Genomic DNA, 208,921 nt, shown 5'->3' with positions numbered 1-208,921 from the left:
ATTGGACTTTGGTACGATCTGTACAGGATAGGTGGGAGCCTGAGAAGCCTGAGCGCCAGCTTGGGTGGAGGCGCCGTTGGGATACCACCCTGATCGTATCGGAGTTCTAACCTGGTACCGTGATCCGGTGCGGGGACAGTGTCAGGTGGGCAGTTTGACTGGGGCGGTCGCCTCCTAAAGCGTAACGGAGGCGCCCCAAGGTTCCCTCAGAATGGTTGGAAATCATTCGAAGAGTGCAAAGGCATAAGGGAGCTTGACTGCGAGACAAACAGGTCGAGCAGGGACGAAAGTCGGGCTTAGTGATCCGGTGGTACCGAATGGAAGGGCCATCGCTCAACGGATAAAAGCTACCCTGGGGATAACAGGCTTATCTCCCCCAAGAGTCCACATCGACGGGGAGGTTTGGCACCTCGATGTCGGCTCATCGCATCCTGGGGCTGAAGTAGGTCCCAAGGGTTGGGCTGTTCGCCCATTAAAGCGGTACGCGAGCTGGGTTCAGAACGTCGTGAGACAGTTCGGTCCCTATCTGTCGCGGGCGCAGGAAATTTGAGAGGAGCTGTCCTTAGTACGAGAGGACCGGGATGGACGTACCGCTGGTGTACCAGTTGTTCCGCCAGGAGCACGGCTGGATAGCCAAGTACGGACGGGATAAGCGCTGAAAGCATCTAAGCGTGAAGCCCCCCTCAAGATGAGATTTCCCAAGTCAGTAAGACCCCTTGTAGACGACGAGGTTGATAGGTTCGGGGTGGAAGCGCGGCAACGTGTGGAGCTGACGAATACTAATCGGTCGAGGGCTTATCCACTAGCTTCCGCAAGGAAGCGGCAGCAGTAATGTAGATGTTAGTCTTAAGCTAGCGAGTGAGGATATATCATTTTGGTAGTGACCTTTGTGCGAAGCACAAAGGAACGCAAAATGATATACCCGAATGTATATCCAGTTTTCAAGGTACAAGCTGCCTTGAATATGTATTACCGTGTATCCTGGCCGATACACAAACCGTTTGGTGATGATGGCGGAAGGGAACCACGCGTACCCATCCCGAACACGAACGTTAAGCCTTCCAGCGTCGATGGTACTTGGACCGCAGGGTCCTGGGAGAGTAGAACGTCGCCAAGCCAATGAAGAGCCCTTTTGGACCATGTGTCCAAAGGGGCTCTTTTTGGTTTGGTTACAGCAGCTTGTCACCGTTGTCGATACTCGGCCGTCAGCGAGTGAGTGGACATAGGGGCGGTGATCTTTGTGCCAAGCCCGACGGGTCGCAAAGTGATAGATCCGGGCGGGCAGCATCGTCATAAAGCAAAAAGCCCTGTGGCAGCTTAGGGCTTGTAGGGAGATGCCTTTGTTTAATGCGGAAGGAAGGGGGCTCTGGATAGGGGCGATGACAGGAGATGGATCTGCACCCGAAGACCGTATGGGGGAGGACGGGGGATGCAGCGGGACCGGGGCTCTTAAAGGAAGGGGAGAAGTCATGTCCTTTTGCTTGCTCTTATTGTACCAAAACCGGAAGGAGGCTTGGGTTAAGGTTTCGAAAAGAATACGTAAGGGAATTGTAAAGGGCATGGACTGCCTTGTAGTGATTTTACTAGGGAAGATTCGGGTAATAAGAATAGGCCGTCTCGGGCCGCAATTTCCTAGAAGGAGTCGATAACAATGGCGAAGGTTGCTTTCTTACTTGGTCCGGCGTTTGAGGATAGCGAGATGCAGAAGCCTTATGAGGCTGTTCGTGAGGCCGGCCACGAGGCCGTCATTATCGGATTGAAGGCCGGAGAGAAGCTGGAAGGGAAGCAAAAGCAGGCCAGCTATACGGTGGAGCTGGCCATTAAGGATGCGAATCCGAATGAGTTTGACGCTGTGGTAATTCCAGGGGGTTCTTCACCTGAAGCACTAAGGCTCGACCCGCTGATCCAATCGTTTGTGCATGTGATGGACGAGGTGGGAAAACCGATTGCCGCCATCTGTCATGGTCCACAGATCTTGATCTCGGCCGGGCTGCTGCAGGGACGCATTCTGACCAGCTATCCGCCGCTGCAGGATGATATTACGAATGCGGGAGCCGCGTTTCAGGATAAAGAGGTGGTGGTCGACCGGAATCTGATCACTTCCCGTACTCCGAAGGACGAGCCGGCCTTTATCCGGGAGACCTTGAAGGCCTTGGAGCAGGTGCCGAGCGTCCGTTCCTAAATCTGTGCGTAGCTCATAAAAGAAAAACACCTCTTCCAATCGACTGGAAGAGGCGTTTTTGTATATCCGGCTCAGATGCGAATAATTGCTTAGCGGCCCACTGGGGAGAATATACTGCCGTCCCATGGAAGGCCTTTTTCATAACGTTTTTTGTCATGGTGACGCTGCAATGCCAAAGGGGGAAACTCATACATATCCCAGATCTTGCAGAACTTAGCCTTGGATTCGGTCTTCTCCAGGATGTTGTTCACCGCGCGGCGGGCCGCTTCATTCGCTCCCTCCATCGTTGCGAGGTCCGTATTGGTCCTTACGTAGTCCGAGGCGAGAAGAAGATTGGGAATACGCGTGTACGCATTCGGACGGAGCTCCCGCGTATACACTTTGTTGACCAGCAGGGGCTCGAGATTGACCAAAGTGCCCGCCGGGTTAGGCATATGAATATCCTCGTCGAGGAACCAGGAATGAAGATTGTCGTCCCGTAATATCTCCTGTCCGGCTGCATTCAGACTCAGCTTTAACTGGTACCATACTTCTTCCTTGATCTCTTCCTTGGTGCAGTTCTTGGCCGGCTTGCCGTACAATGGGCCCGGGGCTTCCCAATCGGATACATCGACGGAAAGTACGCCCTGAACCGTTCCGTCGCCATATTCGCTCATCGGAAATTCGGGCCAGAATTGTGCCTGCGAGACGGAAGTGAGCGCCCATGGAGAATCCATATATATCATATGGCCATGAATGATCGGCACGTCTTCTTTAAAGTAGAATTGAATGCCGTTCATCCATTCCACATCGTCCGAGAGCAGTTTGATGCCCGCGAGGGTGGGATCGGCTTGAAGCATTTCGGGTGAGACCAGACGGGCCATGACTTCTACCGGCAGGGCGCAGATATAATAGTCACCCTGAACCTCCCGGGTCAGACCATCTTCTGTAATCGTTGCCCCGGTGATACGGCCATCCGTACAGGTGACCGCCTCCACCTTGGCATTCAAATGATAATCTACCCCGAGATGCCGGAGGTAGGTCAGCCACGGGTGAAGCCACACTTCATTAGTAGGCCCGTCAAGCAGACGGTCGGCACTTCCGCCAGGAAGTACCATATCCATCATGATTTGGGCGCCAACAGTTCCAACCGTGCAGGTGTTGGCTTCCTTGGCCTTGGCCGCTACCAGAATGCGGGTCAGGCCGGCAAAGACACGTTTGAAATTGTCCGACTGTTCATCGGCGTTAATAAAGCTCCACCATGGCGTGTTCTGGTATTCCTCCGCCCGCCGTTCGTCACAGCTTGTCATCACCTGCCAGATCCGGCTCAGGTAGTGCTCCACTTCGGCCTCCGTCAGGCCCAAGTCATTATCGAAGAGGGACTTGAACAGATCCTTCAGATCCGAGAAGGAGCTTGGAAACTCGGTAAGAAACTCTACGGGAAGACCATCCTTACGGGCTAGTCCAAGACGGGTGCCTTCGGTAAGATTATCGGCAACATAGCCGTCGTCCCCGTACGGAATACGCTTCATGGTATCGATAATATGTTTATAGAATCGGGGAAAGAAGCGGAATCCGTGCTCTCCCGGCAGGTCGGCGCGGCCTTCTGTACCGCTTCCGGGGACCGGCATCGACCTTGCTTTGCCGCCGGGCAGACGCTTCATTTCGTACACCGAGACATCAAAACCCCGCTCACCGAGTTCATGAGCAGCGCTCATCCCGGCAACCCCGCCCCCGAGAATAATCACTTTCGTTTTCATTTGGCCGACTCTCCCTTACATGGCACTTCTTTCATCTAGTATCAGTTATAACATAGAATAGGGGGCGAAGGAATCATATTTTTGACAAGATAAACATAGGACTAAAGTATTGGTGTCATAAGAATGGCGAAGGATATGGAATGCTGGGAAGATAAAATGGTTGTATACCCTATAGGGGTATGATAAACTGAGAGTAAAAGCAGGTAAGGGTGAACCCGGATGGATATCGAAACGAAAGAGGAGCAAGGCGCGACGGTGACTCATACGGATGACTGCTGTGCTGCAGGGGAACGGAGAAGCCACCATTCGGCCAAAGTGAAGGATAATCTGGTATCCCGTTTGAACCGGATCGAAGGACAGATCCGCGGCGTCAAAGGGATGATCGAGAAGGATACGTACTGCGACGATGTACTGAACCAGATTGCTGCGATCCAGTCCGCTTTGAACTCCGTAGGCAAAATTCTGCTCGAAGGCCATATGCGCAGCTGTGTGGTGGAGCGAATTGAGCAGGGAGATACGGAAGTGATTGATGAGCTGATGAAAACGATGGGCAAGCTCATCAAATAATGAAGAGATATACGGGTAGAGGGGAAGGAGGCCGGGTGGGATTGGTTCCGGGCTGAAACTTGCCCCCGACCCCCGAAGCGGAATCATAGAGTGCGAAACGTATAGTATCACCCAGCGGCAGCAATGGGCCGTGAGAGCCTTTCCCGCTATAACTCGGATCATGCTGGGGAGAGGGAGCCTCGAAGGGTGGAGACTACTCGTTTGTCATCTTAGGAAGTACCCCCTCATCTTCTTTAGGCGCCGGATGCGTTCCGGCGCTCTTTTTTTGCTGCCGGGTGGCGAGCTTAACAAAATCTTCATACAGATTGAAACTGTCTGTAATACTCCGTTGTTATACTGGTTGGGAGATGTACAAGCTTATATAACAGGAGGAGAACCTGCGATATGCGATTGATCCCTTTCCGAAGCTCCATGATCGGAACCCTGGCGCTGCTGATGGCGTCCCTGTCCACCCTGCCGGTCCTGCCGGTGGCTGCTGCAGAGTCCGGTACAACCCCTGCCCCGTCCGCGGCAGAGACTGCAGGAGCAAAGAAAAGCATCACGCTGCTGCATACGAATGACATTCATTCCCGCGTCGAAGCAAGCGATGCCGGCATCGGTTACGCGGCGCTGGCGACCTTGGCCAAGCAGTATAAGGCGGAGAATCCGAATACGCTGCTGCTTGATGCCGGGGATACGTTCCACGGCCAGACCATTGCTAACCTGGTGCGCGGCGAGAGCATCGTCAAGCTCATGAACACGATCGGCTACGATGCGATGACGGCGGGCAACCATGATTTTAACTATGGGTATCCGCGACTGGTGGAGCTGGCCGGCCAGGCGAAGTTCCCGGTCCTCTCTTCCAATACGAAGAAGGAGGACGGCTCCCGGATTCTGGAGTCGTATATCATCAAGGAGGTGGACGGGATCAAGCTGGGGATCTTCGGCCTAAGCACGCCGGAGACCGCGTACAAGACACACCCGAACAACGTGAAGGGGCTGACCTTCCATGACCCTGCATTGGAAGCCAAAGCTGTTGTAGGCGAGCTCAAGGGCAAAGTCGATGCGATCATTGCGCTGGCCCACCTCGGTGTGGACGAGTCCAGTACGGATACGAGCATCAAGGTGGCCCAAGCGGTGCCGGAGATCGATGTGATCATCGACGGGCACAGCCATACCGAGATGAAGGAAGGCACGCAGGTAGGCCCTGTGCTCATCGCCCAGACCGGCGAGTATCTCAAGAATATCGGCCGGGTGGATCTGACCTTCGAGAACGGGAAGCTGACGGGCAAGAAGGCAGGCCTGCTGACCAAAGCGAGCGTGAAGGAAAGTGGGACTGTTGAAGATCCGGCCATCGTTGAGCTGGTGAAGGGAATCAAACAAGAGCAGGAGGCCGTGCTCTCCCAGGAAGTGGGCAGCACCCAGGTGAAGCTGGTCGGTGACCGCGAGGTCGTACGCAAAGGCGAATCCAATCTCGGCGATCTCATCGCCGATGCCATGATCGCCGAGAGCGGTGCGGATGTGGCCCTTACCAATGGGGGCGGCATCCGCGCTTCGATCGAGCCGGGCTCGATTACAAAGGGGGAAGTGGTGACAGTCCTGCCGTTCGGCAACTACATCCAGACGAAGAAGGTCAAAGGATCGGAGCTTCTGGCCGGCCTGGAGCATGGAGTATCGAGCTATCCTGAGTCTTTCGCCCCGTTCCCGCATATCGGGGGCATGACGTTCACATTCGATGCCTCGAAACCGGCCGGCAGCCGGGTCACTTCGGTGAACGTGAAGGGCGTGCCGCTTGTGCCGGAGCAGGAGTACGTGCTTGCGACCAATGATTTTATCGCGGCAGGCGGGGACAAGTACACCATGTTCAAGGACCAGCCGGTGCTCGGGGACTATGCCTCGTTGGAGGAAGCACTGATCTCATACCTGCAGAAGCAGGGAGCGGTCAGCAATGTCGCGGTGGGACGCATTAATGTGACAGGCGCTGCACCCGCGGCTGTACCGGCACCGGCTGCAGGGGCTCCCGCAGCTGCTCCGGCACCGGCCGCTTCTGCCGAATCCCAGCCTGCCGGGGGAGTGCATGTCGTGAAGGCCGGCGACTCCCTGTGGAAGATCGCCAAGCTGCACCGCACGACCTGGCAGAAGCTCCAGGAGCTGAATGCGCTGCGCAATCCGAACCTGATTTATCCGGGCCAGCAGATCGTTCTGCCGTAAGCTGTTCCATTCAAGGAAACCAAAGTGCCGCTCCTGCGGCCTTTGGTTTTTTTGTTTTGTGGGCCATTTTTGAGCGAAAGGGAACCTTTCTATGGAAAGGGCTGTCTGTAAGAGGTATGGAGAGAGGAGGGGAACCCTTGGAGGAATACTTGAGGCACACCGCCGGTCTGGATGTGCTCGATTTTCGTGGGATTATGGAAGCGCACGGGCAGGAGGTTTGGAACTATATTTACTTGTTGACGGGGAAGTCGGATGCGGCTGACGATCTGTCCCAGGAAACCTTCATCCGGGCCTACCGGTATATCAGCACTTTCAGAGGGGAATCTTCCCTGCGGACATGGCTGTTGAAGATCGCGAGGAACCTTGTGTACGACTACCGCAAAAAGAACTGGTTTCGCCGCGTGATCCTCATGGAGCGGGTGTTCGGGGGCAGGAAGGGACGATCGGCGGAGGAGGAGTACTTTTCTCTTCAACTGACGGACGAGATCTGGACGGTGGTGGCCGGACTGCCGCTGAAGATGCGCGAGGTGCTGCTCCTGGACGCGGTACATGAGCTCTCCCAGAAGGAGATCGCAGAGATGCTGAATATCTCGGTCGGAACCGTTAAATCCCGTATTCACCGGGCAAGAGCCAAAGTATCGAAGCAGCTGCAGAAGGAGGGGATCCCTTATGAATGAACGGCCTTCTTGGTACAGCCGCTTAAGGAGGGAGCCGCTGGCCGAGCGGACCTTCACGAAAGACCTGCGGAACAAGATTGAACGGGAGATTGAATCACGGGAGCTCGGCAGAGGGAGTCGATTCGGCTTGGCAGCCCGTAGAATGTGGGCTGCGGGCTTGATCGGGGCGGTACTGCTGTTGGGCGGGTACGGCACCTTACAGCTCGAGCAGGACCGAATGGCCGGCGAAAGCGGTGCGGACTTCGTCATCGCCAAAGGATGGCCGCAGGACGGAGGACAACTGCCTGCTCCCACAGGTACTTCCGGTGGGATGGTGAAGAAGCAAGTGCCGGATGTGCCGGTATTTGAGCGGATGCTGAATACGATGGATTATTTTACGACTGTGCAGGGGGCTTATCACGTATCGGAAGACAAGGGGAAGAACGAGTATATTGTGGAGTTCACAGTGGATGAAGGGGAGGTGCCGGGCTCTTCGGACAAGAGGGTGGATGGGGCAACCGGACAGGTATACTCTATAACCAATTTTGACGGTAAAGTAATGCTTCACATGTATTTGGAAGAGAAGCGTAAAGGAAAGCCGTTCTATTGGATTGATGACAGGCTGCCTAAAAGAACAGGAGAGCCTCTCACAGGGCCGCGTTTTTACAAAGACAGCCAAGGAATGAACAACTGGTCGGCAAGAGGTGGGAAAGCCTGGGCGGACGGTTTGGATCTTGTCTATCCTTCGAACTTTGCCTTCTGGACGGTCGACGGGGATACGATGCAGCCCATCTATGAGATCACGGGAACGGAACGGTTTCTAGACCGCGAAGCAACCATCATGGAAGGGAAGCTGGACGCCTACATGGGCGGGAAACAGGGGGCCGAGCGTTATAAGTACTGGGTCGACTCGGAGACAGGGGTGATTCTGAAGCTGCTGCTGACGGACCGGGCCGGCGAAACGGTTACTGTCATGGAGATGACGGAGATCCGGTTCGACGAACCGGTCGACAGGGAGGTATTTTCGACAAAACCTCAAGAGGGGTGGACGGAGCGCAAGCCGTAGGCAGGGGATCCGGAGTGGACAAATAAAGCCCGCTTGCCGGCTGATGAAGGGCGAAGCGGGTTCTCTATCGTTACGCCTTTTTGCCCGGCTGCTCCGGTGCAGGTGGTCCGGCGGGCTGCTCGTCTTTGCGGCCGCCCCCATTGAAGAGGGTCTCGGTCAGCATCCGCAGCTTATCCATGAGCTTGCCGTAGCCGAAACCGACCAGAAAAGCGACACCGATCCGCGCTTCCATCGTCTCACCTGTAGTCAGCAGCAGGATCCCGCTGTTGAACAGGATGATCGTCATGACTGCCGCCACGGCGCAATTGATCGGCCGCAGCAGATACCATACGATCCAGCGCTCGTTCAGATTGTCGTAGTACTCATGCAGCAGTCGCAGAGCGTACAGCGTACCGCCTATCGCTCCGGACAGCGCGTAGTAGACGTACTCCTCGATTATGGGGGATTCGACTCCCATAAGACGGGTAACGGCTCCGCCATAGACGGAAACGGCCGTAATGAAGCTGCCTGCGAACCAGGCCAGCAAATAGCCCAGAAGAGCGATACGGTACCAGAAGATGGTTGGCTTCATGCTGCTCTCGCCTCCTCCGCTTATGCCTATATAGACAGGATATGCGCAGCTGGAGGGAATGTGAACCCATTCGCCATCTGGGCAGGGGGGCAGAGGCATGGCCGCTCAGCCGAACCAAGCCAGCGCAAGCCGGCGGACGCCCTCTTCGATCTGCCCGGGAGTGAGGCTGCCAAAGCCAAGGAGAAAGCCTGGAGCCTCATGTTCAGGGGAACAAGCCTCGCAGGAGAGTACCGGTTCTACATCCTCGAGATGAAAGGAAGAAACGGCCCGCACCTCGACGCGGAGCGCAGCGGCACGCTGCCGCAGCTTCTCCTCCGGCAGCGGTGAGTCGAGGCGCAGCAGCACGTGCAGTCCGGAGGCGGTGCCGGACACGCGGCTGCGTCCTCCCATGTGCCGGTCAATGGCTTCCAGCAGCACGGCGCGCTTGTGCCGGTAGAGCTGCTTCATCCGCCGGACGTGCCGCTCGAACCCGCCCCGCTCCATGAACAGCTCCATCGTCTTTTGGGTCAACCGGGAGGCGCTGGACTCGTACCAGACGAGCTCCCGGTGGAAACGCCCGAGCAGCTCCTGCGGCAGGATGCAGTAGCTAAGGCGGAAGGCGGGGGAGAGGGACCTGGAGAAGGTGCCGAGATACACGACCCGGCCCGTGCTGTCCATCCCCTGCAGCGCGGGCACCGGGCGGCCCTCGAAACGGAAATCGGAGTCATAGTCGTCTTCAATGAGATAGCCGCCGCTGGCCTCCGCCCACTGCAGCAGCTTGAGCCGTTTGGCCGCGGGCAGGACCATCCCGTAAGGGAATTGGTGGGAAGGCGTAACGTACGCCGCCCTGTGCTTCCCGAGGTCCAGGCGGTCTGCCGGAAAGCCATCCTCTTCAAGGGGAAGGCCGTGCAGCCCGATGCCCTGCTGCCGCAGGAGGGCCGAAATGCGCGGATCCATGGCCCCTTCCACAGCCCACTCCCGGTGCGTCCCCCGGAGCAGTGAAGCGATCAGCAGCATGGACTGCTGCGTACCGGAGGTGAGTATGAGCTGCTCGGACGTGCAGCGGACGCCGCGGGTCTGCCGCAGGTAGGCGGCGGTGAGCTCCCGGAGCTTCGGCTCTCCGCGGCGGTCGCCGTAACCGAGCAGCCCGAGATTCGCCGGCTGCAGCACCTCCATAGTGAGCTTGCGCCAGAGGGGAAACGGGAAACTGGCGGTATCGGTGCCGTCCATATCGAAGTGGATACGGTCCGGTGCGGGGGCGCCTCTATGCATCAGGCCGGCCGCATCCGATAGGGAGGCCGCCTGTCCGGGACGCTCCAGTCCGGGGGCCTCACTCGAAGCGTGCGGCGGCTGAACGGTGAGCTCCGTCCCAGAAGAGTCCGTGGGTGCAGGGGGGGCCTCTCTCACGATATCTTCAAGGAGCTCCAGGTCGGCGGCATAGTAGCCGCTTTTGGGCCGGGAGGCGATATAGCCTTCCGCAGCCAGCTGATCGTAAGCCGCTTCAACCGGATTGCGCGAGATGCCCAGGTGTTGTGCCAGCTGGCGGATGGAAGGCAGCCGTCCCCCGGGAGCGATCCGGCCGCCGAGCAGCTCCTCCTTGAGAGTACGGTATACCTGTGCGTGAAGCGGCTCACCGGGATAAGCCGCCGAGATCGGGGGGATCAGCAGGGGAAACCCTCCTTTGTATCTGTAGGATAGCGCCCAGGCCTTGGCCGCTTGGATGGCCAGACACGTGCGGTGTCTCATCTGTCATGAAAAGTGATAGCGTTTTGTACATTGGATTATGACAGTAAGGCCGTATAATGCTAATTATCGTAAGAACGGATGGGAAAGTAAAGCTGCGGCGGTCCATCCGGCAGTGCAGCGGTTATGCCAACTCAAAGGAAAGAGGAGAGAAAGCCATGAGACAAGAGAAAGCTCTGCAAATGAACGAACGGAGAGTTCAGCCGCGGGACGTGCTGGGGCGGATGACCCCTTATTCCCCCGGCAAGCCGATCTGGGAGGTGCAGGAGGAGCTGGGGCTGGAGGACGTGGTGAAGCTGGCCTCCAACGAGAATCCGCTGGGGCCATCGCCCCGGGCGGTGGAGGCGGCAGCGGCCATGCTTCCGGAGCTGCACCGCTATCCGGACGCGGGAGCGGTGCGGCTGCGGCAGGCGATTGCCCTGCATAAGGGGCTGTCGGAGGAGGAGCTTATCATAACCAACGGGGGAGACGAGCTCATTACGCTGATTGCCGAAGCGTACCTGGATCCGGGCGATGAGGTGATTACTCCGGCGCCGACCTTCAGCGAGTATGCCTTCGGCACGCTGCTGATGAACGCCGAGGTGGTACGCGTACCGCTTGGGGAAGGCTTCCGCTGCAGCGCGGATGCCCTCCTGGCTGCCGTCACCGGACGGACCAAGCTCATCTGGCTCTGCTCGCCCAATAATCCGACGGGGACGTATCTGCCGGCCGGCGAGCTGCGCCGGCTGCTCGATTCGCTGCCGCAGGGCGTGCTCGTCGTCTACGATGCCGCGTATAGTCACTACGTCACCGCAGACGACTATACGGACGGACTGGAGCTGGTGCGGGAGGGATACCCGCTCGTCGTGCTGCAGACGTTCTCGAAGATCTACGGGCTGGCGGGGCTGCGGGTCGGCTTCGGCGCTGCGCCGCGCGAGGTGGTCCGGACGCTGCTCCAGGTGAAGGAGCCGTTCAACGTCAACGCGCTGGCCCAGGCGGCCGCCGCCGCCGCACTGGCCGATCAGGGGCATGTGGAGGCGGCGCGTGAGCTGAACGGACAGGGCCGGCAGAAGCTGTATGTCGCCTGCCGGGAGCTTGGGCTGGAGTGCACCGAGAGCATGGCCAACTTCGTGCTGGTCCGGCTCGGACCGGGGGCGGGGCAGGCCTGCGGACGGCTGCTGGCGCAGGGGATTATTCTGCGTTACGGCGGCTCGTGGGGGCTGACCGAGCATGTCCGGATCTCGATCGGGACGGCGGAGGAAATGGACCGCCTGATCGCAGCCCTCCGGAAGCTGTAGAAGCGGAGCGGAACGCCTCAAGACGGACTCATCGAGCCCCAAGACTGTCCTGTCCCATGACGAAAAAGCACCCGCCATGCCGGCGGATGCTTCCAAATTGCGATAATCCCGCCGCGTCCTCAAAGAGGGGGGCGGGGGAGGAAATGGCCGTGAGCGCAGAAGATTACTGCGCGGCGGCCGTTTTCTTTTGGCGGGAGTAGCACTTGCGGCAGACGGGGATATAGCTCTCATTGCCCCCGATCTGGATCTGTTCGCCCGTGAAGACGGGAACGCCGTCCTTGCAGCGCATGTTCATCGTCGCTTTGCGGTCGCAGTACCAGCAGACCGTCTTGATCTCTTCGATCTTGTCGGCGAGGGCGAACAGATGCATGCTGCCTTCGAACAGCTGCCCGAGGAAATCGCCCCGGAGGCCGTAGGTGATCACCGGGATGCCGAGCGTGTCGGTGATCTCGGTCAGCTGCTCGACCTGCGCCTTCGTCAGGAACTGCGCTTCGTCGATCAGGATGCAGTTCGGCCGCTCCTGCGCCGCCATCGCCACCATATCGAGATGCTCGTCGATGATGATGCCGTCTTTGCGCATGCCGATGCGTGAAGCGACGACGCCCACGCCTTCCCGGTCGTCGACGGCCGGAGTGAAGAGAAGCACTTTTTTGCCCTGCTCCTCATAGTTATGGGCCACACGGAGCACTTCGATGGATTTGCCGCTGTTCATCGTACCATATCGGAAATAGAGTTGGGCCACTGGGATGCTCGTCCTCTCTACAGGAAATCAGAAGACCATCATAGCATATTGCGGCCGGGCTGGTATACCCCCGGGGGACGGGCGGGCCTGCCAATGTAATCCAATATGGCGCAGGGGATAGGCAGCGTCGGGCTGACGCATCAAGAGCCTGTTTCGTCCGAATCCGGCTCCGGACGCCCGGAGGCCTTGGGCAGCGTCACGCTTACGGTGGTCCCGCCGCCTTCCCTGCTGTCTATGGACAGCCGCCCCCCATGCTCCGCAACGATCTTCTGGGAGACCATGAGGCCGAGCCCCGAGCCTTTTTCCTTGGTGGTGAAAAACGGTTCCCCGAGCCGCTTCAGGAGCTCCGCCGGAATGCCGGGACCATTGTCCTCAAGCGTGACGCAGACGTCGCCGTCTTCTTCTCCGGATGAGGCGGTCACCTCCAGTCTGCCGCCCCGCGGCATCGCTTCCAGCGCATTTTTCATGAGGTTGATGAAGACTTGCTTGAGGTGGTTTTCTTCGCAGTAGACAGGCGGAAGACCGGAAGGGATGCTGGCCAGCAGCTCCACATTCTGCAGATTCGCTTGAGGTTCGAGCAGGGAGATGACGTGGGTCAGGATGGGTTCCAGGGGTTTGGTCCGGTACGTGACGGCCTGCGGACGGGCCAGCAGCAGAAGCTCGCTGATGATCTGTTCGATGCGGTCAAGCTCGGACATCATGATGTCGAGGTATTGTTCCTTGTACTGTGCGCCGGCCTTCATGAACTGGGTGAAGCCCTTGAGCGAGGTCAGGGGATTGCGGATCTCATGGGCCACGCCGGCGGCCAGCTGTCCGGCGACAGCCAGCTTCTCGGAGCTGCGCAGCAGCTCTTCGGTGCGCTTGTGCCCCGAGATGTCGCGGGCGATGATGCAGATGCCGGGGATGTCATGATCGGCTCCGACGATGGGCGAGATCGTGAGGCTCATATCGAGATGAGTCCCGTCCTTGCGCCGGCGTATCGTCTCGAAGCCCGAGATCTGCTTGCCTTGGAAGGCCTGCCGGAACAGCAGCTCGGATTCGATCCAGAGCTCATCCGGGATGTTCGGCGGTCGGCGGCCGATCAGCTCCTCCTCCGAATAACCGAAGGTATCGAGGAATGCCTGGTTGACACGCAGCAGCCGGAAGCTGCTGTCGAGGATGACGATGTTGTCCGCCGCATGCTCGATCATCGAGTCGAGCTGCTGCTTCGTCGCCCGGAGCTTCTCCTCTTGCGCCTTATGCCGGGTGACATCCCGGATGAAGACGGACAGCCCCGGCTTGCAGGGCCGGCAGTGGAGCTCGAGCCAGCGCTGCTCGGAGGGGAAATGCTCCTTGACGTACAAAGGAACGCCTTCTTCCAGCGCACGCTGAAAGCTGCGGTAGAAGACCGGTCCGTACCATTCGGGCATGAGCACCCGGCAGCTGCGGCCGAGAAGCTCACCTCGGCTGCGGCGCAGCAGCTCCTCCGCGCAGCGATTCATGTACAGAAACTCGCCTTCCCGCCCCAGCATGAGATAGGCATCGGTCATCGTTTCGAGCAGGGAGTTCATGTGGAGCAAAGACTCCTGCAGGGCGGACTCCGCCCGGACACGGCTGCTCAAATCCTGCACTTGCATATAAATATACCGGTGGGCGTCCGCCTCCTCACCGACCGGGAAGGCGCTTACGGACATCGGCAGAGGTTCACCGCTGCAGTGTATGAGTCTCATCTCAGCGGTATACCGGGTGCTCTGCCCTGCGGCCAGCCGGCTGAGATGATGCATGTGCAGCAGCAGATCCCCGGAGTGAACGAGCTCCTGCAGGCTTGAGCTCTGCAGGGTGCCGGGCTCATAGCCCAGCCGGCGGGAGAGAGAATCGCTGCTCATCACGATGCGCCCGTCCGCTGCCGCGAGCAGCGTGCCGACCTCCGAGAGGGAGAAGGGCTTCAGTGCCAACTCGGGCAAAAGCCGCTGCAGGCGGATGCCGTGGTCCTGGGCTTCGCAGGCCGTAGTGGGGATATAAGGGGGGTGATCTTGCATGGGAAGCTTCCTCCGCTTCATGAATAATGCATCTGTTAGGCATTCGTCAAATGTCTACATTTCCCTTTCTGTTCTGCCGTATCCCCTCAAAAATGAGTCGAAATCTCTAGTTTTTTATAAATTGCCGAGCTTGGCATGGGATGTTAAGATTATTCATACGATCTAGGGTTGTTCATAGAATGTTCACAGCTAGGGCAGCGGGCACAGGCAGGGGCGTTCCTTTTTCTTTGCCTATACCGCTTTATTTCTGTAAAGCATTACACTGATAACGCATTCCCATAGTTTTTTTTCAGAGATGGCATTTCACCGAGGGCGATAGACCAAGCGTTGTAATCCATTCCGAAAATGAGAGGTTGCGCGAGTGATGAACAGAAATGGACTTCCGGCCAAACAGGGCCTGTACGACCCGAGCTTCGAACACGATGCATGCGGCATCGGTTTCGTCGCCCATATGAAAGGAGCCCCTTCTCACGCGATGGTGGAGGCGGCTCTTCGGATTCTCTGCAACCTCGACCACCGCGGAGGTCAAGGCAGCGAGAGCAATACGGGAGACGGTGCGGGGATCCTGCTTCAGCTCCCGCACAAGTTCCTGCAGCGGGTCTGCTCGGAAGAAGGGATCCGGCTGCCGGATCCCGGCCGTTACGGCGTCGGGATGCTCTTCCTGCCGAAGCAGGCGGAAGCGCGCATCGCCGCCGAGTTATGGATTGAAGATCAGGTGAGAGCAGCAGGCCAGACCTTCCTCGGCTGGCGCACCGTGCCGACGGATCATGCGCTGCTCGGAGAGGCGGCGAAAGCGGCGGAGCCCTGTATCCGGCAGTTCTTTGTAGGCGCTTCGGCGGATGCGGAGGACTACCTGTCCTTCGAGCGGAAGCTGTACGTGATCCGCAAGCGCTCGGAGAAGGGGCCGCCCTCCCTCGGGAAAGGGGGCATCTACTTCGCGAGTCTCTCCTCCCGCACGATCGTCTACAAAGGCATGCTGACGCCGGCACAGGTCGACCGGTATTATACGGATCTGCAGGATGGGGACTTTGAGACGGCGCTGGCCCTGGTTCATTCCCGGTTCAGCACGAATACGTTCCCGAGCTGGGAGCGGGCCCACCCGTACCGCTATCTGATCCACAACGGGGAGATCAACACGCTGCGGGGCAACGTGAACTGGATGCATGCCCGTGAGGCGGCCTGCCGGACCGAGCTGTTCGGCAGCGATTATGAGGCGATCCTTCCGCTGATCGATACGAATGGGTCGGACTCCCAGATGTTCGACAACTGCCTCGAGTTCCTGATGCTCTCCGGGCGGTCGCTGCCCCATGCGGCCATGATGATGATCCCCGAGCCGTGGGCCAAGCACGAGTCGATGGACGATGCTCTCCGGGCGTTCTACGAGTACCATTCCTGTCTTATGGAACCCTGGGACGGTCCGGCGGCGATCGCCTTCACGGACGGGGTTTCGATCGGGGCTGTGCTCGACCGAAATGGATTGCGTCCCGCACGCTACTATGTCACCACGGACGATTGGATCGTGCTCGCTTCGGAAGCGGGCGTGCTGCCGATTCCGCCGGAGCGCATTGCGGCGAAGCAGCGGCTTCAGCCGGGCCGGATGCTGCTTGTGGATACGGCCGAGGGGCGGATCATCACGGATGAGGAGCTGAAGGCCGCCGTGGCGGCGGAGCATCCGTACCGGGAGTGGCTGCAGGAGCATCTCGTATCGCTGGCCGAGCTGCCGGAGGCCCCGCTGCCGCCGGAGCCCGATCCGGGGACGCTGCTCCAGCGCCAGCAGGCATTCGGCTACACGTTCGAGAACCTGCGCCGTGTGCTGGAGCCGATGGCACGGACCGGTGTAGACCCTGTAGGCTCCATGGGCTTCGATGCCCCGCTGGCGGTGCTCTCGGACCGGCCCCAGCTGCTCTACAGTTACTTCAAGCAGCTGTTCGCCCAGGTGACGAACCCGCCGATCGACGCCAACTTCGAGGAGATCATCACGGCGCAGGTGACGACGATCGGACCGGAGGGCAGCCTTATCGATCCGAAGCCGGAGAGCTGCCGGCAGATCCGGCTCGAGACGCCGATCCTGACGAACGCCCAGCTCGCGAAGCTGCGGCATGTGCAGCGCGAAGGCTTCCGCACGGTGACGCTGCCGATGCTGTTCCCGGCGGGGGAGGGGGCGGCCGGCCTGGAGCGGTCGCTCGGGGCGCTGTTCACTGCGGCGGATACGGCGGTTGAGGAGGGAGCGAGCCTGCTCATTCTCTCCGACCGGGGGGCCGATGAAGAGCAGGCGGCCATTCCGGCGCTGCTCGCCGTATCGGGGCTGCACCATCACCTGATCCGGCAGGGGACCCGTACGCGGGTGGCGCTGCTCGTGGAGTCGGGGGAACCGCGCGAGGTGCACCACTTCGCCCTGCTGCTCGGCTACGGGGCGGGAGGCATCAACCCGTATCTGGCGCTAGAATCGATCGAGGGGCAGATACGCCGGGGGGCACTGAAAGATCTAACGCCGGAGAAGGCGGAAGCGAACTATATCAAGGCGGCGACGAAGGGCGTCGTGAAGGTGCTGGCGAAGATGGGCATCTCCACGATCCAGTCGTACCGGGGCGCCCAGATCTTCGAGGCGGTCGGGCTGGGCAGCGAGCTGGTTGAGAAGTATTTTACATGGACCTACACGCCGATCGGCGGCATCGGGCTGCAGGAGGTTGCGGAGGAAGCGCTGATGCGCCACCGCCGGGCCTATTCGGATCAGGAGGGCCGCGACGAGGTGCTGGATCCCGGAGGCGAGCTGCAGTGGCGCCGGAACGGGGAGGAGCATATCTACAACCCGGAGACGATCCATGCGCTGCAGAAGGCGGTGCGGACTGGGGATTACAGCGCTTATCGAAGCTTCACCAGGCTGATCCACCAGGAGAACGAACGCTACTTGACGCTCCGATCCCTTCTCGCGTTCCGCTCAGATCGCGAGCCCGTACCGCTCGCGGAAGTAGAGCCGGCCGAATCCCTGTTCCGGCGGTTCAAGACCGGTGCGATGTCGTACGGCTCGATCTCCAAAGAAGCGCACGAGACGCTGGCGGTGGCGATGAACCGGATCGGCGGCAAGAGCAATACGGGCGAAGGCGGCGAGCATCCGGAGCGCTTCACGCCCGATCCGAACGGGGATCTGCGCCGCAGTGCGATCAAGCAGGTGGCCTCCGGCCGATTCGGGGTCACGAGCGCCTATCTCGTGAACGCCGACGAGATCCAGATCAAGATGGCGCAGGGGGCCAAACCCGGCGAAGGCGGCCAGCTGCCGGGCTCTAAGGTCTACCCGTGGGTGGCTGAAGTGCGCGGCGTGACGCCCGGCGTCGGCCTGATCTCTCCACCGCCGCATCACGACATCTATTCGATCGAGGATCTCGCCGAGCTCATCCACGATCTCAAGAATGCGAATCCGCGCGCCCGCATCTCCGTGAAGCTGGTCTCGGAGGTCGGCGTCGGCACGATTGCGGCCGGCGTCGCCAAGGGCAAGGCGGATGTCGTGCTCATCAGCGGCTACGACGGAGGCACGGGAGCTTCGCCGCAGACGTCGATCCGCCATGCGGGACTCCCGTGGGAGCTGGGCCTCGCTGAGACGCACCAGACGCTCGTGCTGAACAACCTGCGCAGCCGCATCCGGGTGGAGACGGACGGCAAGCTGATGACCGGGCGGGACGTAGTGATCGCCGCCCTGCTCGGGGCCGAGGAGTTCGGCTTCGCTACGACGCCGCTGATTGCGCTCGGCTGCATTATGATGCGCGTGTGCCATCTCGATACGTGCCCGGTCGGCGTGGCGACGCAGAACCCGGAGCTGCGGGCGAAGTTCACCGGCGAGCCGGAGCATGCCGTGAACTTCATGCGCTTCGTCGCGGAGGATACCCGCGAGCTTATGGCCGAGCTCGGCTTCCGCACGCTGGAGGAGATGATCGGGCACACCGAGGTGCTCGAGACGAAACGGGCGGTGGCGCACTGGAAGGCCAAGGGAGTCGATCTCTCCCCGCTGCTGCATCAGCCGGAGGCGGGGCCGGGGGTGGGGCGCTTCTGCAGCGAGGAGCAGGACCATGGGCTGGACCGGTCGCTGGACCGCACGGAGCTGCTGAAGCTCTGCGCGCCGGCTCTGGAGCGCAGGGAGCGGGTGCATGCGATCGTGCCGGTCTCCAACGTGAACCGCGTGGTCGGCACGATCGTCGGCAGTGAAGTGACCCGGCTGTATGGCGGTGAAGGGCTGCCGCACGATACGATCCGGCTGCATTTTAACGGATCGGCCGGTCAGAGCTTCGGGGCGTTCGTTCCACGGGGCATGACGCTGTCGCTTGCGGGCGACGCCAACGATTACTTCGGCAAGGGGCTCTCCGGCGGCAGGCTGTCCGTGTTCCCTCCGGAGCAGGCGGCCTACACGGCGGAAGAGAACATCATCATCGGCAACGTCGCCCTCTACGGAGCGACCGACGGGGAGGCTTATATCCGGGGCATTGCCGGGGAGCGGTTCGCCGTCCGCAATTCGGGCGCCCGGGCCGTAGTGGAGGGTGTCGGCGACCACGGCTGCGAATATATGACCGGCGGGCGCGTGGTGGTGCTGGGGCCTACCGGCCGCAACTTTGCGGCGGGGATGTCCGGGGGCATCGCTTATGTGCTCGACGAGCAGGGAACCTTCGCCGGCCGGTGCAACAAGGATATGGTGCTGCTCGAGAGTGTGGAGGAGATCTACGAAGCCGAGGAGCTCAAGAACCTGATCCAGCACCATGCGACGTATACGGACAGTACGGTGGCCCACCGGGTGCTGCAGCACTGGGAGGAGCTCCTGTGGAATTTCGTCAAGGTCATTCCGAAGGATTACAAGCGGATGTTCGAGGCCATCGAGCGCGTGAAGCGTTCGGGGCTGTCGCAGCAGCGGGCGCTGCTCGTGGCCTTCGAAGAGAACATGAAGGATGTCTCCCGCGTGGGCGGCAACTAAGGAGGAGAAGCGATGGGAAAACCGACCGGGTTTATGGACTATGAGCGCGAGGTGCCGATCGAGCATGCTCCTCTGCTGCGGATCGCCCACTGGCAGGAGTTCGGCATTGCCATGCCGGAGATCAAGCTGCAGCAGCAGGGAGCCCGGTGCATGGACTGCGGCATTCCCTTCTGCCATACAGGGACGATGCTCAGCGGCATGGCGGCCGGCTGCCCTGTGCAGAACCTGATCCCCGAGTGGAATGATCTGATCTACCGGGGGCAGTGGCGGGATGCGCTGGAGCGGCTGCACAAGACGAACAACTTCCCGGAGTTCACCGGGCGCGTCTGCCCTGCACCGTGTGAGGGCTCCTGTACCGTGGGGCTGCACGGCAAGCCCGTGACGATCAAGAACATCGAGAAGACGATCATCGACAAAGGCTTCGCCGAGGGCTGGGTCGTGCCGCAGCCGCCCGCCCGGCGCACGGGGAAGACTGTGGCTGTGGTCGGGTCGGGCCCCTCGGGTCTCGCCTGTGCGGCCCAGCTTAACAAGGCGGGCCACCTGGTGACGGTCTACGAGCGGGCGGACCGGGCCGGCGGCCTGCTCATGTACGGGATCCCGAACATGAAGCTGGACAAAAAGGTGGTTCAGCGCCGGATCGACCTGCTCGCCGCCGAAGGGGTCGTCTTCATCACCGGGACGGAGATTGGACGCGATATCCCGGCTTCGCAGCTCCAAAAGGACTATGATGCCGTGGTGCTCTGCGGCGGGGCCACGCAGGGGCGGGACCTGCGCATTGAGGGGCGGGAGCTCGGCGGGATCCATCTCGCGATGGAGTTCCTCTCGCGCAACACGAAGAGCCTGCTCGACTCCGGCCATGTGGATGGAGCCTACCTGTCCGCCGAGGGCAAGGACGTGGTCGTGATCGGCGGCGGGGACACGGGCACGGACTGCGTGGGCACGGCGATCCGCCACAAGTGCCGCAGCGTGACGCAGTTCGAGATTATGCCGCGTCCGCCGGAGACCCGGCAGGCGAACAATCCTTGGCCCGAGTGGCCGAAGGTGCTCAAGACCGACTACGGCCAGGAGGAAGCGGCGGCCCTGCAGGGAGGCGATCCGAGGCGCTACCTCATCAACACGAAGCGGTTCGTGGGAGATGAAGCCGGGCAGGTGAGCGCTCTGCACACCGTGCTCGTCGACTGGCAGCGCGATGAAGCCGGCCGCTTCGTCCCGGTTGAGGTGCCGGGCAGCGAGCTGGTGGTTCCGGCGCAGCTCGTGCTGCTGGCGATGGGCTTCACCGGCCCGGAGAGCCCGGTGCTCGAGCAGCTCGGCGTGGAGCGCGACGAGCGCTCGAACGCCAAGGCGGCCTATGGGCGCTATGCGACCAGCGCGGAGGGCATCTTTGCCGCAGGCGACATGCGGCGGGGCCAGAGCCTGGTAGTGTGGGCGATCCAGGAGGGGCGCGAGGCGGCCCGGGAGGTCGACCGGTACCTGATGGGCGCAACGAACCTGCCGTAAGCGGGAGGGAGCGGAGCGGGATGGGAACGGCAGCATAAATGCAGGGGCAGATACCGGCCGGAAGCCGGGTCTGCCCCTTTTGGCAGCGTCAGGATACTCGGGCCGATCTTTTAGTAGGCGTCGCCTCATTTATTGTGATCGGCATACTAGGAAATGGGATACAGGAAAGGATGGGGGATCAGCACAGCTAGAACTCGTACATGCAGTTCTCCCGTTCCATGGAGCCGTCTTCGTCTCACAGCTGCACTCTTGAAACTTTGTGGAGCCGTACCGCCGTCCTATTGTATAATCGCTGTACGGTATGCAGTACGGAAGGAGGCGGCAGGAGAGGATGCGCAGAGACCCCAAGGAGCTGTTGACGGCGGAGGAATGGAAGGCGCTGCTGGAGCAGTCGGAGGAATGGGTGGAACAGGATGGACCGCAGGAGCTCGCAGCGCTGCGCAGAGAGGTAGAGGAGCTGCGTACGGCGGTGCTGGCCCTGAATGACCGGCTGTGCAGGCTGGAAGGGAAGGAAAGCAAAGCGGGGGCATCTTCACAACGAACCCCTCAGGCGGGCAGAATGCCGGCCGGACAGGAGGAGCGGGGGACGGAGCCGGTCCGCGGCGGTACTCTCCCTCCCGGCGATGATGAGGATATCGCCATGTCTGCGGGGGGCCCGAAAGTGGAGCTTCCTGCAGGAACGGCCGAAGGCGCCCCCGAAGGCGTGGCTGAGGCCGCAGAAGCGGGGCCGGATGCCGGTGCATCCATGGGGGCTGCCGGCGAGGCGGCATATCCTTCTGTGGATGCGGCGCTGGCAGCTGATGAGGCAGAAGTCCGGGCGTCCCTGGAAGCCGACGGCCTGCCCGAGGGGGAAGAGCGGCTTGCTCCGCTTGAAACGGCATCGCCGGGGGAACAGGCCATGACTTCACCGTCGGAGGCTGGGCTGCAGGGCGAGCGGGCTCTTCTGCCCGGACGGCTCGAGAGCGCAGCCGCGGCTGAGCCGGAGTCCCGCCCTTCCGAGCAGAAGCGGGAGGCCTCCTCCGACCACGGCGGCGAGTCGGTAATGCTCTCGCGTGTCCAGAAGTACGCCAAGAAGAAAAAGCGGGCCGCCGAGCGGTCGGGGCGATGGTTCTCCTGATGTTCTTCGACCCGTTCCAGGCTTCCGCCGCCGTTCCGACCTACAGGGTCTTGCGGCGGAAGAACGCCAAAGAAGCCCTGCGGACCAGATCCCGCAGGGCTTCTTGGTGCAGGTTCCCGCCGGGCGGCCGAAGCCGCCCGTGCCCAGCCCCTCCGGAGATTATCTCCGGTTACGCCGGCCCCGGGCAGGCCATACCTTGCTGGACCGGTAGGGGACGGATTTCATCGCGACACTCCTGCGGGCAAAGCGGACCGACTTCAGAATTCGCGGCACATCGCTGTTCACCATCCGTTTCAGCAGGGAGATGGCGGTGCCGTACTTTTTGTAATTATAGTCGTCCGTCTTCGGATCGTAGAACGCGTAGGGCAGCTCTTCCGGCGTCAGACCGGCGAAGATCCGGCCGTCATGCTCCGCCACGAAGATCAGCGGCGACTCGTCATATCCCTGTGCTTTCCACTGCTTGCGGGTCATCCGGTACACGAGCAGGGCGAAGATGTCATCGTAGACTCTGCCTTTGTATTTGAACTGAAAATGGGCTTCATACTCGGTCTCCCGGTCGCGCTTCGAATGGCTGACGACACAAAAGCTGCGCCACCATGCGGGTAGTCTCAGCGTAAACCCGTATCGGCTGCTGCGGTAAACCAGCTCCCTAGGTTTTCTCATTCGCTCCGGTCTCCTCTCTCGGACCTCTTGCTCCTACTATATTCACGCGGGAAATCATTTATGGCTTAAATTCCCGAGGGGAGCTGAGGCTGCCGGGTTACCGGGTTACCGGGATTGAAACCAGATGTCTTTAAAACTCACCCATTGCAGCGAATCCAGCGAGATCCCCCGGACGGAAGCATGGTAGACGGTTTTGAGCCGCTTGAAATACAGGATGTGAAGCAGCCGCCGGCTGCGAAGCTCCTCTTCCGTGTCCAGCAGGAGCTGTTCCCGCCGCAGGGCTTCCGTCTCCCCGAGCAGCGTACCGATCTTGGCGGCGACAGCCTCTTTGGCCGCGGGCTCGAGGTGGCGCTGCATGCTCTTATAAAGATCGACCAGGCGAAGCTCGGCATCGTTATCGAGCACCATGGAGAAAAGCAGCAGATCGGCCTGAAGGCGCTGCTCGCTTTTGAATGCCTCGGCACCGAGCAGCTTAACCTCCACGGCCCATCCGGCCTCCTGCAGCAGGGTTTGGACAAGCTTGGCATCCCGCTCGTACTGGGGAATCGTGCAGAGGACGAGCCGCTCGCCGGCATAGCCAGCCCGCCTGAGCGCTTCGCGGCACGCTTCGGGCGGCTGCACTTCATCCTGCGTCTGCTGCGGGGGGAGATCCGCATCGCCACGGATCAGATTGGCAGCTGCATAGGTGGCGTCACCGCCAACGCGCTCCAGCACCTTGGCCGGGTGGAGCGCCGTACAGAGCGCTTCGCGGAGAAGAGGTGAGGCCAGTGGCCCCTGCTTGCGCAGGTTGAAGGTGAGGAAGCGGCAGGTGGCGCCCTGCTGCTGCACCTGATGCCAGGAGCCGGCATCGTCCTCCACCGGGAGCAGGTAGTTGTGCAGGAGCTGGAAGCTGCCGAGGGTCCGTGTGCGCTCCTGTCCCTGCAGCCCGGGGGCATGCCAGAGCTCGACCCGGTCCAGGTGGGCCCGCCCCTGGAAATAGCCCGGGAACGCATCGAGTACGCACAGCGTTTCATCGAGATGGGATAGGCGGAAAGGACCGGTGCCGACCGGACTTCGGCTGAAGTCCGGCTGCTCGCTGAGCTCCGCAGGAACGATGGACGCCCGGGTGGTGGCCAGGTACTGCGGAAGCAGCTCGCAGGGCTCCTCCAGGGTGAAGGTCACCGTAACGGGATCCTGTGCTTCGACCCTCGCGATCCGGCGGTGCACCCAGCCGTACAGGGAGCCGTCGGCCCGCTCGCGCAGCCGGGCGAATGTAGTGCATACGTCATCGGCCGTGAGCTCCCGGCCGTGGTGAAAGAGCACGCCCTTGCGCAGGTGGAAGGTCCACCGGAGCCGGGAGGCGTCAGTCTCCCAGGCATGGGCCACATGCGGGGACAGCGTCTTCGTCACCCGGTTATACCGCAGGAGCGGGTCGAATAGCTGGTGGACGAGATGGGCGTCGGCCGTGAAGAGGGTGCCCGCCGGATCGAGTGAAGCCACCTGCTGCGAAAGAGGGAACCGCAGGGTGTCGAGCCTCCGGGCTCCCCGCACTTCGCTGCGGTGGCCGAAGTATCCGCCGAGCCAGCGGTGGAACCGCTCCTGCAGCCCGGGTCCGGAATCGGCTGTCTGCAGACGGGCGAGAGCGCCCTGCAGATCGTCCCGCAGGACCAGCTCCCGGGCGGCGGAGAAGAGCATCTCTTCCAGCGGGCAGAAGAAGGTCAAGGGTGACCGGAGGCCCCGCCCGCGCTTCGGCTCCCAGCCGATCCAGCCTTCGGTCCGCATCCGCTTCAGCAGCAGGGTGACATTGCGGTGCGTGCAGTCGAGCGCACCGGCCAGTTCATCGAGGGTAACGGCCAGCGCCTGCCCGTCCTCCGCCTGCGGGAAGTGCCGGCGCAGCCGCAGGTAGTGGTCTCTGAGCTTCATGAAGGTCCTCCCGAATGCGCATAAAATAGGAAAGTTGCTGTTTAAAAGTTACGCTTTTTGTTCCTCTTTTACAAGCTAGAATAGGGTGTAAGACGAATCCGCCGCTGTTCCGGCGGGAAGGAGACGATGAGATGACCCTAAGCAGAAGGAACGGGGACGGTACCGTCCGTCCCGATGCCCTCACCGTGTCATGGGAGAGCCAGATCCTGCTGGAGCTCCGCAGGAGCTTGTCGCGGGCGGCCGCGCCGGAGGAGCTCGCACGCTGCGTCTGGCTGCTGGCCCGGATGGCCTGTATGAAACGCCGGGGTGAGCATGCGGCCTCCCTGCTTCAGCTCCGCACGGAAGAGGTATGGTCTGCCCTCAGAGAAGAGCTGAGACAGGATCCGCAGGCTTCTCTGCAGCTGCAGTCGGTGGAAGCGGCAGTGGAAGAAGGAGCTCCTGGGAAGGGTGAAGCCGGAATGATCCCGGTGGAGGCGGTCCGGGGCCTCCGCCGTCTGGCGGTGCGCTTCCTCCGGATGATTCTTCAGGAAAAGAGGGGCTGAGAACGCGATGCAGCAACCAACCAATACCTATCGTGAAGAGCTCCGGCTGCTGGCCGCCGCTTTCGGCTGCGCCGTGCTGCACCACTACCTGTTCTATGGACACTCGTGGGGCGTGTCTTACCCGCTGTTCGCAGCCGCCCTTTATGCGCTGTATTATACAACTGCAGCGCGGCAGGGGCTCCCGCTGAAGCAGCCCGTGAACCTGCTGCTGCTGCCGGTGATCCTGCTCTCGCTGACTTATATGCTGCATTCGGGCGTGCTGCTCCTAGTGCTTAATGCGCTGATGGTCCCCCTGCTGATCCTCATACATATGACCTGGAGCAGTCGGCATGCGGTACCATCAGCCGAGTCCATGTGGCTTCAGCCTCTGGAGCAGTTTGCCGTACAGACGCTGCGTAACGTGCCGCGTCCGTTCCAGCTGGTGCTGGCCTCCCTGCAGCGCCGGAGAACTTCATCCGGTGGGGCCGGCCAAGGGTGGAAGGTGCTCCTCGGGCTGCTGCTTTCGGCGCCGCTCCTGTTCGTGGTCCTGATGCTGCTTGCTTCCGCCGACACGGTCTTCGACCGGTCGCTGTCCAGGCTGCCGGACCTGCTTGAGGGTCTGGAGCTGGGGGAGGAAGCGTTCCGTCTGCTGTGGGTGGCGGCTGTGACGACCGGCCTCTTCGCCTATATCAACGGCCTGCACAGGCCGAAGCGCTTTCGCAGGGAGCAGCTGGGGGGCCCTGCATCACTACCGCTGTACGGCCCCGTCCCTGGCACCGAGTCCCCATCTACAGGGTCCTCATCCACTGCATCCGAAACGGCCTTCGGGCCACCCTCCGGCCTGCCCAAGATCGACCCGACGGTGGCCGGCACGATGCTGGTGATGCTTAACGCGGTGTATGCGCTGTTCGTCCTTGTGCAGTTCTCCTATTTCTTCGCGGGCGCCGATCTGCCCGAAGGGATCACTTATGCGGCTTATGCACGCAAGGGGTTCGCGGAGCTGGTGCTGGTCACGCTGATCAACCTCTCTGTGCTGATCGCCATGGTCTATGGCGTCCACCGGCCAGCGGACCGTGCCTGGCTGGCCCTCCGGAGCCTGCTTGCGCTGCTGGTCGGCTTCAGCACGGTGATGCTCGTCTCGGCTTATCTGCGCCTGGCCCTGTACGAGGAAGCCTACGGCTTTACGGTGACGCGGATTCTCGTCCATGCCTTTATGCTGCTGCTCGCCGTGCTGTTCCTACTAGCTCTCGTGAAGCTTTGGAAGCCTCCGTTTCCGCTGGTCCGCAGCTATCTGATCGCCGCTCTCGCAGGCTATGTGATCCTGAATTATGCGAGCGTCGACGGATTGATCGCCCGGGGCAATATAGCCCGGTATGAACGCACAGGCCAATTGGACACAGGCTATCTGGGCTCGCTTGGCTATGAAGCGGTTCCTTATGTGGCTGCGCTGCAGCGCAGCCGTCCGGATCTGGCGGAACTCTCTGTGGCGGCCGAAAGGTACCGGACCAGGCTGCAGGAAGAGAAGCCCCGGTGGATGGAGTGGAATCTGGCACGGTGGCGAGCGGAACGGGCGCTGGCAATGATAGAGGCGGGAGAGCGGGAGGAATAAGGGATGGAGACCAAAATACCGGCAGCCCTGCTGCCTTTGCTGCAAGCATACGCGGACCTGCTGGAGGAGAAGCTGCCCGGCCGGATGAAGGGCGTTTATCTGCTCGGTTCCGCCGCGCTTGGCGCGTTCCGCCCGCTGTGCAGTGATGTCGATGTGCTGGGCGTAAGCGACGGACCTTTGGATCCTGAATGGATAACGGAGCTGACCTTCATCCATGCGAAGCTTGCCGGAGAGCACGAATTCGGCCGGCGGATGGAGGTGCAGTATGCACCGGAGCACAAACTGAACGGAGTGGGGAGCGGCTCTCGGCTGAACCTTGCCGCGGGAGCTTGTTTCGAATGGGAGGGAGAGCGGTTCAAGGGAATCAGGGAGACGGGACCGAATACGGCGGCGCTGTGGATTCTGAAGCACCATGGGATCCGGATTGCCGGGGCACCGGCCGCAGCGCTTGCTGTCCGCTTCGACGGCGAAAGCCTACGGCGCGAGATGAGCTATAATCTGGACGTCTACTGGGCGTGGAGGCGGAAGGAGCCTGATTTGTTCCTGCAGGACCTCTGGATCGAATTCGCCGTGCTGACGTTCTGCCGCATCTTCTACACCCTCGATACGGGGGCCATCCTCTCCAAGGAAGGGGCTGCAGCCTACGTCCGGCAGCGGATGACGGCCTGGGGGCAGCCTGTCATCGATGAAGCGCTCCGGATTCGGAGCGGAGGAAGACAGCCGCTCTTCCGGGATGCGGAGCAGCGCCGGCGGGAGACGCTCCGGTTCCTGGATGAGCTCTCGAGCAGCCTCCCAAGGCTCCATGGATTGGAGCCTTGGGCGCAGAGCTGAACTTACGCCCTCAAAATAAAAGGACCCTTTCGTCATCGGCGAGGGTCCTTGCTTCATCAAACGACGGTGAAGCCGGTTATCTAAGTTCCGGCTCTCAGCCGCTGGCGGCCGCCTTGGGCTCGGTGTAGCTGCGGATGGCGTCCGGGATGGCGCTTAGGCTCGGCAGCGTGAAGTAGGCGCCGGCCGGCTCCGTCTCGAGCTCAACCTGATTGTACGCCCATTCCTGCTCAGCCGGCATGAAGATGGCGTTAATCCCGCACTTGAGCGCAGGGTTAATGTCCGTCCGCATGGAGTTGCCGATCATCCAGGTATGTTTGCGGTCCCAGCCGTTCGTGCGGACCAGGCTCTCGAGGAATTCGGCGTTCTTGTGGCGGGTGATGTGAATCCGGGTGGCGAAAAAGCGCTGCAGTCCCGCCTCCGTCACCTTGCGCATCTGGATCGTCGGTTCTCCGCCCGTATACAGGTGCAGCTCATGGCCTTCAGCCTGAAGCGTCCGCAGTGTTTCTTCCATATGGGGATAGGGCTCGATGCCGTGGCCGTATACGGAAGCGCCGAGCTCCCGGAGGCGCTCAATCTCTTCCTCGCTGCGCGGCCGCCCGGTTAGATTGAGATAATATTCATACGTATCCACGAACGACTGGGGGAAGTGGTCCGGCGCGAAGCCGCTGACAAGCACCCGCTCCAGGTCGATCTCGGATTGTTTCTTCTTCACTTCATCGATGGACAGATGGTATCCGTGGAACCAGGTTTCCATCTGATCCGCGAACTGTTCGGCAACCAGATCAAAGTACTTGTTGCAGTGTATCAGTGTATCGTCCATATCAAACAAGATGGTCTGCTTCGTCATGGGCCTCTACTCCTACTCTGTCTTGGCTTGTGGTGTTACCGCAAAAGACGCCTCGGGCCTGCGCCGGAGGTCTTATCCTCTTTTACCCAAAACAAGCAAGCTTTTCACCCTATTATATCATGGCGATAGCCAGAGGCGCATCTTCCTGCCGGGTCTCTTCGATCATCTCGCTCTGGCCCTGGAATACCGCGCCCTGCTCGATCATGAGCACGGCAGCACGGACGGTGCCGATGAGCTTCCCCGTGGAGGTGATCCGCACGCGGCCTTCGGCCTCGACCCGGCCCTCCAGCCGGCCGGCAATGACGACATCGCGGGCCTGGAGATCCGTCGTGCGGACGCGGCCTCTTTCCCCGATAGCGACCTCCCCCGAGGCCTGCAGCACCCCGTTGAATTCTCCTTCGATCCGCAGGTCGGCCTCGGACCGGAGCACCCCTTCGAATTCACAGCCCTCGCCGATCAGGGTCACCCCGCTGGCGCCCTTGGAGCTGCGTCCTTTTTTTCCTAGCATGGATCTAAGCATATCAACCTTTCTCCTTTCGGTATGAGGCGGGCAGGTAAGGGGCCGGATCGGTGCTCTTGCCGCCCGTCTGGATTTCGTAATGCAGATGCGGTCCCGTGCTGCGGCCCGTCGTGCCGAGCTTGCCGATCTGCTGGCCTTTGTCGACCGTCTGTCCTTTGCGCACCGAAGCGCTGCTCAGGTGCATGTACCAGGTTCTCAGGCCGTCCGCATGCTCGAGGATCACATTGTGGCCGTGCAGCTTGTCGTAGCCGACCTCCCGCACTGTGCCTCCGGCAGCCGCATAGACCGGGTCGTTCATCTTCCCGGCAATATCGATGCCTCGGTGGAAGCTGAGCTTCTTCGTGAACGGGTCCTTGCGGTAGCCGTACGGCGAAGTGACGATCTTCGAGACCGTCGGCCAGAGGCTCGGTGTGCGGCGCTGACGGTCCAGCTTCTCGAGCAGGAGCTGCTTGGAGCGGGTGAAATGCCCCTGAAGCCGGTTCATTTCCTGTTCGAGCTCTTGGTAGCGCGCTTCCGTCAGGTTCGCAAGCTCCTGCATTTCCTTGGCGGTAACCGGGATGGCCGGTCCGCCCATTCCCCCGGCTGCACCGCTGCCGGCCGCAGCGGAAACGGCGGATGTCCCGCCGGAGCTGCCGGAGGCCGGTGCGCTGCCGGGCGCGAGCTTTTTCAGCTCCTGCTCGAGCCGCTTCATTTCCTCCATCTTGCTGTGTACCTGTTCGGCCTGCTTCGATAAAGAATGCAGCTCATTTTGCAGCTGCTCAATCGCGGCGTTCTTGCCTTTCAGGTCCTGCTCGAGTCGGGCGGTGCGGCCGTTCAGCTCCGAAGTGCGAAGGTACGCCGAAGCCGTGGAATGCAGGTGGCGGAAGTAGATGAACCCCGATGCGCCGATGAGCAGGACCGCAAGGAGGAGCGCCCCGCCGATGAGACCGCGGGAGAGATTGACACGGACGACGCTGCCGTTCGCTTCGGGAATGATCACGAAGGTCAGCTTGTTGCGAAACCACTTGAAATTCATGGGAACTCCTTTCATGCTGTGACAGTCAAGAATCCCCGCCTCCGGGCATAAAGTGAAGGGAGCAGAGCGCCCTGGGAGGGATCGGATTGTCTTTCTTGCGAAGTAATCGCATGAACCTGTTGGAACGGCTGGCGCTTCACCTGAACCACGAAGTTGCCCTGCAGGCGGAATCCTTCGCGAGCGAGCCGGGCGTGCTCGAGAAGGTCGGCCGGCGGTTCATCCGCGTCAGCGGCAGCTATTTTGTCCCGCAGAGCCTGCAGGAGATCGTGCTGCTGGGCCATGCCGCCGGGCGCCCTGGGACTGCCGCGAAGGTCCGCACGCTGTATGCGGGACTCTTCGAAGCGGAGCTGAAGCTTACCGGCAAAGATTTCATCGAAGTCCGGGTATCCCGGAAAGAGGAGGAGGAAGAGCTCACCCTCCTCATTCCGATCGGACAGATCATCGGCCTGGAGCCGTTTTGAATGACGTGTGCGCCTTCCGGGGGCCGCTTCGCTTGGCGGGGTCAGCTTGACTGCGCCGCCTTCATCTCATAATGCGAAGTGAGCAGGGCCAGCAGCAGGCACAGCGAGTACCCGAGCGCCCCGACCACTCCGATCAGAGCGTACGTCTTGGCGAGGAACGCACCCGCTCCGACAAACCCGGCGCTAAGGACGACCAGCACATTGCTGGCCAGGACGAAACGGCCGTAGCTCATCGATTGGAACCGGTGCTGCATCCGGGCCCCCGGACTGCCGCCCCCTCCTCCACCGGAAGAAGAGCCGTCGCTCGCCCTTTTGCCTTGGCTCTTGGGCGCTTCGCCCGACCCGCCGGATGCCTGGTTCCCCTCGGGCTTCTCGGGGAAGCGGCGCATACCGATCAGCAGCGCCGCCAGAAGCAGCGGCTGGTAAGACAGAATGATCACCGGCGAGCTGTAGTTGCCGAAGGCCTGCACCTCGGTCGTGCTTTTGAAGGCGAGCATTGAGGTCAGCAGCAGGATCAAGGAGACCGGAGAGTTGATGAAGGTGTAATCCCGCTCCTTCACCAGGCTGGATAACCCGGTAAGGAAGGCCATATAGATCAGCAGCACCTTGCAGACCAGCACCGGAAACCAGATGCTGAGGATCGGCAGATCCACCCGGTCCAGGAAATCCGTGATGTGAACGTGCTGCACCAGACTGTAATTCGGGTAGATCATATTCGCGGGCATCACGGGCCCCAGCACGACCAATACCATGAACACGAACAGGCTCAGCAGGCTGGTGGACATAATGACCCCGTGCCGGATGGAGGCCTGGAGCTGTTTGGCATTCCACATCGTATGAAGGAAGGCGCCGGCCAGCAGCACGTCCCCGTACCACCCGAAGCTGAGAAGGTTCGAATAGAACAGCTTGACCGGACCGCTCACAAGCACCGGCTGGATCAGCTCTTGGTTGAGCTCATTGGAGAGCAGCAGGGGCAGCAGCGCGATCACGATAAAGAAGAGCGGGAAGAACAGATCGTTGACCCGGGCTAATACTTCCACGCTGGTTCTGCCGTAGAACATCAGCACCAGCATCAGGAGCATGACGAGAATTTCCTCGGGCGTATTGGGCAGCAGCATCGTATTGATGAACTTGCCCAAAGCCCGCAGATCCCTCATCAAAACAAGCCAGATGTGAAGGAGAATCACCAGATTGACGACTGTTCCTGCGATCCTTCCGAACACTTTCATGGTAATCTCGAACAGATTCATCCTCGGAAATCGCCGGCACAGCTGTGCGAACACGAATGCGACGAAAAGCACATAGAATGTCGGCAGCACATACGAGAACCAGGCGTCCATCTTCGAGATCCGCACGAGTTCATGCTGTAAGGACAGCAGCCCGCCTCCGGTGAGCATGGAGCCGACCAACCAGGCCATCTGCCGGTGGTTGATAACAAGCACGTTATTTGACATCGTTCACGATTCTCCTTCCCGCTGTGCTTTCTGATGCGGGTGGATCATGGAAAAGACGGCGGGCGACACCGTTTTGATGAAATATTGGGTGGGCATCGGCGGCTTGATTCCCAGCAGAAGGGCCGCATAAAGGCCGATGGCGGCAGCATACAGCAGAACGAACAGCCGCCGCATAACCTTGGTCTGCCTGCTCCAATATTTCATGTTGAGCATGAGGTGCATCAGCACCAGAACACCAAACCAGACCAGAAATTGAACGTTCAAGAGGTGCCCTCCTCTTGGGTGATGTTATTGTAAATGTCCCCCGGCTCGGTCAGGGCATTGCTGACATCGAGCTGAAACTCGGCATTCTTCAGTCCGGCGGGCCAATCCTTGGCGAAATTCTGCTCCCACTGGGACGGATAAGAACGCCAGATATACCCGCCGAGCATGGCGGCGTCCGACTCGTTTTTTTGCATCTCCTTGAGGGCCGCGAGCATCGCTTTTTTGATATGTTCCGAGATCTGCTTCTCCACCAAGATCACATTGGCGGTTTGGCTCAGATCGAAGGGCTTCGAGACCTCCAGAATTCTGGATTTGCAAACCACCTGGATCTTGAATTGCGGCTTGCCCCCGTCTATCTTGACTTTGATGCTTGACTGGGAGTCGAAGATTCTGGCTGTTATCTGGATCTCCTCGGTAAGCTTGAGGCTGATCGCGGTATTGATCGTTTTGTTCTTGAGCCAAGCGAGTCCGTCTGCAGCCGTGCCCTCCAGCGTCCCGGTCATTCGGTCTTCCTTGAACATGGCGTAGCCGACCATCTCCACCTCTTTGGAGGTTTTTTCGCTTTTTTGCGACTCTTTGATCTCCATATAGGGCGCGATCGGATCACTGCCGGGCGCGCTGAGCGACACGCCGATATCCTTCATGTTCATCGCGATCGCCGTACGGGACTTCACAAGCTCCCGGTAAGCTTCGGCAGGGAAGCGTTCGAACTTCGGAGAGGCGTGCAGCAGCTCGTAGGCCTTGCCCTTGGTGATGATCAGGTAAGTGGTCATCCGGTTCTCGGGTGAACGGGGAGTGGTGTCGTAGACAGAGCGGATGCCCTGCCTAGCCAGCTCCTCGCCGACCAGCAGGGTTCGGCGGTGAGCCAGGAACATCCGGCGCGACATCCGCTGCTGCAGTTTCGACTGGGCCTCCCGGATGGTGCTGCCCGTTTCGGAATCGATGTAATAGCTCTTCTCCCCCGAGGTTCCGCCTCCGCCGCCCGACGCCCCGCCCATCTGGCCGGGAAGCGGTACGAGTACGCTGTAGCGAAACTTGCCGTCCTTCTCCAGGTCCATGGCGGAGGTGAGGATGAACGCCATGTCATTGATCTCCGTACGGTCCCAGCATCCGGTAAGGCAGCAGATCAGCCCGATGTATACAGGAACCCGCAGCCAGGCGGCTTTGTTCATGTGTCCTCCCCCTCCGCCGAAGGATGTTCGACCGTCTTGCCCCGCTGACCCGACTGTGCCATGATCTCCCGGGGCAGCTCCTTGCTCTGGCGTTCCCCGTCTTGAGCAGGGAAGAAGCTCGGCCGGTGTACCATCGCCCACCAGGGGGCGCGGATAGCTACATCCTTCAGGTCGCTCGAGGACAGGGGGCCGATCGGAGACAGATAAGGAACGCCGAACGAGCGAAGGGAGGCCATGTGCCCGAGAATCAGCATCAGCATGATGAGAATGCCGTACATCCCGAAGATCGAAGCGACGATGAGAATCGGAAAACGCAGCATCCGCACCGCAATCGCCCCGTTGAAGCGGGGGATGGTGAAGGAGGCGATCCCGGTGATCGATACGACGATAACCATCGGAGCCGAGACGATTCCCGCCTGCACGGCGGCCTGGCCGACGACCAGCGCCCCGAGAATACTGACGGCTGAGCCGATGGTCTTCGGCAGCCGGATGCCGGCCTCCCGCAGTGCCTCGAAGGTAATCTCCATGATCAGCGCCTCGATGACCGCGGGGAAGGGGATCGCCTCCCGGGCGGCGGCGACCGACAGAAGAAGGGTGGTCGGCAGCAGATCCTGATGGAACGTTGTGATCGCCACGTACAGGGCCGGCGTCAGCAGCGAGAGGAACAGGAACAAATACCGCAGCCACCGGATCAGGGTAGCGATTTGGAAGCGTTCATAGTAGTCCTCGCTCGCCTGCAGGATTTCGACGAAGACGAAGGGAACGAGCATCACGAAGGGTGTGCCGTCCACCATGATGCCTACCCGTCCCTGCAGCAGAGCGGCCGCGACGGTATCGGGGCGCTCGGTGTACTGAATCTGCGGGAAGGGGGAGTAGGCCGAATCCTGGATGAACTCTTCGATATAGCCGGTTTCCAGCACGGCGTCGATATTAATTTTTTGGAGCCGGCCGACCACTTCATCCACTACGGAAGGGGCGGCGATATCCTCCAGATAGGTAACCACAATACTCGTATTGCTCTCCCGCCCGATCGTCATCGATTTCATCTTGAGATGCGGGGTCTTGAGCTTCCGCCGGAGCATGGCTGTATTGGTGCGCAGAGCCTCCGTGAAGCCTTCGCGCGGTCCCCGGATAACCGATTCGGTCTCGGGTTCGGCGATGGAGCGTTTTTCCGCCCCCCGGATGCCCATCAGCAGCGCTTTGTTGTTTTTCTCCACGAAAAGGGCCGTATCTCCGCCAAGCACGCCGAGGAGCAGATCGCCATAGTTATCCGCCGGCTGGAGCTGGGAGACGGGCAGGACGGAGTCGGAGATGTTGTCGACGAAGCGCTCTCCGCCTTCGAGGGTCATCAGCGATTTCATCGCCTCGTTGACGAGATCGGTTTTGGCCATGCCGTCGATGAAGACCAGCATCGCCTTGACGCTGTGCTCCAGCTGGAATTCCCGGACCACGAAGTCCGACCCGTCCTTGAAGAGCTCGGTCAGATAGGTTTGGTTGTCCTGCAGCTCCATGGAGATCGGAACGCTCCGAAGCTCGTCGATGAAGCGGTAGTCCAGCTTCTGCAGATCATCCCATTCGGGATGCCGGCCATTCCTGCTGCCTTTCTTGGTTATGACCATGCCGGGCCTCCTGTAGGTTTCGATGCTTCATTCCAAGCTTTGCCGGGACGTGTCCGGTATATTTTGAACCAATTCCAGAATTTTATGACAAAAATTACGGCGTCCCAGCAAAATAATGGAATAGCGTGCACGGGGGAGGTAAAAGCTACAAGAGCTGTACGTGCTGCAAGAGCTACCCCAGTAAGGAAGGAGAAGTCCCATGCAGCTTTGGATTATCCTCGCGCTCTCGCTGTTTATTCTCCAGATTCTGACCATCATTATCGGGGAATTCCGGCATCCGCCCAAGGCGCTGGCCTGGCTCTTTATTCTGTTCGTTATTCCGGTTATCGGGTTTGTCATGTACTATTTCTTGGCTAAGGAATACCGGCAGCGCAGGAAGGTCAGGCGCAGGGGACTCGGCCTCGTGCATGATCTCAGACAGATCGGCAAACGGATGAAGGCCGCGGAGCCCCAGATCGAAGAGGAGCACCTGGAGGGATGGATCCATGAGCCGAGGCTGTTCGCCCTTCTGAACAACATTCCCGGTGCCATGATTACCATACAAAATGAAGTGCACGTGCTGACAAACGCGGATGAAACGTACCCGGAGATGCTGGAGGCGATCGAGGGGGCGCAGAAGCATATCCATTTCGAGTTCTATACGATCCGGGATGACCTAATCGGCCGCAGGTTCCAGGAGCTGCTGATCCGCAAAGCACGGATGGGCGTGCAGGTACGCTGCATCTTTGACGGGATCGGAAGCTATCACCTTCCTAACCGGTTCATCGCGGAGCTGAAGGATGCGGGCTGCGAGGTGTATATGTTTCTCCCGGCTCTCATCGCTTTCTTCGACAAACGGATTAATTACCGCAACCATCGTAAGATTATCGTTATCGACGGCATTGTGGGGTTCCTCGGGGGGCTGAACATCGGGGATGAGTATCTTGGAGGGAATCATGAACTCGGCTTCTGGAGGGATACGCACCTGCGCCTGGAAGGCGACTCGGTCTATTCGCTGCAGAGGACCTTCATCCGGGACTGGCGGTTCGTCAGCGGGGAGCGGCTGTCCGAGTCGGTCTACTACCCCGAGCACGAGTGCCGCGGCCGCAAGCCCGCGCAGGTGATCGCCAGCGGGCCGGACGCGCACTGGGATGCCGTCCTCGAGATGTTCTTCGGGGCGGTGACGACGGCCAAGCGCAGGATCTTCATCACGACGCCGTATTTCGTGCCGGATGCCAGCCTGCTCATGGGGCTGAAGGCCGCGGCGATCAGCGGTATCGATGTGCGGATCATCTACCCCGAGAAGCCCGACTCCCGAATCGTCAATTATGCGTCGCTCTCGTATCTCGAAGAGCTCCTTCAGGCGGGGGTGCGCTTCTTTGCTTACCAGAAGGGGTTCGTCCACGCCAAGGTCATGATCATTGACGGGCTGCTCGCTACGGTGGGCACGGCAAATATGGATATGCGGAGCTTCTACAATAACTTTGAGCTGAATGCGGTGCTCTTCGATAAGGAGACGATTCACCGGCTCGAGGATGATTTTATCGAGGATCTGAAGTCCTGTAAGGAGATCAAGCTGGAGGAGTTCGAGCAGCGGTCCCGCTGGCAGAAGGGCAAGGAAGTGCTCGCCCGGCTCGTGTCCCCGCTGTTTTGAACGGGCCTCACCAAAAAACCGCTTGCTCCACAGAAATCTGTGGGGAAGGCGGCTTTTTTGGTGAATCCGTGAGGACGTCCTACCCGTCCGGCAGGACGGGTTACTTCAGGAACGACAGAATGGGATCGAGGTTCTGCGCCGGGGTCTGGGCGATGAGGTCGCCTTTTTGCTGCAGCCGCTCCATGATGTTCAGGAGGTGGAAATCCCGGGGATCAGGCCGGGCGGCCACCTCCTGCCAGGTCAGCGGCGTAGAGACGGAAGCGGCCTCCCGGGCCCGCGGGGTGTACGGGGCGGAGAGCGTTTTGCCGTACCAGTGCTGCAGGTAGTCGATGTAGATCCGGGTGCCGCGGTCCTTCTTGAGCCGCTCGACCGTGAACAGCTGCGGGTGCTTCTGCACGGCGAAGTTCGCCACGAACTGGCCGATCTTGCGCAGCTGCTCGAACGTGTAGCGCTTCTCGAGCGGGATCGGCACATAGATCTGGACCCCGGTGGCGCCGCTGGTTTTGGGCACGGAGCGGATGTTCATGCCGTCCAGGATGCCGCCGATAATCTCCGCGGCTTCCATAATGCGCGGCTCGGGATCAAGACTCGGATCGATGTCGATCAACCATTCCGCCGGGAGGGGGCTGCCGATGCGGTGGAAGGACGGATGGAATTCGAGCGCGGCCAGATTGCCGAGCCAGAGCAGCGTAGGCAGGGAATCGAGATGCACGTAGCGGATGCCTTCCAGCTCGGCCGAGGCGACAAAAGCCGGAGTCGGCTCCGGCACATTCTTCTGGTAGAACGACTTGTCGCTCCAGCCGTCGGGAAAGCGGATCGTCGTCAGATACCTCCCGGAGCAGTAAGTGAGCAGGTAAGGCGCCAGCTGGGCCAGCTTCTCCAGGTAGATCGCCTTGGTTATGCCTTTCTCGGGCCAGAGCAGCTTCTGCGGATTCGATATCGTCAGCTCCTGGCCCTGGACCAGGATCGTGCCCTTGGCCGATTTGGCGGATGAGGATTTGGGCTTGACGGGTGCGGCCAATGCGGCACCTCCTCTTAGGGTGTTATCTTCCGGCAGGACAGCGCCGGCAGCCGGCCGGTCAGCCGTCCAGCTGTCCGAACGTGCAGTCGGCTGGCCCGGCGGCGACCAGAGCCTGGATGCTCGGCTGGCGGAGCGTCCGCCCGGCGGTCCATTCCATATAGCTCACCTTGACGGTGAGCAGGGGGTTGATCCACACAGCGTCCTTGCTGCGCTCCGGCAGATTGACGAAGGGGCGCTCCGGCAGCGTCATCTCCCGCACCTTCTCCGTGAGCTCCCGCCAGATCTGCTGGGTGAACCGCCCGGTGCCGGCGTGGCCGATATACCACAGCCGGCCTTCGGCATCGTAGAGGCCGAGCATCAGCGCATTGACCTGGCCCGCCCGGTGGGTGACCCCGCCGACGACGGCCACCAGATCGTTATAGATCTTCATTTTCTGCCAGCGCTTGTCTTTGCCGCCGATGAGGTATTTGCTCTCGAGGTCCTTGCAGACAATGCCCTCCATTTTGTGCAGCTTCATCACGCCGAAGAGGTCGTTCATGCCGGCCACGTTCGGGACGAGCTGCACGGTGGCGTTCGCGCGGACACGCTCCTGGAGCAGGCGCTGCCGCTCCCTTAAGGGTTTATCGGTGATCCACTCTCCGTCGAGGTAAGGCATATCGAAGATCATATAGGAGATCGGCACCTGCTTCTGCGCGAGTGCCAGATGCTGGGTCTTGCGCACGCTGTCACGCCGCATCACCTCCTGGAAGTTCGGGCGCCCTTCCGCGATAGCGATGACCTCACCGTCGAGGATGACCGATTCGGCTGTGCAGTAGGAGGGCAGGTCGAGCAGCTCGGGGTACTGCAGCGTCCGTTCATGGCCCTTGCGGTTGAAGAGCCTGACAGTGCCTCCGGAGGCGTAGGTGAGAATACGGGTGCCGTCCCACTTGATCTGCCCGACCCACCCGCTCCCGGAAGGAGCGGTTTCCGTGCGGATCGGCTCGAAGGGAACGATGGGCTGCCATTCCAAAGGGGATTCCTCCATGTGATGGGATGGATCTTAGACACGAAGCGTCACTTCATGGCCATGATCTGTTCTTCCTGCTCGGTCTCTTCCTTCATTCTCTCCAGTTCCTGCGAAAACTTACCTTCAATGACCCCCCTGCTGCCGTAAACTAAGAGGGTGTCCCCTTCATGCAGGAGAAGCTCCGGACAGCCTTTGCGGATTTTGGCCATGCCGCGTGTGACGTACAGGATCGTCAGGTCATCTTTCTTGTCCGCAATGTCTTTGGGCCGGCGGCCGATATAATCGGAATCGGCATGAAGACAGACTTCTGTGATGAAATCCTCCTCGTCGATGTATAATATTTCTTGAACCGGCAGTTCATGCAGTTCAAAATCTTCTTCGAGATGCTGCTGGAGCCTGCGCGCAAGCATCCGTGAGGTTCGTTTGCTTTTGATGAGCAGGAGCACAATGCCGAGGAGGACGGTCAGGATCAGAAGCTGGGGAACTTGAAAGCTCTGAGTCATGATGCTGCTGAGCGAGGAGATGATAACGGCCAGGGAGAAGACGCCGAACAGAATGAGGAACATGGCGATCTTTCTACGGATCGGGTGGCGGAGAATCAGTTCGGATTCCTTGGTGGTGAATCCCGTGGACGTCAGCATCGACAGCGCCTGGAACCGCGCGATCCGCTTGTCGAGACCCGTGATGATGAGCAGGGAAGCGGCCATTTCCAGAACGAGAAGCACCAGCACCAAATAAAGCGCAATAAAGCCTACCCCCACAGGTTTGTCCCTCCTTCCGGAGTTTCTTCATATGGATACATTACCATGAGGCCGTTCGATTGAAGCACGGCCATTTCAGTTCGAAGCCAGCGGCAGGGGGTAAGAGTAGATATGATCGGCGGCCCAAAAGGAGCAAATAGTATGACCCCATCCATCCCTGAGGATCAGCGCCTCCAGTTCGTTCTCCATCAGTTCATCTTTCCGTTCTCGCTCGACCGGCACAGCAGGGATAAAGTCAAGCACCGCTTGATGAAGGACGGTTTTCATCCGTTCTATCTCCAGAATCTGAGTCTGGAAGACGCCTACTACGGGGAGAAGTTCCGGGTCTCTCACCATAACCTGGAACGGTATTATCTGCCGTTTACAAATCATATCCTGTTCCCGCGGCGGGAAGAGGATGAAGGCCTCCGCCGTTTTTCCAAGAGCGTCGGTCTGTCCTGCTGCATGGATACGGAATTCGGGAGTGTTCCGTTCACGATCCATTCGGTCGATGTCCTTCTCTGCCCGTTCGATATCGGATTCGTTACGGTCCGGACGGAGCTCTCCAGCGGGGACCTTTTCTATTCGCAGGCGCTGGAATTTGCAGCCCGCTTTCGTATTCTCCAGAACCTTAAGGATCAGCATAAGCAGACACAGTTCACCGTGGGGGAGGAGGGCTATGCGGAGGTGGAGGATCTTCTTTTCCGGAAGCTGGTGCCGGGAATGATACCGTATATGGATAAGACCGAGCTCAAGGAGTCTTACTTCGAGAAGCTCCCGTTTTTCGTCGACGAGCGGATGTTCGTCCACTCCCTGTATGCCTTTGAACAAGGGCAGGAGATTACGGATATCGACCTCTACCGGGGATCGCGGATCGACGGCACGGACCAGGGAGGCCATCCGTACATCAGTGCTTCGAACCCCGAATACATCAGCCGGTACTGCCGCAAGCATGCCTATGACCGGTGGGCGCCGCATACGTACTATTTGACCGAAGAGAGCTCGTTCGTCTGCCTGACGAATCAGGGCAGGGAGGCCGCGGGGGCGATCGGCAGTCATATGTGCGGGGAATATTACTATGCGATTCTGCTCAACCTGTTCTACAAAATCGTGCTGCTTAAGCTCTCCACCCGCTACTCTCATGTACAGCTCGAGAAAAATCAGGATGAGATTGAAGATCTCATCCGGGCGATCACCCTGTTTTCCGCCAAATATTATTTTCTCGAAGTGGTGTCCCAGTCCCAGGGCAAGGATATTTTCCTGCAGGTCAAGGAGCATCTCGGCAGCGACCATCTGTTCACGGAAGTGAAGGAAACGCTCTCCGCCCTCTATACCTACCAGGAGGACTTTACGTCGAAGCGGTCGAGCTATCTGCTCCAGATTCTGACGATCTATACCGTCATCAGCGGCATTTACGGGATGAACCAGGTGATCGAAGATTTGAAAGGGGATATCGACTGGAGTAAGGTCCTTGGCTACTCTTCCTTTGAATACGTTGCGCTCGCGGTGACCCTATCCGGTATGGTGGTGTCTTTTGTCCTCGGATTTCATACGATCTTCCGTTATATGAAGGAATGGCGCAAGCGGAGGGAGCAGAAAAAACCGTAGGGCAAAAAGCCGTTCACCCTCCGGAGGAGCCCCGGAAGAAGATGAACGGTTAGGTGGAGCGCTGAGCTTCCCTGCCTAAGAGAGGGCAGGCTCCTTGGCTTTCTTGCCCTTGCCTTTGGCGGTTTTCTTCTCCGGCTTGGCTTCGGCCGCCGGTTCGGAAGAAGGGGCTGTGGCGACCGGTGTGACGGCTTCCAGGCTGGCCTGCAGCGCCGCCATCAGGTCGATGACGTTCGATTTGTTCGGTTCCGGCGCGATGCTGACCTGGCGTCCGGAGATTTTCTGCTCGATGGCCTCGAGCACGGCCGCACGGTAGTCGTCTTTGTACTTTTCCGGCTCGAATGCCGTAGAGAGCTGCTCGATCAGCATTTTGGCCATCGTCAACTCTTTCTCGTTCACGGTAACCGATTCCGGGAGATTCGGGACCTGTGCCACAGGGCGGATCTCGTCAGGATAGAAGATCGTCTCCATGGCGATGCAGCGGTCGATGATGCGGATGGCGGCGAGGGAGCTTTTGGAGCGGATCGATACTTTGGCGATGCCGATCTTGCCGGACTGCCTCATGGCTTCAAGCAGCAGGTTATAAGCGCCGGCTCCCGTTTCGTTAGGTGCCAGGTAATAGGTCTTCTGAAAATACACCGGATCGATATCGGACAGATTGACGAAGTCCAGGATCTTGATTTCCTTCGTCACCTCGCCGGTCAGCCGCTCGAGCTCATCCTTCTCGAAGAGGACAAAAGAACCGGGCTCATACTCGTAGCCTTTGGCAATCTCGCCCCATTCGACTTCACGCTCGCAGTGCTGGCATTTGCGCACGAAGTTCAGCGGCGTATTGCATTCTTTATGAATCATGCGCATCGAGATGTCTTTGTCTTCCGTCGCCGAGAACATTTTGACGGGAACATGCACCAGACCAAAGCTGATGGCACCTTTCCACACCGTATGCATACGGATCCCTCCTTGGCCTGGAAACGGCCCTCTTATACGAACTAGTATACGCACATGGGAGTCATCTCATTACACGGACACGCATGACGGCATACTTTTTTTGGACATGCTACCGTAAGAGGCATTCGCCGATGAACGTCGGCGTCCGCCCGGAATTGCGGCCCAAGGAGGAGACAGCAAGCGATGAGTGAAGCGAATACGTCAGGCAGCCTATATGACAATGATGCCACCCATGAGGGGCGGGAATCCAACTTTATGGATATCGACCGGATGATCAATGAAGGCCTCGGCGGAGGTACGGTATCCTACCAGAACGGGTTGATTGAGGACACGACAACCGACACCATGGACGATGCCGAGTCGGTGACCGGCGGAGGGACCGAAGGATGAAGGTATTCCGTGCACAGGAGATCTTAAGAGCCGAAGACCGGATCCAAGTGGAATTGAACGGAGTGTCCGTTTGGATCGATAGTGTCGATCCGGAGAAGGAAACGGCCAAGGTGCATGTGGAGGAACAGCCCGCCGACTCCCGGGTTGTACCGGTCGATGAACTGCAGGAAGTCACCTAAATGGAATAACGATAACTAGGAACATTACGGCGGAAGCTCTTCGTCCCTTGCGGATGAGGGGCTTTTTTTGCAGCTGCCAGTCTGTCCGTGAAGCTGTCGCCTCCTCTGCGGGCCTCGGTTGCTAGTGGAAGCCCGTAGGGCTATAATAGTTGCTAATAAAGGAAAGCGGAGGCGGATACAGTGGGCTCGGAATCCCTGGACGAATTCTCCCTGATCCGGCTTCTGACCGGAGGCAGGCAATCACCCGCGTTTCAACGGGCCGGAGGGGTCGTGACGGGCATTGGGGATGATGCCGCCGTCGTCGAGGTGACGGCCGGGAGGCATCTTATTCTCACCTGTGACACGATGACCGAGGATACCCACTTCACTTCCGTGACGATGCGTGACCGGGATATCGGATTCAAGGCGATGGCTTCGGCCGTAAGCGACGTGGCGGCCATGGGAGGCTCTCCACGGTTCGCCCTCATCTCCCTGAGCATGCCGAGGTCCTATCCGGCGGAGCGGGCCCACTCCCTGTATGAGGGGCTGTATGAATGTGCCAACCGGTACGGTGTGGTAGTAGCTGGAGGGGATACGACGTCGAGCTCCAGCGGCTTGACCGTGTCGGTCAGCGTGATCGGGGAGACGGAGGCCGGGAGTGCACTGCTGCGGTCCTCCGCTGCCCCTGGTGATGTTGTCTTCGTCACGGGGGAGCTCGGGAATTCCGCGGCGGGGCTCGAATGGCTCTTATCCCGCGGTCTTGCGGCCTCATTCTGGGAGGATGAATGGGCCGGCGCCGGTCTGGAGATGCGCCCGCTCATCGGGGCGCATTGCCGTCCCCTGCCCCGGGTGGAGGCCGGGGAACTGCTACGTCAGTCCACTTGGTGCCATGCACTCAATGATGTCAGCGACGGATTGGCGAGCGAGGCCTGGGAGATCGCGGAGGCGTCCGGCGTCGGCATCGATCTCCTGGAGGAGCGGATTCCGTTATCGGAGGCCCTGTTCAAGCAGGCTGCGCGTGCGGGGAAGGAGCCCTTGGACTATGCGCTGTTCGGGGGCGAAGACTATGAGCTTCTAGGCACGGTGCCTGCGGAGCAGGCGTTGGCCCTGCAGATGAAGTTCAAGGAAGCAGGCTTGGCACTGCATTTGATCGGGTACGTGACGGCCGAAGCCGGTAAGGTTCGGCTGATCCGCAGCAGCGGGGATATGGTTCCGCTGGAGAAGAAAGGATATAACCATTTTGCAGGTTGAAGGGAGGGGCCCGGCGGGCATGTCCTTATATCAATATATATCCCGGAGCGTGGATGATACCGCGTTCCTTGCGCGTCAGCTTGCGGCGTTCTTCGGACCCGGGACTGTCATCACGCTGGACGGGGATCTCGGTGCCGGCAAGACCACCTTCTCCCAGGCCGTTGGCAGGGAGCTGGGGGTGAAGGAAATTGTCAATTCGCCCACCTTCACTATCATCAAAGAATACATGGGGGAGGCCCTTCCCTTTTATCATATGGACGTTTACCGGCTCTCCGCAGAAGAAGCGGACGAGCTCGGGCTCGACGATTATTTCTATGGGGACGGAGTGACGCTGGTGGAGTGGGGGTCTCTGGTTGAAGAGCTGCTTCCCGATGCCCGGCTGGAGATCCGTATCGGACTGGCCGGGGAAGCCCACCGGACATTCACACTTCTTCCTCACGGAGAGCCTTACGAACAATGGTGCGGGAAGCTAAAGGAGAACGGGATATGACGACAAATTCTAGCGGCGCGAAGCCGTACGATGAAGAGGGGTTGATGCTGTCGGTCGATACCTCTACGGTCTCGATGACCGCGGCGCTGTCCCGGGGCGGGCGGCTTCTCGGCGAAATCACGCTGAGCGCGGAGCGCAACCACTCTCTCTATGTGGTGCCGGCGCTGCAGCGGCTCATGGAGGCGGAGGGGGTGAAACCGGCCGACCTGTCTGCCTTCACAGCAGGGGTAGGTCCGGGCTCTTATACCGGCACCCGGATCGGCGTGACGGTTGCCAAGACCTTCGCCTGGACCCACGGCCTTGCGCTGCTGGGTGTTTCGACGCTGGAGGCGATGGCGCTCGGCGGCTTGGAAGAGGTTCTGGATCCCGCACGGCCGGCTGTACCTGAGTCCACCGACCAGACGGCAGAGCTGAATATCGTAACGGACGGAGATCTTGGGGCGCTGGACCGTATTGTGCGTAGGAACGAAGGGGGAGAGCCGCTCACCCGATGGGTGGTCCCTCTAATTGACGCACGCCGTGGACAGGCTTTCTCCGGATTATATGAAGCATCGGCCGCGGGCTGGAGATGTCTTATTCCGGATGGGATTCGTCTGACGGCGGCCTGGGCGGAAGAACTCCTTGCTTTGGCCGGGCATCACAAGCCTCATCAAGTGGTATGCACCGGAGACGCTCATCAGCATGCGCAGTCCTTCCTCGCCTTCCGGGAAGGCTTCGAGGGGGGTTGGACCGAAACGAACTTTGCCTTTAAGGCCAGGCACGTCGCCGAGCTCGGCCGTATTCGCTGGCAGCGGGGGGATACCGAAGATGTTTACGGGTTGGTGCCGAATTATACGCAGCTGGCGGAGGCGGAAGCAAATCTTCTTGCCGCCAAACGAACATAAGAGAGGACGTCCTGCCATGGAACAAGAATCTGAGCGGCCGGCCTCCGTACCCGAGGGTCTGTCTTACCGGTTCAGACCGATGGAAGCGGAGCATATTCCGGTCATCTGCGAGATCGAGCAGGAATCCTTCACAACGCCCTGGACGGCCGGGGCTTTTCATAATGAACTGACGAATAACCAGTTTGCCCGCTATCTCGTTCTTGAGGTGGAAGGGGAGATCGGCGGATACGGGGGGATGTGGCTCATTATGGAGGAGGCCCATGTCACCAACGTAGCGGTCCGGGCCAAATTCCGCGGGCGCAAGCTGGGCGAGCTGCTCGTGAGAGAAATGCAGCGGACAGCGTCCTTGTATGGGGCTATCCGCATGACGCTCGAAGTGCGTCCATCCAATCATGTGGCTTTGGGGCTTTATGAGAAGCTCGGATTCCGGTCCGTCGGGGTCCGCCGCGGGTATTATACGGACAACCAGGAAGACGCGGTCATCATGTGGGCCGACCTGCCCAAAGCGGGCCGATGGAAGGATCAAGCCTAGACGGACGGAGAGGAATGAATTAATGAACGAGACGAACTTTGCAGCAGCTCCGGCCGGCGAAGGCATCCTTGATGCCGGAAGGCGGCCGGTTTATATATTGGCGATTGAGACAAGCTGTGATGAGACGGCGGTATCGATTGTGCGCGACGGCACGGAGATTCTGGCGAATGTCGTGTCCTCCCAGATCGAAACGCATCAGCGATTTGGCGGCGTTGTGCCGGAGGTCGCCTCCCGCAAGCACGTGGAATCCATCACCTGGATTCTCCAGGAGGCGCTGGATAAGGCGAACCTGCATCCTTCCAAGCTCTCGGCCGTTGCCGTTACGCAGGGGCCCGGCCTTGTCGGAGCCCTGCTCGTCGGCATGGTCGCGGCCAAGGCATTCGCCTGTGCCTGGGGTCTGCCCCTGATCGGCGTCCATCATATAGCCGGGCACATCTATGCGAACGCCCTGGTTCACCGCCTGGAATATCCCTTCCTGTCGCTGGTGGTATCGGGCGGTCACACGGAGCTGGTGTATGTGGAGTCGGAAGGGCACTTCCGCATCATCGGCCAGACCAGGGACGATGCCGCGGGAGAAGCTTACGACAAGGTAGCCCGGGCCCTGAAGCTGCCTTACCCGGGCGGACCGCATATTGACCGGCTCGCCTTGGAGTCCGAGGAAGCGCTGGCGCTTCCCCGGGCTTGGCTGGAGCCCGATTCCTACGACTTCAGCTTCAGCGGGCTGAAGTCGGCGGTGCTGTCGGCCATGAACTCGGCCGCCATGAAAGGGCAGACGCTTTCCGCCGGAGCCGTCGCGCGGGGCTTCCAGGACTCGGTGGTCGAGGTCCTGGTCGAGAAAGCCCTGCGCGCCGTCAAGGCTTACGGCGCGAGGCAGCTCCTGTTGGCCGGCGGAGTCGCAGCCAACAAGGGACTCCGCGCGCGGCTGGAAGCGCGCTGCGCGGAAGCCGGCGTTCCGCTGCTTGCGCCGCCTCTCGCCCTGTGCACGGACAACGCGGCGATGATCGGCGCCGCCGCGTTCCTGAAGTACCGGCGGGGCCAGTTCGCCTCGCTTGATCTCAAGGCCGACCCTCAGCTGAAGCTGGAGCAGTGGTCGGTTTAATTGACCGCGGTATTCTTTTTATGAATACCGCAGCAGGAGAGCCTCCGCGGATGAGATAACCCGCGGAGGCTTTTTTTCGTGCCCCGGATGTGAAGGCGGGAGCATATTGGCAGGGGGTGTAACGAATACGCGTCCTGCAGAAGAGAGAAAATAAAATATAGAGATACCGGCATCATTGGCTCTCTTTTTATTTCAATCTAGGACACGGAGGAGATCCGAACCAGATGACCTACACTTGTCAGTATTGTGAAAGAGATGCGGAGTCGGCTCACAGTATAACAGTGTATGAAGAGGATGGAAGAGAGAAAGATTTCCAAATTCTATGCAGTTCTTGTTACCAGGAGTGGCTGCTCTCTTTAAAGGGCTGATCCTTATTCTTCAGCAGTGAAAAGGAGTGCGCGGGATGCGGTTATTATGGATGAAGATACTGATTAATGGTCTTATAACAGTCCACTTCCTGGTGATATTTGCAGGAGCATCCTTCAGCGGCGCCGTCGTTTCTTCAGTTATTCTCAGCTTGATCGCTTATGTGATTGGTGATCGCTTGATTCTGAAGATAACCAATAATGTAGTGGCCACGGCTCTGGACCTGGGTCTTGCCTCTTTGTTCTTTATCCTTGTTTCCGGCGTTACTATAGGTGAGCTCTCTATGGTTGAACTCTTAACCTTAGTGGCCGGACTGGGTGTGCTTGAATATTACTTTCATCGTACGTTCGGGGCCAATCTGGTTAGTTCCGCCGCTTAATCTGTGCAGACCGTTGTAGGAGACCCCCTCCTGCACGGTCTATTTTTTGTTTATTTCGAGTTGCATTGCTCACGGCTTTGTGATAAAATCCAAAACGTTGACTTAAGAGACTTCTGGGATCTACACCCTGCGGACTTGTCCCTCGGAATGGAGAAAAGAAATAGCTTGTCAATCGAAATACTCTGTGCTAGAATGTTCAACGTTGTCGAAATGAAGTATACCGGTGATGAACAGATGACGAAAATTGCCGCTTGCTAACAAGAGAACGATGTGGTAAGTTGATTGAGCTGCTTCGGCGGCCTGATGATAACGAACCAAGATTGCCCTTTGAAAACTGAACAACGAGTGAGTGTTAAATATAGAGACTCAGCGATGAGTTTCTGCCAAGCTTCAAAATGAGTCATCAGCTTTTCTTTAATGGAGAGTTTGATCCTGGCTCAGGACGAACGCTGGCGGCGTGCCTAATACATGCAAGTCGAGCGGAGCACTTCGGTGCTTAGCGGCGGACGGGTGAGTAACACGTAGGCAACCTGCCTGTAAGATCGGGATAACTACCGGAAACGGTAGCTAAGACCGGATAGCTGGTTTCGGTGCATGCCGGAATCATGAAACACGGGGCAACCTGTGGCTTACGGATGGGCCTGCGGCGCATTAGCTAGTTGGGGGGGTAATGGCCCACCAAGGCGACGATGCGTAGCCGACCTGAGAGGGTGATCGGCCACACTGGGACTGAGACACGGCCCAGACTCCTACGGGAGGCAGCAGTAGGGAATCTTCCGCAATGGGCGCAAGCCTGACGGAGCAACGCCGCGTGAGTGATGAAGGTTTTCGGATCGTAAAGCTCTGTTGCCAGGGAAGAATGTCGTGGAGAGTAACTGCTCTGCGAATGACGGTACCTGAGAAGAAAGCCCCGGCTAACTACGTGCCAGCAGCCGCGGTAATACGTAGGGGGCAAGCGTTGTCCGGAATTATTGGGCGTAAAGCGCGCGCAGGCGGTTTTTTAAGTCTGGTGTTTAAGCCCGGGGCTCAACCCCGGTTCGCACCGGAAACTGGAAGACTTGAGTGCAGGAGAGGAAAGCGGAATTCCACGTGTAGCGGTGAAATGCGTAGAGATGTGGAGGAACACCAGTGGCGAAGGCGGCTTTCTGGACTGTAACTGACGCTGAGGCGCGAAAGCGTGGGGAGCAAACAGGATTAGATACCCTGGTAGTCCACGCCGTAAACGATGAGTGCTAGGTGTTAGGGGTTTCGATACCCTTGGTGCCGAAGTAAACACAATAAGCACTCCGCCTGGGGAGTACGCTCGCAAGAGTGAAACTCAAAGGAATTGACGGGGACCCGCACAAGCAGTGGAGTATGTGGTTTAATTCGAAGCAACGCGAAGAACCTTACCAGGTCTTGACATCCCTCTGAAAGCCCTAGAGATAGGGTCCTCCTTCGGGACAGAGGAGACAGGTGGTGCATGGTTGTCGTCAGCTCGTGTCGTGAGATGTTGGGTTAAGTCCCGCAACGAGCGCAACCCTTGACTTTAGTTGCCAGCATTAAGTTGGGCACTCTAGAGTGACTGCCGGTGACAAACCGGAGGAAGGTGGGGATGACGTCAAATCATCATGCCCCTTATGACCTGGGCTACACACGTACTACAATGGCCGGTACAACGGGAAGCGAAGTCGCGAGATGGAGCGAATCCTTAGAAGCCGGTCTCAGTTCGGATTGCAGGCTGCAACTCGCCTGCATGAAGTCGGAATTGCTAGTAATCGCGGATCAGCATGCCGCGGTGAATACGTTCCCGGGTCTTGTACACACCGCCCGTCACACCACGAGAGTTTACAACACCCGAAGCCGGTGGGGTAACCCGCAAGGGGGCCAGCCGTCGAAGGTGGGGTAGATGATTGGGGTGAAGTCGTAACAAGGTAGCCGTATCGGAAGGTGCGGCTGGATCACCTCCTTTCTATGGAGATCATGGCCATGAAGATGGCCGGATCAAATCGGCAGCGCAAGCTGCAAAAGCCGCGTAAGCGGGACACTCACTCGTGTTCAGTTTTGAAAGGTGCAATGCCTTTCAAACTCAATGTTTGTTCCTTGAAAACTGGATATACGAAACAAACTAGCTGAAGTAATCTAATGTTTATCTTTGTAGCTGCTAGCGATGTATTTCGTTTTTGACAGCGACCTTTATGCGAAGCATAACGGAGCGCAAAAACGAAACTACGAGCATCGCATTTGGTTAAGCTATTAAGAGCACACGGAGGATGCCTAGGCACCAGGAGCCGAAGAAGGACGTGGCGAACAACGATAACGCCTCGGGGAGCCGTAAGCAGGCTTTGATCCGGGGATGTCCGAATGGGGAAACCCACATGTGGTAATTCGCATGTACCATGCAGTGAATACATAGCTGCATCGGAGGCAGACGAGGGGAACTGAAACATCTAAGTACCCTCAGGAAAAGAAAACAATAGTGATTCCGTCAGTAGCGGCGAGCGAAAGCGGAGTAGCCCAAACCAAGGAGCTTGCTCCTTGGGGTTGTAGGACGTCAATGTGGGTTAAGCAGAGTAGGCGAACAGGTCTGGAAAGGCCGGCCAGAGTGGGTAAAAGCCCCGTAACCGAAATTCTGCGAACACCCTAGACGGATCCTGAGTACCGCGAGACACGTGAAACCTCGTGGGAAACCGGCAGGACCATCTGCCAAGGCTAAATACTCCCTGGTGACCGATAGTGAAGCAGTACCGTGAGGGAAAGGTGAAAAGAACCGCGGGAGCGGAGTGAAAAAGAACCTGAAACCGTGTGCTTACAAGAAGTCAGAGCCCGTTCATGGGTGATGGCGTGCCTTTTGTAGAATGAACCGGCGAGTTACGTTCCCGTGCGAGGTTAAGGTGAGAAGCCGCAGCCGCAGCGAAAGCGAGTCTGAATAGGGCGAATGAGTACGTGGACGTAGACCCGAAACCGTGTGATCTACCCCTGTCCAGGGTGAAGGTGCGGTAACACGCACTGGAGGCCCGAACCCACGAATGTTGAAAAATTCGGGGATGAGGTGGGGGTAGCGGAGAAATTCCAATCGAACTCGGAGATAGCTGGTTCTCCCCGAAATAGCTTTAGGGCTAGCCTCGGGTTAGCGTTGCGGAGGTAAAGCACTGATTGGGTGCGGGGCCCGCCAAGGGTTACCAAGTCCAGTCAAACTCTGAATGCCGCAAACGTGATGCCCGGGAGTCAGACAGTGAGTGCTAAGATCCATTGTCAAGAGGGAAACAGCCCAGATCATCAGCTAAGGTCCCCAAGTGTGTGTTAAGTGGGAAAGGATGTGGAGTTGCACAGACAACCAGGATGTTGGCTTAGAAGCAGCCACCATTGAAAGAGTGCGTAATAGCTCACTGGTCGAGTGACTCTGCGCCGAAAATGTAACGGGGCTAAACACACCACCGAAGCTATGACTAGATATCTATGATATCCTGGGGTAGGGGAGCGTTGTATGCGGGTTGAAGGTTGATCGTGAGGACAGCTGGACTGCATACAAGTGAGAATGCCGGTATGAGTAACGAAAAGATCAGTGAGAATCTGATCCGCCGAAAGCCTAAGGGTTCCTGAGGAAGGCTCGTCCGCTCAGGGTAAGTCGGGACCTAAGGCGAGGCCGAAAGGCGTAGTCGAAGGACAACAGGTTGAAATTCCTGTACCACCGTGAACCGTTATGAGCGATGGGGTGACGCAGAAGGATAGTGACGCGAGCTGATGGATGCTCGTCCAAGCAGTGAGGCTGATGTGTAGGCAAATCCGCACATCGATAAGGCTGAGCTGTGATGGGGAGGGAAACTTAAGTACCGAAGGTCATGAGTTCAGGCTGCCAAGAAAAGCCTCTAGCCAGGGAGAAGGTGCCCGTACCGCAAACCGACACAGGTAGGCGAGCAGAGCATGCTAAGGCGCGCGGAAGAACTCTCGTTAAGGAACTCGGCAAAATGACCCCGTAACTTCGGGAGAAGGGGTGCCTCGGTAGGGTGAATAGCCCGAGGGGGCCGCAGTGAAAAGGCCCAAGCGACTGTTTAGCAAAAACACAGGTCTGTGCGAAGCCGCAAGGCGAAGTATACGGGCTGACGCCTGCCCGGTGCTGGAAGGTTAAGGGGAGCGGTTAGGGGTAACCCGAAGCTGTGAACCGAAGCCCCAGTAAACGGCGGCCGTAACTATAACGGTCCTAAGGTAGCGAAATTCCTTGTCAGGTAAATTCTGACCCGCACGAATGGCGTAACGACTTGGGCGCTGTCTCGACGAGAGATCCGGTGAAATTTTAATACCTGTGAAGATGCAGGTTACCCGCGACAAGACGGAAAGACCCCATGGAGCTTTACTGCAGCTTGATATTGGACTTTGGTACGATCTGTACAGGATAGGTGGGAGCCTGAGAAGCCTGAGCGCCAGCTTGGGTGGAGGCGCCGTTGGGATACCACCCTGATCGTATCGGAGTTCTAACCTGGTACCGTGATCCGGTGCGGGGACAGTGTCAGGTGGGCAGTTTGACTGGGGCGGTCGCCTCCTAAAGCGTAACGGAGGCGCCCCAAGGTTCCCTCAGAATGGTTGGAAATCATTCGAAGAGTGCAAAGGCATAAGGGAGCTTGACTGCGAGACAAACAGGTCGAGCAGGGACGAAAGTCGGGCTTAGTGATCCGGTGGTACCGAATGGAAGGGCCATCGCTCAACGGATAAAAGCTACCCTGGGGATAACAGGCTTATCTCCCCCAAGAGTCCACATCGACGGGGAGGTTTGGCACCTCGATGTCGGCTCATCGCATCCTGGGGCTGAAGTAGGTCCCAAGGGTTGGGCTGTTCGCCCATTAAAGCGGTACGCGAGCTGGGTTCAGAACGTCGTGAGACAGTTCGGTCCCTATCTGTCGCGGGCGCAGGAAATTTGAGAGGAGCTGTCCTTAGTACGAGAGGACCGGGATGGACGTACCGCTGGTGTACCAGTTGTTCCGCCAGGAGCACGGCTGGATAGCCAAGTACGGACGGGATAAGCGCTGAAAGCATCTAAGCGTGAAGCCCCCCTCAAGATGAGATTTCCCAAGTCAGTAAGACCCCTTGTAGACGACGAGGTTGATAGGTTCGGGGTGGAAGCGCGGCAACGTGTGGAGCTGACGAATACTAATCGGTCGAGGGCTTATCCAAACAGCTTCCGCAAGGAAGCGGCAGCAATACTAAGGTTTAGATCTTTAGCTAGCGAGTGAGGATATATCATTTTGGTAGTGACCTTTGTGCGAAGCACAAAGGAACGCAAAATGATATACCCGAATGTATATCCAGTTTTCAAGGTACAAGCTGCCTTGAATATGTATTACCGTGTATCCTGGCCGATACACAAACCGTTTGGTGATGATGGCGGAAGGGAACCACGCGTACCCATCCCGAACACGAACGTTAAGCCTTCCAGCGTCGATGGTACTTGGACCGCAGGGTCCTGGGAGAGTAGAACGTCGCCAAGCCAATGAAGAGCCCATTTGGACCATGTGTCCAAATGGGCTTTTTTGCATTCTTTTTTGCTTTCTTTGTATTTTATACAGTCCGTTAGAAAAAACTAGAGGAGATGTTGAAATACAACAGGGAGGACAAAGAAATGAGCAAAACCTGGACAACCATATCGATTGTTGCCCTACTGGCTTTGTACGGAATGCTGCCGGGGTGGGTTCGTGCGGAGAACGGCGCAGCACAAAACGGAGTGGATCAGGCTAACCCGATGGGGACCGTGAGACAAAGCACCAATGGAGCCCAATTTGGCAGCGATGCGGGGCTCGGCTTGTCGGGAAGCACACCAGGATTTTTGATCAACAAGCAGCAGATCAGGGCGACGACGGGCGGGATGGCGGGCTATCGGCCGTTAGCCGTCTCAGACCGTGAGGACGGCGCGGATTGGGGCTGGCTGGGCTTAATCGGGTTGGTGGGATTGTCCGGTCTGTCTTCCGCCAGACGGAGCAGAAGATCCGAGACCAAGTCCTGAGAAATTTAAATTATAGGCAGCGGTATATAGCAACACAATCAGAGGAGGTAACCATGAGCAGCGTACAAAATAATGACAACAATGAAGAACTGGCCGACTTGGGCACGCATATGGCGGGAGCAACCGGTCTTCACCAAACACGTACATTCGAGGAAGTAAGAAGTGTGGAGGCTCCTGGACAAGGTCCCGGCGCCGTAGACAACCGGGATCACGAGATGGATTTTAAAGAGTATGGTGACTCGATTTAATTCGGAGCATCTGTATGAATATTTGCGGGCTTGGAAGGTGGATAACTTTCCAAGCCTTATTTCATTTTCGTATCTGAACAGCAAAAAGACCCCTGGGACAAATGGTCGGGATCTCGGCTGTTGTGCTCATTTGCGGGTTCGCGAGATCAAATCCGATACGGTAACAAACTCATAACCGCGCTGTTTCAGCTCCGGCAGAATGCTTCGGAGTGCTTCAACGGTTTGGCTGCAATCCCCCTGAAGATCGTGAAAGAGTACAATGTCCCCGTTGTGCACGTTATTGAGCACTTGGGAGACGATTTTATCCGCACCCGGTTTCATCCAATCCTTTGTATCCTGATACCAGGACCACATGACTACCGTAAGCTTGTCTTCCTTCATGGACTGGAGGAGAGCATCATTGTAAAAACCGCCGGGAGGCCGGAATACATGCGGCATTTGCTCCGTAATGTCGAAAATGACTTCTTGGGTTTGGCGGATTTCCGTAATAAGCTGTTCGGCAGGATAGTGTTTGAGGAAATGATGGTCAAACGTATGATTGGCGATTTCATGTCCCTCATTCACTTCACGAATGGCGATGGCGGGATATAACTGGACCCGCTTGCCGATCACGAAGAACGTCCCCTTGGCACCATACTCATGAAGCAGGTCGAGAATCTGAGGCGTATAGACCGGGTTGGGGCCGTCGTCGAACGTCAAGGCAATGAGTTTCTGATCGGTCTCCACGTTCCAAACCACCTCGCTGGGCCGCGGAGCAGGAACGCCTGCACCGGTCAAACAAAACGATGTTAGGACACACAGCAGAAGCTTGCGGATACCTTGATTCATGTCGGTCACCTCCGTCACATGATCATGCTTAGGGTTCGACCGGTAAGGCGTACCTATACACCGGAAGCAGAGGCCAAAAAAAAGCAGGCCTCCCATCGAGGCAGCCGGCTTAGGGCCGAGCGCCTCGATGAAGAGACCTGCTTTTTTAGGAGCGCCGTTTTTACGTGCCAAGCACATGAACCTTCACGTTCTGAATACCGAACTTCAATGCGGCTTGGCGCCCATCGGGCATAAAGATATCAATCTTGTTCCCCTTCACGGATCCACCGATATCCGTTGCAACGGCGTACATGCCTCCAGCCGGAAGGCCGTCGTGCGCGTAGCCTTCAATAAATACCTTAGACCCCAGAGGGATGACAGCAGGATCTACGGCAATCGTCCCCAGCTTCAGAGGATTACCCATGTAGTCTCTCGCTGCGAACGTGCCGTTCTCCCCTGCGACTGCTGTATAGGCAGAAGCGCTGGCTTCGATCGTCATCGTATAGAGAGGAGCGATCTTCGTGGGGCGGTACCAAGCTGGAGCATGGTATTGACCATCCACTCCAAGAATGGCGATGCGGTTCAGGTTGTCCCACTGGGTCTGAATGCCGAAGGAGTCGGCAAGCAGCCGGAAAGGGACGTAGGTTTGCCCGTCTACAAGCTTGGCAGCTGCTTCCTGAACGGAAGGCTGGCCGTTGACTGTAATGTTAGGGTCACCTGTGGTAAAAACAACGGTGGTAGTGGTGCTGCTCAGGGTGATCTTCATCTGAGCGCCGGCATGCTCCCACTGAAGCTGGTATCCCAGCTTGTCAGCGATGTCCCTGGCCGGAACCTGAAGCTTATGGTTCTCGTCAAGGAAAGGCTGGGCATTCGAGAATTGCAAGAGGCTGTCATTTACCTGCACCTTGATATCCTCGGCGAGCCGAACGGTCTCGGCCTGTGCAGGACTGGCGAATACAAGAATTGCGGCTGCGGGCAGCGTCAATAGACATGCCTTCAGCATGGACGTGATGCGACTTTTCAACTGGATCCCTCCATATCGTTGCACCTGTCCGGCGAGATCAAGAATCCGCCGTCAGTTGTCGATCATAGCCTCCGAGGTTAGTTGTCGGGTTCGGGAAGAAGGTTGGTTCCCTAGCATGGTGCCCGCTCCGCTGCAGTAGTGCCAGCGGCAGACAGCCGGTGCATTCACCCCATGTGATGCGTCCCCCGTACGTACATCTAAATACATGCGCGATTCGGCTTCTAAGAGCGTACCACACGTTAAAAGTGAGGGGCAATGGATAAAATCATCCAGTCCCTTCCTATAATTGACACGGGGGCTTAACCCCAGCGGGCATGTGGGTTACAATGGATAAAATGATGCGGAGAACCATTGGCGGAAGCAGATCAAAAGCTGGAAAAGCAGCGGGTGAGAGAGGGGAAAGTATGTATCAAAGAGATTATATTCTACGGATGATCGAGCAGGCAGGGGGGATGGTTGGCCGCGTGATGCAGTTAGCCCGTAACAGACGGCTGGAGGAGGCCATGGAACTGCTGCAGCAGGCGATGAAGGAGATGCTGGGACTAGGCTCCAAGCTGATCGGAGCGCTGTCGGTGAAGGACCTGGTTGCGCTGCTGTCCAAGGATGGGGAACTGGACTCAGCCAAAGTACTGGCGATGGGGGATCTCATGAAAGCGCAGGCGGATCTGGAGCGGGAAAGTGGGAATGAAACGGCTGCCAGACGGACGGCACAGAAATCCCTCGAGATCCTGCTGATCGGACGCGAATACGATGCCCTCGGCGAGCTGAGAGAAGAATTCAACAGACGAATTCAAGAGGCGCTGAACATCACGGGGCGAGCAGGGTTGAGTGAGGGGATCCTGTCGAGGGTTGTCGGATATTACGAGGAGCAGGGCAGCTATGCCTGGGCGGAGGATGCCTTGTTTTATCGACTAGAGGAGTTAAAGGGCGGGCAGCGGGAGCTGGAGTGGAGAGCCGCCGCAGAAGAAGGGATCCGAATGTACGAACGGTGGGTGCTTCTGGAGGATGCCCTGCTGCAGGCAGGCGGCTTGTCGTCGGAAGAGGCTGAGGAAGGCCTGCGGACGCTCAGGCAATTGAAAATAGCAGATAGCCAATAACAGGAAATTACATAAAATGGATAACTGCAAATACGAACTATTATCACATCGAAAACAAAAATGTTCGCCTTTTTGAGTTGACATCCTGTGTGAAAGCCGATAAACTGAAAGAGATCATTAGCTTGGAAAAAATACGTATGACATTCGAATAATCTCGTATAATGTCGGGAATATGGCCCGAATAGTTTCTACCCGAAAACCTTAAATTTTTGGACTACGAGTAAGCGTTGATGAAGAAGGTCGGCACGGCAGGTGTCTGGCCTTAACTTGCGCTTAGGAGTCTTCTTGTCGTCCTTACTCATAGACTGAACAGCTTTTTTGAGCATGTGCAGCTTCTATCTGGAAGGACGTTTTGTTTTATATGGCCTTGATTGCATAAATGTATTGAAAAGCAAGCATATGGAGGGTACCTGAATGTCGGTTCTTGTTGGAGTCATCATGGGAAGCCAGTCGGACTGGGAAACGATGAAGAAAGCGTGCGACGTGCTCGATGAACTCGGGGTTGCATACGAGAAGAAGGTGGTATCGGCCCACCGGACACCGGACCTGATGTTCGAATATGCCGAAACGGCGGCTGAGCGCGGACTGAAGGTCATCATCGCAGGCGCCGGCGGTGCGGCACATCTGCCGGGTATGGTCGCCTCAAAGACCGTTCTGCCGGTTATCGGCGTGCCTGTGAAGACGTCGACCCTGAACGGGCTGGATTCTCTGCTGTCGATCGTGCAGATGCCGGGCGGAATTCCAGTAGCGACGGTAGCGATCGGACAAGCGGGCGCAACCAATGCCGGCCTGCTCGCGGCGCAGATTCTCGGCGCCTTCGACAGCGGAATCCAGCAGCGGGTAACGGAGCGCCGCGAACGCATTGCGAAGTCTGTCATGGAAAGCAGCGTGCTGGAATGACCATGAAGGAAGCGGACAAGAACCGGGCGTACGACCCGCAGCAAGTGACCCCACCCGGATCCGTAATCGGCGTGCTTGGCGGAGGCCAGCTCGGACGAATGCTGGCGCTGGCCGGCAAGGCGATGGGCTATCGTTTCGTGACGCTGGACCCTACGCCGGATGCGCCGTGCGGCCAGGTGGCGGACCGCCAGATCGTGGCGGCGTACGACGACGCGGCGGCCGCACGAATTCTTGCGGAAGAGGCCGACGTTATCACCTACGAATTCGAGAACGTCGATGCCGGCGTAACGGAGCTGCTCATGCGGGAGTCCTACGTACCGCAGGGCAGCAAACTGCTCTACACGACGCAGCACCGGCTGCGCGAGAAACGTGCCATTGAAGCCGCAGGCGTCAAGGTGGCGCCGTATGCGGAAGTGACCAGCGCCGCGGAGCTTCGGGAGGCCGTGGAGCGCTTCGGCACGCCCTGCGTGCTGAAGACAGCAACCGGCGGCTACGACGGCAAAGGCCAGTGGGTTATCCGGTCGCTGGACGAAGTCGAAGAGGCATACGTGACGCTGAGCCGGGCTAAGACGGAGCTCGTGCTCGAGCAGTTCATCCGCTTCGAGCGGGAGATCTCCGTGATCGCGGCGAGAAGCCCGCGGGGCGAAGTGAAGGCTTTTCCTCCGGCGGAGAACATTCATGTGAACAACATCCTGCATCTCTCCATTGTTCCCGCCCGAGCGCTGGAAGGCGTACTGAAGCGGGCGGAAGAGATGGCACTGCAGATCGCCGAGAAGCTGGATGTCATTGGGCTGATCGCCGTGGAAATGTTCCTTACCGCGGACGGCGAGTTGTTCGTTAATGAATTGGCACCGCGGCCGCACAATTCCGGCCACTATACAATGGAAGCATGCCGGACCTCCCAGTTCGAGCAGCATCTGAGAGCGGTGTGCAACCTGCCTCTCGGGGATCCGTCGCTGCTGACGCCGGTCGTTATGGTGAACGTGCTGGGCGAGCATGTAGCGCCGCTGCTGGAGTGGATCCAGAATCCCGAATCGCAGAGCGCGGTACCGGGTGTGACCGCCAAGCTTCATCTGTATGGCAAAGAGGAAGCAAAGGCGGGCCGCAAAATGGGCCATGTGAATCTGCTGGCGGACCGGGCGGAGGATGCCTTCCGCTGGATAGAGCTGTCAGGTGTATGGGAGTCTAAATAGAAGCAGCAGAGCAAGTCAAAGAGCAGATACCGGAGGTATGGGGAATCATGATCGATCGTTATACAAGACCCGAAATGGGCGGCATTTGGACGGAAGAAAACAAATTCAAGGCTTGGCTCGAAGTCGAGATTCTTTCCTGCGAGGCATGGGCGGAGCTTGGTGTCATTCCGAAGGAAGACGTAGCGGAGCTGCGGAAGAACGCAAGCTTCGATATCGACCGGATCTACGAGATCGAGCTGGAGACACGCCATGACGTGATTGCCTTCACGCGCGCGGTATCCGAGAAAGTGGGCCCTGAGCGCAAGTGGGTGCACTACGGTCTGACTTCCACGGACGTCGTCGATACGGCTCTTGGCTACCTGCTGAGACAGGCGAACGAGATCATCGAGAAGGACATCGTGAACTTCATCGAGATCCTTAAGGACAAAGCGATGGCTTACAAGGATACCCCGATGATGGGCCGTACCCACGGCGTTCACGCCGAGCCGACCACCTTTGGTCTCAAGATGGCCCTGTGGTACGAAGAGATGAAACGGAACCTGGAGCGTTTCCGCTTCGCGGCGGACGGCGTCCAGTTCGGCAAAATCTCGGGCGCCGTAGGCACCTACGCGAACATCGATCCATTCATCGAGGAGTACGTGTGCGGCAAGCTCGGCACGAAGCCGGCGCCGATCTCGACCCAGACGCTGCAGCGTGACCGTCACGCCGAGTATATGGCGACGCTGGCGCTCATCGCGACCTCGCTGGACAAGTTCGCGACGGAAATCCGCGCCCTGCAGAAGAGTGAGTTCCGCGAAGTGGAAGAGCCGTTCGCGAAGGGCCAGAAGGGCTCCTCGGCCATGCCGCACAAGCGCAACCCGATCGGCTGTGAGAGCATCTCGGGTCTGGCCCGTGTCATCCGCGGCCACATGGTCTCCGCTTACGAGAATGTCACTCTGTGGCATGAGCGCGATATCTCGCACTCTTCCGTGGAGCGGATCATTCTGCCGGATTCGACGATTCTGCTGAACTACATGCTGAACCGCCTCGGCAACATCATCAAAAACCTGACGGTGTTCCCGGAGAACATGAAGCGCAACATGCAGAGTACATACGGGGTTCCCTTCTCGGGCCGCGTCATGACGAAGCTGATCGACAAAGGGCTCTCCCGCGAGCAGGCTTACGATACGGTGCAGCCGCGGGCCATGCAGGCATGGGAAGAGCAGCGCTCGTTCCGTGACATTGTGGAGAATACGCCGGCGATCCGGGAGTACCTCAGCCTGGAAGAGATTGAGGATGCATTCAATCCAAGCTGGCATCTGAAGCATGTCGATACAATTTTCAAACGTCTGGGCTTGAGCTAAGAAGTCCGTTAGAAGCCAAGGCATACGGGGAGGCGGGGGAAACCATGAAGGAAGCGTCAACGATCGCAATTTCCAGCGCGCAAGAGTATATCAAGGCGCCGCTGCTCTATAAAGGCAAGGTCCGCGAGATTTACGGTCTCGGCGACCATTACCTCATCGCGGTATCGGACCGGATCTCGGCATTCGACTGGGTGCTGAGCCCGGCGGTGCCGGACAAGGGGAACGTGCTCAACACGCTTAGCAAGTTCTGGTTCGATCAGACGACCGAGATTATCGACAACCATGTGGTGCATGCAGACGTGGATCTGCTGGGCGACATCATCACGGACCGGGAGATCATGAAGGACCGGTTCATGGTGACCAAAAAAGCAGAGCGTATCGACATCGAGTGCGTGGTCCGCGGATACATCACGGGCGGCGGCTGGAGACAGTACCAGCAGACGGGCGAGATCAACGGCCACAAGCTGCCTGCAGGCCTGCGCAAGAACCAGCGCTTCGAGCAGCCGATCTTCACGCCGGCGGCGAAGAACGATGTCGGCCACGATGAGGACATCTCCATCGAGCGCATGAAAGAGCTCGTCGGCGCCGAGCTGACCGAGCAGCTGCAGGCGAAGAGCCTTCAGCTGTACAACTACGCTCACGCCTTCTGCCAGGACCGCGGCATTATTCTCGCCGACACCAAATTCGAATTCGGCCTGATCGACGGTGAAATCATACTCATTGACGAAATCTTCACTCCGGATTCATCGAGATTCTGGGCGAAGGACAAGTACGAGCTCGATACCGAAATCGACTCCATGGACAAAGAGCCGGTGCGGAGCTATCTGGCCAGCACGGACTGGGATAAGAACAGCGAGCCTGCTCCGCTTCCTGCAGAAGTAGTGGAAGAGACAAGCCGGCGCTACCGCGAAATTTATAACCGCTTGGTTTTGGGATAAAACGCATGACTGCAGCCCGGACTTCGGTCCGGGGGAGCAGATGCAAGATGGACACGCAGTACGTAAGGTGAGAGAGCAAACGGACATTTTTCATACCCTTGGGAGGTACTATTCGATGTTAAAAGCGACCGTATATGTGACGATTAAGCAAAGCGTACTGGACGTACAAGGAACGGCGGTGCAGGGCGCGCTGCACTCCATGGGCTTCGACGAAGTGGACAAGGTGCGGATCGGCAAGTACCTGGAAGTGGAACTGAACACGGACAACCGCGCTGCTGCGGAAGAGCGCCTCAAAGCCATGTGCGAGAAGCTGCTCGCGAACACGGTCATCGAAGACTACCGCTACGAGCTGAGCGAATAGGAGCCGGCCGGCTACCTTTTAACAAGGATTAGGGAGGACAACAATCATGAATTTTGCGGTTCTGGTGTTTCCCGGCTCCAACTGTGATATCGACTGCTACAAAGCGGTGGAAGACACAGTAGGCCAGCCCGTGGACTATGTATGGCATACCGAGACGGATCTCTCCAAATACGACTGTATTATCATACCGGGCGGCTTCTCCTACGGAGACTACCTGCGCTGCGGCGCAATCGCCCAATTTGCACCGGTTATGAAGGCTCTCCGTGAAGCGGCGGAGCAGGGCAAGTACATCCTCGGCATCTGCAACGGCTTCCAGATTCTGCTCGAATCCGGCCTGCTGCCGGGCGCAATGCTGCGCAACGAGTCGCTGAAATTCCGCTGTCATGCGTCGATGCTGTCTGTTGTTAACACGGATACCCCGTTCACCAAAGAGTACAAGCAGGACGAGCTCATCAACATCCCGATCGCGCACGGCGAAGGCAACTATTACTGTGACGAAGCGGCGCTGGCCGAGCTCAAAGCAAACAACCAGATCGTGTTCCGTTACGAAGCAGGCAACAACCCGAACGGCTCGGTTGACGATATCGCAGGCATCTGCAGCAAGGGCGGCAATGTCCTCGGCATGATGCCGCATCCGGAACGTGCCGTGTCGACGCTGCTCGGTTCCGAAGACGGCAAGCGGATGTTTACATCGATTTTAAGCACTTGGAGGGAAAAACATGGCGCAGCAGCTATCGGTTAAGGAACCAACGGCAGAACAGATTCAGGAACAGAAAATCTACAAGCAGTTCGGTGTCTCCGATGCCGAGTACGACCTCATCTGCGGTTTCCTCGGACGGAAGCCGAACTATGTGGAGATCGGCGTATTCTCCGTCATGTGGTCGGAGCACTGCTCTTACAAGAACTCCAAAGCGGTACTGCGCAAGTTCCCGACGACCGGCGAACGTGTCCTGATGGGACCGGGCGAAGGCGCGGGTATCGTGGATATCGGTGACAACCAGGCGGTTGTGTTCAAAATTGAAAGCCATAACCATCCTTCCGCGGTGGAACCATACCAAGGGGCGGCAACGGGCGTAGGCGGGATTATCCGGGACATTTTCTCCATGGGTGCCCGTCCGGTAGCTGTGCTGAACTCCCTGCGTTTCGGTCGTCTGACGAATGACCGTGTGAAATACCTCTTCGAGCACGTCGTATCCGGGATCGCGGGCTACGGCAACTGCATCGGCATTCCGACGGTCGGCGGCGAAGTGATGTTCGATGAGAGCTACGAGGGCAACCCGCTCGTTAACGCCATGTGCGTCGGCATCATCGACCACGACAAGATTCAGAAGGGCGTAGCCAAAGGCGTAGGCAACCCGGTCTTCTATGTGGGCCCGGCAACGGGACGCGACGGGATTCACGGGGCGACCTTCGCATCCGAGGACCTCACGGCCGAGTCCGAAGCGAAGCGTTCGGCGGTGCAGGTGGGCGATCCGTTCATGGAGAAGCTCGTACTCGAGGCGTGCCTGGAGCTGATCGATTCCGGCATCGTCGTAGGGATCCAGGACATGGGCGCAGCGGGTCTGACGTGTTCCTCGTCCGAGATGGCGAGCAAAGCGGGCAACGGCATGGAGCTGTACCTCGACGAGGTGCCGCAGCGTGAGGAAGGCATGACGCCTTACGAGATGATGCTCTCCGAGTCCCAGGAGCGGATGCTGTTCGTCGTGAAGCCGGAGCATGAGGAGCAGGCCAAAGCGATCTTTGAGCGCTGGGGACTGCACTGCGCGAAGGTAGGTAAGGTAACGGACGACGGCAACCTGAAGCTGTACCACAAGGGCGAGCTTGTCGGCGACATGCCGGTAACGGCGCTGGTCGACGAGTGCCCGATGTACAACAAGCCTTCCTCGGTACCGGCGTACTACGAAGCGAATGCTTCGGTCGATACGACTGCTTATCCGGAAGTGGCCGATCTGAACGGTGCCCTGAAGCAGGTGCTGGCTTCGCCTACGGTAGCGAGCAAAGAGTGGGTTTACAACCAGTACGATTACATGGTACGTACCTCCACAGCGGTTCAGCCCGGTTCTGATGCAGCCGTTGTGACGATCCGCGGCTCCCGCAAGGCGCTGTCGATGTCGACGGACTGCAACGGCCGTTACGTGTACCTCGATCCGGAAGTGGGCGGGAAGATCGCCGTTGCGGAAGCGGCGCGTAACAACGTATGCTCCGGTGCAGAGCCGCTGGCAATCACGGACAACCTCAACTTCGGTTCGCCGGAGAAGCCAGAGATCTTCTGGCAGCTGGAGAAATCCGTAGACGGTATGGCTGAAGCCTGCCGCAAGCTGAACACGCCGGTCATCGGCGGCAACGTGTCGCTGTACAACGAGAACGCGCGCGGCGCGATCTATCCGACGCCGGTTGTCGGCATGGTGGGTCTCGTGCATGACACGGACCATATCACGACGCAGGGCTTCAAGAACGAAGGCGACATCGTCCTGCTGCTCGGCGAGACGAAGGCGGAGCTTGGCGGCAGTGAGTTCCAATACGTCGTTCATGGCGTAACGGAAGGCCGTCCTCCACAGATCGACCTCGATGTGGAGAAGACGCTGCTGGATACGGTGCTGGGTGCAATTCAGAAAGGCCTCGTCGCTTCGGCGCATGACCTGTCCGACGGCGGTCTGGCTGTAGCGCTGGCCGAAAGCTGCATCAGCGGCCGTCTGGGCGCGAACGTGAACCTGACGACGGACCTGCGTGCGGACATCGCCCTGTTCAGTGAGAGCCAATCCCGCCTGCTGCTTAGCGCGGCACCGGAGAAGGCGTCCGAGCTGGAAGCGGTGCTGAAGGCAGCCGGCGTTCCGGTACAAGTGATCGGTAAAGTAGAAGGTTCGTCTCTGCAGGTGCAGGTGAACGGCAGTGCGGCTGTTGATGCGGCTGTGTCCGAGCTGCACCAAGTTTGGAAGGATGCGATTCCATGTCTGATGAACGCGTAGTTTCCGGACAGGAACGATTAGATATAAATGAGGATGCGAAAGGTCTGGTGACGGGAATGCGGCAAGACGGCAAGGGTCAAGGGCAACATGATGGTGCGTTCCCTCTCTGGACCGGAGCGTATTACAACGAAGGCATAGGGGCAGGCCCGAACGGCCTGTCCGACAAGCTGGGAGAAGAGTGCGGCGTATTCGGGGTGTTCGGTCACCCCGAGGCTGCCAATCTCTCGTATTACGGTCTTCATGCCCTGCAGCACCGGGGGCAGGAGAGTGCCGGCATCTGTGTGGCGGGCGAGGATGCGTTCAACTATCACCGCGGCATGGGTCTGGTCAAGGAAGTGTTCAACAACGATAACCTGGGACCGATGGTCGGCTCCTATGCGATCGGCCATGTACGCTACTCGACAGCCGGGGAGAGCAAGCTGGCCAATGCCCAGCCGCTCGTGTTCAAGTACCGCGAGGGCGATCTTGCCATCGCAACGAACGGGAACCTGACGAACGCGCCGGATATCAAGAAGCGTCTCGAGCGGGAAGGGTCGATCTTCCAGACGACCAGCGATACGGAAGTCGTGGCGCACCTGATTGCCCGCTCGAAGCACGATGACATCGTCGAAGCGGTCCGTGACGCGCTGCTGCAGATTGAAGGCGCGTATGCGTTTCTGTTCCTGACGCGGGACAAGCTCATTGTGGCGCGAGATCCGCACGGCCTGCGGCCGTTCGTGATGGGCCGTCTGGGTGACGGGTATCTGTTCGCTTCGGAGTCCTGTGCGTTCGATACCGTCGGTGGTCTGTATGAGCGTGACATTCAGCCAGGCGAGCTGCTGATCCTCAATCAGCGGACGGGCGAGCTGACGCACGACCGTTTCGCCGAAGGCAAGCAGCGGGCCGTCTGTGCGATGGAGTATATCTACTTCGCGCGGCCGGACAGTGACATCGACGAGGTGAACATCCACTCCGCGCGCAAGCGGATGGGACGCCAGCTGGCGATCGAGTCGTTCGTCGATGCGGATATCGTCACCGGCGTGCCGGACTCGAGCATCTCGGCGGCGATCGGGTATGCGGAGCAGACGGGCATCCCTTACGAGCTCGGGCTGATCAAGAACCGCTACACGGGCCGGACGTTCATCCAGCCGAGCCAGGAGCTGCGGGAGCAGGGCGTGAAGATGAAGCTGTCTGCGGTGCGCAGCATCGTGCAGGGCAAGCGCGTCGTCATGATCGACGACTCGATCGTGCGCGGCACGACGTCTCTGCGGATCGTGAACATGCTTCGCGAAGCAGGCGCGACCGAGGTGCACGTGCGGATCTCTTCGCCGCCGTTCCAGAACCCGTGCTTCTATGGGATCGATACGCCCAACCGTGAAGAGCTGATTGCTGCTGTGAAGTCGGTCGAGGAGATTCGCAAGGCGATCAACGCGGACTCGCTGCACTTCCTGAGCCAAGAAGGGCTCGTGAACTCGATCGGCGGACCGGAGGGCGAGATCAACCGCGGCCACTGCACGGCGTGCTTTGACAACCGCTATCCGACGGCGATCCCGGAGGATGCGAAGATCGGCTGCGGCTGCGATTAAGCGGCTTGCAGAGCTAGACGCGGGTGAGCGGCGGGGAGTCGCAGGCAAGCGGTGAAGGCCGTAGCGGCGAGGCAGCGGCTAAGAGCGAGCCGGCTCTCTCAGTGCTTGGAGCAGGGGGAGTCGGACTGGTTGGCCGAGGGTAAAGCCTGTCCAAGCGTGCTGGGAGCGACGCGTGCTCGAATGCCGTATTCCGCTAGCTTGGGGCAATGAGTCAGCTGCGCATAAGTGCTGGGAGCAGCGGTGAGCAGGATAAGACTAGCCGCGGGTAAGGGCTGTCTCTCCATGCTGCAAAGCCGCCGGGAAGCCGGGCTTGGGTCTCAAGGCAGGTTAGTCCGTGGGTGAATGCATAAGGGCTAGCAGCTGCCTCGGTGAACTGACTCGCCTTGATGAAGCAGCCGCGGGAGTCAGCAAGTCGGGGAGCGTCCATTGCATGAAGTGCGTGGCAGCAATGGAGGCGTGGAGTAAATAACGGAACTATGATTCGCTAATCGCTCAATTGGCGAGCACGATAGCCGAATAGCGGAACTCAGATGCTCTATTTGGGCCGGTGTGGATGTAGACTAAACGGTGGACACAACTTAAGGAACGACCTTTATAATAAAGACAAACGAACAAAGGTCGAGGTGTGCCATGAGTCAGCAACGGGAGAGTTACGACAGTGAGTTTAAGAAAAAAACGGTGGAGCATATAGAGAAGGAGGGGAAGAAGCCAATTGAGATTGCCCGGGAACTTGGGATTCCGAAAAGTACCTTAAGCCGCTGGATCAAACAGTACGGGAAAAGTGCGGCTTCGGAACAATCACAAGTCTTTGTGGATTACGAACGACTAAAGAAGTTGGAGCAGCAAACCCGCGAACTGCAAGAGGAGAACGAAATCTTAAAAAAGGCAATGCACTTCTTCACGAAAGACCGGCACTGATTTTTTCGTTTATTCATAAACACCGCTTCCAGTACCGTGTCGAGAAGATGTGCTCCGTTTTACAAGTATCCAGAAGCGGCTATTACAAGTGGGTAAAACACCAGCCTAGTAAACGGGAAAAGCACCGGATGTGGCTGAAAAAACGCATCCGGCATCACTTTTACCGTTTGAAGAAGCGCCCCGGCAGCCCCGTGATTACTGCGATTCTGCAAGAGGAAGACGGTTGTGCTGTATCCTCAAAAACGGTCAGTCGCCTTATGAAAGAGATGGGTCTTAAGTCGATTACGGTTGGAAAATACAAAGCAACGACCAATTCCAACCACAACATGCCTGTTCATGACAATATCCTAAATCAGCAGTTTAAAGTGGAGGCACCCAACAAGGTCTGGGTAACAGATATTACTTATGTCGCCACTGGCGAAGGCTGGCTATATTTAGCCAGTGTGATGGACTTATATTCACGTAAAATCGTAGGCTGGGCTACAGGCGCGCGGATGACCAGGGAGCTCGTGATCGATGCCCTGGAGCTTGCTTACAAGCGCCAGAAACCGGCCCCTGGCTTGATCCACCACTCCGACCGCGGATCTCAGTATGCAAGCGGTGATTACCAAGAACGGCTGGCAGGCTACTTCATGACCGGCAGCATGAGTCGAAAAGGTAACTGCTATGATAATGCGTGTATCGAGTCTTTTCACAGTACATTGAAAAAAGAACTTGTGTACCAAACCAAGTTTAAAACTCGTAAGCAAGCAGCCGATGAACTCTATAATTACATCGAGTTTTACTACAACCGAACACGGCGTCACTCCACTTTGGGTTATAAAACGCCTCATCGCTTTGAACAGATGTACCATGAACAAAGAGCAGCTTAGCCTTAAAGGGTTCCTTCATTTTGTGTCTACTTTATTGACAGAAGTCCAGTGGTGAGCCTAAGAGGCCTCTGGGAGCCCCATAAGGAACCTGAGTTCCGCTATTCCGGAAATTTACCCTGGAATCGGGTGAATAAGGAATCTCAGTTCCGCTATTTGCTTTCTATGCTTTTTGAATGGGTAAGCGGGTACGAACGGAACTTCGTAAGAAGGCATCAGAGCTACATCGGCGGCCTTCCGTCCGCGGTGGGCTCTTCCCGAGCAGCATGACAGTGGCGTCCCAACTGCGGTAAGCCTTTCAAGCATGCGCTGATGCATCCAGGGTAGGCCCCGCTCGTGATGAACGGCAGTGGCGCGGCAGGCTCAGGCAGCACATCTGTGGTTGCCCCGTCCGCGGCAGAGACGTCCATGACAGCTTCTCTAGTCCTATATCTGCGCTTAGAGATGCACAGCGTTTAACCAACTTCACAACCCGAGCGGCCGCCGCACAGCGCGGCCGCCTTATCATTAACCAAACGCCGAATTCCAAGGCGTAAATCTTTTGACCCAACTGGCTTGGGCGGGAGGCTCGAATGTTTGCCGGAGAGTTTACGTGCCGCCTTTGAACCGGAGTTCTTACCGACAGGTAAGTTCATTAGGAACTCCGGTTCAACAGCGGCCGAAGGCAAATCATACGATGCCGGAGCCCCGCACCAGCCCAGGGGTCAACCATTTCCGGGGAGGAAAACCAAGTGTCCGATGCATATAAACAAGCCGGCGTGGATATCGCGGCAGGCAACGAAGCGGTAGAACGCATGAAGAAACACGTCAAAACCACGTTCCGTCCCGAGGTGCTCACCGAGCTCGGCGGGTTCGGCGGCCTGTTCGGCCTGAACAAAGACAAGTACGAGGAGCCGGTCCTCGTGTCCGGTACGGACGGGGTAGGGACGAAGCTGAAGCTGGCTTTTGCCATGGACAAGCATGACACAATCGGGATCGACGCGGTAGCGATGTGCGTGAACGATATCATCGTGCAGGGCGCGGAGCCGCTCTTTTTCCTCGACTACCTGGCGTGCGACAAGGTCATCCCGGAGAAAATCGAAGCGATCGTCAAAGGCATCAGCGACGGCTGTGTACAAGCCGGCTGTGCGCTGATCGGCGGCGAAACGGCGGAGATGCCGGGCATGTACAGCGAAGGCGAATATGACATCGCGGGCTTCACGGTCGGCATCGTCGACAAGAAGAAGATCATCGACGGTTCGACGATCCGTCCGGGCGACGTCGTCCTGGGACTGCCGTCGAGTGGCATTCACAGCAACGGCTTCTCGCTGGTCCGCCGCCTGCTGCTGGAGCAGAAGGGCTACAAGCTGGACCAGGCGCTGGAAGCGCTCGAAGGCAAGAAGCTCGGCGATGTGCTCATCGAGCCGACCCGGATCTACGTGAAGACGATTCTCTCGCTGCTCGAGAAGGTTCAGATCAAAGGGATGGCGCACATCACAGGAGGCGGCTTCCTGGAGAACATCCCGCGTGTGCTGCCGAAGAACGTCAACGCCCACATCCAGTATGGCTCCTGGCCGATTCTGCCGATTTTCCACCTGATGCAGCAGGATGGCTCGATCTCCAACAATGACATGTTCCGTACCTTCAACATGGGCATCGGCATGGTTATCGTCGTCTCTGCCGAGGAAGCGGAAGCGACCCTGGCCGCAGCACGCGAGCTGGGCGAGAGCATTTACCGTCTGGGCGACATTACTGCCGGCGAAGGCATCGTGACCTTCGAAGGAGCGGAAGTATGATTGAACGGCTGCGCATTGCCGTGTTCGCCTCGGGAAGCGGCTCTAACTTCCAGGCGCTGACGGACGCAGTCCAATCCGGGAAGCTCGATGCCGACATCGAGCTTCTCGTCTGTGATAAGCCAGAAGCGCCTGTCGTACAGCGTGCGGAAGCGGCAGGGATCGAGACGTTCCTCTTCCGCCCGAAGGACTATCCTTCCCGCGAAGCTTATGAGGCTGAGATTCTGGAGCGGCTGCGGGACAAAAAGATCGGGCTCGTCGTGCTCGCCGGGTATATGCGTATTCTGACGCATGTGCTCGTCGACGCCTACTGGGGCCGGATGATCAACGTGCATCCGTCGCTGCTGCCTTCTTTTCCGGGACTGCATGCGGTCCGGCAAGCCTTGAACCACGGGGTGAAGATCACTGGGGTGACCGTTCATATCGTGGACGGAGGACTCGACAGCGGTCCGATTCTGGCCCAGCGGGCGCTTGCGATCGGCCCGGAGGACACGGAAGATACCTTGGCCGAACGCATTCATGAGATCGAACACGAGCTGTACCCTCGGGTGGTCCAGGCGATCGCGGACGGCAGTATCAAGCTAGACGATATCGCAACGAGCAAAGAGAAGGATGGGATGAAATCATGAGCCAGACCACGAATCAGAAACATGAAATCGAGCTTCGCTACGGGATGAACCCGCATCAGAAGCAGGCGAAGCTGATCAGCGAAGGCAACCTGCCGATCACCGTCGTGAACGGCGATCCGGGCTTCATCAACCTCTTGGATGCCCTGAACGGCTTCCAGCTGGCACGGGAGCTTCGCCGTGCAACAGGCCTTCCGGCTGCTGCGTCGTTCAAGCACGTGTCTCCAGCCGGTGCTGCGGTTGCTGCGCCCCTGACTCCTGAGCTCGCAAAAGCCTACTTCGTAGAAGGCCTCGAGCTGTCTCCTCTGGCTACGGCGTATGCCCGTGCCCGCGGGGCGGACCGCATGTCTTCCTTCGGCGATGCCGTGGCCCTCAGCGACGTCGTGGACGCTTCCACCGCGCTGCTGCTGAAGCGTGAAGTATCCGATCTCGTGGTGGCTCCTGGCTACACGCCGGAAGCTCTCGAAATCCTCAAGGCGAAGAAGAACGGCGGCTACCTCATGCTGCAAATCGATCCGGAGTATGTGCCGAATCCGGTGGAGACGCGCACGCTGTTCGGCCTGACCCTTCAGCAGGAGCGCAACGACGCGGTCATTGATGCCTCCGCTCTGGAGCGCATCGTGACCGAGAATAAGGATCTGCCTGAGAACGCGAAGCGGGATCTGCTCATTGCTCTCGTAACGCTCAAATATACGCAGTCGAACTCCATCTGCTACACCCTGGACGGCCAGACGATCGGGATCGGCGCCGGCCAGCAGTCCCGGATTCACTGCACACGCCTGGCGGGCGACAAGGCGGACCGCTGGTACCTCCGTCAGCACCCGACGGCGCTGAACATGAAGTTCCGCCAAGGCCTCTCCCGTGCCGAGCAGAACAACGCCATCGACCTCTGGCTCGAAGAGGAGCTGACTCCGGTGGAGCAGGAGGCTTGGGAAGCGGCCTTCGAGGAAGTGCCTGCCCGTCTGACCCGCGAAGAAAAGCGCGAATGGCTCAAAGGGCTGCAGGGCGTATCCTACGGATCCGATGCCTTCCTGCCGTTCCGTGACAACCTCGACCGGGCAAGCCGCAGCGGCGTGAAATACGTCGTGCAGGCGGGAAGCTCCATGCGCGACGAGGAAGTCGTAAAGGCCGCCAATGATTACGGCATGGTCATGTGCTACTCCGGCGTCCGTCTGTTCCACCACTAGAACCGGGGGCGGCGGCGAGCCGCATACCGAGAACCCTATTTTTTGACTGACCTACTTAGGAGGAGAACGCTGTGACGACAAGAGCCGCTGGAGCGGAACGCTATTTGAAAAGCCTGCAGGAGAACGTCTATCCGGGACGGGGGATCGTCATCGGTCAAACGCCGGACGGCAGCAAGCTGGTCCAGGTGTACTGGATCATGGGCCGCAGCGAGAACAGCCGCAACCGGGTATTCATCCAGGAGGACAACGGCTTCCTGCGCACGGAGGCCAAAGATCCGGCGAAGCTGACCGATCCTTCCCTGATCATCTACTATCCGGTGAAGCACCTGGGCGGGGCCCATATCGTAACGAACGGTGATCAGACCGATACGATTCATGAGGCGCTGGAGCAGGGCGGCACGTTCGAGTCCGCGCTGGCTTTCCGTACGTATGAGCCGGATGCGTCTAACTTCACGCCGCGCATCAGCGGTCTGGTGGACCTGGCAGACGAGCAGTTCGCCTACAAGCTGTCCATCCTGAAGTCGAGCGGCAACACGGAAGATCAGACGCTGCGCCACACGTTCACTTATGAGAAGGCGCTGCCGGGCTACGGCCACTGCATCCACACGTACGCAGGCGACGGCAATCCGCTGCCTTCGTTCCAGGGCGAGCCGCAGCTGGTTCCACTGGCCAACGACGCGCAAACGATCGCTGAGACGTACTGGAACGCGCTCAATGAGGAGAACCGGATTTCGCTGCTCGTGAAGACGATCTCCCTCGAGACAGCGGAAGCCGAGCTGCTCGTCATCAATAAGGAATAGGGGGCACGCAACGTGCGGGTATTGGTTGTAGGCGGCGGTGGCCGCGAGCATGCAATTTGCTGGGCGCTGAAGAAGAGCCCGAAAGTACAGGAGCTGTACTGCGCTCCGGGGAACGGGGGCATTGCTTCGGTAGCGGAGTGCTTGCCGATCGGTGTGCACCAGTTCGAAGAAATCGGGCAGTTCGCCCTCGACAAGAAGATCGATCTCGTGGTCATCGGCCCGGATGATCCGCTGGCTGCTGGGATCGTCGATCATCTGGAACGCAAGAACCTCAAGGTGTTCGGACCCCGTGAGAATGCGGCGATTATCGAAGGCAGCAAGGTCTTCACGAAGCAGCTGCTCAAAAAATACAGCATTCCTACGGCGGCTTACGAGTCGTTCGAGCAGTATGATGCGGCAGCAGCGTATCTCGATCAGTACAAGGCGCCTTACGTGATCAAAGCGGACGGGCTTGCAGCAGGGAAGGGCGTGATTATCGCCCAGTCGAAGGAAGAAGCCGAGAAGGCGCTGCGGGAGATCATGGTCGACAAGATCTTTGGCGAGTCCGGCAACCAGGTGGTCATCGAGGAGTTCCTGACGGGTCAGGAAATGTCGATCCTGGCGTTCGTCGATGGTGAAACCGTGAAACCGATGGCGCCGGCGCAGGATCACAAACCGGTTTTCGACGGCGACAAGGGCCCGAATACGGGCGGCATGGGCACCTACACGCCGCTGCCTCATATTCCGCAGTCGATCATCGATGAAGCGATCGAGACGATCGTGAAGCCGACGGCGAAGGCCATGGTCGCCGAGGGACGTCCGTTCCGCGGCGTCCTGTTCGCAGGCCTCATGATCACGCCGGACGGTCCGAAGACGATCGAGTTCAACGCGCGCTTCGGCGATCCGGAGACACAGGTTGTCCTGCCGAGACTGCAGACCGACCTGCTCGATATTTTCCTGGCGACTGTTGAAGGACGCCTGGAGGAGATCGACATCCAGTGGAGCGACGAGGCTGCGGTCTGCGTCATTCTCGCTTCGGAAGGCTATCCGGGGAACTATCCGAAAGGCCTGCCGATCGAAGGACTCGAGAGCGTGCAGGATGCTATCGTGTTCCATGCGGGAACAGCGATCAAGGACGGAGCCGTCGTCACGAACGGCGGCCGGGTGCTTGGTGTCACGGCCTTAGGCCGCGACATTGCCGAAGCTCGCAGCAAGGCTTATGCCGCTGCAGACGGCATTCGCTTCGCAGGCAAGCACAACCGTACGGATATTGCTAAGAAGGCTTTGGTATAAACAGAAGAGCCGGTTAGGCGGAGACGGAACCCTCGTACTCTGTCGGCTGGCTTTTTTTGCGTATAAGGGAGCAAGTCGGCCGCAGGGAATGAACGAATGGATGAGGAAAGGGATGGCTGCTGCATCGGTGTTGGAGAGGCTGGCACTAGGGTAGGGAAAAGTGGGTGAACAATACTCGGCTTGACGCCAGGGAAGGATGGAGGAGAATTTGACGGTCGGAGTGTGTAGGTATAATATGGAAAATAAGGGAGAGTGAAGAAACCATGGCTCATGTATTGATGATCAATCTGCCGGCGGAGGGGCACGTCAATCCAACGGTAGGCCTCGTTAAGGAACTGACGGCACGAGGCGAACGGGTAACCTATTACTGCACCGAGGATTTCAGGGAAAGGCTCGAAGGAGCTGGCGCAGTTGTCCGGACTTACAAGAATTTTCATCAGGAGTTGATGGGAGCGGGCCGGCCCGGCGCCGAAGGTTTCGATTCAAGGCACATGATGAATTTCATGCTGCATGGCGCGGAACTGATGGTGAGGGCGATTCTTCCCGAAGTACGCCAAGAATCTTACGATTACGTCATCTATGACAGCATGTGCGTGGCTGGCTGGATCATAGCGGATATACTGGGACTGCCGAAGGTGTGCTCCAGCACGACCTTCATGATTGGAGCGGAACTGCAGGAGCGGATGCCTGCGCAGATGAAGGAACGGTTCCAACCGGACCGGGATTCGGAGCTGTATCTGAAGAGTCAGGAGCCGGTAAAGCGGATGGAACAGGAATACGGCCTGGACTTGAGCTCCCTGCAACATGTGGGCGGGATCGTCTCGCATCCGGGTGACCTGTCGGTGGTGTTCACCTCCCGTATGTTTCAATTCGCGGGTGAGCGTTTTGACGAGACGTACCGCTTTGTCGGTCCATCGATTGCCAAGCGGGCGGACAGCGGTGATTTTCCGTTCGACGAGCTCGATGGTCATGCCGTGATTTATATATCGCTCGGCACCGTATTCAATGAGTTGAAAGACTTCTATCGGGCTTGTTTCGACGCCTTCCGGGATGTGGAGGCGAAGGTGGTACTGTCGGTTGGGCGTAAAATCAACCTGGAAGAGCTGCCGGAGCCGCCGGCCAACTTCATCGTCCGTCCTTATGTGCCTCAGCTGGAGGTGCTGCAGCATGCGGATGTGTTCTTCACCCACGGCGGGATGAACAGTACAAGCGAAGGGCTGTATAATGGGGTGCCGCTGGCTGTCCTTCCCGTATCCGCCGACCAGCCGATGGTCGCCGGACGTGTGGCTGAGTTCGGTGCCGGGATCACCCTCGATCACAGCAAGGTAACCCCGCAGCTGCTGCGGGAGACGGCGGAGAAGCTGTTAGGAGATGCCTCATACAAAGAGAAAGCGGAGCAGATCGCGGCTTCCTTCCGGGAGGCGGGCGGCGCTTCGAGAGCGGCGGAGGACATCCTGGCGTGGAGCCGGGCGCTGCAGCCGCAAGTGCCTCAGGGGTAACGAGCGGCCGCTGTATTCTCCAGGAAATGAGTAAGCAGCGGTGGAGCAATCCAGGGTGGACGGGGGCACCGTTCCCGGTCACACACCGGGAGTCGGAACTACCTGCGAACGGTCGATCAGGAGCCTGTAAGTCAGCTCAGCCTCGCGGCCCTTGGAAGAGAAAAGGCCGCTTCTTGCCGGATTCTGCATCATAGAAATTATAGCTGCAGGGCTTAACGGATCGAAGCCCCATACCAAAGAAGGTGCTCCTCTACATGACGAGAGGAGCACCTTCTTTGGTATGGAGATAATGCGCGGAGCTTCTCTTACAGGGCTACAGGTCTGGCCGGCAGCTTGCCGGCTAAAGGCCGTTTGCCTTTGCCGACGGGGACGATCATCGGTGTGCCGAAGAGGGGATCCTCGATGACCTTGCTCTCGAGATCGAACACATCCTTGATCAGCTTCTCGTTCACGATATCCTGCGGCCGTCCCTCCGCCCACACCTTACGATCCTTGATCGCCACAATGTTGTCGGCGTACCGGCAGGCCAGGTTAATGTCGTGAAGGACCATGACGATCGTGCGCTGCTCCTGCTCGTTGAGCTCATACAGCAGATCGAGCACTTCGATCTGGTGCGCAAGGTCGAGGTAGGTCGTCGGCTCGTCGAGCAGGATGGTCGGCGTGCCCTGGGCCAGGGTCATGGCGATCCATGCGCGTTGGCGCTGGCCGCCCGACAGGGAGTCGACGGCGCGCTCCGCCAGCGGCGTCATGTTCGTAAGCTCGAGGGCGCGCTGCACCATTGCCTCGTCTTCTTTACTCCACTGCTGAAGCCAGTTCTGGTACGGATAGCGTCCCTGCTTTACGAGCTGCAGGACCGTCAGTCCTTCCGGAGCGGCCGGCCCCTGCGGGAGCATGGCCATCCGGCGGGCGATCTCCTTGGTTGACATGCGCGAGATCTCATTGCCGTCGAGGACGATGGAGCCCTTCTGGGGCTTGAGCAGCCTGGCGAGCGACCGGAGCAGCGTGGATTTGCCGCAGCCGTTGCTGCCGATGAACACGGTCACTTTACCCTTAGGGATCCGGACGCTGAGCTCCTGGAAAATGCAGGTCTCGCCGTAACACAAGCAAAGGTCTTTGGATTGAATGGCGGTCATAGGTATCTCTCCTTGGTATCTGCAAGGCTGCAGGGGTTGGATGATCGGTTACCGGTTCCGGCTGCGGTACAGCAGGTAGACGAAGAAGGGAGCGCCGATCGCGGCCGTGAAGACGCCTGCCGGAATGTCGAGCGGCGAGAACGCCGTGCGTCCGACGAGATCCGCGGCGAGCAGGATCAAGGCCCCGAGCAGGGCGGACACTGGCAGCAGCGCGCCGAAGCTTGGACCTACAAGCTTGCGTGCCATATGGGGCGCCATCAGGCCGATGAAGGTGATCGCGCCGCCGAAGGCACCGGCCGCACCGGCCAGGGCCACGCTGAACAGCAGGAGCAGCAGGCGCTGGCGCTGGACGGCGCTGCCTACGCTGAGGGCGATTTCTTCGCCGAGCTCCTGGATATTGATGTGCCGCGAGTAGAGAAGCACAAGCGGCAGCAGGACGACTACGTAGGGGAGGAGGATCAGTACGTCCTTCTCCCAGGAAACCCCGTAGATGCTTCCGGTCATGAACGTCAGGGCTTTGTTGGCGACAACGACAGGCCCGGTCAGCATCATCATGTGCGACAGAGAGCTCATGGCGGCCGTGAAGCCGATGCCGATGAGCACGAGGCGCAGCGGCGTAACGCCGCCCTTCCATGACAGGCCGTAGACGAGCGCCATGGCCAGGAAGGCGCCGGCGATCGCGGCGACCGGCAGCCAGACGATGCTGACCCGCTCGGTCAGGAAGAAGAAGAACGAGATGGCGCCGAGCGTAGCCCCGCCCGTGACCCCGATCGTGTCGGGGGAGGCCAGCGGGTTGCGGACCACGCCCTGCAGGATCGCTCCCGACACGGCAAGCGCCGCGCCGATCAGCACGCCGATCACGATGCGCGGCAGGCGAAGGGACCGGACGATGGTCTCACTGGCATCCGCTCCGCTGCCGAGGATTGCACGGATCACCTCGGCCGGCGGGATGAAGACACTGCCGATGCCCGTGCAGAGCACGACGGCGGCGAGCAGGGCGATCAGCAGCAGCGTGGTGATGAGCACGGCCCTACGGCTGATCAGGAACGAGTAAGCACTGCCCCGGAGGGTGACATAAAGGCTCTTGCGGTTCATCGGAGCTGGCCTCCCTTCCGTGCGATGTACACGAAGAAAGGCACGCCGATAATCGCCGTGGTTACGCCGACATGCACTTCCTTCGGCATGGCGATGAAGCGGGCGCCGACATCCGCGCCGGTCAGCAGCAGCGCGCCGAACACGGCGCAGTAGGGCAGCACCCAGCGGTGGTCGATGCCGACGACAAAGCGCACGATGTGCGGCACGATAATGCCGACGAAGACGATCGGACCGGCCACGGCGACCGAGCCGCCGGCGAGCAGGACGATCACCAGCGCCGTCAGCGCCTTGATCAGGATCGTCCGTTGGCCGAGGCCCTTGGCGACATCCTCGCCCATCGACAGGACGTTGATGTGTGAGGCCAGGAGCAGGGCGCCGACCATGGCGGCCGCCATATAAGGCAGCACGGAGTGAAGCATTTCCATGGTGCGGCCGGCTACGGAGCCGACGAGCCAGAAGAGCACCTGGTCGAAGGCCTTGCCGCTGCCGAGCAGCAGGCCCTGGGTCAGCGACGCGAAGAAGGCCGAGATGGCTGAGCCGGCCAGCGTAATCTTCATCGGCGTCAGCCCGTCGCGGCCGATGGAGCCGAGCACGTACACAGCCAGCGAGCTGATGGCTGCCCCTGCGAAGGCGATCCAGACAAACTCGGTCAGCGACGAGGCGTTCCATACGGTGACGGACAGGACGATCGCAAACGCGGCTCCCGCGTTGACGCCGAAGACGCTTGGCGATGCCAGCGGGTTGCGGGTAATCGCCTGCATCAGGGCGCCGGCGACGGCCAGCGAAGCCCCGACGGCCGCTGCAATCAGGGCGCGGGGCATCCGCGCCGTCGTGATGATAAGGTGCTCGTTGGAACCGTCAAAGCGGCTGTAGGCCGAAACGATCTGCTCCCAGCTGTACGTCTTGATACCGAACATGACGCTGGAGAGCATAACGAGCGCTAGGACAATGGCTGAAACGAGGAGCCAGGTGACTTTGAATGCAAGAGAACGTTCGTTGTGCATAGGGATGGACAGCCTGCTTTCCTGCGGATCACATTAGATGAAGGAAGGGAACGGGAGCCGTTGGTTCGGGCCGTTAACCATTTGCGATATAAATAAAGACAAACTCCTTTCTCATTGTATGAGAATGGTTATCACCTGTCAATGAATTTGAGAATCATTATCAAAAAATGGTTGACAAGCCGGCGGTCAGACAGTACTATTTACGAAGTAAATGATAATCGTTATCAACCGCCGGTACAGCCTATAGACAGAGAAGGCGGCCGGACACTGTTATTTACGACATCAGGAGGTCACTTATGCAGCATTTTACAGGAATGATCGGCAAAAAATCTTCGCTGCTCCTCGCCATCATCATGATGGTATCCGTCTTTCTGACGGCCTGCGGCTCCAAACCGGCCGAGCAGGCTGCACCCAGCCCAGCAGGCGGTGCGGAAAACAAAACGGCAGCGGAAGGCCCGCGTAAAATCAAACATGTCATGGGGGAAACCGAAGTCCCCGCAGCTCCGAAACGCGTCGTGATTCTGACCAACGAAGGTACGGAAGCCCTGCTCTCCCTCGGAATCAAGCCTGTAGGTGCGGTGAAGTCCTGGACGGGAAGCCCATGGTATGACCATATCAAGTCCGAGATGGAAGGCGTGACGGTAGTCGGGGAAGAGAGCCAGCCGAACCTGGAGCTCATCGCGTCTCTGAAGCCTGACCTCATCATCGGCAACAAAATGCGGCAAGAGAAGGTATATGACCAGCTGAAGGCGATTGCCCCAACCGTCTTCTCCGAGACGCTCCGCGGCGAGTGGAAGAATAACTTCCGCCTCTATGCGGAGACGGTAGGCAAGAAGGAAGAAGGCGAGAAAGTCATCGCCGACTTCGACAAGCGGATCGCCGACTTCAAAGCGAAGGCTGGCGACAAGCTCAACCAGAAAGTTTCCGTAGTTCGTTTCATGGCCGGCAAGACGAGAATTTACCTGCAGGATACGTTCACGGGTATTATTTTCAACCAGATCGGCATCAAGCGTCCGGAGAATAAGTACAAGGATACATTCGTGGAAGAAATCACGAAGGAGCGTCTGCCGGAAGTCGACGCCGACATGCTCTTCTACTTCACGTACGAGACTGGGGACAACAAAGGGAGCCAGCAGGAGCAGGATTGGCTGAACGATCCGCTCTGGAAGAACCTGAACGTGGTGAAGGCAGGCAAAGTGCATAAGGTGAACGACGCCATCTGGAATACGTCGGGCGGCGTGAAGGCGGCCAACCTGATGCTGGATGACCTTGCCAAGATTTACGACATCAAATAAATCATTGCCAGCGTTAAGCAGAGCAGCCCTCTTTTCCGGTGCCGGAAGAGAGGGTTTTTCATTGGAAAAGGAGGCGGGGGAGGAATGGGCGGCCTCAGCTCCAGGGGGTGGAAACCATGCATAAGGCAAGGAAGCTTAATGCAAAATAGGATGGGTCCAAAACGGGCTGAACTTAAACTTACCTTAGGAGGCTTACCTATCCATGTATAACCTGACTTCGCAGCTTAACCAGTGCCAGCAAACGATCCAGCAGCTGATGCAGCAAACGCAGCTCTCCAGCGCCGAGTACCAAAGAATGCTCCAGCAGGAGCAGCAGAATGCCCAGCAGCTGGAGCTTCTTGCCCAGCGCGAGCGCCAAGCGGTCCGCGTGATTCAAACCGCACTGCAGGGCCATCAGGTAGCGCTGCAGCAGCTGCAGCAGGTAGCCCAGGCTTGTGCCCGCATCGAGCAGGACCTGGCCCAGCTGAGTTCGGTGAATGCCGGCCTCCTGGCGCAGCAGCAGCAAAATCAGTTCTACCGTACAAGCTCCCTGTACCAATAATCGATTATTATCGGTCCGCGGCTTAGGCTGCCCGGATGTTGTATGAGACCGGTCTCCCTGCTGGGGACCGGTCTTTTGGGGTATAGGGCTACAGCGGACGAAAGCAGTCAGACCGAATGGGAAACCCTCAGGATGGACGGCAGGCGGATGAACTTGGGGAGGGAAGACGGGAAGGCGGAGAAGGTCTTGACAAAAAGTACTGTAATAATTATAATTACAGTACAGGGATAAGGGAGGGCAAACGGTGAACAGCGAATTCACGATTGCGGTACACAGTCTTGTACTGCTCGCCTACCGGCCGGATCACATGGCTACCAGCGACGTTATCGCCCACAATGTCTGCACGCACCCCGCCAGGGTACGCAAGGTGATGGCCTGCCTGAAGAAGGCCGGTTATGTTGCCACGAAGGAAGGCAGCGGGGGCGGATTCATCCTCAGCTGCAACCCGGAGGAAGTGACCCTGGCCGAGATTTATCGGGTTACCTCAATCGGTTCCATCAAGCCGTCCTGGTGTTCCGGCAGTGTGGAGGAAGACTGCTTGATCGCCTGCAACATCGCAGGGGTGATGGACGGGATCTTCACGGAAGCGGAGCAGGGCATGCTGAACTACCTGGAGCGTCTGACGCTTCGCGAGGTCCTGGACCGGTTGAAGACCGCGCAGCGGGAGAAGCGCTAAGGTGCTTCTTTTTCTCTCCCCAAACTGTTACTAATAATGTTTCAGTACTCTCCTGTAGGTTAATTATGTAAAAAGCGGTTAAGTATATAAAAAGAGGAGAGGGTGACCGAAGATGACGGCTTATAATCCGATGCTGCTGCAAGAAGGGGATTGGGTGAGCGGAACGACCTTACAGGACGAGCGTTTCATTGGGTATATCGAATCGATGAACGATGACGGGAGAATCCGGGTGCGCTTGACACAGTGCGACCGCACGGAGCGGGTAGGGACGCTGGCGGAAGCCAGACCGTTCAAGCTGATGAAGCTGCCGGACGACCTGCTGTCGGATGTGGAGGCGCTGCGCGGACTGATCGAAGTGGCGCTGATCACACGCGACCGCGAGTGGTTCAAGGAGCTCAGCGAGCGCAAGTCGGCGGCCGAAGCCGCATGGCCGAGCCATGCGAACGGTACGGGAACTCCGGGGTCCGCATCCGGCCTCTCTCCCTTCCGCAGACGCTTCAACCCCGGATTCCTGCGGTAGAATGCCCCTCCGGCAGCCGCCAGCGAATCCTTGAGTCTCTTATATAAAGAAGGAGTGAGTGTAATCATGTCTATCGTATCCATTACCAAAGAAGAGCAGTTCGAGTCGGCCATCGCACAGGGGGTAGTTCTCGTGGACTTCTGGGCTCCGTGGTGCGGACCGTGCAAAATGATCGCTCCCGTGCTGGAAGAGCTCGGCGGAAAGCTTGGCGATACGCTCTCCATCGTGAAGGTCAACGTGGATGACAATCCCGACACGGCCGGCAAATACGGCATCATGAGCATTCCGACCCTGAAGCTGTTCAAAGACGGCCAGGAAGTGGGAACACAAGTGGGATTCGTGCCGCTGGCCCAGCTGGAAGCCTGGGTCCGTGAGCAGCTGTAACCCTTATGGCGGTGTGCGCTAAGAGAGAAAGATCCGGAAGGAGGCCCGAACCTGGGGACTTCGGTACCGGATCTTTTTTTTGTCGGCCGGGAGGAAGAGATGGCGGGCTCATGGAATAGATTTACTATCATGTAGAGACGAAAAGGGGAGGGCGGCGCATGAACCGGACCGACAGATTAATGGCGATGCTGCTGGAGCTCCAGAAGCGGCGCCGCGTGCGGGCGGAGGAACTGGCCGGCCACTTCGAGACGAGCGTAAGAACCGTGTACCGGGATATGCAGGCGCTGAGCGAAGCCGGGGTGCCTGTGGTGGCGGTGCCGGGCCTAGGCTACTCTCTGATGGAAGGCTACTTCCTGCCTCCGGTCTCCTTCCGGGCCGAGGAGGCGGCGACCCTCCTGCTTGGCAGTGACGCGGTTCTGCGGCTGCTCGGCGAGGCTTATCAGGAGGCCGGGTACTCGGCCCGCACCAAGCTGGAAGCCGTGCTGCCCGCAGAGGTCCGGGCCGAGGTGGAGGCCGTGCGCAGCAGGCTGCGCTTCCGGTGGCTCCCGCAGACGGAAGAGAAGCTGGACCAGCTTCACCGGGCCGTACGGGAAGAGAGGTCCGTCAGCTTCCGGTATACCGGAAGGGCGCGGCAGCAGGAAGGAAGGAGCGGTCCGGGGGAGCTGCGTGAGGTGGAGCCCTATGGGCTTGTGAATGCACAGGGCCGCTGGCATCTCATCGGCCACTGTCTGCTGCGGGGGGAGCTGAGGCAGTTCCGGCTGGACCGGATGGAGGAGCTGCAGGTCACGGACCGGACCTTCTCCCGTCCCCCCGAGTTTGACATCCAGCGCTACACTCCGCCCGATGACAGACCGGTCAGAGTCGTCGTGCGGCTGTCCGGGGAAGCGGCGGCTCGCTACGGGGAGGCCCCGAGCTACTATGCCACGGAAGTGTGCGAGGAGCCGGACACGGGCACCCTGCTGCTCACGCTGCAGGTGCGCTACGAGCTTGAGATTCTGCCGTGGCTGCTCGGTATGGGAGCGGGAGCGGTCGTGCTGGAGCCGCCGAGTCTTAGCAGGCGGGTGGCCGAGGAGGCGCGCAAAATCTGCAGCCTGTACGAAAGCCGGCCAAACTTCCTGACATAAGGCTGTCAGGAGCGCTTTGGTATCCTTGGAACGTAAACCATTCCGAAACGGATCAAAGGAGAAAAGAACCATGAGCGAAACGAAGCGCATTCTGCAGGACCTTGAACTTTTGATTGGCCAGTATGAGGAGGCCCTTGGCCGCTACAGCCCCGAGCAGCTGCACCGTCAGCCTGCCCCGGAAGCCTGGTCGGTCGGCCAGGTATATACGCATCTGCTCAATACCGCCTTCCACATGCAGCTGAGAGCTGTGGCGGCCTGCCGGGACGGAGCAGGCCAATCGGATGGAGCCAAGACCGAAGCGGGGGAAGCGGTCTTCCGTCTCGGTTCCTTCCCGCCGATTAAAATTGCGGTCCCGCCCACAGACACCTACACGCCGGCCAATACCGAAGAGGTGGATTCGCTGCGTGCCCGGCTGGAGAAGCTGAAGGCAGAGGTCGGAGCCATCGAGCCGCAGCTGGCGGCCATCCCGGAAGACCGCCGTGTTCCCCATCCGCGTCTCGGGGCGTTGAATGCGCTGGAGTGGTTCTCCCTGGTTGAAATGCACTTCCGTCATCATCTCCGGCAGCAGCAGGAGCTGGACGCGTTCCTCGGGATCCAGGGCGCCTAAGGCTCCGGCTGGGGCCTGCTCCCGCTCCGGAGGGAAGCACCGCGACAACCGAAAGGAGTGGGAGGCATGTACCCTACCTTGTTTTTGGCTCACGGCACCCCGCAGCTCGCAGTGGAGGACCTTCCTTACACGCGCTTTCTCCGCAGCCTGGGCCGGCATCTGCCGAGACCCCAGGGCATCGCAGTCGTCAGCGCCCACTGGGAAAGCCCGCTTCAGCTGATCTCGGGCGCTTCGCGTCACGAGACCCTGCATGATTTCTTCGGCTATCCGGAAGAAGCGTATGCCGTGCACTATCCGGGACAGGGGGACATCCTGCTCAGCCTGCAGATCCAGGAGGCTCTGTCGGCCGAAGGCATCGCCTCCGAGATCGAGGATGCCCGGGGGCTGGACCACGGCGTATGGTCGATCCTTCACTGGATGTATCCGGCGGCGGATATTCCCGTCATCGCCCTGTCCGTCCACCCCCGTCTGGTGCCCGAAGAGCCGTACCGGATCGGACGGGCGCTGCACTCTCTTCGGGACAAAGGGATTCTTGTGATCGGCAGCGGAGGCACGGTGCATAATCCTTCGCAGCTGCGCTGGGATTCCGCCGGTGTGGACCGGTGGGCCCTTGAGTTCGACGAATGGCTGGGGGAGCGGATCGGCGTATGGGATCTCGATGCGCTGTTCGACTACGAGAGCCGGGCGCCCCATGCCCGGCTGGCGGCTCCGACTCGGGAGCATCTTTATCCGCTCTTCCTGGTGATGGGCTTGGCCGACGGGAAGCGGAAGGCGAAACTGCTGCACCGGGAATACCAGTACGGCTCACTGAGTTTGTCGGGGTGGATGTTCGGATAGATGCCGGGCGCAGCTGCTGATCTCCTGCGCCGGCTGCCGGGCCGGCCGGGGAGGCAGGCAAGCCGGAGTCCGTCGGCGCCCGCTGGTTCTGTGAATCCTCGGGGTGGTCAGGCCCGTTAAGGGGTGCAATTACCCCGGTAAGCAGGCCGTCTTTTCATCGAACCCATCTATCCTATCCATACTTCGGAGGAATCCCTATGAAACTATCCGTATTCACCGTCGTCACCCCGGACCTGTCGCCGGAAGAACTGGCACAAGCCGCGAAGGAGGCGGGGATTGAGGGCATCGAGTGGCGTTACAAGGAGATCCCTGCAGAGGCGCGGGAGGAGACGCCGTCCTTTTGGCGGCGGAATCTCTGCTCCATTGATCCGCAGAGTCCGGAAGAGGCGCTGGACCGCTTCGCGAAGGCCGCCTCCGGGAACGGACTGCAGTCGATCGCCGTCATGCCTTATTTGACCCCGGGAGATCTGGAGGGGACGGAAAAGGCCATGCAGGCCGCCAGGCGGCTCGGGGCCTCCGCGATCCGCGTCGGGGTACCGGCCTATGACCGCTCGAAGAATTACAACGACCTCTTCGAGGAGGAGCTCCGCTATCTGCAAGGGGTGGAGGAGCTTGCGCGCCAATACGGGGTGAAGGGCCTGGTGGAAACGCATCACCACACGATCGCTCCAAGCGCCGGTCTTGCCCACCGCCTGGTCTCCCGGTTCCATCCTGACTTCATCGGGGTTCTGCTGGATCCGGGCAATATGATTCATGAAGGGTACGAGAACTTCCGGCTCGGACTGGAGCTGCTCGGTCCGTACCTGGCGCATGTACATGTCAAGAATACGGGATGGAGACAGGGGAGCCGGCGTGAGAACGGGACGCAGAGCTGGCATGCGTACTGGGCGCCGGTAAGCGGAGGCATCGTCGATTGGAAGCAGGTGCTCGCCGATCTGGCGGCAGCGGGCTATGACGGCTATCTCGGTCTCGAGGACTTCAGCGGCACGTTCGGCTCCAGAGAGCTGCTGCGGGTGTACGGGGAGGAAATGAGGAGTCTGCTGGCCGGCCTCTGAGCCGGATTCGGGGGATTATTTACATAGCGGGGAAACAAAACCGGGGCGTTATCCGTTTAGAAAAAGGATAGCGCTTTTTGGCGTACGGCTTCTATTTCTGTAAGTGCTAGAATATAGATTACTAGAGACCGATTCTGGAGCTAAGATCCTGGAGCCCAGATCTTGGAGTTAAGAGAGGTGAGTGAGAGCATGACAATACGAAGCACCAAGCTCCCCGGGAAGGAGCCGTGCCGATGGGCGGCCCTGCTGCTGCTCGCCGGCGGCCTGCTCGCTCTAACGGCAGGCTGCAGCCTGCTGCCCGGAGGGGAAGAGGCCCAGAAGCCTCAAGAGGCCCCCGTGAAGGTACAGCCGACGCCCGAGGTGGAGAAGGAGCCGGCGCCCGCTCCTGCCGGACCCAAGGCTCCCCTGACCGGCCTTCCGCTTGGGGATGCCGCACTCCAGCGCCCGGTGATGGTCATGGTCAATAATGCGCCTCAAGCCCGGCCCCAGAGCGGGCTCAGCGATGCGGACATGCTGCTGGAGGTGCTGGCCGAAGGGGAGATCACCCGCCTGGTGGCCATCTACCAGAGCAGCCCGGCCGTGCAGAATCCGATCGGACCGGTGAGGAGCATCCGGCCTTATTTTATCGAGCTCGGCAAGAGCTTCGGCGCTATTCAGGTGCATGCCGGGGGCAGCCCGGACGGCTATGCGAAGCTGAAGAAGGAGCGGATCGACGACATGGATGAGATTACGAATGCCGGTCCGTCCTTCTGGAGGGAGAAAAGCCGCAAAGCGCCGCATAACCTGTACACGAGTCTGGAGAAAATCCGGACGGGGGCCGAGGGCCGGGGCTTCACCGTGACGGGTGATGCGGCCGCCCTCCCGGCCTACACCTTCGCTTCCGCCGACGAGGCGGCACAGCCGGTCTCCGGCAGTGCGGTCTCCGGCAGCGGGCCTGACGCTTCGGCGGAGGCTGCCTCGCTCGATGTGACGTTCCTCGTCAAGGGCTACAAGGTCGGCTACCGGTATGATGCGGGAAGCGGGCGTTATCTGCGCACCATCGACGGGGAGCCGCATAAGGACCTCAACAATGGCAGCCAGCTCGCCGCCGGGAACGTGATTGTTATGGGGGCGGACCATAAGGTGCTCGACAAGGAAGGCCGGCTGGACGTCAAGCTGACGGGGGGCGGAGAGGCCCTTCTCTTCCAGAAGGGCCGTGTGCTCAAGGGCGAATGGCGCCGGGGCGCTTCGAACGAGCCCCTGAAGTTCTGGAGCGGAGGGAAGGAGCCGGCGCTCCTGCCGGGACAGACACATATCCTCATCGTACCGAATGCGCCGGACTTCTCCTCCCATGTGACGTACGGGACGGCAGCGCAGCCCTGAGGGGTAAGCGCGGACCCGCCGGATGCACATTCCAGCGAGGCTTGAAGCCTAAGCTGCCCGATGGAGTCATAAGCACCACGAACAAAGAAGCTTACCGCCCTGCAGGCAGGCGCGTGTAAGCTTCTTTGTTCGTGGTAGGGCTCCGGTGTGCGGGAGGCCGCCGGTCGTCCGTGCCTCAGGGCGAGAGCTGGGCCTTCGCCTGCCGCTTCCACTGATCGATATACGGATCCAGCGCCCAGTGCGCCATCACCACCGTCTCGTTCTCCGCAAGCGGAACGGTGAGCAGAGGGGAGGCTATGAGCTCTCCGCGGAACATGGGGTGGATGACGAGGCTCCGCGGGGTGACGACCGCCGCCATATCTTGATTCGGCGAGGTGAACACGTCGGTGGCGGCCGGCTGCAGCCCCGCTACTTCAGCCCACGTTGTGGACAGCGTGTCGTAGGATACGAGTGCCTCCGGCAGATCCGCCGGCACATCCTTTAGGCGGTAGCCCTCCGGTCCCGAGCCGTCGTAGGAGGCCAGCATCGCCGTCCAGGCTCCCTGCCTGCGCTCCAGCGTCCAGCTCTCGCCGACTGTGTCGTGCCCGCCTCCGGGCGGGGCGGCATCCAGGGAGCGGACCAGGGGCTGGGCCGACTCCCCGAGCAGGCTGCGCAGCGTAACATGCGGCTCCTGCAGCGGCACGGCCGCCGCGGACCGGCGAGGAGCCGCCAGCTGGGGCAGTTCCTTGACCCAGAGCATCTCGCGTCCGCCTGACGGGGTCTGGGCGATCGCAACATAGCGGTTCCCCGCGAAGACCAGCTTCTCGTGGAAGGCCGGGTTCCCCTGGGAGCGTACGGCGGAGCTGCGGACCAGCGGCGTCTTGCCGTTCGAGGCGACCCGGACGGCTCCGAGCATGGTGCTTCCATCCGCAGCCGTCTCGCTGTCAATGCGCCAGAACTCCATCTTGTACGGCATCAGGATGCCTTTGCCCGACGCCGTTATCTCCAGACGTCCGCCTTCCGGAGCGAGGAGGAACGAGCGGTACACACTCAAGGGTTGTCCCTTCGGGTCCGATGGGGACGGACGGTCCGTCCGCGTGCCGATCAGCAGGGCGGTGCGGGGCCCTGTCTCTGCGTCCGCCTGTGGTGCCGTATCCGCCGCCGCTGTCATGGCGGGGGGAGACGGCACGGGGACGAGCCGCTCGAGCAGCCCGTACGCACCGGCGAACAGCAGGCCTGCGGTAAGGGCGCAGGCGGCACCGGCGGCGCCAGCCCAGATTCTCCAGGGCCGCCGTCGCACCCGCGGTTCGTCGAGGCGTTCCTCGATCCGGCGCTTCAGATTCTCATCGAACCCGCGCAGTCCCGGAGGACCGTCCTTCAGTGCTTTTTTTAACTCGCTATCCTTCGGATCCAATCCTCCGACTCTCCTTTAGCTTGGATATTTTGCAGCGGGCATGATACAGTCTGGATTTCACGGTTCCTTCGCTGACGCCAAGCACCTCCGCCATCTCCTTCATGGACAGCTGGTGATGCGCGAAGAGAATCAGCACCTCCCGGTATTTGACCGGCAGCTCGAGCACCAGGGACCACATGTCGTCCAGGGCCAGCTCCGCCATCACTTCCTCCTCGGCCGATGCCTGTGCGGTGCCCCCGGGAAGGAAGTAATCCACGAGCGTCACTCTGCGCAGGAAGGCGGATTTGCGGTAGTCAAGCGTCATGTTGCGGGTGATGGCGAGCAGCCAGGTCTTAACCGAGGACTCGCATCGGAAGGAATACAGGTTGCGGTAGACCTTCAGGAATACCTCCTGGGTAATATCGTCCGCTTGATCCCACTTGCGGGTCATGCTGTAAGCATAATTCCAGACGTCCTGGCCGTAGGCGGTCATCAGGTCGTGGAGAATGGCTTTTTTATCCGAACTTTCGGACAGGTATTTCAAGTATTCGAATTTCATATTCCCTTCCAACAAGGCCACCTCAAATCTATATGACGATCTCTCCGTCGTTCCGGTTCAAATGGAAGGACCGTCCTCCTGCGGAAGGAATGCGGCCCTAAGCATATCTTCAGTGTACCGCGAATCCCCAGTTGGAAGCCAGAGGAAATTGTGTTCCCGGGCAGGTGGCGGCACGGGAACACAGGGGCGGCCGAGTGGAGGGGGGATCAAAGCTCATCTGCCGTCACGAGCGTATAGCCGTCCCCCTCCAGAGCCTCAATAATGGAAGGAAGCGCCTCTACCGTATTCGCCAGTGAACCGCTGCGGCCCCCGAAGCTGTGCATGAGCACAATGCCGCCGGGCTTCAGCCCCTGGGTCACCGACTCCAAGATCGCCTTCGGCGGGGTGCCGGCCCAGTCCCGCGTATCGACCGTCCAGCCGACCAGCGGCCGGCCAAGGGAACCCAGCGCCCTCCGGACGTTGGGTGATACGGCTCCATAGGGGGCCCGGAAGAGCACGGGGGCGCTGCCAGTAATCTTCCGCACGGCTTCGTCGCCTGCCGCAATCTCCTCCAGGATCTGCGCTTCGTTCAGCTTAGTAAGGTCGGCATGGTCCCAGGAATGGTTGCCGATCCGGTGCCCTTCCTCCGCGATGCGGCGCAGCACCTCCGGACACTTCTCCACCTGTCTTCCGACAACGAAGAACGTGGCCTTGACCCCGTGCTCCTTCAGAATATCGAGAATGAGCGGCGTATACCGGCTGTCCGGACCGTCATCGAAGGTAAGGGCGGCCCGCTTGTTCCCCGCAGGGGACGCGGAGGAGGGGGGCGCCGGTTCCGTCACAGGCGGCAGACCGGGAGAGGGAGGGGACGGCTGAAGGCTGGGCAGATGCGGATCAGGCAGGTCCGGGTCCGGGAGCTCGAGGCCGGCCGGCGGCTCCCCGCTCTCCGCTGCAGAGGGCTTCTCCTGCAGCAGGGAGACGCCGGGCGAACCCGCTTCCGTCTTGGTGGAAGCGGAGGAGCGGGGGGACAAAGAGTAGGCCGTGTACAGGCCGGACAGCAGGAGCGCAGCGGCTCCGAAGAGGGGGAGCGCCAAGGCGCTGCGGGGTGAGGCAGAGGGCTTTGTCATCTTGTGTTTTCGCTTCCTTTGGGCAGGGTCGTTTCTTGCTGCTACATAGACGACGCCCGCGGGGAAGCGGTTCAAGGGACGGAGCCTTTTGGCCAAAAATAGGCGCAGGCATCCGAAATAATCGATTTCTGCGGAGCATCCGTTCGGTGACCTCTCCCTCCGCATCCCAAAACAAGCACACGCCTCCCTCTTGGGGTTCGTGTGCTTGTCAGGCGCTTCCGGAAGGAAGCGGCCGGCCCGCTGCGTGAAGTTCCGGCTGCCTGCAGCGGGTGTGCCATAGCCTGTGGGCCGGCATCGGGGTGAAGGGGAAGGTGTCCTTATCTTCTTTCGCTCGTGACCGCGCCGCCAATGGGCGGCAGGATAACCTCCTCGGGCCGAACGCGGCGGCGTGCCGCTTCATCGGCACGGTCCAGGGTGCCGGCATCTTCGTCGTACCAGACCAGGACCATAATGCGCCCCTTGTCCAGTTCTTCCTCATACCGCTCGGCGTCGAGGGCCGAGATCCCGAGCGACTCCATCTTCGCCCGAAGCTGGTCCCCGCGTGAGCGGAACAGGTTCGCAAAGGCCGTCGCCATGCCTTCCTCCATCACACCGATCGTGTTGGCGTCGGTAAGCCGGCTGAGCTCACTCACCGTATCCCCGTCATGGGCCAGAACATATATCTCATCCAAAGAATGACCTTCTTCCCGGAACGCTTGTACGGCCCGGATGGCTGCTTCTTCTCCGTTGACCAGTTTCAGTTTGGTTCTCATGATATGACCTCCTTGGAGCCGGAACGGCAGGGCTCCGAAACTTCGGCCGTTGGCTGCAGTGATGCCAGCCGCCTGGATGGCGGCAGACCCGCTCGACCCGTAATTACCCGGATTTTCCTGCGCCGAATCACTTCCCCGGTGTTTCAATCCCCACGGTTTATGGTTACATATGTTTATCTTTTTCGCTATAATAGTAGGAACGGATACAGCACGGAGCGGACAGCATGGATGCAAGAAGCAGACACAAATAGATGGATGGATGAGAAGGCGGGCGCGCAGCTGTTCGGAATGCACTACGGATGGGCTTGCGCGGCGTATGGTTTGTTTTGGCCTGCCCATGCAACGAACAAGAGGAGACCCGAATGTTATGAATATAGCCATTGTGGACGACAATCCCGTTAATATCATTGTCATTGAAAAAATTCTCAAGAGCGCCGGATACGATTCGTTCTGGAAGGCTTCTTCGGCCAGGGAAATGCTGGTGCGGCTTACGGAGAGCGCCGACGGGGGCAAGGTGCCCGTCGATCTGATCCTTATGGACATGATGATGCCCGAAATGGACGGGATCGAAGCCTGTCGGCTGATCCAGCAGGACGAACGCCTGCGCGATATTCCGGTCATCATCGTGACGGCGCTCGGCGATTCGAATAAGCTGGCGGAAGCCCTGGAGGCGGGCGCGATCGATTATGTGATGAAGCCGGTCAACAAGGTGGAGCTCATCGCACGGATCCGAGTGGCGCTGCGGCTGAAGTATGAGAAAGACTGGCATAAGGAGAACGAGGCACGGATCCGCCGGGAGCTGGATCTGGCGAAGCAGGTGCAGAGCAGTGTGCTCAGCCCCCCGCTCAAGAAGGAGCATCTCGACATCCGGGCCGCCTACCACCCCTCCTCCGAGCTGGCCGGAGACCTGTATGCCTGGCACCGGATCGATGAGCACCGGCACGGCATTATCATCCTCGATATTATGGGGCACGGGATCTCCTCGTCCCTTGTCTGCATGTTCATTTCATCGGTCATGCAGGATACGATCACGCGCTTCGTCTCCCCTGAGTTCGTCGTTGCCGAGCTCAACCGCTACATGCACCAGCTCAATCATAAGAACCCGTCGATGAGTTATTATTTTACCGCCGTTTATCTTCTGATCGATACGCACCACAAGACCATCGAATATGTCAATGCGGGGCATCCGCCGGGCTTCCTGTTCGAGGAGGGCAAGCCACCGGTGGCGCTCGCCCAAGGGTGCTGTGCCGTCGGGTTCTTCGACCAGATGGAGATTACAAAGAGCATCTTCTCCTACGAGAACCCGATCCGGATCGCGCTGTATACCGACGGTCTGCTGGAGTCCATTCCCATGCCTCACGATTATCCGGAGGACGCGGCGGAGTCGGACCTGCTGGCTCTGCGGCTGCAGGGGCTCATTCACGGTGAGGAGGATCCGAGCCGGCTCGTCGAAGCGCTGCTTCCGGAAGACATCTGGGAGACGCAGAGCGACGACATTTGTATGGTGCTGATAAAGGCGACCTAAGAGATAGAGAGCGGCAGAGGAGCTGAGTCGCGAGAGGCGTCATTACCGGAGGAGAGAGAGGAACCGCACGAATGAAGATGAGAACAAAGCTGCTTGCGGGATTCGGCGTCCTGCTGCTGCTGCTGTTCGCGCTCGCAGGCATCGGCATCAGCAGACTGACGAACACGGACAGCAGCCTCAGCGAGATCTACGAGAACCGTTACAATAAAGTGAAACTGGCCACGAACATCCGCAATAACGCTAACGAGCTGGCCAAAGGGGTTGCCAATATTCTTCTGATTTCTACGCCGGAGAGCGACAAGAAGAATTTGGAGCTGATTCGCACGAGCTCGGCGAATGTGGTTAAGACGATGGAGGATCTGGAAAATCTGGAGTATAACCCTAGAGGGAAAGAGCTTGTGAGCAGTCTGCTCGCCAGCGGCCGGCGCTATCTGGAGTATAAGGATCAGGCGCTCAGCTTGTATCAGAGCGGAAAAGTCGCCGAAGCGAACAACCTTCGCACGAGCAGCGGCGTCAATATACAGGACCAGTTCATTGCAAGCATGGTGGTGTTCAGCGATTATCAGGAAGAGCAGATGGATGCGGCGATCGCCGATGCGATGGCTCAGAACCGGCAGACGATGGCCTCCACCGGCATTCTGACGCTGGCAGCACTGCTGCTGTCGGTCGTCATCATGTACTGGATCATCACATCGATGACCCGGGGGCTTGGGACCTTATCCCTGATGCTGCAGGGCTTTGCGGACGGCCGCTGGGGGGATGCTTCGCACCGGGTTCCGATCACGTCGAACGACGAATTCGGCCAGCTCGCGGCGGTGTTCAACCAGCTGGCCGACGATCTGGATGCGACAGCCGCCAAGGAGCGGGAGCTTCACCGGATCAACGAGGAGAACCTGTGGATTCAGAGCCGGGTGGGCGAGATGTATTATGCTATGCAGGATATGACGCGTCTTGACAAGATGGGGGAGCTGTTCATCGGGCAGCTTGCCCGTACAGTGGAAGCGCAGTGCGGGGCCTTGTATGTGCTTAAGGATGACGGCCTCCACCGCCGGCTGGAGCTGGCCGGTACCTATGCCGGCCTGGGCGGCGAGGAGGCGGCCCGGAGCTTCGCCGTCGGAGAGGGACTGATCGGCCAGTGCGCCAAGGACGGACAGCCGGTTGTTCTCGAAGGCGGCGAAGCACAGGGCCGGGTCCGTCTCGCCTTCGGCGACATGAAGCCGGTGACGGTGATGGTCCAGCCGGTTCTCTATGATGAGGAAGTGATCGGCGTCTTCGAGCTCGTCTCGCTCAAGACCTATTCCGAGCTCGAGAGGAAGTTCATCGACCAGGCCGCCGAGGTGGGAGGGGTCGCGCTGAATTCGCTGCAGGGCCGTCTCAAGATCGAGGAGCTGCTGCGGATCCATCAGGCGTTGACCGAGGAGCTGCAGACGCAGTCGGAGGAGCTGCTCTCCCAGCAGGACGAACTGCGTGCGAGCAATGAGCGCCTCGAAGACCAGGCGAAGGCGCTGCGTGCCTCCGAGGAGCTGCTGCAGCGGCAGCAGGAGGAGCTCGAGCAGAGCAACGAAGCGCTGCAGCGCAAGACGGCTGAGCTCGAAGAGCAGGTGCGCGAGACCGAAGAGGTGAACCGTCAGGTCGAGCTCGCCCGCGATTCGCTGGAGAAGCAGGCGCTGGAGCTCGCCGTTGCGTCGAGATACAAGACGGAGTTCCTTGCGAACATGTCGCATGAGCTTCGCACACCGCTGAATTCGCTGCTGATTCTATCGCAGCTCCTCAAGGAGAACAAGGAGCAGAACCTGTCGACCAAACAAGTCGAGTATGCCGAGACGATCCACTCGTCGGGCAGCGACCTGCTGAGGCTGATCGATGATGTGCTGGATCTGGCCAAGGTCGAGTCCGGCCGGCTGGATATCCGGGCGGAGACCGTGCTTGTACAGGATGTGATCGATTCGCTTCATCGTTCGTTCCTCCCTGTAGCCCGCAACCGGATGCTGTCCTTCGAGATCGAGGTGAAGGAAGGCACACCGGTCAGCCTGCAGAGCGACAGCCTGAGGGTGCAGCAGATTCTGAAGAACCTGCTCGCCAATGCATTCAAATTCACGGATAGCGGCTGCGTCAAGCTGACGGTGCAGCCGGCAGGCAGCCGGGAACCGATGCTCGCCTTCACGGTCGAGGATACGGGGATCGGCATTCCGCCAGAGAAGCAGCAGCTCATCTTCGAGGCCTTCCAGCAGGCGGACGGCACCACCAGCCGCAAGTACGGGGGAACCGGTCTCGGCCTGTCGATCTCGCGGCAGCTGGCATCCCTGCTCGGCGGGGCGATCGAGCTCGAGAGCGAAGATGGCAGGGGCAGCCGCTTTACGCTGCTGCTGCCGATGGTGCTGCAGCCGGTCAAGGCAGGCAGGGAAGGCGTTCTTGCCGGCGGCATGCACGAAGCGCGTGATGCGGTCGCAGCGGCGATGGCCTCCGCCGGAGGGGCGGCTTTGGCAGGATCTCCGGGCATGCCGGGCGCCCGGTCACCGCTGTCGGCACCGGTGCTGCGGCCGCCGGGCTCCGTCCCGGTAAGCGATTCGTTCGCGGACGACCGCGAGCACATCGAGCCCGGCGACAAGGTGCTGCTGATTATCGAGGACGATGCCCAGTTCGCGACGATTCTGCTCGACATGGCACGCAGCCGCGGCTTCAAGGCGGTCGTGGCGCTTCAGGGCGATTCGGGCCTGCAGCTGGCCAAGTCGCTGCGGCCGGACGCGATTCTGCTGGATATTCAGCTGCCGGTGCTCGACGGCTGGGCCGTGATGGTCCAGCTCAAGAGTGACGCGGCGACACGGCATATTCCCGTCCATGTGATCTCGGTCAACGATGAAGTGCTGCAGGGCCTCTCGATGGGGGCGATCGCCTGGCTGCGCAAGCCGTCGACACGCGACCATCTGGATCAGGCGTTCGAACAGATCCAGTCTTTCCTGGAGCGGGACATCCGCAGCCTCTTGATCGTCGAACCGGACGAAGCCCAGCGGATCGCCCTCATTGAGCTCATCGCGCATGACGATGTGTCGATTACGGCTGTAGAGAGCGGTGCGGAGGCGCTGAAGGCGCTCCGGAGTACACCGTATGACTGCATGGTCATCGACTACCAGCTGAGGGACATGGCCGTGTACGAACTGCTGGACGAGATCAAGGGGCATGCCGAGCTCCGCCGCCTGCCGATCATGGTGTACACCGGGACGGAGCTCGATAAGAAGGAACAGCTGCGGCTGAAGAAATATGCCGAATCGATCATCATCAAGGATGTGCGGTCGCCGGAGCGCCTGCTCGACGAGACCTCGCTGTTCCTGCACCGTGTACAGGAGCAGCTGCCGGAAGAGAAGAAGACTGTGCTGCAGAAGCTTCACAGCATCGAAGCGGTCTTCGCGGGCAGGAAGGTGCTCATCGTGGACGACGATATCCGCAATGTTTTTGCCTTATCGAACCTGCTCGAAGGGCTCGATATGCAGGTCGCCTTCGCCGAGACGGGCAAGGGGGCGCTCGAGCAGCTGGAGAAGGAGCCGGATTTTGACCTCGTGCTCATGGATATCATGATGCCGGTGATGGATGGCTATGAAGCAATGCGCTCCATCCGTGACGACGAACGGTTCGACCGGCTTCCGATTATCGCGCTGACCGCCAAAGCGATGAAGGATGACCGGGAGAAGTGCATACAGGCCGGTGCCTCCGATTACATTACGAAGCCGGTGCACACCGAGCAGCTCCTCTCGCTGATGCGCGTGTGGCTGAGCAAATAAGATGGATTACAGCGGAAGCCGGGATGTGAAGGGCCATCTGAAGCGGGGCGCCGTTTCTTCGGAGGCAGGCGGTGCCGGCAGGGATGAAGACGAGCGTGAGCGCATCGAGATCAACCTGCTGCTCGAAGGGCTCTTCCGTCTCTATGGATATGATTTTCGCAATTATGCTTACGCCTCCCTGCGCCGCAGGGTATGGCACCGGATCCACGCCGAGAAGCTCCATACGGTGTCGGGACTGCAGGAGCGGGTGCTGCATGACCGGGACTGCATGGAGCGTCTTCTGTCCGATCTCGTGATCCATGTGACCGAGATGTTCCGTGATCCGAGTCTCTTCGCCGCAATCCGGGAGCAGGTGATTCCGAAGCTGCGGGAGCTGCCGTCGATCCGGATCTGGCATGCGGGGTGCTCTACCGGCGAGGAGGTCTACTCCATGGCGATCCTGCTGCATGAGGAAGGGCTGTATGAGCGGGCCCGGATTTATGCGACGGACATCAACGAGGATGTGCTTCAGACGGCGGAGAGAGCATCGTATCCCCTGAAGAAGATGCAGGACTATACGAACAACTACATCCGTTCCGGGGGCAGGGACGACTTCTCCAAATACTACAGCACCGCGGGCGGAACGGCCGTGTTCCACCCTTTCCTGAGGGAGAACGTGGTATTCGCCCAGCACAATCTGGTGACGGACCGTTCGTTCAATGAGTTTCATCTGATCCTGTGCCGCAATGTGCTGATCTACTTCGACAACTACTTGCAGAATCAGGTGCATGACCTGTTCTACAAGAGTCTCAGCAAGCAGGGATATCTCGTGCTGGGGCATAAGGAGTCGATCTCGTTTACGAAACATGCGGCCAAGTACGAAACGGTGAACGGGCAGGAGAAAATATTCCGTATGAACGATAAATGAGGTGTGAAATCATGGAGGAACCGATCCGCATTCTACTGGTGGATGATCAGCCGGAGAACCTGCTGGCGCTCGAAGCTGTGCTTGAGGATCAGAATTACCATCTCGTGAAGGCCTCCTCGGGAGAGGAGGCGCTGCGCTGTCTGCTCAAGCATGAGTTCGCGGTCATCGTTCTCGACGTTCAGATGCCGGGAATGGACGGATTCGAAACGGCCCAATGGATCAAGTCCAGGGAGAGGACCAAGGCGGTCCCCATTATCTTCATCACCGCGGCCCCTGATGAACAGGATGACTATTCGTTCACCGCTTACTCGGTCGGTGCGATTGATTATATCGTGAAGCCTTTCGTGCCCCATATCCTCAAGTCCAAAATCGAGGGCTTCGTCTCGATCTATCTCGCCCACAAGAAGCTGCAGCAGCAGACGGATCTGCTCAATGAGCGGACGCGCGAGCTCGAGCGGGCGAAGGTGCAGGCCGAGCAGGCGGCTATGGCGAAGTCGCAGTTCCTGGCGGTGATGAGCCATGAGATCCGCACGCCGCTCAACGGCGTCATTGCGATGGCCGATCTCCTGGAGGAGACGGACCTGAGTGAGGAGCAGAGGGAGTATACGGAGACAATCCGCCGAAGCGGAGCGGCGCTGCTCTATATCATTAACGACATACTCGACCTCTCGAAGATCGAATCCGGGAAGATGGAGCTGAAGGAAGAGGCCATGAATCTGCGCATCTGTCTCATGGAGACCATCGAGATGTTCCATGCCGACTCCCGGGCGAAGTCGCTCGAGATGACGTACGACATCGACCCGAACGTTCCTGAGTGTATTCTCGGTGACGAATCGCGGCTGCGGCAAATCCTCATCAACCTCATCGGCAATGCGGTCAAGTTCACGGATCAGGGCGGTGTGCATGTCTCGGTCTGCGAGCGGGAGCGGGAGGGAGAGCGCCTGCAGCTCGAGCTGAGGGTAGCCGATACGGGAATCGGCATCCCCGAAGAGAAGCGGAGCCTGCTCTTCCAGCCGTTCTCCCAGGTCGACTCTTCCATGACCCGCCGGTATGGGGGCACGGGACTCGGGCTTGCGATCTGCCGGAATCTCGTTCACCTCATGGGCGGTACGATTGCACTGGGCTCATCGGACCGGCAGGGGGCGGAGTTCATCTTCACCATTGCGGTCCGTACCTGTGAGGAGCATGAATACATAGGGATTTCGTAAGCCGGGAAGGGGCGATCCCGAGATCTCGGCAGCGCCAAGCGGGGAGAAGCATACACAATATAAAAAAACTGCCGGGGATGCATCCTCGGCAGGGGACACCTCCGAGCGGAGGTGTTTTTTTTGTGGGCCGGCTGAGGGGTGTCCCCATCAGCCGGCAGGTCTCTTACAGGGAAGTAACCCGGCTTGCGATATACTGCACGTCCGAAGCGCTGATCTTCCCGTCATTGTTGATGTCGAAGCGGGAGTCAAACCCCGTCTGGCCCTGAGTGAGCCCGCTGGCCCTGGAGATCAGCACCAGGTCGCTGAGCCCCACAAGCCCGTCACCGTCAAAGTCGGCACCGCCCACGTAGACGGTCAGCTGGCTGCCGTTCTGCAGGGTCTGCAGGCGGCCTTGGCTGTCGGCGACCAGCGCACCGGGAAGCAGGGTAATGCCGGTCTGACCGTTCTGCAGGGCTTTGAATTTCAGGATGACAAGACGGGTTCCGTCGCTCCGGCCCGCAACGCTGCCAAGCAGGGATCCGGTCAGCTTGACCTGACCTGCAGGAGATGTGCCTGCGGACAGGACGGCCGTCGTATTCTCCTTGCCGAATTCGGAGTGAAGGAGGACTTGGGCCAGCTTGAGACGGGACGGATCATAGTGGACCTTGGAGAGGAAGCTGTACAGGTCCTTGGCCTGGTCGGCCCTCAGGTAGATCTCGAATACCGAATCCTTGTCAATGAAGCCTGGCTTGGCCTGCAGGGACAGGGAAACGGCGCCGGGAAGCGGATCCCCGCCCGGGCCATAGACGGTGGTCGTGACGCTGACGCTCGGGTTGCCGGTGCTGGCAAGGCCGGCGGCATCCTTGGCCGTCACGGAGAACAGGTACGTTCGGCCGGAAGCCAGTCCTTCAGCAAGGTAACCATACACGTCTGCGCCGACGCTGCCCACCAGCTGGCCGTCCCTGTACAGCTCATAGGAAGTAACGGCCTCATTGTCTTCGGCGAGAGTCCAGGACAGGTAGGCGCTGCTGTAAGTGACCTGTGACACGCTGAGGGAGCTGCCTCCGGGCCATACCGGGGCTTCCGTGTCTCCGCGGTACGTCAGCTCGGGTGTGGTGACCACAGCGGTCGGATTGTTTTGGCTCTGGTTGAATTCATCCTCGGCTGCGATGGTGAACCGGTACGAAGTGCCGGGGGTCAGACCTGTGGCCGCATACTCGGTAACATTACCGGGCACTTCGTCGATCCGGGCATCATCCCGGTATACGGCGTAGCGGAGCACGGCCGGGTCGTCATAAGCTGCAGGCCATGCCAGCTTGGCGCCGGTATAGGTGACGTCCGTAACGGTCAGTGTATTGCCGTTATTCCACTCAGGCGGCCAATAATCATGTTCGGGCACCGTAACGCTGGTCTCGATTGCTTCACCCGCATTGCCTACCCCATCTTCGGCTTTGACAGTAAGCTTCACTTGTTGGCCCTGATAAACTTCGGCTGTATATTCGTGGGTGTCCGGGCCGACAACGTCCAGCAGGAAGTCTCCAAGGTAGATTTGATATCCTGTGACTCCCTTGGCATCGGAGGCGGCCGGCCAGTGCAGCTTGACGGACTTATAGGTCACGTCCGTTACCGTTAGTTGGCTGTTCGCCGGCCAGGCTGGCGGGGTGCTGTCGATGTCCACCGGTCCGGTAAGGACTTGATAGACGCCGCTGCCGAGCCTCTGATTCCAGCCGCCGAGCGCAGGGCGGTGGAACGTGCTGCCCAGATAGGAGCTGACCTCCAGCGCCTTGGATGCCTGTGCGGAATGGATATACGTTTTGTAGTTAAAGGTATAGGCCACGGAGCCGTCCTCCGCCAGCGCCTGCAGCACGGGGGCGGAGCTTAGAAAGGTCAGCTGCTTCTCAGCCCCTTCCGGAGAGCGGAGGAAGAGCTGTGCGGAGCCGCTGGCGCTCTTCTTGATATAGGCAAGCCAGCCGTTCTGATACAGATACTGCTTGCCGGCCTGCATCGGGATGCTGTCGTTCTCTTTGATGACCGAAACGGTCTGACCGTTATAGAGGTATACCTTCCATCCGTCCGTAAATGCATACTCGTTATCCGAGCCGAGCAGGCCCTGGAATGGTAAACTCTGTTTCTCAACAAGGGTCTGTATGCTCCCATCGGGAAGATAGCGGAACAACCCGCTGCCGGAGATCGTGGCGCTTCCGTCCTCATTCAGCAGGACGGAGTAGTAGTAGGAACCCGGGAAGGCAGGGGGAATTGTTTTCTTCTCACCGGTTGCCGTATTGAGTATGAAAAGTCCTCCATCTCCGGAGTATGCCGTATGGGTGCCGTTGACGTCCAGAACGGCGCCGGCCGCAGCAAGTTCAACCAGCTCGGAACCGTTCCACCACACGGGTTTGTAATAGGGATCCCGGACCCTGTAGCCGGCGATAACCTCGAAAATCGCTCCGCTGCCGACCAGCTTTTCGTTCCTTGTGGCGGAAGCCGGCTTGGGAAGGGAGGTCACTTGGCCGCTGGCCCGATCCTGAATATGAAGGATGCCGTCCGCCTTGTAGAGCAGGCGTTCCGCATTCCAATCCAGCAGCTTCCCGTCCACCTTCAGGGACTCGGTCAGGCGCTGACTGTTTTCGACATATACCTCCCTGTCGAGAATGGGGGCCTTACCATCACTGCTGATGAAGTGAAATGTAATTTTCTTTCCCTGATAGGGGGTTGCGTCAAAATACGCCGTTTTGCCGGGCTGGATATAAATGGAACCGCTGTGATATTGACCGTCAATCGTATAGCCCACAGCCACATAGCTTTCAGAGCCTGTTCCAGTGATGGCTTTGCCCTTAAAAGTGATGCGTCCGTTCCGGATCACCGTACCATCTGCAGGCTCCGTGATCTGAAGGACCGTAGGCCCTTCCAGCGTGACCGTCAGCTCGGTGGAGGCGCTTGAGCCTTCATAAGTATAGGCTGTCACCTTCAAGATATGATCGCCCTTGGGCAGGCCTTCGAGGGAGAGGGTACCGGTCCACCGATGGTCCGACGACAATACCAAATCGGTCTTCCTGTCCTCCACTTCCGCGGTAAGTCCCTTGAGCTCATACGGGGAATAGGCGGCAGCGACGATCTTCAGCTCGTCCAGGTTAGGCCCGGTCAGCTCGGTGCTTTGAATGACAACACTTACGTCACCTTCATCGGCCAGAGCGGACAGGGGGACAAGCAGCAGGAGCATCAGGACGAGGCTCCACAAACGCCAGGCGTTCTTTAACATTTTTTCGGCTCCTTTCATCCATTGGGATTCTCGGCAGTTCTGGATACATATTGTATCTACACCGATGAATTTTAACGTAAAATTATACAAATCGTATCACGATCTGGTTTCATTCTACAATTTATCCCAGCATCTCTCAAATTAAAAAAATTTTATGAGGTGACGCCCCCAAAAGAAAAATCTTGTTCGAAAAAAATGGAAAATTGTGTTTCAGGAGGGGGCGCCCAGGTTAATCATAGGTATCTAACGGTAGCGACGACTACAGTCCAATCGCAGAAAGGTGCAGGTGAAATTATGACTTCAGAGGCATGTGTTGCCATGCTGCTTGCCGGCGGTGAAGGACGCCGGCTGGGTGTGCTGACTCAAACAAAAGCCAAGCCGGCTGTACACTTCGGCGGAGCTTACCGGATCATCGACTTTGGTCTCAGCAACTGCAGAAATTCCGGAATCGACACCGTAGGTGTCGTAACACAATATAAGGCCTCCTCCCTGCACGAGCATATTGGCAGCGGAGCTTCTTGGTCTCCGGAGAATAAGGGCGTATCGGTGCTCCCGCCGAAGAACGGAGAATATGTGGGAACCGCTGATGCGGTATACAAAAATCTAGCATACCTGGAAGAGAAGCAGCCGGAACACGTGCTGATCCTCTCAGGCGATCATATCTACCGGATGGATTACCGGCATCTGCTGGAGCGTCACGTACGGACCGGAGCCGACGCGACCATCGCGGTGACGCCGGTCGCCTGGGAAGACGCTCACCGCTTCGGCATCATGCGCGCCGACGACAAGGGACGCGTGGTCGAATTCGCCGAGAAGCCGAAGCAGCCAAGAAGCAATCTGGCTTCGATGGGCATCTACGTCTTCAAATGGTCTTACCTGAGGCGTGTCCTCGAGATGGACGCCCGTAATCCCGAATCTTCTCATGACTTCGGCAAGGACGTCATTCCTTATATGCTGCTGAATGGTGCGCATCTGCAAACGTATTCACACGAGGGGTACTGGCGGGATGTCGGTACGATCGAGAGCCTGTGGGAAGCGCACATGGACCTGCTCGGCGACCAGCCGAAGTTCCGCTGCGGGGAAGAAGCTTGGCCTATGTATACCCCCGCCGCAAGGAGCGGGCATACTTATGTCGACCCGGCGGCCCGGCTGGGACAATCCCTGATCGCAGGCAGCTGCAGCCTCTACGGACAGGTAGAGCGATCTGTGATATCGCCGGGCGTGTATATCGGTCATGGCAGTGTAGTGCGCGGATGCATCATCATGCCGGGGGCGCATATCGGACGCAATGTATATCTGCGCAACGCCATTATCGGGGAAGGGGCTGTGATTGCGGACGGAGCGACGGTAGGCAGCCTGTCCAAATCATCCATTGCCGTGGTAGGCGATGCCGAGACGGTCATGAAGAAGAGCGACAAAAAACCGAAGGTCTATCTCCCGATGGGGCAGCTTCACTTGGAAAGTGTTCGCTAATAAGAACATCTCAGCATTTGACTTACTTAGGAGGCGTTAACCCTGATGTTTCATTCCATCGTTGTAGCCCGGGGCGAACAAGAAGTGAAGGAGGCAGTCCGGGATCTTCAGAGTGCCGGCCGCGGAGTGGATCAGATCCAGATTCTCGCCCATGAGAGTGTGAGAATGGACCAAATCTTCAAGCCCAAGTACGCCAGCCGGATCGGCTTCGTCGGCGAGAGTATGGCCCATACGGTTGCTCCGCTCTACAAGTGCAAGGGACAAGCCCTGCGGGAGAAGCTGCTTTCTCTCGGATTGTCTCAGACCGCTGTGGAATACTATGAGGCGGAGATGGCCAAGGGACGGATCGTGATCGCTGTCGACGAGCAGCAGATTCTGAATCATTAACTCTCCCGCGCGGCGGAAATTCAATGGTTAGGCCTCTTGCCTCAAGGCCCCGGTATCAAGCGTCTCTCGAAGCCGAATACGCAAAGGAAGTGGACAGAATGAAAAGGTGGAGCATGGCGTTAGTGATCAGTACCGCTGCCTTGGGGTGGACCGGTACAGCATGGGTGGCCGGCCCGCAGGTTCCCCCCGCGGAGTCGTATTCTGCCCCTGCGCTGCAGGTAGCGGCGGCGGAGCATGGGCCTGCCGAGCCGGCGCAGCTGGCAGCGGCGGAGAGCGGGACGGCGGAAGAGGCCGCATTGATGGCGGAGGTGCCCGAGTGGAAGCTGCAGAGGGTGAACGGACTGGCGATGAGCGATGACCTGAAGACGCTCTACGAAATAAAGGGCGAGCCTTTAGCTGTGGAGAAAGACCCTTTGTTCAAGGATGAGCAGATCTTCGTCTACGAGGACTGCCGGGTCGGCTTGTATCAGAATTTCATTCAATATATCTTGGTTCCCGCTGCCTCCGGCACGATCGATATTGACGGTGTGCGGCTGGAGCTGTCGGCCGAAGCGCTCAGGCAGGCTCTCGGCGAGCCGGATTGGAAGGCCGAGGACGGCGTGGTCTATCAGAGGGGTCAGGCTGCGCTGAAGCTGTTTCTCTCTCCGGAGAGCGGCAAGCTGACCTCCGTCCAGTATTTCCACGATTTTCAGTCGTAATCAGTGCAGGACCAGCAGCAGTGACGACCCGGGGATGTGGAAGCGCTCGGGTTTTTGGCATGCCGGCAGGGCCGGGGCGGAGAATGGCCGGCCGCTCTTCCGGACAAGCCAAAAAGAACGCAGGGCCTCAGCACCTGCGTTCCGTTTCCCAAGCTTTCCCCAATCCGTTTAGAACATAGGGAATACGTAGCGTACGAGGAAATAGAGAAAGCCGAAGAAGATCACGATATAGGCCGCGTACTTGATGAATGTCGACGCTACCATACCGGAGTCCATACGGCGTTCCACATGTTTTTGTTCGATCTCCACATTCTTGGTCGGTTCCATCTTTCATCGCTCCTTCATCTAGGGATCGTCATTCGGGCGCGCCTTCCTGAGGAAGATTACCCGGACGAGATGAGGCTGAATCAACACCAAGAAAGCGGATACAAGATATTCATGAGAGGCCTGAGCTCCCCGTGTATTTTGCACCGAAATCTGCTATGCTAGAAAGAACTAACGGGTAGCTGGAGGTAGAGGTAACGAGAATGACAGGTGAAAAATTCGAAGTGAGAACCGAGTCGGGCCCCGGGGGATCCATCTTGTATTTGGCCGGCGAACTCGACCTTGGCACGGCCGAACAGCTGCGTGCGGCAGCGGAGGCCCTGGCCCTCAGCCCTCAGCCGCTGAAGATCAATCTGAGGGACCTGGCGTACATCGACAGCACGGGAATCGGCATATTCGTCTCGATCCTGAAGAGCAGGCAGAGCGTACAGTCCAATCTGATCGTTGCGGAAGTTCCGGCCAAAATCAAGCGGCTGTTCGATATGACGGGGTTGTCCCGGTTCCTGGAGATTGAAGGAGTGATGGGATGAACGTGAACGGGGGAATGAAGGCCGTGGAGAATGCGGCGGGCAAAGAGATCATCCTCCGGCTGCCGCTGCAGCCCGAAGGACTGATGACGGTCCGGATGGCACTGTACGGAGTCGCCGTCCGGATGGGGTTCTCCTTCGAAGCCATCGAAGACTTGAAGGTGGCGGTAAGCGAAGCTTGTAATCATGCGCTGCTCGGCCTGCGTGGGGACAGGCAGGACGCGGTGCTCATGCTGGTGTTCTCCATGCAGACCGGGGAACTGGCCGTCCGGATCGGGATTCAGGGCGCCTCCGTCACCTTCCGCGATGCCCTGTCGCCGGCAGCGGAACCGCCGGGAACCGTGGATTCGCTCGACGCGATCGAAAGCGGGCGGATCGGCCTGTATCTGCTGCAGGCGCTGGTGGATGAAATCCTGGTGGTGCCGGGCGAGACGGAAGGCAGTGAAGAGATCTGGCTGCTCAAGCGGCTCAGCTAGAAAAGGCATTCAAGCGGTCAGGCAGACCTTAAGCGCAGGCGGAAGGGGCACCTGCACGGGCTGCAGCAACAGCCGCGGGCGGTTCGAATTCGAAACAAGCCGTGATCGCATCTCTCTTGGACAGAGGTGCGATCACGGCTTGTTTGGGCTTCAAGAGCTGCAGGGTGTCCTCCCCCGCAGGGATGCGATTACCGCTTGCCTGGATCATACGGATCGCCGAGGGCGGCCGGCGGGTAGGCCCGGCCCACCGCCCCGGCGAGCACCAGAATCGTCAGCACGTAAGGCAGCATGTAGAGGAATTCCATCGGAATGCCCCGCGCGAATTCGAAGAGCTGGACGAAATTGCGCAGCGCCTGGGCGAAGCCGAAGAAGAGGGCGGCCCCCAGGGCGCCGAAGGGATGCCACTTGCCGAAGATCATGGCGGCCAAGGCGATGAAGCCCTGCCCGGAGATCGTGTTGTGCGAGAAGTTGCTGGTTGTGGTCAGCGTGATCGTAGCGCCGCCGAGCCCGGCGAAGGCGCCGCTGAGCAGGACCGCCGCATAGCGGAGGGGGCTGACCCCGACGCCGAGCGTATCCGCGGCGCCCGGATGCTCGCCGACTGCCCGCAGCCGCAGGCCGAACGGTGTCTTGAAGAGCACGTACCAGACAGCGGCGGCCAGTGCGAGCGCGAGATAAGTGGTCGGGTACGCGTAGAAGAGCGCGGTGCCGAGCAGCGGAATCCGGGACAGGACCGGAACGGCCATCTTGTGGAAGGCCGTGTTCAGCGTCTCGGTCTGGCCGGAGCCGGCGAACAGAATCTTCACGAGATACACGGTCGCGCCGGCCGCCAGGAAGTTGATCACGACGCCGCTGACCACCTGGTCGGCCTTGAAGGTGATGGAGGCGACCGCGTGGATCACGGAGACGAGCATCGCGAACAGCAGGCCTGCGGCCAGACCGAGCCAGGGGGCGGCGCCCATCAGGCCGGCCGCCTCGGCGTAGTAAGCGGCGACCGCCGAAGCGAAGGCGCCGCAGACCATGAGGCCCTCCAGGCCGATGTTGACGACCCCCGAGCGCTCGGAGAGAATGCCGCCGAGCGCAGTGAAGATCAGCGCCGTCGAGAAGACGAGCGTGGTGTTGACCAGCTCGCCGGCGATGCGAAGTATATCCATAGCCGTCAGGCCACCTCCCCGGAGCCGCGTCTCTTCCCGAAGCGCAGCACCCCGCGGATGATGGCGGGGGAGGCGACGAAGAAGATGACGGAGCCGATAATGATGCGGATAATTTCGGGCGGCACATCGGCGCCGAAGCTCATCCCGGCCGAGCCGTACGTCAGGGTGCCGAACAGGATCGCGGCAAGGACCACGCCGAGCGGATGATTGCCGCCGAGCAGCGCGACGGCTACGCCGTCGAAGCCGTAGCCGGGCGATCCGGCGGCAATGACCTGGTACTGGAAGACGCCCAGCACTTCAATGACGCCGGCGAGTCCGGCGAACACCCCGCCGATGAACATCGCCCGGATGATGCCGGCATTGACGTTCATGCCGGCGTATTCGGCGGCGCTCGGCGAGTGCCCGACGGCCCGCAGCTCATAGCCCTGACGTGTCTTCCACAGCAGGACGTAGAACACGACTGCGGCCAGCGGGGCCAGGAAGATCCCGGCATGCAGGCGGGCGTGGCCGAACATTTCGCTGAGGGCCGCCAGGGACAGCGAAGCACTCTCCTTGACCAGATAAGAGCGCTGCTGGCCCGGCTGCAGCAGGAAGTTCCCAACGATGTAGTTCGCAAGGTACAGCGCGATCCAGTTCAGCATGATCGTCGTGATAACCTCATTGACTCCGCGACGGGCCTTGAGATAGCCGGCAATGCCTCCCCAGAGCCCGCCGAGCAGCGCTCCGGCGATCACGGCCAGCGGCGCATGCAGCCAGAAGGGCAGGCTGAGCTTGATGCCGACGATGGAGGCGCCGGTCATGCCCATGATGAACTGGCCTTCGCCTCCTATGTTGAACAGTCCTGTACGGAAGGCGAAGGCCACCGACAGACCGGTGAAGATCAGCGGGGTAATCTCCCGGACCGTCTCTCCGATGCTGTACGGGTCCCCGATGACCTTGTCGATCAGCGCGGCATAGGCCGCAAGGGGATCATAGCCTCCCGCCAGCATGATCAGGGCGCCTACGAGCAAGCCCAGCACGACGGCCGCCAGCGGCAGCAGCGCCGAATCCGCGGACATGCGCGAGCCTTTAGCCATGCGGGCCACCTCCTTCTTCCGCCGGAACGGCGGTATCCGTGTCCCCGGACCGCAGGGAGCCGGCCATCATCAGACCCAGCTCCCGGTCGCTGGTGGACGCTGGGTCCACCACGCCGACAATGCGGCCTTCGTAGATCACGGCGATCCGGTCGGAGAGCTGAAGAATCTCGTCGAGCTCCAGGGAGATGAGCAGAACGGCTTTGCCGCGGCTGCGCTGCTCCAGCAGCCGCTTGTGGATGAACTCGATCGCGCCGACATCGAGACCCCGCGTCGGCTGGGCTGCGATGAGCAGCTCCGGATCCAGGTCGACCTCCCGCGCGATGATCGCCTTCTGCTGGTTGCCGCCGGAGAGGGCGCGTGCCGGCGTATGCGTGCCCGGCGTGCGGACGTCGAATTCGCCGATGAGCCGGCCGGCCTGCTTGTCCATCGCGCCGTAATCCAGGAAGCCGCCGTGGTTGTAAGCGGGCTTGTAGTACGATTTGAGCACGAGGTTCTCTCTCATCGAGAAATCGAGCACGAGGCCCCGCTTATGCCGGTCCTCGGGGATATGCCCGATGCCGGCTTCGGCTGCCGCGCGCGGCGGCAGATTCGTGATGTCGCGGCCCGAGAGCCGGATCCGCCCGCTGTCCACGGACTGCAGTCCCGCCAGGGCTTCGATCAGCTGGCTTTGCCCGTTGCCGTCGACACCGGCGATGCCAAGAATCTCCCCGCCGTAGACCTCGAAGGCGAGGCCGTTCAGCACCGGCGTCCCGCCGCGTCCGCGGACGGTTACGTCCTCGACGCGCAGCACGGGCTCCTTCGATGCCGCGCCCGCCGGGACAGGAGGCTTGTCGAGCCGGAAGCTGACCTCCCGCCCGACCATCAGGGCGGCCAGCGCGTCGGGGTTCGTCTCGGCGGTGCGCACCGTGCCGACGACCCTGCCGCGCCGGATGACCGTGACCCGGTCGGCGATGGCCATGATTTCCTTCAGCTTATGCGTGATGAGAATGATCGACTTGCCCTCGCTGACGAGCTTGCGCATGATGGCGATGAGCTCCTGGATCTCCTGCGGCGTCAGGACAGCCGTCGGCTCATCGAAGATGAGAATCTCCGCCCCGCGGTACAGCGTCTTCAGAATCTCCACCCGCTGCTGCATGCCGACGGAGATGTCCGCGATCTTCGCCCGCGGGTCCACGCGCAGGCCGTACCGGTCGGAGAGGGCGGCCACCTCCCGCTCCGCATGCCGGTAGTCGATCCGAATCCCCTGCTTCGGTTCCATGCCGAGCACGATATTCTCGGCCACGGTGAACGGCTGCACCAGCTTGAAGTGCTGGTGCACCATGCCGAGCCCGAGGCGGATCGCCGCCTTCGGTCCCGTGATCGTGACGGGCTCCCCGTTCACGAGAATCTCGCCTTCGTCCGGCTGGTAGAGGCCGAAGAGAATATTCATCAGCGTCGACTTGCCCGCCCCGTTCTCCCCGAGCAGAGCGAGGATCTCGCCCCGCTCGAGGGTAAGCGAGATCCCGTCGTTGGCTACGATCCCCGGGAAGCGCTTGGTGATCCCGCGCATTTCCACAAGGGGAGCGGCCGGCGGCAGGCTCCCGCCATCTCCTGCGGAGGCGGGGATCATTGCTCCGGAACCTTAATCTCGCCGCTGATGATGCGCTGCTTATACTCGTCCACCTTCTTGAGCACATCCGCCGGCACGTTCTTCGTGGAGGTCTCCGGCAGCCCGACGCCATCGTCCTTCAGGCCGAGAACGGTCGTTTTGCCCCCTTCGTACTTGCCTGCAATCAAGTCGTTCGAGACACGATAGACCGCCTGGTCGACCCGCTTCATCATGGAAGTCAGCGTAACATCGTCCCCGAAGGTCTTCGACTGGTCCTGATCCACCCCGATGACCCACACCTTCTGGCCGCTCTTCACCCGGTCCTTCGCTTCATTGAATACGCCGTTGCCCGTTGCGCCCGAAGCATGGAAAATAATGTCCGACCCGTCATTATAGAGCGTGGCGGCCGCGGCCTTGCCGAGGTCCGGCTTGTCGAAGGCGCCGGTATAGTTCACCGTCAGCTTGGCCTGCGGGTTCACGGCGGTGACGCCGGCACGGAAGCCGGCCTCGAAGCGCTTGATGACCGGGATGTCGATGCCGCCGACGAAGCCGATCTTGTTCGTCTTCGTCATGAGGCCTGCGACCACGCCGACGAGAAATGAGCCTTCGTTCTCCGCGAAGGTAATGGAGGCGACATTCGGCGCATCCACGACGTTGTCGATAATCGCGAGCTTGGCGTTCGGATTCTGGGACGCCACCGTCTTCATCGCATCGCCGATAATGAAGCCGATGCCCCAGGTCATGTTGAAGTTGCCTTTGACCATCTGGTTGAGGTTCGGCAGATATTCGGCATCGCTCTTGCTCTGCAGGTATTTCACTTTGGCTCCGGTGTCTTTCTCAAGCAGCTGCAGACCTTCCCAAGCGCTCTGGTTGAAGGAGTTGTCATTCACGCCGCCGACATCGGTTACCATGCCGATGTTGAACTTGGCGCCGGCCTGATTGCCGGTTCCGCCTTCCGTACCGGCTGTGGTCCCCGTACCGCCAGCCGGTTCTCGGGTGCCTGCCGTACCGTTATTGCCCGTATTCTTGCCGCAGCCGGTGACCGTCAGCAGCAGTACGAGCAGGGTGACCGCAGAGCGGGACATCCATGTTCTCATCGCTCATCATCCTCCTGGGTTGGGTAATCTTCTCAGTAGTCAGGCGTAGTATTCTCCAAGAGATGTCCGGTTATAACAACAAAAGCGGGCGCAGAAGCGCGCATACCAAAAAAGCCTGACCGGTAACCGGCCAGGCTTTCTCCTATGCTTCGGGCATTACATGCCTTGCGGGAGCGAAGGCTTACTCGACTTCACGTCCGAGATGGGCGTTCAGCATCCATACATGCTTCTCGAGCTTCGTCTTCAGTTCCAGCAGCATATCATGCGTGCCTTCGTCCTTCTCTTCCTCGGCGAGCTCCATCGCTTCGCCGGTCTCGTCGATAAGCTGCTTGTAATCATCGCGCAGCGAGCGGACCATCTCTTCCGCGGTCTCAAGCGGTTCATGCTCTTCGATCGTCGCGGCACGCGCGATCTCCTTGGATGTGGAGACCGGCTGGCCGCCGACGGACAGCAGGCGTTCAGCCAGCTCATCGAGCGTAAGGGACGCTTCTTCGTACAGCTCCTGGAATTTCACGTGCAGCGGGAAGAAGTTCGGGCCCTTCACATACCAGTGATGCTGGTGGATCTTCATATGAAGAACGGCCCAGTTGGCGATCTGCTGGTTGAGCAGGGACAGAAGCTCACTGTCCTGTCCGGAAGTAGAAGACTTCGAGGAAGATTCCTTGGAAGCTTTCTCAGAGGAAGCTTTCTCGGATGCTTTTTCCTTCAATTCTTTGTCTTTCTCCAGTACTTTAGCCATGGTTGGTTCCCTCCTATATAAGTGGAAATAGAGTAATGTTGGTGTCTTAACCTGGTGCAGCATGTGACTTATTACCCTATTCGGACAAGCCGTGAATCAAGGGATGAACACGTCCTGCGGTCAGGGTCCAACATGGTTTCAAGCCGGCAGGCGGGGGGTAAAAAGATTCCAACACCAACCAATCAAGGAACACGAAAGGAAGGGAACACATGGAGAACTCCTGGATTATTGAGGCCAGTGTGGCCATCGCCGCCATCGCCTTCGTTGCACTCGTCGTTTTCCTCATCATGACGCTTCGCTCCGTATCGGCACTGCTTGGGCAGACCAACGGGATTATGAGAGAGATTCAGCAGCAGGTGAGCGGGCTCAGCGCCGAAGCGACCGAAGTACTTCGTCACACCAATGAGGTAACGGTGGATGTACGCAATAAGCTGCACTCAATCGACTCCGTCGTTTATTCGGTGAAGAACGTGGGGGATGCGGTGGAGGAGATTACTTCGTCGCTGAAGCAGGCCTCGGCTTCCGTAGCCGGCACCGTGCGCAGCAAGGTGGTCGAGACGGTCAAGCAGGTGGAAGCTCCTACAGAAGACAAGGTGGTTAAGGTCATGCAGGCCGTGCCGGTCGTCATTGATCTGTGGAACTCGTTCCGCAACCGCAAGTCGATGAAGAGCAGCACACTGAGTAAGGCTTAAGAGACAGGCGGACAAGCCTTTTTTTACAATTAAATATCGGCTATCTGTTTCAGAGCGGCAGTCCTGGGGTAAGTAAAGGAAGATTAACAGGGCTGCCGATTTCCCTATGTTGGAAGACAAGCTGCAGCCGGGGGAGGAAGAATATGGATAGGTCGCAATCGTTTGGCGTTGAAACACAGAGAACTGAGGCTGCCAATACCGTATATCTGCAGGGGGAGCTGGATCTGTCCAAGGTGGCGGAGCTGAGATGCGCACTGGATACGTTCATTGCGGATACGACCCGCAAGCTTGTCCTCAATCTGCGGGAGCTTCAGTATATTGACAGCACCGGGATCGGTGTGATTGTATCGGTATTAAAAGCCCGGGATGTGCTCAAAGCGCCATTCGCGGTTGAAGATATTCCGCCCAAAATCAAGCGGTTGTTCGATCTGACGGGAATCACCGCATTCCTTCAAACGAACGATTCCGATAGCGCGGCTCAGGCACGGACCATTAACGGATAGGAAAGGATCGAAGCGACCGTATGAAACCCGAATCTCAAGTAGTTAGTCTCACTGTTCCTGCAGAGGCGGAGTTCATCGACTTGGTGCGGCTGACGCTGTACGGCATCAGCTCCAAGCTCGGCTTCACCTATGAAGAGATTGAAGATATGAAAGTCGCGGTGGCCGAGGCGTGCAATAATGCCGTTGTGCATGCGTATGAGCCCGGCAGCCCGGGCCAGATGGAAGTGCGGTTCGAGCAGATCGCCGGCGGTCTGCGCATTGTCGTCAAGGACTTTGGACCGAGCTTCAACTTCGAAGACAAGGCACAGCGGGCCGAATCCCTGCATGACAAGACCCTGAATGAAATCAACGTGGGAGGACTCGGCATTTATCTGATGCAGGCTTTAATGGATGATGTGGAAGTGATGACGGGCATCGGAACCGAAGTGGTCCTCACCAAGCGGGTAACCAGGAGTGAGGAAATGGTATGAAGATCAATTCGGAGCGATTGGCAAATGCGAGCGCTGAAGAGCTCATCGTAAAATACCAGCAAACCGGCTGCAACGACACCGCTACGGTGCTGCTCCAGCAGTATGAACCGATGGTGAAGATGGCAGCCGGTAAAATGTCACGCAATCGCCCCGATCTCTTCGAAGACTTGTACCAAGTGGGGCAGATGTCCGTGCTCAAGCTGCTGAAACAGTTTGATTTGTCGCTGGGCGTACAGTTCGAAGCCTATATGATGAAGAGCGTCATCGGTCATATGAAGAACTACCTGCGCGATAAGTCCTGGTATGTACAGGTGCCGCGGCGCATCAAGGAGAAGGGCAATCAGATCCAGCAGGTGGTTGACATGCTGACGGTGAAGCTTGAGCGGTCGCCGAATGTCGACGAGATAGCGGCCGAGATGGATCTGTCGGTGGAGGAAACGATCGAGATTCTCGCAGGCCGGGATTATTATCATTACGTGTCTCTCGATACACCGCTCTCCGCTGAGGATAACGGCTCGACGATCGGGGACGTTATCGGTTCCCCAAGCGACGCCTACAGCCAGGTCGAGAACCGTCTTGCCCTTCAGGAGGCGCTTGTTCACCTGAAGCCTGAGGAGCAGAAGGTGCTTCAGCTGGCTTATGTGGAAGGTCAGTCGCAGCGGACGATCGCCAATCAGCTGGGTGTATCCCAGATGAGCGTTTCCCGGATCCAGAAGCGGGCGCTGGATAAGCTCAAGGCTTATTTCCAGGAGCCCAATGGGGACAACAGCATAGGACTGGGAACATAAACGCGCCTGAGAGGGGCGCGTTTTTGCATAAGACCAATTATCTGAAAATTCTGATTTATAAAAGCGTATGCCGATTCAGCGCCCGGGGCACCGGGTAATAATACTCAAGCAGGACAAGCCCCATTATCTCCATAAGGCGGTGAAAGTCATGACAGTCAAACATAGTATCAAGTGCAGCGGAAGCGAAATTCTGGTACGCGAGACGCCGGACAAACAGTACATTCTGGCGATCCAATCGGCAACGAATCCGCTTGGTTTCGGCAATGTGTTGGAAACGTTTGCAGACAAAGATGAGGCGATTCGTTCGGCTGAGCTCTTCTGCAGGTCGCTTGCGGCGGCCAAGGAACGCGGTTACTACCTCGAGAACGGTTACTTTGTGAAGCCGCAGCGGGAGAAGATTCCGGTCGCCACCAGCTTTCACGCGGGACAGACGGAAGAGGGATGGATCGAACAGCTCAGCCGGGGATAAGCTCCCCGGCTTTTTGCTGTTTTGCGTTGTTCCGACCGGAATACCGGGCTGCTGCTTGGGTCACGTGAACCGATTCTACGGGGTGATCCAGTACATGGCACCCGCCGCGGCGAGGAGGATGATCAGGAAGACGGGGATCCACTGCCAACGTCCGGCGGTATCGGCTGTCTCCTCCGTCGCTGCTGCCGCCGGGGAAGCAGGCAGCTCACGCCATTCCCCCGATTCACCGTCGCGCAGCCGTAGGCTCCCCTCGTCCGGATGGAGCTCCAGCCGGAGCCGTCCTTCCCCGAGAATCTCAACAATCTGTTTGTGTCCTTCCTCCAGCTTGCTCATCTTCGCGCCTCCCTTCACCCCGCGAGGGGTCCGAGTACCGGCATGGAACTTGCCTTCGAAAAAAATGCCGGGAGATCAACCATTTGCCAATAACGAAATGGTACATACTAGGTAGAGTAAAGCCAGGATCTTGGGCCGGCTCTGCAACCGTTCAGACGGCTCGTACCATGAAGGTGCAGAAACGGAAGAGATGCCTGGGTCCCTTACTTCTATTGTACTATGCTCCCCATGGAAGACCAAGGTAATTCAGTCCTAAATTTACAGAATATTCTCATATTTATAGGGGGCACCAGTGGAGAGCGGGCGTTCAGCTCGGATGCCTTCAAAACTACAAAGTCAGGCCTGTGCATCCGATAATAAGGATGGGAATACAAGAACGTGAACCTGATTTTCCTAAAAGCAGCACGGGCGGCTTTGCCGTTCGATCTTCAGAGACAGGATAGGACAGATTCTTATGGCATTCTTTCGCCGGATCCGGCACCAGCGGTCCCTGCCTTTCCTCATGGGAGCTGCACTGTTTGTTTTGGCGACGGCCTCCGTAATCCAAAGCGTTCCCATGATTTTCGGGCTTCATCTTACGTTTGCCGGCGTATTTATCATGATCGCCCTGCGCCTCTTCGGGCTTCTTCCGGCTGTCTTTATCTCCGTTCTGACCTTGGCCGCCGGGATGAACTTCGTCGGGTTTGCCCCGGCGTTTCTGTTTACGGTGCTCGAAGTGGTCTTCGTAGGTTGGATGATGCGCCGGAGGACGCAGCATTTGTTGATCGCGGACCTTCTCTACTGGAGTACGGTCGGCTGGGTCATTACGGCGGGGGCTTATTATGCCGATACGGGCCGGCTGGGAGCAGATATGCTGCTGCTCCTGTTCAAGTCGGTTGTGAATGGCACATTCAACGCCCTGATCGCCGATATTGCGATGGCTTATCTGCCTCTTCGGCGCATGGCGGGGCAGCGGCTCCCTGAAGCGGAGAGCGGCATCTCGCTGCAGCAGATCCTCTTCCATATCGTCATGGTGGCCCTTATGGTTCCCTTCGTCCTCTTCATGATCATCGTCAGCTGGTACCAGAACAATTCCATGATTGAGAGAGCGGGTACACTGACCGAAGGGTTGGCCGTCCAACTGGACCAGGAGCTGAGGACATGGACCGGGGAAGAGCTGCGGGGCCTGAGGCTGCATTCTTTGGTGGAGCTCAGTCGGCTGAACGAGGTGCTGGTTCAGATGGGGGATAAGGCAGGCGTCCGCAGCTATATCCTGGATACCCGGAACACCGTTGTGGCCTCGAACGTGGCCGGACGGGTCCAGAACACCTGGGCATGGCCCGCCAGGCTCCAGATGTATCCTCTGGAGATCGAGGGGCTCTATCTGGGCAAGCCTGCCCCGGGAACGCGGATGTATGAGATGGCCGCCTGGGAGGAGTCGAGCTTCTATTACAGCAAAACGCTGAACGGCCTGCCGTATCTGCTGCTGCTCGAAGTGCCGGTGAGCGTCTTCCTGACGGAGCTTCAGCCGGTCCATACGCTGAATTACAGCCTTGTGCTTCTCTTCATTTTCATTGCCGTCATGGCAACGCTGCTGATCTCCCGCCGCCTGACGAGGGTGCTCCAGCTGCTGGGACAGGCAACGGCCGATCTGCCGCAGAAGCTGCGCCAGGAGGCGGAGATCCACTGGCCGGAGTCGAGGGTGACGGAGTTCCACCGGCTCACGACGAATTTCCGCGCGATGTCGGGGGAGCTGCTCAAGATGTTCCTGGAGACGGTCCGGATGAACAGCCGTCTGCAGTCTCAGACCGTCCAGCTGCAGGAGTCGGAGAGGCGCCTGGAGCAGCTGGCTTACTACGATATGCTGACCGGGCTGCCGAACCGCCTGCACTTCAACAAGTATTTGACCGAATGGATGGAGCAGCCGGCGGAGCCGGGGCTGTTCGCGGCCGTTCTGTTCCTGGATCTCGACCGGTTCAAGCAGATCAACGACACCTTCGGGCATTCGGCGGGGGACGAGCTTCTGATAGACGTTGCCCAAAAGCTTTCCGGAGGGGTACGGTATGCTCCTGTCTTCCGGTTCGGCGGAGATGAATTCGTCGTGCTGGCTTCCTGCCGGCAGCAGGAAGAAGTGGTGGAGACGGCCGAAGCGATCCTGGCCGCTCTCTCCGAGCCTGTCGTGCTGCAGGGGCAGGAGATCTTCGTGCGCTGTTCCGTCGGCATCTCGATCTACCCCGGCGACGCGGAGGATACGGAAGCGCTGCTCAAGAATGCGGACGACGCGATGTATGAAGCGAAGGAGCGCGGGGGCGGGCAGTATGCCTTCTATTCCGAGACGACGAGCGAGAGCGCCGCGGAACGGCTTCAGCTCGAGCAGGCGCTGCACCGGGCACTGGCCGCAGGCGAGTTCGAGCTCTTCTATCAGCCGCAATACGGCGGCACGAGCGGCAGGATTACCGGCATGGAGGCGCTGATCCGCTGGAAGCATCCGGTGGAGGGCTATATTCCGCCCGTCCGGTTCATCCCGCTGGCCGAGCAGACCGGGGAGATCCGCGGCATCGGGGAGTGGGTGCTGCGGGAAGCCTGCCTGCAGGGCAGACGCCTGCAGGAGTATGCCCCCGGCCTGCTGACCGCTGTCAATCTGTCACCGCGTCAGCTTGACCAGCCGGACCTCGTGGAGCGCGTCCGTACGATCCTGCAGGAGACGGGGATGCCCCCTGAACTGCTGGAGCTGGAGATCACGGAGGAGTTCTTCATCCGCCACCAGGACAAGGCGGAGGCTGCGCTGCAGCAGTTCAAGGAGATGGGCATCCGCCTGGCGATCGACGACTTCGGCACCGGCTACTCCTCCTTCGCGCAGATGAAGCGGATCATGCCGGACACCCTGAAGATCGACCGGTCTTTCGTCCGGCATCTGGATCAGGACACGAGCAATGCCTCGATCGTAGAAGCGCTGATCACCATGGCCCACAGCCTGAAGCTCAAGGTGGTCGGGGAAGGCGTCGAGACGGAAGGGGAGCTTAGGAGCCTGCGCAGCTTCGGCTGCGATGAGATTCAAGGCTATTATTACAGCAAGCCGCTGCCGTTAGCGGAACTGGAGAACCTGCTGAAAGGAAATTCCGCGGCAGGTTTACCGGATGAGGAAAGCTCAGAAAGGAGGGGAGACTTATGACAACCGCGAAGGGGAGAGCCGCTCTGACTGCCCTTTCACTGATCACGCTGCTGGCCGGGGCCTGCAGTGGAAGGGTCCAGAACGCGTCCGTCCTGCTGCCTGAGGCCGTTCCGCTGGAGCGGGCCTACAGGAACGCGACAACCACACAGCTGACCATCTGGACCTACTATAATATCTCGAACGACGTGGAACGCTTTCGGACCGAGCATCCGGATGTCCAGGTGAATGTGGCCACCTTTCCGAGCGGCAGCTACGTGGAGACTTACCTCGACGGCCTGTCGGGGAGCAGCCCGCCCGATATTCTGCTGCTCGATAACAAGGATATCGGCTCCTTCAACGCGATCGACGGGCTGGAGGACCTGCAGATGGCCCCTTACGGAGGGCAGGCCTACAAAGCGGCGATTCCCGGGAACTTGTGGAAGCTCTATTCCTCATTCGACCGGGAACGGATGATCTCCCTTCCGATTGAGCTTCCGACGGCAGCGACCTTCTACCGGCGTGACCTGATCGAAAGCCTCGGGCTGCCCGGCGATCCGAAAGAGCTCGGCGTGTATCTCGAGAATCCGGAACATTGGCTCGAGCTCGCACGGCGGATGAAGGAGCAGGACCGGTATATTTTTCAATGGGAATCCGAGCCTGTCGAAGTCGCTGCCATGCAGGGGAATTACTTAACGGAGGACCTCAGCTTCGCACGGAATAAGCCGGTGTACCAGCAGGCGCTGGAGACGGCCAAAACCGTACACCGCGAGGATTTGGCCCTGCGCAGCTCCGTGCAGACGGAGCCGGGACAGGAAGCGCTGCGCAGCGGCCGGCTGGCGATGGTCTACTTAGGCCGCTGGGGAGTGGAGGCGCTGGAGCGCTGGGCACCGGAGACCAAGGGGCTGTGGGGCGTGACGCGGCTGCCGATGAATCTCTACGGCTGGAACGGCGGTTCGTCGCTGGCAATCGTCTCCCGCTCGCAGAACAAGGAGACGGCGTGGGAGTTCGCCCGCACGATGACCCAGCTTGGCGCGCCTAGGCCGGTGAGCGGCTTCCTCGATAGGAACGCCTTCGATGAGCTGTCTGCGAACGGGATGATGCTCGTCGAACGCCAGACCCCATCCCCGTTCGACCGCAGGCTCGAGGAGCTGTGGACAGAGTCCGTCACCGACATTCTGGAGAATGGGACTCATGCAGGGAGCGGTCTGCGGTTCATTGAGAGCCAGGCGTACAACCTTATGGAGAAGGACAGGGAACGGCTCCTCCGCTATCTCGGGAAGGACCGGCGGGAACAGCAGCCTTAGAGGCGGACAACAGCAGGACAGCCGAGGGAAAAGAGTTTATTCCGCCCATTGAATATTCGCCGCACGAACCATCAACAACTCTAACTTCTCAGCCCAATAAGAAGAGGCCCGGATTCTCCAGTGGAGAACCCGGGCCTCTTGCCGTGGGATCGCTGCTTCTTCTTAGAAGCGGGTCGTCGAGAATTTGGATGCGGAGTCCTCTGCCTTGTCCTCCGCCTTATCGAGCGAGCTCTGTGCCGCGGAAGAAGCGGACTCGAGCGCCTTATGCGCCGAGTCGGCCGCCTGATTGAGCTTCTGCTCGGACACACTGGCCGCCTGGTCGATCGCTTCATGGGAAGCTTCGGCCGCGGAGCTTGTGGTCTGCTGAGCCTTCTCGATCAGCTCGGAGCCGCGTTCCTTCACCAGCGTAGCCGTATCGGAGGCTTTTTCCTTCACCATGGATGCGGTGTCGGCTGCTTTCTCCTTGGCCATCGCCATATACTCAGCGCCCTTGGTCTGGATCGTGTTCACTACGTCCATGAGGTCGCTGCGGAGCTCGCGGCCCGTCTTAGGCGCCATCAGCAGGGCCACCAGGGCTCCTGTAGCCGCGCCAACCACCGTACCCAGCAGCAGGGAGCTGCTTCTGCTTTCCGTCGTGTTCACTGTACTCATGACGATCACTCCTTCGAAATGGAATATGGATATAAGGCGTCAGGTTGTCCTTGGGACCGTGCTTATGCTGCGCGGTTCATACCGCGGGACAGCAGGCTGAGAATCAGGACGAACAGCGCGGCACCGATGATGGCCGGTACAACCGAGAAACCGCCGAGCTGAGGGCCCCAGCTGCCGAGCAGCATACCGCCGATCCAGGCGCCGACGAAACCGGCAATCATGGAACCGAGAATACCGCCCGGCATCCGGCCCGGCGCGATCGCAGAGCCGATCACACCGATGATGATAGCCATGATGATCATGATAATCCAACTCATTGTCACTCACGCTCCTTTTCTCTAAGATCCCTTTTTCGCTTGTTCAGCGCTTGCTTGTCTCTTTTTACCCGGGGGGTCAGGGGGTGAAACAAGCCTCGGGAAGCGGGGAAGGTGCCCTGGGGGAGACTGCAAGCGGGCGGTAAAAGAGCACTTATCCGTGGTCCAAGGGAACTTTAGGAGCCCGGCTCCCGTCCAATAAGCAGAGAGGTGAGCCGGGTGGCGTTCGAATACCTGAAATCGCTCTCCGGCGGAATGGACCGGAGCTGCGTGCTGTCGGAGCTGATGGGGGCTTACGGGGAAGATGTGTGGAATTACGCGTTCTTCCTGACCCGCGATCATGCGTTGTCCGACGATATTACCCAGGATGTGTTCGTGAAGGTATATGAAAAGATGTACAGCTTCCGCGGGGAATCCAGCGTGCGCACATGGCTGCTCGCGATCACCCGCAATCTGGTCCGGGACCACTGGCGTTCGGCGTGGTTCCGCCGGGTGATTCCCTTCGGGTCGCCGAGGCGCGAAGAGCATGGACCGTCGGCGGAATCCCTTGCGGTCTCGCAGCTGGTGACTGAAGAGGTCTGGGCCGTCGTGCTGGCGCTTCCCCGCAAGCTGCGGGAGGTGCTTCTGCTGCATGCTCATCACGGCCTGTCCTATGCGGAGATTGCGGCGCTGCTCGATCTCTCCCAGGGCACCGTCAAATCGAGGCTCTCGCGGGCCCGTGCCAAAGTATCCAAGGAGCTGGAGAGGGAAGGGAGGGAGCAGCATGAATCGCAAAATGGATAGGCCCACCTGGGAGCAGCGGCTGGGAAGCCGGCCGCCTCTGAAGGAAGGGGGCTACTCCCGGGAGCTGGAGGGCCGGGTAATGCAGCGTGTCGCTTCTGGCCGGCCTCCCGTCCGGCGCCGGCTGATCCGCTGGAGCCCGGTGCTTGCCTGCGGCCTGCTGCTGGCGATCGGAGTCGGGCAGGCGGAGCAGCTGGCGGGCTGGGCCGGCCGCCTGGGCGGTATGGTACAGACGGACGGGAGCTCCCTGAACGGAGGGAAGCCCTTCACGCTGCGGGTTGCCGCGGATTCGGCGGCGGACTTCATGGCCGCTTACGGAGAGGGGTTCGAGCAGAAGTACCCCAACGCGGAGCTGCAGGTAATCCCGCCGAAGCGGCAGGGTCTGAACAGAACCGCCGCCGGGCAGGCATGGGGGGACTGGTTCGCGGACCAGCGGCCCGACGTGCTGGAGCTGGAGGCCGACCGCACTTTCGCCGAGCTGGCTGCCGAGGGGCGGCTGCAGACGCTGGAGCTGCTATCGCGGGATGAGGGCTGGGAGCGCGGGCGGATGCACCCCGGCGTGACCGCCACGCTCCGAAGCCTTGGCGGCGGCGGTCTGTACGGCATCGCGCCGGAGTATGAGCAGCTGGCGCTCTACTATAATTCTTCGCTGTTCGAGCAGTATGGCATCCCCCTTCCCCGCGACGGGATGACCTGGGGGACGCTGCTCGAGACGGCGTCCCGGTTTGCCAAAGCGCGCGGGACAGCGGAAGAGCGTACGTATGGCCTGGCGGCGGATGGAGGGCTCTTGCTGCTGGAGGGGCTGGTGCGGTCGGCGGCATCCGGAAGCTTGGGGATGCTGGATAAGGAGGGCCGGGTCAGCCTGCGGTCGGGCGGCTGGGAAAAGCTGTGGGAGCAGGCCGTGTCGGCGGCGCGCAGCGGAGCGGTCTATCTGCCGGGGGCAGCTGCATTGGCGGCTGACGGAGGGAAAAGGGCGGTGCCGATGGGCGGTGCATCTCAAGCGGCCAAGACAGCGGAAGCATCGGCGGCTGACGGAGGGAAGAAGGCGGTGCCGATGGGCGGCGCCGCTCAAGTGGTCAAGGCAGAGGAAGCTTTGGCGGCGGACGGATCGTCCGCCGCCGGGGAAGGCGGGACAGGCCCTGTGGACGGAGCAGCCCTCTCTTCGGGCGAGGGTGAATTTCCGTCTGAGGAGCCGTCGGCTCTCTGGCTGTTCCTGCAGGGCCGGGCGGCTATGGCGCTAGGGCCTTATGATTGGGCCCGGCGCCTGGATGAGGCGGCCCGTACGAAGCCGGACGGCACGGCGGTCGACTGGAACGTCGTTACGGAGCCGGCGGTTGCTTCCGGGAGGATGAGCGAGTCGACGACCTTCCGCCTGCGCTTGGTATATGCGGCTTCGGCGGAATCCCCGCAGCCGGACGCCGCCCTGGCGCTGGTGAAGTATATCGCCGGCGAAGAGGCGGCGAAGCGGCGCGCCGCGGCAGCGGGCGAGCAGTACTTGCCCTCGCGGCTGCCGGGCCTGACGCTGCGGCTGCTGCAGGGCAAGCATGCCGAAGCGTTCTACCGGCTGCAGCCGCCGCCGCAGGCACAGGCCGCCGCAGGCCTGCCGGCGAGGCTGAGCGAGGCGCTGCCGCTGCTGGCGGCCGAGCGGTTCGCCGCAGCGGTGACCGGCCGGCAGCCGTCGGGCGCCGCGCTGCGGCAGCTGGAGGCGCAGCTGCAGGCGGTGCTGGACGGCGCGAAGTGAGCCGCACGAAGGCAGAGAGCGCGCCGGGGAGCAGCGGGCCTGCGGGCGAGGCCGGGCGGTTCGCGGCGACGGTGACCGGCGGGCAGCCGTCGGGCGCCGCGCTGTGCAGCCGGATCCCGCTGCGCGCCATAGGCCAACCCCATGCGGCACGTCGTTGTGCCTGCACCGGGTTGGCTTTTTTCTACCCGCGCCTCTTGGGCCTCATCTCTCCGGGGCCTTTTCCCTTCCGCCGTATGGGCAGCATCAGTGATCCGCGGTATGATGTACCTATGGAAAAACAACAATCGTGTGGGACCGGCTGAGAGGGTACGCCAACAACGCGGGGGGACGGAGAGATGGAGCAGGGGCAGCTGCAGATCATGAGGAGTTATCTGGACAATGCGCAGATGACGCTTGATACGGTGCACTACACGAAGGTCGGCACGAACTGGCGCTACCGCTTCGAGAATCCGGAAGAGAATCGGTTCTACTTCATCCGGGAGGGAAGCGGGTGGATCCGGCTGCGGGGACGCTTGTACCACCCAAAGCCCGGGGAGCTGCTGCTCCTGCCGGCGGGGGCGAAGCTCGAGCTCGGCCTGTGCGGCGAGGAGGATCGCTTCGGGAAGTATTGGTGCCATTTTGGCGCGAAGGTGGGGGATGTGCATCTGTTCCAAATCCTGGACCTCCCCTTCAGCATCCGGGTGAAGGATGAGGCTTGGCTCGAGGGGCAGTTCCAAACGCTGGAATCGCTGTACCGCAGCCATGCCCTGACGGCGCCCCTGCGCATTAAGGCTGCACTGCTGGAAGTGGTCTCCTACTACATGGAAGAGGCACTTCTTCAACAGGAGGAACAAGCCATAGCGCTGGCCCCGTCCGCAGCCGAAGGCAAGATTACAGCCGTACTGCATTACATCGACACGCACTTGAGCGAGGGGATTACGGTGGAGGAGCTGGCGCGGCAGATGCATTTTCACCCGAATTACTTCATGCCGTACTTCAAGACCATGATGGGTCTCTCCCCGATCGCCTACATTACACGCAAGCGCATGGACAAGGCGAAGGAGCTGCTGCGGGACACGGAGGTTCCGGTGACGGAGGTGGCGGAGGCCATTGGACTGGAGCTGGCTTATTTCTCAAGGCTGTTCAAAAAGCAAACCGCCCTCTCCCCGACCCAATACCGCAGGAACGCGAGGGGACGCCGCCCGGAAGCCCCCTCAGCCGCATCGCCTGATTAACCTTCTTTTCGGAACCGGTGGGGGGACTGTCCGACGTGTTTTTTGAACAGCTGGCAGAAGTACGAAAAGCTTCCCAGCCCCACCTCCCTGCCGATCTCCTGCACGGGAAGTCCGGTCGTACGCAGCAGCCAGCAGGCCTGCCGAATCCGCCTGGCCGTAAGGTACTCCGTGAGGGAGCTCCCCACGTACTTGCGGAACACGGCGGAGGCATGGTTCGGCGACAGGTGCACGGCTCGGGCCAGCTCCGCGAGCTCGAAGGGATGGGCATAGTGGGACTCCACCCAGGCCATCATCTTTTCCGCTGCGGCGGAGCCGCTGGGGGCCGGCCGGTCGGCAGGGGCGGCGGCCACCGGAATGCAGCTTGACCGGATATAGTCCGTGAAGGCGGTAAGGAAAAGCAGCTGCTCCTCCAGCTGGACAGGGGAAGCCGGACGCGATTCAAACCGGCGTTCATGCAGGCCCAGCAGCAGTTCACCGGCCGCCGGATCTTCGCTTTGGAATGCAGGGGGGGCTAGGGGATCCTTCCACAGCATCCGCAGGAACGTCTGAAGTCCGCTAAATGGTGTCAAGGCCTGCTCCAGCACATCCGGCTCCAGGACGAATAACGAGCGGATATAAGGCTGTGCCGGCTGCGGGGTTACATGAATCCGGTGCAGCTGGTACGGCTTGAAGATGAGGATGAGGCCGGGGGACATCTCAATGATTTGTTGTTCAACAACGGCCATTCCGCCGCCCTCGTGTACATACAGGAGCTCGAGACCCTGATGGGCATGGTAATAGTCCACGAGTCCATCCGTCCGCTCCTTGCGGAAATTGAGCCTGATGGGATGGGTATTCAGGTTCAGATAGTTCGTCAGCTTCAGGATGGACACCTCCGCTTTGAATCGTAAGATAACGATATTTTAGCATAAGAGCGCTGCACTTTGCGGGCGTTCTTTTTGGTATGCTGGGTGCAATCACAATCAAAAGAAACGGGAGCGTGGGCATATGGCAGGCGGCGCAGGTGCGATGGATGGGGCGGCAGGAAGAGGGGCTTCTTCTTTGCAGGGGGAGAGTGGAACGGGGATCTGGGCGGATGCCGGGCAGCTGGGGGACATCCTTCCGGAAGTGTGGACGGCGCTGCAGGCCAAAGTCAGCCGCATGGTGGATCAGATCGGGGACAAATCGCCTCACGTGGCGAGACCGGAAACCGGTGTGTACGACGACTTGCGGGCCGATTGGTGGACGTCGGGCTTTTGGCCGGGGCTCCTGTGGATCATGCACGATATGACAGGGGAGGCCGTATACCGTCAGGCGGCCTGGCCGTGGGATGAAAAGATGGAGCGTCTCACCCTCGAGGACAATAGATTTCACCATGATGTGGGGTTCCAGTTCCTGCCGACCGCGGTTATCAAGTATAAGCTGACCGGGGACCCGGACGGACTGCGGCGGGGACTGCAGGCGGCGAACTTCCTGGCGGGCCGGTTTAACCTTGCTGGGCGTTTCCTGAGGGCCTGGAACGGGGACAACATCGGCTGGTCGATCGTCGATTCCTCCATGAATCTGTCCCTGCTCTTCTGGGCTTCCGAAGAGAGCGGGGACCCCCGCTTCGCACAGATCGCCCGGGCTCATGCCGACACGGTGGTGGAGCATTTCATCCGCGAGGACGGCTCTACGAACCATATCGTGTCGTTCGATCCATTCACCGGCGCGGTCATCGATTCCCTGGGCGGCCAAGGGGCGGCACCGGACTCTTCGTGGAGCCGGGGGGCAGCGTGGGCGCTGCACGGGATGGCGAACACGTACCGCTATACGGGCGACCGGCGGTATCTTGAGGCTGCCCGGCGCGTGGCTCATTACTTCCTGGCCTGCCTGCCGGAAGACGGCGTGCCGCACTGGGACTTCCGTGCAGCCGCCGACCTTGCCGGTGAACCGCGCGATACGTCGGCCGGCGCATGCGCCGCCTCCGGCCTGCTGGAGCTCGCAGATGCGCTCCCGGGTCCCGAAGGGGCCGTGTACCGGCGAGGAGCCGAACGGATTCTGCTCGGGCTCACCCGGCACTACGGCACCTGGGACCGGCCGGAGCACGAGGCGATCCTTCTCTCGGGCACGGGCCACAAGCCGGCCGGGCAGAACGTCGACGTGTCGCTCATCTACGGCGACTATTATTATGTGGAGGCGATCGCGAAGCTGATGGGGTGGGAGCGGCGTATTTTTTAGGCCGTGCTGGTCTGTAAGCGGGCTGTCTTTACAAAAACAACATCTGGATACCCTTCCAACGTATTGAAGATTCGGCTCCCATCCGGTATGATAAATAACGATAGAGACAGATGATGGTTGTGAAGCACACGCCGCTCATCCCCGCTTGGGGAAGGGCGGCTTTTTGTTTTTTGATTATGAGCTTGCGGGGAGGACGAATACAAATGGAGCCGTCAGAAGCATGGGAACAGGCGTATGCGGTTTATATGGGGGAGCAGGGGAAGTCCGCGGCGGGGGAGAGGCGCCGAAGGCTCAGGGAGGGGCATGGCCATGCGGAACGCAGGTTCCTGGAGAACGTCTGGTGGCCCGCTGTCGGGAATTTTGACTATCTGCAGGCGGAGTATGAGCTTCAGGATTTTCGGGATGGAACCCGGTTCTTGGATTATGCCTATATGAGGCCGCCGTATAAGGTATGCATTGAAATCGACGGCTATGGTCCGCACCATCGCGACTCGAGCCGCTGGCAGTTCGCGGACGGGCTCTACCGTCAGAATCAGCTGGTGCTCGATGATTGGAAGGTGCTGCGTTTTGCCTACGACGACGTGGTGGAGAAGCCGCGCCGCTGTCAGCAGCTTGTCCAGCAGTTCCTGGGCCGGTGGTACGGCGAGGAGGTATTCCCGGCAGTGCTCTCCCTGCGCGAAAAAGACATCCTCCGCTTCGCCCTCCGGGAGCACCGTCCGATTACACCCGTCGAGGCCGCCGGGTATCTCGGCATCAGCACACGCTATGCCCGGGAGCTGCTGCAGCAGCTGGTGGGGCACCGGCTCCTGCTTCCGGCGTCAGGCAGCCAGCGGGTGCGTGCTTACAAGCTGAATCCGCAGAGCAAGCCGGCGGTATGGTAGGGGGCGATGGCCAGGAGGGGTAAGAGGGGCTGCAGTAGGACCGTAGAAACGGAGGTCCTTAGCTAGCTGGCCAGACTCTCTCCCACGAACCATGGTCTGGGCGTACAATTCTTTTACGCCAGCAACCAACCGGTCACCAAACTGATCACCAAACCGAGTACCCAACCGATGACCCAACCGATCACCAAACCGAGTACCCAACCGATGACCCAACCGATCACCAAACCGAGTACCAAACTGAGCACCAAACTGAGCATCGAACCGAGCACCCAACCGATCACCAAGCCCAATCCAGTACCCTACTGCCTTTCTCATTAAACCTTCTTTTGACTAGGCACACTCCTTTGTTATCATCCGCTCCCTCCACCGCACGGCGCACTGTCTTTTCCCTTACCGGCTAACAAAGCCCGGAGTACACTGCTCATACGGATGGTAGGAGAGGGCGGTGAGTTGGAAGGGCGTAGGGCTGGTGGAAGGAGAGGGATGCGTGCGTCAGGGTGTGGATGGCAAAGGGGTGAGAGTAAACAGAGTCAGATTGGCTGGTGGAGGAGCGGGTACTGCGTGAGCAAGTCTGATGATCAGAGAGTGAGAGTAGTCAGGTTGGGTTAGTTGGTGGGAGTAGCGGGTAGGGTGCGTCGGGGATAGATGACTGGAGGGGGGGAGAGTGATCAGGTCGGGCTAGCTGATGGAAGGAGTGAGTAGGGGGCGCGAGGGGAGGGATGGCTGGAGTTAAGAGTAACCGGGTTGGAATAGCATGGTGGAAGGAACGAGTAGGTTGCTGCATGAGAGGACGGATGGCTGAAGGTAGAATAATCAGGTCGGGTTAGCTGGTGGAGGAGCGAGTAGGGTGCTCGAGAGGGCGGATGGTTGGAGGGGGAGAGTAATCAGGTTTAGTTAGCTAGTGGGAGGAGCGACTAAGGTGCGCGAGAGGCGGATGGCTGGAGGGGGGGAGAGCAATCAGGTTTAGTTAGCTAGTGGGAGGAGCGACTAAGGTGCGCAAGAGGACGGATGGCAAGGAGGTGAGAGTAACACAGAATCAGACTGGCTAGCGGAAGGGGCGAGTAAGGTACGTGGGAGACGGATGGCTGGAGGGATGTGAGTAATCGGCCGAATTAGCCGATGGAAGGAGCGGGTAGGGCACGAAAGATGACGGATGGCTGGAGGGGAAGAGTAATCAGGCCAGGTTAGCTGGTGAGAGGAGCGAGTAGGCTGCATCAGCATGGCCAGAGAGTGAGAGTAATCATGTAAATTAGCTGGTGGTGGGAGAGAGACAGAGTATGTCGGAAGAACGGATGGCCGGATGTGAGAGTAAAAAAGATTAGATTGGCTGGCGGAAGGATCGAGTAGGGTGCGCGAGAAGACGGATGGCTGAAGGTGAGAGTAATCAGAATCAGGTAGCTGGTGGTAGGAGAGGCAGGGGGCGTCAAAGGTTGGTTAGCTAGAGGTCGAGAGTAATCAGGTTAAATTAGCTGGTGGTGGGAGAGAGGCTGATTACGTCGGAAGAACGGATGACTAGAGGTGAGAGTAAAAAGGGGTAGATTGGCCGTAGGAGGGATCTAGTAGGCTGTATGAGAGGACGGATGGCTGGAGGTGAGAATAATCAGGTTAAATTAGCTGGTGGAAGGAGCGGGTAGGCTACATCAACAAGACTGATGGCCGGAGAGTGAGAGTACAGGCCTGTTAGCTGTGGAAGGAGAGAGGCAGAGTACGTCGGAAGAACGGATGGCTGCAGGTGGGAGAAAAAGGATCAGATTGGCCGTTGGAAGGAACGAGTAGGCTGCTGCATGAGAGGACGGATGGCTGAAGGTGGAATAATCAGGATCAGGTAGCTGGTGGAAGGAGCGGATAGGCTGCATTAAAAGGATCGTTAGCTGGAGGTCGAGAGTAATCAGGGCAGGTTGGCTGGTGGAAGAAGCGAATAGGGAGTACGAGAAGACAGAAGGCTGGAGGGGGAGGGGCGAGACTGTAGGCACACTTGATAAATAACGGAACTGAGATTCGTTATTATGGGAGAAATATGGAGTAAAATGGAGATAGCGGAACTCAGATTCCTTATTTGTGGACAAATCGATTGAATACCCCCGAATTTGGCTGAATAAGATACCTGAGTTCCGCTATTTTGAAAAATGGCCTCAAAAAAGGGGGGATAGCGCATCGTAGTTCCGCTATTTCCAAAATGGCTGCGCTTCGCGCCAACGCGCCTCGCGCCCGCGCTTTGCGCCTCGCGCCCGCGCTTTGCGCCTCGCGCCCGCGCTTTGCGCCTCGCGCCCGCGCTTTGCGCCTCGCGCCCGCGCTTTGCGCCCGCGCTTTGCGCCTCGCGCCCGCGTCTCGCGCCCGCGCTTCGCGTCTCGCGCCCGCGCTTCGCGTCTCGCGTCCGCGCTTCGCGTCTCGCGCCCGCGCTTCGCGTCCGCGCCTCGCTTCGCGCCCCGCTACAGCGCGTCCCCGCCAGGCCCCGCCTGGCTGCGCATGCGCTGTCGGAACTCCTTCGGCGAGCACTGGTTGTGGCGCTTGAAGAGCTTGTAGAACTGGGCCATGTTCGGGATGCCAACCTCGAAGCCGACCTCCATGATGCTGAGGTCGCGGGTGAGCAGCAGGCGCTCGGCGGTCTTGACCCGCTTGTAGTTCACATAGTCGACGAAGGAGAGGCCCATCGCCTTCTTGAAGTACTTGATGAAATAGTGGTAGCTGAGGTTGAGCAGCCCGCACACATCCTCGACCGCGATCTTCTCGCCGAGGTGGCGGTCGACGTAGTCGAGGGCGGGGCGCAGCCGCAGCAGCTCGGTATCGTCCGTGCGGCCGAGCACACCGCGATAGTCGCTGCGCAGCAGCAGGAGCAGCAGCCGCTTGATCGACGAGGAGATCGCCATCTCGTAGCCGCGCTGCTTCTGCTGCGATTCCTCGTAGATGTCCATCACGAGGCGGAACGCTTCCTGCCGGGCGTCCCCATTTTCGCGGAAGATATAGTTCAGCTCCCCGAGCGGCCTCGTCAGCTCCGAGAACGTCGACAGATACGGCATCGTGCTCTGGTCGAAGTGCTGGGCCAGATCCACCTGGAACACGACCTGACGGATCGCCGCAGGGTCGCTCTTGTAGGTCCGGTGGGGCTGCGAAGCGCCGAGCAGCATGACATCGCCGGGGCCGAGGATACGCGAATCGTCCTTCGTCTGCACCCCGAGCTGCCCTTCGAGCACGACGAGAAATTCCACTTCCTTATGGTAATGCCAGAGCCACCGGTCCGGAATCCCGTACGCGGGCACGTCCCAGTACAGCTCCCAGATCTTCAGCCGCAGCAGCGGATTTTGATAGACTACATTCTCATGGATCGCCTCCAGCGGCGATTCCAGTGCAGCGTTCGTCAACAGCTTCGTACACCTCGCTCCAACGGCTTTTGCAGGTTCCCAAATATGTATCCGTATTCAAAGCTGCCCTGCCCGCCGGCATGGCGCGATATCCCCCAGTATAGCACGAAAGAGGGAGCATGGCATTTTTGCATAAGAGCCCGGCAGGATTGAGCATATCTTTTTGGGTAAAGAATCAATATACTCAGAGGTATCCAATCACAGCAAGCACAAGCACACTCTTACCACAATACCCAAACCTTGGAGGGACCCGATATGGCACAATCCAAACTGCGTGTAACGATCTGGAACGAATTCCGTCATGAGAAAAAGAATGAGAAAGTCGCCGCCGTCTACCCGAACGGCATTCATACCGCGATCGGCGAAGGCCTGGGAGACGAAGTCGAAGTGACCTACGCCACGCTCGACGAGCCGGAACACGGCCTGACGCAGGAAGTACTCGATAACACCGACGTCCTCTTCTGGTGGGGCCATATCGCACACCACGAAGTGAGCGACGAAGTCGTGAAGCGCGTACAGGACCGCGTCCTGCACGGCATGGGCCTGATCGTGCTGCACTCCGGCCACTTCTCCAAGATTTTCAAGACGCTCATGGGCACCTCCTGCGATCTCAAGTGGCGCGAAGCCGATGAGAAAGAACGCATTTGGGTCGTGAACCCGGGCCACCCGATCGTCGAAGGCATCGGCGAGTACATCGAGTTCGAGGAAGAAGAAATGTACGGCGAGCACTTCGACATCCCTGCGCCGGATGAACTCATCATGGTATCGTGGTTCGAAGGCGGCGAAGTGTTCCGCAGCGGCTGTACGTTCACCCGCGGCCAGGGGAAGATCTTCTACTTCCGTCCGGGCCATGAGACGTATCCGACCTTCTACAACGAGCAGGTGCGCCGCGTGCTCTCCAATGCTGCGAAGTGGGCCGCTCCGTCCACTCGGGAGTATCCGAAGTACGGCAATCACAAGCCGCTCGAAGCGATTAAGGCGAAGACGAACGCTTAACGAAAATTTTTTGCACTTTTGTCAGGCTCGGAGGCAACCCGCAGGGGTGCCGCTTCCGGGCCTTTTTTGTTATACTAAGTTTTGGTAAGATATCCTTGTGGACAGGGGTTCACTGGGATTTACATAGATGGATAAGACATCTAGGGGCGCCGGAAGTCAGCGGATAGACCGGAGGGGGTCGGGCGGCTTTCGGAAGAGGCTCATTTAAAGAAGAGGGATAGATATGCTGACAAGCTTGTTTAGCAACATTCTGTTTTTGATCTTCCCTACCTTCCTGTTCCAGGTCTTCTGGGAGGGGAAGCGGCGCTTCAACCCTGACAGCCCCGTCATGCTGATGCTGGGGGCAGGGGCCATGCTGCTCTGCATGAATTTTCCCGTGATGATGTCGGACGGGTATTACTTCGATTTCCGGTTTACGGTGCTGGCGATTGCGGCTCTGTACGGAAGCCTGCGCAACTCGGCCGTGCTCGTGGGGGTTATGGTGGTCTACCGCTGGTGGATGGGCGACGACTTCTTCGGCCAGCTGTTCGTACTGGCCCTGCTCTTCACGCTGCTGATGCTGGCACGCAGCCAATTCACGACGCGCGCTCCTGCCATGCGGATGATCCTGGTAGTGGCCCTGTCGGTCGCTCCGGTACCGATCCTGCTGCTCGGCAAGCCGCTGATGTTCGAGGACATCCCCCTAACCCGGGAGCTGATCGAACAGTTCCTGACCGTGACGGGAATCCAGGCCCTGGGCACGTGGATCGTCATCTTCTTCATCGAAAAAGTCCTTGAAGCCCATGCGATCCGCCGGGAGATCCGGCAGGCCGAGAAGCTGCGGGTGATCAGCGACCTGGCCGCCAGCGTCTCCCACGAAGTGCGCAACCCGTTAACGGTGGCGCGGGGCTTCCTGCAGCTGCTGCTCGGCTCATCGAGGTCCGAGAAAGAGAGCCGGTTCATGAAGCTCGCGCTCGAAGAGCTCGACCGGGCGCAGGAGATCATCGGCGACTATCTGGCGTACGCCAAGCCCGATGCGGACCGGCTGGAGGAGCTGGAGGTCGAAGACGAGATCCGCTATGTCACCGGGGTGCTGCAGCCGTATGCGCTGTTCGGCGAAGTCGAGATCGAGACGGACTGCCCGGAGCATAACTGGGTGCTCGGCGAACGGCAGAAGTTCCGCCAGTGCCTGATCAATCTGGTCAAAAACTCCATTGAGGCGATGCCCGAGGGAGGGAAGCTGCGGATTGCGATCCACGCCCTGCAGAACAAGGTTGAAGTGCGGATTGTCGACAACGGTACGGGGATGACGCCGGAGGAAGTGAGCCGGATCGGCAAAGCCTTCTACACGACCAAAGAGAAGGGGACCGGCCTTGGCACGATGGTCGCGTTCAGCATTATCAAGGCGATGAACGGCCGGATTGATATCCACAGCAAGAAGGGCGCCGGCACGGAGTTCACCATTCTGCTTCCGAAGGCGAGGCCGATTGATAAATTTGGAAGCGCTGTATGATCCTGAGGAAACAGGGGCTTTATACATACGCAAACCTGCATCGCATCCGCTGCACTTCAGACTAAGAAGAAGTCGGGGGGACGGCGGCATACTTACCTAAGCAAAAAAGCCGGAGCTTCCCGCCCCGACTCTCGAGAGAGAGGTCGGATGCGGAGGAGCTCCGGCTTTTTCAACTACTGCGTGCTGCAGCTTCCGGTCGGGGGAGTGCAAGGTCCCCCCTTGCCTGCGGACAGCTGCTGTCGTGCGGACGCTTACCAGCCCCGGCCGTACTGCTTCGGCCCTTCGATCTGTACGCCGAGCGCCTTGGCAGCCGTACGCGGCCAGAACGGATCACGGAGCAGCTCACGGCCGAGGAACACCAGGTCGGCGCGCTCGTTCTGCAGAATCTCTTCGGCCTGCTGCGCTTCGGTGATCAGGCCCACCGCCCCTGTGGCGATCCCGGCTTCACGGCGGAGCTTCTCCGCAAGCGGCACCTGGTAGCCCGGGTACGGCTTGATCGCCGCCGGCACAATGGCACCGGAGGAGCAGTCGACAAGGTCGACGCCCTGGTCCTTCATGAGGCGGGCGTAGTAAGCATAGTCATCCGGGGTATTGCCTTCCGGATGGTACTCGTTCGCGGAGACGCGGACGAACAGCGGGCCGTCCCAGACGGTCTTCACGCCGTCGATAATCTCACGGAGGAAGCGGTAGCGCTTGTCGCGGTCCCCGCCGTACCCGTCTTCACGGCGGTTGCTCAGCGGCGACAGGAACTCGTTGATGAGGTAGCCGTGGGCCCCGTGGATCTCGATGACGTCATAGCCGGCTTCCTTGGCCCGGCGTGCGGCCTGTACGAAAGCGTCGATCGACTCGGCGACACCTTGGGCGCTTAGCGCTTCGGGCGTACGCGAAGTCTCGTTGAACGGGATCGCCGACGGGGCGACGATCGCGCCCGGTACTTCGCTCTTGCGGCCGGCATGCGCGATCTGGATGCCGATCTTCGCGCCCTGGCCGTGAACGAGGCGGACGAGCTCGCGGTGGCCTTCCACATGCGCGTCGCTCCAGATGCCGAGGTCATGCACCGAGATGCGGCCCTGCGGGGTAACCGCAGAGGCCTCCACGATAAGCAGGCCGACCTGGCCTACCGCGCGGGCCGGGTAGTGAATTTTATGCCAATCCTGGACGAGGCCGGATTCATCCATGCACGAATACATGCACATCGGGGACATCACGATCCGGTTCTTCAGGGTAAGTCCTTTGATGGTAAACGGGGTAAACAGCATTGAATCCTCCACATCCTTTTCTTTGGTCATTAGGGTTAGTTCGGTAATTTGGTTAGTATGTAATATGAGGTGCCAAACTTACTTTAGTTTAGCAGAATGGGATCTCTATGGCAAAACAGAGGCCGGGTTTAGGTTCAACCAGCCTGTGGAACAATAGGAAGTATATACCGGTATGCTGTAAAGAGAAGAGAAGGCCCGTGCCGGGCAGGGGAGCTGCAGGGAGGAAGCCTTTCCTATAAGCAGGGGACGGGGATCTTCCGGCGGCCCCAGGCCCGGGAAGGGCCGCATGCAAGCATGGGGGACTGCCGAAGTGCCGTGCTTATCCACGCCGGCTGTACTGGATGCAGGCACTGACAAGTGGGCAGCCGGGAAGAACCCCCACGGTGAACAGCCGTACCGGCGTTACACCGGTAACGGCTCTCCTTAAACTTCGCTCCTAGCGCTTCGTGCTTTTGCGCCGCCGGCGTCCGCGGACGGCTCCCTTGCGCTTACGGCGCTTGCGGCGCGTGGAAGCGAGTCCGTCCCCATCGTCGGAATCCTCCGCGTCGCTTTTCTTGCCCTTGCCGAAGGAGCCGAGCAGCAGCTTGATCATCGGGGCCATCTGCGACACGCTCTTCACTACGGTCTGCATCTTGCCGAAGGTGCTGACGATCCCTTCGATGCCGCCCAGCCGGTCGACGATGTCCTTGACCTGGCCGATGTTGAAGGAGCCGGTGCCTCCACCGCCGCCGCCGCCGAGCAGGCCGGCCAGCCCGCCGCCGCCTGTGCCTTGGCCTCCGCCCCCGCCGCCGAACAGCCCGGCAAGGCCTCCGCCTCCGCCGCTCTGCGGTACGAGCGCCTGTGATGCCGGCAGCTGCCCGCCGAGGCCGGGATAGTCGGCTCCGCCGCCGAAGGGGACGCCTCCGCCGGTGAAGTCGCCGCCGGGCGCCGCGCCCTGCAGGAAGCTGCGGGTTTGGGCCCGCTGCAGGCCGGGGTACCGGCCGTCATAATAGGAGCGTCCCGCATGCCTTGCATCCCGCGCTCCGCCGTTGCCGATCGTTTGTCTCCGATAATTCATGGTTTCACAACCCTTTTTTTCATAGTCTTGTCGCATATTGAGGGGCTTCGTACTTTCCTCTGCAGTCGGTTTCCTTGTATACTGTATGTGATAGGCGAATGAACGGTATGGACTCCTGTCACGGGTGACAGGGATTTTTGCCCATCGGACGGTTTAGTCCGTCACCGCAGGAAAATTGCAACGTTTTGCCAACCTAAAGGAAGGAATCTCGTCCCGGTTGTCGAATATGTTCAAGATTGGAAGAAAATTTGTTCAGAATTTTGTTCAGAACGATGTTCACATTAATGTGGGAATACAGCGGCCTCTGCGTCCGTCCGGGCGGCAGAACGCGGCTTACTAGCAGACCATCAAGGGGTTGAAGGAACCATGCAACTGAAGAAGTTGAACGACAAGGCGATTGATCAGCTGTTCGAGGCGATCCTTACGCTGAAGGATATAGAAGAATGCTATGTATTTTTTGACGACCTGTGCACGGTGAACGAGATCCAATCGCTCTCCCAGCGGCTCGAGGTGGCCCGTATGCTCCGCAAGGGCAATACATACAACCAGATTGAAGCGGAGACGGGCGCCTCGACGGCGACGATCTCGCGCGTGAAGCGGTGCCTCAACTACGGCAATGACGGGTACAAAATGACGCTGGAGCGGCTCGGGCGGTAAAGACTGCTGATCAGCAAAGGCAGGTACATGAACGGAAGGCGGGGCGCTCTATTTCTCTGCAGAGGTGCGGGAGAGGGGCGCCCTGCACGGCGTTCCAAGGCGTGCGGACGCACCGCACCACCGTCCCGTCTCCCCGGCCGAGCGGGATTTTTGGCGTTGTCTTGGGCGGCGGTGCGGGACGGGCTGCAAGATTAGGCTGCCCGGAGGGTGTCAGGAGGGATACGGCGTGGTAAAATACGGTATATTAGTGATAAGTCACGGCTCCCGGAGCGCGGATTGGGTGCGCCTCGTCGACGAAGCGGTCGATGCGGTGCGGCTGCCGGCCGGGGTGCCGATCTATTCTTCCTTCCTCGAGATCGTGGAAGGGAGGCTCATCCAGGACGGGATCACCCATCTGGAGAGCCTCGGCTGCACGGACCTCGTCGTTGTGCCCCTGTTCGTCTCTTCGGGCAGCACGCACATTGACGAGATTTCATATGCCCTCGGCGTGAAGGATGCGCCGCTGCTGCCGACCGACATGGAACGCTTCGCGATCCGGGCGCGGGTGCACTTCGCCGATCCGATGGACGACGACGAGGAAGTGGCCGAGATTCTGCAGAGCAAGGTAAGCCCGCTGTCTGAGGATGCATCGCGGGAGATTCTGCTGCTCGTGGGCCATGGAAGCATTGAGAAGGGCTTCCACCTCCAGTGGCGGCGCGTGCTCGAAGGACTGGCATCACGGCTGAAGGCGCTCGGCGGCTATGCCGAAGCGGACTATGCGATGCTGCTGCCGGACCAGGTGCCGTTCAAGATGCGCCTGTGGCAGAAGCAGCGGCCGGACTGCCGCGTGATCGTGGCGCCGGTGTTCCTGAGCGAGGGTTATTTTACACGAGAAGTGATTCCTGAGCGGCTCAGCGGCTGGGAGTACCGGTACAACGGGGCGGCGATGCTGCCTCATCCGGGCATCTCCCGCTGGATTGAGCGACGGGCTGTAACCTATATCAACTTCGAAATGAACGGGTGAGAGATAGAATGGCAAAACGGGCAAGGCTGATCTACAATCCCTCCTCGGGGCGGGAGGAGATGCGCAAGCGGCTGCCGGACGTGCTGCAGCGCCTCGAGCGCGGGGGCCTCGAGACGAGCACGCATGCGACCATCGGCGAAGGGGACGCCACCCTGGCGGCGGCCGAAGCAATCGAGCGCGGCTTCGATATCATCATTGCGGCCGGCGGGGACGGCACATTGTATGAGGTCATCAACGGGATGGCCGAGAAAGATTACCGTCCGCCCCTCGGGATTATTCCGCTGGGGACGACGAATGATTTTGCCCGGGCCCTGAACATCCCCCGGAACTGGGACGCCGCCGTGGACGTGATCCTGAGGCAGCACGCGCGGGTGATCGACGTAGGCAAGGTGAACCAGCGGTACTTCATCAACATCGCGGGCGGCGGGTCGATGACCGAACTTACGTATGAGGTGCCGAGCAAGCTCAAGACGATGATCGGCCAGCTGGCCTATTATATGAAAGGGCTCGAGAAGCTGCCGCGCCTGCGGCCCATCGAGCTGTACATCAAGACCGCGGAGGTGGAGCTCCACGAGGAGGTTATGCTGTTCCTCATCTCGAACTCCAACTCCGTCGGCGGGTTCGAGCGCCTCGCGCCGGATGCGTCGCTGAGCGACGGCCTGTTCGACGTGCTCGTGCTGCGCAAGTGCAATCTCGCGGAATTCATCCGCGTCGTGACCCTGGCGCTGCGCGGCGAGCATCTCGCGGACCCGAACATCATCTACCTGCAGACGAAGCAGATCCAGGTCACGTCCCCGGACTACGTGCAGGTCAACCTGGACGGCGAGTTCGGCGGCACGCTGCCGTGCGTATTCACCAACCTGCCGCAGCACCTGCATATTTTTGTGGATGAAACCGGGCAGTCTACGTATAAGACCCCAGCGATCAACCTGATGAAGCTGCCTTGGAAAACGAAACCCGGAGTGGACGAAGATGACGAGATCGAAGAAGACGACAACGAGAACGAAAACAACCGATACAAAATCAAACCATAGACGGCCGGGACGCGCCGCCGGGACGGAAGACCTCAGCGGGCTGCCGGTCGCCAAGAATGAAGACTATACTGCCGATATCGTCGGTATCGGCCACGAGGGGGAAGGGGTAGGCCGTGTCAATGGCTATACCCTTTTTGTGCCTGGGGCGCTGCCGGGGGAGAAGGTGCGGGTCAAGGTCGTCAAGGTCAAAAAGCAGTACGGCTACGCCAAGCTGCTCGAGGTCCTGGAAGCGAGCCCGGACCGCATCGACGCCCCGTGCCCGATCTACAAGCAGTGCGGCGGCTGCCAGCTCCAGCACCTGAGCTACGAGGCCCAGATGCGCTGGAAGCGCCAGCTTGTCATCGACAACCTGACGCGCATCGGCAAGCTGCAGGTGGTAGGCGAGCGCGAGGAAGGCATCATTGTGCACCCGACGCTCGGCATGAGCGACCCTTGGCGCTACCGCAACAAGGCGCAGGTGCCGATCGGCCTCGCGGAGACCGAAGAGGGCGGCCTCGTCGGCGGCTTCTACGCCCAGGGCAGCCACCGGATCATCGACATGGAGGCCTGTCTCATCCAGCATGAGAACAACGACGCCGTCGTCGGTGCGGTGAAGAAGATCGCCCGCGAGCTCGGCATCCGCCCGTACAGCGAAGAGACCGGCCGCGGCCTGCTGCGCCACGTCATTGCCCGCTACGGGTTCAACACCGGCGAGATCATGGTCGTGCTCGTCACGAGCGGCCGCGACCTGCCGCATGCGGACGAGCTCACCGGCCTGATCCGCCGCGATGTGCCGGGTGTGACCAGCATCGTGCAGAACATCAACACCCGCGAGACCAACGTGATCTTCGGTGACGAGACGCGCACCCTCTGGGGCAGCGACGTCATCTACGATACGATCGGCGACATCCGCTTCGCCATCTCGGCCCGGTCCTTCTACCAGGTGAACCCGGTACAGACCGAGGTGCTCTACGGCAAGGCGCTCGAATACGCGGCGCTCACCGGCCGGGAGACCGTCATTGATGCCTACTGCGGCATCGGGACGATCTCGCTCTTCCTTGCGCAGAAGGCCGACCGGGTCTACGGCGTCGAGATCGTGCCGGAGGCCATCGAGGACGCGCAGGCGAACGCACGGCTGAACGGCATCCGCAACACGAGCTTCGAGGCCGGCCCGGCCGAGGTCGTCATCCCGGCGTGGCGCGCGAAGGGCATCGCCCCGGACGTTATCGTCGTCGACCCGCCGCGCAAGGGCTGCGATCCCGCGCTGCTGGAGACGATCCTCGCCATGCGCCCCGAGCGCGTGGTGTACGTCTCCTGTAACCCGTCGACGCTGGCCCGCGACCTGCGCGTGCTCGAGGACGGCGGCTTCCGCACCGTGCAGGTGCAGCCGGTGGACATGTTCCCGCACACGGTGCACGTGGAGAGCGTCGCGGTATTGGTCCGTGGGGAAGCGGGGGAGGCTTAATGGCGAAGACTCCTGCTCCTGCAGTTGAGGCTGCCGCGTCGGTTACTCCCCGAATGGGTGTAGGCGCCGCCATCGTCAATGAGAACCAGGAGATTCTCCTCGTGCTGCGCAATCGAGAGCCGGAGAAGGATACCTGGAGCATTCCCGGCGGCAAGCTCGACACCTATGAACGGCTGGAGGACTGTGTCGTCCGGGAGATCAAGGAAGAAGTGAATCTCGATATCCAGGTGAGAGGCCTGCTCTGCATGGCCGAGACGATCCGGCCCGAGCGGGACGAGCACTGGGTGTCGGCCCTCTACGAAGCTGAGATCCTAGGCGGCGAGCTGCGCAACATGGAGGAGGGCGGCGCCATCGGCGACATCCGCTGGTTCCCTCTCGATGCGCTTCCGGCGAACCTGGCCTGTTTTACCGTCCCGGCGATCGAGCAGCTGCTTAACCAGATGAATCGTTAACCATACCAACCAACCCAAAGGAGACTGAATCCATTGAGTAACCAGGAAGTGCAGTACGAACTGCCCGAGAATTATGATGAACTGAAGAAAGCCGCCAACCGCACGTCGAACTGGAGAGAGCGCCTCGCCGCAGTGGAGGAGCTGGGCAAGTACAACACCGACCAGACGATTAACGTGCTGAAGCATGTCCTGCGGGGCGATGCCGTGTTCCCGGTACAGGAAGCGGCGTTCCGCAAGCTGAGAGCGTTCGGCGAAGACGTCAAGCTGCCGCCGCGCAAGAAGGGCGAGCTTGTGAAGGGCGCGAACAAAGTGTTCCTGCGCCTGAAGAAGAGCCTGCCGGAAGGCCATACGTATGAGGAGTTCAAGGAGAAGCTGCAGAAGACCCGCACCGATGTCTACGACACCTACGAGGGCGAGAAGGGCGAGGAATTCGACGCCTGGCTCCAAGGCGAGTGGGCCGGCCTGGTGACGACGAAGCAGCAGTAAGTCAGGAGCAAGCGTTACGCTGCAGCATCTTGGCAGGGGTCAAGGGCAAGGAGCGGGAGGGCTGCGTCAATCGGCAGGTTGGCCGGCCCAGGACTCTTAGAAGTAACCTACCCAGCATATACTATGGAGTGATGAACCTGAGTAAAGCAAAAGGCAAGGGCGGCACAGGCCGGGGCACCGACAAGAAGGGCTGGAACCGCTGGCAGGCAGGCGCCAACCGGCTCAAGAGCAGACCGAAGCCGTACAAGAGCAAGGGCACCAAGAACCCGGACAGCAAAATAAATGAATGAGGTGGTCATTTGAGAAAGCAAAAGCCAATGTCGTTCGACGATCTGCTGAAGGAACTGCAAGGACAGAAGACCGTAGAGGAAGACCCGAATCACGTTTCCCTGGATAAACTGTTCAACGAATCGTTCATGAGCAAGCACTCCAGCTTCAAGAGCTTCGCGGAGTTCCTCGAGAAAGGCAACTTCCAGGCGCAGACGCATGAGGAGATTAACAACCTGCATGGGGAGCTGTTCGACCGGCATGTGAACCGGGAGACGGGGTTCGACAGCTGGCAGGCGATGCTGGATGCAGCGAAGAAGGCGTATGAGGGGAAGTAATAGGGAGAGCATGATGCCCAAACGGGGATGATGTTTCCTTTTTACGGCACAGGTGGAGTGTGTATTGCTGATGGAATGGAGGGGCCGGCCTAAGTAGGCTGCGCCCCTTATTTTAATGGGGTTTGTAACTTGTAACTGAAAAGAAAGCCTGACAGCCGCAAATACGGGCAGCAGGCTTTGAGAACATAGGAGAATATATGTCCTGGAGCAAATTGAAGCAAAATCTGGAGGGTTTCCTCTGTCCTGCGTTATATGGAAGAGTAGAATACCGGGCAACTGGTTACCGTTATTTGCCTGATAAATCTGGAATTTGTTATATTGCCGTAGATAAAAAGAACGTACTCAATATGAGTGATATAACTAACTCAATCAGATGGTATCAGACGGAGCAGGAAATTAAGAATGATCCGGATATCCAAATTCCTATCAACCATGAAGAAATTGAAGAGGTCAGAAAAGATACCAAGGGAGTCGTTCCGGAGGATCGTCTAATCGTAATTGCAAGAAGTAGAAAAATATCAGAGTGTGCAAAGGAGCTTATGTCAGCACAGGCCTCATTAAGCAAATCAAATTTTATCGTTGCAGCCAATAAGTTTTTGTCTATTTCTATAGAGGAAAGCTTAGAGAGTAATGATATCTTATTGAATATTCTAGCTTTAGTGGACAGACGAGTTGGAAAAAAGCGAATAGTAAACATGGCCGAGAAGATGAAGGTAAAGCATCCAGCTGTGCAGTATTTTTATGAACTACGGCGTAGTACGTTATGAAAATAGATAAATAAATCTCACTGAACACTCGACACAGGTGGAGTGCGTATAATGGATGGAATGGAGGGGCGAGCCTAAATAGGCTACGCCCCTTGTTTAGTGGGTTTCTTGGTTTTCCGAATGAACAGACGGCATCGGGGCGAGAATGATAGTACAGCTGCGGTGAATATGATAGATCGCTGGAAAGGCGGAAGAATAAGATGACTCAAAAAACATTAAGCGGAGTGTATGCCTTGGTTAGCGGAGCCTCAAGCGGACTGGGCTATGCCATGTCGGAGGCTTTGCTGGAGGCCGGAGCTTCCGTTGCGTTAGCCTCCCGAAAAGGGGCGCTGCTCGAACAAGCGGCAGCCGGTTTTCAGAAGCGAGGCTTCGACGCACACGCCCTGCCGATGGATGTCCGTTCCGAGGAATCCGTGAATCAGGCCGTTGAATGGGTAGACAGGGTATGGGGCCGGCTCGATGTATTGGTCAACAATGCCGGAATCGGGATGAGGACGGTGAACCCTGAATTTTTGACTGATCCTCAGCCCTTTTACCAGGTTACGCCGGAAGGATTCCGCGAATTGATAGATACCAACTTAACCGGATACTTTCTTGTGGCGAGAGGCTTCGCCCCCATGATGGTAGGTCGGGGCAAAGGAAGGATTATAAATATTTCGATGAACCACGAAACGATGAAACGAAAAGGATTCGTTCCGTACGGCCCGTCCCGGGCCGCTACCGAGTCTCTCTCATACATTATGGCCGAAGACCTCAAAGATCATGGAGTGACCGTAAATATGCTGCTCCCGGGCGGAGCGACCGTGACCGGAATGATTCCCGATGAGTTCAGGGAAAAAAACGAATCGAATGCATCCCTGCTGAACCCGCGGATCATGGCGGAACCGATTGTTTACCTTGCCTCGAAAGAGGCGGAGGGAATTACCGGTCAGCGCATTGTTGCCACCGAATTTCATAAATGGCTTGCCGCCCGTTGCGAATCTCCACTATAATTTTGGAAATCCGTTGTTAGCCCCCTGTATTTACGTCAATATTAAGCACTCGACATATGTGGAGTGCTCTTCACTATTAGTTTAGAACGGAAATAGCGGCTGAGAAGTTAATGTGGGATTGCCCTCTCTTCACTGAGAGGGTATTTTTGTTTTTATTCGGAGCGGGAGCAGGTGCTTAAAGATTAGTCGGGGGTGGTTTAGCGGAAAATAATGAGTTGCCATCATCCACCCGGGTGATGGCTCTTTCCTTATAAAATGAAAGTCCAATAAAAGGAAGAATAGATTCGCTTTTGATATAATAGGGATATTGCATCTATGGGGAGGAACAACGATGAGTGAAGAAGCAAAATCTCACGGCTGGGACGCCATTGACCAGGCGATGTCCAAGCTCTACGGAGATCAGGAAGAGAAGCATTACGGAACGATGATTCCATATAGTCTGGGAGGTCCCGATCCGCTCGACGGCATCAGCGCCTACAAGGCGGAGCAGCCTCTGCCTCATTGGCATATCGTGACATACGGATTTTCGGAGTTATACGAAAAGGAATCGGACGATGCCGAGCACAGCGGCTACGGATTTGAATTGACCATGCGGCTTAAGCGCGAGGAAACAGAGGAGGAGCCTCCGGGCTGGGCGCTGAATCTGCTGCAGAATATGGGCAGATATGTGTTCCGCAGCGGGAATATCTTCCGGTCGGGTGATTACCTGGACGCGAACGGTCCGATCTGCCTTGGGTCGGATACGAAGCTGACGGCGCTGGCTTTCGTCGAGGATCCCGAGCTTCCGGTTATGGACACGCCGAACGGACAGGTACAGTTCCTGCAGATGGTCGGCATCACGGGCGACGAACTCGAAGCGATGCAGACGTGGAATACACTCGGCGTGCTGGAGACTTGTGAGGAACACATGCCGCTCTACATCACGGACTTGGAGCGGGACTCCTTCCTGCAAAGGCTGGCGATCGCCGAGGCGGTGCAAAGAGGAATGGAAAGAGACGGGTCCAGCACCGGCTTCTTATATGTGGATCAGTTGGGCTGGGAGCCGGCCAAGAAGCGTCTGCTCGGCAGAACTCCGGCTGTGGTCAGGCTGGGCGCCAAGCAGGCAGGGATCGTCGGCAAGATGCTGGCTGGCCGCATTTTGAAAGGAAAATCGCTGTATATGTCCGGGCCGGACATTCAGGTCGTTTGGGAACCGGGGGAGAAGCCGGGCTTCGAGGAAGAGGAGGACGAGATTCGGATCAAGCTCGACGAAGCGAGCGCCGCCGAACTGTCCGGGAAGCTGCAGCCGAAGGAAGGCGTGATTGCGCTGTCTTCCTTCAAAGGGATGACCCTGCACATCGTTCCCACCCATATTAAAGACCAGGACGGCAATATCGTATCGACGATCGGCTAACCGCGGATACCGTATAATAAGGAGCAGAACATGAGTCATTATCCTACTGATATTGAAGAATTTCATAATGTCCTCCTGGGGCTGAAAGGCATAACGGGAATCGAAAGCGGAGTCGAGAACCTCGAGCCGATCGATACGGAGATGCTGGGGTACAGCGCGTGCGCCCATCTTCCCCATGCCGCTCTGCTGCGCACGGGAGGCGGGCTGGAGCAGGAGGTGCTGATCCAGTTTGAGATCGCCTTCGACTATTCGCCGGAAAGTCTGCAATCCGTGGAGTTTCTGGCCTGGTGGGTGAGGGACTGTGCGCGGAGCGGGACGAAGGTCCAGCTCAGGCCCTTCGCTCTTCCACCGGAGACTCCCCTCGGGAGACAGCTGGGCACGACGCTGAAGTGGCATATGGACCTCTTCGTCGATGGCGTCGAAGAGAGCCTGGAGCCGGCCTTGGAAGAGGTTCGACGGCTTCGTCATTCGCTGGAGACAGCGATCCGGCTGTATGGTATTCCGCTGAAGGATCGGTAGGGAGGGGCGCAGCTAAGAGAACAATGGACAGGGCGTCTGAACGGCCCATGGATTCCTCTGGGATGTGGAGTGAAGACGAAATGCGAAGAGGAGATGCATCGGGCATCTCCTTTTCCTGTGTTTGAACCCGACCGCAAGGAGCTGGTGGTTATGAATAAAAAAACGGAAGAATTCTTTAAAAAAATGTTGCATTTTTTTCCGTCAACTGAAGCTGCTTATAAAGAATCAATAGCAACTTACGGTGAGGTGCTAGAAACCATTATAGTTGAGAACATCTTCATGCCTGAAATAATTAAACTGTTAAAAGAGGAAAAAAATATCAACTTATTAGAAAGTATTTTCAAATACTTTGATGAAGTATCTAATGACAAAGATGCTCATTTAATGAATCTTTTTTCAGTTACGGTTTTGGAGGTACTTGGAAATGATAGATCGATTCTAGAGACTGCACGGAAATACATGGGGACTAAAGCTATAGAACTGCAAATACAAGCTGATAGAGATATAGGTAGGAGAGTCTAGTCAGCACAGACTCATAAGACTTTCATTGACCTTGGGGCGGCAATCCTCAAGGTCTTTCTTTTACCCCCACCTAGTCACGATTGAAGCGGGCGGTCTTGTCTAATCGAACTTTACCCTCATCATCCTCGTAAGATCTTCTACTAATACGCCTGTACGCACATTGAAAAATATAACCTCTTTACCACAATCCTCTGGCTCCGCAAAAAAGGCATCTGATCAAATGCTTTTTCAATAAAGCGCCGATTAGCCACAGGCTATGATAAATTAGCCTGTACGTTTAGGGTCCTTTTGATCCTAGCCTCGATTATGGTGTGGCTTGCATAGGTTTGCATACAGGCCCTAGTCCGCTGGTAATCGTGCAGCAATTCGTATTTCTCTTTGCACATGAGCTGTTTCATTTGGGCTTTGTATCTGCGCTGCAGCAGTTCTCTTGCACCCTTGCACTCTTTGGAATAATGGACACTTTTGATTCCCTTGCGTACCTCCCTGAGCTTCTCCCGCCTTGGGTCCTTGTGCTTCTTGGAAGGTACTTCTTGATCGAACATCTTCATCCCCGCTGCGCCGGGTCAGATTATGGCCTGTGGCCATGGACAGCGGCGCGGCTAATAGAAGAAGACCTTGGGATTGAACATACTCTCCTCTCCCATATGCCAGAGTTGGATTTATTTTGCCATGTAATTACCATTAGTCTCCACTTTGTCGGGGTGTTGTTTGCCTCCATCTACTGCCTAGCTGCGCTCCGCCACGGCCGCCGGATTGCCGGCCACCGGAGCATAGAGCTGGCGCTTGGCGTACAGGATGCCGAGCCCCATCATCAAGGCGGCCGCACCGAACAGCAGCAGGCTCCCGCCCCGCGGATAGAGAAGGCTGCCGATCATCGGTGCTGCGGCCATCCCTAGGTAGCGCACGAAGTTGTACACCCCGATGGCGGTCGCCCGCTCCTGTACGAATTCTCCGGCGAGCAGCGTGGGAGGGACGGACATGGTGAGACCCGCCGTGAAGCCGACAATGGCGAGGGAGACAAGCAGCCCCACGAGTGAATACTCGGCTGCCAGCATGAACAGCAGGAGGCTGAGCAGAGCGAGGGAGAAGGTGAGCAGGATGCTTTTGACGGAGCCAAGCTTCGCTTGGATGCCTCCGCTGATCTTGCTGCCGATGAAGCTGAAGGTCATGAGCATCAGGAACACCGACCCGATTTGTTTGGCATCCAGTTCATAGCGGTGGGTGAGCAGGTCAGGCAGAAACACGATGAAGCAGTAGAACATGTAGTACAGGATAAAACCCAGCAAAAGGACGGCCCCACCGGTCCGGGAACCGAAGATCCGGAGAAACGAGCGGGGACTGAAGCGGGTTCCACCGCCGGCTTGGGCCGGCTTGGTTTCGGGGAGAATCACCAGGGCAGCCGCCAGCATGAGAGCAGCCATGACGGTCAAAAAGCCGAAGGCCCCGGCATACCCGGCCGCACTGCCGATCACCCCACCGATGAGCGGCCCAACCGCAGGGGCGAGGCCGAGGATCATCTGGTAGGTGGCCATGGATCGGGCGCGCTCCTTGTCCTGGAACAAGTCGCCGATCATGGTGGCGGCTACCAGAGGCACGGCGGCGGCGCCGATGCCCTGCAGGACGCGGCACAAGAGGAGCATGGAGATCGAGCCGGACAAGCTGCAGCCGAGGGAAGCGAGGGCATAGAGCGCCATGCAGGGCAGCAGGACGGCCCTTCGCCCTTTAGCGTCAATCACGGGGCCGAAGACCACCTGCATCACGGCGAGGGCGATGGTAAAGAACGACACGGACAGATTGACGAGGTACATCGACGTGTGCAGGTCCTGCTGCAGCTGGGGGAGAAGAGGGACATACAGGTTCTGGGCGAGCGAGACGACCGCTGCACTGAAGCCAAGCACATACAGAATGAGACGGGACTTCATTCTACACCATCCTTTGCACGTTTATTGACTGACAGTCAGTCAGTTAATAACTGGATTATATTTTATTGACTGACAGTCAGTCAATAATTATATTTAGCTGTATAGACATTAACATTAGGGGGAGCCGGACATGCCACGGATCGCGAAGGACCCGCAGGAGCGGCGCAATGAGATTTTGGATGCGGCGATGGAGTTATTCCATACGAAGGGCTATGAGAACACATCGGTCAGCGATATCGTCAAAAAGGTCGGCGTCGCGCAGGGCACCTTTTATTACTATTTCCGCTCCAAGGAAGAGATCGCTTCAGCCGCACATGAGCGTTCCTTAGCCTCGCGGCTGGATTTTGTGAAGAAGGTGGTGGAGGATCCGCAGCTTCCGGCCGTGGATAAACTGAGGAAGGTGCTGCTGGAAGGATTCCCGGCGCCTCCGACAGATCAGGCGATTCTGGACTACTTGCACGCCGACGGCAACAGCGTCCTGCATCAGCAGTGGCTGGTCGCCAAGATTACGGCCTTCACCCCGTACCTGACAGCGATCGTACGGCAGGGGATGGAGGAAGGCGTATTCCAGCTCGAGCAGCCTGCAGAGGTGACGGAGTTTCTGCTCGTAGGGATCTCGTTCTTGTTCGACCGCGGGATCTTCGGGTGGTCGGAAGAAGAGCTCGAGAATAAACTGCGGGCGCTGGAGGGGATCATCGACCGGCTGCTGGGAGGGAAGCAGATTATTTCGGCGGATGAACTGCTTGGGATCAACAAGAGGTAGAGGACTGCAGCGGCATCCGGAACTATAAAATACCATATAGGATTCTATCCCAATCGAATGTATATTTATGGTATTCCCTTTGAGAGTCTGGAGGCTGCTGCCCATATGTCTTCATTACGGTTTCGCGAGGATGGAACATTCAAGATTGTTCAATTGACCGACCTGCATTGGAAGAACGGAGAGGAAGAGGACCGGCGTACTTATTCGTTGATGCAGAGTATACTGGAAGCCGAGGCACCGGACCTGGTGATGTTTACGGGCGATGTGATTGAAAGCGGGAAGTGCCTGGACCCGTTCCAATCGTACCGGGACGCGGTGAAGGTGGCCGATGAGTTCGGTCTGCCTTGGTCGGCTGTGTTCGGGAACCACGATGCGGAGCACGGTATCACCAAGGAAGAGATGATCCGTGTGCAGCAGGAGAGTCCGAACTGTCTGACGCAGGCGGGCCCCGAGGAGCTTGACGGTCATGGCAACTACGTGCTGGAGGTCCAATCCCGTGCTGGTACGGAGACTGCAGCGCTCCTGTACTGCATGGACTCGGGCGAATATACCGATCATTCGATAGGCGGCTATGACTGGATTCGTCCCGCACAGATCAACTGGTACATAGAGCATTCCACCCGGTATACGAAGGAGAACGGCGGGGTTCCGGTGCCCTCGCTGGCGTTCTTTCACATACCGCTGCCGGAGTACGATGAGCTGTGGAGGTACCACACCTGCCACGGTCATAACTATGAGGGGATAGGCGGTCCCAAAGTGAATTCGGGGATGTTCGCTTCCTTCCTGCGGATGGGAGACGTGCGAGGCGTCTTCGTCGGGCATGATCACGTCAACGACTTCTGGGGAGAGCTGCACGGCATCCGGCTCTGTTACGGAAGGGCGACCGGCTACAACACCTACGGCCGGGAGGGCTTCCCGAGAGGGGCACGCGTGATCCAGCTGGCGGAGAACGAGCCGGGCTTCCAATCGTGGCTTCGGTTGGATGACGGCAGCAAGGTCAGCGAACAGCCTGTGCATCCGCCGGAGCAGGTGTGGAAGCGGGTGTAGGGAGAGCACGTGGCCGGGGCGAAGGGATTCGTTCCGGTTTCTTTTTGATTTGGCGCGTTTCAGTGTAAGAGCGAGGAGATACCTTTGGGAAGTGACCTTTATGCGAAGCGTAACGGAGTCCCAAGGTACGCCTGAACGTCGTCTGGCAGGAAGGAGGGGGAATAATGAATTTGGAGCAGGTCCGTATTTTGAAGAATGAGCTCGATGCATGAAGTCCTTTACCCGCCGCGGCTCTTAGCAATTTAAATGAGGTCGATCGTGTCGAATGGACCTTTCATTCCTGTGCAATGGAAGGCAATACGCTGACTTTGTTGGAAACCAAACTCGTCTTGGAAGAAGGTTTGACGATCGGTGGAAAAAAGCTGCGGGAGCATTTTGAGGTCATCAACCATTCCGAGGCTATAGGTTACGTTCAAGATTTGGTACAGCGGGATATGGAGCTAACGGAATACGTCATTAAATCGCTTCATCATCTGATTCTTAAAAATATAGATGACGAAAATGCGGGCCGCTACCGGATGGTGAACGTGAGAATATCAGGTTCCCAACATACGCCCCCTCACTTTACCGTTGTTCCCGAAGGGATGGAGCAGCTGGTGCGGTGGTATCAAGAGCAAAAAGATCGTCTGCATCCGGTAGAACTGGCTGCGGAGTTCCATTTTAAATTCGTGTATCTTCATCCCTTCTCCGATGGCAATGGACGGACGTCTCGCCTGCTGATGAACTTAATTCTCATGAAGCACGGGTATCCGCCTGCCATTGTAAAGGCCGCCGCTGAAGCGCGGTTGAAATACTATGAAACGTTGGAGGAAGCAAGCATGACCGGGCACCTGAAGCCCTTCCATGCATTGATTCAGGAATGCGTAGGGGAGAGTCTGCAGCGGTATATAGCGGCGGTGAAATAACAAGAAGGTTGCCTGCGGCAGGCAGCCTTTTTTCTTTTGGACTTTCACACACTGTCCAGGAATTTCTAAAGATTTCTTCAGTCTATCAAGGATTAGGGGGCTGCAGCCGATAAAATGGTAGAAGGTGGCGATATACTTGAGAATCAATCATAATGCTGCCGGCTTGGCAGCCTACAATAGAGGACAGTTCAACAGCAAAGCGGTAGGGATCGCAGCCCAGAGGCTGTCATCGGGATTACGAATTAATACGGCGGCAGACGATGTCGGCGGGCTGGGTATTTCGGAGAAAATGAGAGGGCAGATCCGTGGTTTGGAGCAAGCTCAGCGGAATATACAGGATGGAATCTCCATGATTCAGACGGCGGAGAATGGGCTTGCTCAAATCCTCAATCCGAATCTGCAGCGCCTCAGAGAGCTGGCGGTGCAGGCGGCGAATGGGACACTGAGCAGTGCGGACCGGCAGGCCATCCAGCTTGAAGTGAATCAGGTACTGGCAAGTATCGACGATATCGCGAATAACACGGAGTTCAACAGCCAGAAGGTGCTAAGGCCTTCTGTGGACCGTACACCGCCTAACCCGAATGGGAAGGTGGATATTGTGTTTGTCGTGGATAACAGTGGAAGTATGGCCTCTATTCAAACATCCGTAGCCCAAAACATCAGCAGCTTCATCGACAGCATCAGCGGCCGGGGCGTTACGGATATCCGAATGGGGGTCTTAGAGTATACCGATTCGGATTTCCTAAAAAGCAACTTCGGAGGCAATTGGACCAGTGACAAAGACGTGGTCTCGAGCGAGCTAATTAGAATGGCAGCGACGAACCGCGGGGGCACAGAGGACGCGATGCATGCGCTGAATATCGTCGCGGATCAGTATGATTTTCGGGAGAACGAGGACGGACTGCAGGCGAAGCATATTATCTTCCTGACAAACGAAGATGCGGATGACGATTACCTTGCTGCATCTACTCTCGCCAATCTGCAGTCCAAAGGGATCCAAGTACATGGCGTATACAACAAACAGGATCCGGATATCGGCGAATTCGATGCTATTACCGGTGCGACGAACGGGAAGTCGGTAGACCTTGCAAGCCCTTCATGGGGATTGGAACTCAGCACGGTCATCGGCAGGGCAATTGGACTATCGGGTTCGGGTTCGGAAGGAGATACGATGCCTACGCTGCATTTTCAGACCGGAGCGAACACGGGGGATGAGTTTACTTTGGAGCTATTCGATGCCAGGACCCGCAAGCTGGGGTTGGCCGATCTGTCGGTGGAGACAGCCGCAAAAGCTAACGAGGCCATCGGAAAGATTGATGCTGCCATGACTGAGGTATCGTCCCACCGCTCCCGTTACGGAGTTTACCAGAATGCGCTTGAGCACATGAACAATAACGTGTCCAATTACAGCATCAACCTGGCGGCTACCGAGTCACGGATTCGTGACGTGGACGTATCCAAGGAAGCAGCAATGTTAACGAATAAGAAGCTTCTGCTTGAATCCTCCAATGCTATGATCGCCAAGGCGAATGAGATGCTGCAGGCAGGAATCGAGTTTCTGAAGTAAACACTACGAATCTTTCATGAGGTTGAATTGAACAATGGAGTTCCAAGGGGCAGTAGTCCTGAACGCGACCGCTGGTGTTTAGGGGATTGGCTGTCAGGGTTTATATTGTCGGGCCGCGTTGCTGTACTACACCTTTCTGAGGTGGCTGCCCGACTTGCGAGAGGATGCGATGAACTAAGCGGAGGCAGGACGGAGGTTGAGTCAATCCAGGAGACACCGCCACGGTGCATAGAAAGTGAGAGACTCCGGACATGGCCAATGAGGCGGTCCGTTTTTTGTTACCTGCTTGGGCCATTCATGTCACTTCATCCCAGACATACCGTAGCCCCCCCTTCACTTAACACTTTCGTAAAAAAATCAACAAAAATAAAAAGGAATTACATTTCGTTTTGGACAACGAGCGGCTATGATTAGGTTACAGCACATTTGTAAGCGCTTAATCCAATCGCAGCGATACGGAAAGGAGTGGTTTATCCAGACGGACGATCGATGAATCGGCGTCACGGCAGAGGGAGGAAGGATCCTCAGACATCCCGCATGTTCCGGAAACCTCATCTCAAGCATTCAAGTACGGCATCAGACGCAGGAAGAATACGAGACACGTGAAGGAGGCAGCAATCATATGAAAAAAAGAAAAACCCACCGCATGCTCACTATGGCAATCGCTTTCATCATGATGGTGGCGGCGTTCCCGTTCCAGGCCAGCGCGGCATCGACGACGTTCATCAACCCGGTGGCGCCTTATTCCTCGGCCGATCCCCACGTGATGAAGCATACGGACGGCTACTACTATTTCGTTCACACCTCGCAGGGCTGGGATAAAATCGACATCTCGCGCTCCAGCTCACTGACAGGGATCGGCAACGGCACGCGGAAGACGGTGTTCACAAAGTCTTCGGCGTACTGCACAGGCTCGAATTGCTATTCCGGCAACATCTGGGCCCCCGAGCTGAACTACATCAACGGCGCATGGTATCTCTACTTCAGCGCCGGCAGCAGTGAAGCCAACACGCCGAATCAGCGGATGTGGGTGATCAAGAACACGAGCGCGAATCCGCTCGAGGGGACGTGGTCCGCGCCGATCAAGCTGAAGGATACGGCGGATTACTGGTCCATCGACCACACGGTAGCGAATATCAACGGACAGCTGTACATCGCCTGGTCCGAGATTGCGCCGAACCAGCCGCAGCGCATCATGATCGCGAAGATGAGCTCCCCGACGGCGATCTCCGGCCGCGGGACGGTCATCTCCACGCCGACGAACTCGTGGGAGACCTCCGGCTCCCCGGTCAATGAAGGACCGGCCTTCATCACGCACGGCTCCAAGGTGCACCTGAGCTTCTCCGCGAGCGGCTGCTGGACGGACGATTACAAGCTCGGCCTGCTCAGCGCGAACCTGACGGCCGATCTGACCGTAGCGAGCAATTGGACGAAGAGCGCGAGCCCGGTGTTCCAGAAGACGGCCTCCGTGTTCGGCCCCGGCCACAACAGCTTCGTGAAGTCCCCGGACGGCACGGAAGACTGGATCGTCTACCATGCGAACGATGGCACGGGCCAAGGCTGCGCGGACCAGCGCACGACGCGGATTCAGAAGATCACGTGGAACGGCGACACACCGGTCTTCGGCACGCCGGTCAATCCGGCCGCGGCAGTGACCAGACCTTCGGGTGAGGGCACAAGCGATATCTACTACCGCATCAAGAACCGCAACAGCGGCAAGGTGATGGCTGTCGACGTTGCTTCAACCGCAGACGGTGCGAACATCCTGCAGTGGACCTACAACGGCACCGGCGACCAGCGCTGGGCGCTGGACCCGGTATCGGGCGGCTTCTTCCGGCTGCGCGCAAGCCACAGCGGCAAGGTGGCGGATGTGCTCAACCTCTCGACGGCGGATGGGGCGGATGTCATCCAGTGGCCGAACACGGGCGCGACCAACCAGCAGTGGAGCTTCGTCTCGACGAACAACCAGTACTTCGAGATTAAGAACCGCAACAGCGGCAAGCTGCTCGACGTGACGAACGGTTCGCTGGCAGACGGCGGCAATATCGGCCAGTGGTCCGATCTCAACAACACGGTGCAGCAGTGGATTTTTGAACGCGTGAATTAAGCAGCGAATCGGGAATGGCAGCGACCCTCGCAGCCATTTCCACAAGTGACAACCGGGCTCTGCCTTCGCGGCAGGGTTCGGTTTTATTTTTGTTTGGGCCGGCAAAGGGGATATAATGGGGAAAGCGAATGTTGAACTACCCGAAAGGAGATTCACCAAGATGAGCAGAGCCTCGTTTATCGGCCCCGATCCGCAGCAGTGGCTGGAGAAATTTCATTTTCATACCCCTATCAAAGTCCGGTACTGCGAGACGGATCTCTTGGGTCACGTCAATAATGTGAGCTATTTTATGTATTTTGAACAGGGACGCATCGAATATTTCGAGAATCTCGGGCTGACCGGAGAGCTGTTTACCGATGAGAAAGTATCCGTGGTCGCGGACCTCGAGTGCAAGTATCTCGCCGAAATCTTCCTGAGAGACCCGCTGCAGCTGCATGTCCGGGTGGCGAAGCTCGGCCGCTCTTCGATGGACATCGAGTACGCGCTGGTGGTGGGGGAGAATATCAAGGCTGCCGGCCGCGGAGCGATCGTATTGGTAGATAAGGCGGCCGGCCGAAGCACGCCGATCTCGGATAACGCAAGAGAGATCATCCGCTCCTTCGAGGGCAGCGGGCTGGCAGAGTGAAGCCTATACCCGGCTTCGAACGGATACGCCACAATGGAGTGGAGAAAAGGAGTGAACGGAACCATGGACAAGCCTCTAAACTCCAAAGAGCAGAGAATGCTGCTGGAGGCCCTGGAGAGGGCGAGGGAAATGAGCAGGAAAATGAAGGAGAAGGAGGATAAGAAGCTGTGGGCGGACTTCGCGCTGCCCTTGTCGCTTGGCGGCTGTCTGCCGCAGTTGACCAAGCATGAACTTTCGGAGATCCGATCGAACCTGGGGATCGAGGGTGCCTCTGCACTCAAGAAGCAGGATCTCACGGACCTGCTAACGGAGCGGATTCCCGAATTGCTTCCCTGGCTGCTTGCGCAGTGGGACGAGACCCGTTATGGCATTCTCAAGAAGCTGGCGGATCGCGGCGGACAGGGCTATGTCGAGCTGGAGAGAGAGCAGCTGCGTTATCTGAGGGAACATGGCCTGGTCTTCACAGGGGCGTATAAAGGAAAGCCGGTTCTCGCCATGCCGCAGGAGGTGGTCCAAGCCTTCAAGGCGGCGGATACGGCCGAGCTGCGGGCTCGGATCCGCCAAAACACGGAGTGGATTCAGATGACGCAGGGCATGCTCTACTACTATGGCTGCCTCAAGCCATACGAGCTGTTAGCACTGCTGAAGTCCTACACGACAATCTATCTTACCTTGCATGAATACGTGAAGCTGCTGACCGAATCACAGAAGTTTCATCATGTGGTCAGACAAGTAAGTTCAGGCTGGGTGCATATCGATGTAGACGATCCGGAACATATCCTGGAGGAACACCGTCTGCGCAAGGATGTGCCTTTCTATCCGTTCTCGAAGGAGCAGCTGCTTCTGGCCAGCGATCCGGATTATGTGGAACGGCATGCGCTGTACCGTGCTTTTGTTGATTTTATCCGGAAAGGCTACGAGCTGTCCAAGGAAGAAGCGGATGGGATCGTGGAGAATTGTGTATTTGCCATCCAGCTCGGAGACGGGCCGGGGGAGATCCTCAAGATGCTGCAGGACGAACTGGAGATCGACAGCCTGGAGCTGATGGAAGCGTTCATGCAGTATCTCGTCCCGCTTCATAACAACACCAAGCAGTGGGTTCTTAAGGGGTACAGCCCTGTAGAGCTGCGTCGGCTAAGTGAGCCTGAGCCGCAGGCGGAGGCGGGTGCAGGCGGGACGGTCATCGATTTTGCAACGGGCAGGAAAGTCGGACGCAATGACCCGTGCCCCTGCGGCAGCGGAGCGAAGTTCAAGAAGTGCTGCGGTAAGTAATTGGATGAATCTTCCATTACTTGCATCTAAGACCAGGTTATATGACAAGTGTCATGTCCTCGTCATGACGTGTATGACTGTGACGAATGAAGCGCGTTTTCTATAATAAAACTACAATACGACGCGTCTGACGTTACTTTCGTTCATATGTGTGATGATTCGAGGAGGAAAGCTTGCGATGAAACAATCGAACAACATTGCGGAGCTGAAGAAGAAGGTCGCTCCTTACGAGCAAACCGATACCACAGCGAGTATCCGCCAGCTGCTCAATACCGTAGTGCCGATGCTGCTGCTGTGGTACGGGGCTTACCTGAGCTTGTCCGTATCCTACTGGCTGACTCTGCCGATCGCAGTCGTCACCGCCGGATTTGTGGTGCGCACGTTCATTATTTTCCACGACTGCTGCCATCAATCGTTCTTCAAGAGCCGTCTGGCCAACGACACGGTCGGCTTCATCCTGGGTGTAATTACACTGTGTCCATATCAGCAGTGGAAAAACAGCCACTCCATCCACCATGCTACGAGCAGCAACCTCGACAAGCGGGGGATCGGCGACATCTGGATCATGACGGTGGAGGAATATGCCGCTGCGCCGCTGTGGCTTCGTCTCTCCTACCGCTTCTACCGCCATCCGCTGGTGATGTTCGGCCTGGGTCCGATCTTCGTCTTTCTGTTCCAGTACCGGTTCAACCGCAAGGGTGCGAAGAGCAAGGAACGCATGGACACCTACATGACGAATGTGGTCCTTGTGGGTTTGTACGCTCTGATGATCTGGCTGATCGGCTGGCAGGCATTCGTGATGGTGCAGCTTCCGGTGATGTTCGTATCGGGTCTGCTCGGCATCTGGCTGTTCTATGTCCAGCACCAGTTCGAGGATTCCTACTTCGAGCATGAGGAAGAATGGAGTTATGTCAAAGCGGCTGTCGAAGGAAGCTCGTACTACAAGCTGCCCAAGCTGCTGCAGTGGATTACCGGCAACATCGGCTTCCACCATGTGCACCACCTGAGCCCCAAAGTGCCGAACTACAATCTGGAGAAGGCGCACAACGCGACGCCTCCGCTGCAGAAGGCCACAACCATTACGCTTCGCACTTCATTCCAATCGCTGAAGTTCAAGCTGTGGGATGAGCAGGCCAAGAACTTTATTTCGTTCCGCGAGATGAAGCTGCCGCGCAGCACCTCCGAATCGGTCACGGACCGTTTGAAGGGACAGCGCCCGGGCTTGCAAGGGGAGTAAGCCTGGCCTACAATGGAATGGATAGCAGTGAATCCAAAAGGGTGGGCGGCCATGCAGAAGTGGTATCAGATTTTTCAACGGAATACGGGCCTGAGCCCTTATGTATGGGTCGTCTTCTATATCCTGCCCTTTTACTTTATATTCAGATCGTCCTCTACCTATGAAGTCGTCAGCGGGATTGTCATGATTGTGGTGTTCTTCGTCTGTTATGTGCTCTCGTTCGTGTCGAGAGGGTGGCTGATCTACTTCTGGACCACCTTGCAGATCGTGATCTCCATCGCCATGACCCTGCTGTTCGGCTATGTTTATTTTTCGCTCTTCATTGCCTTCTTCATCGGCAATCTGCAGCACCGCGCAGGGTTCATGGTCCTCTATACGATCCATCTGACGAGCACGATCGTCACGGTCAATCTCGAGTTCGTCTCCCGCAATCCCGTATTCATCTCGCAGCTGCCGTTCGTGCTGATTACCCTGCTCGCCGTCATTCTTCTTCCGGTGACGACGTATAATAGGAACCGGAGTGACAAGCTGCAGGGGCAGCTCGAGGATGCGAACAAACGGATCTCGGAACTTGTGAAGCTCGAGGAGCGCCAGCGGATCGCCCGCGATCTGCACGATACGCTGGGACAGAAGCTGTCGCTGATCGGTCTGAAGAGCGATCTGGCCGGCAAGCTGGTGCGCAAGGACCCGAACCGCGCGCTCGGCGAGATCAACGATGTCCGGCAGACGGCCCGCAGTGCGCTGAAGGAAGTACGCGAGATGGTGACCCAGATGCGCGGCACTTCGCTCGAAGAGGAACTGTTCCGGGTGCGCCAGATTCTGAAGGCCGCCGAGATCGAGTTCACGCTGGAAGGGGACCCGAAGCTCGATAACACCTCGCTGCTTACCGAGAACGTGCTCAGCATGTGCGTGAAGGAAGCCGTGACCAACATCGTTAAGCACAGCCGGGCGACCGCCTGCACGCTGACCATCCAACCGGGTCCGAGCGACCTCATCATCCGGGTGAAGGATAACGGGATCGGCATGGCGGGGGATGGGGTGTGCTTCCGGGGCAACGGCCTGCGGGGGATGAAGGAGCGGCTGGAATTTGTGAACGGAAGCCTCGACATCCGGACCGAGGGGGGAGTCCTCGTAACGATCCGGGTGCCGAATATGTTCAGTCCACCGGAGACGGAGGCGGGCCTATGATTCGAATCGTCATCGCCGAGGACCAGCGGATGCTGCTGGGTGCCTTGGCTTCGCTGCTCGACCTCGAAGAAGATATGGAGGTCGTGGGCCGCGCCGGCAACGGTGAAGATGCCGTCAAGCTGGTGCACGAGCATAAGCCGGATATCTGCGTGATGGATATCGAGATGCCGCTGAAGAGCGGGCTTGATGCCGCCGAGGAGCTCAAGGGCAGCGGCTGCAAGGTGCTGATCCTGACCACGTTCGCCCGCTCCGGTTACTTCGAGCGTGCGCTGAAGGCCGGTGCCCACGGGTACCTGCTCAAAGACAGCCCGAGCGAGGAGCTGGCGGAGTCGATCCGCAGCATCATGTCTGGCCGGCGGATCTACGCGGCGGAGCTGGTCGACGGCGACTTCAGCCAGGTGAACCCGCTGACCGACCGGGAGAAGGAAGTGCTCGCGCTGGTCGCCGACGGGAAGAACACGAAGGAGATAGCCTCGGAGCTGTATCTGACGACCGGGACCGTGCGCAACTACATCTCGGTGATCCTCGACAAGCTCGGCGTCAGCAACCGGATCGAAGCAATCACGCGGTTCAAGGAGAACGGTTGGTTCAAGTAGTATCCATACCAGGCAGTTGAGCTCAGGCGAAAGCTTGAGCTTTTTTGTTGTGAGTTGAGAAGGTATTCGTGGGGACACACGATGAAGCAGAAGCCTCAGCTCCGTCAAGCGGATACACCTGCATAAAAAGAAGCCTTGGACGCTGAATGTCCAAGGCTTTATACGGGAAAGTGTGTGAATTCGGGAGTAGTGCAATAGAAGATTCAGGTAAGACAGGAGAAACGGATTAATCCTGCTGCGGTACCGAGAGGCCGAGACCTTCGGCAATGCGTGTGCCGTATTCCGGATCTGCCTTGTAGAAGTGGCCGATCTGGCGGAGCTTGATCTCATCGCGTTCTACCGGCTTCATCGCGCCTACGATGTTCTCTACGAGACGGGCCCGCTCTTCTTCGCTCAGCAGGCGGTACAGATCGCCGGCCTGCGTGTAGTGGTCGTCTTGGTCGTAAGCGACGCTGTCGGCAAGACCGGATACCTCGAACGGAGCGGTTCTGTGCTCCGGCGATTCCTTCGGCCCGCCGTAGCTGTTCGGCTCATAGTAGGTGGAAGCTCCGCCGTTGCCGTCAAAGCGCATTTGGCCGTCACGCTGGTTGTTGTTGACCTCGACGTGAGGACGGTTGATCGGCAGCGCGTTGTGGTTCGCGCCAACCCGGTAGCGGTGAGCGTCGGCATAGGCGAAGATCCGGCCCTGGAGCATCTTGTCCGGGGAAGCTTCGATCCCTGGAACGAAGGCGCCCGGCGTGAACGCAGCCTGCTCGACCTCGGCGAAGTAGTTCTCCGGATTGCGGTCCAGCACCATGCGGCCTACCTCGATCAGAGGGTAGTCCTTCTGGGACCATACCTTCGTGACATCGAATGGATCAAAGCGGTACGTGTTCGCGTCTTCAAACGGCATGATCTGTACGTACAGTCTCCAAGCCGGGAAGTCGCCATTCTCGATGGCATTGAACAGGTCCTCGGTGTGGTAGTCCGGATGCTCGCCCGCCAGCTTCGCAGCCACGTTCACATCCATGTTCTTCACGCCCTGCTCGGTCTTGAAGTGATACTTCACCCACACCGCTTGGCCTTCAGCGTTAACCCACTTGAAGGTGTGGGAACCGAAGCCGTGCATATGTCTCAGTGTCGCAGGAATACCGCGGTCGGACATCAGGATGGTTACCTGGTGCAGGGATTCAGGGGACAGGGACCAGAAATCCCATACCGCATTGGGGTTCTTCAGGTGTGTCTGCGGGTGGCGCTTCTGCGTATGAATGAAGTCAGGGAACTTGATGGCATCGCGGATGAAGAACACCGGCGTGTTGTTCCCGACGAGGTCGTAGTTGCCTTCTTCCGTGTAGAACTTCACCGCGAAACCGCGCGGGTCACGGACCGTATCGGCCGAGCCGAGCTCGCCGGCAACGGTGGAGAAGCGGATGAACATCGGCGTGCGCTTGCCTACTTCAGAGAGGAAAGCAGCCTTCGTGTACTGGCTTACATCGTTCGTAACTTCGAAGTAGCCGTGTGCGCCTGCGCCCTTGGCGTGAACTACACGCTCAGGCACGCGCTCCCGGTTGAAGTGCGCGAGCTTCTCGATGAGGTGCGCATCCTGGATCAGGGTAGGGCCGCGGCGGCCGGCGGTCAGCGAGTTCTGGTTGTCTCCTACAGGGGCACCCCAGGAGGTAGTGAGTTTCTTGTCATTATTAGTAGTCAAAATGGTTCACCTCGTAATAGGAATGTTTGGCTCTTGGCTATAACTCTATGATAACCATTCTCAAATAAAAATCAATACTTTTTTATAATAATTCTAATTTAGTATTAAGTATAAATATATATTTGGTGAACAACCTCCTTCGCTGAACCCTAAAAAGGGGAATAAGGGATGAAACGAGCCGTCACTTCATACTTATGTCACCGGACAGGAACCTATGTATAGAATAACGCAGGAAGGGTATGTGGTTGGTAAACCCTTCCACATCCATTATAAGGGATGCTCCACTTGTGAGTCTGTCACAACGCTCACATACAGCTATCTTTTTTGCCTGGCGGCATACAGAATATGGTAGTATGGATCTTGGGCCGTAGAGGGCCGAAAAGATTCATTTAAGGTGGAGTACTGAGACCTCCTTGGTGGGCGGTGCCTCCGAGACCCCGAACCCGGCCCGCAGGACCGACAGCGCTGCGACGCTGTATGTTCCATAGCCCTGAAGATCATGACTCATAGGGGCCGCGGGACCATTAATACTGAACACATGAACGCAGGATCCTCGGCAGCTTTGGGGCATGGCAAAAAGAGATGGGACTGCGATGAACAGCGGCACGGACCGCATAGATGGATTTCAGGCGGAAGCCAGAACACACAGCTCTTGGGGATGCAGCGGGGGCTGAAGGTAATCCGCTTCTTATAGAACGGATGGTTCACGAAAAGAGGCGGGCAGCCTTTGTACCTGCCGTGGATGCAGGGGCTGACCGGCAAACCATACCTCACCGGCTAGGCATGGGGTTTGCTCTTCACTGCCTATGCCCGGAGGCAGCCCGGCCTTCAACGTAAATAGGCGGGTTGCTTATTTTGGCGGCTCGTTCAGCCCAAACGGCGGCGGACGAGCTCCCAATTGGCGGCGGTTTCATATACTGTAGTATTCCGTACTGCAGTTACAGAGTAGGGAGCTGCGTTTCAGAAGCAAGCGTGAAGGAGTTATGCTTTGGTATGTTTTGGGGCATCCTGATCCTAATACGACCATTTCATATTCGGACCGATACTGCTGCTAACGCTTTCAAACCGACGGTTCCTTTTACCAATTTGCCTCTTAACATATTCCTCCATAGTGACGACAAATAGAGTACTATCCTTTACGATGCAGCATCATCAATTCAAGCCGGGAGGGACGAACATGTCGATACAGCATGAGCTTGATTTCCATATTCATTACGGGGACCCTGAAGTGACAGGGAGTCTCGTGGTTGGCACCAAAGCATTCGACGAGGCCTTCTTCTACGAAGGGGATGACCTCGGTGTAACGTATAAACGGGAGCGGCTGTTCTTCCGCTTGTGGGCTCCTACGGCCGGTGAGGCGGTAGTGGCCCTGTACCGCGCCTGGGACGATGAGGTGGCAGGTCTCGAACTGCCGATGACCCGTGCGGAAAAAGGCACATGGACGCTCGATGTGGAAGGGGACTTCGCCGGCTGGTTCTATACGTACCGGGTGAAGATCGGCGACGGCTGGAATGAGGCGGCCGACCCTTATGCCAAGGCGGTCGGCGTCAACGGGAAGCGGGGAGCGATCCTCGACCTGCGGGAGACGGACCCGGAGAACTGGGCCGCAGATACGAAGCCGCCGATGCGCGCGGCCGTGGATGCCATCATCTACGAAGTGCATGTGCGCGATTTCAGCATTCACCCGGAGTCGGGGATGAAGCATAAAGGCAAGTACCTCGCTTTCTGCGAGAAGGGAACGCGGGGGCCTGAAGGGATCTTCACGGGCATCGACCATCTCGTCGATCTGGGGGTCACCCACGTGCAGCTGCTGCCGGTCAACGATTACTTCTACGGCAGCGTGGATGAGACGAAGCCGGGCGAGCAGTACAACTGGGGCTATGATCCGCAGAACTACAACGTGCCGGAAGGCTCGTATGCGGCCGATCCGTATCAGCCTGCTTCCCGGATCCGGGAGCTGAAGGGGCTGGTGCAGGCCCTGCACAGCCGTGGCATCCGGGTCATCCAGGATGTGGTGTACAATCATCTCTACGACGGCTACCGCGCGAATCTGGCCCAGCTCGTGCCGGGCTATTACTTCCGCTACCGGGAAGACGGCTCGCTGTCCAACGGGTCGTACTGCGGCAACGAAACGGCCTCCGAGCACCTGATGATGCGCAAGTTCATCGTCGACTCCGTCGTGTACTGGGCCCGGGAGTTCCACATGGACGGCTTCCGCTTCGACCTTATGGGGCTCCATGATGTGGGCCTGATGCAGGAGATCCGCCGCCGGCTCGATGAGATCGACCCTTCGATCCTGATCACCGGCGAAGGCTGGGTGATGGACTCCGCCTTGGCGCCAGAGGAGCGGGCGAACCAGCTCCATGCCGGCCGGATGCCGCGGGTCGCGCAGTTCAACGACCGCTTCCGCAACGCGCTGAAGGGCGACACGTTCGACAAGACGTCGCGCGGGTTCGTCAACGGCGGCTGGTACCTCGAGCATGAGATCAAGACCGGCGCCAGCGGTTCGATTCCGTATAACGAGTACACGTTCGGGTTCCCTCTTCAACCGGACCAGACGGTCAACTATGCGGAGTGCCACGACAACTTTACCCTGTGGGATAAGCTCTCCTTCGTCGGGGGCGGGGAAGCGGAAGACATTCTGCGGGCTTCGCACCGGCTGGCCTCCGCGATCGTGCTGACGAGCCAGGGTATCCCGCTGCTGCATGCAGGCCAGGAGTTCATGCGCACGAAGCAGGGCGTGGAGAACAGCTATAAGTCACCGGACGAGATCAACCGGCTCGACTGGCAGCGCTGTGCGGAGCGCAAGCATGACGTGTGGTACATGAAGGAGCTCATCGCCCTGCGCAAGGCTCATCCGGCCTTCCGGATGACGACGGCCGAGGAGATCCGCAGCCATCTGCACTTCGAGGATGCGCCGGGGGGCTGTGTCGCTTACACGCTCCGCGATCATGCGGGCGGGGATTCCTGCGAGCACCTCTACGTGCTCTATCACGCGAACCGCGGGACGGATGATCTCCCTCTGCCGCAGCTCGGCGAGTGGGAAGTTCTATTCGGCAGCGAGCATGTGCGCCGGATGGACGGACGGCTGCAGGTCGATGGCATCGGTATGGTGGTGCTTGGGGTCCGTAAGCTGTCCTGAGCTCACAGAGACGCGTCAGATGGAATTAGGAGAAGCGCTGGGTCTCTTGGCTTGGCTGAGACTCGGGGCTTCTGTGCGTGTGTGGGCTGTTGGGGGGCCTGAAGATGATGCCGGGGCGTTTGCCGGTATTTAGGGGGCTGCGCACGACCTGGCTTTTACAAGAGAACCTTTTCGCTGGAAGGGGCTCATCGTGGTACATCGATTAAGACTGACGGGGCTTGGGGTTTTTCTGGCAGGCATCAGGAATTGTATATGCTGCTATAGGCGTTTTTATTTTTCAAGGGAGGTGGAAGGGACATGCTGGACCAAGCGGCAGAGATGATCGCGTCTGCAGGTTCGCTCGTCGTGCTGACCGGAGCGGGATGCTCGGTCGATGCGGGCGTGCCGGACTTCCGTTCCCCCTCCGGCTGGTGGCGGAAGATCGATCCCCGCACAGTTGCGACCGTGGAGGCACTCGAGGGGAATTATGAACTTTTCCACGAGTTCTATGCTGCGCGTGTGGAGCATCTCAAGGGCATCCGCCCGCATGCCGGGCATACGGTGCTGCGGGATTGGGGGGAGCAGGGACGGCTCACGCTTATCGCGACGCAGAACGTCGACCGCCTGCACCAGGCGGCCGGGAACCGGGAGGTGCAGGAGCTGCACGGAACGATCCGCGAGTTCTGCTGCCATGACTGCCGCCGGGAGGCCGCCGAGGAGGCCTTCCTGAGCCGCGAAGCCTGCGGGCACTGCGGCGGCCGGCTGCGGCCGAAGGTGGTCTTGTTCGGCGAGAAGCTGCCGGAGGAGGCGTGGGACGTGTCGCTGGCAGCGATCAAGGCGGCGGACGCCGTATTGGTAGTCGGCACCAGCCTGCAGGTGTATCCGGCGAACCAGCTGCCGTACATGACGAAGGGCCGGCTGATTCTCATCGGCGCGGAGCGTACGGGACAGGAGGACCGGTTCCACGCTTTTATCCAGGGACGGGCGGCCGAGGTGCTGCCGGAGCTTCATGGCCGGGTATCCCGTAGGATTTGACACCGGCCCCGCGGCTCTGTTATATTGCTGGTAACACCAACTGAATACTCTCAAAGGGGAGTAGCTAGTACACGCAAAGTCGTCATTCCGTGGCCTCACCGCCTCCGGCTTTGTATGCGACGTTGACCACGTTGTTAGCGAGACCTTTGCCTGTCCGGCAAAGGTATGCACCCATTTACAGCCTCTGCCGGGCGATCCGGCAGAGGCTGTTCTGCATTCAGTTCAGGGCCTCGCCGGCCATTCCACGAAGGGAGTGATACTTATGATTCTGCACCTGTTTGTAACCCTGCTTGACCAGAGGAAGCGCCTGATGCAAGGGATCCGGAGTGGAAGCGACGAAGGGCGCGGAGCTGCTGCAGCATACGAACTGGAGAAAGTGGAGGGCGAGCTTGCACGCCGCTTCCGCCAATATTTCGGAAGGCCGCTGGCGCTGCCGGCCCACGGGGCTCTGCAGGCGGAGAAAGCCCAGCCGGGGCGTCAACATTACACGCTCCGGCTGCCGAAAGCCGGACGGCATCTGAGGCCTGCGGCGGCCAGCCTGCGGCTGTGAGGCCTCATGGAGCGGCCACACGGGAGTCGCGGACAAAGAACGACGGACTTAAAGGGCTGAAGGGCTGAAGGGTTGACAGGGCTGAGACCCGCCGGTGGTGGGCCGTGACCTTATCTGCCGGCAACTGCAAAAGCTTGGACTTTGATCACTCGATAGACGTACCAAAGCCGGTTGAACCCCATCCTGCGGGAGAGGACAGCCGGCTTTTTATTTTGCTCCAAGGCTAATTCCAAGCCTCTCAAATGTCGATTTAAATAATAGGGTCTGCGCTGGAAGACTGCCTTAGGCAGGCCGATCCAGCACCGGTAAAATGTAACTCCCTTGCTCTTCTGGCCCCTGTGCTACAATGAAGAGTGAGACTAAAGGCCTATTTTGATCGAGGTTGGAGGGTTGGTTGTGCGGAAGAGATTCAGAAGCGGAGAAGAAGGCTTCACGCTGATTGAGGTGCTCGCGGCGAGCGTGATCCTGGCCATTGCAGGCCTCACGATGACTGCGTTCTTCATCAACGCGATGTCTTACAATAAGGCGAACCAGAACAAGACCGTTATGGTCAATCTGGCGCGGAACGCTTTGTTTTATATGGAGAAACGGAATTTTGAGGATATGCAGTACTTTCTAGATAAATCGGCTCAGACGATCAGCACGGAGGATTGCGGGGATGATCACGCTTGTTCAGGGAAGAGCATGAATGCTCTGTTGACCGATACCGATCGGTTCCCGGGTCTGTGGGATGTGCTCAATCCCAGCGTTAACGGGATCGAGTATACCATCATGGTAAGCTATCATAAAGAGAACAAAGTCAGGGGCGGCGGCCTGGACTCTTCGATTCAGTTCGACAAGCACCTGCTGCCTGTCGTGGTCGAAGTACGGGCTAAATCGGACGATGCGCCGACAAAGTACCGATCAACGGAAGTTAGGGGGTATATCACCGATGAAAGCATTCGTAAGGCGGATTAGAGACGACGAGCGCGGGCTTACGTTGGTGGAGCTTATCGCCTCTCTATCGATTATGTCTATGGTCATGGGGACGATCTACGGTGTGATTACCTTTGGATTCAACGCCTATCACAAAGTGACGATAGAGAATGACCTGCGCAATGAGAGCGACCTTATCATGTCTGCCATTATCAACGAAATGTACGTGTTTGGGGCGGATAGTGTCAAGAAGCATAAAAACCGTACCAACGGCCAGCTGGATGGCATTACTTTGATCGATACATTATCAGATGGTAACGAAGAGGAAAAGTACCTTTTATTGAAAACCGATGGAGAGGGGCTGAGACTCTACATCGGAGGTGACGAGGAAGGATTGGCCGATGATGAAAGTCATATGGTGTTGAGATCCAAGCTTCTCCCCGGCTCCGTTATTGCATTGAAATGCCCTGGGAGTCCGGAGCCGGAGGCTTGCGGCAGCGGACTGATCGATGTGCGTATGGAGCTGGGGCAGACCTATGAGGGCAGGGAGCATAAGCTTGCGCTTCAGAGCAAATTCGGATTCTAGGAGAGATGGGCATGATACGGGAGGAACGGGGCTCGGCCCTGCTTCTGGTTTTATTTATGATCGTCGTGTTTACGATGCTCGGTATTGCCGTTACCGGAGCCGCCGTGGGGGGCGCCAAGCTGACGGTGAAGCGGGAGAATGACGTTCAGAGCCTTCATCTCGCAGAGAAGGCCTTGAATGTAGCGGCGGCCTATATTGCAGAAGAGTACAACGGAAAGCCGCAGGAAGAAATCACTTCCGAACGTCTTCAGCAAGACGTGTTGGATATTAAATCAAAATTGGAATCCGTACAGGTAACGGACAGCGGGAATTCGGGCGGCACACAGGCGGAAGCTTCTGAAACGAAGGTGGACCGGATTGGAACCATTGAGGCCATTGAAGATGCAGGAGAGAGAAATAAGGGACGCGTCCTAAGAGTCATCGCCAAGGCCGTTGTAGGCGGCGTGGAGCGCAGGCTGGTGCAGGAGATCACACTCGAAACGTATCCGCCCTTCTTGAATTATGTTATGGGCTCCAAGGGAAAGGTGAAGGTGAATGGCTCTCCGTATATGATTGGTGATATGTACGCCGGCGACCAGCTGCTCGTCAAGGATGAAGCGGAGTATTACTACAACAGTGACGAGTCCACGACCGAACCGGATCGGGAGGGTACACTGTTTCCTACCATGGATGGCAAGGTGGTTGTGAAGAACCGGGATGATATCCTGTACTGCGATACAGATGAAGGCAGCTGTACAGGGACCGCAAGGTACAAATCCTTGGGCAGCGACCCGCTGCTCGTCGAGAAACGTATAGGGGATACGTTAGGGGGTAAAGCCAGTGTAGTGGAGTACAATCAATCGTTTGCGGATATTCAGTTCAACCAATCCTTCGTTGATAAAGTGGCGGAGGCAGTAAATGCGGATAAAAATGAGCGTAAAGAATTACTACAAGAATTTGATAAGGACGGATCAAACAGCCAGGGCAAAACTCTAATGAAATACTTAGAGAACTCGAATTACGCCATTGAAGTCATCAATCCACCTGTCCCTGAGGATACGAGCGAGAAAAGCTGGGCTGATTACACTGAACAAAAAAGGGCCCTGGAAGAAAAACTGAATAAGCCGTTAAAAAAATCGATTCTGTTTCAAGGCAATCTAACATTGAATAATGCCGAAGAGGGCAGTTCACCCGGTACCTCAGAAGAAGTCGAAACCACAGAAGGAAGTGAAGTAGACACCGGGGGCGCCGGCAGCCAGATCATCATCAACCAGCTGGTGTATGAGCAGGACGTTAAAGATTTCCGAGAAGAAACCTTCACCGATTCCGATTTGTACAAAAGCAACTGGTTTATCGTTAACGGAGACCTGACGATCAACTCCGATGATACCACCCCGATTCAGGTGAAAGGCAATATCCTGGTGACAGGAAGCTTAACCATCAAAGGCAATGTAGAGATAGATGCAACGATCTTTACTTTAGGTAACAGCGGCCAATCCACGGAGATATCCGATGCCAAGATTAAGGGGATGGACGGGAAGGAGCTGCTCCTGTTCTCCAGGGAATCGATTCTGATTACAAGGGTAAACTCCTTTGATGAGATTCATGAAGAGTACAAACCTTCAGCCGAAAATAACCTTTATCAGTTGGACGCCTTTTTCTATACGGAGAAGAGTGCCGAACTTTACGGGGTCGGGTCGATCTTCTGGATCCGCGGCGGTTTTTTTGCCAAAGAAGAACTCATTCTTCATGCCGTCCGCGGTAATACGGAACCGAGCAGCAACGAGTCGTCGCTTCTCTTCAAGCCGGATGAATCCCCGCTGAAGTCAAGAATGATCCTGCAGAGTAAGGTGGGGCTGCTCGATAACCAGGGAGCCGCCCTGCCGCGGGTGGACAGCATAACGGTCAAGGTAGGTTCAAGAAAATTATGTGCAAAAGGAGAAGACTCCTGCGAATAAGCGGGAGTCTTCTTTTTTGTCTCGGAAAGGGGAAGTATTGGTACCGCTCCCGTCTACCATATGTAAAAGGGCTTCGCCATCCATAATGGATAGCAAAGCCCTTATTCTTGCGTTTAGAACCGATCACGCGTGTCGACGATAATCGATAGGGTGGCGGTGATGATGTTTCTCCCGAGCGGGTCTACATATTTAACGGTAATCTTGGCCGTTCCATTCTTAAGAGCTTGGACCATCCCGTCCTGAGTGACCGATACAAAGTTCGGACTGGAACTCGTCCAGTAGAGATGGCCTCTCAGTCGGGAATCTTTGTAGTTCAAGCCGGCAGGAAGGCTGATGGCTGGGTCAAGAACCGCTTCAAGCTGCTTCCAGAGGTCGATTTGAGCGCCGCGCTTAACCTTATAGGAGCCCGGCAGTCCGAGTCCCTTAAGAGCAGACTTGACGGTAATCGGATGAGTAACGGAGAATTCACCCGAGCCAAGTACGATCTCCGTATCCCCGGCTTGATTGCCGGTGAGCAGGACTCCACTGCCGGTCAAGGCATTCAGGGAAGCAATCTGCTCGTTACCCGTACTCCATTGGAAGCTAAGGCCGTTAGTGATTTCGGCGAGCCTGTCGGCCGAAACATTACCGGCATCAAAGCCAGCCGTCATGTTGATTGTTGAGAACTCCATGACTTCGTGGTTGCCCTGCAGCAGAAGGCTGCCTACGACAACTTGGACTGTGTCCTCAAATACATTTTTCATGGCGTCGGTGTATTTTACGGTAATGTCGGCAGTACCATTCTTTACGGCTGTGATTACACCGTTCGAATCCACTGAAACGATCGACGGATCAGAGCTCGACCAGGTCAAGTTTCCTTTCAAGCGGGCCACTTTATAATCGAAGCCGGCCGGAAGCTGAATCTCTGGTGATTCAACAAGCTTCGCGTTCAGCAAGCTCCACAAGTCTTTGGTGGTATTCGTGCCCGTAATGAGAAGCAGACTGCCGGGAAGCTCAAGGCTCTCGAGGAGCGGCTTGACCGTAATGTTCTGGGTGGCGGAGAGTACACCGAGTCCCATACGGATCTGTGCTTCTCCCGGCTTTAAGGCTTTGATCGTGATCCTGTCGCCGGTCGTGCGGCCAAGTTCGACGACATCCTCTCCGCCTAAGATACTCCACGTCGAGTTAGCTGCATTCAGAATACCGCTGACGAACGAATCGGTACCCGGGACGGACTGGGCAATCGCAAGGAAATCCCTTTGCATGAATTCGTACATTTCGCTGTCGCCGGAGATGCCGATGCCTCTTACGGAAACTTCGGTACGGTCGGTATAGAAACGGCCTTTGTCAGTAGTCAATGTGACGCTGACATGGGCTGTACCCGGCTTCTGGCCTTTAATAATCAATCCTTGAAGTGACTGGGCTCCGTCTACGATCGTCACGACGCCGCTCTTCGGCTCTTCGATCGCCCATTGGACGGTATAGGGGATCTTGAGACCCTCAGGCAGAAACGCCGCACTAAGAGTCAGCGTCTCTCCCTTATTCATAACACGTTCACCCGGTGTGATCACCACACTTGGATCTTTTACATCGACGACGAAGTCCTGGCTATAGGTGCTGTCTTTATCGGTGGCAATCGTCAGTCTCACCGCTGCCGTTCCTTCCTGCAGTCCTTCCAGAACGGCAGAAGGCTTCGTCTCGTTCGTCAGCTGAACGTTGCCTGCGCCATCCTTCACGGTCCAGCTATAGACAGTCGCGTTCTCATAGCCTTCGGATAACCGGAAGTCCAGAGCCTGCTGTTCACCCACATAGAGGGTGTCTGGTCCGATGATGGACAGCTCCGGAGCCATAACGGTAACCGCCGCCTCTCTGCTGTACTCAGCGCCTTTATCCGTTTTTACCGTAAGCTTAATGGCGGCAGTGCCCGGCTTGACGCCTGTAATCGCAGTGGTGGCCTGATCCGCGCTGGACAGCGAGATATACTCTGCGCCGCTCACCACAGACCACGAATAGGACGTTGGCGACTCGTTGGCTGTGAGCAGGCTTGCTGTCATGGAATCGGATTGGCCAACGAACAGGTTCGCCGGACCGATGATGTTCAGTCCTGGGATAATAACGTTGACGACTGCGGTTGCCGATAGATTGGATCCATCTTGGGAGACGGCTTTGATCGTGGCCTGGCCTGCCTTTAGACCTCTGATGATTCCTGTCTGGCTTACGCTGACGATATCCGGCTGAAGCGAGGTCCAGGTAAGATTCTTATTGCTCGTATCCAGCGGCAGAATGGTGGGGATCAGCCGATCTTCGTCATTCAGTCTCAGATTCTTCCCTGTGAGCTCCAGGGAGGTCATCGTGGTGACCGCATCCAGATTGAATGTATTGAACGGGAGCGTCCGCGTCACACTATGATTCAAGAGTTGATTCAGCACAAAGTCGGTAAAGGTCAGCTTCGAATTATCCAGCAAATAAGAGCCGTTCTTCTGCGGAGTGACGCTGATCTTGAAGGATACGGGATCTGCTATGAACTGGTCGCCCGAGCGGCGGTACGAAATATCCGGCAGGGTTCCTTTGACCGTATATCCGCTGGAGAGAGTCCCTTCCTTAACGAAGGTGCCCGGTCCGGCCGGAAGCTGGCTCACCGCCAGGTTGGCGGGGAACACTTCGTTGACCTGAAGACCCTTGATAACGAGATCGCTCTCTTTGATGCTCGTGCTATAGGTGACCGGGCTTGGTGTTATCGTGTAAGACAGCTCAGCCGGGGTATTCTTCTCCACCTTCGCAGCCGACATCGTACGGGCTAGCTGGAGGTTGGCCGTTACCTTCTCCACCTTGACCCCAATTTCCTTGACGGAGGTGGCGCCTTTGGCATCGGTAGCCGTTATCGTTACCGTCAGATTCCCGCCGTTTGGCAGGGGATTGGAGAAGCCTTGGGAAACCATCTCGCCGGACGACTTCTGAACGGTAGGCAGTACGGTTTGCATTTTGCCGTCGTAGGCGAACGTGACGGAAGTGGTCAGCTGGCGATCATTGAGATCGTAGTCTTCCGCCTTGTAGCTGATATAGATATCCTGGCCCGCCGGGATGATGTTATTGTCGGTCGACGTGTAGACAGCCGGCGCGTAAGCCGTAATGACCGGAGCGTGGTTCGAGCCGATATAAGCACGGAACATGGTGTTGACGAAGAGCCGCTGCTCCCAATCCGGGAAGCCGGTATTCCTGTGACCTGTTCCAGAGTAGGTCACATTTCCTTTGGAGTAAGTGTAATAGTGATTCCAGCTGTCCGTTACATCCCGGGAGCTTCCGGTGATATTGTACCAAGGCACAACGTCCCGGTCTTCCAGATCCAGGGTGAAGTACTGGTTATGCGTAAGATTGACCGAGGTACTGCTGCTTAATGCGTAAGGAAACTGGGTTAAGAGCCCTTCATTTACCTTGATGACGGACGTTGAAGTATTAGGTGCTCTTAATCCCATGTTGGTTTGCGGGGCAATCTGCCCGGTAGCGGCCTGAAAATAATTCATCCAGTTGGCGGAATTGCTGTTCGTATAGATGGTATCGTGCGTGAACATGACCGCTTGTCCTGTATTAATAAAGGTCTGTACCGCCTTGGAAGCCTGCTCGTTAATAGGAGCGTAAGTGTTGTACTCATCCCGGAATCCGAAAATGAGCATGTCATATTTCCCGTTCAGCGTGGCATACCCGGTTGTATTGAAGTCAAGAATGCTCATCGTGTCGATGGTAATCACATAGTCGTCGCTTTTCAGGTAGCCCTGCTTGATATTGGACTCGGTCTTCAAAGAGCTGTTCGAATCAATTCCCAGTTTAAGCGGGTCTGAATAGCTTTTGGGAAGAATCTGCAGCACATTAATCCGTGTCACTTCGTCCCGGAAGCGGAAAACACCGGACTTGACGTCTTTGAGCTTCGTCAGCGTGGAGCCTTCCACAATCTCCAACTTCCAGTATTGCAGTCCCGAGAAGCCTTTGGGAAGCTGGAAGCTCAGTACATTCCCCGTTTGCTTCGTTACAGGCGCCCAGGCTACGAGCTGTTCCGCACTGGTGCTCAGCACCTGATCGGCGCTGATGTACAGGTTGGCGATCAGTCCCCGCTTGGCCACATCCGCAACGTTCTTAATATCGAACTTGAAAGTAAGCGAATCCCCGTCCTGATACATAAAATCGTTGTTTGTTGTGTAATCGGTCGGTTGGGCCGTAAGCGTAAAGCGCGGCCGGACGGCTGAGCGCTCGACGAATTTCGTTTTCGCAGTAAAAGCGGTATAGCTTGCGATATCCGCATTTGCAACAAAGATCACGTTCTCTTTGGCGGTAGCCGGTTTGTTGTAAGGGCTGAAGGCCGTATACAGTTTGCCGGTCAGTACTTGATTAAGAACATCTGTGTGCAGGATAACCGGAAGTCCTTTATTCACGAAGTTATCAATAATTTCTTTGGCTTTCAGGTTGGTAATGTCATTCTGCAGGTTCGTTGTATTGTGGTTCTGTGTTGTGCCGGTGTAAGCCGGTAATCCTGCAGGATTGTAAGTCCCTTTACCAATATAAATGGCGTCGTAACGTCCGTCGAGTTCCTCACGAAGCGCCACGAATTTCTTCATCCGAAGCGTTGTCAGCTCCACCGAAGAACTTTGCCCCGCCAGGATGCCGCTCAAATCCGATGCGCCGTTGTCCGTAATCTCCAGAATTCTGGTTTTCACCACTTCATCCGCCGCATAGGCTTCGGACGGCCGAATTCCCACTGCTGACAGGGATGAGAGCAGAAGTGTAAATACGAGCAGGCGGCATAGGATTCGATGCCATAAGTGCCCCGTTATTCGCATGATGTCCCTCCAATGATGAATATAGTCCTACCCAATTAACGTCAAAAGCCTGAGCATAATGAATAGTTCTATTGTACTACTTTCAAAAGGGATAATATAGGATTGTTTTCTTGCTATAAATTGGTTAAAACCACAGTGCGTCAGTCTTTTTCGGTTTATGTGATTTTTGTTATGGAGGAAGGAGAGGGAGTAGGTTACGATAAATTTAGAAGATATAATAGAATTAATTCGACATAATTCGACAATATATCGACAAGGTCGATATTTCCTTGATTCCAGAAATTCGGGTTCAACTCTGCCGAGGAATGTCCGATATAAAGAGTAAGAAACCGATTTGGAGTGGTGCCACATGGCTCTGGTCAAGAAGAGACTCGGGGATTTGCTCGTCGAGAGCGGCATTATCTCGGAGGATCAGTTGAAAGAGGCGTTGGCCGAGCAGCGCAACACGAAACAGAAGCTCGGCGACCTGCTCATTACGCAGGGCTATATCACGGAACAGCAGCTCATCGAGGTGCTTGAATTCCAGCTTGGAATTCCGCACGTCTCGCTTTATAAATTCCAGATTGACCCGGCCATTACGCAGATCATTCCGGAGAGCATGGCCAGAAGGTACCAGGCCATTCCGCTTCAGAAGGACGGCGGCAAGCTGATGGTGGCCATGGCCGACCCGCTGGATTACTTCGCCATCGAAGAGATGCGGATGACCACCGGCTTCCGGATCGAGCCCGCCATCTCAAGTAAGGACGAGCTGCAGCGAGCCATCGCACGGCACTACGGCCTGCAGGACTCCATGAGTCAGATGATGGGCGAGATCACGACGGCAGATGAAATCAAAGAGACGGAGATCACCAGCGAGGATTCGCCGATCGTGCGGCTGGTGAACAAGATGATCCAGCAGGCCGTACAGCTGAGGGTATCGGATATTCACGTCGATCCGGGCGAGAGCAACGTCGTCATACGCTACCGGGTGGACGGATTCCTGCGTACGGAGCGTGTCATTCCTAAGCAGATGCAGGGCTTCCTGACGGCGCGGCTGAAGATTATGGCGAAGCTGAATATTGCCGAACGGCGTCTGCCTCAGGACGGGCGGATCAAGGTGAATGTCGACTTCAAGACCGTCGATATCCGGGTATCTACACTGCCGACGATTCATGGCGAGAAGATCGTGCTTCGTCTGCTTGATCTCACCACTGGAGTGAAGCCGATCGACAACCTGGGCTTCAGCTCACGCAATATCACCGTGTTCAAAGAGATGATCGCCCAGCCTTACGGCATCCTGCTGATTACGGGACCGACGGGAAGCGGGAAAACGACTACGCTATATTCCGCACTGAGTCATCTCAATAAAGAAGATACGAATATCATCACTGTCGAAGATCCGGTGGAGTATCAGCTCGAGGGCATTAATCAAGTGCATGTGAACTCCCAGATCGGCCTGACCTTCGCTGCCGGCCTTCGTTCGATTCTCCGGCAGGATCCCAACATCGTCATGGTGGGGGAGATCCGGGATACCGAGACGGCGGAGATCGCGGTGCGGGCGTCGCTGACGGGTCACTTGGTTCTGTCGACGCTGCATACGAACGATTCGATCAGTACCGTCACCCGCTTCCGGGACATGGGCATCGAGCCGTATCTGATCGCTTCCTCTCTGGTCGGCGTTGTAGCCCAGCGGCTCGTGCGCCGGATCTGTCCGGAGTGCCGCAAGCCCCACGCGCCCACGGAGCAGGAGCTGTTCTTCCTGAAAAGCCGGGGGATGGAGGCTGTCGAGAAGCTGTATAAAGGAACCGGCTGCGGGGCCTGCAACCAGACGGGGTATCAGGGCCGGGCGGCGATCCATGAGGTGCTGGTCGTCAGCGAAGAGCTGCGCCAGCTTATCAGCGAGAACGCCACGGTCCAAGAGATGAGGGCCGCGGCCTTGGAGCAGGGCCTCGTCCAGCTCATGGACGACGGCATCGCCAAGGTCATGAACGGAACGACCACCTTGCAGGAGGTGATTCGCGAGACGGTAGCGCATTAAGCGGGAAGGAGCCACCAGATGTCTAACTTGCATACATTCAACGAACTGCTGCGGACGGCTCACGAACGCGGAGCTTCCGACTTGCACATCACTGCGGGAGCCCCCCCTGTACTCCGGGTACATGGAAGTCTGCTTCCGCTGGAAGGTTCGCCATTAACCGCCGAGGATACCTCCAGCATGATTCTGGCCGTGTTGACGCCGGACCAGGCGGATCGCTTCGGCCGGACGGGAGAGGTCGACTTTTCCTATGAAGTCGAAGGGCTGTCCCGGTACCGGGTCAACGCTTACAGGCAGCGGGGTAAGGTGTCGCTTGCCGCACGGACCATTCCGGCGAAGATTCCGACGCTCGAGGAGCTGCGACTGCCGCCGGCGGTACAGTCCTTGGCACAGAGGCCGCACGGTCTTGTGCTCGTGACTGGACCGACGGGGAGCGGGAAGTCCTCTACGCTCGCGGCATTGATCAACCATATTAACAAAACGCAGCGCAAGCACATCGTCACGCTCGAGGATCCGATCGAGTTCCTGCATAAGCACGGCTCGTCGGTGATCAACCAGCGGGAAGTCGGCAGCGACACCCGCAGCTTCGCGGACGGGCTGAGGGCGGTGCTCCGCCAGGATCCGGACGTCATCCTCGTCGGCGAGATGCGTGACCTGGAGACGATCACCGCGGCGGTGACTGCAGCAGAAACCGGGCATCTCGTGTTCGCCACGCTGCACACGACGGACGCGCCGCAGACGATCGACCGGATCATCGACGCGTTCCCGGCCCACCAGCAGGGGCAGATCCGCATCCAGCTGGCCGCCGTCCTGGTCGGCGTCGTGTCCCAGCGGCTGCTGCCTAGACCCCGCGGCGAAGGCCGGACCTGCGTCACCGAGATCATGATGAACACGCCGGCGGTGGCGAACCTGATCCGCACGGAGAAGGTGCATCAGATCAAGAGCGTCATGCAGACCGGACGCCTGCAGGGCATGCATACGATGGACATGGCGATCAAGGAGCAGCTCCAGCAGGGGCTGGTTGATCCGCTGGCCGCCAAGGCGTATCTGCAGGAAGGCGGTGCCTGATGCCGCAGTTCGTCTATCAAGCCCGGCGGGGCAGCAAAACCCTGAAGGGGACGCTGACCGCGATGGACAAGTCCTCCGCGGTGGAGGAGCTCCGCAAGCAGGGACTGATGGTCCTCTCGCTGAAGCCGCAGCAGAATCAGCTGCTGTCGACGGAGATCTATATCGGGAACCCGGTCAAACCGGCCCACTTCATTATGTTCCTCCGCCAGCTGGCTACGCTGATCCGTGCAGGGGTCTCCATCGTCGAAGCGGTGAACATCCTGGCGGAGCAATCCGAGAGCAAGCCGCTGCGCAAGACGCTGCATGAGGTCAGCGGCTCCCTGGTAAGAGGTTTGACCTTCTCCCACGCCGTGCAGGAGCACAAACGGATCTTTCCGCCGATGTTCGTGAACATGGTGCGGGCCGGTGAAGAGACCGGTGACCTCGAGGGGACTCTAGACCGGCTGGCCCGCTTCTTCGAGAAAGAGCACGTCACCCGGGAGAAGATCAAGTCCGCGATGACGTATCCGTTGGTCGTTGGCTTCCTGGCCATCGCCGCGGTCGTCTACCTGCTCAAAGCGGTCGTGCCGCAGTTCGTCTCGATGTTCGAGTCGATGAACGCCGAGCTGCCGCTGGTCACCCGTATGGTTCTGGCCGTGAGCAACAGCATTGAGCACCAGTGGTGGTACTGGGTGCTGGGCGTCCTGGCTCTGGTGGTGGCCTTCATTACCGCACGACGCACGGAGAACGGTGCTTATGCTTTGGATTATCTCCAGCTGAAGGTGCCGGTATTCGGCAAGCTGAAGCAAAAGGGTTCGATCGCTCTCATGACGCGGACCCTGTCGTCGCTGTACTCCAGCTCGGTGCCGATCCTGCAGTCCCTCCACATCGTGGAGTCGGTGGTCGGCAACAAGGTCATCGGCGGATTCATCCGGAACTCGATGGATTCCCTGCAGCAGGGCCGGCCGTTGTCGGAGCCGCTGAAGAAGGCCTGGGTGTTCCCCCCTATGGTCACGCAGATGATCGCCATTGGGGAAGAGACCGGGGCGCTGGACCAGATGCTGGAGAAGGTGGCCGACTTCTACGAGATGGAAGTGGAGAATACGGTTGACCGGCTGAAATCGCTGATTGAGCCATTGCTGCTGGTTTTCCTGGCCGGCGTGGTGGGAACCATCGTTGCCGCGATTATGCTGCCGATGTTCAGCATGTATTCCAATATTGGATAACCGCACTTGTTATCATACATCAATCTATTTATTACACATTGGAGGAATTTATTATGATGAAGTCCGTGCTGAAGCGGTTCAAGAAAGAAGAAAAAGGCTTTACGCTGATCGAGCTCCTGGCTGTTATCGTGATTCTCGGGATTATTGCTGCGATTGCTGTACCGATGATTGGTCGTATTATCGATAACTCAGAGACTAACTCCAATCGAGCAACTGCTCGGCAAATATATGATGCTTCAAGGCTGTTCATTACCTCTGGTGGAGAAATTGGGGATGACAACCAAATTACTTTAGAGAATTTGATTGATGCAGACTTTTTGCAAACTGGGATAACATTGCCAAGCACAGGTATCACCTTAGATGAAACTACTACCCTTGTTAGATTTAATGCTGGGGACATTAGAGATGTTGTCTTGGATGACACTACCAATCAACCATTGGAACCAATTCTAGCAGCTGATCTTCTTTCACGTAACTAATAATCCACCCAACCAAGGAATCGGGTCTCCCGGTTCCTCTTTCATGACATACAGAAGCGGAGGTTCCCATGACAACGCTCATCATCGCTTACATCTTCCTGCTGGGAGTCACGCTCGGCTCGTTCTATAACGTCGTCGCGCTGCGCGTGCCGGCGAAGGAATCCATCATCCATCCGCCGTCGGCCTGCCCGAACTGCAGCACACAGCTGCGTCCGCGGGATCTGGTGCCGGTGCTGAGCTGGCTGCTCTCGAGGGGCCGCTGCTGCCACTGCGGCACCCCGGTATCCGCGCTGTACCCGCTCGGGGAGCTGGCGACAGGTGGGCTGCTGGTGTGGGTGTATACGCTGCATGGGTGGAGCTGGGAAGCGCTGGCCGGCGCACTGCTGGTCAGCCTCTCCGTGATCATCACCGTTTCGGATCTGAAGTACATGCTCATCCCGAACAAGGTGCTCCTGTTCTTCTTCCCGCTGGTGGCGGGGGCGACCCTGCTCTCCGGCGCAGCACAAGGCTGGAGTGCCCTCGGTACCGCCCTGCTCGGGGCGGCTGCCGGAGGAGGCATCATCATTCTCGTGGCACTGGCCTCCCGGGGCGGCATGGGCATGGGCGACGCGAAGCTGATGATCGTCTTCGGCTTTGCGCTGGGCCTGCCGAAGATTCTGCTTGCTTTTATACTCGCTTGTCTGCTCGGTTCGCTGGTCGGCGGCACGCTGATGCTGCTGAAGCTGGTGAAGCCGAAGCAGCATATTCCCTTCGGCCCTTACCTGGCCGCGGGTGCGCTGATCGCCTATGCTTACGGGGCGGATCTCATCGAAGCATATGTAACGCTAATCGGATAACCATAGGGGGTGAACATGATGTTACCATTCGGAGGCAAACAAATCGGAATTACGGTCGATTCGGGCGGATTCCGCTATATTCAGGTCAAGAAGAACAAGGCAGCCAGCCGCGGTACCCTGAAGCTTTCGCAGGGCACGATTGTGGAAGATCAGATCGTGGATGAGGAGCTGTTGAGACAGGAAGTCCAGCGGTGGGTCCACCAGGAGAAGCTCAAGGGCGCTTCGGCGATCCTGTCCATTCCTACATCGCAGATCATCATCCGCAAAATGCGGATCGGCAGCACAAAGGCCAGCGAGCTGCGCGGGCTGGTTGAGCTCGAGGTCGAGACCGCGCTGCGGCTGCCGTTCGAAGATCCGGTCTATGACTTTATTCCCGTCGATTCGGACGACGAGGGCACGACGGTGCTCGTCTATGCCGCGTCCCGCAAGCTGATCGACAGCTATGTGGGCGTGCTGGAGGAAGCGGGGGTGAAGGTCAAGGATGCCGAGATCTCGGCTTTTGCCCTGGCCCGCGCGATCCAGAACCAGCAGTTCGAGAAGCTGGAAGAGACGATGCTGATCTCGCTGGACGAAGCGCAGCTGGAGATCTATCTGTTCCATAACGGCAATCCGGTGTTCATGCGGACGATTTCCCTGCTGGATCCCTACGCCGTTGATCCGCTCGCGGCGGAAGGCGGGGCCGGCCAAGGGCTGACGCAGGACCAGATTCCCGAGATCACCGCCGAGCTTTCCCGGATTCTGAGCTTCTACCAGTACAGCATCCGCGAAGGGGCCAGCCGGATTGTCGACATCATCGTCACCGGGTCGGGCGAAGGACGGATGCAGCTGTTCGAGGGACTGAAGGCGACGATGACCGAGATCTCGGTCCGCACCTTCGACTTCGACGCACTCTCGGACAAGCCGGCCGCAGGCATGGAAGGCCTGAACCCTTACGGGATCGGCATCGGATTGGCGCTGCAGGACAAAGCGACGAAGCGGATCAATCTGCTGCCGGGCAGCCGGAAGGACCCCCGCCGAGCGCTGCGGATCGTCATGACGGGTACGCTGCTGCTGGCCTGGACCGCCGGAGCGGCGGGAATCACCTACGTCTATCTCGATAACCAGAAGCAGATCGACGCGGATCTCGAGACTATCCACGAACTGAACGCCAAGCAGGCCGCGGTACAAGCGCAGTTGAAGCAGCTGTCGGGCACCGGAGATAATCCGGCGGGGGCGGTGGAAGCCATCGGTGGAGCGAAGGTGGATGTGTCGAAGACGATTAGGGCTGTAACGGAGGGGATTCCGCAGGGCGGGTTGATCTATTCCCTGGCTTATAAAGGGGAAGAGAAGCTCAACATCACGGTCGACTTCAAGTCGATGGACGACGCTTCCATCTACCTGGGCAAGCTTCGCGAGCTGCCTTTCGGCGCGGCTTCGTTCATGCAGTCGATCACCGCCGTCTCCTACAGCGAGGAGAGCCCGGCCATACCTCAGCGACCGGCACCAGGAGCACCGATCACGGTGACGGACCCGGCACAAGGCGATGGGATGGTAGTGATGCCGCCTCCGGCCGCAGCGCCGGCTCCGGTGAAGAAGGTCGTGAATACAACGTACCGTGCGGTCTATACGGTTGCAGAGGAAGTGGAAGAAGGACAGAAGGGGGAGGGCACGAATGCCAAACAAGACAAATAACAATCTGCTGCTGCTTGGCTTCGCCGCACTTTTTTTGATTCTGTTCGCCTGCTATTCCTTTGTGCTGAAGCCGTCGAACGATACTCTGGAGGCCAACCGGTCGGAGATCGGCACCCTGCAGAAGCAGCTCGGGATTCTCGAGAAGAAGGTGAAGGAGAAGGAGCAGGCCAAATCGACGATGTCGACGGAAGCGGTTCAAGCGGGGCTGCCTCCGGGGGATAGCGTGGAGAAGCTGACCGTGGATCTCCGGCAGATCGAGAAGGACGCCCAGGCGAAGATCAACTCGGTAACCTTCAGCAAGACGGCCAAGAACGACCTGCAGACGCTGCTGAAGAGCAAGGACCCTTTGTTTCCGAACGTACACATGGTAGAGGCCAAGCTGGAAGTGTCCGGTACCTATGTGCAGGTGAAGGAAGTGATTGAGCGGCTGCAGCAGCTTCCCCGGCTGACCCACATCGACTCCGTAGATTACGGGAATATCCCGATGAACCGGAGCTCGGCTACGCCTGTCGACAATGCGAAGGAGCTTTCCGTCCATATCTCGTTCAAAGCTTACTTCGATGCTTCCGCCGCGAAACCGGCAGATGCGAAGCAGGCGAAAGCGGGGGAGACGAAGACGGCTCCGCCGGCCGATCCGGCCAAGGCTCCGGCTGAAGCGCAGAGCGCCGTTCCACAGTCCTGAGGGATTGCGCGGCTAGGAAATTCTATGAATCCAAGAGCACGGGCCTACAGCCGCTGCTCTTTTTTTATGCACTCAGACCGATCTGGCAGCCAGCTGATGATCAGCCATTCGCCATACGTTACGGCCAGACAGCATAGGACCAAGATGGCCCGCCGCGTCTCCTCCCACTGATCCCTCCGGAAGCGCCCTTGTAACAGGGGATTAGTTGAGGAGTAAGAGCATCCAACGACGAGCGCAAAAGGAGGAGGGGGGCAGAAATGCGGTATAACGAACATGTGGGTGGAACTGGTGAGGTGCTCGCCCGGGCTTGAACCGTTATCGACATCATGCGGAACGTGCCTTTTCTCTCTCATCGGAACGGTATTACAGGGAGACGAGCAGCGGCAGGATGAAGATCGCAGAGATCCGGCAGGTCATGCGGAGGGTGATCAAAGATGGGCGGCAATCCGTGTACGGGATGAACGTTCAAGGTGGGGCTGTGAGGATGGGACGCTTGAAAAAAGGAGCCTTGCAGGCGTGGTATGTCTCCCGTTGGGGATGACCGTTTAAGGGGGCAAGCGGAGAGGTTACTCGGCTGACGGTTCGGCTATCGGCCGGTTCAGCTCAAGCGGCTCGGGGGTGAGTTCGGCGAGACGGTTCCAGGCTTCCTGGCTCAGGCCAAGCTGCCGGATGACATCTTCCACTTTCAGGGTAATCGTCATAATAGGCCTCCATGGTTCCAAGGTGTGATGGATGATGAAGACTACTATAACAGATAGGTTCCGAAATGTTTGTCGAAATGGCTTAAGATTGCTTTAGAAAAAAAGGTGAAATTTTTCACACTTTGGGGGATTGTGACGAAGGACATGATGCCGGTCACTGGTCATATGACGAAGGGATTCCGTATGATAGGGGAACTTCATTACAAGAAAATGCTGCAAGCCCCAAGGAGGCCACCCGATATGAACAAACCGTTAAAAATGATTCGCACCAGCATTCTGACAGCCGCGGCAGGCGCCGTACTGATCGGCGGACTGGCTGTGCACCGTCCCGCATTCGCAGCGGAGATCGCCGCTTCTCCTGTGAAGGTGCAGGAGTTCCGTTTCCTCGATAAAGAATCCGACCGCATCTCGCTTGACAAGACCTCGGAGCCGGACGGCACCCGGGACGGACATCTCTCCCTGCTGATCGATGCGGGAGACGGGACGGAGATCCGCTCCATTACGCTGAAGACGGCGGACAGCTCAGGCGCGGACGTGAACCACGGCCTGTGGAAGACCTTCAAGGCACAACCGGGAGATATCGGCCATCTGCTGGCCGTTGTCCGCGATGGCAAGATTCTCAACAGCACGTTCCAGCCAACGCTCGGCACGTTCCAGGGGATCGCGCAGCTCGAGCTGTACGCCTCGGATAACAACAGCATGAAGCCGGGTGAGTACTACTACGTGGAGATCGAGACGAGCAAGGGCACCGTGAAGTCGGCTGTGACGCCTTTTCACGACAGCGAAAGCTCCTATGCTCCCGTAGCCATCCGGGAATTCTCCTGGGTGGACCTCGACCAGGACAAGACAGGCGTCGCCTTCTTCGGGGAGGACGGGACACCGGACGGACACTTCCGGCTGAAGCTGAATCTGGCGCCGAAGACCGAGGTGCTCGCGATGATCCTGCGGCCGACCGACAAGGACGGCAAGGAGGCCTACCAGGGCATCTGGCGGACGAACCGCGCCGGTGTAGGCTGGCTGCTCGGCATTACCAAGGGAGATACCGTCATGACGCCCGAGTTCAAGAAGGATGTGAAGGAGCCCCTCGGCACCTTCAGCGGCAACGTGACCTTCGATCTCTATGCCAACAACAACAGGTCGATCAAGAACGGCCAGCACTACACCGTCGAGATTGAAACGACGTACGGCACGGTGATCTCGAAGCCGATAGAGTTCGGCAACGCGGCCTCCAATTACAAGGACGATTCGGCACTGGACTTCCGCACGATCGCCCTGAAGCTGGACTCCACGGTGGCGGCGGTCGATGAGGTGGAGCAGACGCTGGAGGTCGCGCCTTTCACGCTGGATGGCCGGACGATGGTGCCGATCCGCTTCATCGGGGAAGCGCTTGGCGCCAAGGTGGACTGGAATGCCGCGGAGAGACGCGTCACACTGGCGAAGGAGGACGTGAAGATCGAGCTCGTCATAGACGAGAAGAATGCGCGGGTGAACGGGGAGGCGGCTGTACTCGATACGCCGGCGGTGATCCGGGACGGCATTACGCTTGTGCCTGTGCGTTTTGTCAGCGAGAGCATGAAGATGAAGGTGTTCTTCGATAACGGCGAGATTCTGATCACCGACGCGAAGGAGCAGTAAGCGAAGAGCTTAGAAAGATCCGGAAGGCAGCGGATGGGACAGGGGCTGGGCGGTTGATACGCTCAGCCCCTGTACTGCATAGGCGTCAGGCTCGTCAGCCAGAGGCAGCTGCGCGAGGAGTGCTGCGGACCGGGAGCCCAGCCGTATGCCGAGCTCCGCGAGTGGGGCGCAGCCGATGCCGGGAGCCGGACGGTGGCGGGGCTGGCCGTGGAGGGCGTGAAGTCGGCCGGCGCGGCAGCCGAATGAGGGGAAGAGCGTCCGGAAGCTGCGCGTTCCATGAGATAAGTGCTTTGACGGACCTTCTCCTTCGGGGCGTCGGGCTGTGGTAAGGGCGGGTCGACTGTGGTCGGTTCTCTCCCCTTTTTGCGTTAAATTGCGGATGACACATCCGCTTAAGATCAGGTTTGGGACCGATACACAAGGTAAGTTGTTCGACGATTTCCCGCCCGGTCGGCTTCTTTTGGCAAAGTGCAAACGGTTATTACTCATCCGATTGGATGGGTCTTCCAAGAACATAACGGACAGGCGGAATAGGCACGAGGATGCTTTTTTGATACATTTGGCCTGCTTTTGCATAAGTTTTTCTTTTAGAATCGGGGTCCATTTGATAAAATAGGACTAAAAGCAGTATGGAGACTAGGATCTATGCAAATTGGGAGCAGTATTCGAAGCATACGAAGAAAGCGCGGCATTACGATGGGCCAGCTGTGCGAAGCGACCGGCTTGTCCCAAGGCTTCATGAGCCAGCTCGAGAACAACAAGACTTCCCCGTCTCTGGCGACGCTGGAGACGATCGCCACCTTCCTGAACGTACCGATCTCTTACCTGCTGCTGAAGCAGGAAGAGCGGATGAATGTGGTCCGCAAGCAGGACCGGACAACCAGCCTGTTCAAAGGGGAGCATAAGATCGAGCATCTCGGCCAGATCGGCGGGATGCGCCTGTATTTGAGTGAAATCCCTCCCGGCCAGCCGGAGGAAGGGCCGATGAACGAGCACGAAGGCATCGAAGCGCACTATGTCATGAAGGGCATGATTAAGGCCTGTCAGGGGGAAGATGAATATGTGCTGGAGGAAGGCGACACGTTCTCCTGGCATTCCAGTGTTCCCCACTCGGTGTACAATATCGGCGAAGAAACGGCCGTCATCCTGATTATCAGTCATAAAGAGATTTAGTCCAGCGGAAGTCCGGACGCAGTTCCTTAGGGAGCTGCGTTTTTTGTTTGTTTTATTCGTAGCGAACTGCTGAGTTATTTCTTGTAACAAATTTATTTTCGCTATTACAAATATTTTTGTTGACGCAGGATGCCGCATTAAGCTATGATGATTCCAGAAGGTGAGTTACACACTTAAAGTAACTAAAAGGGTGCAGCATAACATCCAGACACACCCGCAAACAAACCATAGAAAAGAGGCTGAGGAACATGACAAAGCAGTACGAGGTTGGCGCATTAATTCTGAGAGTGGTGCTCGGGATCACCTTCCTGATCCACGGGGCGTCGAAGTTCCAGATGGGGCTCGGAAACGTAGCGGGCTTCTTCGAAAGCTTGGGGCTGCCCGGCTTCATGGCGTATCTTGTAGCGGTGATTGAGCTGGTCGGCGGAGCTCTGCTGATTCTCGGAATCGGGACCCGCATCGTGTCCATCCTGCTCGGGGTGGTCATGCTGGGCGCAATCCTGAAGGTGAAGATCGCCGGCGGATTCATGGGTGACGGCAAAGGGGCCGGCTATGAGCTCGATCTGGCCCTGCTTGCGATCGCAGCCTACCTCGGCTTAACCGGCAGCTCTCTGTATGCCGTTGACCGTCTGTGGAAGCGGACCGATTCCGCTGCCGCTCAAGGGTGACCCGTGCTATGGAGACAGCTATAGATAAAGGTACGGCCTTCGGGCTTCTTCACCTCAAAGTGAGCGAGCTGCAGCGTTCCATCCGCTTCTATACCGAAGTGGTCGGGTACCGGCTGCTGCGGGTGGAGGGGGTGACCGCAGCGCTTACCGTGGATGGTGTCAGGGAGGCGCTCCGGCTCGAAGAGGTGCCGGAAGCCGTACCGGTGCCGCGCAGGTCATCTGCAGGTTTGTACCATTTTGCGATCCTCGTACCGGACCGCCGGACGCTTGGGCTTGCGCTGAGGAATCTGCTTGAGCACGGCCTGCATGTAGGCCAAGGGGATCACCTCGTCAGCGAAGCCTTCTATATCACCGACCCGGATCTCAACGGGATTGAGATCTATGCCGACCGCCCGCGTGAGGGCTGGGTCCGGGATGAACAGGGCTGCTACGTGATGGGATCCGATCCGGTGGACACGGAGGGGCTGCTGCGGGAAGCGGACGGACATCCGTGGACCGGTCTGCCGGCAGGAACCGTCACAGGGCATATCCATCTGCATGTCAGCCGGCTGGATGAAGCGGAGCGGTTCTATGCCGGGCTGCTTGGCTTTGAGCGGACGGCGGGGGATGGCAGGTCCGTGCTCTTCCTCTCGGCCGGCGGATATCATCATCATATCGGGCTGAACACCTGGGCAGGGGAAGGCGCGCCCGCTCCCCATCCGAAGGCGGTCGGATTGGCTTCCTTCACGCTGGTCATCCCGCAAGGACGGGAGGCGGTCGTACGGCGGCTTCAGGAATCCGGTGCCTTCCTTCGGCAGGAAGGCGATGTTTGGATCACCCGGGATCCCTCCGGTATCGAAATTGTTCTGACGGAGTCTCTCTGACGCTGAGAGCCGGGATGGATTGACGGCAGGTTGGGTATGGTAATCGAATAGAGGCCTGACGAAGGCTGTCCCTTGGATCCGCTGCATGCCGGCACAAGGAGGCAGCCTTCTTGCTGCAATTCCGGGGCGTTTTCCGCTGAATGCGGGCTTGGTCAAATTTGGTTGACGTTGTGCCGATATATTCTGTAAGGGACCGCCCAAAGCGGCAGGGCCCTGGTTCCATCAAACAGACAATGTCTACTCATTCGGCAGGGAGCATGAAGGGATGAATCAATCAAAAGGAATGAAGCTGCGGGTCCTGCTCGGCATACTGGTCATCGGTACGGTATTCTTGACGGCGCTTGCCGGCGGTTATGCCGCCGTTCAGGCGAATATGGCTTCTTTAACGGATAGCTATCTAGAGAACAACTACCAGTACGCGAAGAAGCTCGCTTCCAATACAACGAATCTGCTGGAGATGATGGAGGACAATCTGGAGATGATCGCCGCCAAGGCGGGGCAGAGGCCGGTGTCCTCCCAGGAGCTGGAGATCTGGTTCCAGGCGAACCGGCAGTACTTCAACTCTCTTCTCATGGTCGATGCGGAGCGGCGGGTTACGGCTGTCATTCCCGGCCAGTCGAATGTCGGGCCGGGGACCAAGCTGACGTCGGAAGCCTCGCGCGAAGCTGTCGAGAAGCGGGTGCCGCTTGTCTCGAAACCATATGTAGGCGCGACGGGGCGGCGCATCGTTTTGGTTTCGGCCCCGATCTTTGGGGTGAAGGGGGACTACCAGGGCTTTGTGGGTGGGACGATCTATCTGGAAGAAAACAACGTGCTGAGCCGGACCTTAAGCGAGCATTTCTACGGCAACGGATCTTACGTGTATGTCACGGATGCCGACGGTCATATTCTGTTCCATCCGGATCCGAAGCGGATCGGGGAGCTGGTGACAGCCAACGAAGTGGTCCGCAAAGCCGTCTCGGGCCTAAGCGGCTCGGAGCTCATCGTCAATACGAGAGGCCTTCCTTTTCTTGCAGGCTATGCCTATGAACCGAGTGCCGGCTGGTCGATCATCTCCCAGACCCCGACTTCGATACTGGAAGCGCCGCGCGAAGCCCTTATGAGGAAGCTGCTGCTGCAGGTCTTTCCCCTGTGCCTTGTGATCCTGCTGGCCGCCTGGCGTATCGCTTATACGATCTCGGCGCCGCTGTACGCGCTCGCCAAATTCTCGGAGGAGTCCATGCATTCCCGCAGGCCGCTGCCGCTGCGGATGCCGAAGACCGGCCGATTTATCTACGAGGTCAAGCAGCTGCACCACAGCATCGATAACCATCTCAACCACCTCAATGCGGAGATCGAACATGACGGGTTGACCGGCCTGCTCAACCGAAAATCGTTTGACCGGACGATCGAAGGCTGGACGGAAGACAAGATTCCTTTTGCCTTGATCCTTCTAGATATAGATCACTTTAAACGCATCAACGATACGTACGGACATCCGGTGGGCGACGCGGTGCTGAAGAGTCTGGCATCGCATATGGAAGCCACGACCCGGCCGGGGGATCTCATCTTCCGTTTTGGCGGCGAGGAGTTCGCCGTACTGGTCCGCCATGGGGGAGAGCAGGAAGCGTCCGAGCTTGCGGAACGGCTGCGCATGAATGCCGCCGAGCTGGCTCTGGTGGAAGGGGAGAGGATCACCCTCTCCCTCGGGGTTGCCGTATCCGACGCCTCGGCGGGCCCGGCGGAGATGATCGAGCTTGCGGACCAGGCGCTGTACCGCTCCAAGAAGGATGGCCGGAACCGGACCACCGTATTCACCAAGGGCGGGGGATCCGACGGATAACCGTTCCCGAGGCCCGTTTTCTTGCTAACGCGCACCTTCCGTAAAGGATGATGCGCGTTATTTTGCATGAGAGAAGCCCCTCATCCCCCTCCAGTAAACGTCCGATATATAAAGGGTGTACCTACACCAGCAGGATGTTGAATAAGGAGAAGGGGATGGCATGAAGAAACCACGAATCGCATTATCGATCAAAAGCAAGGTAATCCTGGCGATTGCCTCCGCTGTCGCCGCTAATCTTATCATGGGTCTGGCGGGGGCTTCAGGGCTGCAGACCGTGCAGCGTTCCCTGGAGGAGAGCTTGAAGGTGCGGGCGGAGAATATCGAACTGATCCGCTCGGCAGGCGTCGACCTTCATCAGATGCTGGCAGCCGAACGGGCCCTATTCGTGTATGAGCCGGGCTCGAAGGAATTTACCGGTCAGCTGGAGGAATACAAAAAGCAGGAGAGCTCCGCGGACAAGCGGTTCAACGAATACCTTGCCAATAAGCTGGGCCTTCCCCAAGAGGAAGAACTGATCGGAGCATACGTGAAAGCTGCAGAGGCATACCGCCAGTCCTCGCAGAAGTATCTACAGGATCTATCATCAGCCGATGCTGCGGTCCGCAGGGCTTCTATACTTTCTTTGTATCAGGAGGGCTTTGAGGTATTCGATGTCATGGAAAGTGCGCTGGACGATATTGGGGACCTGTACTTCGACGAGAATGAGAAAATGCTGATGAAGGTGAAAGCCGAATATTCCGCGCTTCTGCTGCGCAGCGGCCTTCTCATGCTGCTCTGTCTCGGGGTCAGCAGCCTGCTTGGCTATCTCATTATCCGTTCCGTCAACCGGCCGATCCGGAGCCTGCGGGAGAATGTGCGGAAGATGGCCGAAGGCGATCTTACCGTGAGAGCCGAGATGTACGCAGCCGATGAACTCGGGGACTTGTCCTCGGACTTCAATGCGATGACGGACCGGTTCCGCGCGTTGATCGGTACGGTCCGGCAATCCGTAGAGAACGTCAGCGCTTCCTCGCAGGAAATGACGGGGATTTCGCAGTCCACCACCGCGGCGGGAGAAGAGATCGGCCGGTCGATTCTGGATATTGCCGAGGGCGCGTCGCGGCAGGCCGCCGTCGCCGAATCGACGAATCAGCAGACTCTGCAGCTTTCTTCCATTATAGAGAAGGTCACGGACCAGAATCAGCAGATGAATGAACTGTCGGTTCAGGCTGATGGGGTCATCAGCGGCGGTGTCGATATGGTAAGACGGCTGCACGAGCATACCCGGGAGACCGGGGAATCCAACGCGGTCGTAGTCGGCCGGATTCATGGACTGGCCGGTAAGATGAGTGAGATTTCCTCCATTCTGCAGACGATTAACGCGATCTCGGAGCAAACGAAGCTGCTTGCTCTCAATGCCAGCATTGAGGCCGCCCGGGCGGGAGAGTTCGGAAGGGGCTTCGGCGTCGTGGCTTCCGAGATTCATAAGCTCGCGATGCACTCCTTCGAGTCCACGAAGGAGATTAAAGAGACGCTTGTCAGCCTGGAGACAGGCTTCTCCGACACCCTGCAGGCTATGGATAAGACCGAGCGGATTGTCGGCGATCAGAGACGGATCGTGGGTGACACGGGGCATGCCTTCGACACCATGGCGGACACGTTCCGCGGCATAGTCACCTCCATCCAGGAGATGAACCGGGACATTCACCGGATGCATGCCTTGAAGGAGCAAGTGGTCGATGATATCCGTACGATGTCCCACGTGGCAGGCGATGCGGCGGCGGCCACCGAGCAGATCAGCTCGACCGCGACGGAGCAGCTGTCCGCGTTCCAAATGCTGCAGCGTGCGGCTGAACAGCTCAAGCAGCTCAGCGAGAATGTGGACGACGAGATTCGGAAGTTTCATATCGGGTAAAACGGAGCTCCGGCCTTGGCCGGGGCTTTTTATTGGGCTTGAGGCGCCTTAAACCATTACTTCGGCTGTACACCACAGGGCTGCCCGGGGTATCCTAGAGAGGAAGATGCCAAGGAGGATACGGCCTTATGAAAATCGGCTTTGATATTGACGATACGCTCATCAATCTGAGAGAGCATGCGTTCCATCTCTATAAAGGGCATCTGGGGCAGGATGTGCCGCTGGAGGTGTTCCAGGCGATACAATCGATGGGCATTCACGAAGCGTTCGGACTCACCCGCGAAGAGGGAAGGGTGCTGTGGGGGAAGCTGCGGGAGGACATCTACTTCTCCGCCTGTCCGCCCTTTCCGCATGCGGTGGAAGTGCTCCAGGAGCTGGACCGTCAGGGGCACGAAATCTACTACATCACCGCCCGGGCCAGGGAGTTCGGCGAACGGACGCTGGAATGGATGACCGCGAACGGCTTCCCTGTGCGGCCCGGCCGGTTCTTCTACGGCATGGATGACACCGAGAAGGTGCACATCATCCGCGACCTCGGCCTCGATTATTACTTTGACGACAAGCCGGCAGTGCTGGAGACGCTGGCCGACTCGGGCGTCAAGGTGTACGCCAAGGACCAGCCGTACAACCGGGGGCTGCCGTTTCCGCGGATCGTGTGCTGGTCGGAGCTGCGCGATCTGGTGGTGCAGGGGGCGGAGTGATATCCATTTGTTCGGAGCGTCGTGGTATCCTTTTTTCGTTCCGTTGTGCTTCGCACAAAGGTCACTTTCAAAAAGGATATCACTCCGCCGTAAGGGGCAAGAGCTAAACAAACGGGATATCACTCCTCTGTAGGGAAGGGCAATAAAAAAACAGGACCAACCCGCCACTGAAAATTAGTAGCAGGTTGGTTTCTTTTTAATATTGTAGAAATTTTCAGGGCGAGCTGAGAGAGATTAGAGAGGGTATGGGCAGGGGGAAAGCAACGGGCCGCCTTTAAAGTCGTTGTCCTTGTCACCAAAAAAATCAGATTGGACACGACTTCAAGGGCGGTTGGAGCCCCTTACCCATTCCTTCTCCCCGGGTCCCAATGTAGGGACTGGCACGCAGCGATCTCAAAGGAACGCCGACGGGCGTTTTTCTTATAAGACAGTGTAACCTAGGATAATTGTACCAAGCGTAAGTGTTATACAGAGTGGGGTGGAGAGCCTTTTCTTGGGGAGTCCTGTAAGCTCCAGCATGTAACTTAGTATAAAGAGCATTATACCTAGGATCACCCAGTGCCAGGCAGAGCCGGGAAGCCAATGTTTGAAGATGAGCTCGTCTAACTTGACGGTCAGTATAACAGTCAGGAGGGTCAAAGGGAATTGGAGTGTCATCATTCTGCCTCCTCATGGGCAAGGCGGTTCGAAAGTGAAGTAAAAATATGTCTCGCATGAGTGAAAGAAGCCGTCGGGTTAGCAGCTAGCCAGCCTTGGAACGGGCGAGAAGCTGCAGGAAACATGGCGCTGGTCATGGCGACGACAATGCCGGCTGCGACCCCCGGTCGGCTCGAGCATGGAGCAGCGGCCGTATCGGCGGGGCGCTGCATAAGGCCGCCGGTCAGCGCCGAAGCTTATGCGCTTTCCTTCCAGCGGCGGACGGCAGCAACGATCTCCTGCCGATCTGCTGCGGCGGCAGCCGTAATCCGCGGTCCTTCCGGCACTTCGAACCCGGTGTGGGAGTGGAAGAAATCCAGCAGCAGGGTTCCCACCGGCTCAGACCGGCCCTCCTCGCGGACGGGCATCCAGAACACGCGGGAGCGGTGATGCTCAGGGCCCCACTGCTCCAGGGAGCAGCTGAAGTTGAGGCAGCCCCCGATGATGAAGTCCGTCTCCTTGACTTCTCCGAGCACGCTGTAGCCCGCCTGCTCCAGTGCGCCGAAGATCGGCGGCAGAAGCCGGTCGAGATACAGACCGTAAGTCGAGTCCTCCAGCTCGGGGAAGACTTTCTCCAGCTCCGCGCGATGCGCCTCCAGGACTTGCTTCCAATGAGAGGCAAGCTCGTTTTGAATCACCGCTGCCAGGTCCTCTGCTGTCATGCCGGGAACAAACTTCGAATCCGTCATCATTCTTTATTCCTCCTCTGGCGGGCCGCGAAGGAGTGGACGTATCTTCTCCGGGCGGCTCCCGCGTGGTATGGGTGGTCCGCAGGGAACACCTTACAAATCCATCTTACAACAGTGAAGCGAATGGGAAGGTTGGAGCACAGCAATGCCTGATATAATGGGAGAGAGCATACAAAAAGTTTGCAGTCCGGACTGGGCTCGTCAGAAATGTTCATAAGCGAGGGGGAGTCAAAGGATGCGACCGGTCGATCTGGCCCGTGAGCTGAAGCTAAGCACCAATACGCTGCGGGGCTACGAGGCCCGGGGGCTTGTACCGCCCGCGGTGCGTTCGCCCAAAGGCTACCGGCTGTACACGGAGGAGCACCGGGCCTACTTTCACTGCCTGCGTGCGATGGCGCCCGGATTCGGGATGGAAGTGACGGCGGAGGTGCTCCGTGCCCTGCAGGCCGGTGAGGTGGATGCCGCACTGTGGGCAGCGGGAAGGGCGCAGGCCGCTCTGCACCGCGAGCAGATTCTGGCCGCCGAGGCAGCCGGACGGCTCGCCTCTGAAGCGGAAGCCGGTGATACCCAGGCAGGGGAGCATGATGGGCAGCCGGTGGGGATCGGGGAGCTGTCCGGGGAGACCGGGGTCCCCCGCTCTGCACTCCGGTATTGGGAGAAGGAAGGGCTGGTCTCGTCCCTTCGCGATGAGGAGAACGGGTACCGAAAGTACGGCCCGTCCGAACTCCGCAAAGTGCTGCTGATGCGCCTTCTCCGCTCCGCCGTATATTCGGAGGAGGTGGTGCGGTGGAAAGAGGCGGTCAAGCGGCTGGATCCAGATGACGCCAATGGAGCATACCGGCTGGCTCTGGAGGCGCTGCACCACTGGAACGCTCTCGCCCGGCTCCAGCTGAAGGGGATGCATGCCCTTTACTCCCTGTGCAGGCAGCTGGAGCTGCTGGAATAGCAGGCTGCCGCTTTGGGAAGCTGCCCTGCACCATGGGTTTTTCGCTTCGTCTGGGGACTTCCGCTTTACCTCTTGAGCCGCTCGCAGATACAATCACAAAGAAACAAGAGTTGTGTTATAATGGGCTCATGAACGCACAACAACGTACATATGAACTATGGACACGGGAGCATCGTTATGTTTGCCATTGAGCGATTGAACAAAATAAAAGAGCTGCTCTTCTCGAAAAAGCGCGTCGATGTCATGGAGCTCAGCGAGCTTTTCTCCGTGACCGAGGTGACGATCCGGCGGGACCTCGATAAGCTCGAGCAGATGGGCGTGCTGACCAAAACCTATGGCGGGGCCGTGCTGAACGAAGAGCTGGTACCTGCCGCGAACGCAGTCGAGGAAGAAGACGAGTTCATCGAGGAGAAGCGGATGATCGGCCGCATTGCCGCCCGGCTCATCGAGGACGGGGAAGCGGTCTATCTCAGCCCCGGTACGACCTGCCTGGAGATCGCGCGCAACCTGCAGGAGAAGCGGGTCACGGTGGTGACCAACGATCTGCGGATCGGCCTGGCGCTCAAGGATTATACGGGCGTGAAGACGATCGTGACCGGAGGAGACCTGGCGCACTCGAGCTCCGCCCTCGTCGGGGGAGCCGCACTGCAGCTGCTTCAGGGAATCTATGTCAATAAGGCTTTTCTGGGCGTGAAGGGCGTACACTTTGATGCGGGCTATACGACGGGCAGCTACGATGAGGCGATGATCATCCAGGCGGTGCGCCGGATCGCCAGCGAAGTGATCATTGCGGCCGATTACAGCAAGTTCGACCAGAGAGGCTTTGCGAAGCTCGGAGATCTGTCCCTCGCCAAGACGCTGGTCACGAACAAGCAGATTCCCTCCGAATACAAAAAGCACTTCTTCGAGCAGGGCGTGAAGCTGTTCACCACGTTCGAACTGGAGTAAGCCGGCGCGGAGTCAGCGGATTGGAATGAAAATCCCCAGGAAAAGAGGCATGGGTGTGGAGCATCTGCTTCAAATGAAGGGAATCACCAAGAGATTCGGCGAGACTGCGGTGCTCCGTGCCGTGGACCTGGCGGCGGACCGGGGGCAGGTGCATGCCCTGCTCGGGGAGAACGGGGCGGGCAAGTCGACCCTGATGAAAATCCTGGCGGGCTGGTTCGAGGCCGATGAGGGAGAAATCCACATCGGCGGGGAGCCTGCACTCATCGCCTCTCCGAGGCAGGCGCAGGAGCTCGGCATCGCCATGATCTATCAGGAGCTGAAGCTGTTCCAGGATCTGAGCATTGCTGAGAACGTTTACATGGGCAGGGAGCCGCTCAAAAAGTGGAACCGGCTCATCGACTGGGAGGCCGTCTACCGCGAGACGGGCCGGTATCTGCAGGCCCTGGGTCTGGACCTGGACGCCCGTACGGTGCTGAAGTCGCTCGGACCGGGCCAGCAGAAGTTCGTGGAGATCATCAAGGCGCTGTCGCAGAACGCCCGCATTCTGATCATGGATGAGCCGACGGCGTCGCTGACCGAGGGGGAACGCGAGGTGCTCTTCGGCGTGATCGGCCGCTTGAAGCAGCTGGGCGTCTGCGTTCTGTACATCTCCCACCGGCTGGAGGAGATCAAGCGGATCGCCGACCGGGTCACGGTGCTGCGGGACGGGGAGGCCGTACTGACCTGCTCCACCGCGGATGTGGAGCTCGATGACATCGTGCGGTGCATGGTCGGCAAGCCGCTGGACGACCGCTACCCGAAGCTCAAGGTGAAGAGCGGCAGGGAGCTGCTGCGCGTGGAGAATCTCAGCTACCAGGGGCTGCTGAAGAACATCGGCTTCGAGGTGCGCCGGGGGGAGATTCTGGCTCTGACCGGACTCAGTGGCTCGGGCCGCCGGCTGCTGGCCAAGGTGCTGTGCGGCATCGAGGGACCGTATGAGGGAACGATTCACCTGAACGGCCGCCCCTATGCCCGGATGACCCCCCACCTCGCGAAGCAGTGCGGCTTGTGCTATGCGAGCGGGCTGTATTCGGATGAAGGGCTGATCGCCACCTCGACGATCTCGGAGAACATCACGCTCTCCAACCTCGAGCGGGTCTCCAGCGCCGGTCTGCTGCGGGCGGGCCGGGAGACCGGCTACGCGAGGGATCTCATCGAGCGGCTTGAGATCACCTGCGACGAGAAGGAGCTGGCCGGCAGCCTCAGCGGCGGGAAGCAGAAGAAGGTCGTACTCGCCAAGTGGCTGTTCGCGAACGCCCAGGTGCTCATCTTCGACGAGCCGACCGCCGGGATCGACGTCAGCTCGAAGTCCGACATCTACAACATCATGAACGAGATGGTGCTCTCGGGCGCGTCCGTCATCATGATCTCATCAGACCTCTCGGAGGTTCTTGGGATGGCGGACCGGATTCTCGTCATGTGCGGAGGAGAGCTCCGCCGGGTCCTGCCGAGAGCCGAGGCGACGAAGGAGAAGATCCTGTACTACGCCTCCGGCGGCGGGATAGGCTAAGTAAGAAGCAAGGAGGAGAAGACATGCTCTTGGACCGAAAGCAGCGGGCATGTCTTTTACTATGCCGTCAGGGCTGATCCGGATCGGCTTAGGCAGTTAACGGCCTAAGTGGTTTCGGATGTTTTTGAATAACTTGCCGTATTGTCTTAAGCGCCCTTGAGTGGTATATAAATGCGGGGAAAGGATGGGCTTAAGCGGGAAAAGCGAAGGACCGCCTTTGCCGGCCTCTAACGCGCCGCAATATGCCAGAATGGGAATGAGTGTGAGGTGGAAGAGCTTAACGTCCGCCTTTAAAGTCATGTGATTACCGCTCAATATATATTCTAATCCACATGACTTTAACAGCGGCTGGAACCCCACTACCCATCCCTCTAACGCTCCGAAGTATGGGGGCATGCAACTATAAGGCTCTAGCTTTTCTTCTGTCACAATCACGAATAAACATAATCGAAAACAAAAGTTAATTTTGTTGTTTATTTTCGGTCGGTCGTGTGCTATACTGGGCTCAGTCCCGAGGGAGATTCTAAGAATATGGATAGGAGCCCGTACGATGTCTGAATTCATTCTGGAATTGAGAGCGATTACAAAGACGTTTCCCGGGGTCAAGGCGCTGGACCGGGTGAACTTTCAGCTGAGGCCCGGCGAGATCCATGCGCTCATGGGAGAGAACGGGGCGGGCAAATCGACCTTCATCAAAGTAATTACCGGCGTGCACCGGCCCGATGAAGGGGAGATTCTGTACAACGGAGAGAGGGCGGAATTCAAGAACCCGAACGACGCCAAGAAGCTCGGCATCGCCGCGATCTACCAGCATGTCACGTGCTACCCCGACCTCAGCGTCACCGAGAACATTTTCATGGGGCATGAGAAGGTACATAAACGAACAAAAAGAATCAATTGGCGGGAGATGCACCAGGAAGCACAGAAGCTGTTGGAGCGGCTCGGGGCCGATTTCGATGCCAAAGCGCAGATGGGGTCGCTGAGCGTGGCCCAGCAGCAGATCGTCGAAATTGCGAAAGCGCTGTCAACCGACGCCAGGGTGATCATCATGGACGAACCGACCGCGGCGCTGACCCAGCGGGAGAGCGAGCAGCTGTACGGCATTGCCGAAGCGCTGAGGGACAGCGGGGTGGCGATCATCTTCATCTCGCACCGGTTCGAGGATATGTATCGCCTGGCCAGCCGCGTAACCGTGTTCCGGGATGCGAAGTATATCGGCTCCTGGGGCGTGAACGAGATTACGAACGACGCCTTGATCGTCGCGATGGTCGGCCGGGAGGTGACCCAGCTCTTCCCTAAGAAGGAAGTACGCCGCGGCGAGGAGCTGCTAAGGACGGAAGGACTTGGTAGGACCGGCTACTTCGCGGATATCTCCTTCGCTCTGTACCGGGGCGAGATTGTCGGCCTCACCGGGCTTGTCGGCGCGGGCCGGACGGAGGTATGCCAGGCGCTGTTCGGCATTGAACCGGCCGACCGCGGCCAGGTCTTCGTGAAGGGCAGCCCCGTTACGGTCAGGGACCCGCTGCAGGCGATGGGGCTTGGGATCGGCTACCTGCCGGAGGACCGGCAGAAGCAGGGGCTCGTGCTCGACTGGGAGATCGGAAGGAACATTACGCTCCCGTCTCTTGGCGGACTCTCCCGCCGAGGCTGGCTGGACGTGGGCAGAGAAGACGCCCTCTCCCAGTCGCTGGCGGAGAAGGTCAGCGTCAAGGCGAGAAGCATTCACGATCTCGTATCCTCGCTGTCGGGCGGCAATCAGCAGAAGGTGGTGTTCGCGAAGCTTTTGACGGCGGACCTGGATGTCATCATCCTGGATGAGCCGACCAAAGGGGTCGATGTCGGAGCGAAGTCCTCCATCTACGAGATCATCAGTGAGCTGGCATCCCAGGGGTATGGCATCCTGCTGGTATCCTCGGAGATGCCCGAGGTGATCGGGATGAGCGACCGGGTCATCGTCATGAAGGAGGGCCGCATCACGGCCGAGCTTCAGCGCGGTCAGGTCACCCAGGAGGCGATCCTCGAGGCTGCGATGAGCGGCGGCCCCGAAGCCAAGCCGCTTCCGATACATGCGGGATAGAGGCAACAGGACAGATAAAAAAAGGGGGAACGATCCATGGCTGAAAAAGCCTTGGGGAAGGTCATCGGGGGCAGCGGCCCCAGCGGCGCTTCCCGCACCGGCGGGGCGCCGTCGCTGGGCGCCAAGCTGGCCAAATTCAGAGAGCTCGGGCTCCTGCTGTTCATCGTGCTGCTGTCGGCAGCCGTTCAGCTCCGCAATCCGAGCTTCCTGACACTGGAGAACATTAACGATCTGGTCACCAACACCGCGATCCTCAGCATACTTGCCGTCGGCATGATGCTTGTGATCGTCACACGGGGCATCGACCTGTCGATCGGGGCGACCTTGGCCCTCTCGGGTATGATCTCCGCACTGGCCGTGAAGGCCGTACCGGATCTGCATCCGGTGCTGACACTGCTCCTCGGGACGCTGGTCGGCGTCGTTTGCGGCATCATCATCGGCTTTCTGATCGCCAAGATGGGGGTGCTGCCGATCATCGCAACCCTCGGACTGATGAATGTGTTCCGCGGGCTGACCTTCACGGTCTCCGGGGGCAAGTGGGTCAGTGCGCACCAGATGCCGGAGAGCTTCAAAGCGATTGCCACCGGTTCGGTCCTTGGACTGAATACGCTGATTTTGATCGCGGTCTTCATCTATATCGTCTTCTACTATTTCATCAATCACACGAGAACCGGCAGGCAGATCTATGCCGTCGGCAGCAATCCCGAGTCGGCGAAGATCAGCGGCATCCACAACGACCGCATCCTGTGGCTGGTCTACACGATCATGGGCGCGCTCTCCGGGCTCGCCGGGGTGCTGTGGGTCTCGAAGTTCGCATCCGCCCAAGGGGATACGGCCTCGGGCTACGAGCTGAGCGTTATCGCCGCCTGTGTTCTGGGCGGGGTCTCCATCGCCGGCGGCTCGGGCAAAATCTCCGGGATCATCCTCGGCTCGATCCTGCTCGGCATCTTGAACAACGCGCTGCCGCTCATCGACGTGTCGCCGTTCTGGCAGATGGCGATCCAGGGCTCGATTATCCTGGTGGCCGTGATGATCAACGCGCTCGTCAAACGGGGCGTGGACCGCAACCACCTGCTGAGGAGGAGGATTTGACGATGGAAGCGCAAGCAAGAGGGCTGCAGGGAAGACGGGAGTTCAGCCTGAAGAGTTTCTTTTTGCAGTGGGAATGGCTGCTCGTTGTGATTCTGATTGCCGTGAATATTATCAATGCCAATTTGTCTCCCTACTACTTGAATTACGAGAGTCTGCGGGATGCCACGATGAGCTTCCTGGACAAAGCGTTCATCGTGCTGCCGATGGTGCTCGTCATGATCCTCGGCGATATCGACATCTCCGTAGCTTCCACGGTTGCGCTGACCTCCGTCATCATGGCGGACCTGTACCATCTGGGACTGCCCATGGAGCTGTCCATCCTGGTCGGGCTAATCGTCGGCGGGCTCTGCGGATTCATTAACGGGCTGCTCATCGTCAAGTTCAAGGAATTGTCGGCGGTCATCGTCACCTTGTCGACCATGATCATCTACCGCGGCATTGCCTACATCATCCTGGAAGACCAGGCCAAAGGGAACTTCCCGGAGTGGTTCAGCTTCTTCGGCTGGGAGTATGTCGGCGGGGTTCCGTTCATACTGGTGGTGTTTGCGGTGTTCGCGGCGGCGTTCAGCCTGCTGCTGCATAAGACGACCTTCGGCCGGAGAGTGTACGCCATCGGCAATAACAGCACGGCAAGCCGCTTCTCCGGAGTGCAGGTCGATAAGATCAAGGTCATTGTCTTCACGCTGACGGGAGTTATGGCAGCGGTTACAGCTGTCTTTCTCATGTCCCGGATGGGCAGCACGCGGCCCAATGTGGCCACGGGCTACGAGCTCGATGTCATCGCGATGGTCGTGCTCGGCGGGATCAGCACCGCGGGAGGGAAGGGACGCATGGTCGGCGCAATCCTTGCCGTGTTCCTTATCGGGCTGCTGAGCTACGGGCTCGGGCTGGTCAACGTGCCGGCGCAGATGCTGCTTGTCATTATCGGGCTGCTGCTGATCTTCGCGGTGATGGTGCCGAAGCTGAAGCTTGCTAAGCTGCGCCGCCCTTGAGGCCGTACGTACGCCTGGAGCTGTCGGCAGGGCTGCCCTGTTCTCTTCGGCCAGGGGGAACGAAGCGCCGGCGGCTGCCTCATCTGATTCGAACGAACGGCCCAATTCCAAATACGGCTGACTTCCTCCGTAAGGAAGCGGTTTGTATACACTTTTTCAATCCAAGAAGAAGACAGGGGAGATCAGACTCATGAAAAAAATGGTGATGACTTGTTTGACGGCGGTCCTGAGCTTGTCCATGCTGGCAGCCTGCGGAGGAGGGAGTACACCGGCTGCGGGGGGCAGCGGTACGGAGCCGGCCAAGAGTGAAGGAGCAAAGCCGGCGGACAGCGGAGCGGGGGGCAAGAAGAAGTATGCCATCATCTTCAAGAACACGGGCAACCCGTACGGCGAGAAGATGATGGAAGGCTTCAAGACCTCGGTGACCGAGATGGGCGGCGAAGCGATCCTGAAGGCGCCGGACCAGCCGACGGCCGAGGCGCAGATCAAGATGATCGAGGAGCTCATCTCGCAGAAGGTCCAGGCGATCGCGATTGCCGGCAATGATCCGGACGCGCTGCAGCCCGCGCTGAAGAAGGCGATGAATGCGGGCATCAAGGTGCTCTCCCTCGACTCCGCGGTGAATGCGCAGAGCCGCATGGTGCACGTCAACCAGGCGGATCCGGAGCGGATCGGCCGGGTGCAGGTGCAGGCGATCTCCGAGATGATCGGCGGCAAGGGTGAGATCGCCGTGCTCAGCGCGACCTCCCAGGCGACGAACCAGAATCTGTGGATCGACTGGATGAAGAAGGAGCTCGAAGATCCCAAGTACAAGGACGTGAAGCTGGTCAAAGTAGCGTATGGCGACGACCTCCGCGACAAGAGCGTGTCCGAGACGGAAGCGCTGCTGAAGTCGTATCCGAACCTGAAGGGCATCATTGCCCCGACCACGGTAGGGATTGCGGCGGCAGGCAAGGTGCTGACGGACAAAGGACTGAAGGGCAAGGTGCAGCTCACCGGCCTTGGCCTGCCGAGCGAGATGGCGCAGTACATCGAATCCGGCGTGTCGCAGTGGATGTACCTGTGGAACCCGGTAGACGTAGGCTATCTGGCGGGCTTCACGGCCGACGCGCTCGTGCAGGGCACGATCACCGGCAAGACCGGCGACAAGTTCAAGGCCGGCCGTCTCGGCGACAAGGAAGTGATCGCGGACGACAAGGGCACGCAGATCATGCTCGGCGATCCGTTCAAATTCGACGCCAAGAATATCGGCGAGTGGAAATCGGTATACTAGACCGAAGGTAAACAGGCTTCTCAAGCAGTAATGCCCAAGCAGGCTCCCAGGGTGTGGTTCCGTTACCGCGCCGCCGGGAGTCTGTTTTTTATATGAATACCCCTTCCGTGGAGGGTTGCCGTAAGGCGTGGTGTTTAATATAGAAGAAACAAGAAGAAGAAACGACGATATGACACTGGACACCCCAAATTAATTGTGTAAAATTTAATAATAAAACCGGAGTATGGCCATGTCTTCGCTCCACCATTCCTTAGGAGGTCCCGCCCATGTCCATCTATGATTTCGAAGTGACCACCATCCGCGGCGAACAGGCAACCTTGGCCCCTTACCAAGGGCAGGTGCTGCTGATTGTGAATACGGCAACCAAGTGCGGCTTTGCACCGCAGTTCAAGGGACTGCAGAAGCTCTATGACACGTACCGTGACAAGGGCTTTGCCGTGCTGGGCTTCCCGAGCAGCCAGTTCCTAGACCAGGAGCTGCACGATAACGCGGACATTGCGCAGGCCTGCGAGCTGAACCATGGCGTGTCGTTCCCGCTGTATGCGAGGATTGACGTGAACGGCAGCGCGGCCCATCCGCTGTTCCAGCACCTCAGCAGCGAAGCCCGCGGCCTGCTTGGCTCCAAGGCGATCAAGTGGAATTTCACCAAGTTTCTTGTCGACCGGAGCGGCCGCGTCGTGAAGCGTTTTGCCCCCACCGATACCCCGGAGATGATCGAGAGCCAGGTCGCGGAGCTGCTCGAACTAATATGAGAAATACCCCCAAGTGCGGCCTTCCTACAGCGTGCGCGCGCTTGGGGGTTATTGGTTTGGAAAGCCGCCGGGTTCATTCACCTAGAAACCTCCAAATGCGTTCGAACGGTCGGCCAGGGCGTCGATAATCTCTTCTTCCTTGCGGAAATGATTCTTGAGTATGGCATTGGCCTGAACCAGCATCGAAGCCAGTTCTTTGGCTTCCTCCTGTTCAACCGGTGCCGTCAGGCGCTCCACAGGCTCGATGAAGGCCAGGATATACTGCTCGGCCAGCTCATGCTCCTGCTCCATCAGGGTGAACTGCTCCAGCGTCTCGCCGAAATACCAGGTAATCATCGGGAACATGACGGCGTCCTCCCACGCCGAGTGGGCCTCGAGCTCCGCCCAGAACGCTTTGACGGTCTGTCCCAGCTGCAGCAGGGCAGGGGTCCAGTTGCCGGTTTCATCCTGCAGTCCGATGGTCTTGGCCATGGCGTACAGCTCTGCGAGCTTCTCTTCGAGCATCGTATGTTCTTCCTTAAGACGGGTGATGGCTTCGGTAAGCCGGTACAGGGGATGGGTCAAGGTGGTGAAGACGGCCTGCGTGTCGATGGTTTTCATTGAAAATCCCTCCGTGGCAGCCATGGGTTCTGGCTTTGATGGTTTCAGTATAAGGGATGGGCGCTCGGGGATATGTGAAGTGAATCACTAAGCGGGTCATTTCTTGATGAATCGGCCAGCGCCGGTGAACGAGGAGGATGGGAAGCCGCCCTAGTGATCGCAGTGGCGGCCAGGCAGTCCTTCGAGACGGGACGAAGGGTTGTGCTCGGGGAATACCGGGCGTGCACCCCATAATCAATAGATTGGATTTGCGCGGCGCTACCTGCGGAACCCGCCTTGCCGTGCACATCGGTTACCTGAGGGCTATGGATTGCCATCCTCTCTTGAGCTATGGTGAATTGGAAGCGATTGCAGCCATCCATTTTCAAACGATGAGGAGAGATGAATTGATGAAATCCATGAGATCCGTACCTTTGGCGCTTGGCGCATTCCTGCTGGTATCCGCCGCGGCCCCCTGGGGAGTCCTGCCGGATTCAGCCATCGCAGCCTCCGCTGCAGCCGATGGAGCCGCAGTTTCAGCCTCAACGAACAAGGAGCGGGAGCCAATGACCAAAAAAGCAATCGTCGATTCGTCTTACCAAGGAACCGAAGGGGCCGTCATCGAAGGCGTGAAGCAGTACCGTTCCGTGCAGAAGGCGATCTCCGACGTGCCGGCGGACCAGGCTTCGCCTTATGTGATTTATTTGAAGGCCGGCATCTATAAGGAAGTCCTTACCGTGGACAAGCCGTATGTTACCCTCATAGGCGAGAACGCCAAGCGCACGGTGATTACTTATGATAATGCCAGCGGAACACCGAAGCCGGATGGCAGCGGCACGTACGGAACTACGGGCAGCGCCACGGTGACGGTCAAGGGAGAGAACTTTACGGCGGTCAGCGTAACGTTCGAGAATTCGTTCGACGAGGCGAACTCGCCGTACCAGAACAAGCAGGCCGTGGCGATCAAGACGCAGGCGGACCGCGCGATCTTCAAGGACTGCCGGTTCATCGGCAACCAGGACACGCTCTATCCGAACCTCGGCCGGCAGTACTTCCTGGACTCCTATATTGAAGGGGATGTCGACTTCATCTTCGGCGCCGCGACGGCGGTCTTCGAGAATTCCCGCATCCACTCCCTGGACCGCGGCTCCGATACCAATAACGGCTATATTACGGCAGCCAGTACGCTGAACTCCAATCCGTACGGTTATCTCTTCATCAACTGCCGGCTGACGAGCGATCTCGGAATGGAAGGCACGGTGTCCCTGGGCCGTCCATGGCAGCCCGGCGGCAATACGAACGCCGTAGCCAGCGTCGTGTTCAAGCACACCCACATGGGAAGCCACATCACGTCGACCGGCTGGGTGGATATGGGCGCCTCCAAGGCGGCGAACGCGCGCTTCTTCGAATACGACAGCAGAGGCCCGGGCGCACTGAAGAGCCCCACACGTCAGGTGCTTACGAAGGAGCAGGCGGACCTCTATACACCGGAGGCCTACTTCGGCGATTGGGACCCGAAGAAAGTGTTGGAGGGGCTCCGTCCTTCCTTCGCCAATCCGTCCCTTGGACATAAGTAGAATAACCCCCGGCAGCAGGATCCTCCGTCATTTGGACGGGGGATCTTTGTTTGCGGCACCCTTCTTTGAAAGCGGTCAGACTTTTGTCTAATTTTTGATCAAAAAGTGAATAATCTTTGAACAAAACGGGTAAAGTATGTTATACTGATTTTAGTAAAGCACTTACATTATCTGTTTTGGAGTGATTCCGATGACGACAAAAACAGCGACAGCACAAAGAGAAATCCATGGAGAGCGCGATGTAAACCGCCTCGTGGTATGGATGACGGCAGCAGCTTGGATCTTCCTGGGCTTCGGACTACTTCTTAGCCTGTTGAACTTACATCACTTCAGCGACCGCAACACAAGCCTGATGATCGGGATCGGCTGCATGGTCGGCAGCGTTCACATTTATGTGATGCGGACAGCGATTCATCTGGTGCATTCCCGGGCATCGAACGCGGAGAAGTGAAGAATTACGCTCCGATATTATGCAGATTAGGTTAAAATTGATAACACCTCCATTCGGCACCAGGCCGAAGTGGGGGTGTTTTTGTGATTTTGTCAGCTTCGTGACAAACTTATTACAGAGAAAAGGCGAAGTTTTGACGTATTTGTTAACCCCCGCGTAAAGCTGCTGAGAATCTGCTATGTTATATATATCACTTCTGCTTGGAGTCGTAAGTTATCAAAACTGTGCTGCATGGATGAATTGGGAAGTGAATAATCCCTCCAAGGTTCAGACAGCGAAGCTTTGAGAGCTTGCGTTTGTGATTTTTGTCACAAGATTTGCCGTACCGCTATGTTAAAATGTCAACCGTAGATTGAGGAGAATGGAGGACCACCCACCATGCAACAAACCAAACGGACGCTTCGCAGGGCGCTGCCGCTCTTGCTCCTGCTCACAGGCGTACTGCTGCTTTCGGCCTGTGGTGAACAGCCGATGGTTCTGGACCCGAAAGGGCCGATCGCCGGGGATCAGAAGGACTTGATTCTGATTTCATCCCTCTTGTGCGCCGTGATACTCGTTCCGGTTCTCGCCCTGACCGCCTTCATCGTATGGAAATACCGTGAGCGGGAAGGCAGCACGGCGGCCTATGAGCCGCACTTCTCCCACAGCACCAAGCTGGAGCTGGTCTGGTGGGGAATTCCGATTGTCATCATCATTATTCTGGCTGCAGTTACGGCTCGTTATACGTACGCGCTGGAGCCGTCGAAGCCGATCGAATCCGAGAAGAAAGCTCTCACGATCCAGGCAACCTCGCTGGACTGGAAATGGCTCTTCACGTATCCGGAGCTCGGCATTGCTACCGTGAACTATCTGCAGATCCCTGAGGATGTTCCGGTCAAATTCGAACTCACGAGCGACGCGCCGATGAACTCCTTCTGGATTCCGCAGCTCGGCGGGCAGATGTACACGATGTCCGGCATGGGCATGACGCTCTTCCTGCAGGCGGACCACGCGGGCCGTTATTACGGTTCCGGTGCGAATTTCAGCGGCGAATACTTCGGCGACATGAAATTCTACGTCGACGCTAAGCCGCAGAGCGAGTTCGATGCCTGGGTGAAGGAAGTCAAGGCTTCGCCGGCGAAGCTGACGAACGAATCTTACGAGAAGCTGGCGGAGAAGGGGACTTCCCCGGTTATGCTCTACTCCTCCTTCCCGGAAGGCCTGTTCCAACGCATTGTCACCAAATATGCTCCGGGCGGACATGCACACGGGCAGACCCAAACGGTGCCCCAGTCGAAGACCGATCCGGTGCAGAAGCCGCTGCCTGACGCCAAGGATGACCATACCCAAGGCGGTTCGACCGGCACGAATCATTCGGGACACACGGGCCATTAATACGGCTTGAAACACCCGTACCACAGGAATGCCTGTGAATTACAAGGATAAAACCAGCGAAAGGAAGTCCTCCCATGCTCGATAAGATTCAAGAGTTCGCATCCGAGTTTTTCGTTACCGGGGACCCGCTGATCCTGGGGGCGCAAGTCAGCATCGCGATCGCGATGGTGGCCATCGTGTTCGTCCTGACCTACTTCCGCAAGTGGGTCTGGCTCTGGCGCGAATGGCTGACGACCGTCGACCACAAGCGGATCGGTATCATGTATATCATTTGCTCCATTCTCATGCTCTTCCGCGGCGGGGTCGACGCCCTGCTGATGCGTCTGCAGCTGGCCGTGCCGAATGCGGAATTCCTGCATCCCGAGCACTATAACCAGATCTTCACGACGCACGGCGTCATTATGATTCTCTTCATGGCGATGCCGCTCATGTTCGGCTTGTTCAACGTCATCATGCCGCTGCAGATCGGCGCGCGTGACGTAGCTTATCCGTTCCTGAACGCGCTGAGCTTCTGGCTGTTCTTCTTCGGTGCGATGCTGTTCAACGTCTCGTTCATCATCGGCGGTTCGCCGGATGCCGGATGGCTCGCTTACCCGCCGCTGTCAGGTCTCGAGCACAGCCCGGGCGTAGGCCAGAACTTCTATATCTGGGGGATTCAGATCTCGGGTATCGGTTCCCTCGCGACAGGCATTAACTTTATCGTCACGATCCTGAAGATGCGCGCACCGGGCATGACGCTGATGAAGATGCCGATGTTCACCTGGTCCGTCTTCTCCAGCTGTATCATTATTATCTTCGCGTTCCCGATTCTGACGGTTACGCTGGCGCTGCTCTTCCTGGACCGCTTCCTCGGCGCGCACTTCTTCACGCTCGACGGCGGGGGCAATCCGATGATGTATATCAACCTCATCTGGATGTGGGGCCACCCGGAAGTATACATCGTCATTCTGCCGGCGTTCGGGATTTTCTCCGAGATCGTCGCGACGTTCTCCAAGAAGACCCTCTTCGGCTACAAGTCCATGGTCTTCGCCATGTTAATTATTAGCGTCCTTTCGTTCTTCACCTGGGTTCACCACTTCTTCACGATGGGCTCCGGCGCAGACGTCAATGTATTCTTTGCGATCACCACGATGGCGATTGCCATCCCGACCGGCGCCAAGGTCTTCAACTGGCTGTTCACGATGTACCGCGGGCGGATCAAGTTCACGACTCCGATGATGTGGACGATTGCCTTCATTCCGTGCTTCGTGGTAGGCGGGATGACCGGTGTGCTGCTCTCCGTAGCGCCTGCCGACTTCCAGTTCCACAACAGCTACTTCCTGATCGCGCACTTCCACCAGGTCCTGATCGGCGGCGTGGCGTTCGGTTACTTCGCCGGGCTGTACTACTGGTGGCCGAAGATGTTCGGCTTCAAGCTCAACGAGCACCTCGGCAAATGGGCCTTCTGGCTGTGGAACATCGGCTTCTACGTCTGCTTCATGCCGCAGTACTTCCTGGGTCTTGACGGGATGACCCGCCGGATCAGCACCTACGACTTCGACATGGGCTGGGGCCCGCTCAACATGGTCTCCACCGTGGGCGGCTTCCTGATGGGGATCGGCTTCATCTTCCAGGTATGGCAGATTGCTTACAGCATTAAGTATCACGAGAAAGACGTCACCGGCGATCCGTGGGACGGCCGTACGCTCGAGTGGTCGATTCCTTCACCGGCACCGGTATACAACTTCGCCGTAACGCCGCACGTCGAGCATGTCGACGACTGGTGGGAAACGAAGCAGAAGCGGGCAGCCTCCAAAGGCACAACGAAGGAGCCTCGTCCGGTTTATCAACCGATTCACATGCCTGAAAATTCCGCGATTCCGTTCGTGAAGTCCGCACTCTGGTTCTTCGTCGGCTTCGGCTTCGTCTGGGATTGGATGTGGATGGCGATCCCGGCCCTGATCGGCGTAGGGATCTGCATGCTGGCCCGTTCGTTCACGTATGATGACGATTATTATATCCAAGTAGACGAAATCGAGCGGACTGAGGCCGCGCTGAGAGGAGGAAAGGCATAATGGCACAAGCACACGCTGCCGCCAAGGGCGGGCACGACGACCATCACGATCACGGCCATCATGACCTGGAATCGATGAAGACGTTCGGCTTCTGGCTGTTCCTCATCACCGACTGTATTCTCTTCGGCACCTTGTTCGCCACGTATATCGTGCTTCACGGCAATACCAACGGGGGACCAACCCCGGAAGAGCTGTTCCAGATGCCGATGATCATTGCCGAAACGTTCATTCTCCTGACGAGCTCCTTCACGAGCGGTCTCGCAGTCCTGGCCATGTACCAGGGCAAAGTGAAGCAGCTTATCGGCTGGCTGATCGTTACCGCACTGCTCGGCGCGTCCTTTGTCGGTCTTGAGGTCACCGAGTTTATCCACATGGTGCACGAGGGAGCGACGATCTCCACCAGTGCGTTCCTCTCCGGCTTCTTCGCGCTGGTAGGCACCCACGGTCTGCACGTTTCGCTGGGTCTTTGCTGGATGATCGGCCTGATGATTCAGCTCAGCCGCAGAGGCATTACGCCGGTTACCAAACGCAAGGTCGAAGTCATCTCCTTGTACTGGCACTTCCTTGACGTGGTCTGGATCTTCGTTCTTACGGTCGTCTATCTTATGGGGGTGATGTAAAATGGCGCAGCAGCATCATAGCGATACCGCCTCTCACGATGCGTCCCACGGCTCCCTGAAGTCGTATGTGATCGGCTTCCTGCTCTCGATCGTGCTGACGATCATCCCGGTAGCCGCGGTCATGAACCATATGCTCGAAGGCAAGGCGCTGCTGGTTCTCATCCTCGCGATGGCGATCCTCCAGTTCGTGGTGCAGCTCGTCTTCTTCATGCACCTGAAGGAAGGCGAGAACGCGCGGTGGAACATCATGGCGCTGATTCTCGGACTGATCATCCTGCTGACGATCGTCGCAGGCTCGATCTGGATCATGACGTACAACCAAGTCGCTCATTAAGCTCCACCGTTTACAACCAACCAAGACAGCCTCCGCGACGGGGGCTGTTTTTTTGTTGAAATTCCTCGTGTTTTGGCAGAAAGGAAAGCGGGTGTAATATACTAAGGGAAACAGACCGGCAAGGAGGGAGTTCATGCAGTGGATCGCGATGATGACAATGCTCATCGATCATATCGGCATCGTGTTCTTTAAGGGGGAACAGGTGTGGCGCTGGATCGGACGGCTGGCCTTCCCGCTGTATGCCTATGGCATTGTGACGGGTTACCGGCATACCCGCAGTCTGCCGAGGTATGCGAAGCGGCTGGCGGTGACGGCCGCGCTGGCGCAGGTGCCTTACCTGTATGCTTTCGGCTTCATGCAGGTGAACGTGGTGGGCTCGTTTCTCTTCTGCATCGGAGTGCTGTACCTGCTCGACCGGACGCAAGAGCCTGCCCAGCGGGTGCTGATCATTGCGGCGGGGCTTCTGATCATCTCAGTGCTTCCATTCGAGTATGGGGGCTACGGTCTGCTGCTCGTGCTGATCTACCGGTACGCGGAATCGGCTTCACGGATGTTCCTCGGACACCTGCTGCTCAATATGCTGTATTACGTCCTGATGCCGCTTCAGATGCTGAGCATTGCGGGCACGCTGATCATCATCTATGCCTGGAAGCAACGTCCGGAGCTGGCACAGAGATCCGCACCCTCGTGGCTGTGGCGGGGGTTCTATCCGGGTCATCTCCTGCTGCTGAGCATCGCGGCGGCCGTTCGCCGGGGGCTGTTAGCCAGTTCCTGATCCGGTCCTCTAGGCAGGGACGTGCAACTTTTGCTGTCGAATCAGCGTTTGGATAGGGGAGGAGTTGCCGGATGAACTGGAAGAAAATGTGCGGGGTGTTCTCCGCGGCCGTGTTGACCTTTGCGCTCTTGGTGCCTGCCGGAGGGCTGCGGGCTGCGGAGCAGAAGGCGGGTGCGGATGGCGCAAGATATCATGTGCTTCAAGGATCAAGGCTTACCCTGGAGGAACGGTTCCTGGAGTTGAAAAAGCAGGGGACGATGGAGGGGGACGGGAGCGGGTCGAACCTTGAGGGAACCACGAACCGTGCCCAGCTCGCCAAGGTGCTGGCGAAGCTGCTGGAGCTGCCGGAGGCCCCGCAAGCCGCGTCGGTCTTCGGTGATCTGGAAGACCACGCTTGGGCCCGGGGCTATATCGGCGCCGCGGCACAAGCGGGGCTTATGGGCGGCACGGCTGCAGACCGGTTCGCCCCCGGCGCGCCGGTAACGCTGGAACAGCTGGCGGCCGTCTTCGCCCGCGCCTTCGGACTGAAGCCGGCGGGCGGGGAGGATGCCATCGCCCAGTATTCGAAGGTATCGGGCTGGGCCGCGGTGGAGCTGGATGCCGCCTATGCGGCGGGGCTGATCGGCACGACCGGCGATTACACGGTGGTTGCCAAGCGAAGCGACCTCGTGGCCTCCGTCTATGCGGCCCATGCCCGCAAGGAGA

182 protein-coding genes, 5 rRNA genes and 2 riboswitches (2 of these 189 running past the window's edge) are annotated in these 208,921 nt (G+C 58.5%); of the genes, 138 read left to right on the top strand and 49 right to left on the bottom strand.

The features are described 5' to 3' along the window. The 3 genes from ACP26L_RS33160 to ACP26L_RS33150 all read left to right on the top strand — a co-directional run. Positions 1-803, top strand: a 23S ribosomal RNA gene (locus tag ACP26L_RS33160) (it extends 2,120 nt beyond the left edge of the window). A 197-nt stretch (positions 804-1,000) separates the two neighbouring features. Then, a 5S ribosomal RNA gene (gene rrf, locus ACP26L_RS33155) occupies positions 1,001-1,117 on the top strand. A gap of 534 nt (positions 1,118-1,651) precedes the next feature. Further along, the gene (locus ACP26L_RS33150) at positions 1,652-2,182 is read left to right on the top strand and encodes a type 1 glutamine amidotransferase domain-containing protein (RefSeq protein ID WP_426449860.1); all 531 of its coding nucleotides are present in this window, start codon (positions 1,652-1,654) and stop codon (positions 2,180-2,182) included. Between the two features lie 89 nt (positions 2,183-2,271). Here ACP26L_RS33150 and ACP26L_RS33145 read toward each other — a convergent pair whose 3' ends face one another. Continuing rightward, positions 2,272-3,921: a hydroxysqualene dehydroxylase gene (locus ACP26L_RS33145; RefSeq protein WP_426449859.1), complete on the bottom strand. Its 1,650-nt coding sequence runs from the start codon at positions 3,919-3,921 to the stop codon at positions 2,272-2,274. Between the two features lie 219 nt (positions 3,922-4,140). Between ACP26L_RS33145 and ACP26L_RS33140 the strand changes: the two genes are divergently transcribed. The 4 genes from ACP26L_RS33140 (at position 4,141) to ACP26L_RS33125 (ending at position 8,400) form a co-directional block, all read left to right on the top strand. Beyond that, entirely contained in the window at positions 4,141-4,488 is a 348-nt protein-coding gene (locus ACP26L_RS33140; RefSeq protein ID WP_426449858.1) for a metal-sensitive transcriptional regulator, read from the top strand. A 384-nt stretch (positions 4,489-4,872) separates the two neighbouring features. Then, positions 4,873-6,678 carry a 5'-nucleotidase C-terminal domain-containing protein gene (locus tag ACP26L_RS33135; protein ID WP_426449857.1) on the top strand — a complete coding sequence of 602 codons (1,806 nt, stop codon included), beginning with the start codon at positions 4,873-4,875 and terminating at the stop codon, positions 6,676-6,678. Between the two features lie 137 nt (positions 6,679-6,815). Beyond that, entirely contained in the window at positions 6,816-7,355 is a 540-nt protein-coding gene (locus ACP26L_RS33130) for an RNA polymerase sigma factor (RefSeq protein WP_426449856.1), read from the top strand. After that, positions 7,348-8,400 carry a hypothetical protein gene (locus ACP26L_RS33125; RefSeq protein WP_426449855.1) on the top strand — a complete coding sequence of 351 codons (1,053 nt, stop codon included), beginning with the start codon at positions 7,348-7,350 and terminating at the stop codon, positions 8,398-8,400. The genes ACP26L_RS33130 and ACP26L_RS33125 overlap by 8 nt, the downstream gene beginning before the upstream one ends. Before the next feature lie 70 nt (positions 8,401-8,470). Here ACP26L_RS33125 and ACP26L_RS33120 read toward each other — a convergent pair whose 3' ends face one another. Together ACP26L_RS33120 and ACP26L_RS33115 are read right to left on the bottom strand one after the other, a co-directional pair. After that, entirely contained in the window at positions 8,471-8,971 is a 501-nt protein-coding gene (locus tag ACP26L_RS33120) for a hypothetical protein (RefSeq protein WP_426449854.1), read from the bottom strand. A gap of 105 nt (positions 8,972-9,076) precedes the next feature. Then, a complete protein-coding gene (locus ACP26L_RS33115; protein ID WP_426449853.1) occupies positions 9,077-10,696 on the bottom strand; it encodes a PLP-dependent aminotransferase family protein in 1,620 nt (539 codons plus the stop codon). A 155-nt stretch (positions 10,697-10,851) separates the two neighbouring features. On the opposite strand from ACP26L_RS33115, the gene hisC reads away from it, so the two are divergent. Next, positions 10,852-11,970 carry a histidinol-phosphate transaminase gene (gene hisC, locus ACP26L_RS33110; RefSeq protein ID WP_426449852.1) on the top strand — a complete coding sequence of 373 codons (1,119 nt, stop codon included), beginning with the start codon at positions 10,852-10,854 and terminating at the stop codon, positions 11,968-11,970. A gap of 163 nt (positions 11,971-12,133) precedes the next feature. Here the strand turns inward: hisC and ACP26L_RS33105 are convergent, their stop codons facing one another. Both ACP26L_RS33105 and ACP26L_RS33100 read right to left on the bottom strand, forming a co-directional pair. Then, the gene (locus ACP26L_RS33105; RefSeq protein ID WP_014372495.1) at positions 12,134-12,712 is read right to left on the bottom strand and encodes a thymidine kinase; all 579 of its coding nucleotides are present in this window, start codon (positions 12,710-12,712) and stop codon (positions 12,134-12,136) included. Between the two features lie 140 nt (positions 12,713-12,852). Then, the gene (locus ACP26L_RS33100; protein ID WP_426449851.1) at positions 12,853-14,730 is read right to left on the bottom strand and encodes a PAS domain S-box protein; all 1,878 of its coding nucleotides are present in this window, start codon (positions 14,728-14,730) and stop codon (positions 12,853-12,855) included. Between the two features lie 364 nt (positions 14,731-15,094). Here ACP26L_RS33100 and gltB point away from each other — a divergent pair, with 364 nt between their 5' ends. The 3 genes from gltB (at position 15,095) to ACP26L_RS33085 (ending at position 22,298) form a co-directional block, all read left to right on the top strand. Further along, positions 15,095-19,684: a glutamate synthase large subunit gene (gltB, locus tag ACP26L_RS33095; protein WP_426449850.1), complete on the top strand. Its 4,590-nt coding sequence runs from the start codon at positions 15,095-15,097 to the stop codon at positions 19,682-19,684. 12 nt (positions 19,685-19,696) lie between these two features. Beyond that, complete coding sequence (locus tag ACP26L_RS33090) at positions 19,697-21,181, top strand: glutamate synthase subunit beta (RefSeq protein WP_426449849.1); 1,485 nt, start codon at positions 19,697-19,699, stop codon at positions 21,179-21,181. 331 nt (positions 21,182-21,512) lie between these two features. Further along, entirely contained in the window at positions 21,513-22,298 is a 786-nt protein-coding gene (locus tag ACP26L_RS33085; RefSeq protein WP_426449848.1) for a hypothetical protein, read from the top strand. A 159-nt stretch (positions 22,299-22,457) separates the two neighbouring features. Here the strand turns inward: ACP26L_RS33085 and ACP26L_RS33080 are convergent, their stop codons facing one another. Both ACP26L_RS33080 and ACP26L_RS33075 read right to left on the bottom strand, forming a co-directional pair. Beyond that, a complete protein-coding gene (locus ACP26L_RS33080) occupies positions 22,458-22,961 on the bottom strand; it encodes a hypothetical protein (RefSeq protein WP_426449847.1) in 504 nt (167 codons plus the stop codon). Between the two features lie 105 nt (positions 22,962-23,066). Next, entirely contained in the window at positions 23,067-24,863 is a 1,797-nt protein-coding gene (locus ACP26L_RS33075) for an ABC transporter substrate-binding protein (RefSeq protein WP_426449846.1), read from the bottom strand. 131 nt (positions 24,864-24,994) lie between these two features. Here ACP26L_RS33075 and ACP26L_RS33070 point away from each other — a divergent pair, with 131 nt between their 5' ends. The 3 genes from ACP26L_RS33070 to ACP26L_RS33060 are packed head-to-tail and all read left to right on the top strand — an operon-like array spanning position 24,995 to position 27,824. Then, positions 24,995-25,405: a hypothetical protein gene (locus ACP26L_RS33070; protein ID WP_426449845.1), complete on the top strand. Its 411-nt coding sequence runs from the start codon at positions 24,995-24,997 to the stop codon at positions 25,403-25,405. A 7-nt stretch (positions 25,406-25,412) separates the two neighbouring features. Continuing rightward, positions 25,413-26,993: a DUF4173 domain-containing protein gene (locus tag ACP26L_RS33065; RefSeq protein ID WP_426449844.1), complete on the top strand. Its 1,581-nt coding sequence runs from the start codon at positions 25,413-25,415 to the stop codon at positions 26,991-26,993. A gap of 3 nt (positions 26,994-26,996) precedes the next feature. Beyond that, entirely contained in the window at positions 26,997-27,824 is an 828-nt protein-coding gene (locus tag ACP26L_RS33060; RefSeq protein ID WP_426449843.1) for an aminoglycoside adenylyltransferase domain-containing protein, read from the top strand. Between the two features lie 94 nt (positions 27,825-27,918). Here ACP26L_RS33060 and ACP26L_RS33055 read toward each other — a convergent pair whose 3' ends face one another. The 3 genes from ACP26L_RS33055 to ACP26L_RS33045 form a co-directional block, all read right to left on the bottom strand. After that, positions 27,919-28,671, bottom strand: coding sequence for an HAD family hydrolase (locus ACP26L_RS33055; RefSeq protein ID WP_426449842.1), 753 nt, complete (start codon positions 28,669-28,671; stop codon positions 27,919-27,921). Between the two features lie 112 nt (positions 28,672-28,783). Continuing rightward, positions 28,784-29,191, bottom strand: coding sequence for a bactofilin family protein (locus ACP26L_RS33050; RefSeq protein WP_426449841.1), 408 nt, complete (start codon positions 29,189-29,191; stop codon positions 28,784-28,786). A 1-nt stretch (position 29,192) separates the two neighbouring features. Next, entirely contained in the window at positions 29,193-30,206 is a 1,014-nt protein-coding gene (locus tag ACP26L_RS33045) for a peptidoglycan DD-metalloendopeptidase family protein (RefSeq protein WP_426449840.1), read from the bottom strand. Between the two features lie 110 nt (positions 30,207-30,316). Here ACP26L_RS33045 and ACP26L_RS33040 point away from each other — a divergent pair, with 110 nt between their 5' ends. Continuing rightward, entirely contained in the window at positions 30,317-30,667 is a 351-nt protein-coding gene (locus ACP26L_RS33040; RefSeq protein WP_426449839.1) for a hypothetical protein, read from the top strand. 41 nt (positions 30,668-30,708) lie between these two features. Here the strand turns inward: ACP26L_RS33040 and ACP26L_RS33035 are convergent, their stop codons facing one another. The 4 genes from ACP26L_RS33035 to ACP26L_RS33020 are packed head-to-tail and all read right to left on the bottom strand — an operon-like array spanning position 30,709 to position 35,176. Further along, positions 30,709-32,121 carry a GerAB/ArcD/ProY family transporter gene (locus tag ACP26L_RS33035; RefSeq protein WP_426449838.1) on the bottom strand — a complete coding sequence of 471 codons (1,413 nt, stop codon included), beginning with the start codon at positions 32,119-32,121 and terminating at the stop codon, positions 30,709-30,711. Between the two features lie 3 nt (positions 32,122-32,124). Further along, positions 32,125-32,385, bottom strand: a complete 261-nt coding sequence (locus ACP26L_RS33030; RefSeq protein ID WP_426449837.1) for a hypothetical protein — start codon at positions 32,383-32,385, stop codon at positions 32,125-32,127. Next, positions 32,382-33,557, bottom strand: a complete 1,176-nt coding sequence (locus tag ACP26L_RS33025; RefSeq protein WP_426449836.1) for a Ger(x)C family spore germination protein — start codon at positions 33,555-33,557, stop codon at positions 32,382-32,384. The genes ACP26L_RS33030 and ACP26L_RS33025 overlap by 4 nt, the downstream gene beginning before the upstream one ends. After that, a complete protein-coding gene (locus ACP26L_RS33020; RefSeq protein ID WP_426449835.1) occupies positions 33,554-35,176 on the bottom strand; it encodes a spore germination protein in 1,623 nt (540 codons plus the stop codon). Before ACP26L_RS33020 ends, ACP26L_RS33025 begins: the two co-directional genes overlap by 4 nt. A 199-nt stretch (positions 35,177-35,375) precedes the next feature. On the opposite strand from ACP26L_RS33020, the gene cls reads away from it, so the two are divergent. After that, positions 35,376-36,809, top strand: coding sequence for a cardiolipin synthase (cls, locus tag ACP26L_RS33015; protein ID WP_426449834.1), 1,434 nt, complete (start codon positions 35,376-35,378; stop codon positions 36,807-36,809). A 100-nt stretch (positions 36,810-36,909) separates the two neighbouring features. Here the strand turns inward: cls and ligD are convergent, their stop codons facing one another. From ligD to ACP26L_RS33000, 3 genes are read right to left on the bottom strand one after another with little or no spacing between them, the layout of a single operon-like run. Beyond that, entirely contained in the window at positions 36,910-37,830 is a 921-nt protein-coding gene (ligD, locus tag ACP26L_RS33010; RefSeq protein ID WP_426449833.1) for a non-homologous end-joining DNA ligase, read from the bottom strand. Positions 37,831-37,888: 58 nt separating this feature from the next. Continuing rightward, positions 37,889-38,839, bottom strand: a complete 951-nt coding sequence (locus ACP26L_RS33005; protein WP_426449832.1) for a DNA ligase — start codon at positions 38,837-38,839, stop codon at positions 37,889-37,891. Between the two features lie 44 nt (positions 38,840-38,883). Continuing rightward, positions 38,884-39,597, bottom strand: a complete 714-nt coding sequence (locus ACP26L_RS33000) for a TrkA C-terminal domain-containing protein (RefSeq protein ID WP_426449831.1) — start codon at positions 39,595-39,597, stop codon at positions 38,884-38,886. Between the two features lie 141 nt (positions 39,598-39,738). On the opposite strand from ACP26L_RS33000, the gene ACP26L_RS32995 reads away from it, so the two are divergent. Next, on the top strand, positions 39,739-41,184 hold the full coding sequence (locus ACP26L_RS32995) for a hypothetical protein (protein ID WP_426449830.1): 1,446 nt from the start codon (positions 39,739-39,741) through the stop codon (positions 41,182-41,184). 75 nt (positions 41,185-41,259) lie between these two features. On the opposite strand, the gene ACP26L_RS32990 is transcribed toward ACP26L_RS32995, so the two are convergent. Then, positions 41,260-42,129, bottom strand: a complete 870-nt coding sequence (locus tag ACP26L_RS32990) for a Ku protein (RefSeq protein ID WP_426449829.1) — start codon at positions 42,127-42,129, stop codon at positions 41,260-41,262. Between the two features lie 183 nt (positions 42,130-42,312). Between ACP26L_RS32990 and ACP26L_RS32985 the strand changes: the two genes are divergently transcribed. The 13 genes from ACP26L_RS32985 to ACP26L_RS32925 all read left to right on the top strand — a co-directional run bounded on the left by ACP26L_RS32985 (position 42,313) and on the right by ACP26L_RS32925 (position 53,900). After that, positions 42,313-42,519: a hypothetical protein gene (locus tag ACP26L_RS32985; RefSeq protein ID WP_426449828.1), complete on the top strand. Its 207-nt coding sequence runs from the start codon at positions 42,313-42,315 to the stop codon at positions 42,517-42,519. Further along, positions 42,516-42,698 carry an H-type small acid-soluble spore protein gene (locus ACP26L_RS32980; protein WP_426449827.1) on the top strand — a complete coding sequence of 61 codons (183 nt, stop codon included), beginning with the start codon at positions 42,516-42,518 and terminating at the stop codon, positions 42,696-42,698. The genes ACP26L_RS32985 and ACP26L_RS32980 overlap by 4 nt, the downstream gene beginning before the upstream one ends. A 180-nt stretch (positions 42,699-42,878) precedes the next feature. Further along, a complete protein-coding gene (gene thiL / locus ACP26L_RS32975; RefSeq protein ID WP_426449826.1) occupies positions 42,879-43,928 on the top strand; it encodes a thiamine-phosphate kinase in 1,050 nt (349 codons plus the stop codon). A 19-nt stretch (positions 43,929-43,947) separates the two neighbouring features. Continuing rightward, positions 43,948-44,418, top strand: coding sequence for a tRNA (adenosine(37)-N6)-threonylcarbamoyltransferase complex ATPase subunit type 1 TsaE (gene tsaE / locus ACP26L_RS32970; RefSeq protein WP_426449825.1), 471 nt, complete (start codon positions 43,948-43,950; stop codon positions 44,416-44,418). Beyond that, positions 44,415-45,302, top strand: a complete 888-nt coding sequence (gene tsaB, locus ACP26L_RS32965; RefSeq protein WP_426449824.1) for a tRNA (adenosine(37)-N6)-threonylcarbamoyltransferase complex dimerization subunit type 1 TsaB — start codon at positions 44,415-44,417, stop codon at positions 45,300-45,302. Before tsaE ends, tsaB begins: the two co-directional genes overlap by 4 nt. 16 nt (positions 45,303-45,318) lie before the next feature. Further along, positions 45,319-45,834: a ribosomal protein S18-alanine N-acetyltransferase gene (rimI, locus tag ACP26L_RS32960; protein ID WP_426449823.1), complete on the top strand. Its 516-nt coding sequence runs from the start codon at positions 45,319-45,321 to the stop codon at positions 45,832-45,834. Positions 45,835-45,856: 22 nt separating this feature from the next. Next, the gene (gene tsaD / locus ACP26L_RS32955; protein WP_426449822.1) at positions 45,857-46,933 is read left to right on the top strand and encodes a tRNA (adenosine(37)-N6)-threonylcarbamoyltransferase complex transferase subunit TsaD; all 1,077 of its coding nucleotides are present in this window, start codon (positions 45,857-45,859) and stop codon (positions 46,931-46,933) included. Positions 46,934-47,336: 403 nt separating this feature from the next. After that, the gene (locus ACP26L_RS32950; RefSeq protein ID WP_426449821.1) at positions 47,337-47,678 is read left to right on the top strand and encodes a DUF2512 family protein; all 342 of its coding nucleotides are present in this window, start codon (positions 47,337-47,339) and stop codon (positions 47,676-47,678) included. A gap of 414 nt (positions 47,679-48,092) precedes the next feature. Then, a 16S ribosomal RNA gene (locus tag ACP26L_RS32945) occupies positions 48,093-49,629 on the top strand. Between the two features lie 274 nt (positions 49,630-49,903). Further along, positions 49,904-52,826: ribosomal RNA gene (locus ACP26L_RS32940) — 23S ribosomal RNA — on the top strand. Positions 52,827-53,023: 197 nt separating this feature from the next. Continuing rightward, a 5S ribosomal RNA gene (gene rrf / locus ACP26L_RS32935) occupies positions 53,024-53,140 on the top strand. Together the 16S, 23S and 5S rRNA genes form the textbook arrangement of a ribosomal RNA operon. A gap of 131 nt (positions 53,141-53,271) precedes the next feature. Then, entirely contained in the window at positions 53,272-53,652 is a 381-nt protein-coding gene (locus tag ACP26L_RS32930) for a WGxxGxxG family protein (protein WP_426449820.1), read from the top strand. A gap of 53 nt (positions 53,653-53,705) precedes the next feature. Next, a complete protein-coding gene (locus tag ACP26L_RS32925; protein ID WP_426449819.1) occupies positions 53,706-53,900 on the top strand; it encodes a hypothetical protein in 195 nt (64 codons plus the stop codon). 126 nt (positions 53,901-54,026) lie between these two features. Here the strand turns inward: ACP26L_RS32925 and ACP26L_RS32920 are convergent, their stop codons facing one another. Further along, the gene (locus ACP26L_RS32920) at positions 54,027-54,728 is read right to left on the bottom strand and encodes a polysaccharide deacetylase family protein (protein WP_426449818.1); all 702 of its coding nucleotides are present in this window, start codon (positions 54,726-54,728) and stop codon (positions 54,027-54,029) included. A 160-nt stretch (positions 54,729-54,888) separates the two neighbouring features. Next, positions 54,889-55,731, bottom strand: coding sequence for a stalk domain-containing protein (locus tag ACP26L_RS32915; RefSeq protein WP_426449817.1), 843 nt, complete (start codon positions 55,729-55,731; stop codon positions 54,889-54,891). 51 nt (positions 55,732-55,782) lie between these two features. Then, positions 55,783-55,961, bottom strand: a riboswitch (cyclic di-AMP (ydaO/yuaA leader). A gap of 174 nt (positions 55,962-56,135) precedes the next feature. Here ACP26L_RS32915 and ACP26L_RS32910 point away from each other — a divergent pair. From ACP26L_RS32910 to ACP26L_RS32835, 16 genes are all read left to right on the top strand, one after another. Then, positions 56,136-56,828, top strand: coding sequence for a DUF6483 family protein (locus tag ACP26L_RS32910; protein ID WP_426449816.1), 693 nt, complete (start codon positions 56,136-56,138; stop codon positions 56,826-56,828). Between the two features lie 134 nt (positions 56,829-56,962). Continuing rightward, positions 56,963-57,065: riboswitch (purine riboswitch) on the top strand. 177 nt (positions 57,066-57,242) lie between these two features. Next, positions 57,243-57,728, top strand: coding sequence for a 5-(carboxyamino)imidazole ribonucleotide mutase (purE, locus tag ACP26L_RS32905; RefSeq protein ID WP_426449815.1), 486 nt, complete (start codon positions 57,243-57,245; stop codon positions 57,726-57,728). Further along, the gene (purK, locus tag ACP26L_RS32900; protein ID WP_426449814.1) at positions 57,725-58,921 is read left to right on the top strand and encodes a 5-(carboxyamino)imidazole ribonucleotide synthase; all 1,197 of its coding nucleotides are present in this window, start codon (positions 57,725-57,727) and stop codon (positions 58,919-58,921) included. The genes purE and purK overlap by 4 nt, the downstream gene beginning before the upstream one ends. A gap of 47 nt (positions 58,922-58,968) precedes the next feature. After that, positions 58,969-60,264, top strand: a complete 1,296-nt coding sequence (gene purB, locus ACP26L_RS32895; protein ID WP_426449813.1) for an adenylosuccinate lyase — start codon at positions 58,969-58,971, stop codon at positions 60,262-60,264. A gap of 44 nt (positions 60,265-60,308) precedes the next feature. Continuing rightward, complete coding sequence (locus ACP26L_RS32890) at positions 60,309-61,202, top strand: phosphoribosylaminoimidazolesuccinocarboxamide synthase (protein ID WP_426449812.1); 894 nt, start codon at positions 60,309-60,311, stop codon at positions 61,200-61,202. 115 nt (positions 61,203-61,317) lie between these two features. Next, positions 61,318-61,563, top strand: a complete 246-nt coding sequence (gene purS, locus ACP26L_RS32885; protein ID WP_013920976.1) for a phosphoribosylformylglycinamidine synthase subunit PurS — start codon at positions 61,318-61,320, stop codon at positions 61,561-61,563. Positions 61,564-61,609: 46 nt separating this feature from the next. Next, entirely contained in the window at positions 61,610-62,305 is a 696-nt protein-coding gene (gene purQ, locus ACP26L_RS32880; RefSeq protein ID WP_426449811.1) for a phosphoribosylformylglycinamidine synthase subunit PurQ, read from the top strand. Beyond that, a complete protein-coding gene (purL, locus tag ACP26L_RS32875; RefSeq protein WP_426449810.1) occupies positions 62,283-64,529 on the top strand; it encodes a phosphoribosylformylglycinamidine synthase subunit PurL in 2,247 nt (748 codons plus the stop codon). Before purQ ends, purL begins: the two co-directional genes overlap by 23 nt. Next, on the top strand, positions 64,511-66,094 hold the full coding sequence (gene purF, locus ACP26L_RS32870; RefSeq protein WP_426449809.1) for an amidophosphoribosyltransferase: 1,584 nt from the start codon (positions 64,511-64,513) through the stop codon (positions 66,092-66,094). Before purL ends, purF begins: the two co-directional genes overlap by 19 nt. Positions 66,095-66,724: 630 nt before the next feature. After that, a protein-coding gene (locus ACP26L_RS32865) for an IS3 family transposase (RefSeq protein WP_426449808.1) occupies positions 66,725-67,884 on the top strand; the annotation gives its coding sequence in 2 pieces (ribosomal slippage) (positions 66,725-66,980 and positions 66,980-67,884; 1,161 coding nt in all). Between the two features lie 728 nt (positions 67,885-68,612). Then, positions 68,613-69,656, top strand: coding sequence for a phosphoribosylformylglycinamidine cyclo-ligase (gene purM / locus ACP26L_RS32860; protein WP_426449807.1), 1,044 nt, complete (start codon positions 68,613-68,615; stop codon positions 69,654-69,656). Further along, the gene (purN, locus tag ACP26L_RS32855; protein ID WP_426449806.1) at positions 69,653-70,282 is read left to right on the top strand and encodes a phosphoribosylglycinamide formyltransferase; all 630 of its coding nucleotides are present in this window, start codon (positions 69,653-69,655) and stop codon (positions 70,280-70,282) included. Before purM ends, purN begins: the two co-directional genes overlap by 4 nt. Next, a complete protein-coding gene (locus ACP26L_RS32850; RefSeq protein WP_426449805.1) occupies positions 70,279-71,466 on the top strand; it encodes a phosphoribosylaminoimidazolecarboxamide formyltransferase in 1,188 nt (395 codons plus the stop codon). The genes purN and ACP26L_RS32850 overlap by 4 nt, the downstream gene beginning before the upstream one ends. A gap of 71 nt (positions 71,467-71,537) precedes the next feature. Further along, a complete protein-coding gene (locus tag ACP26L_RS32845) occupies positions 71,538-72,266 on the top strand; it encodes an IMP cyclohydrolase (protein ID WP_426449804.1) in 729 nt (242 codons plus the stop codon). A gap of 12 nt (positions 72,267-72,278) precedes the next feature. Beyond that, a complete protein-coding gene (gene purD / locus ACP26L_RS32840; RefSeq protein ID WP_426449803.1) occupies positions 72,279-73,538 on the top strand; it encodes a phosphoribosylamine--glycine ligase in 1,260 nt (419 codons plus the stop codon). Positions 73,539-73,801: 263 nt separating this feature from the next. After that, on the top strand, positions 73,802-75,037 hold the full coding sequence (locus ACP26L_RS32835) for a macrolide family glycosyltransferase (RefSeq protein ID WP_426449802.1): 1,236 nt from the start codon (positions 73,802-73,804) through the stop codon (positions 75,035-75,037). Positions 75,038-75,342: 305 nt separating this feature from the next. On the opposite strand, the gene ACP26L_RS32830 is transcribed toward ACP26L_RS32835, so the two are convergent. From ACP26L_RS32830 to ACP26L_RS32820, 3 genes are read right to left on the bottom strand one after another with little or no spacing between them, the layout of a single operon-like run. Continuing rightward, positions 75,343-76,170: an ABC transporter ATP-binding protein gene (locus ACP26L_RS32830; protein ID WP_426449801.1), complete on the bottom strand. Its 828-nt coding sequence runs from the start codon at positions 76,168-76,170 to the stop codon at positions 75,343-75,345. A 48-nt stretch (positions 76,171-76,218) separates the two neighbouring features. Beyond that, positions 76,219-77,265, bottom strand: a complete 1,047-nt coding sequence (locus ACP26L_RS32825; protein ID WP_426449800.1) for a FecCD family ABC transporter permease — start codon at positions 77,263-77,265, stop codon at positions 76,219-76,221. After that, positions 77,262-78,269, bottom strand: coding sequence for a FecCD family ABC transporter permease (locus tag ACP26L_RS32820; RefSeq protein ID WP_426449799.1), 1,008 nt, complete (start codon positions 78,267-78,269; stop codon positions 77,262-77,264). The genes ACP26L_RS32825 and ACP26L_RS32820 overlap by 4 nt, the downstream gene beginning before the upstream one ends. 296 nt (positions 78,270-78,565) lie before the next feature. Between ACP26L_RS32820 and ACP26L_RS32815 the strand changes: the two genes are divergently transcribed. The 10 genes from ACP26L_RS32815 to ACP26L_RS32770 all read left to right on the top strand — a co-directional run bounded on the left by ACP26L_RS32815 (position 78,566) and on the right by ACP26L_RS32770 (position 86,670). Next, positions 78,566-79,564 (top strand): ABC transporter substrate-binding protein, encoded by a 999-nt coding sequence (locus tag ACP26L_RS32815; RefSeq protein WP_426449798.1) that lies wholly within the window; start codon positions 78,566-78,568, stop codon positions 79,562-79,564. A gap of 202 nt (positions 79,565-79,766) precedes the next feature. Further along, the gene (locus ACP26L_RS32810; RefSeq protein ID WP_426449797.1) at positions 79,767-80,105 is read left to right on the top strand and encodes a hypothetical protein; all 339 of its coding nucleotides are present in this window, start codon (positions 79,767-79,769) and stop codon (positions 80,103-80,105) included. A 244-nt stretch (positions 80,106-80,349) separates the two neighbouring features. Next, entirely contained in the window at positions 80,350-80,781 is a 432-nt protein-coding gene (locus ACP26L_RS32805; protein WP_426449796.1) for an RrF2 family transcriptional regulator, read from the top strand. Between the two features lie 112 nt (positions 80,782-80,893). Further along, a complete protein-coding gene (locus tag ACP26L_RS32800) occupies positions 80,894-81,301 on the top strand; it encodes a hypothetical protein (protein ID WP_013920959.1) in 408 nt (135 codons plus the stop codon). Positions 81,302-81,367: 66 nt separating this feature from the next. Further along, a complete protein-coding gene (gene trxA, locus ACP26L_RS32795) occupies positions 81,368-81,685 on the top strand; it encodes a thioredoxin (protein ID WP_426449795.1) in 318 nt (105 codons plus the stop codon). Between the two features lie 158 nt (positions 81,686-81,843). Then, positions 81,844-82,809, top strand: a complete 966-nt coding sequence (locus ACP26L_RS32790) for a helix-turn-helix transcriptional regulator (RefSeq protein WP_426449794.1) — start codon at positions 81,844-81,846, stop codon at positions 82,807-82,809. Between the two features lie 70 nt (positions 82,810-82,879). Then, entirely contained in the window at positions 82,880-83,416 is a 537-nt protein-coding gene (locus ACP26L_RS32785; protein WP_426449793.1) for a DinB family protein, read from the top strand. A 66-nt stretch (positions 83,417-83,482) separates the two neighbouring features. After that, positions 83,483-84,253 (top strand): DODA-type extradiol aromatic ring-opening family dioxygenase, encoded by a 771-nt coding sequence (locus tag ACP26L_RS32780; protein WP_426449792.1) that lies wholly within the window; start codon positions 83,483-83,485, stop codon positions 84,251-84,253. Between the two features lie 197 nt (positions 84,254-84,450). Then, positions 84,451-85,308: a sugar phosphate isomerase/epimerase family protein gene (locus ACP26L_RS32775; RefSeq protein WP_426449791.1), complete on the top strand. Its 858-nt coding sequence runs from the start codon at positions 84,451-84,453 to the stop codon at positions 85,306-85,308. A 189-nt stretch (positions 85,309-85,497) separates the two neighbouring features. Further along, on the top strand, positions 85,498-86,670 hold the full coding sequence (locus ACP26L_RS32770) for a DUF3048 domain-containing protein (protein ID WP_426449790.1): 1,173 nt from the start codon (positions 85,498-85,500) through the stop codon (positions 86,668-86,670). 175 nt (positions 86,671-86,845) lie between these two features. On the opposite strand, the gene ACP26L_RS32765 is transcribed toward ACP26L_RS32770, so the two are convergent. The 4 genes from ACP26L_RS32765 to ACP26L_RS32750 all read right to left on the bottom strand — a co-directional run bounded on the left by ACP26L_RS32765 (position 86,846) and on the right by ACP26L_RS32750 (position 90,459). After that, positions 86,846-88,063, bottom strand: coding sequence for a hypothetical protein (locus ACP26L_RS32765; protein WP_426449789.1), 1,218 nt, complete (start codon positions 88,061-88,063; stop codon positions 86,846-86,848). Beyond that, the gene (locus ACP26L_RS32760; RefSeq protein WP_426449788.1) at positions 88,047-88,613 is read right to left on the bottom strand and encodes an RNA polymerase sigma factor; all 567 of its coding nucleotides are present in this window, start codon (positions 88,611-88,613) and stop codon (positions 88,047-88,049) included. Before ACP26L_RS32760 ends, ACP26L_RS32765 begins: the two co-directional genes overlap by 17 nt. A gap of 194 nt (positions 88,614-88,807) precedes the next feature. Further along, positions 88,808-89,707 (bottom strand): polysaccharide deacetylase family protein, encoded by a 900-nt coding sequence (locus tag ACP26L_RS32755; protein WP_426449787.1) that lies wholly within the window; start codon positions 89,705-89,707, stop codon positions 88,808-88,810. A gap of 317 nt (positions 89,708-90,024) precedes the next feature. Then, positions 90,025-90,459, bottom strand: a complete 435-nt coding sequence (locus ACP26L_RS32750) for a general stress protein (protein ID WP_426449786.1) — start codon at positions 90,457-90,459, stop codon at positions 90,025-90,027. Between the two features lie 367 nt (positions 90,460-90,826). Between ACP26L_RS32750 and ACP26L_RS32745 the strand changes: the two genes are divergently transcribed. The 4 genes from ACP26L_RS32745 to ACP26L_RS32730 all read left to right on the top strand — a co-directional run bounded on the left by ACP26L_RS32745 (position 90,827) and on the right by ACP26L_RS32730 (position 97,875). Then, complete coding sequence (locus tag ACP26L_RS32745; RefSeq protein ID WP_426449785.1) at positions 90,827-91,984, top strand: PP2C family protein-serine/threonine phosphatase; 1,158 nt, start codon at positions 90,827-90,829, stop codon at positions 91,982-91,984. Positions 91,985-92,055: 71 nt separating this feature from the next. Then, the gene (locus ACP26L_RS32740) at positions 92,056-95,760 is read left to right on the top strand and encodes a response regulator (protein ID WP_426449784.1); all 3,705 of its coding nucleotides are present in this window, start codon (positions 92,056-92,058) and stop codon (positions 95,758-95,760) included. Between the two features lies 1 nt (position 95,761). Then, positions 95,762-96,667 (top strand): CheR family methyltransferase, encoded by a 906-nt coding sequence (locus ACP26L_RS32735; RefSeq protein ID WP_426449783.1) that lies wholly within the window; start codon positions 95,762-95,764, stop codon positions 96,665-96,667. An 11-nt stretch (positions 96,668-96,678) separates the two neighbouring features. Continuing rightward, entirely contained in the window at positions 96,679-97,875 is a 1,197-nt protein-coding gene (locus tag ACP26L_RS32730) for an ATP-binding protein (RefSeq protein WP_426449782.1), read from the top strand. 163 nt (positions 97,876-98,038) lie between these two features. On the opposite strand, the gene ACP26L_RS32725 is transcribed toward ACP26L_RS32730, so the two are convergent. Next, entirely contained in the window at positions 98,039-101,113 is a 3,075-nt protein-coding gene (locus ACP26L_RS32725; protein ID WP_426449781.1) for a fibronectin type III domain-containing protein, read from the bottom strand. A 294-nt stretch (positions 101,114-101,407) separates the two neighbouring features. On the opposite strand from ACP26L_RS32725, the gene ACP26L_RS32720 reads away from it, so the two are divergent. From ACP26L_RS32720 to ACP26L_RS32710, 3 genes are all read left to right on the top strand, one after another. After that, positions 101,408-102,586 (top strand): glucose-1-phosphate adenylyltransferase, encoded by a 1,179-nt coding sequence (locus ACP26L_RS32720; RefSeq protein ID WP_426449780.1) that lies wholly within the window; start codon positions 101,408-101,410, stop codon positions 102,584-102,586. 45 nt (positions 102,587-102,631) lie between these two features. Then, positions 102,632-102,973 (top strand): general stress protein, encoded by a 342-nt coding sequence (locus tag ACP26L_RS32715; protein WP_426449779.1) that lies wholly within the window; start codon positions 102,632-102,634, stop codon positions 102,971-102,973. Positions 102,974-103,071: 98 nt separating this feature from the next. Continuing rightward, positions 103,072-103,671 (top strand): hypothetical protein, encoded by a 600-nt coding sequence (locus ACP26L_RS32710; RefSeq protein WP_426449778.1) that lies wholly within the window; start codon positions 103,072-103,074, stop codon positions 103,669-103,671. 168 nt (positions 103,672-103,839) lie between these two features. Here ACP26L_RS32710 and ACP26L_RS32705 read toward each other — a convergent pair whose 3' ends face one another. Next, entirely contained in the window at positions 103,840-103,998 is a 159-nt protein-coding gene (locus ACP26L_RS32705) for a hypothetical protein (RefSeq protein WP_014372454.1), read from the bottom strand. Between the two features lie 200 nt (positions 103,999-104,198). Between ACP26L_RS32705 and ACP26L_RS32700 the strand changes: the two genes are divergently transcribed. Together ACP26L_RS32700 and ACP26L_RS32695 are read left to right on the top strand one after the other, a co-directional pair. After that, positions 104,199-104,525, top strand: a complete 327-nt coding sequence (locus ACP26L_RS32700; protein WP_426449777.1) for an STAS domain-containing protein — start codon at positions 104,199-104,201, stop codon at positions 104,523-104,525. After that, positions 104,522-104,998 carry an ATP-binding protein gene (locus ACP26L_RS32695; protein WP_426449776.1) on the top strand — a complete coding sequence of 159 codons (477 nt, stop codon included), beginning with the start codon at positions 104,522-104,524 and terminating at the stop codon, positions 104,996-104,998. The genes ACP26L_RS32700 and ACP26L_RS32695 overlap by 4 nt, the downstream gene beginning before the upstream one ends. 188 nt (positions 104,999-105,186) lie before the next feature. On the opposite strand, the gene ACP26L_RS32690 is transcribed toward ACP26L_RS32695, so the two are convergent. The 5 genes from ACP26L_RS32690 to ACP26L_RS32670 form a co-directional block, all read right to left on the bottom strand. Continuing rightward, positions 105,187-106,149: an ABC transporter permease gene (locus ACP26L_RS32690; protein WP_426449775.1), complete on the bottom strand. Its 963-nt coding sequence runs from the start codon at positions 106,147-106,149 to the stop codon at positions 105,187-105,189. Positions 106,150-106,154: 5 nt separating this feature from the next. After that, a complete protein-coding gene (locus tag ACP26L_RS32685; protein WP_426449774.1) occupies positions 106,155-107,225 on the bottom strand; it encodes an ABC transporter permease in 1,071 nt (356 codons plus the stop codon). Beyond that, the gene (locus ACP26L_RS32680) at positions 107,218-108,834 is read right to left on the bottom strand and encodes an ABC transporter ATP-binding protein (RefSeq protein WP_426449773.1); all 1,617 of its coding nucleotides are present in this window, start codon (positions 108,832-108,834) and stop codon (positions 107,218-107,220) included. The genes ACP26L_RS32685 and ACP26L_RS32680 overlap by 8 nt, the downstream gene beginning before the upstream one ends. Then, the gene (locus tag ACP26L_RS32675; protein WP_426449772.1) at positions 108,831-109,910 is read right to left on the bottom strand and encodes a BMP family lipoprotein; all 1,080 of its coding nucleotides are present in this window, start codon (positions 109,908-109,910) and stop codon (positions 108,831-108,833) included. Before ACP26L_RS32675 ends, ACP26L_RS32680 begins: the two co-directional genes overlap by 4 nt. A 181-nt stretch (positions 109,911-110,091) precedes the next feature. Continuing rightward, entirely contained in the window at positions 110,092-110,649 is a 558-nt protein-coding gene (locus ACP26L_RS32670; protein WP_426449771.1) for a Dps family protein, read from the bottom strand. A gap of 209 nt (positions 110,650-110,858) precedes the next feature. Between ACP26L_RS32670 and ACP26L_RS32665 the strand changes: the two genes are divergently transcribed. The 5 genes from ACP26L_RS32665 to ACP26L_RS32645 all read left to right on the top strand — a co-directional run bounded on the left by ACP26L_RS32665 (position 110,859) and on the right by ACP26L_RS32645 (position 113,571). Further along, positions 110,859-111,341, top strand: coding sequence for a DUF948 domain-containing protein (locus tag ACP26L_RS32665; RefSeq protein ID WP_426449770.1), 483 nt, complete (start codon positions 110,859-110,861; stop codon positions 111,339-111,341). Positions 111,342-111,484: 143 nt separating this feature from the next. Then, on the top strand, positions 111,485-111,844 hold the full coding sequence (locus tag ACP26L_RS32660) for an STAS domain-containing protein (protein WP_426449769.1): 360 nt from the start codon (positions 111,485-111,487) through the stop codon (positions 111,842-111,844). A gap of 20 nt (positions 111,845-111,864) precedes the next feature. Further along, on the top strand, positions 111,865-112,314 hold the full coding sequence (gene rsbW / locus ACP26L_RS32655; RefSeq protein ID WP_426449768.1) for an anti-sigma B factor RsbW: 450 nt from the start codon (positions 111,865-111,867) through the stop codon (positions 112,312-112,314). Next, on the top strand, positions 112,311-113,102 hold the full coding sequence (locus tag ACP26L_RS32650; RefSeq protein ID WP_426449767.1) for a sigma-70 family RNA polymerase sigma factor: 792 nt from the start codon (positions 112,311-112,313) through the stop codon (positions 113,100-113,102). The genes rsbW and ACP26L_RS32650 overlap by 4 nt, the downstream gene beginning before the upstream one ends. Positions 113,103-113,250: 148 nt before the next feature. Then, the gene (locus tag ACP26L_RS32645; protein WP_426449766.1) at positions 113,251-113,571 is read left to right on the top strand and encodes a hypothetical protein; all 321 of its coding nucleotides are present in this window, start codon (positions 113,251-113,253) and stop codon (positions 113,569-113,571) included. A gap of 75 nt (positions 113,572-113,646) precedes the next feature. On the opposite strand, the gene ACP26L_RS32640 is transcribed toward ACP26L_RS32645, so the two are convergent. After that, a complete protein-coding gene (locus tag ACP26L_RS32640; RefSeq protein ID WP_426449765.1) occupies positions 113,647-113,904 on the bottom strand; it encodes a hypothetical protein in 258 nt (85 codons plus the stop codon). Positions 113,905-114,460: 556 nt separating this feature from the next. Between ACP26L_RS32640 and ACP26L_RS32635 the strand changes: the two genes are divergently transcribed. After that, the gene (locus ACP26L_RS32635) at positions 114,461-117,055 is read left to right on the top strand and encodes a putative bifunctional diguanylate cyclase/phosphodiesterase (protein ID WP_426449764.1); all 2,595 of its coding nucleotides are present in this window, start codon (positions 114,461-114,463) and stop codon (positions 117,053-117,055) included. Continuing rightward, positions 117,052-118,338: an ABC transporter substrate-binding protein gene (locus ACP26L_RS32630; RefSeq protein ID WP_426449763.1), complete on the top strand. Its 1,287-nt coding sequence runs from the start codon at positions 117,052-117,054 to the stop codon at positions 118,336-118,338. The genes ACP26L_RS32635 and ACP26L_RS32630 overlap by 4 nt, the downstream gene beginning before the upstream one ends. Before the next feature lie 162 nt (positions 118,339-118,500). Here ACP26L_RS32630 and ACP26L_RS32625 read toward each other — a convergent pair whose 3' ends face one another. Both ACP26L_RS32625 and ACP26L_RS32620 read right to left on the bottom strand, forming a co-directional pair. Then, positions 118,501-118,989: a YtxH domain-containing protein gene (locus tag ACP26L_RS32625; RefSeq protein WP_426449762.1), complete on the bottom strand. Its 489-nt coding sequence runs from the start codon at positions 118,987-118,989 to the stop codon at positions 118,501-118,503. A gap of 62 nt (positions 118,990-119,051) precedes the next feature. Beyond that, on the bottom strand, positions 119,052-119,306 hold the full coding sequence (locus ACP26L_RS32620) for a GlsB/YeaQ/YmgE family stress response membrane protein (protein WP_426449761.1): 255 nt from the start codon (positions 119,304-119,306) through the stop codon (positions 119,052-119,054). Positions 119,307-119,522: 216 nt separating this feature from the next. On the opposite strand from ACP26L_RS32620, the gene ACP26L_RS32615 reads away from it, so the two are divergent. The 3 genes from ACP26L_RS32615 to ACP26L_RS32605 all read left to right on the top strand — a co-directional run bounded on the left by ACP26L_RS32615 (position 119,523) and on the right by ACP26L_RS32605 (position 123,038). Further along, positions 119,523-120,086, top strand: a complete 564-nt coding sequence (locus ACP26L_RS32615; RefSeq protein WP_426455191.1) for an RNA polymerase sigma factor — start codon at positions 119,523-119,525, stop codon at positions 120,084-120,086. Next, complete coding sequence (locus tag ACP26L_RS32610) at positions 120,067-121,824, top strand: extracellular solute-binding protein (RefSeq protein ID WP_426449760.1); 1,758 nt, start codon at positions 120,067-120,069, stop codon at positions 121,822-121,824. The genes ACP26L_RS32615 and ACP26L_RS32610 overlap by 20 nt, the downstream gene beginning before the upstream one ends. 335 nt (positions 121,825-122,159) lie before the next feature. Further along, positions 122,160-123,038: a helix-turn-helix domain-containing protein gene (locus tag ACP26L_RS32605; protein WP_426449759.1), complete on the top strand. Its 879-nt coding sequence runs from the start codon at positions 122,160-122,162 to the stop codon at positions 123,036-123,038. Here ACP26L_RS32605 and ACP26L_RS32600 read toward each other — a convergent pair. Further along, positions 123,035-123,910, bottom strand: a complete 876-nt coding sequence (locus tag ACP26L_RS32600; protein WP_426449758.1) for a helix-turn-helix domain-containing protein — start codon at positions 123,908-123,910, stop codon at positions 123,035-123,037. The two genes, ACP26L_RS32605 and ACP26L_RS32600, sit on opposite strands and share 4 nt — an antisense overlap. Before the next feature lie 115 nt (positions 123,911-124,025). On the opposite strand from ACP26L_RS32600, the gene ACP26L_RS32595 reads away from it, so the two are divergent. Beyond that, positions 124,026-125,237, top strand: coding sequence for a glycoside hydrolase family 88 protein (locus ACP26L_RS32595; protein WP_426449757.1), 1,212 nt, complete (start codon positions 124,026-124,028; stop codon positions 125,235-125,237). A gap of 203 nt (positions 125,238-125,440) precedes the next feature. Continuing rightward, entirely contained in the window at positions 125,441-126,118 is a 678-nt protein-coding gene (locus tag ACP26L_RS32590) for a DNA-binding response regulator (RefSeq protein WP_426449756.1), read from the top strand. Positions 126,119-126,231: 113 nt separating this feature from the next. On the opposite strand, the gene ACP26L_RS32585 is transcribed toward ACP26L_RS32590, so the two are convergent. Beyond that, positions 126,232-126,399, bottom strand: coding sequence for a hypothetical protein (locus ACP26L_RS32585; protein ID WP_426449755.1), 168 nt, complete (start codon positions 126,397-126,399; stop codon positions 126,232-126,234). Between the two features lie 2,148 nt (positions 126,400-128,547). Then, positions 128,548-129,477, bottom strand: a complete 930-nt coding sequence (locus ACP26L_RS32580; RefSeq protein WP_426449754.1) for a helix-turn-helix domain-containing protein — start codon at positions 129,475-129,477, stop codon at positions 128,548-128,550. Between the two features lie 255 nt (positions 129,478-129,732). On the opposite strand from ACP26L_RS32580, the gene ACP26L_RS32575 reads away from it, so the two are divergent. Next, complete coding sequence (locus tag ACP26L_RS32575) at positions 129,733-130,473, top strand: ThuA domain-containing protein (protein ID WP_426449753.1); 741 nt, start codon at positions 129,733-129,735, stop codon at positions 130,471-130,473. A 235-nt stretch (positions 130,474-130,708) separates the two neighbouring features. After that, a complete protein-coding gene (locus ACP26L_RS32570; RefSeq protein WP_426449752.1) occupies positions 130,709-131,965 on the top strand; it encodes an ATP-binding protein in 1,257 nt (418 codons plus the stop codon). 251 nt (positions 131,966-132,216) lie between these two features. Here the strand turns inward: ACP26L_RS32570 and namA are convergent, their stop codons facing one another. Together namA and ACP26L_RS32560 are read right to left on the bottom strand one after the other, a co-directional pair. Then, positions 132,217-133,254, bottom strand: coding sequence for an NADPH dehydrogenase NamA (gene namA, locus ACP26L_RS32565; RefSeq protein WP_426449751.1), 1,038 nt, complete (start codon positions 133,252-133,254; stop codon positions 132,217-132,219). A gap of 406 nt (positions 133,255-133,660) precedes the next feature. Further along, a complete protein-coding gene (locus ACP26L_RS32560; RefSeq protein WP_426449750.1) occupies positions 133,661-134,281 on the bottom strand; it encodes a hypothetical protein in 621 nt (206 codons plus the stop codon). Between the two features lie 366 nt (positions 134,282-134,647). Between ACP26L_RS32560 and ACP26L_RS32555 the strand changes: the two genes are divergently transcribed. The 13 genes from ACP26L_RS32555 (at position 134,648) to ACP26L_RS32495 (ending at position 144,155) form a co-directional block, all read left to right on the top strand. Beyond that, positions 134,648-134,938: a YerC/YecD family TrpR-related protein gene (locus ACP26L_RS32555; protein WP_010494821.1), complete on the top strand. Its 291-nt coding sequence runs from the start codon at positions 134,648-134,650 to the stop codon at positions 134,936-134,938. 226 nt (positions 134,939-135,164) lie between these two features. Continuing rightward, positions 135,165-135,941: a sirohydrochlorin chelatase gene (locus ACP26L_RS32550; protein WP_426449749.1), complete on the top strand. Its 777-nt coding sequence runs from the start codon at positions 135,165-135,167 to the stop codon at positions 135,939-135,941. 8 nt (positions 135,942-135,949) lie between these two features. Beyond that, positions 135,950-136,975, top strand: coding sequence for a diacylglycerol kinase (locus tag ACP26L_RS32545; RefSeq protein ID WP_426449748.1), 1,026 nt, complete (start codon positions 135,950-135,952; stop codon positions 136,973-136,975). Further along, the gene (rlmD, locus tag ACP26L_RS32540) at positions 136,914-138,419 is read left to right on the top strand and encodes a 23S rRNA (uracil(1939)-C(5))-methyltransferase RlmD (RefSeq protein WP_426449747.1); all 1,506 of its coding nucleotides are present in this window, start codon (positions 136,914-136,916) and stop codon (positions 138,417-138,419) included. Before ACP26L_RS32545 ends, rlmD begins: the two co-directional genes overlap by 62 nt. Next, positions 138,419-138,871, top strand: coding sequence for an NUDIX domain-containing protein (locus ACP26L_RS32535; RefSeq protein ID WP_426449746.1), 453 nt, complete (start codon positions 138,419-138,421; stop codon positions 138,869-138,871). The genes rlmD and ACP26L_RS32535 overlap by 1 nt, the downstream gene beginning before the upstream one ends. A 33-nt stretch (positions 138,872-138,904) precedes the next feature. Further along, a complete protein-coding gene (locus ACP26L_RS32530; protein ID WP_426449745.1) occupies positions 138,905-139,357 on the top strand; it encodes a HEAT repeat domain-containing protein in 453 nt (150 codons plus the stop codon). Between the two features lie 137 nt (positions 139,358-139,494). Further along, positions 139,495-139,647: a DUF3934 family protein gene (locus tag ACP26L_RS32525; RefSeq protein ID WP_426455190.1), complete on the top strand. Its 153-nt coding sequence runs from the start codon at positions 139,495-139,497 to the stop codon at positions 139,645-139,647. Positions 139,648-139,674: 27 nt separating this feature from the next. After that, complete coding sequence (locus ACP26L_RS32520; RefSeq protein ID WP_426455188.1) at positions 139,675-139,962, top strand: hypothetical protein; 288 nt, start codon at positions 139,675-139,677, stop codon at positions 139,960-139,962. Between the two features lie 197 nt (positions 139,963-140,159). After that, positions 140,160-140,729 (top strand): SF0329 family protein, encoded by a 570-nt coding sequence (locus ACP26L_RS32515; protein ID WP_426449744.1) that lies wholly within the window; start codon positions 140,160-140,162, stop codon positions 140,727-140,729. A 200-nt stretch (positions 140,730-140,929) separates the two neighbouring features. Continuing rightward, complete coding sequence (locus ACP26L_RS32510; protein WP_426449743.1) at positions 140,930-141,721, top strand: SDR family NAD(P)-dependent oxidoreductase; 792 nt, start codon at positions 140,930-140,932, stop codon at positions 141,719-141,721. Positions 141,722-142,052: 331 nt separating this feature from the next. Next, on the top strand, positions 142,053-143,114 hold the full coding sequence (locus tag ACP26L_RS32505; protein WP_426449742.1) for a suppressor of fused domain protein: 1,062 nt from the start codon (positions 142,053-142,055) through the stop codon (positions 143,112-143,114). A gap of 30 nt (positions 143,115-143,144) precedes the next feature. Further along, positions 143,145-143,633, top strand: a complete 489-nt coding sequence (locus ACP26L_RS32500; RefSeq protein WP_426449741.1) for a hypothetical protein — start codon at positions 143,145-143,147, stop codon at positions 143,631-143,633. A gap of 150 nt (positions 143,634-143,783) precedes the next feature. Continuing rightward, positions 143,784-144,155 carry a DUF7674 family protein gene (locus tag ACP26L_RS32495; protein WP_426449740.1) on the top strand — a complete coding sequence of 124 codons (372 nt, stop codon included), beginning with the start codon at positions 143,784-143,786 and terminating at the stop codon, positions 144,153-144,155. A 728-nt stretch (positions 144,156-144,883) separates the two neighbouring features. Here ACP26L_RS32495 and ACP26L_RS32490 read toward each other — a convergent pair. Further along, a complete protein-coding gene (locus ACP26L_RS32490) occupies positions 144,884-146,080 on the bottom strand; it encodes an MFS transporter (RefSeq protein ID WP_426449739.1) in 1,197 nt (398 codons plus the stop codon). 130 nt (positions 146,081-146,210) lie between these two features. Here ACP26L_RS32490 and ACP26L_RS32485 point away from each other — a divergent pair, with 130 nt between their 5' ends. The 10 genes from ACP26L_RS32485 to ACP26L_RS32440 all read left to right on the top strand — a co-directional run bounded on the left by ACP26L_RS32485 (position 146,211) and on the right by ACP26L_RS32440 (position 157,387). Then, positions 146,211-146,843, top strand: a complete 633-nt coding sequence (locus ACP26L_RS32485; protein ID WP_426449738.1) for a TetR/AcrR family transcriptional regulator — start codon at positions 146,211-146,213, stop codon at positions 146,841-146,843. Positions 146,844-146,948: 105 nt separating this feature from the next. After that, the gene (locus ACP26L_RS32480; RefSeq protein ID WP_426449737.1) at positions 146,949-147,890 is read left to right on the top strand and encodes a metallophosphoesterase family protein; all 942 of its coding nucleotides are present in this window, start codon (positions 146,949-146,951) and stop codon (positions 147,888-147,890) included. Between the two features lie 287 nt (positions 147,891-148,177). After that, positions 148,178-148,795, top strand: coding sequence for a Fic family protein (locus ACP26L_RS32475; RefSeq protein ID WP_426449736.1), 618 nt, complete (start codon positions 148,178-148,180; stop codon positions 148,793-148,795). A gap of 136 nt (positions 148,796-148,931) precedes the next feature. Further along, positions 148,932-150,362 carry a flagellin gene (locus ACP26L_RS32470; protein ID WP_426449735.1) on the top strand — a complete coding sequence of 477 codons (1,431 nt, stop codon included), beginning with the start codon at positions 148,932-148,934 and terminating at the stop codon, positions 150,360-150,362. Between the two features lie 622 nt (positions 150,363-150,984). Then, positions 150,985-152,469, top strand: a complete 1,485-nt coding sequence (locus ACP26L_RS32465) for a family 43 glycosylhydrolase (protein WP_426449734.1) — start codon at positions 150,985-150,987, stop codon at positions 152,467-152,469. 160 nt (positions 152,470-152,629) lie between these two features. Beyond that, positions 152,630-153,094 carry an acyl-CoA thioesterase gene (locus ACP26L_RS32460; protein WP_426449733.1) on the top strand — a complete coding sequence of 155 codons (465 nt, stop codon included), beginning with the start codon at positions 152,630-152,632 and terminating at the stop codon, positions 153,092-153,094. Between the two features lie 63 nt (positions 153,095-153,157). Continuing rightward, the gene (locus tag ACP26L_RS32455; RefSeq protein ID WP_426449732.1) at positions 153,158-154,366 is read left to right on the top strand and encodes an SEC-C metal-binding domain-containing protein; all 1,209 of its coding nucleotides are present in this window, start codon (positions 153,158-153,160) and stop codon (positions 154,364-154,366) included. A 178-nt stretch (positions 154,367-154,544) separates the two neighbouring features. Then, the gene (locus tag ACP26L_RS32450) at positions 154,545-155,603 is read left to right on the top strand and encodes a fatty acid desaturase (RefSeq protein ID WP_426449731.1); all 1,059 of its coding nucleotides are present in this window, start codon (positions 154,545-154,547) and stop codon (positions 155,601-155,603) included. Between the two features lie 51 nt (positions 155,604-155,654). Further along, entirely contained in the window at positions 155,655-156,791 is a 1,137-nt protein-coding gene (locus tag ACP26L_RS32445) for a sensor histidine kinase (protein ID WP_426455186.1), read from the top strand. Beyond that, positions 156,788-157,387, top strand: coding sequence for a response regulator (locus ACP26L_RS32440; protein ID WP_426449730.1), 600 nt, complete (start codon positions 156,788-156,790; stop codon positions 157,385-157,387). Before ACP26L_RS32445 ends, ACP26L_RS32440 begins: the two co-directional genes overlap by 4 nt. 226 nt (positions 157,388-157,613) lie before the next feature. Here ACP26L_RS32440 and katA read toward each other — a convergent pair whose 3' ends face one another. Further along, positions 157,614-159,074: a catalase KatA gene (gene katA / locus ACP26L_RS32435; RefSeq protein ID WP_426449729.1), complete on the bottom strand. Its 1,461-nt coding sequence runs from the start codon at positions 159,072-159,074 to the stop codon at positions 157,614-157,616. A 1,177-nt stretch (positions 159,075-160,251) separates the two neighbouring features. Between katA and pulA the strand changes: the two genes are divergently transcribed. The 6 genes from pulA to ACP26L_RS32405 all read left to right on the top strand — a co-directional run bounded on the left by pulA (position 160,252) and on the right by ACP26L_RS32405 (position 167,218). Then, entirely contained in the window at positions 160,252-162,216 is a 1,965-nt protein-coding gene (gene pulA / locus ACP26L_RS32430) for a type I pullulanase (RefSeq protein WP_426449728.1), read from the top strand. Positions 162,217-162,513: 297 nt separating this feature from the next. Continuing rightward, positions 162,514-163,230, top strand: coding sequence for an SIR2 family NAD-dependent protein deacylase (locus ACP26L_RS32425; RefSeq protein ID WP_426449727.1), 717 nt, complete (start codon positions 162,514-162,516; stop codon positions 163,228-163,230). 262 nt (positions 163,231-163,492) lie between these two features. Beyond that, positions 163,493-163,780, top strand: coding sequence for a hypothetical protein (locus tag ACP26L_RS32420; RefSeq protein ID WP_426449726.1), 288 nt, complete (start codon positions 163,493-163,495; stop codon positions 163,778-163,780). A gap of 396 nt (positions 163,781-164,176) precedes the next feature. After that, on the top strand, positions 164,177-164,737 hold the full coding sequence (locus ACP26L_RS32415; protein WP_426449725.1) for a type IV pilus modification PilV family protein: 561 nt from the start codon (positions 164,177-164,179) through the stop codon (positions 164,735-164,737). After that, positions 164,712-165,281 carry a PulJ/GspJ family protein gene (locus ACP26L_RS32410; RefSeq protein ID WP_426449724.1) on the top strand — a complete coding sequence of 190 codons (570 nt, stop codon included), beginning with the start codon at positions 164,712-164,714 and terminating at the stop codon, positions 165,279-165,281. Before ACP26L_RS32415 ends, ACP26L_RS32410 begins: the two co-directional genes overlap by 26 nt. Positions 165,282-165,292: 11 nt before the next feature. Continuing rightward, positions 165,293-167,218: a hypothetical protein gene (locus ACP26L_RS32405; protein WP_426449723.1), complete on the top strand. Its 1,926-nt coding sequence runs from the start codon at positions 165,293-165,295 to the stop codon at positions 167,216-167,218. Between the two features lie 113 nt (positions 167,219-167,331). Here the strand turns inward: ACP26L_RS32405 and ACP26L_RS32400 are convergent, their stop codons facing one another. After that, a complete protein-coding gene (locus ACP26L_RS32400) occupies positions 167,332-171,903 on the bottom strand; it encodes a DUF5057 domain-containing protein (protein ID WP_426449722.1) in 4,572 nt (1,523 codons plus the stop codon). Positions 171,904-172,375: 472 nt separating this feature from the next. Between ACP26L_RS32400 and ACP26L_RS32395 the strand changes: the two genes are divergently transcribed. From ACP26L_RS32395 to ACP26L_RS32365, 7 genes are all read left to right on the top strand, one after another. Further along, positions 172,376-174,043, top strand: coding sequence for a GspE/PulE family protein (locus ACP26L_RS32395; RefSeq protein WP_426449721.1), 1,668 nt, complete (start codon positions 172,376-172,378; stop codon positions 174,041-174,043). Positions 174,044-174,061: 18 nt separating this feature from the next. Next, a complete protein-coding gene (locus ACP26L_RS32390; protein WP_426449720.1) occupies positions 174,062-175,108 on the top strand; it encodes a type IV pilus twitching motility protein PilT in 1,047 nt (348 codons plus the stop codon). Further along, a complete protein-coding gene (locus ACP26L_RS32385) occupies positions 175,108-176,313 on the top strand; it encodes a type II secretion system F family protein (protein ID WP_426449719.1) in 1,206 nt (401 codons plus the stop codon). The genes ACP26L_RS32390 and ACP26L_RS32385 overlap by 1 nt, the downstream gene beginning before the upstream one ends. Positions 176,314-176,366: 53 nt before the next feature. Beyond that, a complete protein-coding gene (locus ACP26L_RS32380) occupies positions 176,367-176,792 on the top strand; it encodes a type II secretion system protein (protein ID WP_426449718.1) in 426 nt (141 codons plus the stop codon). A gap of 68 nt (positions 176,793-176,860) precedes the next feature. Next, positions 176,861-177,628: a prepilin peptidase gene (locus ACP26L_RS32375; RefSeq protein WP_426449717.1), complete on the top strand. Its 768-nt coding sequence runs from the start codon at positions 176,861-176,863 to the stop codon at positions 177,626-177,628. Positions 177,629-177,646: 18 nt separating this feature from the next. Continuing rightward, positions 177,647-179,299 carry a pilus assembly protein PilM gene (pilM, locus tag ACP26L_RS32370; RefSeq protein WP_426449716.1) on the top strand — a complete coding sequence of 551 codons (1,653 nt, stop codon included), beginning with the start codon at positions 177,647-177,649 and terminating at the stop codon, positions 179,297-179,299. Further along, positions 179,280-179,981: a hypothetical protein gene (locus tag ACP26L_RS32365; RefSeq protein WP_426449715.1), complete on the top strand. Its 702-nt coding sequence runs from the start codon at positions 179,280-179,282 to the stop codon at positions 179,979-179,981. The genes pilM and ACP26L_RS32365 overlap by 20 nt, the downstream gene beginning before the upstream one ends. A gap of 566 nt (positions 179,982-180,547) precedes the next feature. Here the strand turns inward: ACP26L_RS32365 and ACP26L_RS32360 are convergent. Continuing rightward, the gene (locus tag ACP26L_RS32360) at positions 180,548-180,682 is read right to left on the bottom strand and encodes a hypothetical protein (protein WP_426449714.1); all 135 of its coding nucleotides are present in this window, start codon (positions 180,680-180,682) and stop codon (positions 180,548-180,550) included. 240 nt (positions 180,683-180,922) lie between these two features. Here ACP26L_RS32360 and ACP26L_RS32355 point away from each other — a divergent pair, with 240 nt between their 5' ends. Continuing rightward, positions 180,923-182,317: a copper amine oxidase N-terminal domain-containing protein gene (locus ACP26L_RS32355; RefSeq protein WP_426449713.1), complete on the top strand. Its 1,395-nt coding sequence runs from the start codon at positions 180,923-180,925 to the stop codon at positions 182,315-182,317. A 62-nt stretch (positions 182,318-182,379) separates the two neighbouring features. Here ACP26L_RS32355 and ACP26L_RS32350 read toward each other — a convergent pair whose 3' ends face one another. Further along, a complete protein-coding gene (locus ACP26L_RS32350) occupies positions 182,380-182,595 on the bottom strand; it encodes a hypothetical protein (protein ID WP_426449712.1) in 216 nt (71 codons plus the stop codon). A 367-nt stretch (positions 182,596-182,962) separates the two neighbouring features. On the opposite strand from ACP26L_RS32350, the gene ACP26L_RS32345 reads away from it, so the two are divergent. The 6 genes from ACP26L_RS32345 (at position 182,963) to ACP26L_RS32320 (ending at position 189,438) form a co-directional block, all read left to right on the top strand. Next, positions 182,963-183,490: a helix-turn-helix domain-containing protein gene (locus ACP26L_RS32345; protein ID WP_426449711.1), complete on the top strand. Its 528-nt coding sequence runs from the start codon at positions 182,963-182,965 to the stop codon at positions 183,488-183,490. A gap of 248 nt (positions 183,491-183,738) precedes the next feature. Then, a complete protein-coding gene (locus tag ACP26L_RS32340; protein ID WP_426449710.1) occupies positions 183,739-184,158 on the top strand; it encodes a DoxX family protein in 420 nt (139 codons plus the stop codon). A gap of 8 nt (positions 184,159-184,166) precedes the next feature. After that, entirely contained in the window at positions 184,167-185,021 is an 855-nt protein-coding gene (locus ACP26L_RS32335; RefSeq protein ID WP_426455184.1) for a VOC family protein, read from the top strand. A 265-nt stretch (positions 185,022-185,286) separates the two neighbouring features. Further along, positions 185,287-186,843 (top strand): sensor domain-containing diguanylate cyclase, encoded by a 1,557-nt coding sequence (locus ACP26L_RS32330; RefSeq protein WP_426449709.1) that lies wholly within the window; start codon positions 185,287-185,289, stop codon positions 186,841-186,843. 160 nt (positions 186,844-187,003) lie between these two features. Continuing rightward, positions 187,004-188,737 (top strand): methyl-accepting chemotaxis protein, encoded by a 1,734-nt coding sequence (locus tag ACP26L_RS32325; RefSeq protein ID WP_426449708.1) that lies wholly within the window; start codon positions 187,004-187,006, stop codon positions 188,735-188,737. A gap of 128 nt (positions 188,738-188,865) precedes the next feature. Then, on the top strand, positions 188,866-189,438 hold the full coding sequence (locus ACP26L_RS32320; RefSeq protein ID WP_426449707.1) for a 5' nucleotidase, NT5C type: 573 nt from the start codon (positions 188,866-188,868) through the stop codon (positions 189,436-189,438). A gap of 893 nt (positions 189,439-190,331) precedes the next feature. Here ACP26L_RS32320 and ACP26L_RS32315 read toward each other — a convergent pair. Beyond that, the gene (locus ACP26L_RS32315) at positions 190,332-190,826 is read right to left on the bottom strand and encodes a DUF6022 family protein (protein ID WP_426449706.1); all 495 of its coding nucleotides are present in this window, start codon (positions 190,824-190,826) and stop codon (positions 190,332-190,334) included. Between the two features lie 232 nt (positions 190,827-191,058). On the opposite strand from ACP26L_RS32315, the gene ACP26L_RS32310 reads away from it, so the two are divergent. The 8 genes from ACP26L_RS32310 (at position 191,059) to ACP26L_RS32275 (ending at position 200,452) form a co-directional block, all read left to right on the top strand. Further along, on the top strand, positions 191,059-191,769 hold the full coding sequence (locus tag ACP26L_RS32310) for a MerR family transcriptional regulator (protein ID WP_426449705.1): 711 nt from the start codon (positions 191,059-191,061) through the stop codon (positions 191,767-191,769). A gap of 195 nt (positions 191,770-191,964) precedes the next feature. Further along, a complete protein-coding gene (locus tag ACP26L_RS32305; RefSeq protein ID WP_426449704.1) occupies positions 191,965-192,717 on the top strand; it encodes a DeoR/GlpR family DNA-binding transcription regulator in 753 nt (250 codons plus the stop codon). A gap of 25 nt (positions 192,718-192,742) precedes the next feature. After that, the gene (locus ACP26L_RS32300; protein ID WP_426449703.1) at positions 192,743-194,266 is read left to right on the top strand and encodes a sugar ABC transporter ATP-binding protein; all 1,524 of its coding nucleotides are present in this window, start codon (positions 192,743-192,745) and stop codon (positions 194,264-194,266) included. Positions 194,267-194,816: 550 nt separating this feature from the next. Beyond that, positions 194,817-196,343 carry a sugar ABC transporter ATP-binding protein gene (locus ACP26L_RS32295; protein WP_426449702.1) on the top strand — a complete coding sequence of 509 codons (1,527 nt, stop codon included), beginning with the start codon at positions 194,817-194,819 and terminating at the stop codon, positions 196,341-196,343. Between the two features lie 36 nt (positions 196,344-196,379). Further along, the gene (locus tag ACP26L_RS32290; protein ID WP_426449701.1) at positions 196,380-197,435 is read left to right on the top strand and encodes an ABC transporter permease; all 1,056 of its coding nucleotides are present in this window, start codon (positions 196,380-196,382) and stop codon (positions 197,433-197,435) included. Between the two features lie 2 nt (positions 197,436-197,437). Continuing rightward, positions 197,438-198,427: an ABC transporter permease gene (locus ACP26L_RS32285; RefSeq protein ID WP_426449700.1), complete on the top strand. Its 990-nt coding sequence runs from the start codon at positions 197,438-197,440 to the stop codon at positions 198,425-198,427. 190 nt (positions 198,428-198,617) lie between these two features. Next, a complete protein-coding gene (rhaS, locus tag ACP26L_RS32280) occupies positions 198,618-199,700 on the top strand; it encodes a rhamnose ABC transporter substrate-binding protein (RefSeq protein ID WP_426449699.1) in 1,083 nt (360 codons plus the stop codon). Between the two features lie 266 nt (positions 199,701-199,966). After that, the gene (locus tag ACP26L_RS32275) at positions 199,967-200,452 is read left to right on the top strand and encodes a glutathione peroxidase (RefSeq protein ID WP_426449698.1); all 486 of its coding nucleotides are present in this window, start codon (positions 199,967-199,969) and stop codon (positions 200,450-200,452) included. Positions 200,453-200,533: 81 nt separating this feature from the next. On the opposite strand, the gene ACP26L_RS32270 is transcribed toward ACP26L_RS32275, so the two are convergent. Further along, positions 200,534-201,052 (bottom strand): hemerythrin domain-containing protein, encoded by a 519-nt coding sequence (locus ACP26L_RS32270; RefSeq protein WP_426449697.1) that lies wholly within the window; start codon positions 201,050-201,052, stop codon positions 200,534-200,536. Between the two features lie 389 nt (positions 201,053-201,441). Between ACP26L_RS32270 and ACP26L_RS32265 the strand changes: the two genes are divergently transcribed. From ACP26L_RS32265 to ACP26L_RS32230, 8 genes are all read left to right on the top strand, one after another. Further along, on the top strand, positions 201,442-202,608 hold the full coding sequence (locus ACP26L_RS32265; protein WP_426449696.1) for a pectinesterase family protein: 1,167 nt from the start codon (positions 201,442-201,444) through the stop codon (positions 202,606-202,608). Between the two features lie 190 nt (positions 202,609-202,798). Continuing rightward, on the top strand, positions 202,799-203,059 hold the full coding sequence (locus tag ACP26L_RS32260) for a hypothetical protein (protein WP_426449695.1): 261 nt from the start codon (positions 202,799-202,801) through the stop codon (positions 203,057-203,059). A gap of 378 nt (positions 203,060-203,437) precedes the next feature. Then, positions 203,438-204,433 (top strand): cytochrome aa3 quinol oxidase subunit II, encoded by a 996-nt coding sequence (gene qoxA, locus ACP26L_RS32255; protein ID WP_426449694.1) that lies wholly within the window; start codon positions 203,438-203,440, stop codon positions 204,431-204,433. 74 nt (positions 204,434-204,507) lie between these two features. Next, positions 204,508-206,487 (top strand): cbb3-type cytochrome c oxidase subunit I, encoded by a 1,980-nt coding sequence (locus ACP26L_RS32250; RefSeq protein ID WP_426449693.1) that lies wholly within the window; start codon positions 204,508-204,510, stop codon positions 206,485-206,487. Continuing rightward, the gene (gene cyoC, locus ACP26L_RS32245; protein WP_426449692.1) at positions 206,487-207,107 is read left to right on the top strand and encodes a cytochrome o ubiquinol oxidase subunit III; all 621 of its coding nucleotides are present in this window, start codon (positions 206,487-206,489) and stop codon (positions 207,105-207,107) included. Before ACP26L_RS32250 ends, cyoC begins: the two co-directional genes overlap by 1 nt. A 1-nt stretch (position 207,108) precedes the next feature. Then, positions 207,109-207,441: a cytochrome o ubiquinol oxidase subunit IV gene (cyoD, locus tag ACP26L_RS32240; RefSeq protein ID WP_426449691.1), complete on the top strand. Its 333-nt coding sequence runs from the start codon at positions 207,109-207,111 to the stop codon at positions 207,439-207,441. 133 nt (positions 207,442-207,574) lie between these two features. Further along, positions 207,575-208,216 (top strand): TraX family protein, encoded by a 642-nt coding sequence (locus ACP26L_RS32235; protein ID WP_426449690.1) that lies wholly within the window; start codon positions 207,575-207,577, stop codon positions 208,214-208,216. A gap of 71 nt (positions 208,217-208,287) precedes the next feature. Beyond that, positions 208,288-208,921: the 5' portion of an S-layer homology domain-containing protein gene (locus tag ACP26L_RS32230; protein ID WP_426449689.1), read on the top strand. Its footprint extends 449 nt past the window's final position; only the first 634 of its 1,083 coding nucleotides appear in the window; the start codon lies at positions 208,288-208,290; its stop codon lies beyond the right edge, outside the window.

The organism is Paenibacillus sp. S-38 (assembly GCF_049942825.1).
GTDB lineage: Bacteria > Bacillota > Bacilli > Paenibacillales > NBRC-103111 > Paenibacillus_G.
Note: the sequence above shows the minus strand (reverse complement) of the source record. Positions and strands in the feature narration are given on the sequence as shown.

Bases quoted from the DNA above. Each gene is read 5' to 3' on its own strand.
- ACP26L_RS32670 (WP_426449771.1), bottom strand. From the start codon at position 110,649: ATGGCTAAAGTACTGGAGAAAGACAAAGAATTGAAGGAAAAAGCATCC.
- ACP26L_RS32780 (WP_426449792.1), top strand. From the start codon at position 83,483: ATGTACCCTACCTTGTTTTTGGCTCACGGCACCCCGCAGCTCGCAGTG.
- ACP26L_RS32560 (WP_426449750.1), bottom strand. From the start codon at position 134,281: ATGAATTATCGGAGACAAACGATCGGCAACGGCGGAGCGCGGGATGCA.
- ACP26L_RS32720 (WP_426449780.1), top strand. From the start codon at position 101,408: ATGACTTCAGAGGCATGTGTTGCCATGCTGCTTGCCGGCGGTGAAGGA.
- qoxA (WP_426449694.1), top strand. From the start codon at position 203,438: ATGCAACAAACCAAACGGACGCTTCGCAGGGCGCTGCCGCTCTTGCTC.
- ACP26L_RS32335 (WP_426455184.1), top strand. From the start codon at position 184,167: ATGGAGACAGCTATAGATAAAGGTACGGCCTTCGGGCTTCTTCACCTC.
- cyoD (WP_426449691.1), top strand. From the start codon at position 207,109: ATGGCGCAGCAGCATCATAGCGATACCGCCTCTCACGATGCGTCCCAC.
- ACP26L_RS33040 (WP_426449839.1), top strand. From the start codon at position 30,317: ATGAACCTGTTGGAACGGCTGGCGCTTCACCTGAACCACGAAGTTGCC.
- ACP26L_RS32390 (WP_426449720.1), top strand. From the start codon at position 174,062: ATGTCTAACTTGCATACATTCAACGAACTGCTGCGGACGGCTCACGAA.
- ACP26L_RS32830 (WP_426449801.1), bottom strand. From the start codon at position 76,170: ATGACCGCCATTCAATCCAAAGACCTTTGCTTGTGTTACGGCGAGACC.
- ACP26L_RS32620 (WP_426449761.1), bottom strand. From the start codon at position 119,306: ATGAGTTGGATTATCATGATCATCATGGCTATCATCATCGGTGTGATC.
- ACP26L_RS32495 (WP_426449740.1), top strand. From the start codon at position 143,784: ATGAATAAAAAAACGGAAGAATTCTTTAAAAAAATGTTGCATTTTTTT.
- ACP26L_RS32385 (WP_426449719.1), top strand. From the start codon at position 175,108: ATGCCGCAGTTCGTCTATCAAGCCCGGCGGGGCAGCAAAACCCTGAAG.
- ACP26L_RS33140 (WP_426449858.1), top strand. From the start codon at position 4,141: ATGGATATCGAAACGAAAGAGGAGCAAGGCGCGACGGTGACTCATACG.
- ACP26L_RS32395 (WP_426449721.1), top strand. From the start codon at position 172,376: ATGGCTCTGGTCAAGAAGAGACTCGGGGATTTGCTCGTCGAGAGCGGC.
- ACP26L_RS33020 (WP_426449835.1), bottom strand. From the start codon at position 35,176: ATGGTCATAACCAAGAAAGGCAGCAGGAATGGCCGGCATCCCGAATGG.
- ACP26L_RS33150 (WP_426449860.1), top strand. From the start codon at position 1,652: ATGGCGAAGGTTGCTTTCTTACTTGGTCCGGCGTTTGAGGATAGCGAG.
- ACP26L_RS32650 (WP_426449767.1), top strand. From the start codon at position 112,311: ATGAAGATCAATTCGGAGCGATTGGCAAATGCGAGCGCTGAAGAGCTC.
- ACP26L_RS32725 (WP_426449781.1), bottom strand. From the start codon at position 101,113: ATGTTAAAGAACGCCTGGCGTTTGTGGAGCCTCGTCCTGATGCTCCTG.
- ACP26L_RS32450 (WP_426449731.1), top strand. From the start codon at position 154,545: ATGAAACAATCGAACAACATTGCGGAGCTGAAGAAGAAGGTCGCTCCT.
- ACP26L_RS32645 (WP_426449766.1), top strand. From the start codon at position 113,251: ATGACAGTCAAACATAGTATCAAGTGCAGCGGAAGCGAAATTCTGGTA.
- ACP26L_RS33055 (WP_426449842.1), bottom strand. From the start codon at position 28,671: ATGACGAAGCAGACCATCTTGTTTGATATGGACGATACACTGATACAC.
- ACP26L_RS32405 (WP_426449723.1), top strand. From the start codon at position 165,293: ATGATACGGGAGGAACGGGGCTCGGCCCTGCTTCTGGTTTTATTTATG.
- hisC (WP_426449852.1), top strand. From the start codon at position 10,852: ATGAGACAAGAGAAAGCTCTGCAAATGAACGAACGGAGAGTTCAGCCG.
- ACP26L_RS32685 (WP_426449774.1), bottom strand. From the start codon at position 107,225: ATGGCTAAAGGCTCGCGCATGTCCGCGGATTCGGCGCTGCTGCCGCTG.
- ACP26L_RS32265 (WP_426449696.1), top strand. From the start codon at position 201,442: ATGAAATCCATGAGATCCGTACCTTTGGCGCTTGGCGCATTCCTGCTG.
- ACP26L_RS32330 (WP_426449709.1), top strand. From the start codon at position 185,287: ATGAATCAATCAAAAGGAATGAAGCTGCGGGTCCTGCTCGGCATACTG.
- tsaB (WP_426449824.1), top strand. From the start codon at position 44,415: ATGACGACAAATTCTAGCGGCGCGAAGCCGTACGATGAAGAGGGGTTG.
- ACP26L_RS32340 (WP_426449710.1), top strand. From the start codon at position 183,739: ATGACAAAGCAGTACGAGGTTGGCGCATTAATTCTGAGAGTGGTGCTC.
- rlmD (WP_426449747.1), top strand. From the start codon at position 136,914: ATGACGAGATCGAAGAAGACGACAACGAGAACGAAAACAACCGATACA.
- ACP26L_RS32890 (WP_426449812.1), top strand. From the start codon at position 60,309: ATGAAGGAAGCGTCAACGATCGCAATTTCCAGCGCGCAAGAGTATATC.
- tsaE (WP_426449825.1), top strand. From the start codon at position 43,948: ATGTCCTTATATCAATATATATCCCGGAGCGTGGATGATACCGCGTTC.
- ACP26L_RS32705 (WP_014372454.1), bottom strand. From the start codon at position 103,998: ATGGAACCGACCAAGAATGTGGAGATCGAACAAAAACATGTGGAACGC.
- cyoC (WP_426449692.1), top strand. From the start codon at position 206,487: ATGGCACAAGCACACGCTGCCGCCAAGGGCGGGCACGACGACCATCAC.
- purB (WP_426449813.1), top strand. From the start codon at position 58,969: ATGATCGATCGTTATACAAGACCCGAAATGGGCGGCATTTGGACGGAA.
- rsbW (WP_426449768.1), top strand. From the start codon at position 111,865: ATGAAACCCGAATCTCAAGTAGTTAGTCTCACTGTTCCTGCAGAGGCG.
- ACP26L_RS32295 (WP_426449702.1), top strand. From the start codon at position 194,817: ATGTCTGAATTCATTCTGGAATTGAGAGCGATTACAAAGACGTTTCCC.
- ACP26L_RS32630 (WP_426449763.1), top strand. From the start codon at position 117,052: ATGACAACCGCGAAGGGGAGAGCCGCTCTGACTGCCCTTTCACTGATC.
- ACP26L_RS32700 (WP_426449777.1), top strand. From the start codon at position 104,199: ATGACAGGTGAAAAATTCGAAGTGAGAACCGAGTCGGGCCCCGGGGGA.
- ACP26L_RS32410 (WP_426449724.1), top strand. From the start codon at position 164,712: ATGAAAGCATTCGTAAGGCGGATTAGAGACGACGAGCGCGGGCTTACG.
- ACP26L_RS32490 (WP_426449739.1), bottom strand. From the start codon at position 146,080: ATGAAGTCCCGTCTCATTCTGTATGTGCTTGGCTTCAGTGCAGCGGTC.
- ACP26L_RS32425 (WP_426449727.1), top strand. From the start codon at position 162,514: ATGCTGGACCAAGCGGCAGAGATGATCGCGTCTGCAGGTTCGCTCGTC.
- ACP26L_RS32345 (WP_426449711.1), top strand. From the start codon at position 182,963: ATGCAAATTGGGAGCAGTATTCGAAGCATACGAAGAAAGCGCGGCATT.
- ACP26L_RS32535 (WP_426449746.1), top strand. From the start codon at position 138,419: ATGGCGAAGACTCCTGCTCCTGCAGTTGAGGCTGCCGCGTCGGTTACT.
- ACP26L_RS33125 (WP_426449855.1), top strand. From the start codon at position 7,348: ATGAATGAACGGCCTTCTTGGTACAGCCGCTTAAGGAGGGAGCCGCTG.
- ACP26L_RS32445 (WP_426455186.1), top strand. From the start codon at position 155,655: ATGCAGAAGTGGTATCAGATTTTTCAACGGAATACGGGCCTGAGCCCT.
- ACP26L_RS32505 (WP_426449742.1), top strand. From the start codon at position 142,053: ATGAGTGAAGAAGCAAAATCTCACGGCTGGGACGCCATTGACCAGGCG.
- ACP26L_RS32850 (WP_426449805.1), top strand. From the start codon at position 70,279: ATGAGCCAGACCACGAATCAGAAACATGAAATCGAGCTTCGCTACGGG.
- ACP26L_RS32350 (WP_426449712.1), bottom strand. From the start codon at position 182,595: ATGGAACGCGCAGCTTCCGGACGCTCTTCCCCTCATTCGGCTGCCGCG.
- ACP26L_RS32480 (WP_426449737.1), top strand. From the start codon at position 146,949: ATGTCTTCATTACGGTTTCGCGAGGATGGAACATTCAAGATTGTTCAA.
- ACP26L_RS32690 (WP_426449775.1), bottom strand. From the start codon at position 106,149: ATGGATATACTTCGCATCGCCGGCGAGCTGGTCAACACCACGCTCGTC.
- ACP26L_RS32520 (WP_426455188.1), top strand. From the start codon at position 139,675: ATGTCGTTCGACGATCTGCTGAAGGAACTGCAAGGACAGAAGACCGTA.
- ACP26L_RS32300 (WP_426449703.1), top strand. From the start codon at position 192,743: ATGAAAATCCCCAGGAAAAGAGGCATGGGTGTGGAGCATCTGCTTCAA.
- ACP26L_RS33075 (WP_426449846.1), bottom strand. From the start codon at position 24,863: ATGAAGCTCAGAGACCACTACCTGCGGCTGCGCCGGCACTTCCCGCAG.
- ACP26L_RS32310 (WP_426449705.1), top strand. From the start codon at position 191,059: ATGCGACCGGTCGATCTGGCCCGTGAGCTGAAGCTAAGCACCAATACG.
- ACP26L_RS32325 (WP_426449708.1), top strand. From the start codon at position 187,004: ATGAAGAAACCACGAATCGCATTATCGATCAAAAGCAAGGTAATCCTG.
- ACP26L_RS32375 (WP_426449717.1), top strand. From the start codon at position 176,861: ATGACAACGCTCATCATCGCTTACATCTTCCTGCTGGGAGTCACGCTC.
- purK (WP_426449814.1), top strand. From the start codon at position 57,725: ATGACCATGAAGGAAGCGGACAAGAACCGGGCGTACGACCCGCAGCAA.
- ACP26L_RS32680 (WP_426449773.1), bottom strand. From the start codon at position 108,834: ATGATCCCCGCCTCCGCAGGAGATGGCGGGAGCCTGCCGCCGGCCGCT.
- ACP26L_RS33100 (WP_426449851.1), bottom strand. From the start codon at position 14,730: ATGCAAGATCACCCCCCTTATATCCCCACTACGGCCTGCGAAGCCCAG.
- ACP26L_RS32590 (WP_426449756.1), top strand. From the start codon at position 125,441: ATGGAGCCGTCAGAAGCATGGGAACAGGCGTATGCGGTTTATATGGGG.
- ACP26L_RS33060 (WP_426449843.1), top strand. From the start codon at position 26,997: ATGGAGACCAAAATACCGGCAGCCCTGCTGCCTTTGCTGCAAGCATAC.
- gltB (WP_426449850.1), top strand. From the start codon at position 15,095: ATGAACAGAAATGGACTTCCGGCCAAACAGGGCCTGTACGACCCGAGC.
- ACP26L_RS32735 (WP_426449783.1), top strand. From the start codon at position 95,762: ATGGATTACAGCGGAAGCCGGGATGTGAAGGGCCATCTGAAGCGGGGC.
- purN (WP_426449806.1), top strand. From the start codon at position 69,653: ATGATTGAACGGCTGCGCATTGCCGTGTTCGCCTCGGGAAGCGGCTCT.
- ACP26L_RS32355 (WP_426449713.1), top strand. From the start codon at position 180,923: ATGAACAAACCGTTAAAAATGATTCGCACCAGCATTCTGACAGCCGCG.
- ACP26L_RS32625 (WP_426449762.1), bottom strand. From the start codon at position 118,989: ATGAGTACAGTGAACACGACGGAAAGCAGAAGCAGCTCCCTGCTGCTG.
- ACP26L_RS32640 (WP_426449765.1), bottom strand. From the start codon at position 113,904: ATGAGCAAGCTGGAGGAAGGACACAAACAGATTGTTGAGATTCTCGGG.
- ACP26L_RS32290 (WP_426449701.1), top strand. From the start codon at position 196,380: ATGGCTGAAAAAGCCTTGGGGAAGGTCATCGGGGGCAGCGGCCCCAGC.
- namA (WP_426449751.1), bottom strand. From the start codon at position 133,254: ATGACCAAAGAAAAGGATGTGGAGGATTCAATGCTGTTTACCCCGTTT.
- ACP26L_RS32320 (WP_426449707.1), top strand. From the start codon at position 188,866: ATGAAAATCGGCTTTGATATTGACGATACGCTCATCAATCTGAGAGAG.
- ACP26L_RS32750 (WP_426449786.1), bottom strand. From the start codon at position 90,459: ATGAGAACCAAACTGAAACTGGTCAACGGAGAAGAAGCAGCCATCCGG.
- trxA (WP_426449795.1), top strand. From the start codon at position 81,368: ATGTCTATCGTATCCATTACCAAAGAAGAGCAGTTCGAGTCGGCCATC.
- ACP26L_RS33025 (WP_426449836.1), bottom strand. From the start codon at position 33,557: ATGAACAAAGCCGCCTGGCTGCGGGTTCCTGTATACATCGGGCTGATC.
- purE (WP_426449815.1), top strand. From the start codon at position 57,243: ATGTCGGTTCTTGTTGGAGTCATCATGGGAAGCCAGTCGGACTGGGAA.
- ACP26L_RS33145 (WP_426449859.1), bottom strand. From the start codon at position 3,921: ATGAAAACGAAAGTGATTATTCTCGGGGGCGGGGTTGCCGGGATGAGC.
- ACP26L_RS32770 (WP_426449790.1), top strand. From the start codon at position 85,498: ATGACAATACGAAGCACCAAGCTCCCCGGGAAGGAGCCGTGCCGATGG.
- ACP26L_RS33065 (WP_426449844.1), top strand. From the start codon at position 25,413: ATGCAGCAACCAACCAATACCTATCGTGAAGAGCTCCGGCTGCTGGCC.
- ACP26L_RS32775 (WP_426449791.1), top strand. From the start codon at position 84,451: ATGAAACTATCCGTATTCACCGTCGTCACCCCGGACCTGTCGCCGGAA.
- ACP26L_RS32270 (WP_426449697.1), bottom strand. From the start codon at position 201,052: ATGAAAACCATCGACACGCAGGCCGTCTTCACCACCTTGACCCATCCC.
- ACP26L_RS32800 (WP_013920959.1), top strand. From the start codon at position 80,894: ATGACGGCTTATAATCCGATGCTGCTGCAAGAAGGGGATTGGGTGAGC.
- ACP26L_RS32285 (WP_426449700.1), top strand. From the start codon at position 197,438: ATGGAAGCGCAAGCAAGAGGGCTGCAGGGAAGACGGGAGTTCAGCCTG.
- ACP26L_RS32440 (WP_426449730.1), top strand. From the start codon at position 156,788: ATGATTCGAATCGTCATCGCCGAGGACCAGCGGATGCTGCTGGGTGCC.
- ACP26L_RS32365 (WP_426449715.1), top strand. From the start codon at position 179,280: ATGCCAAACAAGACAAATAACAATCTGCTGCTGCTTGGCTTCGCCGCA.
- ACP26L_RS32730 (WP_426449782.1), top strand. From the start codon at position 96,679: ATGGAGGAACCGATCCGCATTCTACTGGTGGATGATCAGCCGGAGAAC.
- ACP26L_RS32555 (WP_010494821.1), top strand. From the start codon at position 134,648: ATGCAACTGAAGAAGTTGAACGACAAGGCGATTGATCAGCTGTTCGAG.
- ACP26L_RS32715 (WP_426449779.1), top strand. From the start codon at position 102,632: ATGTTTCATTCCATCGTTGTAGCCCGGGGCGAACAAGAAGTGAAGGAG.
- ACP26L_RS32380 (WP_426449718.1), top strand. From the start codon at position 176,367: ATGATGAAGTCCGTGCTGAAGCGGTTCAAGAAAGAAGAAAAAGGCTTT.
- rimI (WP_426449823.1), top strand. From the start codon at position 45,319: ATGGAACAAGAATCTGAGCGGCCGGCCTCCGTACCCGAGGGTCTGTCT.
- pulA (WP_426449728.1), top strand. From the start codon at position 160,252: ATGTCGATACAGCATGAGCTTGATTTCCATATTCATTACGGGGACCCT.
- ACP26L_RS32275 (WP_426449698.1), top strand. From the start codon at position 199,967: ATGTCCATCTATGATTTCGAAGTGACCACCATCCGCGGCGAACAGGCA.
- ACP26L_RS33115 (WP_426449853.1), bottom strand. From the start codon at position 10,696: ATGAGACACCGCACGTGTCTGGCCATCCAAGCGGCCAAGGCCTGGGCG.
- ACP26L_RS33045 (WP_426449840.1), bottom strand. From the start codon at position 30,206: ATGAATTTCAAGTGGTTTCGCAACAAGCTGACCTTCGTGATCATTCCC.
- purQ (WP_426449811.1), top strand. From the start codon at position 61,610: ATGAATTTTGCGGTTCTGGTGTTTCCCGGCTCCAACTGTGATATCGAC.
- ACP26L_RS32235 (WP_426449690.1), top strand. From the start codon at position 207,575: ATGCAGTGGATCGCGATGATGACAATGCTCATCGATCATATCGGCATC.
- purL (WP_426449810.1), top strand. From the start codon at position 62,283: ATGGCGCAGCAGCTATCGGTTAAGGAACCAACGGCAGAACAGATTCAG.
- ACP26L_RS32500 (WP_426449741.1), top strand. From the start codon at position 143,145: ATGAGTCATTATCCTACTGATATTGAAGAATTTCATAATGTCCTCCTG.
- ACP26L_RS32740 (WP_426449784.1), top strand. From the start codon at position 92,056: ATGAAGATGAGAACAAAGCTGCTTGCGGGATTCGGCGTCCTGCTGCTG.
- cls (WP_426449834.1), top strand. From the start codon at position 35,376: ATGCAGCTTTGGATTATCCTCGCGCTCTCGCTGTTTATTCTCCAGATT.
- ACP26L_RS32695 (WP_426449776.1), top strand. From the start codon at position 104,522: ATGAACGTGAACGGGGGAATGAAGGCCGTGGAGAATGCGGCGGGCAAA.
- ACP26L_RS32315 (WP_426449706.1), bottom strand. From the start codon at position 190,826: ATGATGACGGATTCGAAGTTTGTTCCCGGCATGACAGCAGAGGACCTG.
- ACP26L_RS32460 (WP_426449733.1), top strand. From the start codon at position 152,630: ATGAGCAGAGCCTCGTTTATCGGCCCCGATCCGCAGCAGTGGCTGGAG.
- ACP26L_RS32925 (WP_426449819.1), top strand. From the start codon at position 53,706: ATGAGCAGCGTACAAAATAATGACAACAATGAAGAACTGGCCGACTTG.
- ACP26L_RS32790 (WP_426449794.1), top strand. From the start codon at position 81,844: ATGAACCGGACCGACAGATTAATGGCGATGCTGCTGGAGCTCCAGAAG.
- ACP26L_RS32675 (WP_426449772.1), bottom strand. From the start codon at position 109,910: ATGAGAACATGGATGTCCCGCTCTGCGGTCACCCTGCTCGTACTGCTG.
- ACP26L_RS32980 (WP_426449827.1), top strand. From the start codon at position 42,516: ATGAAGGTATTCCGTGCACAGGAGATCTTAAGAGCCGAAGACCGGATC.
- ACP26L_RS33080 (WP_426449847.1), bottom strand. From the start codon at position 22,961: ATGAGAAAACCTAGGGAGCTGGTTTACCGCAGCAGCCGATACGGGTTT.
- ACP26L_RS32910 (WP_426449816.1), top strand. From the start codon at position 56,136: ATGTATCAAAGAGATTATATTCTACGGATGATCGAGCAGGCAGGGGGG.
- ACP26L_RS32260 (WP_426449695.1), top strand. From the start codon at position 202,799: ATGACGACAAAAACAGCGACAGCACAAAGAGAAATCCATGGAGAGCGC.
- purS (WP_013920976.1), top strand. From the start codon at position 61,318: ATGTTAAAAGCGACCGTATATGTGACGATTAAGCAAAGCGTACTGGAC.
- ACP26L_RS32420 (WP_426449726.1), top strand. From the start codon at position 163,493: ATGATTCTGCACCTGTTTGTAACCCTGCTTGACCAGAGGAAGCGCCTG.
- ACP26L_RS32785 (WP_426449793.1), top strand. From the start codon at position 82,880: ATGAGCGAAACGAAGCGCATTCTGCAGGACCTTGAACTTTTGATTGGC.
- ACP26L_RS32360 (WP_426449714.1), bottom strand. From the start codon at position 180,682: ATGACGATTACCCTGAAAGTGGAAGATGTCATCCGGCAGCTTGGCCTG.
- ACP26L_RS32455 (WP_426449732.1), top strand. From the start codon at position 153,158: ATGGACAAGCCTCTAAACTCCAAAGAGCAGAGAATGCTGCTGGAGGCC.
- ACP26L_RS32250 (WP_426449693.1), top strand. From the start codon at position 204,508: ATGCTCGATAAGATTCAAGAGTTCGCATCCGAGTTTTTCGTTACCGGG.
- ACP26L_RS32660 (WP_426449769.1), top strand. From the start codon at position 111,485: ATGGATAGGTCGCAATCGTTTGGCGTTGAAACACAGAGAACTGAGGCT.
- ACP26L_RS32835 (WP_426449802.1), top strand. From the start codon at position 73,802: ATGGCTCATGTATTGATGATCAATCTGCCGGCGGAGGGGCACGTCAAT.
- ACP26L_RS32930 (WP_426449820.1), top strand. From the start codon at position 53,272: ATGAGCAAAACCTGGACAACCATATCGATTGTTGCCCTACTGGCTTTG.
- rhaS (WP_426449699.1), top strand. From the start codon at position 198,618: ATGAAAAAAATGGTGATGACTTGTTTGACGGCGGTCCTGAGCTTGTCC.
- ACP26L_RS32665 (WP_426449770.1), top strand. From the start codon at position 110,859: ATGGAGAACTCCTGGATTATTGAGGCCAGTGTGGCCATCGCCGCCATC.
- ACP26L_RS32475 (WP_426449736.1), top strand. From the start codon at position 148,178: ATGGAAGGCAATACGCTGACTTTGTTGGAAACCAAACTCGTCTTGGAA.
- ACP26L_RS32825 (WP_426449800.1), bottom strand. From the start codon at position 77,265: ATGAACCGCAAGAGCCTTTATGTCACCCTCCGGGGCAGTGCTTACTCG.
- ACP26L_RS32485 (WP_426449738.1), top strand. From the start codon at position 146,211: ATGCCACGGATCGCGAAGGACCCGCAGGAGCGGCGCAATGAGATTTTG.
- ACP26L_RS32710 (WP_426449778.1), top strand. From the start codon at position 103,072: ATGAAAAGGTGGAGCATGGCGTTAGTGATCAGTACCGCTGCCTTGGGG.
- tsaD (WP_426449822.1), top strand. From the start codon at position 45,857: ATGAACGAGACGAACTTTGCAGCAGCTCCGGCCGGCGAAGGCATCCTT.
- ACP26L_RS33050 (WP_426449841.1), bottom strand. From the start codon at position 29,191: ATGCTTAGATCCATGCTAGGAAAAAAAGGACGCAGCTCCAAGGGCGCC.
- ACP26L_RS32810 (WP_426449797.1), top strand. From the start codon at position 79,767: ATGTATAACCTGACTTCGCAGCTTAACCAGTGCCAGCAAACGATCCAG.
- ACP26L_RS32635 (WP_426449764.1), top strand. From the start codon at position 114,461: ATGATTTTCGGGCTTCATCTTACGTTTGCCGGCGTATTTATCATGATC.
- ACP26L_RS32990 (WP_426449829.1), bottom strand. From the start codon at position 42,129: ATGCATACGGTGTGGAAAGGTGCCATCAGCTTTGGTCTGGTGCATGTT.
- ACP26L_RS33090 (WP_426449849.1), top strand. From the start codon at position 19,697: ATGGGAAAACCGACCGGGTTTATGGACTATGAGCGCGAGGTGCCGATC.
- ACP26L_RS32985 (WP_426449828.1), top strand. From the start codon at position 42,313: ATGAGTGAAGCGAATACGTCAGGCAGCCTATATGACAATGATGCCACC.
- ACP26L_RS33135 (WP_426449857.1), top strand. From the start codon at position 4,873: ATGCGATTGATCCCTTTCCGAAGCTCCATGATCGGAACCCTGGCGCTG.
- ACP26L_RS32465 (WP_426449734.1), top strand. From the start codon at position 150,985: ATGAAAAAAAGAAAAACCCACCGCATGCTCACTATGGCAATCGCTTTC.
- pilM (WP_426449716.1), top strand. From the start codon at position 177,647: ATGTTACCATTCGGAGGCAAACAAATCGGAATTACGGTCGATTCGGGC.
- ACP26L_RS32815 (WP_426449798.1), top strand. From the start codon at position 78,566: ATGCAGCATTTTACAGGAATGATCGGCAAAAAATCTTCGCTGCTCCTC.
- ACP26L_RS32920 (WP_426449818.1), bottom strand. From the start codon at position 54,728: ATGAATCAAGGTATCCGCAAGCTTCTGCTGTGTGTCCTAACATCGTTT.
- ACP26L_RS32950 (WP_426449821.1), top strand. From the start codon at position 47,337: ATGCGGTTATTATGGATGAAGATACTGATTAATGGTCTTATAACAGTC.
- ACP26L_RS33070 (WP_426449845.1), top strand. From the start codon at position 24,995: ATGACCCTAAGCAGAAGGAACGGGGACGGTACCGTCCGTCCCGATGCC.
- ACP26L_RS32510 (WP_426449743.1), top strand. From the start codon at position 140,930: ATGACTCAAAAAACATTAAGCGGAGTGTATGCCTTGGTTAGCGGAGCC.
- ACP26L_RS32575 (WP_426449753.1), top strand. From the start codon at position 129,733: ATGGCACAATCCAAACTGCGTGTAACGATCTGGAACGAATTCCGTCAT.
- ACP26L_RS33085 (WP_426449848.1), top strand. From the start codon at position 21,513: ATGCGCAGAGACCCCAAGGAGCTGTTGACGGCGGAGGAATGGAAGGCG.
- ACP26L_RS33120 (WP_426449854.1), bottom strand. From the start codon at position 8,971: ATGAAGCCAACCATCTTCTGGTACCGTATCGCTCTTCTGGGCTATTTG.
- ACP26L_RS32515 (WP_426449744.1), top strand. From the start codon at position 140,160: ATGTCCTGGAGCAAATTGAAGCAAAATCTGGAGGGTTTCCTCTGTCCT.
- ACP26L_RS32745 (WP_426449785.1), top strand. From the start codon at position 90,827: ATGAATATAGCCATTGTGGACGACAATCCCGTTAATATCATTGTCATT.
- purF (WP_426449809.1), top strand. From the start codon at position 64,511: ATGTCTGATGAACGCGTAGTTTCCGGACAGGAACGATTAGATATAAAT.
- ACP26L_RS32545 (WP_426449748.1), top strand. From the start codon at position 135,950: ATGGCAAAACGGGCAAGGCTGATCTACAATCCCTCCTCGGGGCGGGAG.
- ACP26L_RS32995 (WP_426449830.1), top strand. From the start codon at position 39,739: ATGACCCCATCCATCCCTGAGGATCAGCGCCTCCAGTTCGTTCTCCAT.
- ACP26L_RS32820 (WP_426449799.1), bottom strand. From the start codon at position 78,269: ATGCACAACGAACGTTCTCTTGCATTCAAAGTCACCTGGCTCCTCGTT.
- ACP26L_RS32595 (WP_426449757.1), top strand. From the start codon at position 124,026: ATGGCAGGCGGCGCAGGTGCGATGGATGGGGCGGCAGGAAGAGGGGCT.
- ACP26L_RS32605 (WP_426449759.1), top strand. From the start codon at position 122,160: ATGGAGCAGGGGCAGCTGCAGATCATGAGGAGTTATCTGGACAATGCG.
- ACP26L_RS32610 (WP_426449760.1), top strand. From the start codon at position 120,067: ATGAATCGCAAAATGGATAGGCCCACCTGGGAGCAGCGGCTGGGAAGC.
- ACP26L_RS33035 (WP_426449838.1), bottom strand. From the start codon at position 32,121: ATGTCAAATAACGTGCTTGTTATCAACCACCGGCAGATGGCCTGGTTG.
- ACP26L_RS32755 (WP_426449787.1), bottom strand. From the start codon at position 89,707: ATGACAAAGCCCTCTGCCTCACCCCGCAGCGCCTTGGCGCTCCCCCTC.